The following is a 230,686-nucleotide window of genomic DNA, read 5'->3' as shown; positions in this document are numbered from 1 at the left end:
CACCCGCTGTCGGAGTCCGCAGAGTTCGACGTGGTCGTCGTCCCTGCGCTTGGAACCCTTACGGCCGCCGCTACCAACGACGCCCTCCAGAGCCGAGATGCTCGTTCGGTCATCGCCTCGCTCGGGCGCCTCGACGAGGCGACCACCCGGATCGCCGCGGCGTGCACCGGCGTGTTCGCTGTCGCCGAGACCGGACGGATGCATCATCGGCGGGCGACGACCAGCTGGTTCCTGGGGCCGGAGTTCCTGAAGCGCTATCCGAGCGTCGCCCTCGATCTCGACACCATGGTCGTGGTCGACGGGAACCTCGTCACCGCCGGCGCCGCGTTCGCCCACATCGACCTCGCGCTCTCACTCGTGCGATCGATCAGCCCCGACCTGGCCCAACATGTCGCCAAGCTCCTCATCATCGACGAGCGTCCGTCGCAGGCGGCCTTCGTCGCCTACGAAAATCTCCGGCACGAGGACTCGATCGTCGTCGAGTTCGAACGCTTCGTGCGCGCCCGACTGGACGAACCGTTCAACGTCGCCTTCGTCGCGCAGTCGCTCGGCACCAGCCGGCGCACCCTCGAACGACGAGTCCGTGCGGCGCTCAACCTCACTCCGCTCGGGTTCGTCCAACGGCTTCGCATCGAACGAGCTCGGCACCTCTCAGCAACCACGGATCTCACCTCCGCCGAGATCGCGCTACGGGTCGGCTACGCGAACGCCGAGACTCTGCGCTCCCTCCTGCGTAGGGAGCGACGCCGTTCCTGACCTATCGCCATGCCTGTAGCCGGTGTGCTAGTGCTCGACTGGAACCACCTCTCAGCACGTCGCGTCGACGCTACTGCGTCGCCCCTGGACGACCCACTCGACACGCCCGCAGCACAGGCCATGTGACGTGTCCCGGCTTCCCGGACGGTCGGGGTCGGGTGGCTGTGATGTGTCGCTGCGTTCTCGTCGAGGGGGTCAGCAGACTCGATCAGGGTCGATTGGGATGAGACGCGAAGGCGGTCAGGTCAGGGCGGCCGAAGCCGGCCGGCGGGGTAGCGTCGGTCACGTCGAGGTCTTTCGGATGGATGGCGTAGGAACCTCCATCGTCGGGAGACCTCGACGTCTATCTGCGGACCGACGCGCCCGGCCGACCTACACCCTCATCTGGGAAGAGCCGCTTTGACTATGAGGACCGTCTTCACCGAAGGCATGGACGAGCAGATGGGCCTGCTCGTCACTTTGTTCGGCTTCGCGGTCTCGTTCCTCGTCCGCCCGCTCGGCGGCATGGTGCTCGGACCACTCGGCGACAAGATCGGTCGCCAGAAGGTCCTGTTCTTCACGATGGCCACGATGGCCACTGCCACGGCGCTGATCGGCGTTCTGCCCACTGCGGCTCAGGTCGGCCTGTGGGTCATCATCCCGCTTTACCTGCTCAAGATGATCCAGGGCTTCTCCACCGGCGGCGAGTACGCCGGTGCCACCACTTACGTCTCCGAGTTCGCCCCGGACAAGTCTCGCGGCTACTGGGCGTCGTGGCTCGATGTCGGCTCCTACCTCGGATTCGCCGCCGGCGCCGGCACCGTGGCCATCACGACCGTCGTCACCACGTCCATCAACGGCGAGAACGCCATGCTCGACGGCGGCTGGAGGATCCCGTTCCTCATCGCCATCCCGCTCGGCGCCGTCGCCATCTGGTTCCGTCTGAAGATCCCCGAGACCCCAAGCTTCGAGTCGAGCGAAGAAGCCGGCCGCGACATCAAGGTCAAGGACGACAAGTACGCACGCCACGGGCTCATCGGCGTCGTTCGCCACTTCTGGAAAGAGATCCTCATCGGCATCGCCGTCGTCGCAGGATCGCAGACTGTCGGCTATGCGCTCACGAGCTTCATGCCCACCTACCTGGAAGAGACCGTCAAGGTCTCGAACGTCCAGGCCGCTGCGGCCACGATCCCGGTCCTCGTCGTCATGTCTGCCTGCCTGCCGCTCATCGGCAAGCTCTCAGACAGACTGGGACGCAAGTTCGTCTTCATGGCGGCCGCGATCATGACGATCATCCTCATCATTCCCGCCTTCGCCGTCATGCAGATCGGTGAGATGTGGGCGGTGATGGTGGCTCTGTTCATGGTCGCCCTGCCCGCCGGGTTCTACATCGCCTGCCTGGCCTCGACGCTGCCGGCTCTGTTCCCGACCGCATCTCGCTACGGTGCGATGGGCCTGACGTTCAACATCGGCGTCTCCCTGTTCGGCGGCACCACGCCGCTGGTCGCCCAGGCGCTCATCGACGTCACCGGCAACTCCTACATGCCCGCGTTCTACATCCTGTTCTTCTCGGTCGTCGCGCTCGTCGCCGTGCTCCTCATGAAGGAATCCGCGCACAAACCGCTGCCGGGATCGTTCCCGACCGTATCCACCCACGAAGAGGCCGAAGAGCTGGCTCGGACCCAGTCGGAGAACCCGGACATGGACATCGAGGCGATGCCGATCGTCGACATCGACAAGGCCCCTGCCTGATAGAGATCCACACGCGATCGGGTACTCGATCTGATCACAGACAGCGACACCGGGCCGTCCCGACAGGGGCGGCCCGGTGTCGCCTTATTCCCGTGCCGATTCCACCTGACACGGCGAGGTAGAGTCCGGATGAGCGGGGAAGCGCTTGAAGAAGTAGAGGTTCGACGTCACGAGTTCGGCCGCCGCGGCGGGATCGCCCGCCTCGATGAGGTCGACGATCCTCGGCAGCTCACGGGCGGAGTCGACGGCAATGGTCCCGATCTGGTCCTGGTGTCGGTAGAGGCGCGACTGATCACGCAGTCGCAGGCTGATCGCGGCTGCGCGCGCACCGAGCCCGTATTCGAGCAGAGCTTCGTGGAATCGGCGATCTTGGGTGTAGAACTCGGCGATCTCACCGCTCTCGGCCGCCGTCACGGTCGCCTCGGCAAGTTCGCGCAGACGGTTGACCGCGCCGGCTTTCGCCGTTGATTCGGCGAGCTCGCGGGCGGCCGGAACAGCGAGGAGGACACGGATGCGGATGATCTCCTCAAGGTCCGCCTCGGTGACGGGGACGAGACGGAAGCCCCGATTGGGCACAGCCTCGACCGTTCCTTCGGTCACGAGCGCCATCATCGCCTCACGAACGGGACTGAGAGAGATGCCGAGCTGCTTGGCCAGCCGGGCGGCCGAATAGATCCGGTCTTCGGCGAGCTCACCGGAGATGATGGCATCGCGAATGATCGCCAGCGCCTGCTCGCGCAGCGACTCGGTCTGCGGTCTCATTCGCTCCATCACGTTTCCCTCCCTCACCTCACTGTGCACAATCGGCTTCCATCGGCTATTGACAGCATAACCGCGAGATCGCACGATAGAGGCATGTAATCGGTAACCGATTACCCAGTGTCGCTCCCCTGTCGGAGCCGTTCCTGCAACGAAGGAGGAACCCATGACCGCCGATCCCCAGCTCGGCACGTCCGCCGATCCGCTGCTCCAGCCCTTCGACCTCGGAGACCTGACCCTGCGCAACCGCATCGTCTCGACCTCGCATGAGCCCGCTTACACCGAGCTGGGCATGCCGAAGGACCGTTACCGGCTCTATCACCGGGAGAAGGCTCGCGGCGGAGTCGGGCTGACGATGATCGGCGGCTCGGCCGTCGTGTCCAAGGATTCCCCGGCCGCCTTCGGCAACATCGATCTGTCCACCGACGAGGTGGTGCCCTGGCTCTCAGCGATCGCCGAAGACTGCCACGACGAGGGCGCAGCGGTCATGATTCAGACGACCCACCTGGGGCATCGCTCTTCGAACTTTGCGGGTGACTGGCTGCCCCTGGTTTCGACTTCGCGAACGAAAGAGGCAGCGCACCGTTCGTTCACGAAGGCCATGGAAGACTTCGACATGGATCGCATCGTCGCCGACTTCGCCGCCGCGGCCGCCCGCGTCGCCGCCGCCGGTCTCGACGGCCTCGAGGTCATGCACGCCGGGCACCTGCTCGACGCGTTCCTCGCTCCGTGGCTCAACGACCGCGACGACGAGTACTCCGGTGAACTCGAGAACCTGATGCGGTTCCCGCTGCGCGTCATCGACGCGGTCCGGGCGGCCGTGCCCGAAGATTTCCAGGTCGGCATCCGCATGGCCGTCGACGAACGCCGCGACGATGGCATGGACGAGGCCCGGGCCACCGAGGTCCTCCAGACCTACACCGCCCACGGCATCGACTTCCTCAGCCTCAACGTCGGGCTGATCAGCTCCGACCGGGAACTCGCCGAGGCAATCCCGGGCATGGGCACACCCGCGGCACCGTGGCTCGACACCTGCCGCCGCATCCGGGCCGCGATCGACATCCCGGTCCTCCACGCCGCCCGCATCGCCGATGCCGCGACCGCCCGGTTCGCCCTCGAGGACGGGTGCCTCGACCTCGTCGGGATGACCCGCGCGCAGCTGGCCGATCCGCATCTCGCACGCAAGATCGCCGAGGGGCGGGAGGACGACATCCGCCCCTGCGTGGGCGCGAACATGTGCCTCGACTCGATCTACACCTCAGGCTCGGCGACCTGCATCCATAATCCCGCCACCGGTCGCGAAGCCGAACTGCCGCAAGAGGTCCCCCACGACGCTGAGGCGGCTCCGAAGCACGTCGTCATCCTCGGTGCCGGCCCGGCCGGGCTCGAAGCCGCCCGTGTCGCTGCCGTCCGCGGGCACCGGGTGACGCTGCTCGAGGCCGATGACGCACCCGGCGGGCAGGTGCGCATCGCCGCTCGTTCGCAGCGACGCCGCGACCTCATCGGCATCATCGACTGGCGCGTCCAACAGTGCAAGAAGCACGGGGTCGATCTGCGGCTGAACACCTTCGCCGAGGCGGACGACATCCTCGCGCTCGACCCCGACGTCATCATCGTCGCCACCGGAGGGGTCCCTGACGCCGGGTATCCCTTCCGTGAGCAGGGCCCAAGCTTCGACGTCTGGGATGTCATGGACGACCGGCTCAAATCGAAGCAGCGGGTGCTCGTCTTCGACGACCACGGGTTCTACCCTGCCCTCGACGCCGTCGAACGATTGGCTCGGGGAGGTCAGCAGGTCACCTACGTCAGCCCCGAACGCACGATCGGCATCGATGTGGGGTCGATGAACTCCCCCGCCTATCTTCAGGTGTTCTCCGAATTCGGAGTCGAGGTCCGCCTCGGCGAGCGCCTGACGGAGAAACCGCGGATCGAGGGAAAGGAGATCGTGGCGAGGCTGCGCAACGACTATTCGGATCGGGAGACCGAAGTCATCACCGATGCCGTGGTCGTCGATTTCGGGACGACACCGAACGATGAGGTCTACTTCGAGCTCAAATCGCAGTCGTCGAATCACGGGGCGACGGACCTTGAGGCGTGGGTGCGGGGACAGCCGCAGCCGGATTCCGGCGTCGACCCGCAGAGCACATCCACCGGCTCCGAGGCGGGGCCGAAGTTCGCGCTCTACCGGATCGGTGACGCCGTCGCCTCCCGCAATGTGCATGCGGCGGTGCTGGAAGGGCTGAGAGTGGGAATGGGGCTGTGAGTGGCCCAGTGACGACGATCTGCACAAGCATCGATTTCCATACTGCCGGCGAACCGTTCCGGATCGTCGCCGAACCTCCGGTCGACATTCCAGGCGCGAGCGTGGCGCAGCGGCGAGAGCTGGCGGTGCCGGGCTCGGAGGTCGATGATCTGCGCAGGCTGCTGTGTTTCGAACCTCGCGGGCATGCGGACATGTACGGCGGCTTCATCACCGCCCCCGATGATGACGGTGCCGATTTCGGGGTGCTGTTCTGGCACAAGGACGGGTTCTCCACGGCCTGCGGCCACGGGACGATGGCGCTCGGGGCGTGGGCGGTGTCGTCTGGGCTCGTTGCGGTCAATCCGTCCGGGACTACGACAGTGACGATTGATGTGCCCTCGGGGAGGGTGCAGGCTCATGTGCACACGGACGGCAAGGGACGGGCCGCCGCGATGGATTTCGTCAATGTGCCCAGCAGGCTCATCGGCACGGACATTTCGGTTCCCACGAGCCGAGGACCGGTGAGCGTCGACCTCGCCTGGGGTGGGGCGATCTATGCCCTCGTTGACGGCGCGCAGCTCGGTATGGCGCCACCGGGAGACTCAGATGACAGCGGAACAGGCGACGGGAGCGGTGGCGTGATTCTGTCGGAGAATCTCACCGCGCTCATCGGGCTCGGCCGTGAGAGCAAGGCGGGTCTGGCCGGTCGCCCGCAGACCGTGCATCCGGACGACGATCGCCTCTCCGGCGTCTACGGCACGATCTTCGTCGACCGATTCGGGACCGTGCCCGACGGGGCGCTGCACCAGCGCAATGTCACGATCTTCGCCGATGGTCAGGTGGACCGCTCCCCGTGCGGTTCGGGAACAGCGGCTCGATTGGCCGCTCTCCATGCCACCGGTGAGCTTCGACCCGGGCAGACGCTGGTTCATGAGTCGATCGTCGGCACGCGTTTTCGGGCGAGAGTGCTCGAGGAGATCGACCCGCTCGATGACCTCGTGCCCGGGTTCGTGCTGCGGTGAGCCGTCCTGGACTACTTCGTCGATTCGAAGTTGAGAACATCCAGCGCCCCGATCTGAATCTCCTCGCGCCCTCTGCGCTCAAAACATCAATTCTCTAAAGCTGAGACAGCCGCCTCCAGATTCCAGAGATACTCGATTCCCGGCTGTCTCTCCATGCCCTACTTGTTGAGAAGCGGAGTGTTGCGAATTGGCGCTGTTGAGCACACTGCGGCTCAGCATGGAGTCCGCTCTCCGAGCCATGAATCTCGAATCGTCCGATGGCGTACCCAAAACAATGCCTGCTTGACCCGTTGCAGAATCGCTGACCGAGTTATTCGAACCGCCGCCGTGCCAAGACCAATCCTGACCCGAACGTCACGGCAATGCCGAATATCACCCAGGTGACCCAGACTCGTCCAGAAGAAGCATTGTCGAACAGACCGGGCAACAGCAGTATGAAGATTCCTGAAAACACTGCCAAACCGAATATGAGACCAGCCAGTGCATATGGCTTCGACATATCACCCTCACCCTCAGTTGAAGCTGGCCGCCGTCGTCACGGACTCATCGCCCACGTTCGCGTATCCGCAGGCTGCAGAAGCCGCTCTTCTGACCAAAGATCTCGATCGTCAGCAACCTTACCGTCGATGCAGCCGCCGTGCCCGGCATCTCCCGACTGCGGGTCCGGCATCTTGCATGGGCACATATCAATTGGCGACGTCGATCACCGCTCGACGACGAGCTCAGTCAAGGAGGTCGAACAGCAGGGCAGGAACTTTCCGGCCGCGATCTCCTTGGGGCGGATCCCTCCGGCATGCTTCATCTCGACCTCAGCGCAAGCAGATGTGCCTACCACTTTGCACAAGGTTTCTAGCACGAGCTTCGTTGACAAATCCTGCATGAAAGAAGTCAAGCAGGCTTACGAGAAGGTCGGGCAAGAGGCGAGTGCTGACGACCTCGAGATCTGTAAAGGGAATGTGACCGTCGAAGAAGGATCTACTGAGACAGTCGACGTCGGAGAGGCCAAAGCACTCGCTGCTACCCAAGACATGAGCAAGCACGAAACTGCTCAAGTCGTCGAAGCGGCCAAAGCTGGAAAGATCAAGAGCCGGAAATGGAAGCATGCCTACTGGGGTGGCTCCAATTACGAGAAGCATGCTGGCAGAACATACTGGAACGGTTCTCAGGCTTGGGTGAAGAAATATAAAGGTAAGACTGGGTACCACACTTGCCACTCAGAAGGCTCATGGCAGGTTGGCGGCTAAGATTGAATCACTTTTGGAGGCAGTCAGGACGAGACGGATGCAGGTGAAAGACATGGCGACCGAACAGCGTGAGCGATTCATGTCGGCGTCAGAGTGGAAATTCATTGGCTTCCTCGTTCTCGCTTTCTTGCTGACTCCTATCTTTTATGGACTTCCGCTGCTTAGCCCATTGTTCGCTTTGAGCACGAGCGTCAGGACGCACAGAACGAAAATGGTGTGGCTCTGGGTCGTCTCTTCGCTCCTAGTATTGATGTCGATCGCACCGTTCATCCTCAAACTCGCCGGACTGAGCAACTTCGTCGTTGACTGACGATATGGTGCGTCACCGTTAGTGCACAGTCAGTGCGCGCCCGAATACAGCGAACCTCAACGTAAGCGACCTCAGCAAGATCGACACCCTGCCGACCCTTGCAGCGCTCTGTCGATGCAGAAGCGGCACGCTCCACTCCATCACCGTCGAACCCACTACCGACACCAGCACTCTCCGCGTATGCGCCCGCCGCGGCGATGGATCGAAGAACGCGCTGTACGCGAAGATCCAGCAGCAGGTCGCCGACGACGCCCCCATCGTCCCCGTCGCCTACCAGAAGGCGCTGTACGGGGTGAGCAAGGACGTCGTCGGCTTCCGACCCTATGTGCGCGGCACCTACGGCCTCAAGGAGACGAAGCTCAAGCACTGAGCGACGGACTCACTCACCTCTCGACGACGAGATCGGTCAAGGGAGTCGAACAGCAGGGCAGGAACTTTCCGGCCGCGATCTCCTTGGGCCGGATCCCTCCGGCATGCTTCATCTCGACCTCACCGCTGACCAGCACGGACTTGCAGGTTCCGCAGGCGCCTTCCGAGCAGGATGAGGGCACCGACAGTCCAGCGTCCAAAGCGGAGTCAAGGACGGTCGTAGACTCATCGCAGTCGACCACGCGCCCCGAGACCGCGAATTCGATCGCATGGCTCACACCGGTGGCCCCGCATGCACCGGCCCCGGCTCCCGCGGCCCTCGCCCTCGCTTCGGCCCCGGCCAAACGATCGGCCGGTGAGGTGGCGAAGACGAACGACTCCTCATGCGTCCGAGCCTGCAGCACTCCCGCCTCGGCGAGGAGGGGACGCACCGCGTCCATGTACGGACCTGGGCCGCAGACGAAGGTCTCACGCTCGGCCGCGTCGGGGACGACCTCTGCGAGGGCGGCCGCATCGATCCGACCACGGCGCCCCGTCCACGTCTCCGTCCCTGCGTCCCGGGAGCAGAGGATGGTCACGCTGACCCCGGCGACCTCGGCGAGCTGTTCGAGTTCGGCACGGAAGATGATGTCGGCCGGCGTCGAGGCACTGTGGACGAAGACGATGTCGGTGCCGAACCCTCCCTGGCGGGCCAGCAGGCTGCGCACCATCGACATGATCGGGGTGATCCCGGAGCCCGCGGAGAGGAACAGGTGACGCGCTGCCGGGTGGAAGCTTGTGCTGAAGAGTCCATAGGGACCGTCGACGTGGACCCGGTCACCGACTCGGACCGAATCGTGCAGGTAAGTCGAGACCACTCCCCCGGGCACGCGCTTGACCGTGATGGTGAAGATGTTCGTGCCGAAGGGTGCCGAGGAGATCGAATAGCAGCGCTCACATCCGAGCTCGGGGAAGCGCATCGTCACGTACTGACCGGGGGCGAAGTCGACAGCGGACATCCACCCCGCCCGCAGCTCGAAGGTCTTCACGTCATGGGTGACCTGAGTGATGCCGGTGACCTCGACGGGTCCAGTGAGCAGTTCCGGATCGAGCGGCTCCGCCACGACGGCCAGCTGGCCGATCTGGGCAGGCGGGACCGCCGGAGCGGCCAGTCCCGCCTGCACGGGCCAGTCGGCCCATGCCCGCCCGGTCCTCGCGGGCACACGGAAGGTCGCCTTGCCTGCCGGTGATTCTGCCACCGGACCCCCTGCCGAAGTGACCGCCGCAGATGCTGCGTCGACGAGCCTGGAGGCAAGCGTCGAGTGACGGTACCTCATCGCTGCGCCCCCTTCTCCTTGTGCGCCTTGAGCTCCTTATGCACCTTGAGTCGTTCGATGTACCAGGTGACGAAGTCATCCACCTGCGATTCGGTCGGTGCGTACGGGCCGGGTTCATACGCCGGCGACGAGATTCCCAGATGCCCGCGTTCGCAGAAGGTCGCGTCCTGTTCGTTTGTCTTGATCCACACCTTCGTGAGGTTGTCGAGATCGTAGTCGACGCCTTCTTCCGCATCGGCATGGACGAGCCAGGTCGTGCGCACCAGCGTCTTGTCCTCGGCCAGCGGCAGCAGGCTGAACGTCACCACATGGTCGCCCATCGCGTGGAACCACATGTTCGGCTGCACGTGCAGCGAGGCCCGACCGAGGACGAAGGTGTCGAGGTCACCCAATAGTTTCGCCGAGGCGGCCGAACCGTCCATCGTGTACGACTCGCCCAACCCGTCGAGAGCGGCCCGTTCGATCCGGAAGCCCGTCGGCCGTCCGCTCAGTTGCTCGACGAGAGCATAGGGCAGGCCATTGCGATCGCAGTTGGCACGCAGCTGCTCCTCGGCATCGAGGTAGCGCTGGTAGGCCGGCTGCAGACGCTTGGGAATCTCCTCGGGTTCGTAGCCGTAGGTGGGAAAGAATGTGCAGGTCAGCTCCGGGTGACCGGCTTCGCAGTGGTAGCACTCGCGGTTGTTCTCCATGACCAGCTTCCAGTTCGAGTCCTCGATGAGGTCGCTCTGCGCGGCCACCTTCGTCCCGGCGATGTCATGCCCTGCCAGATAGGGTTCGATGACATTGGCCACCTCGTCGATGTCATCGGGAGGGGTGGGGCTGAGGCAGATGAAGATCAGCCCGCCGATGACGCGGACGTTCACCGAGCGCAGCGAGAAGCACGTCCGATCGAAACCAGGAGCCTGGACGCCCGCGGAGATGAGCTCGCCTGCCGGGGTGTAGGTCCACTGGTGGTAGCCGCACACGATGTTGCCCACCGAACCGGACAGGTCGCCCAGCAGCCGAGTGCCCCGGTGACGGCAGACATTGTGGTGGGCGCGGATCTCCTCATCGTCATCGCGGATGACGATGACCGAGTAGGTGCCGATGTCGATCGTGAGGTAGTCACCGGCTTCGGGCACTTCGGCGGTCGAGGCGACGAAGATCCAGGTCGAAGCGAAGATCGCCTCGAGGTCGCGTGCGAAGAACTCCGGGCTGATGTAGAACGGCGCCGCCAAGGAGTAGCCGGGTACGCGTTCGTCGATGAGTCGGTCGATGTCGGTCCTGCCGTGCCCGCCCGATCCAGCGGCCATGCCCCGGCCGCTCACTCCGGAATCGGTTCTCTTCTGCTCTGGGGCCAGAGTCAATTCGTCCACCACCTCGTCGTGATCGTCTCGGCCGCTTCTCCTGCCGGCCCCTTCGCCGGCCGCAGCCCCGGAGTCTGTGCTCCTTGCCCCCAGTGTCCGCTAGAGGTTTGCTGAAGAAAAGCGAATCTTCTTCATCCGAAACGTGCAATACTATTGCATGATCGATCCACGTCTCCACGTCCTTCGGGTCCTCGCCGAAGTCGGCACCCTCACCGAGGCGGCGCACCGTCTCGGGTACACGCCCTCGGCCGTGTCCCACCAGCTGAAGTCCCTGTCGAAAGATCTCGGCGTACGCGTCGTCGAACCTCGCGGCAGGGGCCTCGTCCTCACCCGCGCCGGCCAGGTTCTGCTCGAGCGTTCGCAGGAGCTCTTCACCCGGTGGGAGGAGATCCGCGGCGAACTCGACGGTCTCGATTCCGGGCTCGACACGCGGAGCAGGCGGCTGCGTCTGTGCGGGTTCTCCACTGCCGCGGCGACCCTGCTGCCGCCGACCGCCCTGGCGGTGCTGGAACGTTTCCCCGGCGCCGAGGTGACGATCAGCGAAGCTGAACCCCAGGAGTGCTTCGATCTGCTCGTTGCCGATCATGCCGATGTCGCCGTCGTCGTGGCCACCGACCCGCTGCCGCCCCGCGGTGACTCTCGCTTCGAACAGTCCGCTCTGTTCAGCGATCGGCTCGATCTCCTCGTCCCCTCGGGACATCGCCTGGCGAGCCGAGCAGCGGTGCCGCTGAGTGAGGCCGCCGAAGAGTCGTGGATCCTCGACCGCCCCGGCTCGCCGTATCACCGCTTGGTGCGCACGGCCTGCGCGGCGGCGGGCTTCCAGCCGGATCACGCCCATCAATCGCGGGAGTGGGAGACCGGCGCGGCCCTGGTCTCGGCGGGGCTCGGCGTCGCACTCATCCCGCGCCTGGCCAGGCTGCCCGACGGATTCGACGTCGTGCGGGTCCCGCTGCGCGGTGACCCCGTCCCCTCGCGAAAGATCCTCACCGGCATCCGATCCGGCTCTGGCACGCAGCCGATCATCGCCGCGGCACTGGCCACCCTCGAGTCGGTGTCCGCCGACGTGGTCCAGCGGGCGAAATGACATACTGACCAGGCGCATCGGATACGAGGAGAATCATGGAAACTGGGCAGCTGCGGCGGACGATCGGACTGAGCGAACTCGTCTTCTTCGGTCTCGTCTTCATCGGACCGGCGGCCGCCGTCGGGGTCTTCGGCACCCTCGACGCCCGCTCAGGAGGTGCTGTCGCGCTCGTCTACATCGTCGCCACGATCGTCATGACCTTCACCGCGGTCAGCTATATGCGCATGTCACGGGAGGTCCCGCGCGCGGGCACGGTCTTCGCCTACGCCTCGGCGGGCATCGGGAAGCCGGCCGGCTTCATCGCCGGGTGGATGATCCTCCTCGACTATCTCTTCATCCCCTCGGTCGCCTACCTGTTCACCGGAATCGCGCTGAACTCGATCTTCCCGGCATTGCCCGTCTGGGTGTTCGTGGCTGTGGCCGTCGTCCTCACCACCGGCCTCAACCTCGCCGGGGTGAAGATCGCCTCGCGCGTGATCACCGGGGTCGTCCTCGCCGAGGTGGCCGTCCTCGCGCTGGTCCTCGTCCTCGGCATCGCCTATCTGGTCTCGCATGGTCCGACCCGCGGGTGGCTGACCCCGTTGACCGGGGTCGACGCCTTCTCGATGACGGCGGTGCTCGCGGCCGTGTCCGTGGCGGTGCTGTCCTATCTCGGCTTCGATTCGCTCGCGACCTTCTCCGAGGAGGCGAAGGGCGGACCTCGCATCGTCGGACGTGCCACTCTCATCTGCCTGATCCTGGCGGGAGTCCTCTTCGTTGCCCAGACCTGGGTGGGCAGTCTCCTGTCACCGCTGTCACCGGCGGATCTGCAGGCCGATCCCTCGCTGGAAGGCGCCGCGTACTACAACGCGGTTGATGCGACGGTCGGTCCGTGGCTGCACTGGCTGCTCGCCTTGGCCAAGGCCGTCGGCGCGGCGTTCTCCGCGATGATCGGTCAGGCGGCCGGTTCCCGCATCCTCATGGACATGGGCCGGGCTCGGCAGGTCCCGAAATTCCTCGCCGAGGTGGCCCCGAGGACCGGTGTGCCATGGAAGGGCATCCTCGTGGCTGCGGGCGGAAATGTCATCGTGGCCGGGTGGGCGGCGACCCGTGCCGATGGCCTCGACCAGCTCACCTCGATCGTCAACGTCGGAGCGCTGAGCGCGTTCGTGCTCCTTCAGGCCTCGGTGGTCGGCTTCTTCCTCATCAGGAAACAGGGCAGCGAGGCACCGGATCGATTCAAACACGGTGTTGTTCCGATCATCGGTGCCGGACTGCTCATCGCCGTGCTCGTGAGCGCGAATCCTCTGGCGCTCCTCATCGGAGGAATCTGGCTGCTCATCGGCATTGCGGTGTTCGCGGTGAATAACCGGCGGCGAATCCGCGGCTGAGCCGCCTCGGGGAGTGGTGGACCGTCAGTCCTGCAGACGAGTCGTGCCTTCGTGGCCGCCTGAGGTGTTCAGCTGCTTGGCGTAGCAGCTGTCGGGACCGAGTCCGTGCGAGGAGCACCAGGACAGGGCATCATCAGGGTCGTTGTAGCCGATTCCGACGACCGTGACCCAGAAATTGCCTTCCTTGAAGCTTGTGAAGTCACCGCTCCAGACGAGTTTGACGCGAGGAAACTCCTCACGCAGCTCTTGATGCTCGTCGAGGATCGCCTGTTCGTCCCAGGTTCTGCCTTCGGCTTTGAGCCCGACCTTCTTCGAGCTCAGCTGGGGCACCCATTTGCCGTTGAGGTCGTCTGTGGCCTCCTTGCCGTCCGCATCGGCGAGCTGCTTGAGTGCCTTCTTCGGGTCGTCGGGCAGCTGCGTCTCTTCCTCGGTGGGTTCTGGTTCAGCGCTGGCCGAACCGTCACTGCCGGTCTCGTCGGCCGTCGATTCCTCACTTGCGGCGACGGTGGACTGTTCATCGGAATCGCGTGGGAACAGCGTCGCAGCACCCCAGCCGATGCCCACGCCGAGGACGATGACGATCACGGCGAAGAGGGCGATCATTGGCCCGCGCTTCTTCGGTGCTGCCGCCGGCTGCTGATAAGGGCCCGGTCCCTGCGGATAGGGGTACTGATTCTGCGAGTAGGCCTGTTGACCGTGCGGATGCTGCGGCCCGGCCTGCGGGTGGGCCGGACCGCTCTGCTGGTGAGGGGGTTGGGCCGGCGGGTGCGGCGGATAGGGTGGCTGCCCTTGCGGAGGCGCACCCCAGCCGGTGTTCCCCTGGGGACGGGGCTGCGACGTCCACTGACTGTCGGACTGGTCGTTGACGTCCCATTCGTTCTCATCCCCGCGCCCGGGAGGGTTCGTACTCATCCGCAACTCCAGATCGATCACGCCGTATTTCAGAAAAAGTCCCGATAGAGAACTTCTCTTGCATTAACAGCCTAATATAAGTTGTGAACTACACATGCTTGACCTGATCAGTTGATTGTTTCGGTTTGAACTACATCGCGGAGCTGTCGAGCAACTGCACTTGAGGACTGGGTATGGACGAGGAATCCGACGAGACGACACCGACCGCCGCCGAGGATCCGAAGGATCGGGATATCGAGGACCAGGAGAGTCCCGAGCCAGGGCCCGAGCCCGAACCCGGGCCCGAGCCCACGGCCGACGATCGGCCCGATTCCACCGAAGAGACTGCTCGCTGGGCGCCGCCGAAAGACGGGATGCCCGCCTCCCCGCAGACAGTCGACCCCTATCAGCAAGCAGCCGGACCGTACCCTCCAGCCCCCGGTGCCCCTCCGCACGCCGGTGGGCCGCAGGCTCAAGGGTCCGCTCCCCACCAGCAGGGTGCCCACCCTCAAGGCTCGGGTCGCTATCAGCACGATCCCTATCGGCAAGACCCCTATCAGCAGGGGCCCTATCAGCAAGGACCCTACCAATCCGGTCCCGTGCCGTATCCCGCACCGCCTGGCTACCCAGCACATGTCCCGAAGTCGAAGTTCGCCTCGGCGCTGGCGAAGGGTTCCACGTGGAGAACGGCCCTGATCCCGCCGGGGATCGCCCTCCTCGGCGGCATCATCGTCTCCATCATCCTCACCGTCATCCTCACGTCGATGTCAGAATTCAGCGCTCTGACCGAGGAGACCGGCTTCAACCTCGACAGCCTCAGCTACGCTCTGCCCTTCGTCCTCATGGCACTGTCCCTGTTCGGTTCGGCGGCGCTGCGTCTCGATATCAATGCTCCTGACAGCTTCAACGCCCAGCTGAGCATCTTCACGACCGGGGCGCCCTTGGTCGTGACGATCATCATTGTCGGCCTGCTGTGGTCGATGACGAAGATCAGCGAACGCCGCTCCCCTGCACCCAACCGGGTGTCCACGTGGATCCGCATCGGGGTCTCGACCCTGGCGATGACGCTCGTGCTCTTCCTCCTCCAGGTCATCTTCGCCGCGCGCTTCTCCTCGTTCGAAGAAGACGGTGCGCTCACCTTCTCCTACTCGGCGGTTACCGTCCGGTCGTTCTTCCTGCCCCTGCTCGTCATCCTCATCACGAGCATCGCCGGCCGGATCGCCGGACATTTCAAAGGCACCGAGGCGATCGGCGCACCGTTTCTGCGCTGGGCGGTCCCACCGCTGCTGGTGACCTGGGTCCACCTTGCCCTCTGCACCGCCGTGTTCTCGATCGTCGCGCTCTTCGTCCTGCCGCTGTCCGTCGAGATGCCGGGCCAGCTGGTACCGCTGACATTCATCAACATGGGTCTCTTCCTCACCTCGCTGACCCACCTCGGCGGAATCAGCGCCACCGCCCAAGGTGACTTCGGCGTCTACTCGGACACCTTCAGCGAAAGCCTCACCCTGTTCAGCCGCGACGCTCCCGGCCTGCTGTGGCTGGGACTGCTCGTAGTTGCGGTCGCGGTGCTGATCGCGACGGTCGTCGCCACCGTCACCCGACGTCCGGCCTGGACCGTCGTCGAGCAGGACAAGCAGCAGTGGTCGAGTGCCTGGAAGCTGCCGGTGGCGTTCTGCCTCGTGTGGGGTCTGCTGTCGCTGCTGGCGATTCCTGCGCACCTGTCGATGTCCGGATCCGCCGAGGCGGCCATGTACTTCGGCGGTTCCGGTGCTGCCCGTGCCGGAATCGGCCCCCTGGCCTGGACGTTCCTCATCTTCGCCGTCTGGGGTGGGATCATCGAGGTGCTCTCCCGCACCCTCGGTCCACGACTCGCTCTCACCTTCCCGGCCCTGGCCCGGATCGCCGCCGGACGGACCGTGCATCCGCACTGGGGACCGCACCTGGGCATGAGCGAACCGCGTTTCGCCTTCGTCCATCCCGACCTGGCTCAGACAACCGCTCCGACGCCGCCGCCGGTCGCCCCCGGACCCGGCGAAGTCGGGCAACAGGCGCCCGGCGGATATCAGGATCAGCCCGCATCGCCTGAAGCGTTCGGCTCGCAGGGCCACCTGCAGGGTCCGCAGCAGTTCTCCGCCCCGGTCGGCCCGCAGCAGCATCCGAGACCGTCAGACCAGCAGCCTTACGCCTACCCGCAGGGTTCGGTCGGCCAGCAGGCCTATTCGGCGCCACAGGGTTCGGCCAGGCAGCAGTCGCACCCGGTGCCGCAGGGAATGTACGCCGCACAGCCGCCTGCAGGTCCGGCCAGACCCTTCGACAAGAAGAAGACGACTCTCGTATCGGTCGTGGCCGGAGGGGCCGTCCTCCTCCTCGTCGCCGCGCTCATCGTCGTCACCCAGGTCAATGGGCACATGTTCGGTCCTGAAGCGACAGTGGAGAAGTACTTCGCGGAACTCTCCGACGGCGACGCCGAAGGGGCTCTCAAGGTCGCCGACGTCGATGTTCCACAGGAGTCACGGACCCTGCTGACGAACGACGTGCTCGGCGGATCCAAGGCGCTGCCCGACGATGTCACCGTCGACGATGCCGAGATCTCAGGCGACACGGCGACGGTCGCGGTCACCTATGACGTCGGAGGGTCCAAGGGCCACAGCACCCTGACCTTGCACCGGGCCGGGAAGAAGGCTCTGTTCTTCGACGACTGGGCGCTCAAGAGCCCGGATCTGCTCACCCTCACCGTCGACACTCCGGGCCTCAAGAAGGTCAAGGTCAACGGAATCGACGTCGACAGCGACGGGTCGACGCTGTCCCTGCCGGCCTTCCCCGGTCTCTACACGATCGATGTGGCTGAGAAGTCCGACCTCATCACTGCCGACGAGGTCGAGGTGCGAGCGTTCCTCGGTGATGACGCGGACATGGAGGGTGAGGAGACACCGATGCTCGCCGCCCACCCCTCGGACGCGTTCCGCAGTGAGGTCGACAAGCAGGTCAAGACCCTCATCGACAGCTGCGCGAAGAAGACCGTCGCGCAGCCTGACGGGTGCCCGTTCGGCTCCTCGCTGGCGGAGAGCTACGATGCCACCGGCCTCAAATGGTCGATCTCGTCATATCCGACGGTGACCGTCGCCGATGACTCCATGGGCGCCGACCAGTATTCGGATCCCGCGGATGCGACCGGTCCGAACGGCGGACCTGCGTGGCTGATCTCCTCGGACACCTCCGGTGAGGCACTTGTGACCGGCAGCTACGACATGTTCGACGAGTCCGAACCCTTCGACGACACCGTGACCTTCGACCTCACCGGCACGGCTGAGATCGTCGACGACAAGGTCGTCATCACCGTCACCGACGACCCCTGGGACTGGTGACCGACGAACCTCAGTCGACGAATATCGCCGAGGTGTCGCCGATCCTCTCCACCAGCCCTCGCCCTTCTTCGACGTAGGCAGCCCGCTCTCCCTCGGGAACCATCGCCCCGCCGGTGAGCCACACCAGGTGGACGCCCGCCGGAGACTCAGCCGCCGCATCACCCATCCGCCACGGAATGGTCAGTCCGGCAGTTGCCGAGGGTTCGACGTCGATGTCTTCGGTCTCGTGGAGCACACCGACTCCGGCCCGGATGACCTCGTCGGGGACCGCGGCGAAACCGGAGATCAGCGGCCCGATCGTCGGTCCGATGAATCGTGAGGGCCGGGCGACGGCCAGTCCGTCGGCGGCGGTGGCTCCGGAGAGTCCGATGTCCTGAACGGCGATGTCGCTGTGCCGACCGGTGCGCACACCGAGGAACATCGCCGGTGCCTGGCTCGGTTCGACGAAGACACAGCGCACCGCAGCTCCGAAGACGCGCTTAAGCCCGAACGTCACTCCCCCGGGCCCTCCGCCGATTCCGCACGGCAGGTAGACGGTGAGCGGATTCTGCTCATCGATGGTCATCCCGGCGGCGTCGAACTGGCGTCTGATCCGCAGTGCGGCCACCGAGTACCCGGCGAAGAGGCTCACCGAGTCCTCGTCGTCGACGAAGTGGGTGTTCGCGGCGGCTTCCGCCGAGGCGCGTCCGGCCTCCACGGCTTCGACGAAGTCACCGGCGTGTTCGATGACGTCGACTCCGTGGTCGCGCAGCATCGTCTTCTTCCATGCGCGGGCGTCGGCGGACATGTGCACGGAGGCGGCGAATCCCAGCCGTGCGCTGAGGATTCCGATCGACAGTCCGAGGTTGCCCGTCGAGCCGACGACGATCCGGTGGTCTGCGGCGATCTCCCGGAACTGCGGGCTCGAGTAGGTGGCGGGATCATGAGCGTCGAGGCCGTGGTCGGCGGCGACCGCCTCGGCGAATTCGAGCACCTCGTGGAAACCGCCACGCGCCTTGATCGACCCGCTCACCGGCAGAGAGTCATCACGCTTGAGCCACAGCTGACCGGAGAGTTCGGTTCCGAAGAGCGCGTCGAGTCGCTCCTGCGCCGAGGCGGCCCGCACGAGCGGCGATTCGATCAGTCCGCCGCGGGCCTCGGGGAATGCCGATGCGAGTTCGACGGGGACCGTTGCCGTTTCCGGGAAGGTCTCGGCGAACCAAGGGGCGAAGCGGTCGAACCGGGCCGCCGCGGAATCCATGACGTCGGCGAGATCGGGCAGGGCCGCCTCGGCGGGGGTTCGCCGGATCCATGTGGTCGCCTGGGCTGATGCCAAGGATCGGATGACGTCGTCGTCGCGAAGATCGGTGGGAAGTTCAGTCATGCCCCGATCGTAGCCGGACTTTCGGGCAAGGATCAGACGATCTTCTTCGCCCCCTCGAGCACGTCGGCGAGTTCGTTCAGCCAGGTCGCGTAGCCGTCATAGGTGTAGGCGCGTTTGTCGTCCCAGGTGCCCAGCTGTCCGGCCTTGACGGCAGGCAGCCGTCGGTAGACGGGATTGTCCTCGTAGTCGGCCGACGCGTCGTGGACGAGGAGGACGTCGGCCGGGTAGTCGGAGATCTTCTCCCAGGACACTTCAGCCCAGGCGCTGTCGGCCGGGGATTCGGGCCCGACGAGGGTGAGTCCGTCCTCGCTGAGCATCTGCGCGATCCCCAACGAGGTTGAGGCGTAGTTGATCTCGGCGCTGAAGTTCGCGAGCAGCACGGTCAGCGAATCATTGTCCTCGGCGACGGTGCGGATGCGTTTGCGCGCCTTTTCGAAGGCCTTGCGGTCCTCGGCGACGGCACCGGAATCCGTGTCTTTGCCCAGGGCCTCTGCGATCGCGGCGTATTGGGCGAACATCGCATCCGGACTCTGCTCGCTCAGCTTGACGGGAACGAAGTCGACGAGGTCGTTGACCTGGTCTTTGACCTTGTCGTCCCACCAGGTCCAACCGTCGCCCTCGTCATTGCCGTAGGCGACGAGGATGTCCGGCTCGGTCAGCGCAAGGGCTTCGATATCGAGTTCCATCTCGGTGCCGACGACCTCGACCCCGGTGGAGTCGAAGGCCTTCCCCGGTGATTCGTTCTGCCCGAATCCGAAGACCGCGACCGGGGTGATCCCGTACTGTGCCAGACCGGCCGCGGAGTAGAAGTCCGCGGCGATGCGCTTGGCCGGACGGTCGAGTTCGATCGTCAGCCCGTCATAGCCCTCCGGCGAGTAGCGGAAGTTCTGTTCCGTGCCGCCGCCTCCGGAGACCGCAGACGGCGCGTCGTCGGTCGTCGAACCGTCGCAGGCGACGAGGGCGAACGGGGCGAGGACGGAGAGGGCAAGAAGCTGACGACGACGCATCGAGAGCCTTTCGGTGAGCGTCCCGGAGAGGACGGATCGGGCACGTCCCCGCGGGGACGTTGGACGAGGTGGAACGGTGGAAGTGCTGGTCAGCGCGCTGCTCAGCCGACCTCGCTGATGAGGCCTGAGGCGACGCCGGGACCACCGTAACACTATTTGGAAAGGCTAGCCTTACTGAATTAGAATAGAGCAGTGTTGTGGATGTTCGCACGTCCTCGACAGCTGCACACACGAACGGAACGCGTCCCCGCGGGGACGCACCCAAGACCCTGTGGTCGTGGGATGCGAAGGAGAATCAGTGTCACGAGCCCCCATCGGTGCTTTCGAAGCAGAGGTCGTCGCCGTCGAAGACCTCAGCCCGTCTTTCCGTCGGGTGACATTCGGGGGTGCGGGACTCGAGGAATTCGGTCCGAACACGCACCCTCGTGACCTGCGGATCAAACTCGTCATCCCTCCGGCCGGAGCGGCCACACCGCAGTTCGACCTGCCCGCGTTCCTCACCGAGCAGGAAGCTGCCGGTGTCTCCTGGTACCGGGCCTGGCTGCAGGTCGATCCCGAGGTTCGCGGCGCGATGCGCACCTACACGGTGCGGGACTGGAACGATGCCGACCGCAGGCTCGTCATCGACATGGTCCTCCACACCGATGAGCACGGTCATTCGGGCCCGGCGGCTCAGTGGGCCGAATCTGCCGAGGTGGGGCACAGTCTCCACATCATCGGCCCCTCCCGTACCTCGGAGACCCCGTGCGCCGGGATCGAGTTCGCCCCCGGCGATGCCCACCAGATCCTGCTCGCCGGCGACGAGACCGCCGTGCCCGCGATCGCCTCGATCCTCGATTCGCTCAAGGACAGTCAGGCCCAAGGCAAGGCCGTGCTCGAGGTCCCGAGAGCCGAGGACATCATCGACATGACTGCTCCCGCCGGCTTCGAGATCGAATGGCTGCCGCGCGGCAACGCCGATTTCGGACAGCTGCTCGAACCCGCCGTCCGTGAGGCGGTGCGTTCGGAGACCCGGATCCCCGCCGAAGTGGGGGCCGGATCGGCAGGGTCGGCCGGCGGGCCGCATGGTCAGGTGCGGGAACTCGACGATGTCAACATCGACGAGGAGATCCTCTGGGATGTTCCCGCGGCCCTCACCGAGGCGGCCCAGGACAGTTCGAGTGCGACGGAGAAGGACACCCGTCCCTTCTATGCCTGGATCGCCGGAGAGGCCGGGCCGGTCAAGCGTCTGCGCCGCTACCTCGTCCAGGAGGTCGGGGTCGACCGCAAGCAGATCGCCTTTATGGGCTACTGGCGGCAGGGCAAGGCCGAGGGCTGAGCACTCGGCCCCTCAGCAGACAGCGCCTTCAGATCTCGGCGAGCATCTTTCCGGGGTTGAGGATGCCCTGCGGGTCGAGGGCGTACTTCACGGCCAGCTGGATCCGTCGTGATCCTTCGTCGAGCTCGTTCGGCAGCCACGCGCGTTTGAGGAAGCCGACCCCGTGCTCTCCGGTGATCGTTCCACCGAGCTCGAGGCCGACGCGCATGATCTCTTCGAACACCTCTTCGGCCTTCGCCGTCTCGGCCGCATCCGCAGAGTCGAAGAACACCGACGGGTGCATATTGCCGTCACCGGCATGGGCGACGAGCGCGATCTCGAGTCCGGAGGATGCCCGCAGCTCGGCCAGCCGGTCGCAGAATTCGGGAACGGCCGTGCGCGGCAGGCACACATCGTCGAGCAGCTGCCCGCCGCCGTGGGCGTTCGCGAACTTCTCGTAGGCCGGTTGGATCATTCGCCTGGCGGTGATGAGGGCCGCGGAGTCCGTCGGGTCGTCGGAGTACGCGACGTCGAGGGCACCGCAGCGCTGAGCCACCTCGGTGAAGGTCGACATCGCGGCTTCCGCATCCGTCGGGTTGTCGTCGACCTGCATGATGAGCATCGCCCCGGCATCGCCGTCGAGACCGAAGTCGCCGTAGTCGTTGAGCATGCGCAGGCTTGCCCCGTCGAGGAACTCGAACAGACTCGGCGCCCCTCCTCCGGCCATGAAGTCGGCGACGGTCTGCAGTCCGCTGCGTTCGTCGGGGAATGTCGCAATCGCGGTGAACGGATCGGGCAGGGCGGGCACCAGGCGCAGGGTCGCCTCGACGACGATGCCCAAGGTGCCTTCGGAGCCGATGAAGAGGTGGCGCATATCGAGTCCGGCCACGCCCTTCGCCGTCTGCGGGCCGAGCGTCGTGATGCTCCCGTCGGCGAGAACGACCTTGAGCGACCGGACGTAATCCCTGGTCACACCGTATTTCACGCAGCACAGGCCGCCTGCGTTCGTGGCGATGTTCCCACCGATCGACGACAGCGCGACCGATCCGGGATCCGGCGGGTAGGACAGTCCGTACGGCGCCAGATGGTCCTTGAGGTCCTGGTTGATGATGCCGGGTTGGACGGTGACGAGTCGTTCGGCCTCGTTGACGGCCACGACGTCCTTCATCTTCGATACGTTGAGCAGAATCGCCCCGGGTGAGGCGTTCGCTCCGCCGGAGATTCCGGACCGTGCGCCCTGCGGGACGACGGGGACCCGATGTTCGCCGGCGAAGCGCATGACTTCCTGGACATCCCCCGCCGAGGCGGCCCTGACCAGGGCGATCGCACCCTCGCGTGGACAGAACAGGGCTTCGTCACTGGAGTGGGCATCGATGACGTCGGGGTCGGTCGTCAGTGCGCCCGGGCTCAGACGGGCGGCGAGGTCAGCGAGCACGGCCGGATCAAGAGTGGGGAAGTCGGTGGTCGGGTTCGCGGCTGCGGTCGGAAGGGTCGACATGCGTGCTCCTCGGTTCATCGGTGGCGGCAGCGAAGGTCGGCGTCGCAACGTCGCGGTCGTCCGCCTCGGCGATGGGTGTCGACGGTCGTGCAGCCTTCTACTTGAGCTTCGCCTCCAGGCTATCGGGCGCCGGTGCCGCCTTGAGGATGAGGGTCACAATGCCGGCGGCGACCATCGCGGCGCCGACGACCCACATCCCCGCGTTCTGGGTCCCGGTGAGGTCGGCGAGCCAGCCCGTGATGTAGGGGGCGAAGAATCCGGCCGAGTTGCCCAGTGAGTTGATGAGCGCAAGACCGGCGGCGGCTCCGGCACCAGCGAGGAAGGTCTGCGGCAGCGGCCAGAACGTCGGCAGGGCCGCACAGATCGCCATGCACGTGATCGTCACTGCGATCATCGTGGTGAACGGTGAGGACAGGTAGAGCGCGATCGGGATCGTCACACCGCCGATGAAGAGCGGGAGGGCCACGTGCCAGACCCGTTCGCCGCTGCGGTCGCCGTGGCGGGACCAGAAGTACATGGCCAGTGCACCGAAGATATAGGGGATGGCGGTGATGAAGCCGATCTCGACGATCGAGTATTCGACGCCGAAGGTCGCCTGGAACCCCGAGATGATCGTCGGCAGGAAGAAGCTCATCGCATAGAGGCCGTAGACCATGCCGAAGTAGACGAAGGACAGGGCCCACACACGCGGTTGGAGGAGGGAGCGGCGGACCGGGTAGTGGAAGGTCTGCTCTTTGTCCTTCTCCTCGGCGTCCATGGTCGCCTGCAGCCAGTTGCGCTCTTCGACAGTCAGCCATTTGGCATCGCGGGGACGGTCGGTGAGGTAGACGATGCACATGATGCCCAACAGCACCGCCGGGACGCCTTCGATGATGAACATGAAGCGCCAACCGGCGAAGCTGTCGAACATGGCATTGCCGCTCGAGATCAGCCAGGACGACAGCGGCGATCCGACGACGCTGGACAGGGGGATCGCGAGCATGAACAGCGCAGTCGCCCGGGCACGCATCGTGGTCGGGAACCAGTAGGTGAGGTAGAGGATGACACCGGGGAAGAATCCCGCCTCGGCGATTCCGAGGAGGAACCGCAGCACATAGAGCCACCCGTGGTTCGGCACGAACGCCATTGCGGCTGCGATGATCCCCCAGCTGATGAGGATGCGGGCGAGCCAGATGCGCGCCCCGAATCTGTGCAGCGCGAGGTTCGAGGGCACCTCGAGGATGAGGTAGCCGAAGAAGAACACGCCCGCGGCGAACCCGTACTGGGTGGCGTTCATCGCGAGGTCCTCATTCATTCCGCCGGGGCCGGCGATGCCGAGGTTCGTGCGGTCGAGGTAGTTGATGAAGTACATCGCGATGATGAACGGAATGAGCCGGATGAGGACCTTGCGCATGGTCCGCTTCTCCAACACGGTGCCGGACGGTGACTGTCCGGCTGCGGACGGGCTCACCTCGGATGACATAGGATCTCCTTCGATCTGGTCCGGCCACGGTGGTGGCTCGGGATTCGCCGCGATGACGGCTCTCTGCGCACTACGGCAACACATTACGACAGCTCGCCCGCCTCGCCTAGCGTTCGCGGCGGAAGTGCCGAATACCGGGACGACTGCGGACTACTACGATTGGAGCAGAGCGACAAGGGGGACACCATGCAGCCGATGACCGAACTCGATGCCGCGAGCCTGCGTGAGTACTACAGGAAGTTCGCTCTCCTGGAGGCCGCTGAGAGCTCTCCGATCTACACTCAGTGGGCTCGGGGCGTGGCCGAGGATAAGGTCATCATCGCTCGGCTCCTCGAGCTTCCTACACCGAAACGTCAGGCGAACCTGCTCTTCGCGGCGGCCCGCCACCTCGGCGCCGGAAATGGTGACTATTCGAGCCTGAGGGAATGGCTGCTGAAGAACTGGAGACCAACCCGCGAACTCATGCTTGCGCGTTCGACTCAGACGAACGAGGCGGGTCGCTGCGCTGTGCTCCTACCGGCCCTGGCTCAGCTCTCCGGCCCGCTGTCGCTCATCGAGGTCGGCGCCTCGGCCGGGCTGTGCCTGTATCCCGATCGGTACAGCTACACGTATCGCAGCGAGTCAGGCATCACCCGGTGCGACCCAGTCACCGGTCCGAGCAACGTCACCTTGGACTGCGAGCTCAGACATGCCGCGCCCCCGACGCGTGTCCCCGAAGTCGCCTGGCGCGCCGGGATCGACCTCAATCCGATCGACATCGCCGATACTGACCAGCAGAAATGGCTGCAGTCGCTGATCTGGCCCGAGCACGACGGACGACGCGCTCGGCTGAGTGCCGCCGCGGAACTCGTCGCGGCGGATCCGCCGAGGCTGGTCCCCGGGGATCTGCTCGACACCGTCGAATCGCTGGCGGCCGAGGCTCCTGCGAACACGCAGACCGTCGTGTTCCACAGCGCCGTGCTCGCCTATGTCGAGCCCGCCGTACGCGAGCGGTTCGCCGCCCTCATGCGCGAGCGCGAGGACATCGTGTGGATCAGCAATGAGGGCGGTGGGGTGCTGCCTGACGTTCTCGCGCAGGTCAGCGACCTGGGCGTCCAGCCGGACGGTCGCTTTGTCCTTGCCGTCGACGGCAGGGCCACGGCACTGACCGGTCCACACGGGCAGAGCTATGAGGGGCTGATGTAGGGCAGAGCCCGTGCACTGCCTTCGGAAGGCACCCTGATGCATTCCTCAGCGCACTTTCCCACCTCGTTGAGTCCGTCATCGGTGATGGCCGGCTGTCCTCACGCCCAACCGACGACGAGGCGGGCCGCCTCGGCGGGGACCGTCGGGTCGACTCCGGTGAGTTCGGCGAAACGGCGCAGACGATTGGCCACGGTGTTGCGGTGGCAGAACAGTTCGGTCGCACTGGCGCCGATGCTTCCCGAGGCCAGATAGGCCCGCACCGCTTCGATGAGGCGTTCGCGTTCGACCCGGCCGCAGTCGGCGAGCGCCGAATCGACATCGCCGAGGATCGGGTTGCCGGCAGCGTTGAGCGACCGGGCTGCCAGGCGCGCCCACCCGCGTCGCCATGTCATCGCCGAGGTCTCATCAGGGGCGATGACTTCGGCAAGATCGCGAGCCGTCAGTGCCGACCTCCGCAGGGCCCCGATACCCGCGGCCCGCACGTATCCCACCCGCGCCTCAGCAACCCGGCGTTCGAACGCCTCGCCGGGGCGACCGCGAGATTCCGAATCGCGGGTGAACGCAATGAGCACCTCGCCGAGGTGGTGCGTGAACATGGTCCCGCCCGCGCGGGCGTAATCGGAGATGAGCACGCGCAGCGCTCGCAGATCCTCCCCGGCCGCGGCGATGACCAACAGCGGTGAGTCCGCGTCGAGGCCGAGACCGGTCGCAATCGTCGATAGGCGCTCAGCGGTCGGGTCGGGGTCGTCGAAGAGGCTGGCGATCAGTCCCGTCTGCACCGAATACTCTTCGGCGCGCATCCGCGCCAGCTCCGCCGTGTAGGCCTGCTGGACCTGGGAGACGTATTCGTCGACGGTGCTGAGCACGATGCCCGTGTGGCGGATGACGAGCTCCGCATCGTCCTGACTCGCCACCCGGGTGAGCACCTCCCAGAGCACATTGAAGTCGTGGCGGATCGCGGTCATCAGCGCCTCCAGGGGAATGCCCGCCCGGGCTCGCGAGACGCCGACCTCCGTCGAGATCGCCACCGGTCCATCGAAGCCGCCGGCCCGCAGTCCCTCGATCAAGGTGCTGAAGGAGAGCCGTCCGGTCCGGCGCAGCTCGGAGACGGGGATCGGCGCGGGGTCGTATCCGGAGACGGTGACAACGCGGGACATGAACCTCTCGGTCAACTCATCGAGGTCGAGCGCGTCGAGAAGTTCGAGCCATCGCTGCTCGTCCCCGGGCGCCGGCCGGTCCCGCAGCTGCCGGTCGTCGACATTTCCCTCCTGCTCATTCACCACCCCTCAAGCATATGTGCATATGCACAAGTTGTGACCGATATTCGGCGGCAAATGCGCCTGGAGCACGGCATGTGGCACTCTGTAAGGTCGGTACCTGCCGGGCCAACGCAGCGTATGCCGGGGCACTCCTCCTGCATGCGCACGCGGCGCCCGGTGCCTCACCCGCACACAGATGCGGCCGAACCGGGCCGCATCCCCCGGACTCAACGGAGAGAACCATGAGCGAGCAGAACACCACGGCGGCCGCCGAGTTCAACGCCACCACTGAGCTGAGCATCAAGGATGCGAACAAGGTCGCCGCCGGGGCGCTGATCGGCACCGCCCTCGAGTGGTACGACTTCTTCCTCTTCAGCGCCGCGGCTGCCCTGATCTTCAATGTCCAGTACTTCACGAACGAGAACGCCACCGCCGCCGCTCTCGCGTCCTTCGCCACCTTCGGCGTCGGACTCGCAGCCCGCCCCATCGGCGGGTTGGTCTTCGGCCGGATGGGCGACAAGCTCGGTCGCCGCCGGGTCCTGCTCATCACGATCATCGGCATCGGCGTCGTCACCGGTCTCATCGGCCTGCTGCCGACCTACGCCGCCATCGGCTTCGCCGCCCCCGCCCTGCTCGTGCTCCTGCGCATCCTCCAGGGCCTCTTCGTCGGCGGCGAATGGTCGGGCGCGATGACGCTCGTCGTCGAGAACGCACCCCTGCACCTGCGCGCCCGCTACGCGGCGATCCCGCAGATCGGTTCCCCGATCGGCACCATCCTGTCCTCCGGCGGCTTCTTCATCATGACGCTCGTCTTCTCGCAGGACAACTTCAATTCCTTCGGCTGGAGGATCCCCTTCCTCATCGCCCTGCCCCTGCTCATCGTCGCCGTCTACCTCCGTTCTCGACTCGAGGAGTCGCCGGTCTTCCGTCAGCTCGAGGAGTCCGGCGAGGTCGAGAAGAGCCCAATCAGCACGACTCTGCGTGACAGCTGGAAGCAGGTCATCGTCGGTATGGCCGCAGCCCTCCTCGGCGTCGGCGGCTTCTACCTCGTCACCGCGTTCTGCGTCTGGTACGGCGTCAACATCCTCGGCTATGACGATTCGCTCCTGCTGCTGGGCAGCATGGTCGCGGCCTTCGTCGAGATCTTCGTCCTCATCTGGGGCGGAGCATTGGGGGCGAAGTACGGTGCCAGCAAGGTCGTCCTCTGGGGCGGAGTCGCCTCGGCGCTGGTCTCGGTCCCAGCGTTCCTGCTGTTCGTGACCGGTCAGCCGGTGCTCATCATCCTGGCCATGACCCTGGCGGTGGGCACCCTGTCGCTGCCCTACGCCGCCTCGGGGACCGTGATGACCGGCCTGTTCCCGGCCAACACCCGCTATACAGGCGTGGGAATGTCGCAGAACGCCGCCGGTATGCTCTCCGGATTCATTCCGCTGCTGGCCACCGGCTTCGTCGCCTCGGCGGGAGATCACTGGTGGCCGGCCGCCGCGATGCTCGCCTTCCTGTCGCTGTTCACCGCCTTCGCCGGGATCATCGCCCCGAAGCTGAGCGTCGACCTGCCGGGCTTCAAACACTGAGCCCGTCTCCGGACCCGCTCAACCGCACCCCTGCCCGCCGGGGTCAGGTACCACCCCTCGAAAGGACGAATACCATGTCGCACTCGGCCGGCCACCTCATCGTCGACACCTTGGAGAACGCGGGGATCGAACGCGTCTATGCGGTCCCCGGCGAGTCCTACCTCGACGTCCTCGACGGCCTCTACGATTCCTCGGTCGAGACCATCGTGTGCCGTCAGGAGGGCGGGGCCGGGTTCATGGCCCTCACCGAGGCCCGACTGACAGGCCGCCCCGGAATCGCCATGGTCACCCGCGGGCCCGGGGCGGCGAACGCGATGATCGCCATCCACACCGCATGGCAGGATGCGACCGCACTCGTCCTCTTCGTCGGCCTCGTCCCGCTCACCGACCGAGCCCGCGAGTCCTTCCAGGAGTTCAGTCTGCCCGAGTGGTTCTCCTCGACGGCCAAACGTGTCATCACCATCGACGACGAGCACCGCGCCGGCGAACTCACCGCCGATGCCCTGCGCATCGCCGCGGCCGGCCGGCCCGGACCCGTCGTCGTCGGCCTGCCCGAAGACGTCCTCGTCCGCCTCACCGAATCGACCGCCCCGACCCTCGCCGAGGCGGCCCCACCGACACCGGCGACCGCTGAGATCGAATCGCTGAGGGCCCGTCTCGCCGCAGCGAAGCGTCCCGCCTTCGTCCTCGGCGGAGACGGTTGGCACTCGGGCTGCGGTGCCGACCTTGCGGCGTTCGCCGCCTCGGCGGGGATTCCGATCTTCTGCGACTGGCGGGCCTACGATGCGCTGCCGCACAGCTGCCCGGCGTGGGCCGGGTGGCTCGGCTATGGTCGCGCCGATGCGGTGGCCGCCGGTTTCGCCGAGGCCGACCTGCTCGTCTTCGTCGGCTGCACCCGCTCAGATGTGGCCAGCGACGGGTACACGATCGGGTTCGATGCCGAAACCGTGCTCGTGTCCCTCGACCCGGAGGCCACCCAGCATGCCGGACGTATCGACCAGCAGATCCTCGCCTCACCGCAGTCCTTCACCGAGGCGCTGACCGGCTTCGATGCCGCCGGTGCACGCGGCGAACGTTCGGATGAGTGGATGCGGGACCGCACGGAGGTGCAGTCCCGGTTCGCCGCTCACCGCGCCGACGCAGCGCCGGTTTCCGGGGTCGATCTCGGGGTGGCGTTCGGAATCCTCGACGACCGCCTCGGCGGGGAGGCGATGCTCACCTACGGGGCGGGAAATGCGACGATCTGGGGACACCGGTTCATCCGTCACAATCGGCCGGCCAGTCTCGTCGGTGCCCGCAACGGGGCGATGGGAAGCGCCGTGCCCGGCGCGGTCGCCGCGTCCCTGGCATTCCCGGACCGGCGCGCGGTCGCGATCTGCGGCGATGGGGATTTCCTCATGAATGGCCAAGAGATCGCCACGGCCTTCGCTCATGGGGCCCGACCGCTCATCATCGTCGTCGACAACGGCGTGTACGGAACGATCGTCTCCCACCAGGAGAACCACTATCCAGGCAGGCCCTCGGGCACACGGATGGTCAACCCGAACTTCGCAGAGTGGATGACGGCGTTCGATATGAGCAGCTCCGGGGCCGCCTCGCCGGGGGCTGATGCTTCGGTGTCCGGGCTGACCGGGCATGGCGAACGCGTCGAGACGACCGAAGATTTCGGGCCCGCGCTCGACCGAGCCCTGGCAGCGGAGGGCCCCGCGCTCATCCACGTGCTCATCGATCCGGCGACGATGCCGCCGGCGGCCGACGAGACCTCCTGACACCGACCCTGCCGACACCGCAGCCCTCTTCCGCATCCTTACCGCGACTCCGCGGGGCCCACCCGTGGCCGAACCATCTCGAAAGGACCCATCATGACCGTCACACCCTCTCTGATCAGCGCGGATCGTGAGGCCGAATTCCTCGCCGACTGGGCCGTCCACTCACGCTTCGGCGCGGTGGAGGGCACGAACGGTGTCGACCGGCAGGCGGCCAGCGCGGCCGATGGGCAGCAGCGGAAATGGTTCGAAGAGCTGCTGGTCGAGCACGGCTTCAGCGTGCATCGGGATGCGATCGGCAACCAGTTCGGGCTGCTCGAACTCGTGCCCGGTGCCCCCTATGTGCTCACGGGTTCGCATATGGATTCCCAACCCACGGCCGGTCGCTTCGACGGTGCCTACGGGGTGATGGCCTCGGCGCATGCCTGCTTCGCCGTCGCCGATGAACTGCGCGCGGACCCCTCGAAGGCGAGGTTCAATCTTGCCGTCGTCAACTGGTTCAACGAAGAGGGATCGCGGTTCAAGCCCTCGATGATGGGCAGCAATGTCTTCACCGGCAAGGCCGAACTCGAGTCCGCCCTGGCGACAACCGATGCGCAGGGAATCACCGTCGCCGAGGCGCTCGATGCCCTCGGCGAGCGAGGGGACTTCACCCTCCCCGAGATCGCCTCCTATGCGGAGATCCACGTTCAGCAGGGCCGCAGCATGGAGGAGGACGGGGTGACGATCGGGCTGGTGGGTGCCACGTGGGCGGCGCACAAGTACGAATTCGTCGTCACCGGTGCACAGGCCCACAGCGGGTCGACGCTCATGGACGACCGTCAGGATGCTCTGCTCGGAGCGGCGCGTCTCGTCGTGACCGCCCGTGAGCTCACCGAGGAATTCGAGCCCGGAGCCCTGCACACCGCGTGCGGTCAGCTCACCGTCTATCCGAATTCCCCGGTCGTCGTCGCCAGCGAGGTTCGCCTGCTGCTCGACCTGCGCTCTCCCAGCGCCGAGGTGATCGCCGCCGCTCATGAGTCCCTCATGGCCACGATCGCCACGGTGTGCGAGGAGGATCGGGTCGATATCGAGATCGTCGCCGAGCACAGTTGGGATCAGAACCCGTACTCCGAGGACGGGGTCGAGCTGGCCCGCACGGTCGCGGATGACCTGGGACTCACCTCGGCGCGGGTGATGACGGTGGCCGGGCATGACTCGACGAACATGAAGGATGCAGTGCCGACAGTCATGCTCTTCATCCCCAGCGTCGACGGGATCTCACACAGTCTGTCCGAGTTCACCAAGGACGAGGACCTCGTCTCCGGACTGCATCACCTCACCGAGGTGGTCCGGCGCCTCGCCGCCGGCGCGCTGGCCTGAGGCCGGGTCCGGGAGTGGCCCGGATGCGTGCCGGGTCCGGACACGGGCCGGGTGCGGGCCTCACTCGATGTCGTCGACGTCTTGGTTCTCGTCGACGAGCTGTTCGGCCAGCGGTTCCCATTTCGCGTAGGCGTCGGGGTAGGCCGAGGCCTGCACGTCCTGCGCGGCGGCACCCGGATCCTTGCTCTCCCAGCCGTCGATCTCGGTGAGACCCGGATTGGGGCTTTCAGGGTTGATTCCGTAGAAGGCCTTCGAGGAGTAGACCGGGTCGGTGACCTCATCGGTCGATCCCCAGTCCATGGAGGGCCGCTGTTGGAACGCTCCGGCGGAGTCCCTGTCTCCACCGTCGAGGTTCTGCAGGCTCGATTCCTGCAGTGCCGTCATCACGGCGATCGTCTGCGCGTCCTTCGACAGGTCCGCGCCCTTTCCGACGCCGATGATCGTGCGCGCATTGTCGATCTGTTCGGAGGTCAGCTCGTCGGGGTCGTCGATGCCTCCGGTCGGGTCGGCGGCAGCCGAGGTCGCCGTCGACAGGGAGACGCCTCCAGCGATGACGGCAGCGGAGAGTGCGGTCACCGCAAGTGTGCGTACACGATTCATCTGTTCTCACTTTCCTGTAGGTGTGGGCCGGCAGCCTGAAAGACCGTCCTCACTGTGATGGGCACAGCCGCGCCTGCTGCGTTCGGCACAGAAGGGGCTGGAAATGGCCCATCACAACCCTGTCGGACGCACCGCGCCGGTTCAATGCATAGAGACACATAGGTGGCTCAGTCTCCCTGCAACGAAACGTCAGTGAGGAGTGAACATGTGCGCCGAATTCGATGAGTGCCAAGCCGGTGTTAGTCGGGACCATCACCTGCGGAGTCGTGGCGCAGTCGGGCCCAGCGGCGCATCCGTTCGGCGATGAGCCGTTCCTCGCCGCTGTCGGTCGGTTCGTAGAACGTCTGTCGCGGCATGTCGTCGGGGAAGTAGTTCTGGCCGGAGAAGCCCGCCTCGGTGTGCGGGTCGTATTCGTACCCCTCCCCGTATCCCAAGTCCTTCATCAGCTTCGTCGGAGCGTTGAGGATGTGAGCCGGGGGCATGAGCGAGCCGGACTGCTTGGCCGCGCGCATCGCCCGGTTCATCCCGCGATAGACGGCGATGGACTTCGGTGCGGTGGCCAGGTAGACGACGCATTGGGCGATCGCGAGTTCCCCTTCGGGTGAGCCGAGTCGTTCATAGACGTCCCATGCGGCCAGTGCCTGGTGGACGGCCTGCGGGTCGGCGATGGCGATGTCCTCGTTGGCGAAGCGGACGAGGCGCCGGGCGATGAAGAGCGGGTCCTCTCCCCCGTCGAGCATCCGCGCCAACCAGTACAGGGCCGCGTCGGGGTCGGAACCGCGCATCGACTTGTGCAGGGCGGAGATGAGGTTGTAATGCCCCTCTTGGGACTTGTCGTACTGCGGGGCGCGCTGCTGCACGAGCTGAGCCAGGCCCGCCGGATCGAGGGGCTCGTGCACGGTCGACAGCATCTCGATGAGGTTGAGCAGATAGCGTCCATCTCCGTCGGCCATGGCGAGGAGGGACTGCCGCGCCTGCGCATCCAGCGGCAGTGCGTTGCCGATCGCCTCTTCGGCTCGTTCGACGACCGTCGTCAGGGCGGTCTCATCGAGCCTCTTGAGCACGAACACCTGGCAGCGGGAGAGCAGTGCGCCGTTGAGCTCGAAGCTCGGGTTCTCGGTCGTCGCCCCGACGAGCACGATCGTCCCGTCTTCGACATACGGGAGGAAGGAATCCTGCTGGGCGCGGTTGAATCGGTGGATCTCGTCGACGAACAGCAGCGTGCCCTGTCCGACTTCGCGCCGCTTCTGCGCGGCGAGGAACACCTTCCGCAGATCGGCGACTCCGGAGAAGGTGGCCGACAGCGGCTCGAAGACGAGATCGGTTCCTTCGGCGAGGAGGCGGGCGATCGTCGTCTTCCCGCACCCGGGAGGCCCCCACAGCACCATAGAGGCGAGTCGGTGTTCGGAGACCATCCGTCCGATCGGGCTCTCCGGGGCGAGCAGATGCTCCTGGCCGACCACCTCGGCGAGAGTCGTCGGCCGCAGCCTGTCGGCCAGGGGGCGCGTGGACTCATCGGCCCCGAACAGTGCGGGCGAATCCTCACTCATCAGCTCATCTCCTTCCCAACCCGATGGAGACCAGATGCTCGGTGAGCGGATGTCCCTCGCCGATGCGTCCCACCGTACACATTCCCCTCGCGGTCGAACAGACCACCGAGTGACGATTGCGCTGCTCTCAGGTGCCCTGACGGGTCGGTCGGGTATCGTGGATCACATTCTGATGACGCGGAGGACTGACGTGGCTGATCTCAAGAAGCTCACCGACACCCATGTGGCCCAGGCACGGGACAACGAGAACGGGCGCAGTGCCGAACTCGTCGCTCACGATGGCGAGCTGCGCCAGACAGTGATCGCTCTGGCAGACGGAGTGCGACTTCCCGCTCACAACTCGCCTCCTGCCGCCAGCATCCAGGTGCTGAGCGGACGCATCCGGGTCGAACTCGGCGAGGAGATGCAGGGGGAGTTCGGGGCCGGCGAACTGTGGATCCTCACCCATGAGCGCCACTCGGTGCTGGCGCTGGAGGACTGCGCCTTCCTGCTGACCACGGTGACCAGCGTCGACAAACCCTCCTATTCCTGACAGCACCGTTGCCCCATGGCGATGACGTTGCCCACCGAGGTCTCCCGCGCGATCGAGTCGTATCTCGGGGTGGCCGACCGTCTGCTTCCCGGCGCGGTCATCGCGGCCGCAGTGGCCGGGTCGGTTGCCCTGGGGGCCTATCGACCGAATCGCAGTGATATCGACATCGTCGCCGTGATCGGTGATGACTGGCGGGATCGGCGTGATCTCATCGTCCGGCTGCGGCTTCTCCACCTCTCGCAGCTTCCGCGACTGGCTCTGCGCGCAGCACGTGGTCGGGGATTCAGCGCCTGCTGCAACGTCTCGTTCATCTGGAAGTCCGACCTCACGCGGCCCGTCACCGGCATCCGTCCGATCGCTTCGCATACGGGTGAGATCTTCGAGGCGAACCGGGCGTTCGACGTCAACCCTGTCGTCTGGAAGGAACTCGTCGACGGCGGCATCGTCGTCCGCGGCCGCGCGTTCACCGAGTGGTGCCTCAACCCGGAACCGGATCGACTGCGTCCATGGGTCACGGACAATCTGCGAGAGTACTGGTCTCCCCTGGCGGCTCGGCTCCGCGCTCGGCCGCTACGGAGTGTTCGGGCTCTGGTCCGCCGCATTCTCACGTCCCCGCGGGGACTCGCCGCCAGCACCGTCGTGTGGTGCGTGCTCGGCCCCGCCCGCATGCACCACACGCTGATGACCGGCGAAATCATCGGCAAGGAGGAGGCAGGTCGCCGAGCCCTCGACACGTTCCCTCAGCATTCCCCCATCACCGAGGTGGCCCTGGCCAAGGTCCGCGGAGCGCGGATCCCGTCCGCACCGCCACATCGGCAGTGGAGGGAACTGACCGCCTCAGCAATGGAGGACATACTCATGAACGCACAGACCGCGGGCAAGAACTGATCCATTTACGTGATGATGTCGTTCTGCACTGACGAGATTCAATAGGCGGTTTGCGCTATGTTGCTCAATGCTTCACGAACGCGCAGTGCAAACTGCTGACATCCAGCCCTGTCAAGAGCCTCGTCCAGCTGTCGGAATTTCGGCTTGGATTTCCAGTACTCGAACTGGTCACGGACTATCGGGCGAAGGCATGAAGGCGCAGAGTCGACCACGAGCATGAAGAAATCATCCGGAGAAATGACCTCATATGGCTGGGAATCCGGTGTAGTCGTGATTCCGGTCGGACGGTCGGACGTGACTACAAGGTCAGAGCGGGCTGCCAGCGCCGCCGCATGAACATGGTAATCATTTGGGTCTTCACCTGTGAACTCAACATTGCCCGGAAAGTCTTGTACCACCTCGTCGACACAAGCTCGTATGAGTTCGAGACGGTGACGAGTCCGATGCCCAGGCGCTTCGGGCTGTTCTTTGCGCATATTTGCCAGCACCTCGGCAAAAACATCCTCGGTCGAATGAAGTTGAAACATACCTTCGTTGGCCTGCCTCAAATGAAACATCCAATCAAGGAGGGTCTTACTAAAGAAGATGTTGGCATCGACAAACACTCGCTGGGGCATAGAAACAGACTAGCTGGAGTGGATACTCCCCCTCCAGCTAGTCAGTGATTCGTCTCAGTCAGTGAGGAACTCTTCGTGCTCCTCATCCAGCTGACGCAGTTCGTCGAAAGCAGACCGGCGAGCAGCCACATTACGCTCTCGAAGATCCAATACCTCGTCTCTGCTGAAACGCGTATGTGAGCCTTTCTTAAACGAACTGATTCGGCCTTCACCGACCCATTTCATCAGGGTCGGCCGTGAAATGCTGAGCAGATCCGCTGCTACTGTACTGGTCAGCTCCGTCGGAAGCTGCCCAATAGAAACGGAGCCCTGTTGCGCGATCAGCTTCAGAGCATGCAATAGTGTCCTCTGGATACTGGCCGGAAGTTCCGCCTCTTCTCCACCTGCGAAACGAAGCACAAGCGACGCTTCACTGGGTATGACAGTATCTTGGGCATCCTTCACAGTCTGATCGCTGATTGCAATTCGCTCGGAAGAAGCTAGTGCTGACATAGTCACCCCTTCCCGGGTTCACTTCTATATCTAGAGAACAACGATACCAACGTTTCACTTATAAGTGCAACTAGGCGATCAGTGACGCACTAGCCTGTCCACTTCGCGACGAAGTGGAGGCGCTTGTTGCCGAATTCGCCCATGCCGATCAGGCCGATCTCGCGGCCGAAGCGCGAGCGCTTGACTCCGCCGAATCAGATGATGACCTGCGCATCCTTGATGATCGCAACGCCGCCCGCCGGGGTCTCCGTGGCGATCATCGCCGACGAATGGTGTCGCAGTCCGGACCTCATCCGTCGGCTCCGAGCCCTCGACACGTTCCCTCAGCATTCTCCCATCACCGAGTTGGCCCTGGCCAAGGTCCGCGGAGCGCGAATCCCGTCCGCACCGCCACATCGGCAGTGGAGGGAACTGACCGCCTCGGCGATGGAGGACATTATCACCGAGACGCTGCGGACCGATCCCGAAAGACCCGACTGTTGACCTGTCCGGTTGCCACCAGAGTCCCTTGCGCATCTGTGACGTGCACTTCGGTGAGAGTCGCCGAACGAGTCCGGTGCACAACCTTTCCCGTCGCAGTGAGGTCAGTTTTGGCCGCGCCGAGATAGTTCACCGTGAGATTTGCTGTAGCGCCACCGGAAGCGTTGTCATCGGGTGAGATTCCGGATGCCAAGGCGGCGGCTCCTGCGGTATCGATCAGAGTCGCGATGACGCCTCCGTGAAGGACTTGGGGTGTAGTCGTCAGTTCTTCGGAATACGGCATCGCGAGAGTGACGTGATCGATCTCCGCCGATTGCACCGAGATTGCGAGGGTCTGTGCGACGGGTGAGTGGAGGATGACATTCGTGATCCAGTGCTGTGCAAGCGAGTGCATGGTGGACATCCTTGATGGTTGAGGCGATGGCCGCCTTGGTCATCTAAGCGTTGTCCCTCTAGCGGCCGTTGTCGATAACCTCACAGGTCATTTATCCAGGAGCCAACAGGGGCCTCTGCCTTTATGACATGCCGAGAATGGCATTTCTGGTGGTCTCGTCGGCCGGGTAGAAGGCCTCGATGCGCAGTTCGTCGACGGTGACATCCATTGCTGACTCCACCGCGGCGGAGATGCTGAAGAAGCGCAGCTCTGCGCCACCGACTCTGAGTTCGAGTGGGACGACGACATCGGTGAGCACTGGACGACCGACGTCATCACCTGGGTAGGCGGCCACTTCCGCCGCAAGCTCATGGAGCCGGGCATCACCATCACGTTCGGACCTGCTCTGTACCTGGGTGAGCAGGTGCGAGCGCCACTGGCCGAGGTTGGTGATACGAGGGGCCAGACCGTCAGGATGCAGGGTCAGCCGCAACGCGTTGATCGGGGGTTCAACCAGGTGAGCCGCACAGCCATGGAGCAGGAAGTCGGTCGCAGCGTTGCGGTCGACGACATCCCACCAGCGGTCCAGGAGGAGTGCGGGAAAGGGCAAGTGCGCATCCATGATCGACTGCAGTGCTCTGCTGACTGCCAGCGATTCGGGCGCGTCGAGTCCACGCTCGGGGTACGTCGGTGCCAGGCCTGCGGCATGCATCAGCTGATTGCGTTCGCGCAGCGGAACATCCAAATAGCCTGCGAGACGTTCGATCATGGTGCGCGACGGCTGTGACCGTCCCGTCTCGAGGTAGCTGAGGTGGCGCGTTGACACACTGGCGCGCGTGGCCAGCTGGAGTTGGCTGAGCTGCCGTCTGGTTCGCCACTCTCGCAGAAGCTCACCGAATGATATCGAATTGATGGCCGTCACCCGCCCCCGTCGCCGTCACGCCCATCATTCTACCGAGGTGTGATGACAAGCATGGCGGTCTCCTAACTGTAGGCACCTAGGGCATAGGTGACCACAGTTAGGAGACCGCGGAGAATCGGCCGCGGCCTACTTCGCGACGAAGTGGAGGCGCTTGTTGACGAATTCGCCCATGCCGATCGGGCCCATCTCACGGCCGAAGCCGGAGCGTTTGACCCCGCCGAAGGGGATCTCGGCGGCCTCGGCGGCGATGGTGTTGACATGCGTCATGCCGACCTCGAGACCTGCAGCGACCCGATCGGCGCGCGCCTCGTCGGTGGAGAAGACCGATCCGCCGAGCCCGAGTGCGCAGTCATTGGCCAGCTCGAGGGCCTCCTCATCGCTGGAGACCCTGTACACGGTGGCCACCGGTCCGAAGATCTCCTCGCCATAGGATTCGGAGTCCCGGGGCACGTCGACGAGCACCGTCGGCGAATAGTAGGCGGCCGGTCCTTCGCCCAGCTCCCCGCCGACGAGGGCCCGGGCGCCCTCGGACACGGCCTTCTTCACCTGGGCGTCGACCGTCTCGGCCGCCGTCCGCGATGACAGCGGCACGTACTCGTCGTCACCGAGCTTCGCCGGGTCTCCGGGCTTGAGACCGGTGCCGAGCTTGACGAGTTCGTCGACGAATTCCTCATAGATGTCGTCCATGACGATGAGCCGTTTGTTCGAGTTGCACACCTGGCCGGCGTTGTAGGTGCGGAATTCCCAGGCTTCACGAGCCACCGCGGCGACATCCGAAGCGTCGAGGACGACCATCGGGTCGATGCCGCCGAGTTCGAGCACGGCCTTCTTGAGGTTCTGTCCCGCCTGCGCGCCGATGATCGCTCCGGCCCGCTCGGAACCGGTCAGTGACACGCCCTGGACGCGGGGGTCGGCGATGATCGAAGCGATCTGGTCGTGGTTGGCGAACAGGTGCGAGTAGCCGCCTTCGGGCACACCCGCCGCGAGGAAGATCTCCTCGATGAGCAGAGCCGAACGGCCGCAGATATCGGCATGCTTGAGCATGATCGTGTTGCCGAGCACGAGGTTCGGGGCCGCGAAGCGGGCCACCTGGTAGTACGGGAAGTTCCAGGGCATGACGCCGAGCAGCGCGCCGATGGGCAGGGCCTCGATGCGGGCGGTTCCGGGGATCGTGCTCGGGATCTGGTAGTCCGTGGCCAGGCTGGGGCCGTGGACGCCGTAGTACTCGATGATGTCGGCGGCGAACTCGACCTCGTCGACGGACTCCTCATAGGACTTGCCCATCTCCGTCGAGATCGTGCGCGCAAGTTCGTCTTTGCGTTCGTGGAAGATCTCGGCCGCGCGGCGGACGATTCCCGCCCTCTCCTGGATGTCGGTGTCCTTCCAGGTCAGGTAGGTGGCGTGGGCGGCAGCGACGGTGTTGTCGATGTCGGTGTCGGTCGCCTCGGCGAAGGTTTCGACGGTCTGACCGGTGGCGGGATTCTGGACGCGATAGTTCGACATGGTTGCTCCTGTGGTGGTTTCGAATGGTGGCATGGTGGGGTCAAGGCAAGATCAAGCGGCACCGCGGCTCCATCACCGCGGTCTGTTATCACCCATACCATCGACAGAAGCGCCCGAAGGGACGCGAACGATCATTCCGAAATGATCGTAGTACAGATCGCAGACTTTCACCGAGGCGGCCCACCACCGCATGGGTCACGGGTTCAGCGCACGACCTCGCGGTGAGTGGTGTCGAGACGACGCGTCCACCCGCGCGAGTCGAGGTGTTCGAGCAGCGGAATGACCGTCCTCCGCGTCGTGCCCAGCGCCTGTCTGGCCTGACTCGTTGTGAACGGCTGCTCAAGACCGGCGAGTTCACGCATCGCCTGGGCGGGGGTGCGTGGGGAGACGACGATTCCGTCGCCGAGGCGCAGCACCCGTCCGGCCTTCTCGGCGACCGCGAGCTCCCGCGCTCCCAGACCGAGTTCGCGCAGGTCATCGGCTTCCGGGGCGGAGAACGGATCGGCGGCGAGACGTCGTTCGAGTTCGACGAGTCCGGCTTCGGCGGGTCCGAGATCCGCCGCGTGGCCGGGCGGCCGGACCATGCCGTCAACGGTTTCGAGGCCGGCGCGGGAGATGATCTCGCCGAGCAGGGTGCGAGTCGCCGCGGCCGCGCCTTCGGGCAGGGGCAGGCGTGCTTTCGTCGGTGTCTTCGCTGCGGCGCTGCGAGCGCTGTCGGCTGTCTCGACGCCTCGCCGCAGTGCTTCGGCAACGGCTTTGACGGGGACTCCAGCGGCCATCGGTCGGGCTGTGAGTTCGCGGCCGACCAGGGTCCTCGCGGTTTCGACCCAGGCGGCGAGCGCGGGAGTGTGGACGAGCCATCCGCCCACGGCTTCGACCTCCTCGGGCCGGGAATCACTCGACACTTCCAGACCGAATCGGACGAGGACGGTGCGTTCGACGGCCCCGCGGCGGGCCACCTCGGCGAGGATGTCCCCCTCGACCGGACGCTCGGCCAACTGACGTCCGCGGCGGGCACCGGCGCCCCGGCGTGAGAGTTCGGGCGGGTCGGCGTCGAGGACGACGAGGCCGGCGAAGACGTTGCGGCTGCCCGGCGCGCGCAGCACGATCCGGTCACCGAGCCGCAGCGGCAGAGGCCGTTCCAGGGTGAGCCTGGCGTGGTCGGCGTCGAAGCCTCGCAGTCGGGCGGGAACGGCGGCCGTGCCGATGTGGGCCATGAGTTCGCGGACACCCGCGTCGAGGTCCTCGCCCATGGTGCGGCGGACGTCGATGACGTCGACGACCGGCCACGCATCGGGGGTGAGCAGGGCGTCGCCGCGGTGGAGATCCTCGGCGGGGGTGTCGCGCAGGTTCACGGCGACGCGGGCCTGCGGGACCGCCTCGGTGGTGGTGGAGTTCTTCGACTGCAGTCCGCGCACGGTCACGGTCCGGCCGATCGTCTCACCGACCAGATCGACGGTGTCGCCCGTGCGCAGCGTCCCGGCCGTGAGCGTACCGGTGACGACGGTACCCGCGCCCTTGATCGTGAACGCGCGGTCGACCCACAGCCGCACCCGCGCCGAGGTGTCCGCGGGCTCGGCCGCGGCCGTGACCTCGTCGAGGACGGAGATGAGTTCGGGCAGACCGTCCCCGGTCGTGGCGGAGACCGTGACGATGGGGGCGTGCTCGAGTGGAGTGCCGCGCAGTTGGGCGCTGACCTGGGATTTCGTGGTCTCGATGGTGTCGGGGGCGAGGTCGGCACGGGTGATGACGACGAGGCCGCGGGTGATCCCGAGCGCGGCGATCGCGTCACGGTGGTCGCTCGACTGGGCCTGCCAGCCCTTGTCGGCGGCGATGACGAAGCAGGCGATGGGTGCCGGGCCGAGGCCGGCGAGCATGTTCGCGAGGAACTTCTCATGCCCGGGGACGTCGACGAACGCGAGTTCCCGACCCGAGGGCAGAGTCGTCCACGCGAAGCCGAGGTCGATCGTCAGGCCGCGTTTGCGCTCCTCGGCCCACCGGTCGGGTTCCATTCCCGTGAGGGCATTGACCAGGGTGGACTTGCCGTGGTCGACGTGCCCGGCGGTGGCGATGACGAAGGTGTCGGGGTGCGGATTCTGATCAGGCATCGTTGTCGTGAGATTCTTCGCCGAGGTGGTCCGCGGTCAGCACCCGCCGGACTACGGCGGCGATGCGGTCATCGTCTGCCTCGGGCACACATCGCAGGTCGACGAGGCAGCGCCCCTGGTGGGTGCGAGCGACGATCGCGGGGTCTCCGGTCCGCAGTGCGGCGGCGCAGGCTTCGGGAAGTTCCACTGCCCAACCAGGCAGCGGTACGCCGGGGGCTCCCCCGCCGCCGACGCGTCCGTCGTGGGCCACGACCTTCGCTCCGACCGCCTCGGCGAGGGAATCGGTGCGTCTGCGCAGGTGATCCGGGTCGATGTGGAGGGCGTCGTGGACGGGGTTCGCGGTGTGCGTGATCGTTGCTTCGAGCGCGGCGAGGGTGAGTTTGTCGGTCCGCAGCGCTCGGGCCAGGGGGTGCTTCGCCACCGCCCGCACCGCTTCGGCGCGGCCGAGGATGAGTCCGGCCTGAGGTCCTCCGAGGAGTTTGTCGCCGGAGACGATGACGAGGTCGGCACCGGCACGCAGAGCGGTGTCGATGTCCGGTTCTGCCGGGAGTGAGGGATCGGGGGTGAAGAGGCCCGAGCCGAGATCGACGATGAGCGGCAGATCGTGTTCGTCGGCGAGAGTGCGCAGTTCTGCGACGTCGACGGAGGCGGTGAATCCTTCGACGCGAAAGTTGCTCGTATGCACCTTGAGCAGACTCGATGTGGTCGCGTCGATCGCCTCGGCGTAGTCGGAGAGGTGCGTTCGGTTCGTCGTGCCGACTTCACGCAGGCGGGCGCCGGTGGTGGTCATGAGGTCGGTGAGACGGAAGCCGGCACCGATTTCGATGAGCTCACCGCGGCTGATGACGATCTCGTCGGGACTGCCGGCAGCTGAACCGGCGGTGGCAGTCGACCCGACAGTCCCGGATGCGGCGCCGCGGCCTCGCAGTGCCGTGACCGCAAGCAGCAGGGCGGCGGCACCGTTGTTGACGACGAGGGCGTCCCCAGCTGCAGGGCAGGCTCGCAGCAGGGCGGTCTTCGCCCCGGTTCCGCGTTTGCTGCGTTTGCCGCCGGCCAGGTTCATTTCGACGTCGACGTATCCGGCTGCTTCGGTGACGGCCTGCGTTGCCGCAGGTGACAGTGGTGCGCGGCCGAGGTTCGTGTGAACGAGGATGCCGGTGGCGTTGAGCACCGGAGTCAGGGAGGAAGCCGTACGGGAACGAAGCGTGGAGACGAGGGTGGGGGTCACCTCGGCGACGGGGATCTCACCATTGCGGGCGGCGTTCTGGACTTCGGTGATGATCGCCTTGACCGTCGCCTGATTGAGGTGTTCACCTGCGGCGATGATGTCCGGTGAGGCGAGGAGGAGGTCCGTGCGCGGTATGCTGCGACGCGGGTCGGACTCGACCATGGGGCCTCCTCGGGTGTGCCGACGCACGGGCGCGAACCGGTGGCGCGCTGCTCTCGCCTGCCTTCGCGTCCGCCGGCGAAACGGGTGGACTGTGGCGGAGGCGGACGGGAATCGAACCCGCCAGACCGAGATGCTCGGTCTCACTGGTTTTGAAGACCAGGGCGCCCACCAGGACACGGACGCCTCCACGAAGAATCCTACCCCGCGGTGTGCGCCCGCTCCCACCGAGTCGCGAGCTGACGGCCGCCTGGTCGCCGCGAACGTCGCCCTCCCGGCGCGACCGCTCGCTGTCCGCCGCTTCTGGTGCACACCCCCTTCCGCAGCGCTCTGACCAGGAGCGGAACTTAGGCTTGAGTTCACTCAGGGTTTGCTCAGCGGTTGTCATGAACGACTTAAGGTGACAAGGTCCCCGACCTCGTTTCCGGAAAGTCGTCATGCCTTCATCGCGTCACTGCGCCCGTTTCAGCACGGCCCCCGCCCCACTCCGAGAGGCCCCCCGCCTCTCCCCCATCCGGGGCATGCTGACCACTCTGGTCATCCTCGCAGCTCTCGTGGCTCCGACGGCAGCGATTCCGGAAATGCCGGACCCTGCCTCGGCGCCGGCATTCGCCGCAGCACCCAGCGACGAGGACCTGGGCGGGGACGACTCGGCGCTGCGCTCCTCGGAGACGAAACGCGTCGCACCCGGGCTTGAGCTCACGAATTTCTCGCGACTTGAGAGTGGGGGCTGGAACAACGGCAATGTGCTCACCGCCGACCTCACCACCGACTCGCTGTCCCTCGACGTCCGCGACCCCGGCACCGTGGCCGACAAGGGCACGACCGGAGAGATCATGGGCACGGGACCGGACGGGAAGAAGGCGGTCGCGGCAGTGAACGGGACCTTCTTCGACATCAATCATTCCTATGCCCCCATCTACACCTCGGTGTCGAAGGAAGGAATGCGAATCGGGTCTCAGGAACCTCAGCCAGCGCTCACCGTCGAAGGGCAGAAAGCTGCCGTGCAGATGCTGTCGGCTGCGGGCACACTGACCCACGACGGCGAAGAGACGGCTCTCGTCGGCCTCAACAATCCGGATCTGTCGCCGGACGCGATCGGCGTCTACAACGAAGCCTGGGGCGACTACACGCTCGACCGCCCTGTGGGCGGTCCCGATTCGATGGCGACGGAGATCGCCCGTGTCACCGTCGTCGACGGCACCGTCACGGAGACCTCGGGAATCGTCGACGAGGCGGGCGACCCCGAGATCCCCGAAGACGGACAGGTGCTCCTGGGCCGAGATTCCGGAGCGAAGGAACTGGCCGAACTCGAGGTCGGCGATGAGGTCGATGTGGAGATCAGCCCGAGTGAGGACGTCGACCTCGGCCTGGCCGGCAGTCATCAGATTCTCGAGGACGGCGAAGTGCCGAAGCTCGGCGAAGGCGACCTCGAGGAGACCGCACACCCGCGCACAGCCGTGGGCATCAGCAAGGATGGTTCCGAACTCTTCGTCACCACGATCGACGGCCGCACCGAGAACTCCGGCGGAATGAGCCTCGAGGACATGGGCGAGTTCTTCGCCGACATCGGCGCCCACAATGCCGTCAACCTCGACGGCGGCGGGTCGACGACGATGCTGGCCCGCACCGCAGGCAAGGACGCACCGGTGGTGCAGAACGAGCCCTCAGACGGAGAGCAGCGCACCGTCGGCAATGCGCTGGTCTTCTACTCCGATGCCCCCGCCCAGACTCTCAGCGATGCGCAGATCGAGCCGAGCCTCGAAGGTCAGAACACGGTCCTCAAGGGCCTGGGCCGAACCGTGGAGGGCACGGGACTCGGCGCCAATCTCGAGCCCATCGCCGCCTCTGGCAGCTTCTCTGCCGACGGCGGGGTCTCTGTCGCCGAATCGGACGACTCCTCTGCGCGCGTCACCGGAGATCAGACCGGGAACGGGCGGGTGAGCTACGCGGTCGACGGGCACACCGCACGCACCGATCTCGACGTGCTCGGCGATCCGGTCGGACTGTGGCCGAGTGCCCGCACGATCAGCCTGCAGGACACCGAGGATTCCGCCTCGGTGTCCCTGACCGGGTACGACTCCGAAGGCCGACGGTCACTCATCGAAACCCCCGACATCGACGTCGACGCCGATGAGGGCATCGAGGTCGACAGCGATGGCCTGGGCGAACTCGTCATCTCCGGCCGTGACGCGAATGCTTCCGGCTCGGTGACGGTAACGGTCGGGGACGTCTCCACGTCCATCCCCGTCACCGTCGGCACCGAGTCGAAGCAGGCTCTCGACTTCGCTGAAGCTTCGGTCTTCACTGATGGCGTGGACAGGGCGACCGGTTCGTTCTCCGTGGGTGAGCCGACCGAGGACGGTCAGCCGAGCCTCGATCTCAGCTATGACTTCTCGACCTCCTCGGCGACTCGCGGCTATTACCTCATCCCGAAGGAACCGGTGAAGCTCGACGGTGACACCGTGGCCTTCGAGATGATGGTCCGCGGCGATGGCACAGGACCCTGGCCCCGGCTGCAGGTGAGCACCGCCGACGGAACAAGCACGAATATCGACGGCGACCACATCACCTTCGAGGGGTGGCAGAAGATCCGCTTCGAGGTCCCTGAAGGACTGTCTCAGCCGCTGACTCTTGAGCGGATACGGCTGATGGAGACCCGCTCGGCCGAGAAGTACAAGGGCGAGATCTCCATCGCCGATCTGCGCGCGATCTCGACTCCCGAGAGCCGGCAGCCTGCGGACGAGGCCCCGCATGATCCGGCGCTGCTGAGCAGCGGCACCGTCGAAGGCCGCCCTCAGCAGGTCGCCGTGATGAGCGATGCGCAGTTCGTCGCCACCGACCCCGATTCGGAGTCGGTCGAGGGCGCCCGACGCACGCTGAAGGAGATTCGCGCGGCCGATCCCGACCTGCTCGTCATCAACGGCGACTTCGTCGATGAAGCTTCGCCGGCCGACTTCGAGCTGGCGGAGACGATCCTCGATGCGGAGTGGGACGATTCGATCCCCTACGTCTACGTGCCCGGCAATCACGAGATCATGGGCGGTGAGATCGAGAACTTCGAGTCCGCATTCGGCGCACCGACGACCCAGAGGAACCTCGGTCGGACGAAGGTGGTCACGCTCAACTCGTCTGCCGGCTCCCTCAACGGCAGTGATGATGCGCAGCTGAGGGAGCTGGAGGACGCCCTCGACGAGGTGGCCGACAGTGACTACCTCACCGGCATCTCCGTGTTCTTCCACCACCCGCCGCAGGATCCGCTGCCGTCGAAGACGAGTCAGCTCGCCGATCGGCGCGAGGCCGCAGAGCTTGAGAAGAAGCTCGGCGAGTTCCGCAGGGACAGCGGTAAGTCCGCCGCGGTGGTCAACGGTCATGTGGGCGCCTTCCACGGTTCTGCCGTTGAAGGAGTCTCCTACCTCATCAACGGCAACTCCGGGAAGGGTCCTGCAGGCACTCCGTCGACCGGTGGGTTCACCGGCTGGACGATGCTCGGCATCGATCCCGGTGCGGGCGAGGTCGGCGAGAACCCGAGCACTGCCGATCGCGTGGGCTGGTTGGCCGCGGAGACCAAACCGCGCGTCGATGAGATCTCCCTCGATGCCCCCGGCTCCTTGGCTCCCGGGCAGTCCGCGGGCATTTCGGCCGAGTTCACACAGGGCGAGCGCACCGTGCCCATCGGCTGGCCGGCCACCGCCCAGTGGGGCGGGGATGGTGTCGTCATCGATTCCGGAGAAGAGACGGCGATGCAGGTGGCGACGGGCAGTTCCTCGGGCTCGGCTTCAGCGCAGAGTGCGACCAAGGGAACGTCGATCACCGGCGCCGAGGCGGCTTCCGCTGTCATCCGCGTCAACCCGGCCACGCATGAGATCACCGCAGAGAACCCCGGTACCGCGGTACTCGAAGTCACCGTCAACGGCAAGACAACGAAGGCGAGAGTCGAGGTGGCCGGCGAGGAGCCGCCGCCCGGTCCCGGAGACGACGATGGGTCCGAGAACGGCAGCGGTGACGAGGTCAGCGGCGCAGACGCGGACGGCGACGATACTGCAAGCGGGTCGGACGAGGATTCTGACGACGATGGCTCCGACAACACGTCCGCCAATGGCGGCTCCGGCGCAGGTTCCGCAGACGCAGATGACACGGCGAAGGACGGAACGTCCGGGGGCCGCTCGGAGGCCAGCGGCGGAGGCGACCTTCCGCGTACCGGTGGCCCGGTCCTGCTGACGGCCGGGCTCGGCGCCATGCTCGTCATCGGCGGGCTCCTCATCGCCCGGATGTCTCGGGCGCGTAGAACGAACCGATCGAGCCGGAGTCACTGAGGCTCAGCCGGGGACAACCTCGACGCCCTCAGACGGTGGCGGCAGGTGCTCGCCCGTCGCCACCGGTGTTAGTCTCCGGGTATGACTGCGATTCATGACCGCCTGACTTCATTCGCCCATGGTGGAGGGTGCGCCTGCAAGATTCCTCCGGGCGAGCTCGAGGACGCGGTGCGCGGGTTGGTCGGGCAGCCGGGTCCGGATGTTCTCGTCGGTCTCGACGACGGTGACGATGCCTCGGCGGTGCGAATCCGCGAGGATCTCGCGGTGCTTTCGACAGCGGACTTCTTCACACCGGTCATCGACGACGCCTACGACTGGGGTCGGATCGCTGCGGCGAACGCACTCTCGGACATCTATGCAATGGGCGGGACGCCGGTCACGGCGATCAACCTCGTGGGATGGCCGCGTGAGAAGCTGCCGATGGAGTTGCTCACCGAGGTCCTGCGCGGTGGGCTCGACGTCGCGGCGCAGGCGAACTGCCCCGTCGCCGGCGGGCATTCGATCGACGATCCCGAGCCGAAGTACGGAATGGCCGTGACCGGGGTGGCCCACCCCGATGAGCTCATGCGCAATGATGCCGCCGAGGTGGGACTTCCCCTGACATTGACCAAACCGATCGGGGTGGGCATCCTCAACAACCGGCACAAAGTCACCGGTGAGAACTTCGACGAAGCCATCGCCACGATGACCTCGCTCAATGCCGATGCTGCCCGGGCGGCTGTCGCGGCCGGGGTGCGAGCGGCCACGGACGTCACCGGGTTCGGCCTGCTCGGACACCTGTTCAAGATGGCTCGGGCCTCCGGGGTCGGTGCCGTCATCGACGCGGCCGCGGTGCCCCGCCTCGACGGAGTCGATGAGTCGATCGCCGATGGTTATGTCTCGGGCGGAACCAGGCGCAATCTCGATTGGGTGCGCCCGAACCTCACCGCCGACGACTCGGTGACCGAGGACGAGCTGTTCCTCCTCGCCGATGCGCAGACTTCAGGCGGACTGCTCGTCGTCGGTGAACTGCCCGGCCACCCGATCATCGGCGAGATCACCATCGGCTCGGGCGTGCACGTGCGGTGACGCCGGTCATCTGCGTGGAGTGACGTCCTCGTCGCGGAACTGTCGGAAGCTGGACAAGAAGAACCAGAAGAGGACACCGTTCCCGAGGCCGACGAGCAGTGCCTCCCACCAGGAGAAGGCGTCATTGCCCAAGCCCAAAAGGCTCATGCCGAAATAGATGAACGGGAAAAGCAGCGCCATGAACACACCGAGTCTGACGCTCTGACGATCCTGGAGCAGCTTCTTCATAGATTTCCTACGCTACTGCACATGCTGTGTTTTGCAACCCGTCTTGCCGGCCGTGCAGGCATCCCACGCTGTTGCCCGCACAACACCCGGAGCATCTCACACCGTCAGCGACACGACACACCGCTGACCGCACAGCGAACCGATAGCGGCACAACACACCGTTAGCGGCACAGCGCAGCGGTGCACCGGGAGGTTATGTCGCTGCGGGTGAGGGGTCCGGCGGCATCGGCCTCAGCGTCGTCTGCCAGCCAGCGCCCCTACCACCCTGTCGTGATCGAGTCGTCGGTGATGCCGCGGGCCCGACGCTCCTCGAGGCGAGCGCGCTGGGGTTCGACGACGTGACGCGGATCCTTCGTCGATTCGATGCCGGCCTCGAGCACCCCGAAGCGGGTGTACGCCGAGGCGGCGGCGAGTGCCGCACCGGAGACGACCGAGAGCGCACGCAGCGCCGTCCTCGTCTTCCAGCTCCGCTTGCCCCCGGCACCGAAGGCACCACTCGATGCGTCAGTCTTACCGGCGAGCTTCTTCGCGAACACTCGTGCCCCCACCTCGACGGCGGCGGCACCGGCGGCACCGGCAAGGAGCAGCTTCTCGGCCCGGTGGAGTTTGTGGCCGGGTTCGCCGTCTTCCATCGGATCGACCTCGGCGGGGTGCATGCCCTTCTTCATCTGATCCATCGCCACCATCTCACCGGCGGCACCGGTCAGCGCCAGAAGACGAGCCGGACCGGTCTCGCGGATCGGAGCCAGCGCCATTCCCGCTCCCCCGGCGGCCATCGATGCCGAGGCCACGAACACATATGAGAGTCCGTTGCGACCGGCAGCGTTCCAGGTGGGAACCGCGGTATCGCCGAGCAGCGCGCCCGTGTAGGCGGCCAGAGGTGTGGCGAAGAGCGCTGACTCGATGGCGGCAGGCGTTTCGAGGGCGTGGAGCACGCGGCGCAGGGGGCCGAGCGGCAGCAGCTTCTCACCGGTCAGGCGATCGACTTCGATGGCGGTCAGCACGCCCGAACCGACGCCGAAGCCGGAGAGGATCCAGGTGCCCAGGCTCATCGGGGAGCTGACCTTGAACACGCGCATCATGTTGAGGAACCGTTCGGGCCGGCCGAGGTCGGCCACGAGCGCCGCTCCCCCGATTCCTGTTGCGGTGATCGCTGTCATCCGTGAAGCGATGCGCAGACCGGGACGGTCGCTGAACTGTGCGCCCAGACCCAAGAGGGCCGAGCCACCGGCCAGACCGCCGAGGAACAGGTAGAGCCCGATCTCATCGCCCCAGGGCGGAGCCTTGACGATGGGTCGACCGTAGTAGGAGGTGAATTCGACGTCCTCGACCATCGGCATCTCACGGTTGCCCTCGGCCCCGCGGTTCTTCCAGCCACCGCCTCGCCGACCACCGGCACCCGGTCCACCACGACCGCCACCGGGCCGACCGCCTCGGCGGCGCTTCTTGCGTCCGCCTTCCGGCTCGGGTGGACGGTAGGAGTCATATTCGGACGTGCTCAACGGCGGCTCCCGAGGAAGGCGAGTCCGGCGGCGGCGACCATGCCGAGCGCCGCGATGCCGGCATTGGCGTACATCTTCGGCAGGTCCTTCGTCGGCACACGCGGATCCGGCGGCAGCCCGTAGACCTCGGGCTCGTCGAGGATGAGGAAGACCGATCCGGTGCCACCGACCCCGTCGTTCGGGTTCGCGCCGTAGAGGCGAGCCTCGGTGAGACCCTTCGCATGGAGATCGGCCACGCGGGCGTGAGCCTTGTCGACCATGTCGTCATGGTCGCCGAATTTGATCGATTCCGTGGGGCAGGTCTGCGCGCACGCCGGTTCCTGCCCATCGACGAGGCGGTCATAGCACAGGGTGCACTTGTTGGCCGTGTTCTTGTCCGGCACGTCCATGTCCGAGGCGCTGCGATCACGGTCGGTGGGTGTGTTGATCGTGCCGTCATCGCGGCGCTCGATGACGCCGAAGGGACAGCCGGCCACGCACGTTCCGCAGCCGTTGCAGACGTCGTTCTGCACGACGACGGTGTCGAATTCCGTGCGGAAGAGCGCTCCCGTGGGGCACACGTCCAGGCAGCCGGCGTGGGTGCAGTGCTTGCACACGTCCGAGGACATCAGCCAGCGGAAGTCCGCCGTGTCCGGGGGCGTCGTGTCGAGGTTGGCGATGTCCTCGGGATCGCTCGGTTCCAGGGCGCCGGGTGCCAGCAGATCGATGCCCATCGGTGGGGTCGAGGGCAGTCCTCCGCTTCCGGCAGACCCATCCGCTGCCGCACTGAGGGCACCGCCGAGCGGCTGGGCACCTGCCGACTCATCCGTGCGCGGACGGATCGTCGGCATACCGAGGTTGACGAGTTTCCGCCCCGACTCGCGGGCGGCTTCGATCCGCTCGGAGTCCTGTTCGATGAAGGCGACGTGTCGCCAGGTGTTCGCCCCGAGGCTGCCCGTGTTGTCATACGAGGATTCGAGGAGTTCGTAGGTCCCGTCCTGCGGATTGTTGTTCCACTCCTTGCAGGCGACCTCACAGGCCTTGCAGCCGATGCAGATCGACGTATCGGTGAAGAACCCTTTGCGCTCGTGCGCGGAACCGTGCCAGTGCCCATCCGCAACGGCATCGTTCCCGACGGTCGATGTCGACATCAGTCCTCCTCCTCGTTTCCTGTGTTGTCCACCGTATCCGTCTGGGCACCCTCGCCGAGGTTGCCCTGCTGAGCCTTGTCCGCATCCTTGCCGATGTAACCGCGGTCGGGGTCGCCATCGGTCGGGTCCCCATCGTCCGCGCGGTTCGCGTCCACGGTCTCGGTCGGGTTCTGGTCCACGCTGTCGGTGGGTCCAAGATCGACCCGGCCCGTGCGATCATCGGCACTGTCGACGGCTTCGTCTCCGAGGGTGCGCCCAGGGGTGACACCCACGGCGGAGTCCCCACCGCGATGCGGATGCCCGCCCTTGCTGGCCGCAGAGTCCGCGGCCAGGGACTCGGCGACGACGTCATCGGAGACCGTGACCAGCTGATTGCCCGATTCCGGGCTCAGACCCGCCTCACGCTGATACTTCTCGACGAAGTCGACGAGCTCCGGACCCCGTGGGCGGCGTCCCGGAATGATCGTGCCGGCCACGTACTTGCTGTTCTGGATGAACACATTGGGGTCCATCGTCACGCCCAGCAGATCATTCGCGGAGTCACCTTCGACCGTGGCGTCTCCGCCGACGCCCCAGTGGTAGGGCAGGCCGATCTGGTGGATGGTCTTCCCGCCGACCGTCAACGGCGTCATCCTCCGGGTCACGAGCACGCGGGCCTCGATGGCGGCGCGCGGGGAGACCAGCGTCGCCCATCCGTAGGGCTCGAGTCCCACCTCGGCGGCGAGCTCCGGGGAGATCTCACAGAACATCTCCGGCTGCAGCTCCGAGAGGTAGGGCAGCCACCGCGACATTCCTCCTGCGGTGTGGTGCTCGGTCAGCCGGTAGGTCGTGAACACGTACGGGTAGACCTCGGAACCGGGATTGCCTGCGGCCGGGGCCGAGAGGTTGTCCTCCCTGCGCATCACCAGTCGTGTCGGGCTCGACTGCTGCTCGTAGAGCGGGTTGGCCACCGAGGATTCCTGCGGCTCGTAGTGCGTGGGCATCGGCCCGTCGACCATGCCGCTGGGCGCGAACAGCCAGCCCTTGCCGTCGGCCTGCATGACGAACGGATCGTCCCCGTCGAGGTTGGCGGGTCCGCCGTAGGGCTGATCCGAGCGGGCCGAGGGTGCCCGGTCGATCGGGAAGTCGGGGACGTCCTTGCCCGTCCACTTTCCGGTCTCTTCGTCCCACCACACGAACTTCTTCCGCTCCGACCAGGGTGTGCCGTCGGGTGCTGCAGAGGCGCGGTTGTAGAGGATCCGTCGGTTCGCCGGCCAGGCCCAGGCCCATTCGGCGGCGGTCTCGTCCTGCTCGGCTCGGGGCTTGCGTCGGGCGGCCATGTTCTCGCCGCCTGAATAGATTCCCGCGTAGATCCAGCAGCCGCCTGCGGTGGTGCCGTCGTCGGTCATCTGATTGAAGTTATCGAGCGGCTGTCCGTCCTTGTCACCGCCGACGTAGTAGCCGTTGATCTCGGCCAGCACGGATTCGGCGTCGACCTCACCCTCCTCATCGACCGGGTAGTCCCAGGTCATGTCGAGGAGCGGACGATCACGAGGATCGTCGGAGTCCCCCAGCTTCTCGCGCACCCGTTTGCCGAGTTCGAAGAAGAAGTCGAGTTCGCTCTGCGCATCGCCGGGTGGGTTGACGGCCTTGTGCCGCCACTGCACGAGACGCTGCGTCTGGGTGAAGGTGCCGGCTTTCTCCGTGTGGTTGGCCGCGGGCATGAAGAACATCTCGGTTTCGATGTCCTCGGTCTTGAGCTCACCGCTGGCGATCTCGGGGCCGTCCTTCCACCAGGTGGCGGATTCGATGAGACGGAAGTCGCGGACGACTATCCACTTGAGGTGGCTCATCGCCATGCGCTGCATCCGCCCGTTGGCCGAGCCGACGGCCGGGTTCTGGCCGAGCAGGAAGTACCCGTCGACACCGTCGTTGAGCATGCGGACCTGCGTCTGATACGTGCCGTGGGCACCGTTGATCTTCGGCAGGTAGTCGTAGGCGAAGTCGTTCTCCGGCGTGGCGGCATCGCCCCACCACGCTTTGAGCAGGTTGGTGGCATAGCTGCGTCCGTTCGCCCAGAAGCCCTTGTGGGTCTCCGGAGTGCCCACCGCCTTGACGTAGTCGTCGAAGGTCTCATGGACTCCGGCGCTGGGCATCGGCAGGTAGCCGGGCAGCAGGTTGAACAGGGTCGGTATATCGGTCGAACCCTGGATCGTGGCGTGTCCGCGCAGGGCCATGATGCCGCCGCCGGGACGACCCATGTTGCCCAGCAGCAGCTGGAGGATCGAGGCGGTGCGGATGAACTGGGCGCCCAGCGAATGCTGGGTCCAGCCCACGGCGTAGGCGAAGCACGTGGTGCGTTCGCGCCCCGAATTCCGGGTCACCGACTCGACGAGGTATTCGAAGTCTTCCGGTTTGATGCCGCAGTTCTCGGCCACCATCTCAGGCGTGTAGCGCGAGTAGTGGCGTTTGAGGATCTGGAAGACCGTGCGCGGGTCGCTCAGGGTCTCATCGGTGATGGGCGCCCCCGACTCATCGGTCTGGTACGACCAGGTCGAATTGTCGTAGGAGTTCGTCTCGGGGTCGAACCCGGAGAAGAGTCCGTCCAGGTCTTCTGTGTCCTGATAGTTCTCGCTGATGAGATTCGTCGCGTTGGTGTACGCGCGGACGTACTCATCGAAGTACGCACCGTCGCTGAGCACACGGTTGATGAGCGCACCGAGGAGCACGATGTCCGAGCCCGCCCGGATCGGGACGTGCTTATCCGCGATCGCAGTGGTGCGGGTGAAACGAGGATCGACGTGGATGATGCGGGCACCACGGGCCTTGGCCTCGGTCACCCATTGGAAGCCCACGGGGTGGCACTCGGCCATATTGGATCCCTGGATGATGATGCAGTCCGCATTCGCCATATCCTGGACGGGTTGTGTGGCGCCGCCTCGCCCGAACGAGGTTCCCAGACTGGGAACCGTGGCGGAGTGTCAAATGCGCGCCTGGTTCTCGATCTGTATCGCGCCCGCCGCCGTGTAGAGCTTCTTCGCGAGGTAGTTCTCCTCGTTGTCGATGGTCGCCCCGCCGAGGCTGGCGATGCCCATCGTGCGACGCAGGGGGTGTCCCTTGTCGTCGACGTCCTCCCAATGGTTGCGGCGGGCTTCGATGAAGCGGTCGGCGACCATGTCGAGCGCCGTATTCAGATCGAGCTTCTGCCAGTCCTTGGCACGCGGAGCGCGGTAGAGGACCTCGGTGACGCGTCCGTTGGCATTGACCAGCTGTTCGCTGGCGGCTCCCTTCGGACAGAGACGTCCACGCGAGATCGGCGAATCCGGGTCGCCTTCGATCTGCACGACCTTGTCATCCTTGACGAAGATCTTCTGTCCGCAGCCGACGGCGCAGTAGGGGCACACGGACTGGACGACTTTATCGGCCGTAGCCGTGCGCGGGGTGGTGTCTCGGGTCTTCTGGGACACGACAGATTCTCCGCGTCCCGTCTTGTCCGAGGTGCGGAATTGCCGGAGTACCGGCCACTCGAGGAAGCTGAACCGAGCCATGGCTCAACCATAGACCCTCACATGCGGAAAATGCATCAGGCGAGCCGCAGTGGAATCACCGCGTCCTGCAAGGTGAGACCGCCTGAGTCGAGCGGTCGGTGACGACCGTTCGGCTCAGGCGGAAAGAGCTTGGGTTCAGGCCCCGGGAAGGATCCGGCTCAGACCCGGCGAGCGAGCAGGATGGCGTCATCGAGTTCGGCGGGTTCGCCGTCCGGTGAGGTCACCTGTCGGGTCCGGGTCTCGGCGAGTTCGATCTCCCAGCGATCGGGGCTGGCACCGATGAGCAGAGCGAAGTCTCCGTTCGGGCTCACCGGTTCGTGGTGGTGGTCCATCCCGTGGTCGAGCTTCTCATTGTGTTCGGCCGCCCACGGCGGCATCGTGGCATGGGAGACGAGCAGCAGGGCACCGCCCGGTGCCACATGTTCGGCGACCCGGGCGAGCAGCTCTTCCCGGGTGTCGGGCAACCGGGTGTGGAGGAAGAATCCGGTGACGAGGTCGAAGCCGCCTCGGCGATCGGCGTCTTCCGATGATGCGGACTCCGGTGCCCAGGTGGAGATGTCGGCGACGGCGAAGTCGGCCTTCGCTCCGCGGTCGTCGGCGGCCCTGCGGGCACGGTCGATGGCCGTGGTCGACAGATCGATTCCGGTGGCGTCCCAGCCGTGTTCGGCCAGCCAGACGACATCGGCACCCTCTCCGCAGCCGACGTCGAGGGCGCGGCCGGGCGCCATGTCACCGACGAGGGCCACGAGGGCTTCATTCGGGCTGCCCGACCACACGGGGTCGTCAGATTCGGAGTAGCGCTCTTCCCAGGCCGCCACGGAATCCGGGACAGCGATGGATTCGGTCACTGGTCGACGCCCGGATCGGCGGGGATGGAATCGGGGCCGTCGTCCGCGGCCTCGGTCGAGGCGGCAGCGTCCTGCTTGGCCAGTTCGGCGCGGACTTCGTCCATATCGAGGCCCTTGACGGCGGTGATGACCTGCTCGAGCTGCGGTGCGGCGAGCGCACCCGGCTGAGCGAAGACGACGATTCCCTGGCGGAAGGCGACGAGCGTCGGGATCGAGGAGATCGCGAAGAGGCCGGCCAGCTGCTGCTGGGCTTCGGTGTCGATCTTGCCGAAGGCTATGTCGGGGTTGGCCTCTGCGGCCTGTTCGAAGACCGGAGCGAACTGCTTGCACGGGCCGCACCAATCGGCCCAGAAGTCGAGAAGGATGATCTCGTTGTCGTTGATGGTCGATTCGAAGTTGTCCTGAGTGATTTCGATCGTAGACATGCGGGTCAGTCTAGGAGCCGAGGATGAATGATGTCTGGACGGGGTTGGCATTTCTCCTGGACGGCATGCTCCGCGCACTCTGTATTGTCACGAACTCAGTCCAGGGCGAGGTCCACAATCGGTTCGTCCTCGGCGATGGCGGTGAAGACAGCATCCGCCTCGGGGGCGATGACGACCCGGTTGGGGTCCTCAGGAGCCTTCGTCCAGGGCATGATCGCGAAGGTGATCGCGTCCTCGGGCACCGAGGAGACCGTCGAGGCCAAGGAACCCAATGCCGAAACCGAGTCGAGTTCTTCGTCGACGCTCAGCGAAGAGGTGACGGCGTCGAGGAAGCTGTAGAGGCGGTCGGGACGTGACAGGACCTGCGCGCTCTTGGCCCGGTCGATGATCGATTCCATTACCATCTGCTGATTGCCCATGCGGGAGATGTCGCTGCCGTCGCCGACGGCATGGCGGGTGCGAGCCAGCGCGAGGGCATCGCTGCCGTCGATGGTCTGGTGACCGGCAGGCAGGTCGAGCTGGGCCTTGGAGTCCTTGAGCGGTTCGTCGAGATCGACGGTGATCCCGCCGAGGGCATCGACGATCGTCGCGAAACCGTCGAAATTCACCTCGATGAAGTGATCGATGCGCACGCCGGTCAGGGCTTCGGCAGCGGAGACCGAGCAGGCGGGACCGGAGTTGAGGGCGGAATTGATCATTCCGTGGACGGCGCTCGAGGCTCCGAAGCCGGTGTCGGTGCAGGCGGGGATGTCCATGATCGTGTCTCGCGGGATCTGAACAGCATCGATGCGGGAGGTGTCGGCCGAGATGTGGGCGAGGATCATCGCATCGCTGCGAGCGCCTTCGGCCGTGCCGTATCCCGAAGAGGCGGCTCCGTGCCCGCCGTCCTCGACACCCATGCCCTCGCCGGTGCTGCCGTCGTCCTCGGCGTTCCCGGAGTCGAGATCTCGCGTGTCCGAACCGAGGATGAGCACATTCGTCTCGTCCGTGAGCTTCTCGGGCACGGCACTCTCCTCTCCGGCACGCAGGGGCGAGGAGCTGATATTGGAACTGAGGTTGTGAACGACCGCCACGATCGTCACCGGAACTGCGATGACCATGACCGCGATCAGGGCCACGATGGTGCGGCGGCGTCGGTACTTCATGGCGAGACGACGCTGACGCCGCGGTCCGATCTCCGGCAAACCTGCACTCCTTCATTTCACTCTGTTTCAGATTGCATACAATCCTAAACACAGGTTCTCAGTGCAATCCGTCATTCAAGCCGTCCAGACTCTGTTAGAATGGATTTGTTCCTGTACGACACTGTGCGGAACGTGTGGCGTTGCGAGCGTAGGTAGATTCGCTCCGCGCCCTGCAGTCGCCGAATCAGCGCGTGTCTACCATCCGCGCTTCTCATACTTTCTCTTCACTTTTCAGTCCAGTCGTACCTCGACTTCAATCCAGCACCTTCGAGTGCGTTATCGTCACCGAGCTTTCCGCTTCTTCGCCTGAGACAAGGATTTTTCACATCAGCACGAATTCCGGAGCTTCGGTTTCACCACAGTTTTTCGTTGGATCCGCGTACGACACTCGGTTCGTCCAACGAGAAGTCACACCATCAGACCAACGGCTGCTCGGCACTGTCGATCAGCTCCAGGCTCTGCAGGTGTGAACAGCCGGACCCGGTCACGGGTCCGACCATCACGACCGCACCAGCGGTCATCAGCTAAAAATAAGGATACAAAGATTATGGCAACAGGTACCGTGAAATGGTTCAACGCGGAAAAGGGTTTCGGATTCATCCAGCCTGACGACGGTTCGGCTGACGTGTTCACCCACTTCTCCGCGATCGAAGCCTCCGGCTACCGTGAGCTCACCGAGGGTCAGAACGTCGAGTTCGACTCTGAGATGGGTTCCAAGGGCCTGCAGGCGACTCGCGTCCGCGGCCTCTGAGACTCACTGTGAGTCTCATCAGAGACATCACAGGTCTCTCTCGAGACTTCTGAGATTCATCGGAGACCCTCCGCTTTCGGCACCGTCGTGATCGTCTCATCGGTCACCAGTCGCGGTCGGATGGTTTCCACCAGCGAAGCACCGAAGCAGTCAGCTGCCTCGGTGCTTCGCTCTATTCATGCCCGGTCCGCGCTCTTCATATCCGGTCCGTGCAATTCATGGTCTGTCCGTGCGGAACCGAGCTCTCAGCTGCTGCGCCGTCGGTCCAGCGCCCACCATAGGCCAAGGAACGTTGACATATAACTGTTGCGACTTCTACAGTCGTGGCAACGATCACAGGAGTGCTCAGACACACGACGGGGGCGGAGGCATGATGAGAAGAGGACGTCGGCTGAGCTGGATCATCGCCCTGCTGCTCCTCGTCACCGCGTGCCACGTCGCGGCGCATATTCCGCCGCTGACAAACTTCGCCGTCCTCTTCTGGGGACTCTCGCTGATCTTCCTCGTCATCGCCCTGATTCTGGCGATCATGCGCAGCCGGGAGCACGGTCGCAGCCGATGACTGATGTAGTCGCCCGGCCACCCGCCGAGGCCCCTCCTGCCGGTTCATCCCCGGCCTCCGGAAGCAGCCTCACCGCCGTCTTCGGTACCGAGACTCACCGCACCCGGTAGCGTGGGTTGTGACTCAGCGAATCCGATCACACAGGTGGTGCCCTCATGTCTCAGCCCGACTCCTCCATTCCGACGACCGTGGTCTTCGATCTCGGCAACGTCCTCATCGGATGGGACCAGTCGGGTCCGCTCGCTGACCGGATGAGCGCCGAAGAATGGCGCGACTTCGCCGCCGAAGCGGATTTCTCCGCCCTCAACTCCGCCTCCGACGCCGGCGTTCCGGTCGCCGAGATCGTCGCGCGGGCCGCTGCGACGGACCCTCGCCACGGCGAGATCATCTCCCTCTACTACGAGCGCTTCGAGAAGTCCCTGACCGGTCCGGTCGAGGGCATGGCCGAGGTCGTCGCCGAGCTCAAGGACTCAGGGACCAGACTGCTCGGCCTCTCGAACTGGGCGGCCGAGACCTTCCACCATGCCCCTGCAGCGGCACCGGCCATCAATGAGCTCGAAGACGTCGTCGTCTCCGGGCGCGAAAAGCTCATCAAACCCGATCCGGCGATCTTCCACGTGCTCACCGAGCGGTTCGACCTCGACCCGAGCCGGACCGTCTTCGTCGATGACCTGCCGTCGAACATCGAAGCCGCACGGAAGCTCGGATTCATCGGTCTCGTCTTCACCGACGCACAGTCCCTGCGCCGGGATCTGGCTGGTCTGGAGCTGCTGGAACCGACGAACCGCTGACGAGAACCAGAGCAACTCCGCCTGGGCAGAGCACGCTTCGCATTGAGCCGAAGTTCAGTCGCAGGGCCTAACGTGGCCAGTATGACATATGTGATCGCTCAACCCTGTGTGGACGTGAAGGACCGTGCCTGTGTGGATGAGTGCCCGGTGGACTGCATCTACGAAGGCGAACGGATGCTCTATATCCATCCGGACGAATGCATCGACTGCGGAGCCTGTGAGCCGGTCTGCCCGGTGGAGGCGATCTTCTACGAAGATGACGTGCCCGAGGAGTGGTCGAGCTACTACAAGGCCAATGTCGAGTTCTTCGACGACATCGGCTCCCCGGGCGGGGCTGCCGGCATGGGCGTGATCGACAAGGACCATCCGCTCGTCTCCGCCCTCCCGCCGCAGAACCAGTGATTCGCCGGGCGACGACGGCAGGATGCGTTCCACCCATTCCCAGTCGCCGTCTGCGGGCAGGACCTCGGTGCTGCGCGGGACCGATCAGCTTCCCTGTTCGAACTCGTCCTTCATCGCGGTGAGCGTGCGGTAGATGTTGATGCGCTGGAAGTCCGAGAAGGACTGCCCGCGCGTGACCACACGATCGAAGACCGCGGCCACCCAATCCGGCCAGCCGGTGCGATCATCGTTCCAGGTCTCGGTGACTCGCGTCGCTCCGCCGAGGTCCTCGAAGTCATAGGACCACGTGGCATTGCTGCCTTCGAGAGACGGCGAACGGGGACCGATCTTGCGCACCGTGAACGCGAACCGCCGGCCCGGCACGGAATCGATGACAACACTCTCGGTCACCCACCTCGCGCGGCCCCGCCGGTTGGTGCCTTCGAAGACCTCGCCCACCGACAACGGGCGTGCATCCGCGCGGGTGCTGGCACCGGTGTTCTCCGGACTCCACCGGGGCATCTGCGTCGGATCGGCCACCTGCGCCCAGATGGCGTCGGCCTCTGCACGGATGACAATGCTGCCGCTGACCTGCATGGTGCGTCTCATCGAATTCCCTTCCTCGGTCACCCACCCAGCCTAGGGGGTCGTTCCGGTGAGCACCTGCCCGAGCCGGACTCACTCCCTCGTGTCACCGGTCTTTCGGCCCCGACCCAAGAGCGCCTCTTGGTGAGCGACGGTCTGGTCGCGCAGGGCCTGCACGACCGCGGCGATGGCGGGTCTGCGCAGCGAGTCGGGGCGCAGCACCATCCAGTAGGGCAGACGTTCGGCCACCGTGTCGGGGAAGAGGCGCACGAGGTCCGCATGGCGATCAGCCATGAAGCACGGCAGGAATCCGACCCCGGCACCCGCTCGGGTGGCTTCGACGTGGACGAAGACGTTTGTCGAAGTCAGGGCATCTTTCATTGAGGGGAAGAGCCGCGTCGGTGCGTCCAGATCGTCGACCTGGAGCATGGAGTCGACGAAGTAGACGAGTCGGTGTTCGCTCAGTTCGTCCACCGAGGAGGGAGTGCTGTGGGCGGCCAGATAGTCGCGTGCGGCGTACAGTCCGAGTTCGTAGTCGCCGAGCTTCACCGCCTCCGCCCGGTGCACGCGCGGTTCGCCGACGACGACTTCGATGTCGAGCCCCGACCTCTGCTGCAGGGCTTGGCGAGTGACGGTGACGATCTCGACGCTCAGGCCCGGATGTCGGCGTCGGAGCCTGGCCACCGCGGGAGAGGCCACGTAGGCACTGAAGCCGTCGGTGGCGGTCATCCGCACCACTCCTGCCACCGGATCCGGCGCCTGTCCCTGTTCGCCGAGGCTGAGCACTGCCGCCTCCATCTGCTCGGCGACGACCACGGCCCGCTCTCCGAGCTCCGTGAGCTCCCACCCGCTGTCAGCGCGGGCCAGGACACGGCCGCCGAGGGATTTCTCCAACGCCGCGATGCGTCGGGAGACCGTCGAATGGGTCAGCCCCAAGTGGTGTGCCGCTGTCGTGAACTTCGCCGTGCGGGAGACGGCCAGCAGCACGAGCAGGTCATTGGGGGTGGTGTCCATGCCTGCCATAGTAGGCACAGACGATCACCTCGTGCCGTGTCCTCAGCGGACGATCTGCGGCGCTGGCGAGCGCGTCCATCTCAGCAGCACGACGATTCCGCAGATGAAGAACACGATCCCCGAGGCGACTAGTCCGGTGACGATGACGCCGATATCGCTGCCCAAGTCGACGTCGTCGACCGGTTGGGTCGGTGCCGTCCCCTCGGGGTCGATGAGGACCGTGATCGTATCGCCCTCGTCGAAATCATCGAAGCCGTCCTTGCCGCGGTAGATGAGCGGCTCGGCGACCGGACTGCCGTCGGTGCGCTCGAGGGTGTAGGTGTGCGTGTAGGCCTTCCGAGACCGGGACGAACTCGAGTCGTGCCGGGTCTTCACCTCGACCTTGTGGTCGACGACGACCACCTCGGTGACTTCGCCCGACTGTGACAGGGCCACATCCTCGGCGAGCATCACCGTGCCGATGAGGGCGATTGCGACGACCGGACCGGTGTACCAATACGCCCATGCGCTGCCCATGATCATGCGCATCGCCAAAGTGACTCCGACGAAGACGAGGACCCCGAGGACGATGGTCAGCAGCTGCGCGGACGGAATCAGGTAGCCGAGCGCGAAGACCACTCCGGTGCCGATGAGGAAGACGGCGCCGACGATGACGATGCTCAGGGGGTTCCGGCTGCCCCGATTCCGACGTCGGTCCCTCACGCCGCCATTCCTTTCCTTCCGGCGCTGTCCATCCGGGCACCGCTCATCACTGCGGCATGTTGACGAACCGGGACTTCGCGCCCTGGAACGCCACAGGGATGTCCATCGTCGGACCGGCACGGTGCTTGGCGACGATGATGTCGGCCTCACCGGCACGTTCGTGTTCCTTGTCGTACATGTCCTCACGGTGGATGAGCAGCACGAGGTCCGCATCCTGCTCGATCGAACCGGACTCACGCAGGTCCGAGATCATCGGCCGCTTATCGGTGCGCTGTTCGCTGCCGCGGTTGAGCTGAGACAGCGCGATGACAGGAACCTCGAGCTCCTTGGCCAACAGCTTCAGCGACCGGGAGAACTCCGAGACCTCCTGCTGACGGGATTCGACGCGCTTGCCCGAGGACATCAGCTGCAGGTAGTCGACACAGACCATCTTGAGATCGTGCTGCTGTTTGAGGCGGCGACATTTCGCGCGGATCTCGGTCAGCGCCATGTTCGGCGAATCGTCGACGAACAGCGGGGCACTGTTGATGCGGGCTTCGGTCGCGGCCAAGGTCGTCCAGTCGTGTGGGCTGAGCTCGCCACGACGCAGGTTCTGCAGCGGAATCTCCGACTCCGCGGAGAGCAGACGCATGACGAGTTCGTTCTTGCCCATCTCGAGTGAGAAGAACACAGCGGCCTGATCGTTGTGGATCGCGGAAGAGCGGATGAAGTCGAGCGCCAACGTCGATTTGCCGACGCCGGGGCGGGCGGCGATGACGATCATCGTGCCCGGGTGCAGACCGTTGGTGAGGTTGTCGAATTCGACGAAGCCGGTGGGCACGCCCGCGGTCTGCCCGTCGGTGTTGCCGTTGCGCTCGATCTCCTGAGCCACCTCGCCGAGGATGTCGGAGAGGATGACGTAGTCCTCGGTGGTATGACGTTCGGTGACCTTGTAGATCTCCGCCTGCGCGGAGTTCACGACGTCGTCGGTGTCGCCTTCGGCGTCATAGCCCATCTGCACAATGCGGGTGCCGGCCTCCACGAGGCGGCGCAGCACGGCCTGTTCGCTGACGATCGCGGCATAGTAGCCGGCGTTGGCCGCGGTCGGAACGGAGGAGATGAGAGTGTGCAGATAGGCGGCACCGCCGACGCGGGCGAGGTCGCCGGTCTTCGTCAGGTAGTTCGCCACAGTCACCGAGTCCGCGGGTTCGCCGCGGGAGTAGAGGTCGAGGACCGCCTCGTAGATGGTTTCGTGAGCGGGCTTGTAGAAGTCATCGCCCTTCATCGTCTCGACGCAGTCGGCGATGGCGTCCTTCGACAGAAGCATCGCACCGAGCACACTCTGCTCGGCCTCGACGTCCTGCGGCGGGGTCCTCAGACCGTCATAGCCCTGGTCGTTGCTCAATCGTGTTCCTCTTCCTCACAGCCTCGTCTTCGCCCACCCCATGTGGTGCGCTCCAACTGTACCCGGCCACCGCTGCGACCGGACACCGACCATGGTAGGTTCCGGCACGGACATGATCGTATCCGCCGGCGCCTCCGGACACCGTCACCGAGGCAGCCCACCGTGACCCGGCGAGCCGCCTCGGTGACGGTGCGGACTTCTCAGTCCCGAGCCCGCCCGGCCGTGGCCACGGAGTGCAGGATCGGCTTCGTCAGCTGCAGTCCGGCACGGATGATGACGATGCCGACGACGACGGTCAGCAGGATCGTGAGGAACGTGACCGGTTTGAACACGAGCGCCGCCCCGGCCAAGGGCAGCACGAGCAGCAGACCGAGCCCTCCGGCCAGCAGCGACACCCAGATCGCCGGTGCCATGACGGCCCGCACGAGTGCGCGGTGGATGAGCTGGGGGTCGACGCCTGCGGCGAAGAGGTCGGAGAAGGTGTCGGCCCTGTCGTGGATGTCGGCGACCTGGTTGATCACCGCCGAGACGGCGATGAGCACGATCGCGATGCCCATGACGAGCAGCACTCCGGTGAAGAGGTCGTGGAAGAGGTGGATATCGCTCTCTCTCATCCCTGACTGCGGGTCCTCGGCGGTGTCGAGTCCGAGCTGCATGAGGGCCACGCCGGACCCGCACACGGCCGCGGTGAAGGCGGCCATCGCCAGTCCCGAGACCCGACGCCAGAACCTCTTCGGCTCGTCGGAGACGAGACGGGCGGCGATGAGACGTTCGGGGGTGGCCGCGCGATTGCCGCTGAGGTGAGCGAACCAGCGGACGAGGAGTCCGCCGACGAGGTCGACGACGATGAGACCGAGCGCGAAGAAGCCGACCACTGCGGCCAGAATGACTCCCACGCCGAGGCCGCCGCTCTGGGTCAGTGCGTACACGACCGGCAGCAGACAGATTGCCAGCACCGTGACCACGACCCGGCCCACGGGGAACTTCCGGTCCAGGCTCTTCGTCCGCACACCCAGCGGGGAGACCGCGACCTTGCGCAGCCCGATGAGCGCCGAACCTGCACAGACGAGGACGAGTCCGGCCACCACTATGAGGACGAGCCAGGCCGGCATGAGCATGTTCTCGTACCCGATGGGCCGGCCCATGAAGTGGATGAAGCTGACCGGCAGCGCCAGACCCACATAGCCGACCACGCCGAGAACGATCCCGACCAGGGCGGGAATGAGAGGTTCGGCCACGGCAAGTGCCGTGATCTGTCTGCGTTCGGCTCCGAGCAGCGACATCGTCGACAGACGTTCGTCCTGTCGGCGGGCGGACAGGGTGGCCGAAGCCGAGGCCAAAGTCGCTGCGGGGATGATCAGCAGTGCCGTGGCCAACGCGGCCAGGGTCTTGTACATGATGTCGAATCCCGCTTCGGCGGGGTCCGGGTTCGGTGGGATCTGGAAGAACATCCAGGCACCCGCCGCCACCGTGAGGAACAGTGTGGCGCAGGCGAAGAAGGCTGCTGCCACGAGCACGGAAGTCGGCGAGGTCAGCGACCGACGCCCGAGCACGAGGGAAACGGTGCGAAATGAAGTGGACAAGGGATCTCCTCTCAGGCCCGGGTCAGTGTCGGGGAAGCCTGCGCGGCCGCCTCGGCGGGGGCCCGGTTCTCGGGCTCCGCCTCGGTGACCCGGCGGACGAGGGGGCGTGTGAACTGCAGACCCAACCACACCATCGCCACCCCGCCGACGAGGACGGCGGTCACGACTCCGATGGTGAATGGATCGCCGAGGTCGCTCACCGACGCCATGAGCCAGGCGAGGATCCCACCGAGGAACAGGGAGACGACGGTGACGAGGAGGATCGGCGACATCACCGCGTTCACGGTCACCCGGTGCATCATCTGCTGGGTCATTCCGGCGGCGTGGAGCTCGCGGTAGGTCGTGGCACGGTCGAGGATGTCTGCGGCCTGATTGATCGTGGCGGAGACGATGACGAGGACGAAGGCGATGACCAGGGTGAGGATGAGCCCGGTGAAGATGTCGTCGCCGAGGTATTGGTACGGGCCCATGACGGCTCGGTCCTCGGCGGTGAAGTCCTCCTGACCGCCGCGCATCATCGCCGTTCCCGCCCCGCCGACGACGGCGATGAAAGTGATCATCGCCAGCCCGGCGACCCGACGCCAGTACTGTCCGGGGGCGTCGGCGATCATTCCGGCCGCCATCACCGAGGCGGGACCTCGGGCGATGCGCGCCGAGATGCCGGCGTGGATGCGGATGCACAGGACACCGATGACGCTGATGAGCAGCAGGGCGATGCCGATCGTTGCGATGCTGAAGATGATGGTGGCCGTCGTCGACAGCCGCATCTGAGTCGAGACGTAGGTGGCGATGGCCACGACGAGGACGAGCAGGATGGTCGCGATGACGCGGGCCAGGGGGAACCTCCGTGCCAGGGACCGGGTGCGCACGCCCAGCGGGGAGATCGTGATCTTCCGCAGGCCGATGAGCGAAGCGAGCAGGCAGACGATCAGAAGGCCCGCGACGACCGCAGCGAGCAGCCAGATCGGCATTAGCAGGCCCTGATAGCCCAGGGGTTCGCCGACGAAGGAGATGAACCTCAGCGGCCAGGCGACGAGCAGGTAGCCGCCGATTCCGGCGAGGATGCCCAGTGAGGCGGGGATGAAGGGTTCGGCGACGGCGACGAGCCGGATCGTGCTGCGTTTCGCGCCGAGCAGGGACAGCGTCGAGAGACGTTCGTCCTGGCGGCGAGCGCTGAGCTTCGCCGAGGCGACTCCGAGGCTGGTCGCGGGAACGACGAGGAAGACAGTGGCGAGGACCGCGAGGAGTTGGTAGAGCCCGGCGACCTCGGCGTATCCGGTGACTTCGGGGCGGTCGGTGAACGCCCAGGCACCGGCGGCGACGGTGAGGAAGATCGTCGAGCAGGAGAAGAAGGCGATGCCCACGAGCTTCGCCGTCGTCGAGGTCAGGGACTGTCGGGACAGGAGGATGGGAAGGAGATTCATCGGTGCCCTCATCCGTGGTTCTGGACTCGGGGCTGGTGGGCCGGGGCCTGGTGGGTGGTGCCCTGTAGCGCGGAGTCGGCGACGATGCGACCGTCGGCGAGCCTGACGATGCGGGAGCAGCGGGCGGCGACGTTCTCATCGTGGGTGACGACGACGAGGGTGGACCCCCGGCCCGTCGTGGAGTCGAGCAGCTCGGTGAGCACCTCGGCGGAGGTGCGCGAGTCGAGGGCGCCGGTCGGTTCGTCGGCGAACGTGACGACGGGCTGGGTGACCTGGGCGCGGGCGATCGCCACTCGCTGGGCCTGTCCGCCGGAGAGCTGTCCGATGCGTTTGGTGACGTGTTCGGCCAGGCCCAGGCGATCGAGCCAGGCCCGCGCGTGCTTGGTGGCGTCCGAGCGATTCATTCCGGCGAGCATGGCGGCGAGCGCGACATTGTCCAGGGCGGTGAGCTCGGGCAGGAGCAGTCCCTGCTGGAAGACGAAGCCGAAGACTTCGCGGCGCAGGGCGGTGCGCCCGGACTCCTTGAGCGAGGTGATGTCCGCGGCCGCGCTGCGGTCGGTCGGCGAGAGGCGGATGCGACCGTCATCGGGATGGATGATGCCGGCCAGACAGTGGAGGAGGGTGGTCTTGCCCGAACCGGAGGGCCCCATGATCGCCAGGGACTCGCCGAGTCCGATCGTGAGGTCGATGCCGGCGAGTGCATAGGTCTGATTGAAGTGCTTGGTGACGCCGCCGGCAGTGATGATGGAGGGAAGATGCTGTGCAGGGGTCTGTGAAGAAGTCATGTCTCCATGCTCTCGTCCGACGGCCCTCGCCACTATGAAGTCACCCTGTCGACCGCTGCGGGAAAACCCGACCTTCGGAAACGGAAAACCGATACGGATCTGCACCTTCGACAGCCTCGACAGCCTCGACAGCGAGCATACTGACAGCAGCGAACGCATTGACAGGCAAGTGCTGACTTGCCTATTGTTTTCGGTGTGGTTGACATCTACCGCGCCATCGCCGATCCGACGCGGCGCACGATCCTCGATGAGCTCTGCGTCCGAGACGAACAGACGCTGTTCGAGATCTGCGCCCGCCTGGCCACCAAGCATGGCCTCGGCCTGTCGAGGCAGGCGGTGTCACAGCATCTCGAGACCCTTGAATCGGCCGGATTGGTCAGGTCGAGGAAAGAGGGTCGATTCAAGTTCCACCAGATCGATCCCACCCCATTGACGGCGATCGCCGATCGCTGGCCACAGGACGCGATTTCGTCAACCGGACGCGAGAACGCGAACCGGGAACCCACCGCCACAGAGGAATCATCATGAAGATCAACTGGACATCCATCTTCGTCACCGATCAGCAGAAGGCCTTGGACTTCTACACCGACAAGCTCGGCTTCGTGCTCAAACACGACATCGACATGGGCGGTCCCCGGTGGCTGACCGTGGTTTCACCGGAGGAGCCGGATGGGGTCGAGATCGTCCTCGAACCCAATTCGCACCCCGCGGTGGCGCCCTTCACCGAGGCGCTCGTGGCCGATGGGATCCCGATGAATCAGTTCGCCGTCGACGACGTCCAGGCCGAGTACGAACGCCTGAAGAGCCTCGGAGTGACGTTCACTCAGGAGCCCGCCACGATGGGTCCGATCACCACGGCCGTCCTCGACGACACGGTCGGCAATCTCATCCAGCTCGTCCACCAGTCCGACGGCGCCTGACGCCGAGCACGTACCGAGTCAGCAATGCCGCACTCGGCAACCGCGCATCCCTGAGTTCATCGGACAGCTCTGTCCAAGTCGCCGTCAGAACCCGCCCTGCTCCGAGATCACCCCGGCAGCAGCACGATGACGGTGTGGATGAGGAGTCCGACGAGGGCGCCGATGACGGTGCCGTTGATGCGGATGTACTGGAGGTCGCGGCCGACGTAGAGTTCGATGCGTTCGGCGGCTTCCTTCGCGTCCCACCGTTCGATGGTGTCGGAGATGACGCTGGCGATTTCGGGGCCGAAACTCTCGGCGAGGTCGCCGGCCGTGGTCGCGATCCGATCGTCGATGCGGCGGGAGAAGTCCGAGTCGGACTGCAGCCGGTCGGCGAATTCACCGATGAGCTGCCAGATGCGGGCGCGCACTTCACCGTCGCTGTCGATGATCGCCTCGCGCAGCAGCGCCTTGAGCGAGGTCCAGATCTCGAGCACCGATTCGATGACCCCGTCCTGGCTGAGCAGGTCGTTGATGATGACCTCGGCTCGCTGTGACAGCGAGGTCTCGGAGTCGAGGTCGTCGGAGAGGTCGACGAGCCAGGCGTCGAGGGCCTGCCGGGCTTTGTGGTATTCGTCGTCGCGGACGTTGGCGACCCAGCCGAGCACCTCACGCTGGAGCCGGTTCGCCAGCTGTTCGTTGACGAAATCGGGTACCCAGGACGGTGCCCGGTTGTGAACGATCTCGTCGATGACCTGCGGATTGTCGCGCAGCCAGGTGTACGCCTCGGCGATGATGAGGTCGACGAGTTTGTGGTGGGCTCCGTCGAGCACGATCTGGCGCAGCAGCTGTGCCAGCACCGGTGTCTTGCGAGTCGCCACGAGCCTGGGAATGATGACGTTCCTGGTCAGTGCCGCGATCGAGTCATCGTCGATGCGCGCGAGCACGTACTCGAGCCCGCCTGCGGCACGGTCGACGACGATGTCACGGTTGCCCGGTTTGGCCAGCCATTCTCCGACCCGGTGAGACACCTCGGCGGATCGGATCTTCGTCGACACCGCCTCGGCGTGGAGGAAGTTCGCGGCGACGAAGGCCGAGAGGCTCGCGCCCAGGGTGTCCTTCTTGCGCGGGATGATCGCGGTGTGCGGGATCGGCAGGCCGAGGGGGTGGCGGAAGAGCGCGGTGACGGCGAACCAGTCGGCGATCGCGCCGATCATCGCGGCTTCCGAGGCGCGGGAGACGAAACCCCAGACACCGGTGTTGTCGGTGAAGAGATGAGTGGACAGGAAGATGAGCGTGGCCAGGATGAGCAACGAGAGCGCGAGTGTGCGCATCTTCTTCAGCCCGCGAGCGCGCTCCTGGTCTTCGGCCGTGAGCTCGGCCGGCCCGCCGGTTCCACCTGCCGCACCGAAGCGCGGAACGGATGGTGTCTTCTCGATCGACATCGTTACCCCCTGCTCAACGACTTTAGCGAAACCACGGCCCTCAACCCGCATCCGCAGGCGGATTCTCACCTGGGAATTCGGCGGGGAGTCCGAGCGTCGGCCACATAAGGCACCGTTGACCGCACAACGCCCCGTTGCCGACATAGCGCCCCGTTGGACCGGGTGGTTGAGCCGCTGCCTGTAGGAGAAGAGCTCCCAGCGCGCCGTCAATCGGGTTAAAGTACCACCATGGCCCGCCCCTTGACCGCCCGAGAACACAGTGTCGCGCTGTTCATCATCCGTTGTGCCACGACCTCTCCCGACGAATCGGACTACGCGAACTTCACTTCTCAGCAGCGAGACGCCTGGGACCCGCCGGTGCCGATCACGGCCGAACGGAGACGGACCTGGGAGAACAGCCTCGGCGAGGTGCTGGTGACAAATGAATGTGGTTGCGGCATCTGCCCGAGCATCGGCATGCGCCCCAGACATCGCACCGACGATGACAAACGCAACGACCAAGGCGGCGACGGGGACTGGTCGGATCGCATCGTCCTCACTGCCGGTGTATCCGGGGCGATGCTCCTGCTCTTCATCGACGACGACATTCCCAGCTATCTCGAGTTGGCCCCGACCGATGACGAGCTGAGCTTCGCGGAGTTCCCCGAGCCCGAGTCGATCAGTATCTGATCAGAACCCCCAACTCGCCGAGGCGGCTCCGAGCCGCCCATGAACGCTAGGCTCGGTGGATGGAGTATTTCGAGGATCGTGAGCGGGCGGAATCCTTCGGCGAGGTGGCCCGAGACTACGACGCCTACCGGCCGAAGTATCCTGCCCCACTCATCACGGAGATCATGCAGGCAGCCAGGACGACCGCCGAGTCTCGCACGGGCGACCCGCGCATCCTCGACGTCGGTTCGGGAACCGGCATCCTCGCGACCCAGCTGAGGGACGCAGGGGCTGAGATCCTCGCGGTCGAACCGGACACCGCGATGGCACAGGTCGCCAGGTCCAAGGGCCTCGAAGTGGAGATCTCGACGTTCGAGGATTGGGAGGCATACGGCCGCATGTTCGACCTCATCAGCTTCGGACAGTCCTTCCACTGGGTAGACTCGATTGCTGCTCTGCCGCGAATCCGCACCTTGCTCGAACCCGCGGGAAAACTGGCCCTGGCCTGGAACGATATCGAACCGAAGGGTGAGTTCCGCGACCGGCTCGATGCGATCTCCGCTCGTTTCCACGCCGAGGGCACGACCGCGAGTCTGGGTGCTGCACCGAATCTGGGTGCTGCACCGAATCCGAGGACTGCTGCGGACCCGAGCACGCCAGCGGACCCGGGCACGGCAGAGACCGCGGGCAACTTCGACGCTGTCGAGCACCCTGCCCTCACACAGCTGCGTGCCTCCGGTTTCACGCCGCACGAATCCGTTTTCGCCGAAGATCTCTGGTATTCGAGGCACAATTGGCTGTCGATGCTGTTCACCTACTCGGCTCAGCTGACGATGGATCCGGTGAAGCGAGCGGTCATGCGCGAAGAGCTGTCGGCCGAAATCCCTGACGACGGACTCGAAACACGAAATGAAGCCCTGCTGATCCTCGCTGGAGTCTGAAGATCTCTCGCTCGCACACCCCACACACCCCTGCCAGGGGCTGAGCATCCCTCACCGTTCCCGCCACACCGGACTCTTACCGCCACAACGCACCGGTGCAACGGGAGGCTGTGCGGCTGGCGAGAGGTTGTGCGGCTGCCGGGAGGTTGTGACGCTGACGGGCCGGCATGCTCCGCGTCCAGGCACGGGCCGGGGTGCTCCACGTCCAGGCACCGGGCCGGTGGCGCGCTGGCGAAGCCCGACCCGTAGAGTGAGAGGGGTCTGGTCACCGCTGTCCTGCGCCGGGACCGCACGGGCTCTGCGCCACAGACTCAGCGAGACGACCGGATCGACGCCATCAGCATCCGACCGTCAGGAGCAGTCGTGCCAGCTCAGCCCGCCGAGGCCACCATCTCCGAGATCACCGATCTCATCACGTTCGACACGACGAGCCGGGACTCGAACCTCCCGCTCATCGAGCACGTCGAAGCCCGCCTCGAAGCCGCCGGCATCACCTTCCTGCGGATCCCGAATCCCGAGGGCACGAAGGCCAACCTGCTCGCCACCATACCCGCCGCCGACGGCACGAAGACCGGCGGAGTCGTCCTCTCCGGTCACACCGATGTCGTCCCCGTCGACGGCCAGGACTGGTCATCGGTCCCATTCGCACCCGAGATCCGCGATGGAAAGTACTATGCCCGCGGCAGTGCGGACATGAAGTCCTTCGTCGGCGTCATCCTCTCCCGCCTCGAGACCCTGGCGGCCGCGAAGCTGCGCGAACCCATCCACCTCGCCTTCTCCTATGACGAAGAGATCGGATGCGTCGGTGCGGTGTCCCTCGTCGAAGCGATCACCGAGGCGCAGCTGGCACCTCGCGGCTGCGTCGTCGGCGAACCCACGAGCATGCGCGTCATCCGCGGTCACAAGTCGATGAACGTCTTCCGCGTCGACTTCCACGGTGTGGCCGCTCACTCCTCGCTCACTCCCGAAGGCGTCAACGCCATCGCCTACGCCTCCGAGTTCGTCGCCTTCGTCCACGCGGTCGCCGCCGAATTCCGCACCGAGGGACCCTTCGACGAGGCCTATGTCGTGCCGTTCACCTCGGTCACGGCGAACACGTTCAGCGGCGGCATCGCCGTCAATACGATCCCCGCCGAGGCGAGCGTGCAGTTCGAGTTCAGATCGCTGGGCTCGGTCGATCGGGAAGAGCTCATCGCCCGTTTCCGCGCCGAAGCCGCGCGCCTGGGTCGCCAGATGGCGGCCGAGAACGACACCGCCGGCGTCGACTTCACCATCGAAGCCGGTGCCCCCGGCTGCGAGACTCCCGCCGGTGCCGACATCGTCGACCTCGCCGCGAACTGGGGCGGCATCGCCACCGATGACAAGGTCACCTACGGCACTGAGGCGGGGCTGTTCTCGAACGCGGGCATCCCGACCGTCGTCTGCGGGCCCGGAGACATCGCCCAGGCGCACGCTCCCGATGAGTTCATCGAACTCGAGCAGATCGCCGCCTGCGAATCCTTCATCGACGCCCTCATCGCCGATCTCAGCACTGACTGAGCTCCCCGACGCCTCCCTCGGACTCAGTCGATGAACACTCCCACGACGAGGTTGATCGCCGTGGCGAGGATGACGGCGTTGAAGATGTAGGACAGGAGGCTGTGGCGCAGCAACACGGCCCGGATCTCGGTGGTCGACACACTCGTATCGGGCACTCCGAGGGACATGCCCACGGAGAACCCGAAGTAGAGGAAGTCCTGATATCTCGGCGGGACATCCGTGTTGAAGTCGATGCCCGCCGGCTCGTCACCGTCGAAGTATAGGAAAGCGTACCGGGCGGAGTAGAGCAGCTGCAGGCCGGCCCAGGACATGAACACACCGAGGAGGGCGATCGCTGCCGGCAGGGGTCCGGCATCGGATCCTCCCATGATGAGCAGACCGACGATGCCGCCGATGCCCAGCAGCTGGGCGACGGTGACGACGACCTCGTCGATGATGGGCCGGAAGTCCTCGCGCTTCGCATTCGCTTGAGTCGCCTCGGCGTCCATGGGCCACAGCACTGCCGTGCCCAGGATGACGAAGGTCGTGGTGACAACGGTGATCCCGACGAGTGTCGCGAATGCGGCGGCCTCGACCAGCGCGATGACGACGCCGACGACGAGACCGAGGACGATCGAGGCGACCAATCGGTTGCCAGCGCTGATGAACAGCCTGTTCATGGACTCTCCGTTCGCTCATGCCGGTGATCGGCGGGCCACCCTTCCACTGTTGCACACCGGCCGGTCGGTCGGAAGCGAGGACCCCGAGACACCTGGTTCCCTTCCGTCGACCTTCGTGTTTGGATGGGAACACAGCCATTGAGGTCGAGGAGGCAGCATGGGATCCGAATTCAACGTCGGTGATCACGTGGGATGGAACTCGGAAGCGGGCGAGGTCTCCGGTACGATCACCAAGGTCCACACCTCGGATTTCGAGTACAAGGGGCACAACCGACGGGCATCGCCGGACGAACCTCAGTACGAGATCCGCAGCGATAAGACCGACCACATCGCCGCGCACAAGGGCAGCGCACTTCACCGCATCGACAAGCGATGACCGACCCGACCCCCGCGGCAAGGGAATCCGAGTTTCTCACCATCGGGCATTCGAATCGTGAACTGAACGAGTTCATCGATCTCCTCACGGCCACCGGCACCGAGGTGGTCGTCGACGTCCGCAAACTCCCAGGATCGAACCGGAATCCCCAGTTCAACGCCGACACCCTTGAGACCGACCTCGCCGAGGCGGGGATCGAGCTGCGGCGCCTCGAGGGACTGACCGGCCGGCGACCGGTCAGCCGCACGGTGCCGTTCGACGTCAACGCTTGGTGGCAGAACAGAAGCTTCCACAACTACGCCGACCACTGCCTGTCCGAGGAGTTCCGTACGGACCTCGACACCCTCGTCGACTGGGGTGAGGACGTACGATGTGCGCTCATGTGCTCAGAAGCCGTGTGGTGGCGCTGCCACCGGAGGATCATCGCCGATCAGCTGCTCGGCCGTGGGCTCAAGGTCGCCCACGTGCTCGGCCATGACCATATCGATGCGGCGAAGCTGAGTGCGGGGGCGGTGCTCGATGAGGATGCACGCGTCACCTATCCGGCCGATGCCTGAAGGGCCGATCTGCTCCAACCGACGCCGCACGCTCCAGCGGACGCCGCAAACCCTGACAGACGCGCCGAGGCGGCACCTGAATACAGGTGCCGCCTCGGCGGTGGTGTGGGGAGGGTCGTGCCGGTCGGTACGGACCGGGCAGCCCTCTCGCCACGTCCGGATCAACGGATGGGGCCGATCAGGCCTTGCCGATGACCTCGAACTTGATCTTCGCGGTGATCTCGTCGTTGACGCGCACGACAGCGTTGTAGCTGCCCGGGGTCTTGACGTGCTCGGTCAGAGCGACCTGGCGACGATCGAAGTCGTGCCCGATTGCCGTCTGCAGCGCTTCGGCCACGAGAGCCGGGGTGACGGCGCCGAAGAGGCGACCGTTCTTGCCGGCCTTCATGTCGATGCGAGCCGTGGACGACTCGAGTTCGCCCTTGACCTTGACAGCCTCATCGTGGTCGGCGATCTGCTTGGCCTGACGGGCCTTGCGGACGGACTCGATGTGCTTCTCGGCGCCGGCGCTCCAGGCCGAAGCCCAGCCACGGGGCAGCAGCAGGTTGCGTGCGTATCCGGCACGAACCTCGACGACATCGCCGGCGGCACCGAGGCCGTCGACTTCCTGGTTCAGAATCACTTTGCGGTTAGGCATATTTCTTTCCCTCCGATCAGCGAGCTGAGCTCGAGTAGGGCAGAAGTGCCATCTCGCGGGCGTTCTTGACAGCCTTTGCGATGACGCGCTGTTCCTGCACGGTCACACCGGTGACGCGACGTGCACGGATCTTGCCGCGGTCGGAAATGAACTTACGGAGCGTAGCGGTGTCCTTGTAGTGGATGGTCGCCGCTTCGCCCTTCTTGAGCGGATTAGCCTTCTTCTTGATAGGCTTCCGGATCTCTGGCTTGGCCATGAGTATCTCCTGTTAACGAAATGTCTTCAGACGTGGATCAGAACGGGGGTTCGTCGGCGCCCGGGTTGCCCCAGCCGCCGTTTCCGCTCTGCGGGTTCGATGATGCCCACGGATCGTTGCCCGGTGCGTTGTTGCCCTGGCCGTAGCCGCCCTGGCGCTGACCACCCTGCTGGCTGCCCTGGGGGCCGCCCTGCTGGGGGTTGTTGCCCCATCCGGAGGACTGCTGGTTGCCGAAGCCGCCCTGCTGGCCGCCTCCGCCCTGGCCTCCGCCGAAGTTGCCGCCGCCGGAGAATCCTCCGCCGCCGGGGGTGTTCTTCGTCACCTGGGCGGTGGCGCGTCGCAGGCTGGGGCCGACTTCGTCGACATCCAGCTCCATGACGGTGCGCTTCTCGCCTTCCTTGGTTTCGAAGGACCGGGACTTCAAACGGCCCTGAACGACGACCCGTGTACCACGCTGCAGGGATTCGGCGACGTTCTCTCCCATTTCACGCCATACCGAGCAGCGCAGGAACAGGGTTTCCCCGTCCTTGAACTCGTTGGCCTGACGGTCGAAGATACGCGGCGTCGAGGCCACGGTGAAGTTTGCGACTGCAGCACCATTGGGTGTGAAGCGCAGTTCGGGATCGCTGGTCAGGTTCCCGACGACCGTGATGACTGTTTCGCCTGCCATTGAATGCTCCTTGAAGCGAGGTAGCTTAGATGCCTTACTTGGCGTCCGGGCGGAGGATCTTCGTGCGCAGAACGGACTCGTTGAGTCCGAGCTGACGATCGAGTTCCTTGGTCGTTGCAGGCTCGGCGTGGAAATCCACCACGACGTAGTAGCCCTCGGACTTCTTCTGGATCTCGTACGCGAAGCGACGACGTCCCCAGATGTCCACGTTGTCGACGGTGCCGTTCTCAGCCGGGACAACCTTGATCAGGTTGTTCACGGTGTCAGCCAGCGTCCGCTCTTCGAGGTCGTTGTCAAGAATGAGCATGAGCTCGTACTTACGCATATGTCACCCACCTCCTCTGGTCTTTGCGGCCATGGTCGGTCCATGGCAGGAGGGTATATGCATGTCCGTGCCGCTTCCGTGCTGGTCACGAAATGGGAACAGACCTCGCTAGTCTAGTCGACGCATCGGCGAGCTGTCATGTCCGTCCGCGTGGTCTGCCTTACGGCCTGCGTCCTGATGGCCCCCGTACCCTGCGTCGGCGTCGGCCGTAGGCGTGTGTCGAGGTTCCTCCCCTCGCCGAGGCGGCCCCGCCGTCGCCGTGCGGCCGCGGATCCGTCGCCGGTAGAGGTTCTCCCCGGCCATGATGACGACGAGGACGAGGGCGAGGAGTCGCAGCAGGGCGAAGAGCGCGACGAAGGCGGGATCGAGGCCCTCGTCGAGTTCGTAGCCGGAGACATCGCCGAGTCGGATGCCGACGGCGAAGACCGCCTCGGCGAGGGTCCAGACGATGAGCACCCACCAGCGGCGGATGGACAGGGCGACGAACGGCAGCAGCCACAGGCTGTCCCAGGGCATGAGGCCCGGTGCCAGGAGCAGGCAGCCTCCGATGAGCAGGCACGCGGACACGGCCGGGTCGAGGCCGGTGCGTCGCACCATGTGGAGGGCGGTGGCCACGGCGAGGATCACTCCGCCGCTGGCGATGATCCACAGTGGGGCCCACAGTGCGGTGTCGCCGAGGTCGGCCATGAGCAGAATCGAGGCGAAGGAGCCGCCGTCGACAGCATCGGAGTACCAGTGGATGACCCGGTCGACAGCCGTGCGGTCGATAACGAGCAGAAGCGCCGAGGTGATCATGGCCGCGGCGAGCATCATCCGCGGGTCCCGTGGCTGAAGTCCCCGTGCCGGGTGCGGCCCGGCCACGGCGAGGGCGAGGAGGACGAGCAGGGCGAGCGGGTTGATGAATGCCGCGATGCCCAGCAGCACGCCGGCCGGCCAGCCGCGCGGAGGCAGCGGCGGAGAGCCTGTGAAGAGGACCATCGCCCAAATGCTCAGGGCTAGGGCGAGCGGGTCGAGTGTGGAGCCGAGGGTGAAGAGAATGAGCGGGGAGGCGAAGACCGCGATCAGCCAGGCGCGTTCGCGGGCGAGGACGAGCAGTCCCGCACCGAGGGCCGCGATCCCGGCGGTGTTGAGCAGGAGCACGACGACCATGAACAGTGAGACGTCGTTCGTGACCAGGTGGAGCAGGTCAACCAGGCGGGCCTCGAGTGGGGCCAATGCTCCCGCACCGCCGTGCGAGCGGCCGAGCACTTCGGGATTGACGTCACCGGCGAAGGCCGTTGAGAGGGGTCCCGCGCACATCCTCGCCGAGGCGGCCGGCTGTTCGTATCCCGAGTTCAGACACGGCCCCTGCAGTGCCAGGGCGAGGAAAGTGGTGACACCGAGGACTGCTGCGAAGGCGTACGCCTGGGCGCTGCGGAACCGGCGACCGGCAACACCGAGGTGAATGCCGACCGGACCGCCGAGCAGAGGCTCGGCGATCCGGGTACTGGGCTTCGAGGGCATGGCTAGAGGGTACTAGCCTTCATCAGTCATCTGACGGTTTGGGAACTGGAACCTCGATTGGCGGTTCGTCGTCTTTCCCATCATCACTACCCTTGTCAGAACCGTTTCCGCCATCGTCATCTGAAGGATTGTCCGGCTTATCGTCCTTCGACTTGTCGTCATTGCCGTCGTTCTTATCGTTGCCGTCGGCGTCCTTGGAGCCTTCTTCCCTGCCCTTCTCGTCGTCCTTGGAATCCGAGTCCTTGTTCTTGTCCTTGTCCTCGTCGTCCTTCGGCGTCTCGATCGGAGCCTTGGTCTCCTTGCTCTTATCCTCGTCACTGTTGTCCGAGGGAGCCTCCGGTGCGGGCTTGGGCTTCGGAGCCGGAGCCGGGTTCGTGTTCTTCGGCTTCGGCTTGTCGGGCAGTTCGCCGCGGGCGGGGAACTGTTCGACCTTCTCGCCCTGGAGCGCCTGCTGCATGTAGTCGGTCCAGACCTGCACGGGGAATGAGCCACCGGTGACTTCACCGCGTCCGCCGTAGGCACCGATCGACGTCTGCTTGCCGTCGACTTCGCGGTAGAGCACGACCGAGGTCGCGAGGTTCGGGGTGTAGCCGGAGAACCAAGCCGCTGTATTCCCTGTCGTCGTACCGGTCTTGCCCGCTGCCGGGCGTCCGAGGTTCTGGGCGTAGCTGCCCGATCCGCCGTTGACGACCTGTTGCAGAGCGTAGGAGGTCTCCGCAGCGACGGCCTTGTCGAAGACGCGCTTTCCCTTGGTCTCGGCCTTGTACACTTCCTTGTCCTCGGCACCCTGGTGGATCGTCTTGATCGAGTGGGTCTCGTGGTGGACACCGTTGGAGGCGAAGGTCGCGTACGCCGAAGCCATATCGATGGGCTTGACACTCGGTGTGCCGAGCACGTTCGACGGGTTCGGGGTCAGCTCGATCGAGCAGCCGCCCGTATTGCCGGCCTTCATCTCCTTCTTCGTGCAGTTCGGGCTCAGTCCCGCACGTTCGGCGACGTCTACGGTTTTGTCCGGCCCGACCTGCACATTCAGAGCGGCATAGGCTGTATTGATCGAGGACTGGGTCGCCTTGAGCAGGCTCACCGGTCCGTAGCTCGTATTCCCGAAGTTCTTCACCGGCCAGGGCGTGCCGTCATTGTTCAACGTTGTCGGGCTGGAACCGGGGTAGGAATCGGTCAGGCGCACACCGTTCTCGAACCCGGCCACAAGGGCGAAGGGCTTGAACGTCGAACCGGCCTGCACATGGCTCTGTGTGGAGGCATTGAATGCCTGGTCGAGATAGTTCTTGCCACCGTAAAAGGCTTCGATTCCACCGTTGTCCGGGTCGATCGAGACGAGTCCGGCCTGCATACCCTCAGGTTGCTGTTGCGGCAGTGTCTTGATGGCCTGTTCGGCCGCCTTCATCCGGTCCTTGTCGAAGGTCGTGACGATGTTGTAACCGCCTCGGTCGAGCTGGGCTTCATCGATGTCGAGCTTCCGCAGTGCCTCGCGGCGAACGAAGTCCCACATGTAGCCCTTCTGGCCGGACAGCGAGGACTCCTTGTTCTGCTTCTCCACCTTCGGCAACTTGACCTTCACGGCCTGATCTTCGGTGATGAAGCCTTCGTCGACCATGTTCTTGACCACATAGTCGAAGCGGTCCTCGTAGGCCTCGGGATTATCCGAGGGGTCGGCAGCACCGGGACGCTGAATCATCGCGGCCAAGAGAGCGGACTCACTGACGTCGAGGTCCTTCGCCGATTTGTCGAAGTAGTTCTGTGCAGCCACCTCGACGCCGTAGGAGCGCCTGCCCAGATAGATGGTGTTGAGATAGTTCGTGAGGATCTCGTCCTTCGACTGCTGCTGGTCGATCTTGAGCGAGATGAACATCTCCTTGATCTTGCGATCAAAGGAATGCTCGTTCGTGAGGTAGAAGTTCTTCACGTACTGCTGGGTGATCGTCGAACCGCCACCCGCGTACTTGTTCGTCGCCACACCGACCACCGCTCGGGACAGACCCTTGATCGAAATGCCGCGGTTCTCGTAGAACGAGGTGTCCTCAGCGGCGATCGCGGCCTTCTGCATCGGCTCGGAGATCTCGTCGAACTCCACGGACTTGCGGTCTTCGACCTTGTACTGGCCGATGGGGGTCTTGCCATCGCTGTAGTAGATCGTCGAGGTCTGACCGGTTGCCTCGAGGTTCGGCTCCGGGATGTCCGTCGCCGCATATCCGACAGCGAAGAGCACGCACAGCGCGATGACGAGGCTGAGCCCGCCGACGACGAGTACGCGAATGCTCGGCAGGAAACGAGTCCAGCCGCTCACACCCGCTCGCGGGTAGTTGAGCAGATTCTTCGTATTCCTGCCGATGTTCTTGGCTCTGTGTTGTCCCTTAGCCACCCAAGGTCCTCCAGGTCAGTCAGCCTGCCGCGATGCGTGGCGACGAGGTCCGAAAAAGGTCAAAGACGCCCCTCAGTCTGGCACGCCTTCTTTAGTAGAGGGTGAAAGAGTGCTGAGCCTCGTACCCTCCGATCGCGAGAGGTTACCGTACAGTCCACCGAGTAACCCGGCGCAGAGCATCTCACCAGGTATTTTACTTCACGGCATGATTTTCAACCATGACATGTGCGTGTTTGCTCACATTCAACAGGGAGTCAGGTTTTCGATACGAGGAACCATCGAAAACCTGACTCCCTGTTGAACGGCGCGTTTGCACGACCGAGGCGGCCGGGGGGCCAGGGGTGCGACCGACCGGAGTCAGCTCTTGAGGTCGAAGTCCGTATCCGCGTATTCGCTGCCCTCGACGGCGGGTTCGCCGCTGAACGGGTGGAGCTGGTCCTCGCGCGCCCGCAGCTCGACGCGTCGGATCTTGCCGGAGATCGTCTTCGGCAGTTCGGCGAACTCGAGACGGCGGATGCGCTTGTACGGTGCCAGATTCTCACGGCAGTAGGCGAGGATCGACCGTGCGGTCTCGGCGTTGGCCTCGAACTTGTCGGAGACGACGACATAGGCCTTCGGCACGGCCAGGCGCAGCGGGTCCGGCGAGGGCACGACGGCCGCCTCGGCGACGGCTTCGTGTTCGATGAGCACGCTCTCGAGTTCGAACGGAGAGAGTCGATAGTCGCTGGCCTTGAACACGTCATCGGCACGGCCGACGTAGGTGATGAACCCGTTCTCATCGCGTTCGGCCACGTCACCGGTGTGGTAGACACCGCCGGAGAAGGCTTCGGCCGTCTTCTCCTCGTTGCTCCAGTAGCCGCTGGTCAGGCCGATGGGACGCGGGTCGAGACGCAGGCAGATCTCGCCCTCGTCTCCCTCTTCGCCGGTGGCCGGGTCGACGAGCACGACGTCGAAGCCGGGCAGGGCCTTGCCCATCGAACCGTACTTGAGCTCCTGATCCGGCGGGTTGCCGATCTGCAGGGTCGATTCGGTCTGGCCGAAGCCGTCGCGGATGAGCACGCCCCAGTCGCTCTTGACGCGGTCGATGACCTCGGGGTTGAGCGGCTCGCCGGCGCCCAGGGCCTTCGTCGGAGGATTCTTCAGATGCTTGAGGTCGGCCTGGATGAGCATCCGCCACACTGTCGGAGGGGCGCAGAAGCTCGTCACACCGACCCGGTCCATGGTCTCCATCAGCGCGTTCGCGTCGAAGCGCGAGTAGTTGTAGAGGAAGACGCAGGCCTCGGCGATCCACGGAGTGAAGATGTTCGACCACGCATGCTTGGCCCAACCGGGCGAGGCGACGTTGAGGTGGACGTCGCCCGGGGTCAGTCCCATCCAGTACATGGTCGAGAGGTGGCCGACGGGGTAGGAGACGTGCGAGTGAGCGACCATCTTCGCCTTCGATGTCGTGCCCGAGGTGAAGTAGAGCAGCAGCAGGTCATCAGCTCGTGAGCTGCCCTGCGGGTCGAAATCGGTGCTCTCCTCATCGGCATCGGAGTAGCTGTAGTCCTGCTGGCGGGTGGGCTCACCGCCGACGACGATGCGCACGACTTCGGATTCGACATCATCGAACTTCGCGGCATCCTCGGTGCCGGCGACGACGAACTCGGCCTTGCCGCGTTCGACGCGATCGGTCAGGTCGATGGGCCCCAGCTGCGTCGTCGCGGGCAGCAGCACGGCGCCGAGCTTGATGCCGGCGAGCATCGTCTCCCACAGTTCGACCTGGTTGTTGAGCATGACCATGACATGGTCACCACGCTTGATGCCGGCGCGGCGGAAGTGGTTGGCCACCTGGTTCGACCGGGCCGAGAGCTCCGCGAAGCTCCACTTGCCCTCGGTTCCGTCCTGTTCGACGATCCACAGGGCCGGGTTGTCATTGTTCTCCGCGACCTTGTCGAACCAGTCGAGGGCGAAGTTGAAGTGTGTGAAACGCGGCCATTCGAACTTCTCGCGGGCAGCGTCGTAGTCGCTGCGGAGCTCGATCAGCTGATCTCGGGCTGCTCTGAACTCGTCGGTCACCGTCATTGCTCTCTCCTCACACTATCGCCCACGCCACAGTCTGTGACGCCAAGCACAAATCTAGACGATTCCGAAGCTATCAGCACAGATCAGTCCGCAGATCAGCGGGGTCGGTCGAGAACTCGGCGCAGGCGGATCAGCAGGAGTCGGTCACTGACCGTGGTCTTCCCACCATGTGCGCAGCTCCGCCTCGGCGCGCTCGGGCCCGAGTGGTCCGTGCTCCATCCGCAGCTCGAGCAGATGCTTGTACGCGCGGCCCACCAGCGGCGATGGTTCGATGTCGAGGATCTCCATGATCTGCCGGCCGTCGAGGTCGGGACGGATCGACGCGAGTTCCTCCTGCTTGGCGAGGACGTCGATGCGCTCCTCGAGATCGTCATAGGCGAACGCCAGCCGGTCGGCTTTGCGCTTGTTGCGGGTGGTGACGTCGGCACGGGTGAGGATGTGCAGACGGGAGAGCATGGGACCGGCGTCGGTGACGTAGCGGCGCACCGCCGAATCCGTCCAGCCGGCATCCCCGTAGCCGTAGAACCTCAGATGCAGCTCGACGAGGCGGCCGACCGCCTTCGTCGTGTCCTTGTCGAAGCGCAGCGCCTTCATCCGTTTGGCCGTGAGCTTCGCTCCCACCGCATCATGGTGGTAGAAGGTCACGGCGCCTCCGGGCTGGAAACGGCGGGTGGCCGGTTTGCCGACATCGTGCATGAGCGCGGCGAAGCGGACGACGAAGTCCGGGACTCTGAGACGCTGCGGATCATCATCGGCCATGCCGGCTTCCGCCTGGGCCGCGGCATAGCGTTCTTCGAGTTCGATGGCCTGACGCAGCACGGTCAGCGAATGCTGGTAGACGTCCTTGTGCCGGTGGTGCTCGTCGGTCTCGAGCTGCAGTCCCGCCACCTCGGGCAGGACGTGGTCGGCGAGGCCGGTGCGCACAAGCAGGTCGATGCCGGCGGCCGGATCGATGCCGGTCATGAGTTTGACGAGTTCGACCTGGATGCGTTCGGCGGAGATGATGTCGATGCGTTCGGCCATCTCGGTCATCGCCTGCTCCACCTCGGAAACGGGGTCGAGCCCGAGCTGAGAGGTGAATCGCGCCGCGCGCATCATCCGCAGCGGATCATCGGAGAAGGAGTCCGCGGGCGCGCCGGGGGTGCGGATGCGCCCGGCGATGAGATCGTCGAAGCCCTGGTGCGGATCGACGAAGGTCTTCGACGGCAGGCGGATCGCCATCGCCCCGATGGTGAAGTCGCGGCGGACGAGGTCGGCGTCGAGGTCCGTGCCGAAGCGCACGGTCGGTTTGCGCGAATCGGACTCATAGGCTTCGGCGCGGTAGGTCGTGATCTCGATCTGCACACCGGACTTCACGGCTCCGATGGTGCCGAATTCCCGACCGATGTCCCAGTGCGTGTCGACCCAGTCGGCGATGAGCCCGAGGATGTCATCGGGGTGCGCATCGGTCGTGAAGTCGAGGTCGGGCATCGGACGGCCGAGCAGCGCGTCACGGACGGACCCGCCGACGAGGGCGAGTTCGAAACCGGCCGCGGAGAACCTCTGACCCAGCGGGCCGAGGATGTGTTCGAGCTCATCGAGCTTGTCGTGCAGTCGGGCGTGCGCGGTCTGCGGGTCCACCGAGCTCCTTCTCTTCCAGATTTCTGCTCTTGCCGGCTCAGACATGCCGCCCGGCCACAGGCGGAAGTTCCGATCCCCATAAGCCTACCGGGAGCCGGTGACACGGAACTTCCAAGATTCGCCTACTAAGGTAGGAGAATGACCACACCGATGCCCAAGCCGGGACCCAGGGCGTCCCGCCGCACCACGGTGGAGGAGATCTCCGCCGGTGGCATCGTCGTCGACTTCTCTCATCCGAAGCTGACCGTGGCCGTCATCGCGCGCATCAACCGGGCCGGCCGGATCGAATGGTGCCTGCCCAAAGGCCATCTCGAAGGCACGGAGACTCCCGCCGAGGCGGCCCGCCGTGAGGTGGAGGAGGAGACCGGGATCGCGGGACAGATCATCTGCCCGCTGGGCACCGTCGACTACTGGTTCACCGTGACCGGGATCCGGATCCACAAACTCGTCCACCATTTCCTCCTCCGTGCACGATCGGGGACCCTGACAGTGGATAATGATCCTGACCAAGAAGCGATCGATGCCGCGTGGGTGCCCTTCAACGACCTGCGTTCGCGACTCTCCTTCGCCAATGAGCGCCGCATCGTCGCCGCCGCCCGACCGATGGTGTCCCGACTGGAGCAGTGAAACCCATTCCCATCCGCCGCCTGCGATTCGTCACCGCCCTGCTGAGCACGCTCATGCTGCTCGCAGGGCCGGTTTTCGCGCTTCCGCTTCTGTCCGCATCCCCGGCAGCAGCCGATACTCAGGGCACCACGGAGGCGCAGACGTCCGATACACAGGCGGACAAGCCCACGATCACCCTCGACGAGGTCACACCCTGGGTCGATGAGAAGGGCACGCTCACGGTCCGCGGAATCGTCGCGAATCCCACCGACAAGGCGATCGAGAAGCCGACCCTGAGTCTGCAGATGTCGACCCGCAAGCTCGATTCGGAGTCCCGGCTCAGCGCCTGGAAGCGGGGAGGGTCTGAGCACCGCACCGTCGCCGACCTCGAACACGATGGACCGAAGGCCCGGAAGAAGGCAGAGAAGGACAAGAGCCCCGAGGCGGACAGCGACTCGGGGATCACCCTCGACACGCCGATCGAGGACACCGTCGATCCCGGCACCTCCGCCGAGTTCACCTTCACTGTCGAGGCCGACGACCTGGGCCTGAGCAAGTCCTCGCCCGTGAGTTCCTGGGGTCCGCGCGGTCTCGCCGTTCAGCTCGGCGACGGCACCGGACTGCGCGCCTCCGCGCTCGGCTTCACGACGTGGTATCCGACGCCGAAGTTCGACCAGACGAAGCTCAGCCTGCTCGCCCCGGTCACTCTGCCCGGACATTCCGAGGGCGGACTCATCCCCGCCGAGCAGCTCGACAAGGCCATCGCAGACGGCGGTTCGCTGTCGACGATCATGAAGCTGCTCGACCACAAGGAACTCGCACTCGCCGTCGACCCGAGAGTCATCAGCTCCTTCGAAGCCGCGATCGCCGAACCTCCTCCCGCCGACGGCGAGGGCTCGGAGCAGACCGAGGAGCCCGGCGACGAGGACGGTGAGCAGACCCAGACCCCACCGGTCGGAGTCGCTGAGAACGAGGACACCGGAGCCAGCGACGCCGAACTCAAAGCCGAAGAGGAGCGCCGCAAACGCCTCGACGCCTGGTACGAGGACTTCGTCTCCAAGGCACAGAAGCACACGGTCGTCGCCCTGCCCTTCGGCGATCCCGATCTCCACTCACTCCACGGCAGCAAGATCGACCGGCTCGGCTCCTTCGCACAGAAGCAGCGCGCGATCGTCAAGGATGTCTTCCCCGAAGCACGCACGGACATCGCCTGGCCCGTGGCCGGCAGCGCGACGAAGAGCGGACTGCGGGCGCTGAAGAAGTCGGGCAACTCCACGGCGATCCTCAGTGATGAGCAGCAGCCGTCGATCACCGGTATCCACGACGATGCTCATTCGCAGACGACGATCACCGACGATGGGGAATCGACGATCGATACACTGATCACCGATTCGAACCTCACGGACATGGGCACCGCCGCGATCACTTCCGAACATCCCGCCTCGGCGCTGTCCGAGCTCGTCGCCGAATCGGCCGCGATCCAATCCGAAGCCCCCTATCGCGCGCGCAACCTCCTGGTGCCCTTGCCGCGCACGGCCGCCTCGGCGGGGTGGGAGAAGACGGTCGAGGCACTCACCTCCGCGCCGTGGATCGCCCCGACCGGGGCCGACGAACTCCTCGACTCGCCGTCGGAGGCCCGCGGGCTGCTCCGCACCGATTCCGACGCTGCGCACATCCGCAAATCCACGGTGACGTCCCTGGCCCAGACCCGATCGAACCAGACGGGTTTCAACAGCGTCTTCAGCGACCGGAAGAGCGCGGACATCCGCTTGGATCGGGAACTGCTCAGCTGCACCTCGGCGGCGTGGACCCTGGATCCGAAGGCGAACGACTGCGCGGATAAGGCCCGGGACCAGAGCCGGAAGCTCATGGACAGCCTGCACCTGCGCAAGGGATCGTCCGTCCTCCTCGTCACCGGCGTGAAGACGACGATTCCCGTCACGATCGTCAATGATTCCCCCGCCGAGGCGACTCTGCGGATCCGAATGAAATCCTCCACCCCGCAGCTGCGGACCCAGGAGACGGAGACCGTGCAGGTTCCGGCTGCGGAGACGATGCGTGTCGACGTCCCCGTCGAAGGCCTGGCCAATGCCGATGTGCCGACCACGATCGAGATGGTCACCGACGATGGGGCCGTCCTGCCCAGGGATGAGTCGCTGCTTGTGCGGGTCCGCGCCGATTGGGAGAACATCGGCACGGCCGTGGCCGGATTGGCCCTGGCCGCGGTGTTCGTGATCGGCTTGATCAAGACGATCTCGCGCGGGCGTCCGAAGATCCCCGAGCAGCAGCTGGCCGACGCGATGGCCCGCGCCCAGACCGACGACCCCGAAAAGAGGTAGCGCTTGTCCAGCTTCTCATCCCTGGCACGGTCCTCGGCAATCATGACCGCAGGCACCCTGACTTCGCGGGTGCTCGGCTTCGCCAAGGCCTCGATGCTGGCCACCGCGATCGGTGTGACCTTCGTCCAGGCCGACGCCTTCGACGTCGCGAACAAGGTGCCCAACACCCTGTACATGCTGCTGGCCGGCGGTGTGGTCAATGCCGTGCTCGTCCCGCAGATCGTGCGTGCCTCGAAACAGAAGGACGGCGGCGAGGACTTCACGAACCGGCTGCTGACCCTGTCCTTCCTCATCCTCGGCGCAGTGACCATCATCGCGACCGTCGCGGCCCCGCTGCTCGTCTGGCTCTATTCCTCCGGGTGGAGTCACGAACAGCTGGCGCTGGCCACGGCCTTCGCGTACTGGTGCCTGCCGCAGCTGTTCTTCTACGGCCTCTATACGCTGCTGGGCCAAGTCCTCAATGCGAAGTCCTCGTTCGGCCCGTATATGTGGGCGCCCGCGCTCAACAACATCGTGGCGATCGCCGGCCTCGCGGTCTTCATCATCGTCTTCGGAACGAACAACGCCTCCCCGCACGGGCTGGATACCTGGACTCCGGACAAGATCGCCCTCATCGCCGGAACCGCCACCCTCGGCGTGGCAGCTCAAGCGCTCATCCTCATCTGGCCACTCAAACGCATCGGCTTCAAGTACAAACCGACCTTCGGCTTCCGCGGGGTCGGACTCGGAGCGGCCGGCAAGGTCGCCTTCTGGACGTTCGCGGCGATGCTCGTCGGTCAGATCGGGTTCCTCATCATCTCCCGAGTCGCCGCCGGATCCTCGGTGCCGGGAGACGGAAACGCTTCGAACACGGCCTATACGAACGCGTACCTCGTGTTCATGCTCCCGCACTCGCTCATCGCAGTATCCCTGGCCACGGCCCTGTTCACCTCTTTGGCCAAGGACGCCGCCGAAAACGACACCGAGGCGGTCGTCGGCGACTTCTCGATGGGTGTGCGGATGGTCGGGATGGTCAATACCTTCGCTCTCGCCGCCCTCGTCGTCCTCGCCTCGCCGGTGGCGATGATCATCGCCGGTCCTGGTCGCGAGCAGGCCATGGCCATCGGGTTGGTCATCATCACGATGGTCTTCGGGCTTGTTCCCTTCAGCGCGAACTATCTGGCACAGCGCGTGTTCTACGCCTACGGGGATGCGAAGACCCCGTTCCTCATCCAGCTGCCGCAGATCGTCTTCCAGTCCCTGGCGGTGCTCTCGGCTTCGATCTTCCCGAAGTCGGTGACGGTGGCGATCATCGGTCTCATCATGAGTCTGGGCTACCTGTTCGCGATGATCATCTCGTTTGCAGTCCTGAAGAAGCGCCTCGGTGCGATCGATCTGCGCGAGATCCTCACCTCGCACGTGAAGTTCCTGCTCGCTGCGATCGTCGCCGGAGGTGCCGGTTTCGGACTGCTGTACTTCTTCCCGGACTTCGCGCTGGCCGGTCGCCTGCCGGCGATCGCCACGACCGCCCTCGTCGGCACCGTCATGCTCCTTTTCTTCATCGGAGCTTGTTATTTGCTCAGAGTCAGAGAGTTGCATTCGATTATTGACGTGGTAGCTGGAAAACTAAGAAGAGCAGCCTGAGCCCTTGAATCCCCACCGGAGGTGGTCGTCCTGATCGATATCGAACCCGGCATGGTGGTGGCCGGTCGTTATGTCGTATCGACTGTGGACCGACGTTGGCTTCCCGATAAGCCCGAGGTCGGTGCCGTGTGCACGGGCCTCGACGCGATCCTCGATGAGCCCGTGCTCATCCTCGTCGCCGATGCCGACGGGTCCAACGATGTCCTCGAGGCGGCTCGGCGCGTGTCGATCCTCGGTGACCCGCGCATCGCACCGACGCTCGATGTCGGGCATTCGAACGGCCTGGACTACATCGTCATCAAACGCATCGCGGTGACGCCGTTCAATCAGATCCTCCCGCGGTCGCCGCTGCCCGTCGACGCCGCCTGCGCACTCATCGGCGAGATCGGCACCGCACTCGTGACGGCGGCCAGGCGGGGACTGTTCCACATGTTCCTGCGCCCGAGCGTCGTGGGATTGACCTCGAAGGGTGCGGTGATCATCGCCGGCATCGGCATCGATGCGGCATTGGCGCTGGACACCGGGCTCGTCGAGCAGACGGACTACACGCCGACGAAGGCCTCGCGTCGGGACGCGCTGGCCCTCGTCCAGCTCTTCTACGCGGCTCTGACCGGTTACTGGCCCGGGGAAGAAGCCTTCGACGGCCTGCCTGCTGCGGAGAAGGAGAATGCGCGCATCGCGCGGGTCAAGGCACTCAACCCCGATGTCTCCGATGAGCTCGACGACTTCGTCAGTGGAATCATCACCGGTTCGGATCCCGGCCCCGGTTCGGTCGCCGAGATCCTCGGCTACATCGACTCCTGGGATCCGGAGCTGCTGCGCTACGTCAACCGCGCGCCCGTGGCTGAGAACGAGACGCTGTTCGAGACCTCGCCGCGCAGCTTCGATGAGGCGACCAGCCTGCCTGCGCCCCGGTCGAAGACCATCGGCCCCGGCCCCGAAGGTGCGGCCAGCGCCAGCGAGGATCAGGTGCAGGCCGCTCTTGTGCGCGTGGGCATCACTCGTCCCGGCACTCGTGGTCTGGCCGCGGGCGTCGTCGGACGCACTACGGGACGCTACGCGGATCGGATGCAGATGAGGGAGGCCTCGAGTTTCCCCATCGCCAAGGAGCAGCTCGACAGCGCTGCCCAGGACTGGGAGGAGTGGGAGCCGGAGCAGACCTATTCCGAATACTCCGAATACGCCGCTCACGAATACGATGAGAACCTCACAACCCCGATCATGAGCCGGGAGGACGATCCCGACCCAGACACTCAGGCTCTCGAGATCGTCCCCGAGGACGAGGGCGATGAGAACGACACGCGCGTGATCATGGACAACGACGAAGAAGAGGACGACGGGTCCTGGTTCCTCGGCGGCATATTCGAAACCGATGAGCAGCAGCGCGAACATCAGCGCCGCGAATACGAGCGGGAACGTCGCATCGCGAAGGCGAAGGAAGAGGAGGCGCGCCGCCGTCTTGCCGCTTTCGAAGCGAGCTCGGCCGCGCGGCAGCAGGAAGCCAATGCCGCGGCACCGCCGAAGGAGATACGTCGGCTGTCCCCGGACACCGATGACGATCACAGCACCGAGGCGGCCCCGCCGACCGAGAACTCTCCGACCGCGGATTCGGCGTCCGTTCGCCCGGCCGAACGCAAGGCGGCAGGACGGCCGCGTCAGCAGCACAGCGATTCCACCGCTGCGGCCGCCGCACCGAAGCCGACATCGTCGAAGACGCCTTCGACCAAGTCGGCCGCGACCGGAGCTGCAGTCGCAGGTGGAGCTGCAGTCGCAGGAGGGGCCGCAGTCGCGGGAACGACCGGGGCTGGAGGGGCCGGGGCAGGGTCCGCCGGTGCAGCGGCCGGTGGCAGCGGCGGCGGTTCTGCTTCGGAGGATCGCGATCTCGCAGCCACCCGGAAGCCGTTCCTGTGGTTGGTGCTCGGTCTCGCCGTCGTCGCGGCGATCATCATCGGCATCGTCGTCATCAACTTCAATTCCGGTGATGACGAATCTGCTCCGGTGGCTGAGTCGTCCGCTCCGAGCGAGGAACCGACGAAGAAGGCCAAGAAGGAGACTCCGAAGGCTGATCCGCCGAAGATCGAGTCGGTCGAATCACTCGATCCCGAGGGTGACGGTTCGGAACATGACAGTGAGACCGAGAACGTCATTCCGAACACCGAGGGTTCGTGGAACACGGACCGCTACAACTCGGCGAGCTTCGGCAACCTCAAATCGGGAGTCGGTCTGCTCTTCGAGTTCGAAGACGAGTCGACCGTCAGCAAGGTCAAGGTCAAGTCGGGCAGCTCCGGCGGTAAGTTCGAGATCCGCGACGGAGACGATCCGGCGGACGCGAAGGTCATCGGCGAAGGTGTCTTCGACGCCGATGGCGGAGTCACCGTCAAGTTCGATGAGAAGGTCACCACCGACAAGCTGATTCTGTGGGTGACCGATCTGCCGCAGACAGACGGCGGTTTCAAGGCCACGATCAGCTCCGTGCAGTTCTCCTGACAGACATGGTCTCTCCGCAGCAGGTGCCGCGGGCGGCGAGGCAGCTGCGGCAGCAGGTGCGGAATAGTCCACGGCACCGTACGGTTATAGAAACGATAGTCACTCCGCACGACACGCCATAACGGGTCGGGCACAGCAAACAGAAGCAGGGATCTTTTCACATGACTGATACTCAACTGGTGATCATCGGGTCGGGTCCGGCCGGCTACACCGCCGCCGTCTATGCGGCTCGCGCCAACCTCTCGCCGGTCGTCATCGCAGGTTCGGTGACAGCGGGCGGCGAGCTCATGAACACCACCGATGTGGAGAACTTCCCCGGTTTCCCCGCCGGTGTGCAGGGGCCCGAGCTCATGGAGAGCATGCGCGAGCAGGCTGAGAAATTCGGTGCCGAGGTCATCTACGACGATGTCGAGACCCTCAAGCTCAACCCCGGAGCTCATGAGATCGAGACCGCCCTTGGTGCTCGCTACACGGCCAAAGCCGTGATCCTCTCGACCGGCTCGGCCTACCGTGAACTCGGACTGCCCAATGAGAAGCAGCTGTCGGGACACGGCGTCAGCTGGTGTGCCACCTGCGACGGCTTCTTCTTCCGCGATCAGCATATCGCCGTCATCGGTGGAGGGGACTCCGCCCTGGAGGAGGCCACGTTCCTCACTCGCTTCGCTTCGAAGGTCACGCTGGTCCACCGTCGCCAGGAACTGCGTGCTTCGCAGGCGATGCAGGATCGCGCACAGGCAGATGAGAAGCTCGAGTTCCTTCTCGACAGCGAAGTCGCCGAGGTCCACGGCGAGGATTCCCTCACGGGTCTGACGATTCGCAATACTGTCACCGGTGAGACTTCCGAGCTTCCGGTGACCGGCATGTTCGTGGCCATCGGCTCCGACCCGCGCACCAGCCTCTTCGCCGACCAGCTCGACATGCGCCCCGATGGCTATCTCAGTGTCGAAGGCCGCACGTCCAAGACATCGGTCGAAGGCGTCTTCGCCGCCGGCGACGTCATCGACTCCGTCTACCGTCAGGCCATCACTGCAGCCGGCTCAGGCTGCTCAGCGGCACTCGACGCAGAGCACTACCTCGCTGATCTTGACGCCGCTGCGGTGCCAGTTTCGGCTGAGGCTGCCGTCGCTTCCTGATCAAGCTGCATCCCGCTCAGGAGCGGCACCGCGCCCAAGGCGGGAATGAATCCGCCAGCACCACTGTTCTCGATAGTGAAACTCGTTGTGAAGGAAGGTCAACCATGTCGACAGAAGTCACTGATGCAACATTCGAAGAGACCGTACTGAAATCCGACAAGCCTGTGCTCGTCGATTTCTGGGCACCTTGGTGCGGTCCGTGCCGCATGGTCAGCCCCATCGTCGACCAGATCGCAGAAGAGCACGGAGAGAAGCTCAACGTGGTCAAGGTCAACACCGATGAGAATCTCGAGACGGCGAGCACCTACGGAATCACTTCGATCCCCGCTCTGTACGTCTTCAAGGACGGTGAAGTCGCCAAGACCATCATCGGTGCCCGTCCGAAGCCTGCTCTCGAGGATGAGCTCTCCGAATTCATCTGATCGAGTTCTAAGGCGCCTGTTGTACTATCAACAGGCGCCTTAGGCGTATCTGCACCATTGAACCCGCCCCCGCAACCGCTCCACAGAAGATTGGCAACGCATTGACGAACACGAACCAACCGCGCTATACGCGCGGTGACATTTCTGAGATGCTGCCGAATATCAAAAGCCAGATGGCGCGCCTGGGACTCAACATCGGTGATACCGAATCGGCCGATTTCGACCGCCCCTTCGAACTGGCAGTGCGACAATTCCAGCAGGACCGCGGAATCCTGTGCGACGGTGTGTTGGGCCCTGAGACGTTTTCGGAGCTCGAACAGGCCAGATATCAGCTGGGCGACCGAGTGCTTCGCTTTGACCCCGTCAGAGTGCTCACAGGCGATGATGTCGTCGTCCTGCAGACAAGACTCGCCGGTTTGGGCTTCTACCCTGGCAGAATCGATGCCGAGTACGCTGCCCGAACCGAGACGGCCGTCAAGGAACTGCAGATGAGTCTCGGAACCAAGGTCGATGGCGTGACCGGGCCACAGACGCTGCGCGGGCTCAATGCCATCAACCGAAACCAGGACACGGGAAATCTCTTCGCTCTCCAGGAGCGTGCGCGAGTGGCGGCATCCGGCACCTCACTGGTCGGACGGACGTTTGTCGTCGAGGCTGCAACTACAGTTGTAGATTTCGAGAGTCTGCCGATGTCGGAAGAGCAGTCCGCGCTCGAGCGTCAGATCACTCTCGATATTGCATCTCGCCTTGTCGGACGGCTTGAGGCCATCGGCGCGGGGGCACTTCTTCTCGAAGGCGATACCGTCGAGGTCAATCGGGCTGATGCACTAGGCGCATCCGCAGTCATCACTGTCACCGCAGATGTCAGCAAGTCAAAAGATGCGAATGGAATCGCCACCTTCTACTTCGGACATGAACGACAGAGCGATCTGAACTCACCCACTGGGCAGAAACTTGCGGAGCTCATCCAGGGGGAGGTCGTCGCGCGCACCGGAATGCTCGACTGCCGAACTCATGCGCGAACTTGGTATTCACTCAAGCGACTCAAGACTCCGAAGGTCCATGTCGTCACCGGGTACCTCACCAACGCTGACGATCTCGAAAGCCTCCAAGATCCATATGTTCGCGATTCGATCGCGGATGGTATCGCAGCCGGGTTGCAGCGCCTCTATATAAGAGAAGACAACGATCCTCAGACTGGCGCCCTCAGCCTCGAAGCGATCAAAGCACTCAGCTGACCTCAATGCTCAACTGCAGGTAGTGACCGCCCGCAGTTAGCCACGACCGGCCGCTCCGCGTTTCACATGAAACATCGCTCTGCAGCCGGTCCCGGCTCACACAATTCTTCAAATTCTCGGGGGCCCGGAGAGAGGGCACAGCGGCAATCAATCCAACGCCGTTTCTTTCGCCCGCGCTGTTTCACGTGAAACACAACAACGCACTAATCGTTAAATAGGACCACGCAAAGCTCGAGAACGGGCTTCGGCAGTTACCCCAAGATGAACACTACTTAAGGTCCGGCCCGCAACGGATGGAGCAGGCGAGTTCAGCAGTCGGGATACACAATCGTCTCTACCATCAGTTTGGCCGGATCCAATAACGGCGGGCGGCGCATGTGATGCATCAAGGACGCATCTGGCAAGTGTCGGTCTTGTCAAAGACCTCCTTGGGCCCCCTCAGTCATGCCATGTCGCAGTCACGGCCCTCCTCGGAACCGCAGCTACACCCACCAATATGGGCGGTATTGGCGATATTTGGAACTATCGATGATTCAGCAGCATTTGTTCCGATGGATGGAAAAGGTTGAGCAAGAGCGGAGGCGCCGTGACAAGACACCGATGTACTATCCCCGGTGCTACAAGGGACAACACGCACCTCTTCTTTGGAGCTATTCGCTCGACGAATGATCGAACTAGCCGTTCCACATGAAACACCTGATGCGGCCCAGCGGGATGAAGGCGGCTCAGCGAGTGGACCGTCGCCCGAAAGTCAACTATGAACCCACTATGGTGTCGTAACGCCGATCCTCGGTTCGCTTCTTCCAATAGAACGAAATCACTTATGCGACCCCGGAACTTCACGAGATGAACCAGCGGCCTGAACACACCGGTAGATTCAATGCACGCCATCATCAACCGGGGCCACGGTGAAGTTGCATTCCTCCCGACTTCAGTCATCAATTTGTCGGAAGCACAACACGACAACCATATATAGAGGGGACTGTGGTCCAGGCACGCCTGCCCGCCGAATCAGGCCAAGGCCGGCAATTCACAATAGCTCGGGCGTATCACCTTGTTTCACGTGAAACACTTACGACCACAGCAGGGGCAAAAGAGCTCGTCATCCACACGCATGCCGATGCGCCACGATAGTTCCGTAGAGTTGGGCAAATCCGTGAAGCCCCGCGTTGGCCGATCACACATCCAGCCCGCCCTGCCACCAGCGCCACCTTCTGGCAATGAACTCAATGGGTACCCTATCTGACACAAGCAACTTCCTACACGCAGCCAGCGATCCACAAGACTAGCAGCGTCTGGACCGTGGTATCGCGCAGAAGGTGTTCAACGCATTGGAACGAGGTTGAGTTAAAAAGCGCGCCCTTCGGGTCGTTCCACGTGAAACTGTCGTGTCCGTTTAATCGTCCCCGATCTTCCGATACGCCAGTACACGTACTGAAGCAAGCGATGCGAGTACAGACCTACCCTGGTAGTGCTGGTGCTAGAGGGACGTGACAGCAGTTCTTCGAAAATGCATGACGGTACCGGTAAATGCGAATGCACCGAATTCCTCGTAGATACAGGTTCACGAATACATGCATTGGCGACAATTGCCTTGACCCACCAGATCGAACTGTGGGCGACGCCCTAGTTTCACGTGAAACGTGACCTATCGATATCGGCGACACACCATTGCTTAGATTGAGTACTATGTCGGTATCAGCGCTAATGACCACCTTCTTAGGCAACAGGCATTCCTGATTGATACGTTCCACGTGAAACAGAGTCTGCGATCGTCCGGCTGCTGTCTCCATGTAGCAATCACAATGGAACGTCTAACAGAGCGTCGGACCAATACACAGGGAACGCCCCCAATCACGAGCTGATCTCGCGGCCGATTTGAAAATAGCGTTCGGTAGAAGAAGATAGCTCCATTGGGCGGAGAAATAGCGTCCACCACCGTTTCTCGTGAAGCATGAACCCCATACGTCGAGCACGTCAATTTCAAAAACCACCGGTCCAGTATGTCTATGACAAAGCCACCGATTGGTCGCACAGGTATGGCTGTGGCCCTGATAGTTTCACGTGAAACATCGGAGCTGTGAAGTTCCAGTCCAACGTCGGACCCAGGCCAACGCCTAACCAAACATTCCACCGACGTATTCCAAACTTTCGAAGCTACCCAGCTGGGCCGATTCAAACCGGATAGACCAAAATATACGTTCCGGTCGCGGAGTAGTCGACTGAACATCATGGTAACCGAGAGAAACAGATCCGGGCCGCGATGGTATATCGACACCAGCTTTTGTTTCACGTGGAACGGCCCCAAACAAGCCGCAGGAGATACCCTTGCGACTGCACTTCGCGTCAACCTTTGCGAAGTTGCTATTACACCGGGGCGGGTAGGCAACCCGGGGAGCAAGCATCTCACAGCGCCAAAGGAAGAACTATATTCTCCGGTGAGGACCGGATAGGCAGCGGTAGATGCGGTCAACCTCCGAGGGGCACAGGAGCCTGAAGCTAGAAAAGTGGCTCGAGCATCAATCCGTATTCGAAGCTGTCGAGCTCAGCGAGGGCAATCAGCCGTTTGGCCGCGGAATCATACATTCATGAAGCGAACCGCTTGACTCTAAAACCCATGTCTCAGTCTGGATAGCACAACGCCCGGCGGTGACACCCGCCGGGCGTTGACTCTTTTCAACTCTGGAGTTCAGCCGTCTTCTTCGGCAGAAATTCCCAACAGGCCAAGAATGCGATCGAGATCCTCTTGGTTAGCGAACTCTACGCTCAGTTTTCCCTTACGCTTACCGACGGAGATGTTCACCTTCGTATCCAAGCGATCGCCGAGTCGTTCGGCAACCGCGATGAATTCCGGAGACACCTTCGTCGTTGCACGTGAAACATTCGCCGAGTCACCGCGGTTGAGCAACACAACAGCTTCTTCCGATGCACGCACGGACAGTCCCTCCGCGACAATGCGCTGCGCAAGAACTTCCATATGTTCGGGTTCGCGCAGTCCCAGGATCGCTCTCGCGTGGCCGGCCGAAATCACGCCCGCCGCAACTCTGCGCTGAACGAGCGGCGGAAGACGCAGCAGACGCAGAGTATTCGAGATCTGTGGACGGGAACGACCGATGCGTTCGGACAGCTCTTCCTGCGTGCATCCGAAGTCTTCGAGCAGCTGACCATAGGCGGCCGCTTCTTCCAGCGGATTCAGTTCCGCCCGATGCAGGTTCTCGAGAAGTGCGTCTCGGAGTAGATCCGTGTCTTCGACGTATCGAATGATCGCAGGAATCGTCGGGAGCCCCGCGTCCTTCGTCGCTCGCAGACGACGCTCACCCATGATGAGTTCAAAGCGCGACCGATCACTGGGCTTCTGCCGGACGACAACCGGCTGCAGGACTCCGATCTCCCGAATACTGTGAACCAGCTCGGCCAGGAGATCCTCATCGAAGACCGTTCGGGGCTGACGGGGGTTCGCATCGATGAGGTCGACGTCGATCTCACCGAACTCCGTGTCCGGGATCGATTCGACACCATCGTGCGGATCTGCTTCTTCATCACCGGCGGCAGCGGAGTCTTCTGAGGTTGAAGACTCGTCGTCTCCACTCGCTGCGTCGGACGAAGCCGCGACCTCATCGCCCGAGGCGTCAGTACCAGCAGTATCCACTACCGCTGTAGTTGATACGCTATCGCTGTCTTCGTTGCCTTCGTCCTGATCAGCCTTGTTGTCGGCCGGGTCATAGCCGGATGATGTGTAGACACCGGGATGCGTTTCACGGACGTCCGATGATGACTCAGCGGTTGAAGAGACAGAATCCGGATTCTCTGCCTGGGTATCCGCGACGGCATTCGGGGATGATTCAGCAATCTGAGTCGCTTGATCGGAGGCTGGGGAACCTGGGGTCTTCTGAGGCTCGACGGTTTTGGAGCCCACGTCCTTCTTTGACGACGCTGTGGACTTGTCTGCGGCAGTATTGGCCTTCCCCGCTGGAGTATCAGCCTTGTCCGCTGCAGTAGTTGTCTTTGGTGCAGAAGCGGCGTTGGAAGACGCAGCAGCGGTTGTGGAAGGCGACGTCGTGCTTCGAGTACCGGATGCCGACTTGGTCGCCCCCGCAGCGGTCTTCGTCGATTTCGTGCCGCCGGTCGACTTCGTCGTCGAGCTCGAGCGCGCTGGCTTTCCACTGGACGTCTTACCTGCAGCTGTTTTCGACGATGAGCCAGTCGCACCAGCACTCTTGGACGCCGTCGTCTTCGCAGCCGTCTTCATCGTCGTCTTCGGAGAGGTACTCGCGGTCGATGATTTCGCTGTCTTCGCTGTCGACGACTTCGCCGAGGCCGAGTCCGACGATTTCCCTTCGTTCTCCGTCTTCACTGCAGATCCGGCCTTGGGTTTGCGACGGCGTGAGGACTGCATCGAAGCAGCAGGATCGGTACGAGCGGTCCGGGAGGTCTTCTGTTCACCCTCACTCTTGCCGTCTTCGCCATTCCCGCCGGAGAAGAAGACATCGACTGGACGATCACTGGAGTTCGCGTCGGGGATCAGTGCTCCGAGGCCGCGTCCCAGGCCCCTCTTCTTGCGTTCAGCCACGACTTACTCCTCGATTCGCGATTTCTTCTGCGGCCTCTCGGTACGAGAGTGCACCGCTCGAATGTGGATCATATGAGATCACGGTCTGCCCGTAGCTCGGAGCCTCCGAGATCCGCACTGAACGCGGAATCGCCGTACCGAGAACCTGTTCCGGGAAGTGAGTGCGGACATCCTCGGCGACCTGTGCGCTGAGGTTCGTCCGCCCGTCATACATCGTGAGCAGAATCGTTGAGATCGCCAACGCCGGATTGAGGTGCTTCTGGATGAGCTGGATGTTCTTCAGCAGCTGGCTCAGGCCCTCGAGTGCGTAGTATTCGCACTGAATCGGGATGAGAACCTCGCGAGCGGCAACAAAGGCGTTGACAGTGAGCAGACCGAGGCTCGGCGGGCAATCGATGATGACGTAATCGAACCGGTTCCCGGCGGCTTCCTCTTCGCTGAGATAGATGCCCAGAGACCGCTGCAGTCGCTGCTCGCGAGCGACCAATGAGACCAACTCGATCTCGGCTCCGGCGAGATCGATGGTGGCAGGCACGCATGTGAGTGTGTCGAAATCCGGGCACTGAGCCACGGCCTGACGCATCGGGACATCGTCGATGAGTACGTCGTAGATGCTCGTGACCTCGGAATAATGATCGATTCCCAGAGCCGTACTCGCATTGCCCTGCGGATCGATGTCGATGAGCAGGACGTTGAGGCCCTGGTTGGCCAGCGCCGCTGCGATGTTCACCGCCGTCGTGGTCTTCCCGACGCCGCCCTTCTGGTTCGCGATCGTGAAGATGCGGGTGTCATCCGGCCGTGGAAAGGTTGTCTGCGACAGTCGATCCGCACGCCGGTTGTCCCGTGCAATCGCGGCACCAATGGGAGACGACTCATCCATGATCGGCATAGGGCGCACTCCATCATCCATCGGTTTCACAAGGCTCTCATCCAGCCTAGACCAACTCTACTTCGTACTATTTCTTCACGATCTCGACGACACGACTCGGGACCTCGAGAATGCCGCCGCCATCGACGACGTGGATCTTCGGCTGCGAGAGCCGATATCGCTTGATCAGTTTCTTCGCTTTGACCAGCTCGCCCTCGACCGAGGCTCCCTTGAGCGCCAGGATACGGCCTCCGGGGCTGATCACTTCACGCGTCCATTCGATGAGTGTCGTCATCGCCTTGACCGCTCGTGCTGTGACGACGGTGAACATCTCCTCGTCGACGAGCTCCTCGACACGGGCGCGGACGATCCGGACATTCTCCAGACCCAGATCATCGACGACCATGCTCAGCCATTCGACGCGTCGTTCCATCGGTTCGATGAGGACGATCTTCGCGTCGGGACGCAGCAGTGCAATCGGGATCCCGGGCAGGCCGGCTCCGCTGCCGACATCACCGACGACGTCGCTCTCACCGACGTATTCGGCGACGACGGCGCAGTTGAGGATGTGACGAGTCCACAGTCGATCGACCTCACGAGGTCCGATGAGACCCCATTCGATGCCGGTGGTCGCCAGATGTTCGGCGTAGCGCTGAGCCGCGGGGAATGTCGCACCGAAGTACTCCTCGGTGCCGACAGGCGGCGTTTCGATCTCGGGCAGTTCGCTGCCGGTCTCAGGCAGATCAGTCATCGGCGAGCCGGACGACGACATGACGACCGTCGCCTTCGCCCTCGGATTCCGACACCAGACCGGCACGTGCCGCCTGGTCGTGAATGATCTTGCGTTCGAAGCTGTTCATCGGTTTGAAGGCGAACTCCTCGCCGCCGTCCTTGACCTCGTCGAAGGCACGATTCGCCTTCTTGATGAGCTCATCGCGCCTGCTGTTGCGGTAGCCGTCGATGTCGAGCATCAGCCAAGACCGCTGACCGGTCTGCGTCTGCACGGTCAGTCGGGACAGCTCCTGCAGAGCTCCGAGGGTGCGCCCTTCCTTGCCCACGAGGGTCTTCAGGTTCGAATCCTCGTCGTCCTCGCAGACGATCGACAGCTGTGCACGACCGTCGGCGACATCGATATCGATATCTCCGTCGATATCGGCAAGATCCAGAAGCTCTTCGAGGTAGTCCGCGGCGATCTCACCCTCTTCTTCGAGGAGCTCGGCACGGCTCGGCTTGGTCGAGGTCTCCTCAGCTGTCTGCTCGGAGGTCTCGTCGATCTTCTCTTCGGTCATGTTCGTGTCCTCAGCGCTTCTTGTTCTTCTTGCGGTTCTTGCTCACGGGCTGCTGCCGTTGGCCACTCTTCTTCGCGGCCTCCTCGGTGGCGGTCTGGCCCTGGATCTCTTCCTGCTTCACAGTCTTGCCCTTGCGAGCCTTGCGCTCAAGCATCTCCTTCTCGGCTTTCGAACCGGGTGCGGGCATATTGCGGATGACCATGTGCTGCTGGGCCATCGTCCAGGAGTTCGAGACCAGCCAGTAGATGAGAACACCGAGCGGGAAGTAGATACCGCCGAAGCCGAAGACCAGCGGCATGACGTAGAGAAGCATCTTCTGCGACTGCATCATCGGGTTCGCCATAGCGGACTCCGACATGTTCTTCGCCATCATCTGCTTCTGCGTGATGAACATCGTGCCGGCCATGATGACGATGAGGACACCGGTGAGGAGCTTGACCGAGACTCCCGGATCGGTGAACACAGCGGAGAGGTGAATGCCGAAGACCGAGGAGCTCTCGGCCTGAACCGCGAGATCCCGTGTGAAACCGCCGATAGCGTCCATCGACCCGTTCGCGACGTCCGGCATGTTGCGGATGACGCGGAAGAGCGAGAAGAAGATCGGCATCTGCACGAGAAGCGGCAGACATGACGCCCATGGGCTGGTCTTGTTGTCGCGGAACAGCGCCATCTGCTCTTCGGCCATGGCCTGACGCGAGTACTGGTCCTTCTTGCCCTTGTACTTCGCCTGGAGGCGCTGGATCTCCGGCTGCAGGAGCTGCATCTTGCGCTGCGACTTGATCTGGTAGACGAAGAGAGGGATGAGCAGAGCGCGGATGACCACGGTCAGTCCGGCGATCGACAGCACCCAGGTCCAGCCGTTGTCTGCGGGCAGGCCGACAGCAGTAAAGATCTCATGAAAGATCGCAAGGATCCATGCCACTACCCACTGCAGCGGGTAGAGCAGGTTGTCGATCCATCCCATTCAGTTCTCCTCGTTACAACGATTCGTCACGATCGTTCATTTTGCCATTGTTCATCGGTTGGCGCGACACGCTCGACGCGCCCCGAGCCAGTCCGCCGATCCGCGTGTTTGCGGGGACCTATGTGGTCTGTGTTCTTCAGCTGCGGGCCTCGCCGCCGTGAATGGTCTTCGATCTGGCCTCCCGCGCCGAACCCGGCACGTGGTCGACTCCGCCGTGGGACCACGGGTTGCATCGCAGTATGCGCCATCCAGTTAACACCAGTCCCTTGAGAACTCCGTGTATCTCGAAGGCCTCGAGGCCGTACATGGAACAGCTGGGATAGTAGCGGCATACTTGGCCGTACAGAGGTGAGACCACGATCCGATAGGCCCGGATGAACCAGACGAACGGCATGCGCGGCCCGATCCGGACGATCCACCCCACCGTCGGCCAGAAGCCGGACGGACGGCCGGGCACCTCGGAGACATGTTTCAGATCATGCTCGGCGTCCACGATGTTCCAGCTTCTTCTGTGCCTTGGCCAACAGCTGATCGACCTCAGCCTCGAGGACCGAGAACTCCGCGTCGGCCGCGTGCGGCAGCGCCCGGAGCACGAACAGCTCTCCGGCTCTCAGTTCGCCCAGACGCGGGCGCATGATCTCGCGCAGACGCCGCTTCGTGCGGTTGCGCACCACGGCGTTGCCCACGGCCTTGGATACGATGAAACCCACGCGAGGAGCGTGGGTATCATCGGTGCCTCTCAGGCAGTGCGCCATGAGATGCTCTGAGCGCACCCGGACACCGGCTCTGAAGACTCGTCTGAAGTCCTCGCTGCTGCGGATCCGGTGCGCCGCGTCAAGCACACTCAGGCCGAAAGTTCGGAACGTCCCTTGCGACGACGTGCGGCCAGGATCGAACGGCCTGCACGGGTACGCATGCGCAGACGGAAGCCGTGCTTCTTGGCGCGCTTACGGTTATTGGGCTGGAATGTACGCTTGCTCACTTCAGTCTCCGATTCTAGGTTGCGGGTGAACGCCGGTGCGTTCTCACAAAAAACGGCGGTGAGAGTCTCGACCGCCGAGCACTCCTGTGCATAAGAGCCAAAAGATGATCAGGATAATCGGATGAAGCCCGGTACACAGGACACTCCATCTTAGCGAGGCCGCAACCAGACGGTCAAACGCGGCTCCCATGTTTCACATCACGCTCGGCGAAAATTCATCACGGTTCACATCCGCGCCATCCGACCTCGTCCACAAGTCACACCCATGTAGTTTTCCACAAGCTTATCCACGAGTGTGGAGATTCACTGGCCTGAGCCAGCACGAGTCCACAATCTGTGGAAAACTATGTGGAAGTCATGCACAGGTGTGGATCACGCCGAGAACGAATATTTTGAAAGTTGAGGAAGATTGACGGTGTCGAACTCCAAGAATGAGCTCATCAGCCGCTGGCGCACGGTGGTCTCAACCCTGGATCAGGACCCGGAACTCACGGCGCATCAGAAGGGATTCCTCTCCCTCGCTGTGCCCAAAGCCCTCGTGGACAATGCGCTCGTTCTCCTCGCCGTGCGCGACGAACACACCCGCCGCACCATCGAGACTCGACTTCTCGGTCCTCTGACCAGGGAGTTCTCCAAGGTTCTCGGCTTCGACGTGACTTTCGGCTTCGTCGTCGATCCCGAACTCGACGTGCCGATCCGCTTCGAAGATCTCATCGGGGAACCGACCCCGGGACCTCAGGTTCCCATCGATCCGGTCACCTCCACCTCGGCGACGGGAGCTCCCGCCCCGGTCCAGGACCAGCGGCCGATGCCCGACGCTCAGCAGCCGAATCCGGAATCACCGCGCACCGAGGCTGCCCCCTCCCTGGCGCCGGCACCCGCCGGGCAGGATTTCGGTCACCCGACCGGCCACCAGGCACCTGCCGCACCGCAGATGCCGCAGATACACCAGGCACGGTCGACGCAGGGGATGACCGAGCGCGAACTCAAGATCGCCGAGGCGACCGCCGCCCCCATGGTCCCGCCCGTCGATGCTCCCGGCGTCGCCCAGCTCAACCCGAAGTACACCTTCGACACCTTCGTCATCGGTGCTTCGAACCGCTTCGCCCATGCTGCGGCCTTCGCCGTCGCCGAAGCTCCTGCCAAGGCCTACAATCCTCTGTTCATCTATGGGGATTCGGGACTCGGCAAGACCCACCTGCTCCACGCGATCGGCTACTACGCGACTCAGCTCTTCCCTGAGATCCGCGTCAAGTACGTCTCGAGCGAAGAGTTCGTCAACGACTTCATCAACACGATCGGTTCGTCGAAGACCTCGAACGCGCTGCGCCCGGCCTTCCAGCGTCGGTATCGCGAAGTCGACATCCTCATGATCGACGACATCCAGTTCCTGCAGGGCAAGGATGCGACGGTCGAAGAGTTCTTCCATACCTTCAATGCTCTACACAATGAGGCCAAGCAGGTCGTCATCACCTCCGACCAGCCGCCGAAGATGCTCAAAGGGTTCGAGGAGCGGCTGCGCTCCCGCTTCGAATGGGGCCTGCTCACCGACGTGCAGCCGCCGGATATGGAGACCCGGTTCGCGATTCTGCGGCGCAAAGCCGCCGCCGAACACCTCGATGTCCCCGACGATGTCCTCGAATACATCGCCTCCCGTGTGTCCTCGAACATCCGCGAACTCGAAGGGGCACTCATCCGCGTCACCGCGTTCGCGAACCTCAACGACCAGCAGATCGATGTCTCCCTGGCCGCGACCGTCCTCAAGGACTTCATCACCCAGGACGACACTCCTGCGGTGACTGCCGCCGACATCATGGGTCAGACCGCTGCCTACTTCAGCCTCACGCTCGACGACCTGTGCGGTACTTCGCGTTCCCGCACCCTGACCACGGCCCGACAGATCGCGATGTACCTGTGCCGGGAGCTCACCGATCTGTCCCTGCCGAAGATCGGTCAGGCCTTCGGCGGACGCGACCACACCACCGTTATGCACGCGAACAAGAAGATTCGAACTCAGATGGCCGAAAGACGAGCCGTCTACACGCAGGTCACTGAACTCACAAACCGCATTAAACAACAGCACCGCCTATAGAACGCGGTATGCACATCTGTGGATAACCCTGGGGACAATTGCTCACAGCTGGGGACAGACCGGTGGACAGACCAGCTGCCTGAGTGGAAAGATGTGAACTACATGCTTGTGTTTACCCAAGCGCCCACCGACGCCCTCGTCGCGGTGCACAAGGCATCCACAGGTCCATAAGCGGCTCGTTCCCTTGACTACTAGGGGGTAAGCAGCACTTGTCCACAGTCTCCACAGGTGCTGATACTTCTACCAAGTGAATTCAACTCTTAAGAGGGCGACCGCCACCGACTGCTTCGCTCGGTGAGCACCGAGCTCCGGAGCTCGGGTTCAACGGGATGACGAGCCGGAGAATATTCGAACACAGGATCTCAGCCAGTTCTCGGATCCGAGATTCACCCTCTTCTGAGCCCTTTTCGGCACTCCCACGTGCACTTTCGCTGCAGCCCTCCTGATCGCCTCTGCTGAGGTGGTCATTCATCCGATAGGCTGTGTAAAGTTTTCCGAGCAGTATCGAGCCTGTGCCGTGCAACCCAGAGTCTTGTGCCAGATGCCCTGAGCAGGTCGGGTGGCCACCCCGAAGGAGTAAAGTGAACGCGGAAGCATCCCCCTTGAAGTTCAAAGTCAATCGCGATGTACTCGCCGACGCGGTGACCTGGGCGACCAAGACTCTGCCCAACCGTCCTTCCGCTCCGGTCCTCACAGGCATCCTCATCACTGCCGAAGCCGGTGGCACCGTCCGTCTGGCCGTCTTCGACTACGAAGTCTCCTCCCGTGTCGAGATCGCCGCCGATGTCGCCTCCGCCGGAACCGTGCTCGTATCCGGACGACTGCTCGCCGACATCTCCAAGGCTCTGCCGAATCAAGAGGTCACCCTCGAACAGATCGATGCGAAGGTCGACGTCACCTGCGGCTCCTCGCGCTTCTCGCTGATGACCATGCCCGTGGCCGAATACCCGGCACTGCCGCAGGTTCCCGAAGACTCCGGAACCGTGTCCGCAGGCGAGTTCCAGAACGCCGTCTCCCAGGTCACGATCGCGACCTCGAAGGACGACACCCTGCCGATCCTCACCAGCGTCCGCGTTGAGATCGAGGGCGAGAAGGTCACTCTGCTCGCCACCGACCGGTACCGTCTGGCTGTCCGCGAGTTCACCTGGCACCCTGGTCGCCCCGATGTCTCCGCCGTGGCACTGCTGCGCGGGCGCACACTCTCCGATGTCTCGAAATCCCTCGGCGGCGATGTCACCATCGGTCTGAGCACCGATGCGGGCAAGGACCTCATCTCGTTCACCTCGGCCGGGCGAGTCACGACATCACTGCTCGTCGAGGGCGAATACCCGAAGGTCCGGTCACTGTTCCCGGACTCGGTGCCGATCCATGCCATCGTCGAGACCGCTGTGCTGCGCGAGGCCGTCCGTCGTGTCTCTCTCGTGGCTGAGCGCAACACCCCGTTGCGATTCGAAGCCACCGACGGAATGCTCACCCTCCATGCCGGCACCGGTGACGATGCGCAGGCTTCAGAAGCCGTCGAAGCGACTCTCCAGGGCGAGGAGATCACGGTCGGCTTCAACCCGCACTACATCGCCGAGGGGCTCGCAGCGGTCGAGAGCCCCTATGTGAACTTCTCCTTCACCCAGCCGATGAAGCCGGTCATCATCTCCGGGCAGAAGGAACTCGACGGCCCCGCCGACGAGTCGTATCGCTACCTGCTCATGCCCACGCGGATCTGAATGTGGATATCCCGACTCTCCCTGCGTGACTTTCGGTCGTATCCGGAACTCGACCTCGAGTTCTCTCCCGGAGTCACCACTTTCGTGGCGGACAACGGGACAGGCAAGACCAATATCGTCGAGGCGATCGGGTACCTCGCCCATCAGCGCTCCCACCGAGTGGCCTTCGACGCCCCACTGGTGCACGAGGACCGCCCGGCCGCGACGGTCTCGGCACTGGTCAGACGGGAACAGCGGCATGCCACCGTCGAAGTCACCATTCAGGCCAAAGGGGCCAACCGAGCCCGGGTCAATCGGAACGCGGTCAAGCTCAAGGACATCCTCGGCCTCGTCTCCTGTGTCATCTTCGCCCCCGAGGACCTCAGCCTGGTCCGCGGCGAACCGGCGGAGCGTCGCTCATGGATCGACACCCTCGTCGTGGCGCGCAATCCGCGTTTCGCCTCGATCATCACGGACTTCGAACGCGCTCTCAAACAGCGCAATGCGCTGTTGAAGCGACTGCGCGAAGATCGTGATCCCGGCCTCGAGGCGACTCTGGACATCTGGAACATGGCCTATGCCGATTCCGCGTCCGAGCTCATCTTCGGTCGGCAGCGGATCCTGTCCGACATCGTGGCCCCTCTGCAGGAGAACTTCGCCTACATCGCCGCTGACGCGCGGCTCGAACGCCAAGGTGCGCACATCTCCTACGATTCGCGCATCGACTATTCTCAGGCCGGCTCCGCCGCCGAGTGCAGAGAGCTGCTGCTGGAGGCACTCGACCGGCGACGCACCACGGAGATCGAACGCGGACTCACGCTGCACGGCCCGGGACGTGACGACCTCTCGCTGCGCATCGGTTCGCATCCGGCGAAGGGCTACGCCTCTCACGGGGAGACCTGGTCGCTGGCCCTGGCCATGCAGCTGGCCGGATGGGACCTGCTCTCTGCCGATGCCGGCTCCGCCGCCGAACAGCCGATCCTCGTCCTCGACGACGTCTTCGCCGAGCTCGACACGGGCCGGCGCAACCGCCTGGCCTCGCGAGTCACGGCCGCCGAACAGGTCTTCATCACCGCCGCCGTCGATTCGGATCTGCCCGAAGGACTCGAAGGTACCCGGATCGACCAGGCCGGGCTGTTCGCCGGCGCCGACGGGCCGGCGAGTGCGAATCCGCCGGCGAGTGAGCACCAGGCAGAGAGCGAGAGCTCGACCCGGAGCGCCTCATGAGCGGAATCGTCCGGGAGTTCTCCACTCCTGTCGCTGCCCTCGAAGCGCTCGATCGGGTTCGCCGCATGGAGGTCACAGAAGCGAAGTTCGTCCGCAGCCGGCGCCGATCCCGCCTGCGCGGAGAAGTCGTGTACTCGGGATCGGGCAAGGACGGACGCGACCCGAAGTCGGTGTCGTCCGTGCTCGGTTCCCTGATCTCCGACCGCGGCTGGTCCTCTTCCCTCGACATCGGCAAGGTCCTGGGGCGGTGGCCCGATCTCGTCGGCCAGCAGGTGGCCCAACATGCGACTCCTGTCGACTTCTCACCGCCGCTGCTCGTCATCGCCGCTGACTCGACGACGTGGGCGACTCAGCTGCGCGTGCTCAAACCGACGATCCTGCGCCGCCTCGAAGAGGGGCTGGGTTCGGCCACGATCACGGAGATCGAGATCAAGGGTCCGCAGGGACGCAGCTTCAAACGGGGTCGGCGGTCGGTGGCCGGCCGCGGCCCGCGGGACACATTCGGGTGAAAGGGCGCAGCCGCCTCGGCGATCTCCTGTGCGGGACCGTCGGAACTCGGTGCCGGCGCTCAGTTTCTGGGAAGAACTCAGAGGGCCTTAAACGGCCACAGCCGGTCCCGTAGGTGTCCGGGGGTACATCTGCGGTCCGAAAATTCGGGAAATCCGCCTTCTCAGGCCGCTTACGGGCATTTCAGCCCACAGCGCGGTAGAATGGGGAGCTGATAGCGACCATCCGAACAAGGAGTCACATGACGACCGAGGATCAGCCTCATTATGATGCCGGCGACATCACGGTACTCGAGGGTCTCGAGGCAGTCCGGAAACGACCCGGCATGTACATCGGTTCGACCTCGGAACGTGGTCTCCACCACCTCGTTCAGGAGATCGTCGACAACTCGGTCGACGAGGCGATGGCCGGCTACTGCGACCATATCGAGGTGACGATCCTCGCTGACGGCGGCGTCCAGGTCACCGACGACGGGCGCGGAATGCCGGTGGCGATGCACCCCACGGAGAACAAGCCCACCGTCGAGGTGATCCTCACGGTCCTCCACGCCGGCGGCAAGTTCGGCGGAGGCGGCTACGCCGTGGCCGGCGGTCTCCACGGTGTGGGATCGACGGTCGTCAACGCCCTCTCCGAACGCCTGGCCGTCGAGGTCAAGCGCGATGGCTACACGTGGTCGATGGACTTCGTCCGCGGTGTGCCCACCGGTGAGCTGCGGCGCGGTGAGGAGACGGAGGAGACCGGGACGACCGTGACCTTCTGGCCGGATGCCTCGATCTTCGAGACCACGGACTTCTCCTATGAGTATCTGCGCGCGCGGTTCCAGCAGATGGCCTTCCTCAACAAGGGGCTGAAGATCAGCCTCACCGATGAGCGCCACAACGAGGTCGACGACTCGGATGTCCAGATCGACGAAGACGAGGCCGACGAGTGGAAGCCGCGCTCGGTGACGTACAACTACGAGCACGGTCTGCTCGACTACGTCCAGTACCTCAACTCGTCGAAGAAGGTCGACCTCGTCAACCCCGATGTCATCGTCTTCGAAGCCGAGGAGGGCGAACAGACCCTCTCGCTTGAGATCGCGATGCAGTGGACGACGGCCTACAACGAATCCGTCCACACCTACGCCAATGTCATCAACACTCATGAGGGCGGCACCCACGAAGAGGGCTTCCGCACCGCACTGACTTCCCTGGTCAACAACTACGCCCGGGAGCAGAAGCTGATCCGCGAGAAGGATCCCAACCTCACCGGCGACGACATCCGCGAGGGGCTGACCGCCGTCATCTCCGTCAAGCTCGCCGATCCGCAGTTCGAGGGACAGACGAAGACGAAGTTGGGCAACTCCGAGATCAAGGGCTTCGTCCAGCGGGTGGTCCGCGATGAGCTCGGGCACTGGTTCGAGTCGAATCCGGCTCAGGGCAAGGATGTCGTGCGCAAGGCGCTGCAGGCCTCGCAGGCTCGTCTCGCCGCCCGCAAGGCCCGTGAGGCCACCCGACGCAAGGGACTCCTCGAGTCCTCGGGCATGCCCGGCAAGCTCAAGGACTGCCAGTCGAAGGACCCTTTCGTATCCGAAGTCTTCATCGTCGAGGGTGACTCCGCCGGCGGCTCCGCGACCCAGGGACGCAACCCGAATACGCAGGCGATCCTGCCGCTGCGCGGTAAGATCCTCAACGTCGAGAAGGCCCGCCTCGACCGGGCCCTGGGCAACAACGAGGTCCAGGCGATGATCACCGCCTTCGGCACCGGCATCGGTGAGGAATTCGACCTCGACAAGCTGCGCTACCACAAGATCGTCCTCATGGCCGACGCCGATGTCGACGGTCAGCACATCACGACCCTGCTGCTGACCCTGATCTTCCGGTACATGAAGCCTCTCATCGAACACGGCTACGTGTATCTGGCCACCCCGCCGCTCTACCGGCTCAAGTGGTCGAACGCGCCTCACCAGTTCGCGTACACGGACAAAGAGCGCGACGGTCTGCTCGAGACCGGACGGGCCGAAGGCAAGCGACTGCCCAAGGACCTCGCCATCCAGCGCTACAAGGGTCTGGGCGAGATGAACTATGAGGAGCTGTGGGAGACGACGATGGATCCGGACCATCGTCTGCTCAAGCAGGTCTCCCTCGACGATGCGATCGTCGCCGATGAGATCTTCACGGTCCTCATGGGCGATGACGTCGACTCCCGCCGCCGCTTCATCCAGGAGAACGCGAAGGACGTCCGCTTCCTCGACATCTGATCAGCACCGCCGGAGACGGCGGAGACAGACTCTGACGAACTCACCTACTGCCGTCGCATACGGTTAAGACACAAGGGAAGAACCCACATTGGCTGACGAGAACGATATCGGAACAGAAATCAACCGGGTCGAGCAGGTCGATCTCAACCTCGAGATGCAGAGGTCGTACCTCGATTATGCAATGAGCGTGATCGTCGGTCGTGCTCTGCCCGACGTCCGCGACGGACTCAAACCGGTCCACCGTCGTGTGCTCTACGCGATGTTCGACGGCGGCTACCGCCCCGACCGCAACTTCTCCAAGTGCTCCCGTGTCGTCGGCGACGTCATGGGTCAGTATCACCCGCACGGTGATACGGCGATCTACGATGCCATGGTCCGCCTCGTGCAGCCGTGGACGATGCGCTACCCGCTCGTTGCCGGCCAGGGCAACTTCGGTTCTCCGGGCGACGACGGTGCGGCCGCACCCCGTTACACCGAGTGCAAGATGGCACCCTTGGCCATGGAGATGGTCCGGGACATCGAAGAGGGCACCGTCGACTTCCAGGACAACTACGACGGGCGCAACCAGGAACCCATGGTTCTGCCCTCCCGGTTCCCGAACCTTCTGGTCAACGGTTCCGCCGGCATCGCCGTGGGCATGGCCACGAACATCCCGCCGCACAATCTCCGTGAGGTCGCCGCCGGCGCCCAGTGGCTGCTGACTCACCCCGAGGCGAGCAAGGAAGAGGCCCTCGAAGCTCTGCTCGGCATCATCAAGGGCCCCGACTTCCCGATGGGTGCGACGGTCCTCGGCCGCAAGGGCATCGAGGACACCTACCGCACCGGACGCGGCTCGATCACTCAGCGCGCCGTCGTGGAAGTCGAAGAGATCCAGGGCCGCACCTGCCTCGTCGTCACCCAGCTGCCGTACATGGTCAACCCGGACACTCTGGCCGCGAAGATCGCCTCCTACGTCAAGGACGGCAAGGTCGCAGGCATCGCGGACCTGCGCGATGAGTCCTCGGGCCGCACCGGCCAGCGCCTGGTCATCGTGCTCAAACGCGATGCCGTGGCCAAGGTCGTGCTCAACAACCTCTACAAGCACACCTCGCTGCAGGAGAACTTCTCGGCGAACATGCTCGCGCTCGTCGACAGCGTGCCGCGCACGCTGAGCATCGACTCCTTCCTGCGCCTGTGGGTCAAGCACCAGATCGAGGTCATCGTCCGACGCACGCAGTTCCGTCTGCGCAAGGCCGAGGAACGTGCCCACATCCTGCGCGGCTACCTCAAGGCGCTCGACGCCCTCGATGAGGTCATCGCCCTCATCCGTCGGTCCCCGTCCTCCGACGAGGCCCGGACCGGACTCATGGAGCTGCTCGAGGTCGACGAGATCCAGGCCAATGCGATCCTCGACCTGCAGCTGCGCCGCCTGGCCGCCCTGGAACGCCTGAAGATCCAGGAAGAGGCCGACAAGATCGAACAGCTGATCGCCGAGTACAACCACATCCTCGAAACGCCCGCTCGCCAGCGGGAGATCGTGTCCGAGGAACTCGACGAGATCGTCGATCGCTACGGCGATGACCGGCGCACGAAGATCCTCGCCGGATTCGACGGGGACGTCTCCATCGAGGACCTCATCCCCGAAGAGGAAGTCGTCGTCACCATCACCCGCGGAGGCTACGCGAAGCGGACGCAGACGAACCTCTACCGCGCTCAGCACCGTGGCGGCAAGGGGATCAAGGGAGCCGCTCTGCGCGGTGATGACGTCGTCGAACAGTTCTTCGTCACCTCGACGCACAATTGGCTGCTGTTCTTCACGAACACCGGCCGGGTGTACCGGGCCAAAGCCTATGAGCTGCCCGAGGGCTCACGCGACGCGAAGGGTCAGCACGTGGCGAACCTGCTCGCGCTGCAGCCGGGTGAGTCGATCGCGAAGGTCCTGTCCATCCGCGACTATGAGGAAGCGGAGTTCCTCATCCTCGCCACCCGTTCGGGTGTCGTGAAGAAGACGCGTCTGAGCGAATACGACTCGAACCGCACCGGCGGTGTCATCGCCATCAACCTGCGCGAATACAAGGGGCAGCCCGATGAGCTGGTCTCGGCCCGCATCGTCGGTTCCGAAGACCACCTGCTGATGATCTCGCGCAAGGGCATGTCGATTCGCTTCGCTGCCGACGACGAGTCGATTCGTCCCCTGGGCCGAGTCACCGGAGGCGTCACCGGCATGAAGTTCAAGGGCGATGACGAACTGCTGACGATGGATGTCGTCCAACCCGACACCTACGTCTTCGTCGTCACCGAAGGCGGATACGCGAAGCGGACCCCCGTCGACGAATACCGTCTGCAGGGCCGTGGCGGTCTGGGAATCCGGGTTGCCAAGATCACCGAACAGCGCGGAGACTTGGTGGGCGGGCTCATCGTCGAAGAAGGCGAAGAGGTCCTCGTGGTCATGGAGAAGGGCAAGATCGTTCGGTCGAACATCGATGAAGTTCCGGCGAAGGGACGCAACACCATGGGTGTTGTGTTTGCGAAACCGGGCAAGAAAGACCGTATCATCGCAGTGACCCGTGGTCCCGAGGCCGAGGTCGAGGACGAAGTTGAAGACGATGCCGAAGTCCCGGAAGGTGAGGTCGCAGAGCCTCAGACCGGCAACGAGGATGTGGAAGAGTGAGCGATAGCAAACAGCCAGGCTCAGGCAAGATCATACGGACGTCGAGCGGCTCGACGCGGCTGACGGCGGGTTCGTCGAAGAACGACGCGAAGTCAGCCGAAGCGACCGGCAGCGGCTCCGGTCAGGGGGCGTCCGGTCCGGCATCGTCCGGTCAGGGCTCTGCCAACCAGACCTCACAGAAGGCCACGGTCGTCGCTCCGCCCGCGCCGAAGGCTTCGCCGAAGCCCGGCAGGGCTCCTTCGACAGGTTCGGGACCATCCGCGCACACCGGCGCCCAGGAGGCGGCCACGGCCGGCTCCCAGGCCTCCGGGTCTCAGCCGGCCGGGTCCCAGCCGACCGGCTCGCAGGGGTCGGGCGGCGGAAACCGCACAGCCACCTCGGCGATGGGAAGCGCTTCCAACACCGTCCGCGCCAGCTCCGGCGGCGTGAAGATGGGTGTGAAGAACATGGTCGACAGCGGCAAGGGCAAGAAGAAGAAAGGCCCTCGCACCGTCCGCCTCACCGTCTCCGCGGTCGACCCGTGGTCGGTCATGAAGATGTCGTTCCTGATGTCCGTGGCCATCGGCATCGCCACGATCGTCGCCTTCATCGTCCTCTGGGTCGTGCTGCAGGCGACCGGTGTGATGAGTGGTCTCGAATCGACGATGAGCGAACTCGCCGGCGCCGAGTCGGCCGAGCGCATCGTCGGCATCTTCGGCTTCGGCCGAGTCGTGGCCGCCGGGTTCATCATCGCCGTGATCAACATCGTGCTGATGACGGCTCTGTCGACCCTGGCTGCGTTCATCTACAACATCGGATCCCTCATCGCCGGTGGCTTCAGCCTCACCCTCACCGACGACTGACCCCATTTGCTACCCGACGGCGGCCCAGCAACCTCGCGCCAAGTTGCTGGGCCGCCGTCGGGTAGTGCTGGGTGGGAGTGTGGCTGTGAGGCGAGTCACTGGAAGCCGATTTGTGTTTGTCGGCAGGGGTTGGGTATCGTTTTACTTCGGGTTCACCCCGATAAGGGCCTATAGCTCAGGCGGTTAGAGCGCTTCGCTGATAACGAAGAGGTCCCTGGTTCAAGTCCAGGTAGGCCCACGTCCCCAGTTCGGGGATTTCCTTTCGAGGAGGATCATGAGGAAGTGGATTCTCAGCGGTCTCACAGCGGTGGGACTGGGAGTGTTCTTCCGGTGGCGGCACCTGAATCAGAGTGCCCAAGCCGAATGGTCCGAACACACCGACTCGGTGTGAGGGTGAGAGCCCGATTCGGGGGTATGGCGCAATTGGTAGCGCATCTGCTTTGCAAGCAGAGGGTTAGGGGTTCGAGTCCCCTTACCTCCACTCGAGTAGTTTTGAGACAGCACTCGTAACACGAAGGCTCCGAACCATTGCGGTTCGGAGCCTTCGTCGTTCGCTGAGTACTCGGGTTATGGGCCGGGCCCTTGAGACCGGGAGTGCTTCAGGCTCGCCAATATCCGAGGTAGCCGTCGATGAGGCCGTCATAGGTGTGCAGGGTGCGGTTGTTGTTGAAGTTCTGGTGCCACACCTGTCCCTCGTAGTAGATGCCGATGTGGCCGTAAGCAGAGGTGTCGTTCCCGGTGCCCCAGACGAGGATGTCGCCGTTCTCGAACTTCTGGTCCGTGTGCCAGGTGAAGCCATTCTGCTTCATCTTGGTCCCGCCGGAGCCGCCGGACTGGTAGTCGATGGCCTCGCCCCACGCGCCGTGGTCGACACCGTGGACCTCTTCGAGCGCCCGGGAGATGAGGCTGACGCATTCTCCCTGATACCTGCCCTGGGAGTTCGCCGGCGACTGTCCTTTGTAGTGGTTGAGGAAGTCTCCGATGCTCGAGAACTTCTTCTCCGCCTCCGGGCTCGCCGAGGCCATCGATCCGGTGCCGAGCACGGCGGCTCCGGCGATCATCGCGGTTGTCATGGTCTTCGTGGTGACGTTCTTCAGAGTCATTCTCTTCTGTTCGCTCCGGTCGACTGATTGACATGGAGGCGTGCCCGAAGTGGGCTCGTGACTTCCGCTGTCGACGCTAACAGCGCCGGAATGAACATCCGATACGTCGAATCGAAGAGACGGTGAACTCGCTCGCCATCGCAGATCCCGGTGACCTCGCCGAGGCGGGACCGGACGCCACCGATGCCCGCCGTGACGGAGATCGCTGAGGTTTCGGGTTCTCCCCACTATCGGCCGGAAACGGGAATACGTTAGTCTGAGTTGCTGTTCTTACTTTCGTCTGCGCGCCGATTCGGCATCTGCGTGCGGCCTCCGCCCACATCCAGGGCCCCACAGATACATCCGAACGGAGCACCGTCTTGTCCAGCGACAGCTCACCCGCACGCGCGCAGGCCCCGCAGCAGGAGACCATCGATCCCGCCGGGATGCGGGTCATCTGGCTGCTGCTCGTGGCCGCCTTCGTGGCCATCCTCAATGAGACCACGATGGCCATCGCCATCCCCGAGCTCAACGCCTCCCTCGACATCCCGCCGGAACTCGGCCAGTGGATGACGAGTGCCTTCATGCTCACCATGGCCGTGGTCATCCCGACCACCGGCTTCCTGCTCCAGCGCTTCACTACGCGCCAGATCTTCCTGGCCGCGATGATCCTCTTCAGCGCAGGCACCCTCATCTGCCTCGTCTCACCCGGCTTCTCACTCCTGCTCATCGGCCGCATCGTCCAGGCCGGCGGTACGGGCATCATGATGCCGCTGCTGATGACGACGATGATGAACGTCGTCCCGCCGCATTCGCGCGGCCGCATGATGGGCCGCGTCGGCCTCGTCATCTCCCTGGCCCCGGCCATCGGACCGACGATGTCGGGCATCGTCCTCGACAGCCTCGGCTGGCGCTGGCTCTTCGCCATCGTCCTGCCGATCGGCCTCGTCGCCCTGGGACTCGGCGCGAAGTGGATGACCAACCTCGGCGAGTCCACCCACGCTCCCATCGACGTCCTCTCGATCGTGCTCTCCGCGCTGGGCTTCGGCGGCATCGTCTTCGGCCTCAGCCAGTTCGGCTCCGGCGGTTCCGGCGGTGGCGCCTCGGCCGGTCTGGCCTGGAGTGCGATCGGGGGCGGCGTCGTGTTCCTCGGCTTCTTCGTGTGGCGTCAGCTCGTCCTGCAGCGCCGCGACGGCGCCCTGCTCGACCTGCGCGTGTTCAACTCCCGCAACTACGTCATCTCCGTGGTCATCATGGCCGTGGTGGCGCTGGCGATGTTCGGCACCTTCTCCCTGCTGCCGCTGTACCTGCAGAACGTCGCCGGGCTCAACGCCACCCAGTCGGGACTCGTGCTCCTGCCCGGATCGGTCCTCATGGGTCTGCTCGGTCCCGTCATGGGTCGCATCTACGACGCACGGGGCCCGAAGACGCTGCTCGTCCCCGGCACGATCCTCATCGCCGTGGCGATGTTCTCGTACTCGATCGTGACTCCGGCGACGCCCACCTGGGTCCTCGTCGTCGTCCAGACCGGGATGTCCGTGGGCCTGGCCGCCTCGTTCACACCGCTGTTCTCGGCGTCCCTGGGTTCGCTCGACCGTCGCCTGTACTCGCACGGCTCGGCCGCGCTCAACACCCTGCAGCAGGTCGCGGGTGCGGCGGGCACGGCCCTGCTCATCTCGATCTACTCCGCGGCCCTGCACTCCGGTCAGGCCGCCGGTCGGACCGTGGCCGAGGCCGGTGCTCCCGGTGCACAGACGGCGTTCCTGCTGGCCGCGATCATCGCGCTCGTGTCCGTCGTCCTCGCCTTCTTCATCAAGAAGCCCGAAGACCAGGAAGATCACACCGCCGAGGTGGTCGAACCGAGCGCCGGCGCACCCGCGGAATGATCGGCGCACCCGCATGACCGCTGTCCCGGGGATCCCCGGGACAGCGGTCGCGTCTGTGGCCGCCTCGGCGAGTTCGACTCCGCCCTTGGTACGGTGACGTCATGACCTCCTCCGCGCATTCGGATCCGACGCACTCGCATCCGACGCACTCAGCCGAGATCCAATCGGACGTAAGGGTCCGCGGGGCGAGGGAGCACAATCTGCGCGATATCGATCTCAGCGTGCCCCGGGACGCACTCGTCGTGTTCACCGGAGTGTCCGGGTCGGGCAAATCCTCCTTGGCCTTCGGGACCCTGTACGCGGAATCCCAACGCCGCTACCTCGAATCCGTGGCCCCCTACGCCCGGCGACTCATCGATCAGGCCGGAGTCCCGGACGTCGATTCGATCACGGGCATGCCGCCGGCCGTGGCCCTGCAGCAGCAGCGCGGCGGACGCAGCGCCCGCTCGAGCGTCGGCAGCATCACGACCGTCTCCAGCCTCGTGCGCATGCTCTACTCACGGGCTGGCCACTACCCGGACGATGAGCCGATGCTCCTGGCCGAGGACTTCTCGACGAACACCGTCGAAGGCGCCTGCCCCGAATGCCATGGGATCGGCCGCGTCTACGAGGTGCCGGAGGAGAGGATGGTCCCGGACCCGACGCTGACGATCAGGGAACGCGCGATCGCGTCCTGGCCGAAGGCCTGGCACGGCCACCAGCTGCGCGATGTGCTCGTGGCCCTCGGCTACGACGTCGACGTGCCCTGGCAGGACCTGCCGCGCGAGCACCGCGACTGGATCCTCTACACCGAGGAGACCCCGCACCTTCCCGTCCACTCCCGGCTCACCCTCGCCGAGGCGCGCGAAGCGATCGCCGCGGGCACCGAACCGACCTACTCGGGAACGTTCGTCGGCGCCCGGAAATATGTGCTCGACACCTTCGCGAACACGAAGAGCGCAGCGATGAAACGGCGGGTGGCCGAGTTCCTCACCGCCGGACCCTGCCCGGTCTGCCACGGCAAGAAGCTCAAACCCGAAGCCCTGTCCGTGACGATCGCCGGGCTCGACATCGCCGAATTCTCCGCTCTTCCGCTGCACGAACTCATGACCGTCCTCAACGAGGCCGTCGCCGCGGCCAAGGCATCATCGGACGACCCAGCCGCGGACCGTCATCCGACCACGGCAGATCCCTCCGCGGAGAAGCGAGCGACGACGGTCCGCCTCGGCGAGGGTCTCATCGACCGACTGCGACCCATCAGCGATCTCGGACTCGGATACCTCTCGCTCGATCGGACCACCCCGACGCTGTCCGGAGGGGAGCTGCAGCGTCTGCGACTGGCCACGCAGCTGACCTCGGAGCTCTTCGGGGTCGTCTACGTGCTCGACGAACCCTCGGCCGGTCTGCACCCGCAGGACGTCGACGCTCTTGTCGGCATCCTCGACGGGCTGAAGGCGCGCGGCAACAGTCTCTTCGTCGTCGAACATTCCGTCGACATCATGCGGCACGCCGACTGGCTCGTCGACATCGGACCCGGGGCCGGCGAACGCGGCGGAGACGTCCTCTACAGCGGCCCCACGGCCGGTCTCGCCGAGATCGAGGACTCCGTGACTCGGGGGTACGTCTTCGGCAATCGCGGACTGGACCCGCACGAACCCCGCTCACCGCAGGGTTGGATGCGATTGGAGAACATCCGACGCAACAACCTCGACGATGTGAGCCTTCAGGTCCCGCTGGGAGCGCTCACCGCGGTCACCGGTGTCTCGGGTTCAGGAAAGTCCAGCCTGGTCAGCCAGGTGCTTCCCGTGGTCGTCGGCGACCGGCTCGGTGCTCCCGCCGAGGCTCGCGAAACCGAACCCGAGGGCGACGAGCTGCTGCTCGTCGACGGATCCGAGGAACTGCGCGGCAGCGTCACCGGCGATCTCACGGGCATCCGTCGGGTCGTGAGCATCGATCAGAGACCCATCGGCCGCACCCCGCGCTCGAACGTTGCGACCTACACGGGCCTGTTCGACCATGTGCGTCGCCGCTTCTCCGAAACTCCCGAAGCCCGAGAACGCGGCTACAGACCCGGCCGGTTCTCCTTCAACGTCGCCGGCGGCCGCTGCCCGACCTGCGAAGGTGAGGGCTCGGTGATGGTCGAGCTGCTCTTCCTGCCCTCGGTCTACACCGAGTGCCCGGACTGCCACGGAACCCGCTTCCAATCGAGCACCCTCGAAATCGTCTGGCGCGGACGCAATGTCGCCGAGATCCTCGACATGAGCGTCGAAGAGGCCCACGAGTTCTTCACCGGCGAATTCGACATCCTCCGCTCGCTGACCGCACTCATCGACGTCGGACTCGGGTATCTGCGCCTCGGCCAACCCGCAACCGAACTCTCAGGCGGCGAAGCCCAAAGGGTCAAGCTCGCCAGCGAACTGCAGCGCTCACAGCGCGGAGACACACTCTACGTGCTCGACGAGCCGACGTCGGGGCTGCACTGCGCCGATGCCGACCGTCTCGTCGCTCACCTGCAGAGACTCGTCGATGCCGGCAACACCGTCGTCATGGTCGAGCTCGATATGCGGGTCGTCGCCGTCGCCGACCACGTCATCGAGCTCGGTCCCGGGGCCGGAGACGACGGCGGACGGGTGGTGGCCGCGGGCACACCCGCGGACATCGTCGCCGACGGGGCGGGCCCCTCGGCGAGATACCTGGCCGCGGCACTGTCCGCCGACCGGTGATCTCAAGCACACGAACCCTGCTGCCGGGCCCCCGCGAACCGCAGAATCAGACGGATCGCGGGGGCCGATGCGATTGTTGGAGACGTCTAAGTCTCAGTTGTCCGTAGACACACCCGATTCGCGCCGGGAAGTCTGGAAGACATGCCCACAGCACTCCTTCGCCGCATCACGGTGTGCCTGCTCATCGCCGCACCCGCCGTGGTGCTGCGCATCACCGGCACCGAGGCGGCCCCCGTCCTCGATCTCCTCGCCTTCGGCACCGCGATCGTCGCGGCCGCCTTCCTCCTGGCCTGGGCCGCCGAGGCGGTGCAGAAGGACATCTCGGGAGCCCTGGCGATCGCCCTGCTGGCGCTCATCGCCGTCCTCCCCGAATACGCCGTCGACCTCTTCTACGCCTTCCGTTCCGGTTCCGATCCCGACTACCTGCACTTCGCGGCCGCGAACATGACCGGATCGAACCGGCTGCTGCTCGGCTTCGGCTGGCCGCTCGTGGTCATCATCGCCCTCCTCGCCGCCCGCCGGATGACCAAGGGCAGGGCCGCCGACGCACCGGCCTCGCTGCGACTCGAGCCCGGCAGCCGGATGGACATCGGGTTCCTCATCATCCTCGGTGTTCTCGCCTTCGCCATCCCGCTCATCGGCAGCATCCCGATATGGTTCGGCATCGGACTCGTGCTCGTCTTCGCCGCCTACCTCTGGTGCGCCGGCCGGTCCGCCGGAGACGCGGAAGGCGAATTCGTCGGTGCCGCCGCCGGCATCGCGGCAATGCCGACGAGGCGCCGACGGGCCACCGTGATCTGTCTCTTCGTCGTTTCCGCGGCGATCATCCTGCTCAGCGCCGAACCCTTCGCCGAGGCGCTCGTGGCCTCAGGCGAGAGCCTCGGCATCGACAGCTACTTCCTCGTCCAATGGCTGGCCCCGCTGGCCTCCGAGGCACCCGAGTTCGTCATCGCCGCGATGTTCGCCCTGCGCGGGATGGGCGGGGCGGCGATCGGCACGCTCATCGCCGCGAAGGTCAACCAGTGGAGTCTGCTGATCGGGTCCCTGCCGATCGCGCACTTCGCCGGCGGGGGCGGGTTGGGGCTGCCCCTGGACCCTCGCCAGGTCGAGGAGTTCACGCTCACGGCCACGCAGACCATCCTCGGCGTAGCGATCATCCTCGCGCTGCGCTTCCACTGGGCACCGGCGCTGGGTCTGGCGGGCCTGTTCGGTCTGCAGTTCTTCGTCACGGACACGTCCGGACGCTTTGTGCTCTCGGCGATTCAGGCGGGACTAGCGATCGTCTTCCTCGTCCTTCACCGTCGCCACATCCTGCCCACGCTGGCCGCACCCTTCCGCCGATCCGGGCATGAGAGCTCAGATGGGACCCGCGGTGATGCCCTCGCCGAGGCGGCACCCACCGATCGGGCGAAGGCACGTGCGTAGAATGACGATCATGCCGCGCCCTGCAGTGACTCGGATGGTCGAGGACTATGTCACCCTCATCTGGAAGGCCTACGAATGGCCGGGCGGTCGCCCCGCCACGACGGATCTGGCCGAACAGCTCGGTGTGACCGCCTCGACGGTATCGGCGAACCTCAAGAAGCTCGCCCGGGACGGCTATATCGACTACGAACCCTATGGGCAGATCGTCCTGACCGACGCGGGGCGGCGGACCGCCGTGGAGATCGTCCGACGCCACCGGATCGTCGAAACCTACCTCGTCGAAGCCCTCGGACTGACCTGGGACCAGGTCCACGAGGAGGCCGACCGGCTCGAACATGCCGTCTCCGACCTCGTGCTCGAGCGGATGAACGCCGCCCTCGGAGACCCGGACCGGGACCCGCATGGCGATCCCATCCCCGATGCGCACGGGCACACCGCTTCGTTCCCGAGTCGCCGTTTGGAGGAGACCACCCCCGGGGACGAGGTCTCGGTTGTCCGTGTCTCCGACCGGTCTCCCGAGCTGCTGCGCTATCTCACCGACCGAGGGATCGTCATCGGCACGCGCCTGACGGTGACGGCGATCAGCTCAGCGGCGTCCTCGATCGGCGTGGACATCGACGGTGAGAGCGTCGAACTCGCCCTCGACGCCGCCGAGGCGATCCGCGTCGAGCCCGCGCTCGGCTGAACCGTCGACTCTGCTCCGGTGTGAGGCTCTCAGGGGTTCGAGTTACCTTACCTTGCTCCCATCATCTGCCGGGACGTTCCCACAGCACCGTGTCGAGGGTTCTCACAGCACCTTGTTGAGGAAGGACTTTGTGCGCTCGGACGTCGGGGCCTTGAAGATCTGCTGCGGTGTCCCCTCCTCGACGATGGCGCCTGCGTCCATGAACAGCACTCTGTCGGCGACCTCACTGGCGAAGCCCATCTCGTGGGTGACGACGACCATGGTCATCCCCTCCTCGGCGAGCTGCTTCATCACAGCGAGCACTTCGCCGACGAGTTCGGGGTCGAGCGCACTCGTGGGCTCATCGAAGAGCATCATCTTCGGTTCCATCGCCAGGGCCCGCGCGATGGCCACGCGCTGCTGCTGACCGCCGGAGAGCTGTGCGGGATAGGCCTCGGCCTTGTCACCGAGGCCGACCTTGTCCAACAGCTTCAGCGCCCTGTCCCGCACAGCCTGCTGACTGAGGCTGCGCACCTTCCGGGGTGCCAAGGAGATGTTCTCGAGCACGCTCATGTGCGGGAAGAGGTTGAACTGCTGGAAGACCATGCCGATCTCCGTGCGCACCTCATTGATGTTCGTGTTCTTGTCAGTGAGGCTCTTGCCGTCGATGACGACCTCACCGCTCGTGATCTCCTCGAGCATGTTGAGGCAGCGCAGGAACGTCGACTTGCCGGAACCGCTGGGCCCGATGACGCAGACGACTTCCTGCGGCTCGACCTCGCAGTCGATGCCCTTGAGCACTTCGTTGTCACCGAAGGATTTGTGCAGATCGGATACGCGGATGATCATCAGTGAGTCAGCCTCTTCTCCATGACATTGAGGACCTTCGACAGAGTCAGCGTGATGACCAGGTAGAAGATCGCGACCGTCGTATAGATCTCGACGGCGTTGAAGTGGTTGGACGCGACGAGGCGGCCCTGGAAGATGAGTTCGGGAACGAGGATGACCGACAGCAGCGAGGTGTCCTTGATGCTGATGATGAACTGGTTGCCCAGCGGTGGGATCATCCGCTTGAACGCCTGCGGCCAGATGACATAGCGCATCGTCAGGTGCTGGGAGAGCCCGAGAGACCGTCCGGCCTCCATCTGCCCCTTCTCCACCGACTGCACCGCGCCGCGGACGATCTCGGCGATATAGGCTCCGGAGTTCAGGCCGATGACGACGATGCCGGCGGTCAGTGAGGGAATGTTGAAGCCGATGATGAGCGGCAGGGCGAAGTAGATCCAGATCGCCTGCACAAGCACGGGGGTCCCGCGCAGGACCTCGATGTAGACGGTCGAGAGGCTGTAGACGATCCTGCTGCGGGAGATGCGGCCGAGGCCGAAGATCGCACCGAGGATGAAGCCGATGATGAGTCCGACGACGGAGACGAGCAGCGTGTAGTACAGACCCTGCAGCAGTGCCGGGATGTAGTCGATGACTCCGACCCAGTTGAATTGGGCTAAGCGGGACATATCTTCCTTCCACAGGACTGCGGGCACGGGATGGCTCCCCTGCCCGCAGTCCGCTGTGCTCTCACAACTGGGATGTCAGTCTTCGGCCGGTGGTTCTTCGCCGAACCATTCCTTGTACATCTCCGCGTACTTCCCGTTCTCCTTGATGGTGGCCAAGGCTTCGTCGACGGCCTTGACGAGGTTCGGGTTGTCCTTGGAGATCGCGATGCCGTAGTCCTGCGCTTCGAGCAGGTCGCCGACCATCTTGAGCTTGTCCTCACCTTCGGTGCGGATGTAGTAGGCGACGTTGGGCTGATCGTAGAGGACCGCGTCGGCACTGCCGGACTCGACCGCGAGGTAGGCCTGGTCGAGCTGTTCGTAGGTCTTCGCCTCGGCGCCGTCGATGTTCTCGTCGATGTAGGCGGCACTCGTCGATCCGAGGCGGGTGGCCACGGTCTTGCCGTCGAGGTCGTCGATGCTCTTGATGTCGTCATTGTCGGTGGGCACACCGAGGATGAGACCGGACTTGTAGTACGGGTCGGAGAAGTCGATCGTCTGCTTGCGTTCGTCGGTGATGCTGATGCCGGCCACGGCGAGGTCGAAGGATCCGGTCTGGAGACCGGGGATGATGCCGTCGAAGTTCGTCACTTCCTGTTTGAGTTCGAACCCGGCTTCATCGGCGACAGCCGTGATGAGGTCGATGTCGAAGCCGACGTATTCGCCGCCCTTCTTGAATTCGAAGGGCACGAACGAGGTGTCTGTGGCGTAGGTGTACGTGTCCTCGAGCGGCGCATCCTCGTCGTCGCCGCCGGAGGAACAGGCCGAGAGTCCGGCGGTCAGGGCCAGTGATGCCGCGATCGCAATTCCGGAGAAGAGTCGCTTTCTCAATTTCACATCTGCCTCACATTCAAAGAACATCCATTGGTCTTTCAGAATTTTCACAGTATGCCGGGGGCACAGGAGAGTCAAAGCGGTGCAGCTCACATCGCACATGCGGCACCGTTCCGATCACGTCCCTGGGGCTTCGGCGGACAGTGGAGAAAGGGTGGTGGAGGCAAGGGCAGTCACGAGTATCGTCGCAGGTCACAGGCCCATACGTCGTTGGGGTGGGGCAAATTCCCGCCGAGGTGGCCCACCGTCACCGCGACCGCTGGAGAAGCGTTATACAAACGCAACGTCATCTGCCGTACGAAAGTGATCACCCGGCCGAGTGATCGACGGACCGAGGAGACGACGAAGGCCCGATCGACCGCGGAGATTTCGCGGTCGATCGGGCCCGTCCGGCCACCTCGGTGACGGAGATCCTGCGCGGAGGGCGCAGACCTCAGTCGGTCAGCCGATCACGTGTGCAGCTGATCAGTTGTGCACGCGGATGAGGTGCTCGTTGGTGAAGGCCTGGAACGCCCACTGAGCGTTCTCGCGGCCGTAGCCGGAGCGGTTGATGCCGCCGAACGGGTATTCGGGACCCGACTCCATGTGGGCGTTGATGAGCGTCATGCCAGCGTTGATCTTCTTGCCGAACTCCTGACCCTTCTCGAGGTCATCGGTCCACACCGAGGACATGAGACCGTACTCGGTGTCATTGGCCAGACGCAGAGCATCCTCTTCGTCCTTGGCCCGGTAGATCATCACGGCCGGTCCGAAGAGCTCATTGCAGCCGAGGTCCGACTTCGGGTCGATGTCGGTGATCACGGCCGGAGACATGAACCAGCCCGGACGGTCGAGCTTCTTCCCGCCGGTGAGCAGGGTCGCACCGTCGGCGACGGCCTTGTCGATCGTCTCGACGATCTCGTCGCGCGCGCCTTCGGAGGACACGGGGCCCATGCCGACTTCGGGGTCGTCGAAGTCGGAGATCTTCATTGCTTCGACGGCCTTGACAGCCTCTGCGACGAACTCGTCGTAGAGCTCATCGACGACGATCATGCGCTTGGGCGAGGTGCAGACCTGTCCGGCGTTCGCCAGGCGCAGCCCGACGAGCTTCTGCGCCACGGACGCCACGTCCTTCGAGTCGAGGACGACAGCCGGGTCATTGCCGCCGAGCTCGAGCACGGCGCGCTTGTAGTACTTCGCGGCGATCGCGGCCACGGAAGCACCGGCACCTTCGGAACCGGTGAGCGAGAAGCCCTTGACGCGGAAGTCCTTGAGGACCTCCTCGGCGTGGGAGGAGTCGAGGTAGATGTTCTGGTAGACACCCTTGGGCAGCCCCGCCTCGGTGAGGAGATCCTCGAAGTACTGCGAGGACTTCGGGCAGATCGACGCCTGCTTCATGATGATCGAGTTGCCGACCATGAGGTTCGGGAGCACGAAGCGGGCGATCTGGTTGTACGGGAAGTTCCACGGCATGATGCCCAGGAGCACGCCCAGGGGCTGGTGCTCGACATAGCTGCTCGCCGCTCCTGCGGCGGCCAAGTGCGTGGTTGCCAGGTTCGTGGCGGCGTTGTCGGCCATCCAGCGGGCGGTGCGGGCGACCTTGTCGACTTCGCCGAGGCCCTGCTTCTTGACCTTGCCCATCTCGCGACCGATGATGTCGGTCATCTCATCGGCGTTCTCATCGACGAGATCGGCGAACTTGCGCAGGATCGCCGCGCGATCGTAGAGCGGCGTCTCCTTCCAGGACAGGTGTGCCTCATGAGCACGATCGATGTAGTTGGGAATCTCTTCGACGGGTACGGAGGCGAACTCCTCCTCGACCTCGCCGGTGTTGGCATTGGTGACAGCGAACTTGCTCATGGAACGTCCTTTCACGGATTGACGATCTGTGCCCTGTAACAAACTACAGTCTCCCGACATTCCGCGACACTCGTGTCCATCTCTGAGACGAAGACGGCGCATGGAGGAAGTGACCGGAATCGGCGGATGATTCCTCCGCGCGGACGACCCCGAGGCCATGACGGACTGGTACCGAGATGTGCTCGGACTGGGCTTCGGTGAGCACGGACTGTGGCAGCAGACGATGCTCAACTTCCGCGTCGCAGACCTCAACTCGTTGATCGCACAGCTGCGCAACGCCGATGCCGAGATGGCTGCACAGACCCGGCAGATGGACGGAATCGATCGCTTCGGCTGGGTGACCGACCCCGAAAGGAATCGGATCGAACTCTGGGAGCCCGAAGCGAAGAGCTGAATTGCGAGTTAGCTGGGCGAGGAGAACCCGCCTCGCGGGGCGAGGACGGGTGAGCTGGGCTTGAGCGGGGACTAGTGCCCCGCCTCGGCGGGGGTGAGCTCCGGGCGATCGTCGATGAGACGTCGTTTGACCGCGAAGGACAGGACCGCAGCGATCACGCACATGGCTGCTCCGCCCCACCAGGCGTAGGTGTACTCACCGAAGACATCACGGACGACTCCGGCGGCAAACGCTGCACCGGCGGCCCCGATCTGGTGGGCTGCGAAGACCCAGCCGAAGATGATGGTGCCGGACTCGCCGAAAATCTCTCGGCACAGGGTGGCCGTCGGCGGGACCGTCGCGACCCAGTCGAGGCCGTAGACGACGATGAAGAGCACCATGCTCGGGTGGATGGTGTCCGACAGCAGCCACGGCAGGAGTAGCAGGCCGACTCCACGGAAGGTGTAGTAGGCGACGAGGAGGATCCTAGGATCGAACTTGTCGGTCAGCCAACCGGAGAACACAGTGCCGGCGATGTCGAAGATCCCGACGACGGCGAGCAGACCGGCCGCAGTCGATGCCGGCATCCCGTGGTCGTGGGCCGAGGGGATGAAGTGGATGCCGATGAGGCCGTTCGTCGTCGCTCCGCAGATTGCGAAGGCGATGGCGAGGGCCCAGAAAGACCGGTGACGAGCGGCGAGGAATAGGCCCTCGAAGGCGCGGCGGGTGGCTCCGGTGTCGCTTCGCTTGGTGGGGACGGACGAGACGGATTTGTCAGTGGCAGCACCAGAGCGGTCGTCGTCCTCGATCGCTCCATAGGGCAGGACTCCCAGGTCAGACGGGTGATCGCGAAGGACGAACCATACCAGCGGTACCGCAGCCAGCGCCGCGATGCCGATGAGCAGCGAGGCCGGCCGCCAGCCGGTGGACTCGGCGATCGCGGCGACCGGGGGCAGGAAGATCAGCTGGCCTGTTGCCGATCCGGCCGTGAGGATGCCCATGACGAGTCCGCGACGGGCGAGAAACCAGCGATCGGCGATGGTCGCGGCGAAGACGAGGGCCATCGAACCGGTACCCAGGCCGATGAGCACTCCCCAGAAGATGAGCAGCTGCCAGGACGCAGTCATGAGTACGCTGCCTCCGGCGCCGAGGGCGACGAACGTCAATGCTGCCGCCACGACCTGGCGGATGCCGAAGCGGTCCATGAGTGCTGCGGCGAAGGGGGCGGTGAGCCCGTAGAGCAGCAGATTGACGCTTACGGCTAGGGACATACTGCTCATCGACCACCCGAAGTCTGCGTGGAGTGGGACCATGAGTGCACCGGGGGCCGCACGGAATCCGGCGGCGGCGAGCAGAGCGATGAAGGCGACAGCCGCAACCAGCCACGCGGGATGGATACGGCGACGGGCGTCGGGCCCGCGCTGACGAGACTGGGCGTCGCCGGTGGGCTGGTTTTCGGGGGTGGTCGGCATCGGACCCTCGAACTTTCTTCGAAGAAGTTATACTGGAGGAAGTATAGACAGACTTCTCTGAAGAAAGTAAGATGTGATGGCGCTCCGCTCGGACTGGTCCCAGGAACTCTGCCCGGTCAGGAGGTCGCTCGATGTGCTTGGCGACCCGTGGGTGCTGCTCATCGTCCGCGATGTTCTCCACGGACGCGGACGCTTCGACGAGTTGCGCGACAACCTCGGGATCTCCGAAGCCGTGCTCAGCCGACGGCTGCGGGCGATGCTCGATGCCGGACTGCTGACGAAGGTCGACTACGCCGACGGCGCGCGCATCCGGCAGGGCTACGCGGCCACCGAGGCCGCCGCCGACCTTCTGCCGATTCTCCAGCAGCTGGCGCTCTGGGCTGAGAAGCACACGGAGCTCCCGGACGGCGGCGGACACATGGCACTCATCCACGAGACCTGCGGCAACGAGACCGTTCGGGGCGAAGTGTGCAGCGCCTGCGGCCGGGCCCTGCTTCCTGAGGACATGTCCTGGGACAAGCCGTGGAAGGATACGCGCGAGCGGTTGCTGCCTGCCGGCTCACTTGAGTGAGGGCCGGCGGGCTGCAGGCATGTCCGCTCAGCCCTCTCTGATCGTCATCTTCGCGATTCGGTCTCCGACCAGATCGAACGCGAAAGAGGATCGTCCGTTGGCGTGGGTCGACCGCCAGTCGCCGATCACGGTGACACGGTCGCCTGCAGTCGACACCTCCTCCGGTGTGAGGATGCCATCTGCGCCGATGAACTCCGTGTCGCTCCAGGTCTTGATGGCCTCGCGGCCGGTGAATTCCCGGCCCCAGTCATCGACGGTGCTCGCCGGGGCGAAGGCGTCGAGGAAACCGTTCTCATCGTGGGCATTGACGATGTCGATGAACCTGGCGATGGTATCCGGGATCTGCAGATTTTCCATGGTGAATCCTGTTCGAGTGAGGGATCTGTCTGTTGTATGGGTCTCCGTCTGTTGCGGAGGTCTTCGTCAGCGGGTGGTGTATCCGCCGTTGGCGAAGATGGTCTGACCGGTGATCCATCGGCCCTCGGTCGCGAGGAATCGCACGATCGGAGCGATGTCCTCGATCTGGGTGAGTCTATTGCTCAGGCCCTGGGATTTGTGGAATTCGACGCGCTCCGGGGTCTCTTGCCCATAGAAGAACGGAGTGTCCATCGGCCCTGGGGCGATGGCGGTGACGGAGATTCCGCGCTCGCCGAATTCCTTCGCCGCAGCTCGAGTGAAGTGCTCGACGGGGCTCTTTCCGCCGGCATAGGTGGAGTATCCGTCGGTGAATGCGGCCAGGAGAGCGGTGACGATGGTGATGATCTGACCGTCGTCGTTGAGATGCCTGCCTGCCTCCTTGATGAAGAAGTAGGCCGCCTTGGAGTTGATGTCGAACATCGCATCGTACTCGTCCTCGCTCGTGTCGAGGATCGGCTTGCGCAGCACCTTGCCGGCGGTGTTGACGGCGATGTCGATTCTTCCCAGGGCGGCCTCGGCGTCTTCGAAGAGTGCCGTAACGACCTCGGGGTGAGTGAGGTCGCCGCTGATCAGCGTTCCCCTGACCCCGTGGGTTTCGACTGCGGCCAGGGTGTCCTCGGCCTCGGGTCGAGACGAGTCCGAGTTGTAGTGGATGGCGACATTCGCCCCGGCCCCCGCGGCTTGTCGTGCGATGAGGCCACCGAGGTTTTTCCCTCCTCCGGCGATGAGGATGTTCTTGTTCGTCAGTGTAGTGGCGGTCATTCTCAACCTCGCTATATCGTTGATATACAGTGCTATAGCGATAGTACACGATAATATAGCGATATGACAGAGATCCCGACCATCGATACACGAACCCGGCTGCTCAATGCAGCGGCCGATCTCATTGCCGCCTCTCCCGGAGAGGACTTCTCGCTGCGCGCAGTGTGCGATGCCGTCGGTGTCAAGATGCCGACTCTCTACCACTTCTTCGGCAGCAAACAAGGACTCATCGATGCTGTGATCGAGCGCGGGTTCGACATGTACCTGGGAGAGAAGATGGCGATGGAGTCGAGTGGGGATCCGATTCAAGATCTGCGCACGGGGTGGGATGCCCATGTCGAGTTCGGATTGCACAATCCCGGGTTCTACACGCTCATGTATGGCAAGGTCCGTCCAGGCTATGCACCGGCAGAGCAGTCGCGGGCGAGCGAGATCCTGGGCTCGTTGACAGCGGAGGCAGAGGCTCAGGGGCGTCTCGTCGTCGATTCGGAGCAGGCAGCTGCCCATATCCTCGCTGCCAATATCGGTGTGACCCTGCGCCTCATCATCGCGGCCGTTCCCGATCAACAGCTGTCGGCAGCGGTGCGTGACGGTGTGTTCGCCGCGATCACCGGGACCTCGCAGTCAGGGGCCGCGGATGTGAAGTTCGCCCACTCGGTCATCGAATACGCTGCCTCCCACGCCGAGGTGCTCGGATCTGCCGAGACTCAGCTGCTCATCCGTTGGCTACAGCGGCTCGGAGATCATGCGCAGGCAGGTCAGCGGGTCTGATCGGACATCTGACGTGGCGGACAGCGGGATGCAGAGCTCGCCGCCGACCGACTGTCGACTCGCCTGGGCCTGAGGACGCTGCGGTCCTTCGGTAAGACCCGGGTTTCGACCCTGATCGCCACGGCCACGATGATGAGGGCCGCCAGCGCGAGACCGATCGCTACGATGATCGGGGCCCTGAAGCCCAGACCTGCGGCGATGACCCACCCGCCCAGAGCCGGGCCGAGCGCGTTGCCGACATTGAACGCCGAGGTGTTCACGCTCGCGGCCAGGGTCGGTGCGTCGGTGGCGATCTGGAAGACACGGGTATTGAGTGCTCCGGCGATGGAGAACCCGCTGGCGCCGATGAGGACGATCATGATGATCGCGAGCACCCCGTTCTCCGCGCACAGCCACAGGGCGCCGAGGCTGATCGCCAGGGCTGCGAGGCTGCCGATGATATTGCCGAAGACGTTGCGGTCGGCCAGGCGACCGCCCACCACGACACCGACGAAGGCGCCGATGCCGAAGGCCGCGAGTACAGCGGGAACGAGTTCCGGTGAGAGTCCGGCCACGCGGGTGAGCAGCGGAGAGAAGTAGGAGAACGAGGCGAACACAGAGGCTTGGAACAGCGCAGTCGTACTCAGAGCCAGCCAGATGCGTGGTCCCTTGAAAGCGGCCAGCTCCGCCCGCAGGAGGGTGCGCAGACCCGGTTTCGCCTCAGCGGTGTGCGGTGCGTCGCCGCTCGGCTCAGCGTCTGTGTCGTGCGAATCAGTGTCCGGTCGGACGGTGGCGTCCGGTCGGATCGTGAACGTGATGAGAACCGCGGCCAGGGCAGTGACGAGGGCGACGGCCCAGAAGGTCGCGCGCCAGCCGAACTGCGTGCCGATCCAGGTGCCCATGGGCACGCCCACGAGGTTGGCCACGGTGAGTCCGCCGACCAGGTTGGCCAGAGCCCGACCCTGCACCGCGGCCGGTGAGATGCGTGTGGTGTGGACGGCCGCGACCGCCCAGAATCCGCCGCACGCGAAAGCCGAGAGGACTCGGGTCGCCATGAGCAGCCCGTAGTCCGGCGACAGTGCGGCCAGAATGTGGAGAGCGGCGAAGCCGACGATCGTGATGATCATCGTCGCCCGTCGCGGCAGGGTGAGGGTCAGCAGGGTCATGGCCGGCGCACCGACGATCATCCCCACGGCGAAGCCAGTGATGAGCAGGCCCGCCTGCGGAATGGACACGCCCAGGTCAGCGCTCAGGGGTTCGAGGATCCCGGCGATCATGAACTCGCTGGTGCCGAGGCAGAAGATGACGGCGGCCAGCAGATAGACCTGAGCAGGGACACGAGGCCTGCGCTCGAGGGCCGGGGTGCTCGTGCTCATGCGGAGGGGATGCCTTTCGTCGATGCGCCCGAACCGGGTGTGTCCGAATCAGGTGTACCCGGACCGGGTGTACCCGGACGCGGGCCGGTGGTGTCGAGGGTGGCTCTGCCCGCCGGGGTGCACAGACCCGCGACGAAGGCGCGAGTCTGGTCGAGGACTTCGCTTGCTGGCATGATGCGTGCGGCGATGCGCAATCCGGCCAGGACGCTGAAGACGAGGCGGGCGTGGACTGCGGCATCGATGTCACCGAGGAGGTCCCCGGCCGCCTGCCCGCGTGCGATGAGAGCGGCATAGGTGTCGATCCAGGCCTCGCGGTCGGCATCGAGGATCGTGCTCACGGCATCGACCTCACGCCCGAGCTCGGCGGCGGTATTCGCCGACAGACACCCGATCTTCTTCTGATCCGCACATTGGATCGTCAGTTCCCCGCCGAGGCGTTCCATGAGCAGCACCGGCGCCGGCCGGTGCGAATCGAGCAGGGCTTCACGGATGGGGATGCCGCTGGATGTGTAGTCCTCCAGCGCGCGGAGGAAGACGGCGTCGAGGCTGTCGAAGGTGTTGTAGAAGCTCGACCGGCCGATGTTCGCCCGCTCGCAGACGAGGCCGACATCGGTTCCGACGTAGCCGTGTTCGCTGAAGACGGCGATGGCGGCGGTGATGACTGCCTGTTCGTCGAAGCTCTTCTTCCTGCCCACAGGCCGAGCCTAAAGTATTTTGGACAGATGTATCCAATAAATCGGTCGGCCGCACCGGATGAGCTGTTCGGGCCCGATGGATTGCGGGCCCGAGGGATTGCTCGGACCGCGACAGAATCGTTCAGGCCCCGACGTCGCCGAGATGGTGCCGGACTTCGTGGAGTCCGTAGAGCGTGAGTGAGGCGACGGTGAACTCGCGCCCGTCGGAGCGGAATCCCCGGCGATCCCATTCGTCCCCGCGCACCTGGGACAGGCGGGCGGCGTAGGACTCGGCTGCCGTACGGAGGGCAGGGGCCACCTCGGCGGGGTTCTGATGCTCGTAATCGGAGGCGAGGGCGACCGCGTCTCCGTCGAAGTTGTCCAAGGTCGGGTCGACCTCGGTGAGCATGAGCTCGGTGCGACGGTCGAAGACCTCGAAGATGTCGCGCATATGGGCGGCGTACTCGAGATCCGACCATCGGGCGGGGGTGCGTCGGATGGTGGCGTCATCCCTGGTCAGGACCGTCTGCCAGGTGGCGGCCGCCTCGGTGACGGTGGTGGGGGCCGTGGTCGGATCCTCACGCCCGGAGAAGCCGCAGTCGGGGCAGCCGTCGGTGAGGACGTCGGCCCAGTCACGGGTGTCGGGGGTGATCTCGCTCATTGTCCGTCCTTGCCGTCGTTCGAGCTGCTGCTCGTCTTCTTCTTGTCGCTGGTCTGTTTGCTGCTGGTCTGCTTGCTATTCGTCTGCTTACCGCTCGTCTGTTTGCCGCCGTTGAGGATCTCGGCCAGCACCGTCGCTTGGCTGATGTCATCGCGCTTCGCCGCGGTCAGGAGCGTGAGTGTGCCCTTCTTCGCCAGATCGCGCAGAGAATCGAGGGCCTCGGCGGCCTCGTCCTCGTCGAGTTCCTTCCGAAAGCGGCGCGCGAACTCATCGAACTTCTCGGGATCATGGGAATACCATTTGCGCAGTTCGGTCGAGGGCGCGACGTCTTTGATCCACTCGTCGAGTTCGGCCTTGTCCTTGCTCACTCCGCGTGGCCAGACCCGGTCGACGAGGACGCGGGTCCCATCGGACTTCTGCACTTCGTCGTAGATGCGTCGGACCCGGACTGTCGGTGTGCTGCTCTGAGCGGAGCCCTTCTTCTCGGACATCGACGGATGCTCCTTTCGCTCGCTTTCTTCGAGTCTACGACTCCCGTGCAATCGGTGCTCGGCCGGCCGCAGAGCCACGTCGTCGCCGGCTTTCATTGCATTTGGTACACCCGCACATAGGTTTCGTCCGCTCGTTCACACATTTGGGACTATTCATCAGTATGCGAACTGATGAATAGTCCCAAGTGTGTGAAAGCGGTGTAAGAATAGATCGAAACGACAGAACATCTTGGCAGAGTGGCCCACGCGAACCTGTGCCGACAGGGAACATCCGCCCGCTGAGGCTCAGTGCAGGACAAACACTCAGGATGAAATGATGACGAATCAGATGGCGGACCACCGACCCCAGCCTGCTGCAGGAGCAGAGATCGGGTCACTCATCGGCGGCGCCTTCGGCCTCGTCTTCCTCATCGTCAACAGCAGTCAGTTCTCGACCGTGGGCCGGATAGGCGTGCTCGTTGTGGGAATCGCCGTCTTCGCGGTCATCGTCTTCATTGCGATGCGCAGCCTGCGGCGCATGGGGCGCGGCCGGGCGCTCGCCGCAGATGCACAGACTCCCACCGCAGACACACGAGCGCCCGCCGCAGACGGCTCAGTCTCTGAAACCGCGACAGACAGCGCGGTGCGCGGAGCACACCCCTTCGGCCGCAGTTACTGGGTCATCGTGGCCATCGAGGCCCTCGCGCTCTTCGCAGGCACGCGCCTGCTCTCGGGAATCGGCCATCCCGAACTCGGCATCGCCTGGGTGGCGTTCGTCGTGGGCACGCACTTCTACGCGCTCGGCTCTGTGTTCAAGCTCGGGCGCTTCCACGTTCTCGCCACGGTCGTCACCGCCTGCGGGATCGCCGGATTCATCGTCTTCTTCGCCGGTGCTCTCGACTTCATCCCGGTCCTCAGCGGCATCATTCCCGGCTTCGTGCTGCTGTCCTTCGGCATCTGGGCGCTCGTGCCCGTCGACGACTGAAGCAGCGTGTCCGGTGCCCCGGGGTTCAGAGCCCGACCGCTTTGCCTGAGTTTTGATCGGGTGTTCAGCCTGCCGGGCTGTCCGCGGTGTTCAGCCTGCCGGCTGTCCGGGGTGTCGTCCCCGGTGACCACATCGCCGCCGGCTTTCATTGCAGTTGGTACACCCGCACATAGGTTTCGTCCGCCTTTTCACACATTTGGGACTATCCATCAGTACGCGAACTGATGAATAGTCCCAAATGTGGTTACTGCGCGAGTGGCGACGCGGAGGAGGCTTGCTGCGGCGCGGGCGGGGCCTGCCGGGGCGCGGCCTGACCACCTGAGCCCACCTGAGTGAGGGGCCAGGCACTACTCCTCTGCCGGGGCATTACTCCTCGGGGTCGGCGCCTCGGTTGAGGCGGCCGGGGCGTCACTCCTCGGGGTGGGCGGTGGGAGACGCGTCCTTCTTCAGGGGCTGCACGCGCGGGGGCGGGAACTCGGGAGCCTGGGCGGCGGGATGGGCTTCCAGGCCGGCGAAGACCTCGGCGATGGCGCGATCGAGCTGCGGATCGTCGTCGGCGAAGAGCTGGCCGGGATCGTGCTCGACCTCGATATCGGGTTCGACGCCGTAGTTCTCCACGCTCCAGCCCTTGCCCTCGATCCAGAAGGCGTAGCGCGGCTGGGTCACTCCGGTGCCGTCGACGAGCTCGTAGCGTCCGTCGATGCCGACGACGCCGCCCCATGTGCGCACGCCGATGACCGGGCCGATGCCCTTGGCCTGCACGCGTGCGTTGATGATGTCACCGTCGGAGCCGGAGAACTCGTTGGCCAGGAACACCACGGGCCCGCGCGGTGCGTCCTCGGGGTCCCGCCCCATGACGTCGTAGCTGCGCGCCTGGTTCCATGCCACGACCCTGTCGGCGAAACGTTCGGCCACGAGCGCACTCGTGTGCCCGCCCCGGTTGAACCGGACGTCGGCGATGACGCCTTCGCAGCCCATCGACTGTCGCAGGTCGCGGTGCAGCTGCGCCCAGCCGTAGGAGGTCATATCGGGAATGTGGACGTAGCCGATGCGGCCCTGAGACTTCTCCGCCACGTACTCCCTCCGAGAGCGCACCCAGTCCTGATAGCGCAGGACCTCCTCGCCGGCCAAGGGGATGACGGCGACGGTGCGGTCCTTGCGGCGGCCGCGGCGCAGAGTGAGCTCGACGATCGTGTCCGCGGCCCCCTGCAGATGTGCGGCGGGCCCGGCCGCCTCGTCGACGGGCTGACCGTTGACAGCGACGATGACATCGCCGGGCTGCGCGCCGACTCCGGCCTGCCGCAGCGGCGACCTCGCATCCGGCTCACTGCTCTCACCGGGAAGGATGCGAGTGATCGTCCACCCCTCGGCGGTCTTCTCCAGATCCGCGCCGAGGAAGCCGAGCTTCTTCGACTCATCGCCCAGCCCATTCGGCCCGGAGACATAGGCGTGCGAGGTGTTGAGCTCGCCCACGGTCTCCCACAGGATGTCGACGAGGTCGTCGTGGGTGAGTGCTTTCGCCGCCACGGCTCGCCAGCGCAGGGTCACGGACTCCCAGTTCACCCCGTTCATATCCTCACGCCAGTAGTGGTCGCGCATGATCCGCGCGTTCTCTTCGAACATCTGCAGCCACTCGGCGCGCCGGTCGAGTTCGAACCGCAGCCGGGTCACGTCGACGGAGACTTTCTCGTCATCGTCAGCCTCGACCTTCCGAGTCGCCGGGACCACGCTGATCTCGCCCTCGGAGCGGACGACGATGAGCTTGCCGTCACCGGAGACCTCATAGTCGTCAGCCTTGTCCACGACGGTGGTGACCTTGCGCTTGGCGAAGTCGAAGTGCTGGACCACCTCGGCGGGCTTGTCATCGGCGGCGCCGGCTCGCTGGGAGCCGAGCTCACCGCCCTCGGCATCGCCCTTGCGCATCCACAGCACACCGCCGTCGGCGGCCTCGAGGTCGCGGAAGACTCCCGAGGCGACGGGGAACGGCAGGATCCGCTCCTCGGCGCCGTCGAGTTCGACCTCGGCGGTGACTGCCGGCTTCTCCGCCTTGGCACGATCGGGCTTCGACTCCTCGGTCTCGCTGATCGCCCAGCCGCCGGCGCTCGGCCCGAACGGGGCCGGCTCCTCGGCGGTCAGCGGCAGCAGCCAGGGGCGGGTGACGCCGTTGAAGGACAGGTCGAAGGAATGCTGGTTGTACGAGGGGTCGAAGGTGCGGTCGGAGAGGAAGGCGACGAACTTCCCGTCACCGGTGAACGTCGGCGAGAAGTCGTTGAACTTGCCTGTCGTCAGCGGCTGCGCGGGCCGGTCGGACTTCACCTCGACGATCATCAGCTGCGCGAGCAGCTCCTCGCCCTGCGTCGGCTGCGACCACACGAGGTACTTCCCGTCGGGGGAGAACCGCGGGCTGCGTGCCTCACCGTGTCCGGAATGTCCAACCAGTCGGGTGCGCCCGTTGCCGACCTCGATCAGCCGGATCGACCCGTCGTGGGAGATCGTCGCGAGCATCTTCCCCGCCGGATCCGTCCGCAGGTGAAGGACCCGCCCCAGGGCTCCGGCCCCGATCCGCCGAGGCGGCTTCTCCCCGGTCAGGGACGCGACCTCGATCGCGTCCTCCCCTTCGACATCGGTGATGTACGCGGCCTGACCGGTCGTGCCGAGGACGAGGGGTTCGCGGGTGCGGATCGAGGAATCCGCGCACAGCGCCCGCGCCGGGCCCTCCCGATGAGCCAGCCAGAACGTCTTCCCCCGCCACTCGAGCACCGAAGCATTGCCCTGTTGATCAGGGCTGATGCTGTTGATCCCGGTCTTCGGGTCGAGACTGAGCGGCTGCACCTGGGTGCCCGGCAGGGTCACGGACAGTGTGCGCACCTGCGCGTCGAGGCTGTCGAGGATCTTGATCTCACCGCGGCTGTGCCACACGATGCGGGTGCCATCGGTCGTGGCATCGCGGACATAGCCCTCGGCCTCCCCCTGATCGGTGAGCTGGCGGGGTTCGATCGACGCATCGCCCGAGCCGGTGCCGGCACCGGAGCCGGATCCGCTCGCCGAGGCGGCCGTGGCCAAGCCGTCGATGATCCACAGGTTCGCCTGCTCCTGGGCATGATGAGGGAACGTCGCGGCGCGATCCGAGGTGAAGACGAGGGAATCGCCGACCCACAGCGGGTCGGTCAGCGAGGCCTCATCCTCGCGCAGCAGCCGCTGCCACCGGGCACCCGAGCCATCGGGGATGCCCGAGGCGTTCGTGCCGCCGACTCGGTCGAGCCACAGCCTCGGCGCGGTGCCGCCTCGATAGCGCTTCCAGTGCGCGGGCGGACGGGAGAACGGCGTCGACAGAGCGGTGACTCCCGAATGGTGGCGGGCCAGTCCGGAGGCGCGACCGAACTCGAGGCGTTCGACACCGCCGTCGAGTCCCACGGCCTTCACCACATGGTTGCGGACCTCGAACTCTCCGGCGTTTGCGGCGACGAGGACATGGGCGCTGTCATGCCACCCGAGCATCGTCATGGTCGTCGAACCGAGCCAGGTGAGCCGGCGCAGAGCCCCGGTGTCCACCTCGGCGACCATGAGCTCGGGCTGACCCGTCCGGAAGGACACGAATGCGACGTGCGCACCGTCGGGGGAGATCCGCGGCGATCGCACGGGCACACGGTCAGAGGTCAGCCGCCAGGCGCGACCGCCGGCGGATTCCACGAGCCAGACATCGTCGTCGGCGGTGAAGGTGATGAGATCGGCATGGACATGGGGATAGCGAAGATAAGTCACGTGACCCACATTACAAGCTCCGATGCCGGGCGGCGCAGGCCCGGAACCGATGCTCAGGCAACTTGCACGCGGCAATAGAATGGGCTCATGCCATCTCTGACTTCTGTGCTCTCGGACCGTTTCGCCGCCGCCCTCGCCCATGCCTTCGGCGAGGACTTCGCACGACGCGACCCGGTGATCAGGAGCAGCCAGTTCGCGGACTTCCAGGCCAATGTGGCCCTGCCCCTGGCCAAGAAGCTGAAGTCGAAGCCGCGTGACATCGCCGCGCAGATCGTCGAGCACCTCGACCTCGCCAACATCTGCCTGCCCCCGGAGATCTCCGGCCCCGGTTTCATCAACCTCACGTTCACGCCCGAGTTCCTCGCCGACACCCTTGCCGCCGGATCAGCGGCAGAGGCCGCGGTCAACACGGACCCGAAGACGATCGCCATCGACTACTCGGCACCGAATGTGGCCAAGGAGATGCACGTCGGGCACCTGCGCACCACCGTCGTCGGCGACGCCTTGGCCCGCACCCACGAATTCCTCGGCAACAGAGTCATCCGCCAGAACCACATCGGCGACTGGGGCACCCCGTTCGGCATGCTCATCGAGCACCTCCTCGACGTCGGCGTCGACTCCGAAGCCGCCGCCGAGGTGTCGGAGAATCCGAACGCCTTCTACCAGGCGGCGCGGGCGAAATTCGACTCGGATGAGGCCTTCGCCACCCGCTCCCGCGCCCGCGTCGTCAAGCTCCAGGGCGGCGACGAAGACACCCTCGGACTGTGGACGAGACTCGTCGGATACTCCCGCGACTACTTCAACCGCATCTACTCCCTCCTCGACGTCACGCTCACCGACGACGACCTCGCCGGCGAGTCCACCTACAACGACGTCCTGGCCGAGGTCTGCGACGAACTCGAGTCCAAAGGCCTGGCCCGCATCTCCGACGGGGCCCTGTGCGTGTTCCCCGCAGGCTTCACCGGACGGGACGGCGAACCCCTGCCGCTCATCATCCGCAAGTCCGACGGCGGCTACGGCTACGCCACGACCGACCTCGCGGCCGTGCGCAACCGCGCGATGAACCTCGGCGTCGACCGTGCCCTCTACGTCGTCGGCACCCCGCAGGCCATGCACTTCGAGATGATCTTCACCGTCGCCCGCGAAGCCGGGTGGCTGCCCGAGACCTTCGAAGCCGAACATGTGAAGATCGGCAATGTGCTCGGCTCCGACGGCAAGATCCTGCGCACCCGCTCCGGTGCCCCGCTGCGTTTGGGAGAACTCCTCGAAGAGGCCGTGGCCCGGGCGAAGACGACCCTGGCCGATTCGAACGTCGACTTCAGCGCCGAGGAGTCCGAAGAGGTCGCACGCATCGTCGGCATCGGTGCGGTGAAGTACGCCGATCTCTCCGTCGCCCACGACACCTCGTACACCTTCGACCTCGACCGGATGCTCGCGCCCATCGGCAACACCGCCCCGTACCTGCAGTACGCAGGCGCCCGCATCCGCTCCATCGGACGCAAGGCCGAAGCCGAGGGAGTCGAGACGGCCCGCGTCGAGAACGCGGCGATCAGCCTCGATGAGCCGGCCGAACGTGAGCTGGCGCTGATCCTCCTCGGCTTCGCCGATGTCCTCGCCGAGGCGGCGGCCGGCTCCGCGCCGCACCGTCTGTGCACCTACCTGTTCGACCTCGCTCAGGGCTTCACCTCGTTCTACGAGCAGTGCCCGGTGCTCATCGCCGAGACCGAGGAGCTGCGGGACTCCCGTCTGCGCCTGTCGACGATCGTGCTCGAGGTCCTCGAAGCCGGTCTCGGAGTGCTCGGCATCCGCGTCCCCAAGCGCATGTGAGCTCCGCTCCCCGATCCTCCGCAAAGAGGATGCTGCCCTGGATCGTCCTGGGCATCATCATCCTGGCGCTCAATCTGCGCACCCCGATCATCGCGCCGACCGCGATCCTGCCCGCGATCCAGGAGGGCACGGGATTCAGCGCGGCCGGGCTCGGTCTGCTCACCGGACTGCCGGTCCTCCTGTTCGCGCTCGCCACCCCGCTGGCGGGGAAGCTCATCACCCGCCTCGGCGCCGAAACCACAGTCCTCGCCTGCCTGACCGGGGTGCTGGTAGGCACGGTGCTGCGGTCGGTCGGTCCGTCCTGGCTCGTGCTTACGGGCACGGGCATCATCGGTGTGGCGATCACCCTGGGCAATATCGTCGTGCCCGTCATCATCCGCCGTGAGGTTCCGTGGGATCAGGTGTCGATGGTCACCGGCCTGTATTCGGCGATGATGAACATCGGTTCGATGGCCACACTCATCGGCACCGGGCCCATGGCCGCGGCCTTCGGCTGGCGTTGGGCCCTGGCCGCGTGGGCGCTGCTCGCGTTCATCGGCCTCGGCTTCTGGATGGTCCTCATCCGTGTGAGGATCCGCCGGGGCAGGGAAGCGGCGCGGGCCGCCGAAGCCGCCGCCGTCGGCACCGAGACGGACCCCACCGCCGAGGCGGCCGCCCCCGCATCGAAGCAGAAGTGGAGCCAGGCGCCCGCCGCCTTCCGCGGCATCATCGCTCTGCTCATCATCACCTTCTCCGGCCAGTCCATCGCCTACTACACGACGACGACGTGGCTGCCGAGCTATCTGGCCGACACCATCGGCTTGGCCCCGGCCACGGCCGGCAGCACGGCCTCTCTGTTCCAGATCGCGGCGATCCTCGGTGCCTTCGGCGTCCCGCTGCTCGCCGCGAAGTCGCAGCCCTGGATGCCCGTGGCGATCGTCGCCGGCCTCTGGCTGTCCCTGCCCGTGGGCCTGCTGCTGGCACCGGGAGCCTATGGTCTGTGGGCGATCACCGGCGGCATCGCCCAAGGCGGCGGCTTCACCGCGATCTTCTCGATCATCGCCCGCACCGCCGGCAGCGATGCACAGACCGCTTCGGCTTCGGCCAGGGTGCAGGGCGGCGGCTACCTCGCCGCGACCCTGGCTCCGCCCTTCGCCGGCTGGCTCAACACGGCGACCGGCGGATGGACGGCTCCGCTGCTGCTCGTCCTCGCCGCCACTCTGGCCTTCACGATCACGGGACTCTTGGCCGCCCACCGTGCCGGAGGGTTCCCCCGCGGCGGTCCGGCCGGACGCGAAGTCCTCGACGCCGACGACTAAGACCTGCCGAGCAGCAGCCTGGCGGGGAGATTCCGGGCACAGATGCGCCGAGGCGGCCCACCGGATGGGTGGGCCGCCTCGGCGATTTCAGGCGAACCGATCGGTTCGCTTCACACACTCGACGCCGACGGAATCAGCGCCGCGTGGTCGGTCTCAGTGCTTGGCGTCAGAATCCTCGCCGGCCTGCGCCTCGGCGGGCTTGACGACCGGCTTCGGAGCCGGAACCTCGTCCTCGCCCTGCGCCTTCGTCGAGGGCACCGAGGTCTGAGAGACCTGGGTGGTCGCGCCCTGACGCGAAGCCGGGGTCGACCCGACCGGGCGAGCATCGGCGGGACGGTTGTTCGGCAGCGGGGTCGACCATGGGTCTTCGACCGGCTGCGCCTTCTTCCACACGTAGTAGCCGATTCCGGCGGCCGAACCGATGACGAGGGTCCAGACGAGTGCGGCCTTGCCGCCGCCGGACTTGCGAGCGGTGTCCTTCTCGATGCGCTTCCCGGCGCCGGCGAGAGCCTTGCGGGCCTTCTTCATGGCCTTCTTGTCGCCGGTGAGGCGGACGGCCAGGTCATCGATGAGCTTCGGGGTCTCGACGCCGGCCAGGGAGTTCGCGGCGTTCGAGGCGAACTTGCCGGCGCGCTCGGTTGCTTCGGGACGGTAGGCCTCGAGCTTGTCGGCCCAGGAGTGAACCTGATCGTTGGCCTTGTCGGCCAGAGCCTCGACCTGCGGGCGCGCCTTTTCGGCGAACTCCTCTGCCCGGCCGGCCAGAGCCTCGACCTGGGGACGAGCCTTGTCAGCGGCCTCACGCAGCTTCGGGGCCGCGTTCTCGCTGGCATCTGCCAGGACTCGGAGTGACGTCTGCTTCGCGGAATCGAGCTTCGAACTGAGCTGATCTCGAGTGGGCTTCTTCGACATATACGTTCCCAATCCTTCGATGTCGGTGGTCAAGTGATCAGTGCCAGTCTACGGCCTACGGGAAGACCTGTGGACAGCGGATGTCCTCGAATTGTCTGCAGATAGCCTGACAGACTCGGCAATGGAGCCGGTGCGAAACTGCATTCACCGCCGCGGCGTGGAAGAATGAGCACATGACTACAGTCGCAACGCATACAGCAGTCCTGCACACCAACCACGGTGACATCACCATCAACCTCTTCGGAAACCACGCCCCGAAGACCGTGGCCAACTTCGTCGAGCTGGCCCAGGGTGAGCGTGAGTTCACGGATCCCTCGACCGGTGAGCCGACCAAGCGTCCCTTCTTCGACGGACTCGGCTTCCACCGCATCATCTCGAACTTCATGATCCAGGGCGGCTGCCCGCTGGGCACCGGCACCGGCGGCCCCGGCTACACCTTCGACGACGAGATCCACCCGGAGCTCCAGTTCGATCGCAAGTACCTGCTGGCCATGGCGAATGCCGGCAAGCAGATGGGACGCGGCACCAACGGTTCGCAGTTCTTCATCACCACCGCCGAGACCCCGTGGCTCAACGGCAAGCACACCATCTTCGGTGAGGTCGCCGACGCAGCCGGTCAGAAGGTCGTCGACGAGATCGAGGGCGTGCCCACCGCTGCGATGGACAAGCCGGTCGAACCGGTCGTCATCGAGAAGGTCGACATCACCGAGAAGTGAGACGGGTCCTCCATGGACTGCAGGCCCTTCAGACACTGACGGGCCACTGAGTACGATGGTGTGATGGACACACCTGACGAGGGCTCGGCACGGGACACCGGCCGGGCCCTCTATGCATCCCCTCCGATGGTCACCCGCACAATCCTCATCGTCACCGCGGTGGCCTTCCTCGCCGAACTCATCCCCGCCCTCGACCTGGTTCACCGCTTGGGCTTCGTGCCGGCGCTCACACTCGAACAGCCGTGGCGGATCCTCACGGTCGCCCTCGTCCACGAGGAGCCGAACCCGTTCCACCTGCTCGCGAACATGATCGGACTGTTCTTCTTCGGGTCGTTCGTCGAGAGGGCTCTGGGGCGTGTGAAGTTCCTTCTCATCTACCTCCTCGGCACCGTGGGCGGTTCGGCGATGGTGCTCGTCCTCGCCGACCCCTTCAGCCGCGACTGGGTGACTCACCACATCGGCGCCTCGGGAGCGGTGTTCGCGATCATCGGCGTCCTCCTCGTGCCCAGCCGTTGCCTCGACCGCAACATCGTCGGAGTGGTGGCGTTCGTGGCCCTGAACTTCGGGTACGGCTTCCTCGTCGAGGGAGTGTCCTGGCAGGCCCACCTCGGCGGGTTGCTCACGGGCTTCGTCCTCGGCTGCGCGGGACTGCTCGGTCCGCAGTGGAGCCGCAGCCTCGTCTTCTCCCTGACCGCGCTCGCGCTGATGGTGCTCATGGCGGCGGGCGGGGCCTGGAGGATGTTCGGTCTGGGGCTGTGACGAGGCGGAGGATCCGGCACCAGGTGCCGGGCGCGGAACCGACGAAGGCTTATAGCAGATTAAAGCCGTCTTGTGTGCATTCCGCGGTGGAAAATTATTTGTCCACAGGCTCTGTCCACAACGTGGATAACTTACATACGTGTGTTTAGCCTGGTCAGAGGCTTAAAATAAGTTATCCACAACTGACGCACCCGGCTTGGGTATAACTCATCCCCTGTGGATTGTTGACACCGATGTCATGAACACGGGGTGAGTCGGTACGGGCGAGGCCGGCCCCGCCGGCGCCTCGATCTAGCGCCAGCGGGTGGACATGATCAGCCCCGCCACGAAGAAGGCGAAGCCGATGAGGATGTTCCAGTTGCCCCAGGCCTCGACGGGGAAAGCACCCTGGGTGATGTAGAAGGTGACGAGCCAGATGAGTCCGACGACGAGCAGGCCGATGAGCACGGGCAGGAACCAGCTCGGGTTCGGCTTGATCGTCTGCTGGCCGGTCGCCGAGGTGTAGCTTGCGGTCTTGCGGCCCTGCGAACGCTTGGCCGGATTGCCCGACCGGGAGGTGCGCTTGGTGGACGCGCTCTTCGATGTCGACGCCTTCGCAGCGCCGGACTTCGCAGTGCCGGATTTCGATGCGCTGGACTTCGCCGAGTCCGCAGCCGCGGTCTTCTTCTCCCCGGTCTTCTTCTCCACAGACTTCTTGTCCTTACCCGCAGCCTTCTCATCGTCCTCGTGCGCGGCCTGATCCGACTCCGCAGCCTCGTCGGACCCGGCTTCCTGGGACTCGGGCTCCTTGGACTCAGTGTCCTCGGACTCGGTCTCGTTCACCGTCTCTGTGGTGCCCTCTGCCTCTGTCGCCTCGGTGTCGACCGTTTCGGTCTCGACAGCCTCGACCTCGTCGGTGGCCTCTGCCTGCTGGGCCTTTGCCGCCGACGATGTGCGAGAAGTGCGCTGGGGGCGCTGGGTCCGTCCTTTGGACTTGGCCACGAGTACTCCTTTGACGGTCGACCGCTGCAGGGGCCGCCGGATGAATGGTTGGGGACAATCGGTGACCAGTCTACTCGCGAGGGAGGTCACAGTGAAAAACTCCGACTACCCTGAAAGCGCCCCGAACGCGCTCCGAACGGTGATTCTCATAGGATAAAGTGCATAGGGGTGTACTGGCTTGACTGCCGGACGAGCCCCGACAACGCAGTGACAGTCACGGAGCAGAAGTGGTCAATAGTTCCTCCTCGGGTAACGAACCGGGCGCGAATCCGCCCACGCGACCCACTATCCGTCCTGCACAGAGCCAGACCTCGCCGTCACAGCCTCCACACTCTTCGCAGCCGACCGGTGCCCACGGTGACCAGCCGCTGCTCAGCCGGCGCGAACTGCGTCGCCGTGAGGCCGAAGCGGCCGCGGCACAGGGGCAGCCGACGGCTGTGTACTCCGATGCCCCTGAAACGTCTCAGCACCCACCTCAGCATTCGGCCCAGCACCCACCCCAGCATCCGGTGCCCCCGCCCCGATCCCGGAGGGAGCAGGCGGCGACGTCGCGTCGGCGCCAGCCCGTGCAGCGCGAACCACTCGGTCCGATCCGCGGCACCATCCGCACCTTCGGCGAACTCTGCATCACTGCCGGCCTCATCCTCATCCTGTTCGTCGTCTGGCAACTGTGGTGGACGGACATCCAGGCCAACCGCGACAACGAAGTCCTCGCCGACGAACTCACGCAGGACTGGGCGAACCAGGACCCCAACGAACTGCCCGATGACCCGGACGAACCCGTCGTCGCCGACCCGGTGGACAAGAACCACGCCTTCGGCATCTTCTACATCCCCCGCTTCGGCGACGACTACTATCGCACCGTCGCCGAAGGCGTCGACCTCGAACCCGTGCTCAACCGGATGGGCGTCGGCCGCTACCCGAACTCGGCGATGCCCGGCGAAGTCGGAAACTTCTCCGTCGCCGGCCACCGCGTGACCTACGGCAAGCCGTTCAACGAGATCGCGAACCTGCGGCCCGGCGATGAGATCATCGTCCAGACCAAGGACGGCTTCTACACCTACACCTTCCGCAACTTCGACATCATCCTGCCCGACGCCGTCGAGGTCCTCGCCCCGGTGCCGAACGAACCCGACTACAAGGGCAAGGACCGGATCCTGACGATGACGGCCTGCAACCCGATGTTCTCCGCACGGGAACGCTACGTCGCCTACGCCGAACTCACCGATTGGACTCCAGCGAGCGACGGAGCTCCCGACAACATCAAGGACTCGAAGGCCTACGACAAGGTCAGCAAGGACGGTGGTGCCTGACATGTACGCGCTCATCTGGCGACTGCTCCCCGGCAACTGGGTCGTCAAGCTCATCCTCGCGCTCATCCTCATCGCGGCGGTGGTGCTGCTGCTCATGCAGTACGTCTTCCCCGTCATCGCCCCCTACATGCCCTTCAACAACGCGACCGTGACCGACGGCGGACAATGACGCAACGGAGAGCAATGACCAAGATCCTCGTCATCGACAACTACGACAGCTTCGTCTATACGCTCGTGTCGTACCTGCGTGAGCTCGGCGCCGAGGTCGACGTCGTCCGCAATGACGACATCCCCGCCGAGACGATGCCGGAGACCGTGAGCGCCTACGACGGTGTGCTTCTGTCCCCCGGGCCCGGCGTTCCCGCCGAATCCGGTGTGTGCCCGTCCCTGCTGGGTTGGGCCGAATCCGCGGGCATGCCGGTCTTCGGCGTCTGCCTCGGCCATCAGGCCCTCGGCGAGGTGTTCGGCGCGCAGGTGACGCATTCGCCCGTGCTCATGCACGGCAAGACCTCGGTGATCAGCCACGACGGCGAGGGCATCTTCTTCGGCTGCCCGAGCCCGCTGACCGTGACCCGCTACCATTCCCTGGCGATCGTCGACGAGACCCTCGACCTCGAGAGGTTCACCGTCACCGCCCGCACGGAAGACGGCATCGTCATGGCCATCGAACATCGTGACAAGCCGCTGTTCGGCGTCCAGTTCCACCCGGAGTCCGTCCTCACCGAACACGGATACCTCATGCTCGGCAACTGGCTCGAGGTGTGCGGTCTCGCAGGTGCCGCCCAGGCGGCGGCCGGAATGTCTCCGCTGGCGACCGCGATCGCCTGAGAATTCCCGCCGACCTGCGTGCTCGGGGTTCTCGCCGAGGCGGCCGATCGTTAGGATCGTGTGCACAACGATCACAGTGCGCAAGGAGGCCACCGCGATGTCAGAACCGAGCTATCTGCGCGAAGAACCATTCACTGAACTCACCGTGCTCGAAGTGCCGGGGACCCCGGCCGCGGTCGTCGAGGCCCGGGACGTGGCCATGGCCGAGCTGCCGGCGCTCTTCGATGCCACGTTCTCCGAAATCTTCCCTGTCCTGTCCGAAGCGGGAGTCGAACCCGCGGGACCGGCCTTCGCCCTCTACACCCGGCAGCCGAGCGAAACCGTGGATCTGCAGGTGGGGATCCCCATCTCCGCGGGGCTGACGAACGCCCAGCCGATCTCCGGCGGACGCATCGTCATCCCCTCACAGCTGCCGGCCGGTTCGATGGCCGTGCGCAGCCACATCGGCGGCTACGACGGACTCGGAGAGACCTGGGCACAGCTGCTCAAGGAAGCGGTGGCCGCCGGTCATCATCCGGGTCTGCCGTTCATCGAACTCTATGTCACCGAACCCGGCCCCGAGGCGGATCCGGCCGAACTGCGCACGGACCTGTTCATCACCTTGGACTGAGACCCGGCAGAGGCGCCCTCGCGGGCGCGGCAGGACCTACCTCAGCGGCGGCAGGACCTCAGTGCCCGGAGGCGTCGGCCCAGCCGTCGAAGAGTCCGCCGCCCATCGAGTCGGTGTCCTTATCGTCCTTGCCGTCGTCTCCGCCGCCATCGCTGTCGGCGTCGTCATCGCTCGGTGAGGTCGGGATGCCACCGGGGATCGAGGGCACGGACGGTGAGGGCTCCGGCGGCTTCTTGGCCACCTTCACCGTGATCTCGCTGCCCTGCTTGACCTCGCTGCCTTCGGTGGCGGACTGCTCGTAGACCTTCTTCTCGTCGTGATCGGCCGTTTCGACCTCTTCGGTCTTGCAGCCGAGCTGATAGTCGTCGCCCTCGAGGATCTTGCAGGCCTCCTCGGCGGATTTGCCGGTGACATCGGGGACCTTGACCATTCCGGAGGACACGACGAGGTCGACGTTCGAGTCGACATCGACTTCCTGACCGTCACCGGGCTTGGTCTCGATGACCACGCCCTTCTCCACATCCGGAGAGTTCTGCGAGATGTGGGTGCCGGCCTGCAGCTTCGCGTCGTTGATGATCTTCCGGGCCTCTTCCTCGGTCTTTCCGGAGACGTCGGGGACCTTCACGGATTCGGGACCGGAAGAGACGATCAGCTTGACGATGCTGTCTTTTTCGACCGTCTGACCGCCGGGAGGATCGGTCTCGATCGCCTTGCCTTCGTCGACGTCGGCACTGTACTGCTCGTCCGTGTCGACTCTCAGTCCCTGTTGGATGAGCGCGGATTCGGCCTCTTCGGCATCCATGCCGGCGACATCGGTGACCTGGACCTCGATGATCTCCGGGGGTTTGTTGATCTCGTACACCCACAGGGCCACGGCGGCCAGGGCGAGGAGGACGAAGATGCTGCCGATCCAGACCCAGGCGCGCGACCGCTTCTGCGGCGGACGCTCCTCCTGGTTGGTCATGATCGCCGACATCGGCCCGGTCTCGGGTGCCGCCTCGGCGTCGGAGGCATGGGCCATCGGAGCGGTCATCGGCGGTGCCATCATCGGGTACGCCTGTGTGGCGTCGGCGTCGTCCTCGAAGCTCATGGGACGCCCGTCGCGGGCGGCGAGCACGTCCTCACGGAAGGTGAAGGCGTCCTGGTAGCGGGCGTCGCGGTCCTTGAGCAGAGCGTGGAGGACGAGGCGGTCGACGGCCGGCGGGATGTTCTGGTTGTAGAAGCTCGGCGGCTGTGGGGTCTCTCCGACGTGCTGGTAGGCCACGGCCAGCTGTGAGTCCCCGACGAACGGGGGACGACCGGCCAGCAGCTCATAGAGCAGGCAGGCGGTCGAGTACAGGTCCGAACGGGCGTCGACGACCTCGCCGCGGGCCTGCTCGGGGGACAGGTACTGGGCGGTGCCGACCACGGACTGGGTCTGCGTCAGCCCGGAGTTGTCCTTGAGCGCCCGCGCAATGCCGAAGTCCATGACCTTGATGTCACCCTCGGGGGTGAGCATGACGTTCGCGGGTTTGATGTCGCGGTGGACGATGCCGTTGCGGTGGGAGTATTCGAGCGGGGAGAGGACGCCGGCGATGACGTTGAGCGCCTCGTCGACGGTGAGCGTGCCGTGCTCGTTGAGCACTTCGCGCAGGGTCTGGCCCTCGACGTATTCCATGACGATGAAGGGCACAGACACCGACGAGCCGCCGGATTCGACGAACTCCTCCTCACCGGAGTCGTAGACGGAGACGATGCCGGGATGATTGAGACCGGCCGCGGACTGCGCTTCACGCTTGAGTCGGGTGTGGAACGAAGGATCGCGGGCGAGATCGGACCGCAGAAGTTTGATGGCGACGCGGCGGCCGAGCCGGTTGTCGACGCCTTCGTGCACTTCTGCCATGCCCCCACGGCCGAGGAGCGCACGAACTTCGTAACGCCCCGACAGCACCTTGGGTTCAGTCATCTATGTCCTCCGCTTGTCTCACCCGGCCGGTGGGTTCGGTCTCGCCCGTTCCGGGTTGAGTTCTCAGTATTGCAAACTCTTCGCTTCTCGTGATCGTTCAGGGTCTAGTCATTGCCGTTGTTCCCGCCCGGGTTCCCACTGGCCTCGCCGCTGTTCGCGTTGTCCGAGGAGTTCGATCCGCTTCCGGAGCTTGTGTCGCTGCCGTTCGAGCCGCTGCCCGAACCGCTGTCCGTGTCGGAACCGTTGTCGGAACCGCTGTTGTTTCCGGAATCGGATTCGCTACCGCTGTCGTTGCCGGAATCATCGGCGCTCGATTCGCTCGATGAACCCGAGTCCGAGCCCGTCTCGCTGTCCTGCGAATCGGATCCGGAGCCTGAGCCCTGGTCCTGCGAATCGGAGGAGGAACCCGAGTCCGAGTTCGACCCCGAGTCGTTGCCCTGACCCCCATCGGATCCAGAATCCGAGGCCGGCTCCTCTGGCTGTTCGGCGGGACCGGCCGAGACGTAGAGGGTGACGGTGTCGCCCTCTTCGAAGGTGTATCCGTTGTCGCCCTCGCCGACATCGGCGACGGTTCCGGAGGCGCGATCCGAGTTGATCTCGGTGGCGTCGACTTTCAGCCCCTTGTTCTCGAGGTTCTGCGTCGCCGAGGATTCCGAGAGTCCGATGTAGTCGTTCGGATCGATCTCGATCGTCTTCGCCGCCTCCGAGGTCGGCGCCGAGGTCGACGGATCCGGTTCGGGTTCGGCATTTCCCCCGCCGAGGAAGAACCACAGCAGGGAACCGACGGCGATGAGGGCGATGATCGCGAGGATCCAGATGAGGACGCGGCCCTTGTTCGACTGCTTGTCCTTCTCGAGATCCTGGTTCTGCGGATCGTTCGGGTCGAGTTCGCCGGTTCCGGCCGCACCTGCGGCTCCCGCACCGGCAGCGCCGGCGAAACCGGGAGCCTGGCTGTTCGGGTAGACCTGCGTGGCGTCTTGGGACGCGGTGACGGGCAGGGTCTTCGTCGTGGCTGCTGGCTCGGGATTGTTGAACACCTGGGTCAGCGCCTCGGCGGCGGCATTGCCGTGCCGCATCTGCGGGACGAGCTCCTCGGCACCGGCGACGTCCCCGGCGGAGAGCGCCTCGGCGGCCTTCGCGACCTTGAACGCATCGGAAGGGCGACGTTCGGGCTTCTTCTCTAACAGGCAGTCGACGAATCGGCGCAGCGGTTCGGAGACCGTGTCCGGCAGCGGCGGATGCTGCTGGTTGACCTGAGCGATGGCGATCGCGACCTGCGAGTCGCCCGTGAAGGGGCGCTGGCCGGCCAGGGCCTCGTAGGCGATGATGCCGAGTGCATAGAGGTCCGAGCCGGGGCCCGAACCCTTGCCGGTGGCCTGTTCGGGGGCCAGGTACTGGGCGGTGCCCATGACCTGACCGGTCTTCGTCAGCGGTGCCTGATCCGTGACGCGGGCGATGCCGAAGTCCGTGATCTTGACCCGGAAGTCCGGGGTCATGAGGATGTTGCCGGGCTTGACGTCGCGGTGGATGACCCCGACCTTGTGCGCGGCACCGAGCGCGGCAGCGGCCTGGGTGACGATGCTCAGGGTGTCGGTCTCGGACAGGGGCGCGCTGCGTTCGATGATCGCCGACAGCGCTTCCCCGGGAACGTACTCCATGACGAGGTAGGGTGAGCCGTCCTCGTCTCCGTAGTCGTAGACGCCGGCGATCCCCGGGTCGGAGACCCGACCCATGTTCTGCGCCTCGGCGCGGAAGCGGGCGAGGAAGGTGGATTCGGAGAGGTATTCGTCCTTGAGGATCTTCGCCGCGACCTCGCGGCCGAGGACGGAGTCCACGCCCTTCCAGACCTCGCCCATGCCGCCGACGGCGATGCGGGAGGTGAGTTTGTATCGGTTGCCCAACAGGGTGCCTTCGACGGGTCTCATTTCTCGACCACCGCTTCCATCATGTTCTTCGCGATCGGTCCTGCCACCGTCGCACCATAAGCTTCGTTGCCTGCGTTTCCACCGTTTTCGACGACGACTGCGACCGCGATCTCCGGATCTTCGGCAGGGGCGAAGGAGATGAACCAGGCGTGGGGTGCCGCGCCCTTGGCATGCTGGGCGGTGCCGGTCTTCGCGGCGACCTTCATTCCGTCGATCTTCGCCACCGAGGCGGTGCCGTTGTCGACGACTCCGGTCATCATCTCGGTGAGCTTGTCGGCCGTATCACCGGAGACGGGGCGGGAGAGTTCCTTCGGCCGGGTCTCGGAGATCGGTTCGAGGGTGTTCGCGTTGAGCACCCGGTCGACAAGCTGCGGTTTCATCATCTTTCCGCCGTTCGCAATGCCGGCAGTCATCATCGCCATCTGCATCGGGGTCGACCGGACCTCGTACTGACCGAGGGAGGACTGCGCGAGCTGCGGCGGGTTGAGATCGGACGGGAACGACGACGGGGTGACGTTGAGTGGGATCTCGAGGTCCTTGCCGAAGCCGAACTTCTCCGCCTGCTTCGCGACGGCATCCTCGCCGAGGTCCATGCCGAGCGAGGCGAACGAGGTGTTGCAGGATTCGGCGAGCGAATCGGCCAGGGTCGGGTGCCCGCCGTTGCGGCAGGCGCCGGAATGGGAGTTGCCGATCGTCGCCGTGGTCTGCGGTAGGTCGAGCGTCGCGGGACCGTTGAGCTGCGAATCGGGTTCGTAGTCCCCGGACTCGAGGGCAGCGGCGGCGACGAGGACCTTGAAGGTCGATCCTGGCGGGTAGAGATTGCCGCCGATGGCACGGTTGTAGGCGGGTTTGCCCTCGGCCGATTCGAGGTTCTCGAAGGCCTTGTTGGCGGCATCCGTGTCGTGGTTGGCCAGGGCGTTGGGATTCCAGCCGGGGGTCGAGACCATGGCGAGGATCTTCCCGGTCTTCGGGTTGATGGCCACGGCCGCGCCGTTCTGGTTGCCCAGACCGTCCCATGCCGCTTGCTGCACCTTCGGATCGATCGTCAGCTCCACGGCCGCGCCGCGAGGCTGCTCACCGGTGAAGAAGGATCCGACCTTGTCGTAGAAGAGCGCATCGGAGTCACCGGAGAGGTAGTCCCCGGCGGCGCGTTCCATGCCCGAAGCACCGGAGACCACCGAGTAGAAGCCGGTCAGCGAAGCGTAGGCGCGCGGATCGAGATTGTCCGAACCGTATTTGCGCTGGTACTTGTACTTGTCGTCGACGGGTTCCGAATACGCGATCGGGGTGCCGTCGACGAGGAGTGGGCCGCGGTCGCGAGCGAGCTGGTCGAGGATCCGACGGTTGTTGAGCTGGTTGTCGTTGAGCGAGTCCGCGGTCACGTACTGCACCCAGCTCGTCGACCCGAACAGGAGCGCGAACATGACGAATCCGACGACTGCGATATGTGTCAGCGGTTTCTTCATCGTTCACCTCCGGAGGGTCGTGAGTCGGTGGGGTCGGTGTCGTCCGAGTCCTGGCCGCGTGCGGGCGGCAGGTTCGTCGTGGCGGCCTCGTCGTCGGTGCGGCGCAGGTTCGTCGTCGGGTCGTCCTCGTCGACAGCGTTCGCCGAGGCGGCCGGACCGACCGCGGCCCCGGTTCCGACCGCGGCCGGTGCGGTGTTCTTCGCCGGTTCCGGATCCTCGGTGACCTTGAGGACGCCGGTGTGGAACTCCTCGACGGGGCGGCGGGCATTGTCCGAGATCCGCAGCAGCAGAGCGATGATCATCCAGTTCGCGATGAGCGAGGATCCGCCCTGCGCCAGGAACGGCGTGGTCAGACCCGTCAGCGGGATGAGGCGGGTGACGCCGCCGACGACGACGAAGACCTGCAGGGCGATCGTGAAGGACAGTCCGGTGGCGAGCAGGGTGCCGAAGCCGTCGCGCAGCTGCTGGGCGGTGCGGATGCCGCGCTGGAAGATGAAGAGATAGCACAGCAGGAGCACGAAGAGTCCGGCCAGGCCGATCTCCTCACCGAAGCTGGCATAGATGAAGTCGGATTCGGCGTAGGGGACCATATTCGGTCGTCCTTCACCGAAACCGGTGCCGATGAGTCCGCCGTTGGACATGCCGAACAGGCCCTGCACCAGCTGGTAGGAGCCGCCGGGGGTCTTGTTGTACTCCTCGGGGCTGAGGGCATTGAGCCACCCGGACACTCGCTGTCCGACGTGGGAGAAGAGGAAGGTCGCAGCGACGGCGCCGGCGGAGAAGAAGCCGAGGCCGAGGATGATCCAGGAGACCTTGGCGGTGGCGACGTAGAGCATGGCGACGAAGAGGCCGAAGAAGAGCAGGGAGGTGCCCAGGTCCTTCTCGAACACGAGGATGCCGACGCTGGCGACCCAGGCGATGACGATGGGACCGAAGTCGCGTAGGCGGGGGAACCGGATGCCGAGGATCTTCGGCCCGGCGGCCACGAGCTGGTCCTTGTAGCTGACGAGGTAGCCGGCGAAGAAGATTGCCAGCAGGATCTTCGCGATCTCACCGGGCTGGAAGGACAGGGGCCCGACACCGATCCAGATGCGGGCGCCGTTGATGGTCTTGCCGAGGCCCGGGACGAGCGGCAGCAGGAGGAAGACCAGGGCGGCGAAGCCGGACACAAAGGTGTAGCGGCGCAGCCAGCGGTGGTCACGGACGACGAAGATCACGGCGATGGCCAGTCCCACGCCCAGTGTCATCCACACCAGCTGGGTCATGGCCGAACCCAGGTATTCCTTCCGTCCGAGGTCGACGCGATAGATCATGGCCAGTCCGAGCCCGTTGAGCAGCACCGCGATCGGCACGAGCACGGGGTCGGCGTACTTCGCCTTGATCCAGACGACGACATGGAGGATGAGGCCCAGGGCGGCCAGCCAGCCGGCATAACCGTAGACGTTGGCCGGGATCGTGCCCTCGACGCCGAGACCGACGAGGGCATAAGCACTGGTGGCGACGGCGATGGCCAGGATCAGGAGACCGAGTTCGGCCAGCCGGTAGGGTCTGGGTCGCGCGGTCTGCGAGGGAGCCTGGTTCATCACTGCGACTCCCGGGTGATCGCATCACTGGGGTCGGCGGATTTCGAATCCGGAGGTGAGGGTGCCGGATCGGTCGGGTTCGTCGAATCCTCGACGTTGCCGGTCACACCGGTCGAGCGGTCGGATTCCTTGCGCAGGTTGTCGATGATGCGGTCGGCTTCATCGCGCGAACCGGCGGGGATCGAACCGTGCAGACGGTCCTGCGAATAGCTGTTGAGGCTGTCGACCTCGATGTCGGTGGTGTCGACGAGGCGGCTGAGCTCGATGGGCCCGAGCGTGGTGTCGAGACCGCGGTAGAGCGAGACCTTGCCGTCTTCGGCGGCGACGTAGTACTGGTTGCTGACGTAGTTGTAGGCGAAGAAGCCGCCCACGGCCAGCGCGATGATCACGATGGCGGTGATGATCCATCCGAGGTAGGACCTTTTCTCGACCTCGTCGTCGAGGTCGTCCTCCTCATCCGCGGCGGTTTTGGTCCGCAGCTGCCGAGTGGTGCCGTCCTGGGCTTCGACGTCGTCATCGGCCTCGCCGTCGACGGCCTGGATCGGCACGGTGTCGGTGGGAATCTCTGCGTCCTCGTAGGCCGCTTGGGTGTCGGTGTCCGCAGCAGGTTCGGTCTCGGGATTCGCACCGATCGCCGCATAGCGGGGATTGATGTGGACGGAGCCGACGGAGACTCCGCCGGGAGTCTCGACTTCGCCTTCGAGGACATCGCCGACGACGACGGTGACATTGTCGGCTCCGCCGCCGGCCAGGGCGAGATCGATGAGCTGGCGGCAGGCCTCGTCGGGGTCGGCCACCTCGGTGAGGACTCGGGAGATGTCGTCGAGGTCGGCGAAGCCGGTCAGTCCGTCCGAACACAGCATCCAGCGGTCGCCGACCTGGGCTTCGCGCAGGGACAGATCGAGATCGGGGGAGGCGCCGACGTCACCGAGGACCTTCATCACTACGGAACGCTGCGGGTGGGTCTCGGCCTCCTCGGCGGTGATCCGGCCTTCATCGACGAGCATCTGGACGAAGGTGTGGTCATGGGTGATCGGCTGCAGCAGACCGTCGCGCAGAACATAGCCGCGGGAGTCGCCGATATGGGCGAGTGCGAAGCGATTGCCCGGGGCGCGCAGCACCGCGGTGACGGTGGTGCCCATTCCGGCGAGTTCGGGCTGTTCGCCGACGCCGCGGACGATCCGGTCATTGGCGTCGAGGATCGAGGTGCGCAGCAGTTCGAGCGCGTCCTCGCCGCCGGGTTCCTCATCGAGTTCGGCCAGACGGGCGACGGTGATCGCCGAGGCGACGTCACCGCCGGCGTGACCGCCCATACCGTCGGCGATGAGCAGGAAGTTCGGTCCGGCATAGCCGGAATCCTGGTTGTTCTTGCGCACCAGCCCGGTGTGAGACCGGGCTGCCGAACGGAGAGTGATGGTACCGCCGGTCGTCACGATTGGGTCTCCAGGGTCGTATGTCCGATGGTGATCCGGGTGCCGATGCTCAGCCGCACAGGGCCGGTCATGCGTGATCCGTCGACGATGGTGCCGTTCGTCGAACCGAGGTCCTCGAGCAGCCAGGCGCCGTTCTTCGCGGAGATCCGGGCATGGTGGCTGGACGCGAAGTCGTCGTTGATGACGATCGTGTTGTCCGGCGCACGGCCGAAGGTCACGGGGGCTCCGGAGAGCATGAGCGACTGACCGGCCAGTGGGCCGTCGGTGATGCGGATGGTGCCCGGATGGGCGTGGGCGACCGGTGCGGCCGCGGGGGCCTGCCGGGGTGCGGGTGCCGGACGGGCCGGCGGGGGCGCGGTGGCCTTGGAGCCGCCTCGGCGAGATTTCCGTCCGGCGCGGGAACGGCGGGGACCGAAGATGTCGCGGCGCAGAACTCCGGCGACTCCGAGGACGAAGAGCCAGAGGATGACGAAGAAGGCCAGCCGGAAGACGGTGACGGTGAATTCGCTCACTGGGCGTCTCGCTCGCTGTAGTGGACTTCGGCCTCTCCGGCGAGGAGGATGTCGCCGTCGGAGAGGTTCGCCGAGGTGAGTTTGCGTCCGTGCAGCAGTGTGCCGTTCGTCGAACCGAGGTCGTTGGCCACCGCATGGTCGCCTTCGACGATGATCTCGAAGTGGCGGCGGGAGACGCCCGGGTCGTCGATGACGAAGTCCGAACTCGACGAGGAGCGGCCGAAGGTGTTCGTGCCCTGGCGCAGCTGCTGGGCGCGACCGTCGATGGTCACGCTGGCCTCGATCGTGCGGCTGCGTGCGGGGGCAGGTGCGGAGGCCGGTCGGGGGGCCGGATTGGCGCGCGGGGCGGGTGTCGCCCGCGCCGGTTCCGGGGTGCGGCGCGGGGTCACGGGCCGGGAGCCGGAGTTCGGTGACTCGCCGACGACCGGGTTGGCCCGGGAGACCGGGTCGTAGCCGCCGCGATTGGCCGGCTGCGCGGCCGGGGAGCCGTCGGGGCGCTGAGTCGAGGACACGACCCGGTACATGCCCGTGTCGAGGTCATCGGCCAAGGAGAATTCGACGGACACGGGACCGACGAAGCTGTAGGCCTGCTCGACGGCGTGATCGCCGATGACTTGGCGCAGATCCGAGCGCAGTTCGGATTCGAGACCGGAGAGTCGGTCGTGATCCGTCGGTGAGAGCTCGATGATGTAGTGATTGGCTGTCAGTGTGCGGCCGCGGGAGACCACGGCGGCCTTGTTGTCGGCCTCACGGCGCAGAGCGCCGGCGAGTTCGACGGGTTCGACCTGTGATCGGAAGGCCTTGGCAAAGGCGCCGTTGACGACGCTCTCCAGCCCCTTCTCGAAGCGATCGAGTATCCCCATGGCACCTCCTCATCAGGTGTTGCCGGTCGCAGACGAACTCTTCGCCACGCGTCTGTGTGGGCCCTGACCAGGTGGTCCCGGGTGGGCACAGTCTGAGCACATCAACACCCAATCCTAACGCGGTGAGGCTCTCAACTCACGTCGCGCGTGTTCTCGGGGCGAAGCTGTGCCGCGATTCTCGGCCCGCGTCCAGTGAAGTCGCGGGGATGGTGAGAGGTGGTGTGCGGGCTGCGCGGGGCGCGGTGCAGGGGCCGGGACGGCGGCACCGCGGGGGGCGGGGGAGGGCCGTCGGACACTTGTGATCAAGGACGGGAAATGTGAACGTGGACACGTTTGTGCGCTTTCGCTCCATCCGGTTTTATGTTTCGCCGTCAGCGATGCTAGAGTTTTCTCTTGTTCGCGCGAGTGGCGGAATTGGTAGACGCGCTGGCTTCAGGTGCCAGTGGCCGCAAGGTCGTGGGGGTTCAAGTCCCCCCTCGCGCACAGCGAACATGAAGCCCCTCACCGGGACCTCGAGAAGGTCGGGTGAGGGGCTTCGTCGTGTCTGCAGAAGAGCCCCGCGGCGCAAGCCCGCAGCACCGGGCCGGGAGACCGCGGCGCGAGGCTGCGCCGCGGGGCCCGACGGGGTGGGAGGTCGCGGCTCAGCTGCGTTCGTAGACGCGGGCGCGGCCCGTGACCCCGGCGAAGCGGAACGGTCCCGCGGTCACCTTCGGGGTCGAGACGTCCTCGGCGCTCGGCAGCTCGGTCGCGTGCAGGGTGCGGTACTCGTCGATGGACAGCGGCACGCGGGCATCGAGTGCCGCGGTCACGGTCTCGCGATGCGAATGCTGCTCATAGCCGGGCACGACGCGGGCGGTGAAGAACTCTCCGACGCTTCCGGAGCCGTAGCTGAAGAATCCGATGCGCCTGCCCGCGAGATCCGAATCGTGGTCGAGCAGCGAACACAGACCCGCATACAGCGAAGCGGTGTACGAGTTGCCGAGACGGCGGTTGTACAGGGTGCTCGCCGCCAGTCCCGTATCGCGCGGGTCGGAGGCAGCAGCGGTCTGAGCACCCGCGACGATCTCGGTGTTGAGCACCGCTCCGGTCAGACCGGCGAGGTGGACCTGCGCCTTCTTCGCCATCTTCGTGAACGGCTGATGGTAGAGGATGCGGTCGATCTCGTCGATTCCCGGTCCGTCCTGCGTCTGCAGATCGTTCCAGGCGCCGGTGAGGGAGTCGAGGTACGCGGTGACGGACAGGGCACCGTCGACGATCGCGGTCGTCGAATCGTTCGGCCGCCAGAAGTCATCGACATCGGCGGAGTTCAGGCCCGAGACCGGTTCGATCTCGAGCAGCCTCGGGTTCGCGGAGACGAGCATGGCCACGGCTCCGGCACCCTGAGTGGGCTCGCCGGCGGTGTCGAGTTCGTAGCGGGCGACGTCCGAAGCGATGACGAGGACGCGTTGGCCGGGCGAACGGGTGACGATGCCGACGGCGGCCTGCAGCGCCGCAGTCGCCGAATAACAGGCCTCTTTGACCTCGACGATGCGCATCTGCGAGGGCAGCTCGAGCAGCGAATGTACCGCCATGCCCGCGGCCTTGGACTGGTCGGTGCCGGACTCCGTGGCGAACAGCATCGTCCTGATGCCCTCGGTGCCGCTGCGTTCGATGATGGGTGCTGCGGCCGCGGCGGCCATGGTGACGATGTCCTCATCGGGCGCCGGGAAGCTGAACTCGTCCTGCCCGAGACCGAGACGGAACTTGTTCGGATCGGTGCCGTTCGCCTCGGCGAAGTCGTCGAGTCGGACGACATGATGGGTCGTGGCCAGCTCGATGTCGTCGATGCCGATCGGTGTCATGCGGCCTCGCCGTCCTCTCTGCGTTCCATCTCAAGATGTGTGGACATGAGCTCGCCCGGGTTCGTCTGCGCGGCGAGCAGCGAGAGCTCACCGCAGAGCACGGTGGCGGCCATGAGCGCGGCCAGACGGCGCGAGTTCGCGCCGGGCTCGCGGTCCTCGCGGCAGCCGAGTCGCTCCAGCGCCTCGTCGACATGCGGCAGATCCTTGCCGTTGCCGACGGTGCCGACGATGAGATGCGGCAGGGTGGTCGAGAAGTACAGGCCCTCGGGTCGGTTCTCCGCATAGGTGATCCCCTGCGAGCCCTCGACGATGTTCGCCGCATCCTGACCCGTGGCCAGGTAGAAGGCGAGCAGCATGTTCGCATAGTGGGCGTTCGCCGATCGCAGCGCCCCGGCGATCGTCGACCCGACGAGGTTCTTGCGGATGACGATCTCGGTCATCTTCTCCGCGGTCGAGCGCAGGCGGCGTTCGACGACCTCGTGGGGCAGGAGGATCTCGGCGACGACATTGCGGCCGCGCCCGAGGATCCCGTTGACCGCGGTCGCCTTCTTGTCCGAGCAGTAGTTGCCCGACACCGAACCGTAGTCGAGGCCCAGGTGCCAGGACAGAATGCGCTCCATGAGCGTGTCCGAGGCCTGGGTGACCATGTTGTGGCCCGAAGCGTCGTTGGTCCGGAAGGCGAAGCGGACGAAGAGCAGATTGCCGACGATCTCCGGGTGGACCTCGATGAGCCGGGCATGGTTGCTGCCGGCCGAGACGACGTCCTCGAGTTCGGGCATGCGGTGTCGGATGGCCTGCGCGGCCGCCTCGGCACCGATCGCGGACTCGGCGACGAAGAGCACCGACCGGGTCATGCGCTCATCGACGATGACGGTGCGGATGCCGCCGTCGATCTCACGCGAGATCGACGCGCCGCGACCGACGGAGGGCCACAGCGGGGTTTCGTACGTTGCCAGGGGCACGGCCACCTCGGTGTGGGTGCCCGTCGGAGCCAGCGCTTCGCCGCTGACCCGCAGGGGACCGACCCAGGTGGTCGGGATCCCGGTCATCGTGGTCTGCTGTTTCACAGCTGATTCCTCCTCGAAAGAACGTCAGTTCGGTGCGAGAGCGCGGTGACGTCGATTCCGCGCAGCCGGGCGAACTCGCCGAGGCGGCCTCGCGTGAGCAGGTCCGTGCCCGTGAGATCCGTGGACCGTTCGGCACCGAGCAGAGCGAACAGAGCCGAGGTCTGAGTCTGCCAGGTGCGCACGAGTTCGACGAGTCCGTCCGGACCGTGATCGAGCACGGTCTGCAGGAAGGTGCCGGCGACACCGACGGCACGAGCCCCGCAGGCCAGCGCTTTGACGACATCATAGGGGTTGCGGACTCCGCCGGAGGCCAGCAGCACACGTGACGAGACGCCGTCGGCATTCGCGTCGCCGGTGTCAGCGGCAGTGGTCCATTCCGGTGGGGCGTCGAGCAGGCAGGCCAGGGCGGACTGGCCGAAGCCGGTGAGCATGGAGAAGTCGCTGGCCCCGGCGCGGTCGTTCTCGATGCGCAGGAAGTCCGTGCCGCCGGCACCGGAGACATCGGCGAAGCGGACCCCGATGCCGGCGAGCAGCGACAGGGTGCGGCGGCTGAGGCCGAAGCCGACCTCTTTGACGACGACGGGCACGGGGCAGGCGGCGACGATGTCCTCGAGCCCTGACAGCCAGGTGGAGAAGTCGCGGGTGCCTTCGGGCATCGCGGTCTCCTGGACGGGGTTGATGTGCAGCTGCAGGGCGTCGGCCTCGAGCAGTTCGACGGCCCGGCGGGCATCGTCGGCGCTGCGACCGGCACCGAGGTTGCCCATGACGAAGCCGTGCGGGTTCTCCTCCCGGATGACGGTGAAGCCCTTCGCGGCCTCCGCATCGTCAAGGGCCACGCTCATCGACCCGCAGGCCATGGGCAGCCCGGTCTCGGCCGCGGCGATCGCGAGGTCCCGGTTGATCTTCGCCGTGGTCTCGGTGCCGCCGGTCATGCCGTTGACATAGAAGGGGGTCGGCCAGGTCCAGTCGCCGAGGTCGACGGAGAGGTCGACGCGCTCGGGACTGGTGCCCGACAGCGCATGGTGGACGAACTCGAGGTCGTCGAAGTCGCTGCGGCGGGGCCCTTCGGTCTGCTGCGCCGAAGCGAGGCGGACGTGGTCGTCCTTGCGGGAGGCGCGGGAGGCTTTGGCCTCGGGGGTCTCAGAACTCATCGATCTCGCCTTCCTCTCGGTGGGTGCCGAGGTCCAATGGTCGGATGCCTGCGGCTTCCCAGCCGGTCAGGATGGTCTGCGCATCGGTGTGGGAATGGGCCAGTGCGATCCCGCAGTCGCCGCCGCCGGCGCCCGAGGGCTTCGCGGCGGCACCGTGTGCTTCGGCGATCTCGCACAGTTGGTGCAGGGTGGCGGTCTCGATGAGGCTGCCCGAGGTCTCGCCGAGGCGCTGGAGCAGGGAGCGGGCGGCGCGGATGGTCTTCAGCGCCGCTTGGGCATCATCGTCATCGAAGGCGGTCACGAGATCCTCGACGAGAGTATGGGAATCGGCGGCGAAGGAGGAGAAGGGACGCGGCTCGGCGGCTACGGGCGCGGGGCCGGCCTCAGGTGCCGGGCCGGCCTCAGGAGCGGGCCCAGCCTCAGGTGCGGGCGCAGCATCCTGTGCGGCGCCGGGGGAGTGGACGCGTTTGACGAGGTGCTCGGTCGAGGCCGGTGAACCCGTCCATCCCACGAGGAGATCGAGAGAGGCGGGAGGAGTGATCCGCCGCGCAGAAGAGCCCGCCCATTGCGAGCAGTTCAGTGCCGAGACGACGCCATGGGCCTCACGGTGGGCGCGCAGGGCGGCACGGTCGGGCGAAGAGTAGCGGATCCACCCGCCGAAGGTGCTGGCGGCCAGATCTCCGCCCGAAGCGTTCGGCGAGATCGCGATCGTTGCCAGCAGCGCGAGTTTGAAGCGTTCGGCGGGGCTGAGGCGAAGCTCGTAGAACTCGGCGAGGGCAGCGACCGTCGCCACGGTCACCGCGGCCGAGGAGCCGAGCCCGAACTTCCGGCCGTCGGTGTCATCGAGTTCGCTGGAGATCTCAAGATCGAAATAGCGAGGGGCCGCACCTCGGGCGGCCCGCAGCTCCTCGACGGTCGAGATCGCCGAGAGCACATAGTCGGCAGGACGATGCTCGAGGACGATGGCCTCGCCGTTCTCCTCCCGATGCCACACCAGCGGTGCCTGACCGTATTCGGAGGAGTGGATGCGGCCGGAGTCCTCACTCTCGGTCAGCCGCACCGTGATGCAGCGATCGACGGCGACGAGCACCGCCGGCTGCCCGGGGGAGACGACGGCGTATTCTCCGGCGATGAAGAGCTTTCCGGGTGCCCGGGTCTCGATCATGCGTGGCTGCCTTCACCCGCAGACGTGCCCGCAGCGGGCGGGACTTCGTCAGCGGCGGTGAGCAGGTGGGCGCCGGGGCCGGGGCCGACGACGCGGACATCGCCGAATCCGGAGAGCCTCTCCGCCAGCGCCTCGGCGTCGGAGGGGCGGACGATGACGGCGACGTTCGGACCGGCATCGGCGGTCGAATAGGCTTCGATCCCGTGCTCGCGGGCTTCGGCCACGGCGTCGAAGATCGCATGGCTGGTCGGGTTGAGGAAGCGGATCGGGGGCACGGTGGACTGGATGAGTCCGTGCATGCGCAGGGCATGGGATTCGGTGATCTCGCCGATGCGGGTGAAGTCCTCGGCGGAGCAGGCCGCGACCATCTGCTCGAGGTAGTCCTCGGTCGAGGACACCCAACCGGAGTAGAACGGGGAGGTCTCCGCCGTCAGACGCATCGCCTCGCGGGAGGACACGGCCTTCCTGGCGCGGTTGACGGTGACGATGATCATGCGCATCTCCGGGGCCTCGACGGATTCGGCGAACGAGGACTCATCGTCACCGGCATGCCACACGGCCATTCCTGCGGCGATCGACCGGCAGGCCGATCCCGAACCGCGGCGGGCCAGACGGCTGAGCTCGCGGGCATCGAGGTCGAGGTCGAAGGCTGCGGCGGCCGCGGTCGCCAGGGCGGCGAAGCCCGACGCCGAGGAGGCCAGTCCGGCACCCGTGGGCACGGAGTTGCGGGAGCGGACAAGGACCCGGTCCTCGCGTCCGGCGAGTTCGCGGACATGGTCGAGGAAGACGGAGATGCGGTTCGTCTGCCCGGCATCGGCGAGGCTGCCGTCGAGTTCGAGGACATCGGTGGCCGCCTCCGGGGCGGGAACCACCGTGGTCGTGGTCTCGAAGTGGTCCAGGGTCAGCGAGAGGCTGCCCGCGGCGGGCAGGATGAGCTCCTCATCGGCTTTGCCCCAGTATTTGACCAGGGCGATGTTCGGGTAGGCCCGCGCCGTCGTCGTTCTCATGTCGGTCTGACCTCCGTCGTCCAGGTGCGGGGGGCTCCCGCGGCGCGCAGCGCATCCGCCAGTTCCTCGGCGGCTTCGTCTCCATCGGCCAGGGCCAGCACGCAGCCGCCGAGGCCTCCGCCGGTGAGCTTGGCCCCGCGGGCTCCGGCCGCGGTGGCCGCAGCGACGAGGGAGTCCAGGCTCGGGGTGGAGACGCCGAGGCCGCTGAGCAGCTCATGGGCCTCGAGCATGCGGTGGCCGATCGTCACCTGGTCACCGGAGCGGATATCGTCCACGGCGGCATCGGTGAGCTCGGCCAAGCGGTCGATCATCGCGCCGATGCGCGTCGGATCCGCGTCACGACGGGCACGCACTCCGCCGACCGCCTCGGCGGTGGACCCGTGGTGACCGGAATCGGCGAGGACGAAGACGAGGCGCTGACCGACATCGATCGTCTCCGCGCACCCGGTCTGGAAGCGGATCGGGGCGGGTTTGGCCACCGCCCAGGCATCGATGCCGCTGGGGCGGCCGTGGGCGACGGTCTCGGCGGCCTGCACGATCTCGTGGAGGGCCTCCTCGTCGAAGACGGTGGCATGGAGATTCGCCACGGCTCGGGCGACGGATGTGGCCACGGCGGCACTCGATCCCAAGCCCCGGCTGTGGGGGATCGCCGAGCGGATGAGCAGCTCCACCTCGGCGTCGGGATCGCCCACGCCCTCAAGGGCGGCGGTCAGCCCGGCGACGACGGGACCCATCGGCTCCGGGGCGGTCTGCGCGTTCCCGGAGAACAGCTGGCTCTCGATCCGGGTCTCCTGCTCCGGTGACCGGCGGATATCGGTCTGGACTCCGAGGCCGTGCAACGGCACGGCGACGGCGGGAGAGCCGTAGACGACCGCGTGTTCGCCGAACAGGATGGCCTTGGCATGGGCGAAGCCCTGAGCTGTGCCTGCGGCGGCCGGAGTCGGATCGGTCAGAGAAGAATTGTGCATGCAGGAGGATTTCGGGATCCGAGGACAGCGCCGAGGACGTTGGGGGCTGACGCAGTCAGAGAGCGGGTGCGGGTCTGCGTTTTGATCATGATGCACCATCATATGCGTTGACCCGTCCCTTCTGCGAAGGCGAGGCGTCAGCGAGGGCGGGCTAGCGACTGACTGGGTTCGATTCGAGTGCGGCACCCTGTTCCGGCCAGACGAGGCCGAAGCGACCTTCCGTGGTCAGCAGATCTTCGATCGTGCTGTGCCTGGGAGTCGGGCCGCCAGCGAGCAACATCACACGATCACCCGTGCGACGTCGACCAGGTCGGCGATGTGCGGGGGCCGAGAGAATCAGAAGACATGGGTTAGACGGATTCGAGTCTTCCGCAGGTGTCGCAATTCGGCTCGCTCTTCCGGATGGTATCAGTCCTTCAGCAGCGCGGTGAGTGCCGCGTCGATGGTTGGGTCAGCGTGCGCAACGACACCCGACCGGAGACGAGCGAGCATGTCGGGCAAAGTGATGAGCGGCACCCCTCCGGGACACTTTGTGCCTGCAGCCACGTTCCCGAGGCCATCGTTTGTGGGGATCAACACGACAGACGGCTCGATTTTTGCGTTGGGAAAGAGCTCCCGAAAACGGGTCCGCGCCATTTCCATGTTGCGCGACATTCGTCGTGGGTCCTTGACCTGCTGACCTGTTTTGTCGTCGCGGCATAGCAACCATTCGTTCTCGGTATACCAGGTCACCGCGCCTGAGGCGTAGTATTTGAGGTCTATGACAAAGATCGTCGCGCCTTGCACGATCACGCAGTCGACATCAGTGTTGAACTTCTGATCCGGTATTGGCTTGCCGCCAGGAGCCGGCATCGCCACCGACCAGTACGAGCTGAAGTTGTCAATGAGGTTCTCACGGCACAAAGCCTTGTAGAACCCTGTTTCGCCAAGCTGTCCGCTGTAGACGTTCTTGCGTGAGAAGTCCGCCTCGAAGAGACCCAGCCCGGCAACTCCTTTAGCGCAGATGGACACCGGCGGGTGATAGGAGCGCAGCTCCTGCGGTTCGAACCCCGTCATTCGCCCTTTGCCGCTGGGACGTGAGATCGTGTCGAGTTGTGGTTTGGGTGTTCCGACTTTACGGCCACCAGCATCCTGTGGACTCGGTGAGGACTGTTTGCTGCGGTGCGGTCTTGCACCGGTTCGCGGAGACTGTCGAGATTGGGGTATTGAACTGCTCTTCTTGTTTCCGGCGAACAGACTGTGAATGAATTTCCGCATGATCTCCTCATTCCCACGGATATCTGAGGTGTTCGTGCGACCAGCGTACGATCCCCTGCGAGAAGTCATAGAAGGATTCCCATACTCGCTCGCCATTGCCGTCGCTCAGCGTCCACCAAACCGCCAGGAGCACGAGCATGGCCACGATGACGAGTTGCACGATCGACACCAAGTTGCGAAACACCCAGTGCTGTGTGGGTTCGCCGCTTGCCGGGAGCTCATCGCTGCTCATGCGTTCGCCTCCTCTCCCTTTGCTGAACCCCTCGCAGCCGAACTGGTCGGCTCCCCAAACAGGCTCTGACCACCCTGCGCTCTGATGGCCCAATCAACGACGCCGAGCGGGTGCGGCGGAATGTTCGGTCTCCCCCGAGACGTCGAGTCGACAGCGAAGTAGGTGACATTGGCGAAATCGCTTTCGATGCGCGCGATCAGCCGGTCTTCCCCGACGTCCTGCAGCCAGGTACGAATGCCTGCACTGTCGACGGGGATCTTCTGCTCGGTCTCTGAAATCTCTGCCACGACATCGACCTTCGTGACGACGACTGCGATGCGACGACGGTCGAGGTCGTCGAGCTGATCGACGACGCTACCGTACGCATCTTCGGTCGACCCCTGTGCGACGGGTATCTGGCCATTCAGCCTGCTGCGGTGGAGGCTGTCTGCGACGACGGGAATGGCGAGCGGATCGATGAGGAAGACGTATGCTGTCGCATCGTTGAGATAGGTCAATGAATGAGCGTGCTCGGCAGTGACGAAGTTCTCGCCGGCGGCGTCCAAAAGGTGCATCTCGAAGGTGTTCTCTGGACCCTCGACGAGGAACGGATACCCTTCAGGTTTGTCGTCATGCACGGTCTTAGCGGGAGCTCGGCCCGCGCGGGACTCGTTGACGGAGGTCGTGAGGAACTGCTCGGCCACGCTGCTCAGCGGAGTGATTGTCAGACCTGGTGCCACGTCATCACCGTGATCGTTCAGCGACGTAGCTGAGGCTGCAAGGAACTGGGTCTTGCCTGCTGCAACAGGACCGAGAACCGGGATCTGGATGACGCGACGGGTGCCTGATCCTCGAGGGAGGGAGGAATCGCAGTACGGGCAGATGGCCTCAAGTACAGGAGAGGCTCGTGCCACTGTGAGCGGAAGTTCCTGCCCGCAGCCACAGACTCGGGTGCGAATGCCGAGCCGTCCCGGAGTCATATCGCGGTGGATGACCCTGCACGCGGGGTTCGAGCATCGGAAGCTGGGGGTGTCGGTGACTCCGTAACATCCCGGCTGCACGCAGTGAACAGTAGCTCCCTCCTGTTTCATGAAGTGCGTCTCCTGCGCCCGCAGAATACGGAGAGTGATCGACTGGGTGATGACGACGAGCACCCGGAATGTCCAGGTGATCAAATACCACAGGAGAGTACCGATCCACAGACCGACGGTGAAACCGAGTGCGGGAATGAAAGCGAGCGGGAACCACCAGCCCAGACAGAGGCCCAGCGCGCCGGCCGAAACTTCGCCGGACTGACGCAGAACAGCAGTCTGGTCATGATGGAACTGGAAAGGCACATAGTTCGGCCAGGCGTAGTCCCAGCCGAAATTCTTCGCAGCACCCGACGCGCTGAGCCGGAACACGCCACCGGCCCGAACTTTCGCTGGTGTCGCGATGGTGGGACCCTTCTCATTCGCCCCTCGCAGCACCCGGTAGGGAATCACCAACCCGGTGATGATGCCGGCAAGCAGGGCGAGGCCCGCTACAATGATCGCCAGTCCGAGCACATAGGCGATGATCCTTGCGACGAGCACGAACAGAGACCAGACGATCATTACAGCAAGCCAGAGGCCGATTACGATGGCGAGGATGATTCCGATGACCTGTGGCATTATTCGTCCCTTTCCCGTTCATCGCTTGCATCATTGTGCCGACGGCCGGTCAGAAAGCCTACCGCGCTGGAGAAGCCATCTTTTGCGAAGTTCTTCGCTGAAGGAATACCGCGGAGGATCTCGGTCAATCGTGCTTCGGCTTCGAGGTGGTCGTGATTTCCTGGATCTGCCGTGATGAGCGCCTTGGCGAGTTCGATCCAGCCTTTGATGTCGCGTGTCTTCGTCATCTTCGGATGACGCTGAAGAACGGGCGCCAATAGCCAACTGCACTCTTCTCTCAAGCTGTCATTTAGACCGACACGACGCACCCAAAGCGCCAACAGCCTAGGGTCTACCTGTTCTGTGTCATCCTCGGGTCCGATCGCGAGGATCCAGCCTGCGGGCTGCAATCGGGCCCGCGAGGGATCGGAAGCAGCGTTCTTGAGCGAGTTCTCTATCGCCTCCTCGCGATTGTCGGGCACTTGGAGGCCGATCCGCGCGGCCTCTCGCCACTGGGCGAGCGCGCGTGTGTGAGAGTCGGGTGAACCGTCGTCGATGATAGCGTCCCAAGCCCCATCACCCAGCTCGCGTGCCAGGCGGGCATGGGAGAGCGTACGGTCAGCGAGTTCGCCGAGGAGGGACCGACGCAGGTGCCGAACGATCCGCTCACCGTCATACCAAGAGGTGATGTTATTGCTGACCTCACGCGGGTGATCGAGCAGATACGAGACGGCGCGTTCGATGGCCGGACTCAGACGCTGAGTGGGTAGATTGTCGGACAAAGGCGCCGCGAGACGGAGCAGCTGCGGCAGAGCATGGCTGGTGGTGCCGAGAATCAACTCGGCGAAGAGATCGGCAATACGTTCAGGTTCTGAGAGACGAATGGTCTGCCAGCCGCCGCTGGCATTGAGTTCGCTCGCCCATGCGCTCGCGGCAGTCGGATCCGCCGCAAGTGCTTCGAGGGAGGGCACGAGAACGGCTTCAGCGAGACCCGCGACACCTGTATCCGCGGCATAGCGAGCCGCACGCGCTGCACGGATCGCATCATCTGTACTACGGACGCCGTAGGAGGCAATGGAGTCGCTGAGCTCATCGAAGTAGAGCTCGAGGTCATCACGGAGGCCAGCCTCGCCGAGGCCCTCGATCAGGGAGATCCCGATTTCCCATTCATCGCGTCCTGCTTCGACTGTGCGGAGTCCGAGCACCATCTCGACACCGTTGCCTCCGACTTCAGCGTTTGTCGCCTTCATCCAGCGGCCGCCGAGTGCTGCGGCTTCGATCGCATCGAAGGCATCGTGGTCATTGACCCACGCAGCGATCCGCGCAGCTTCGGGCGTGATCGGGACTTCGCTCGCGCTGTGCTTGGTGAGATCGATGACGTGTGCACCGGAGAAGCTCTCTGTGACCAGATCGGGATGGACGCCGACAAGCTGAGCAGTTGTCCGGAATGGATCGGTCGCGAACGCCCGACACCCGAGCGCAAGGGCGTCGTTCGGAGGGAGGAGTAGCGTGCCTGCGGCAAACCACTTGAGGACGAGTTCAAGGTCGTGGTGGATGACGATGACCTTGGTGCCGGGTTCGTCGAGCGCGGCGTGCAGCATGCTCAGATAGAGGGGAAGCGTCGCCGCAGCCCACGGATCCTCGCGGAGCATGGCGATGAGTGCCTCGCCTTCGAAGGCTTCGTCGATCTCCAGCGGGGCGAACCATTTCTCGCTTCGCGACGATGGCGCCTTCTCGAGTCTCCAGTTTCGTGCTGCCCAGATCTGGGCGGGACGATAGGGATGGATGTCATCCTCTTCCCGAGTGACGACAGTCTGAGTGAGCTGGTTGCCGCTCCGGCCGGAGTTCGTCTTACCCGTGGCGATGCCACGCGAGAAGTAGAACCCTTGCTCGCCTCGGAGGTAGACAGCAGTAGGTGGATGCTCTGTTTCCTCGCGGTCGAATGGCCAGGAGCGGCTCTTCACATGCAACAGTTCGGAGACGATCACCGCACGGTCAGCGCCATCGATGCCCTCTGACACCGCTTGGAAACCGAAGCCGTCGAGTCGGTCGACCGACTCGTCACTCGTCACGTCCGTATAGACGGCGCTTTCGAAGACCATTCGACACTCCTACTTCTTCGCACTCTTGGGGATGACGCGATGCTCAGCCAGCAGCCACAGCAGTGGATCTGCGACACGGTGAGGCAGCAGGCCGCGAGAATTGACTCGCGCTTCCCCATATTCGGGTTCTGCGCCCAGCGCGGAGACGCCGAAGACGCGGAAGTTGTCGTAGTTGGCCCGCAGCTGACGAATGAGGTGATCTCCACCCCAGCGCTCAATGAGCGAAACCATGTTGTCATGGACGTCGAGTGAATCCTGCTCATCGAAGACATCGGACTCGGGTGAGTTCCTCCGGATGGGGTTATTCGCGGGTACCTGATCGAAAAATGCGTCGATCTTGGGCACAACGACGGCAAGCGGTGTCTTGACCTTTCTGTTGCGTTTATGTTGGAGCACAGAAGTGATTCCGTCGAGGGCAGCCTCGGGGTCGGTTTCGGCGACAGTCACACCACGCGTCGTCGCCGATTCGCGATTCTCCGGGAACGCGAAGGGATCGAGCAGGAGCATGACACCTGAGACTTGTGCCAAGTATTTCTGCTTTGTGACCACATCTTCGTTCTTGACATCCTCGCCTGCATTGTCATAGAAGGAGAAGATCGTGCCGCTGCCTTTGGTGCTGCCCTTCCACTCGTAGACGGCAGGTTCCTGTTTTTCACCGCCCGATTGTTCGGTCTGACCGGGAAGCTGCTCACCAGACAGCATGGCGTACTCATTGAATTCAAGGTCACGCGCCAGGCCCGAACTACCGCCGGGCGTGATGATCGAGGCATCGAATCGGCGCGCAACCTGACCTTTGAGCTGCTTGTGGAGCACAGTCAGCAGAACGGTTTTTCCTGAGTAGCGCAGCCCGACGAGGCCGAAGAGCGGTGAGCCGGCTTCGAGGCTGCGAGGCAGGCGGGAGTGGCACGCGGGACAGATACGGATTCTGCTTTCCCCGCCGCAGTCGGAACAGACCGCCGTTTCGGCGGCGAGTAGGTCAGTCGGGTTGGCCGGATCACTGCCGGGAAGGGTGATTGCCGGTGGGACAGGTTGTGAATCCTGGAACTCGCGTCTGCGTTTGGGGTCGTCTCTGTCCTGGCAGGGAGGACGACCCGGCTGGCCACGCTGTGAACAGCGGAAGGCCACTTTCTTCATGTTGAGCTCGTTATAGCAGTACGGGCATGCTGTGGTCTTCTTCCCGAAAAGAGACATGTTCAGCCTTTCATGGCTCGAGTGGCCGGTGGAATCAGCTCTGAGTCGTCGAGGGAGAAGACGCAGACCCAGAAGGGCGACTTCTCTTTGCCGATCTCGATCTCGTGCTCGCTCGACGTACCGGTGGTGAAGTCCAAATCGATGGAGCCCACGACATGGCCGTCATCGGCGTCCCACGGCTTCACGGAGCCCCGTTTGAGAACGACCCGCGCGGGAATCGAGTGACCGGTAGTCTCGCTTACTGCCGTGATGCTGCAAGCGACTTTGCCCATGAGGGACTTGTGGATCTTCAGATCGTAGCGTGCGCTCTTGGCCGTCGTTGCAGCTTCCCAAGGAATCGGCGTCCATGCCAGCACGCTTTCGTCATCGTCGAAGCGCACCACCGTGCCTATGCCGAGGTCAGAAGCTGATGTGACGCCACCGACAATGGTCACTCCGCCGTCTTTGCGGTAACGGGCCTGAGTCACCCGGCGTGTGCGACGAGTTCCGTCCGCTTGCCAGGACAATTCCATAATGCAGTCATCGTCCGGCCATTTCCATGAGATGCGCAGGTCGTCCCCGAACGCTTCGGTCGCGATCTGGGTTGCCGGCTGTGCGGTTCCGGCGATGACGGAGTAACCGACGATGCAGCCCTCGTCGACGATTGTCAGCGGTACGATTCGTGCGAAACCGTCGAAGGGTGCCAGCCGCGCCTTTGCCGACGTTGCCCCGGGAAGCAGCTCTGTCCGGGTGCCGCCAAGCTGCACGAGCTTTGCACGATTGACGAGTTCTCCTTCGGGAAGCATCGTGAGCGGTGCGAACGACCAGAGCTCGACATCGTAGCCGACGATCTCTGTCCATGTTGCTTGTAAGCCGGCGTTGTCTACCACGTCGAGGTCGCGGACCCCTCGCGCCCGGCCACGCGGTGTCACTGTGGTGGATGCCGGTTCCGAGAGTTGTCGGCCACCGTCCAGGAGGTAGACGGCTCGCACCAAGAAACGATATTTGGCCCCCGTCGTCAGTCCGCTCACGCGCAATGTCGAACCGTGTGAGATCTCATGATCGGAGGTCGATCCGTCTGGTTTCTGCTGTGTGACAATGACACCCGCGGCCGCCGACGGGCATGTCCATGAGAGCTGCACCGTGGTGAGATCTGTGGTTGAACGCAGAGATTCTGGAGCGGGAAGGACGGAAACGGTTGTGTGCACCACGTCCGAGAACATCGAACCATCACGAGTCGCAAAGATTGCGTAGGTGACCTCGGCGATGGGTGCCGACTCGTCGGTCAGCGATGATTCAGTAGTCTGTGAGGCAACGACAACACCGTCGGTGGGTGAGGTCGGGGCATGCCCCCGTCCTCGGATGACCGTGTACGTAATTGTCGTATCGGCTTCCTGCGCCCAGCTCAATGTGACGCCTGCGTCCGTCACACGGGCGGCGAAGGAGCGCGGCGCGGACGGAGGAAGGGAATCCCGGCGCGTGACTAGAGTCTCGTCACCCTGGTCGATGGTGATGGCCTCGTTGATCGCTACGAGTGCTGCAACATAGTCCTTCTTCGCCGCCGCGAAGTGGTAAGAATCCAACGCGGTCTTCTTGAGCGCTTTCAACCGATTGATCTCCGTGTGAAGTTCAGTTCGATCTGCCTGCTCGTCATCACTTGATGAGACCGCTGTGAGAGTGCGTGCCGCCTGGGCAAGCTCTCCCTCGCTGAGGAACTGGCGGACTTGAGCGAGGCTCATGCTCGATTCGGAACTGCTCGATGGTTGCGCTCCAACAGCCGCCACGATCCGTGCAGCATCATTTCGAGTGAAACCGGAGGCTGCGAGATGATCGCGTACGGCCATCTTCGGTTTTCCACGGTTGAGTTGCTTTTCTGCCGCATCGACCACTGTCGTGAGCACGACATGAGCGATCTCCGCATCATTGCGGCAGGAGTTTTTGATGGCGACGAGCAGCTTCTGCGCGCTCTGCAGGGCATCGGTGTCTCTGCCCTGTTCGTTCTTTTTCAGTGCCTTCTCGACATCAACGATCCCGATCGGACCACCTGGAGTCTTCAGAGCGTCGATGCATGCGACATCACGTGCATCGTTTGGCCTGTGGATGAGAAGCACATCGAGAATGGAACGGTATTCCGCGTGTTGCATGACCCGCTGCCACGGCGTGCGAATGCTCTTCGGCACACCCTCGGTCGGCAGAGTGAGCTCGGCGACGATCTGGAGGTCGTTGTCAGAGGCGACCTTGCGGACGCTGCCTTCGGTGACGCCCGTGATGCCGACGGTCTCCAGACGAGAGACCAGCTCCTCGAGCGTGATGATTCCGAGCGGATACTCCACCCCGAGCTGGCCGATCTTCTCGCTGAGAGTCGCATGAATGTATGACTGGCGGCGCGCCTGCATCTCGGCCCAGAACGACGGATCGTCCAGCTCCACACCGGTCTTCTCAATCGACTCGAGGAGCTGTTTGATGCGCATGGCGGCGGGGAGCCCCTTCGCCTTATTCAGTGTGGGCACAATGCTCGCACGCCAAGCCTTCAACTCACTGGCCTCGGCGGGTGTGGGAACCGCAAAGAGGGCGTTGAGATCGAGGCGTGTATAAGCCTCGCTCTTCGGGTCTCGCGTCATCTCCGCGAGCACTTCGCGCAGCTGCTCTGCGCCCTCCCCTTTTGAGAAGGGACGCAGGACATTGGACTTGTACGCTTTGGCGTCGAATGTGGCCATGGCGGCTACGAACGCAATGCCATGGCCGAGACCTTCGCAGTCTCCTCTGCCACCTGTTCCTTTGAGAGCACGCTCAGCATGGCTTCGAGCTGAACAGACTTTCCGCTTGTGGCATCGGTGACGACCATCGTTGCCAACCCCTCGCTGGAGACCTCAAGCGTGACATCGATCGGATCGCCGCGGTCAATCGGCTCTGGCAGTTCCAGCGTGGTCTCTTTGAGCAGGTCATTGTCTTCGAGTGCATCTGATTCCTGCTCGCCGCCCTGTTCGTACATCGTGACTTTGACCGTGGTCTGTCCGTCAGTGATGGCCGATGCCTTGACTGGCTCAGCCGAACACGGAATCTGATCATTTGCGTGCACCAAGAAGCGCACGAAGTGCTCGTCGTGGTCTTCTTCGCGTACGAGCCCACAGCCGATTCCACGTGAGAGGACGTTGACGATGTCGAGCTTCGCCGCGCCGCCTGGGAAGAATGCTCGAGTAGGAGCGTCGTCCGAGATCTCCGGGGTCGACTCCTCATCACCGGTGGCAAGCACTTCATCGACGGCAGCCTGACCGTAGATCGCGGCACCTTTGGCCACAGCCAGATCGAACTCAGTGTCCTGGGCGTCCCAGCCCAGATGCTCCTTGAGCGATTCTTTGACCATGGGCATACGCGAAGAACCGCCGACCAGGAGAACGCGGTCGATGACAATCGACGAATCCTTCTCCAGTGCAGTTGACAAGGCACGTTCGGAGATCTCGATCGTCTGCAGTATGAGATGACGAGTCGCCTGTTCGAATTCATCCCGAGTGACCTCAATGGTGGCTTTTTCTCCTTCATAGGCCACGCGTACATTCGCGGACTCACGTCGGCTCAGAGTCTTCTTGAGTGTTTCGATCTCGAGCCGGAGGTCGAGCGCGAAATCTTCGTCGTAGCGGGGGTCATCATCGCCGAGTTCGGCCGACTCAATGAACTTCTCGACCACCAGATCGAAGAGGACGCTGTCCCAGTCGGCGCCGCCGAGTTCGCGGTTGCCGTCGACGGAGATGACTTTCACGGACCCGTTGCTGATCTGCATGATCGTCGTGTCGAACGTACCGCCTCCGAGGTCATAGACCAGGATCGTCTCGTCCTTGTCGCTGCGGGCACCGATCGACAGCGCCGCGGCAACGGGCTCCGTGACGATTCCGATGACGTCGACACCTGCCATCTGTCCGGCCTGACGCGTGGATTCACGCTCTTTGACCCCGAAATAGGCTGGAACCGTGATGACAACCTTGGTGATGGACCTGCCTGTTTGATTGTTCGCAGCGTTGACGAGTTCTTTGATGATCATTGACGAGATCGCTTCAGGAGTGTAGCTCTCGCCCTGAAATTCCTGGGGGTACTCGGTGCCCATGTGGCGCTTGATCAGTAGGCACGCATTGTCGGGAGCTGTTGGCGCAACACGCTTCGCTTCGGTTCCGACGATCGCGGCCCCCGGGCCCTCGAAGTAGACTGCCGACGGCGTCGTGTCATCGCCTTCGAAGTTCTTGATGATCTCTGTGCCGCCGAGATCACTGATCCGCGCGATCGCCGAGTAGGTGGTTCCGAGGTCGATGCCGTAGGCGGGCTCGCTCATGGGGAGCTCTCTTTCGTGTCGGTGGATCGGTGTTCTGAAGCGACGGCGTGTGACGCCTCAGACTCGATGTCGGGAGTGGGCGTGTAGCGAAATACTGAGACGCGTGCGGGCAGAAGCACGCGGTCAGCGCCTGCGAAGATGAATCCCTGACGAGCAACTCTCTGGATCGTGGCATCGAGTGCAGGGTCTTCGGTCGCAATGATTCGTGCGGACTGATGGAGACGCGCATCGAACGGGTTCCCGACTGCGGCGCCGACGGAATCGATGTCGTAAAGCGAGAACATGTCTTCGATTGTCTCGGCGAAGTACTCGAAGTCCTCTGCGGCCGCAGGAGCTTCCGTGGCCAGCGCTGCTGAACTGTCAAGAGCCTGAGCATGCAGAGTCGACAGACGTTCGAAGAACGGCTTCAGCAGTGACCGCACTTGGTCGTCCTGCAGTTTCTCGATCCGTGAGTGAAGCGACCGAGCATTATCCTCATAGGCCGCTGCTCGCTCGTGGAACGCGCTGGTCTCGGCGCGAAGCTGATCAAATTTGTCTTCGGCATTCTTTGCGGATTTCTCGATCAGCGACGCAAACTGGCGTCGCATTGAGTCAACCCAGCTTGGGGTTTGATCAAAACTATTCTCGTTGGGAAGGCCCTGCGCATCGAAGGCGCTCGTCTCCGACACCTCATTTACGTCCCGCAAAGAGTCGCTCGACTCGTGCGGATCGGGGCTATCCTCTGCGACCATTTCTCTCCATTGATATCAACACTGCCTGCACGATCCGAACTTCCTCGGTTCCTATCCTGGCACATACGCAGGAGAGAAACTTCAAAAGTATTAATTCGTGTTTATCTTCTATGGTCTTCTGCGGCTTGTCAACAACACAACTGGCTTCGATTGAGAAGGTTCCTCAGACCAGCCCGGTGTAGACCGATCCGGGGTTGAAGATGTTGTCAGGATCGAGGGCCTGTTTGATCCGGTGGTTGAGCTCCATGACGTCCTCGCCGAGGTAGGGCGCGAGCCATGGGGCTTTGAGCCGGCCGACGCCGTGCTCACCGGTGATGGTGCCGCCGAGGCCGGTCGCCAGGTCCATGACTTCGCCGTAGGCGATGCGCGCGCGCTCCTGCTGCGCCTCATCCTTCGGGTCGAGCACGAGCAGAGGGTGCGTGTTGCCGTCGCCGGCGTGGGCGATGACGGCGATCGTGACCTCACGCTCGGTCGAGATCTTCTCGATGCCGAGCACGAGGTCGCCGAGCTTCGGCAGCGGGACTCCGACGTCCTCGAGCAGCAGAGCGCCCTTCTTCTCCACGGCCGGAATCGCGATGCGGCGGGCCGTGACGAAGGCTTCGCCCTCATCGGGGTCGGCGGTGAGGTAGCACTCGGAGGCGGCGTTGGAGTTGCAGATCTCTTCGATGAGCGCCGCCTGCACGCTCGAATGCTCTCCGGGTTCGTCGGATTGGATGACGAGCATGCCCTCGGCCTCCCGGTCGAGACCCATCTTCAGTTCGTCCTCGACGGCGTTGATCGACGGCTTGTCCATGAACTCGAGCATCGACGGCCGCATGGCCTTCGCGATGTCGAGCACGGCCTGCGTGGCATCGGCGAGCTTGCCGAACATCGCGACGACGGTCGTCGGGGGCAGCTGGGCGGGAATGAGTCGCAGGGTCACCTCGGTGATGATGCCCAGGGTTCCTTCGGAGCCGACGAAGAGCTTCGTCAGCGGCAGACCCGCGACGTCCTTGAGCCTGGGTCCACCGAGATTTACGGCCCGCCCATCGGCGAGCACCACCGTCATGCCCAGCACATAGTCCGTGGTCACGCCGTATTTCACGCAGCACAGCCCGCCGGCGTTCGTGGCGATGTTGCCGCCGATCGAGCAGAACTCGAAGGACGAGGGATCCGGCGGGTACCACAGGCCGTGTTCGGCGGCGGCGGCCTTCACCTCGGCGTTGAAGGCACCCGGCTGGACGACGGCCATGCGCGTGATCGGATCGATGCTGATCTCGCGCATCTGATCCAGGGAGAGCACGATTCCGCCGGCGATCGCGGAGCTGCCTCCGGACAGTCCGGAACCGGCGCCGCGGGGCACGATCGGCACCTTCGCCTCGGCGGCGATGCGCACGACCTGCTGCACCTCCTCGGTGGAGGACACTCGGACGACGGCCAGCGGTACGCCGGCATCAGGATCGTTCGCTCGATCCCAGCGGTAGGCGTCCATCGAGTCGGGATCGGTGATGACGGCCGAGGCCGGCAGGGCTGAGGTGAGGGAGGAGACAACGTCCATGTTGTGATCGAGCCTTTCGAGCGGAGTTCGGCACCCGGAATTCGCTTCCGACGTTACCAGGATCACTGTCGTTCTCGGCGCGGAGGTCAAGGTGCGGACCGGGCGGGTCCGCATCGTGCCGAGAGTGCTCGTGAAGGGCCCTTCCGCAGCTCGTCGCGGCGTAGGCTGAACCCATGACCGTCGCCCCCGATCAGCTGCCCGCCGCCTGCGTGCTCGGGACCGTGCCCGGCACCGGGCTCGAGGGGGCGCGGATCGGCATCGTCGATCTCGATGCGACAGGTGCACAGATCGGTCGGATCGAACTCGCCGAGGCGGCCCTGCCCGAGTTCGTCCGTGACCGTGAGAACCTGGCCGGAAACGCCGCTGTCGGCCCCGACGGGTCCGGCGCCGACGGGGCGGATCAGCGCACACCCCCGCCGAGATGGGTCTTCAGCGACACCCCGAAGTGGTACCCGCCGCTGCTGGCGGCCGGGGTGAGCATCGAACGCTGCCACGATCTGCGACTGGCTCATGCGATCCTCGCCCGCTCCGAACTCGTCACCGCCGCCGAGCCGCTCCGTGCCGCCGAGGATTGGGACGCCGCGCCCACCGGCGCCGAGGACGGTGAGGAGGCCGCCGCGCTCTTCGAGGTCGACGCCGGCCGCGGCCGTGTCCCGCAGGTGCCGCACGACCTTGAGGCGGCCCTGGCCGAGTTCGCCCGCCAGACCGCCGCCGTCGACAGCGCAGGCGATCCGGGTCGGCTGCGTCTGCTGCTGGCCGCGGAATCGGCCGGAGGGCTCGTCGCCGCGGAGATGCGAGCGGCCGGGGTGCCCTGGGACGAGGCCGAGCACGACCGGATCCTCACTGAGCTCCTCGGGCCCCGGCCGATCCGTGATGGGAAACCCGCGAAGATGCTGGCGAAGGCCGATCAGGTCCGTGCCGCGCTCGAGGACCCGCGGGTCAACCTCGACTCCCCGAACCGGCTGCTGTCCTCCCTGCACAATGCCGGCATCAACGTCGCCTCGACTTCGAAATGGGAGCTGAGCGGCAGCGAGCATCCGGCGATCGCACCTCTGCTCGAATACAAGAAGATGGCGCGGCTGCTGAGCGCCAACGGCTGGCATTGGCTCGATGAGTGGGTGGATGAGGGGCGCTATCGGCCGGTCTATGTGCCCGGCGGCGTCGTCACCGGTCGCTGGGCGGCCAGTGGGGGAGGGGCTCTGCAGATTCCGCGACAGCTGCGCCCGGCCCTGCGCGCCGACCACGGATGGCGTCTCGTCTCCGCCGACGTCGCTCAGCTCGAACCCCGTGCGCTCGCCGCCATGTCCGGGGACCGGGCGATGGCCGCGGCCGGGTTCGGCAAAGACCTGTACTCCGGGCTCGTCGATGCCGGCGTCGTGGCCACGCGGCAGGAGGCGAAGATCGCGGTGCTCGGTGCCATGTACGGTTCGACGACCGGTGAGGCGGGTGCCTTGGTGCCTCGCCTGCGTGCGAATTTCCCCGCCGCGATGCATCTCGTCGATTCCGCCGCCGAGGTGGGAGTGCGTGGGGGAGTCGTGTCCACCTGGCTGGGGCGGACCTCCCCGCCGCCGAGCGAGGGCTGGCAGCGCCTGCAGAAGGCCGCGAACCGCTTCGACGCCACCGGGGCCGATGAGCAGCGGGCCCGCCGGGCCGCCGGTGACCAGGGACGATTCACCCGCAACTTCGTCGTCCAGGGCACCGCCGCCGAATGGGCGCTGGCCTGGCTCGCCGATCTGCGGCTGCGTTTGGCCCGGCTGCCCGCAAGCGACGGAGGGTCGGGATCGACCGGTCGGTCGGCTGTCGAACCGGTTGCCTCGGAACCGGCGGCGGCCTCGGGACCGGTGTTCTCACGCCGCGCCCACCTTGTCTTCTTCCTCCACGATGAGGTCATCGTCCACGCCCCGGCCGAGCAGGCCGAACGGGCGGCGGAGGAGATCAGGGCGGCGGCCGCCTCGGCGGGCTGTCTGCTCTTCGGTGATGCCCCCGTCGATTTCCCTCTCGAGCTGAACATCGGGCAGCGCGCGACCAAGGACTGAGTCGATTCGAAGACCGCCCTGGGGCGAGGACTGAGCCGGTGGGAGCCCGATTCGAGCACTGAGTGCGAACTGAAAGATCAGTGCCGATGCATGGAATAGACTGCGGGCGTCAGGCGCTGGACGATGGGGCCCAGTTTCGCATATCCGAACAAGGAGAGCACATGAGCATCAGCGTCAAAGCACTGCAGAAGACCGGGCCGGACCAGCCGTTTTCCGTCACGACCATCCAGCGACGCGATCCGCGTCCCGACGACGTCGTCATCGACATCAGGGCCGCGGGCATCTGCCACAGCGACATCCACACCATCCGCAACGAATGGGGTGAGGCGAACTTCCCGCTGACCGTCGGCCATGAGATCGCCGGTGTCCTCGAAGCCGTCGGCTCCGAGGTCACAGGGTGGAAGGTCGGCGACCGTGTGGGAGTCGGCTGCATGGTCGACTCCTGCGGCGAATGCGAGGAGTGCCGGGCCGGCCAGGAGCAGAACTGCTTCACGGGCAATGTCGGCACCTACAACGTCGAAGACGTCGACGGCACGATCACGCAGGGCGGATACGCTCAGAAGGTCGTCGTCAACGAACGCTTCGTGTGCCGCATCCCCGATTCCCTCGACTTCGACGTCGCCGCCCCGCTGCTGTGCGCGGGCATCACCACCTACCAGCCGCTGGCCCGGTGGGGCGCCGGTGAGAAGAAGAACGGCGCACCCAAGCAGGTCGCCGTCGTCGGGCTCGGCGGGCTCGGCCACATGGGTGTGCAGATCGCCGCGGCCATGGGCGCCGAGGTGACCGTTCTCTCACGCACGCTCAACAAGGAAGCCGATGCGCTCGCCCTCGGCGCGAAGCGGATGCTCGCCACCACCGAGGACGGATTCTTCCGCCGGCACAACGGCGAATTCGACCTCATCCTCAACACGATCAGCGCCGACATCCCCGTCGACCGCTACCTCCACCTGCTGGGGCCGCGTGGAGTCATGGCCGTCGTCGGACTGCCGCCGGAGAAGCAGAAGCTGTCCTTCGGTTCGATCATCGGCGGGGCCAAGGTGCTCGCCGGATCGAACATCGGCGGCATCGCCGAGACCCAGGAGATGCTCGACTTCTGCGCCGAGCACGGCATCGCCGCGAAGATCGAGACGATCCCCGTCACCGAGGCGGACGCCGCCTACGACAGGGTCGTGGCCGGAGATGTGCGCTTCCGCGTCGTCATCGACACCGCGAGCTTCGACGATGTCGAAGCAGTCTGAGCGAAGTCATCTGAGTCGAGGTCGCTGAACAGTGGTGAGGGGGCGGGTGCGATGACAGGGTCGAAGAGGCGAGTGCGGACCGTGCCCTTGGCGCTGCTCATCCTCTACACGATCTTCATCGGCCTCGTCACGCTCACCCCGAACCAGCTCGACACGGGTTCCGGTTCGTTCATCGCCCGACTGCTCGAGTTCCTCGCCTCTCACCCGGTGACGGCGTGGATCGACTACGACATCCTCGAGAAGCTCGCGAACGTCGGCATGTTCGTTCCCTTCGGTCTGCTCGTCGCGCTCCAGTGCGGACGCAGCCGCTGGTGGGTCGGCTGGGTCACGGGGATCGCCTTCACCTGCCTCATCGAAGGCACGCAGGCGACCCTGCTCTCACCCACCCGCTTCGCCACGATCAGCGACCTCGTGACGAACAGCCTCGGTGCCGGGATCGGCGCGCTGCTCGGGCTCATCGTCATGACCATCTGGCCGCCGAGGTGGGACGACGAACCCATCGATCACGAAGTCCGTTGAGGACGTTCCAACCCCATCGTTCACGAGATCCGTTGACCGCTCTCCAAGGATTCGGCCGTATGTGGGACGGTGATGACAGATCGTGATCAGCGCACCGTCGGTGCGCCGCTGGCCCTTCTCGTTCTCTACACCCTCTTCATCGCCGCCATCACGCTGACCCCGCAGCAGATGGGCACCGGCCCGGACACCCTCATCGGGTACGCACTCGACCTCTTCGCCGCTCACCGGGAGACGGCCTGGCTGACCTACGAACGGGTCGAGAAGCTCGGCAATGTGGCGATGTTCATTCCCTTCGGCTTCCTTGCCGCCCTGCATTTCGGGCGCAGCCGCTGGTGGTTCGGGTTCCTCTTCGGTGCGGGCTTCAGCGCCGCCATCGAGATCTTCCAGGGCACCGTGTTCACGCAGACCCGGTTCGCCACGCTCAGCGACCTCGTCACGAACACGATCGGCGCGGGCATCGGCGCGCTCCTCGGCCTGTGCTGCATGGCCGTATGGCCGAAGCGGAGGGCGCGGAGTGATTCAGGCCGGGAGCTCGCGGCCGTCTAGGGAGTATGCCGGATATCGGATCTCCCCCAGTCGTTCTCCGGATTCTCAGCCGTTCTCCGGAGCCTCGAGGGCCGCGATGCACAGACCGAGCGCCTCGGTGACCATCGTCCGAGTCTCTTCGTCGAGTGGCGAGACCATCCGGTCCGAGATCGCCTCGACTCGCGACGCCGCCCGGTCGAGCAGCCTTTCGCCCGCCGGGGTGAGACGCGTGGGCAGGACACGACCGGAGTCGGCCTTCACCGGGCGGGTGACGAGTTCGCGGTCCTGCAATCCGCGCAGAAGAGTGTTCATCGTCTGCCGGGTGACGAAGGCGCCGCGGGCAAGCTCGGAATTCGACGCTCCCGGCCGCCTGCGCAGCTGCTCGAGGCAGTTGTACTGCGGCGTGGTCAGCCCCAGCGGTCGCAGCGTCTCGTCCATCCGAGACCGCAGCGCTGTCTGCAGGTGCTTGAGCTGATAGCCGAGGTGGGATTCGAGCGCCACCGGTGCCGCATCGTTCGTCCGCCCATCAGTGTCCGTCTCCACATCGTGACTCTCTGAACCTTGACCCATGTAAGCATTCTGACATACATTTGCTGATGTCAGGATACTGACATTCAACGAATAAAGAGTTCCGTCAAGCGGCGGGGTGCCGAAAGAGCAGGGAGAACGTCATGAATGCGTCAGCCAGCACTGAATCAGCCAGCACTGAATCAGGCAATCCGGAGTCAGTCAGAGCAGGGTCGGCCGGCACGGGGTCGGTCGGCACAGTGAGCGGTCCGGACTTCATCGCCGTGCAGGTGCGCGATGTCGAAGCGGCCGCCGAGTTCTACGAATCGAAGCTCGGACTCACTCGCGCCCCATCCGCACCTCCCGGAGCGGTCGTGTTCACCACCTCGCCGATCCCCTTCGCGGTGCGCGAACCGCTGCCCGGCGTCGATCTCGATTCCGGGGACCGTCCGGGGAACGGGGTAGCGTTGTGGCTGAGATGTGAAGATGCGCGCGCTCTCCATGACTCCCTCGCCGAGGCAGGGGTCGAGATCCTCCGCGCGCCGGCCCCCAGCCCCTTCGGTCTCACCTTCACGATCGCCGACCTCGACGGCTACGCGGTGACGTTCCACGACGCAGGGTGAGGGCAGCTCGCCCGTGTGCGCCGAGAGTCCGATCAGGCCTCGTCGGCAAGGTCCGCCGACGAGGTCTGTGAGTATCGCGGCCACCAGCAGTACACCCGGTCGGCGTATTCGCGGTATTCGTCGCCGAAGCGCTCATACAGGTCGGCCTCCTCGTGGGGGCGGATGAGCCAGTTCCACAGCAGCGAGCCGACGAGTGCGTAGACGACGACGAGCCATGAGCCGATGAGCACACCCATCGACACGCCTTGGACGATGCCCGCGATGGCCATCGGGTTGCGGACGAAGGAGTAGGGTCCGCGGGTGACCAGGTGGTTGGCCATCTGTCCGGGCAATGGGGTTCCGGAGCCGAAGTTCGCGATCGCGCGGGCCGACCACACTCCGATGACGCTGGAGAACGCGAGCAGAGCGAAGCCGAGGACGGCCACCAGGATCGGGAACTTGTAGGCGAGGCCCCATCGGTCCTCGAAGCTGTTGATGATCAGGGGGATGATGACGAGGAAGACGCTCCAGAAGATGACGACCTGGATCGTGGTGCGCACGAGCAGGTGGGAGCGCACGCGGGTGTGCGAACTGTGGAAGGCGAAGGGGCCGATGAGGAGCTTCTCGGACGGGATGCGGCCGTAGAGCATGAGGGCGCCGGCGAGCACGCTGCCGAGCGCGGCGAGGATCATGAGTACGGCACCGAGTCCCGCCTCGGTGGTGGCGGTCGCGTAGATGATCATGCCGAGGGCGACGAGCACACTCCAGCCCGTGGCGATCCACACGGCCCAGCGGAAGTTGAGCGCGGCCAGGGCCGAGCCGATGACGAAGAGCGGGATGTCGACGATGGCGATGATCAGCGGGTCGATTCCGCCCAGCGTCGCCGTCTGCACGGCGGGGATCGTCGCGGTGCCCAGCCACCACGCGGCCCCCGCGAGGGCCTGGAGCGCGAAGTACATGCGACCGTGGAAGATGCGCAGCCGCTTCTTCGGTTTGTTCACCTCGGTGACATGGCGGTTCATGCGATCACCGTCCCGCGGAAGCACACGGTCGTGGCGCCGCCGACCCAGATCTCATCGTCGTCTCGGGTGATCGAGATGACCCCGGCGCGGCCGAGCGCGGTGCCCTGAGTGGCCGTATAGGAGTCCGGGGCGAGGCCGGCACCGATGAGCCACTGGGCGACGGAAGCATTGAGGCTGCCGGTGACGGGGTCTTCGGCGACGCCGACGCCGGGGACGAAGGCGCGGATCTCATATTCGTGCGCCGAGGCGGCCGGATGGGAGCCGAGGACACCGAGCTTGGCATCGGGGATCGCCGAGAAGTCGGGGGTCAGAGCGAGCACCTGTTCGGCGCTGCGCAGCCGCACGGCCGCCCAGCCGGGGCCGTTGTCGACCCACTGATGATCGAGGATGTCGCCGCGATCGACGCCGAGGGCCGCTGCGATCTGCGCCACGTACGTTTCGTCGAGCTCACCGGTGCGCAGGCGTTCGGGAGCGGCGAAGGCGAGGGTGGGGCCGCCTCGGCGAATGTCGACGAGTCCGGCACCGCATTCCTGGACGATTCGGCCCTCCTGCTTGGGTGTGCCTCCGGCGTCGAGCCAGGCCGCGGCCGAACCGAGGGTGGGGTGGCCGGCGAAGGGCAGTTCCCGGTGCGGAGTGAAGATCCGCAGGCGGTAGTCGGCGGCGGGGTCCGTGGGGGAGAGGACGAAAGTGGTCTCGGACAGGTTCGTCCAATTGGCGATCCGCGCCATCTGCTCGTCATCGAGGTCATCGGAATCGAGGATGACGGCAACGGGATTGCCGCGGTAGGCAACTGCGGAGAAGACGTCGACCTGGGCGAATGGGCGGTTCTGGGACAATGACACTCCTTCGGAGACGTGGCGCACGCAGCGAACGGGGGATCGTGCGGCCACTTCTCTCAGTGTAGAGGCCCGGGGCGAGTCCACGGACCGCCGCACCCTGGCACGGGCGCGTCGGTTCCACTATGTGGCGCCCGTCGGTCCGCAGGTCGCCACCTCGGTGCCGGTCCGCCGGTCGCCACCTCGGTGTCGGTGCCGGTGCGCGGTCGACGGGACTGGGCGCGCGATTGCATAATGAGGCATGGTCAAAGGTGCTTCAGCAGGGGGCCGACCGCCCCACATCGGTGTGATCGGCGGCGGGTTCATGGGGCGCGTCCACAGTCGGGCAGCGCGTGCGGCCGGGGCCGTGCTCGACACCGTCGCCACGTCCGGGCCCACCGGCAGCGCCCGGGCGGCTGCCGAACTCGGGTTCGCGGATTCCGCATCTGTCGACGAACTCATCGACCGGTCTCTCGACATCGTCCACGTGTGCACTCCCAACGATGTCCACGCCGAACAGTCGCTGCGGGCGCTCGATGCCGGTTCCGCGATCATCTGCGAGAAGCCGTTGGCGACCGATTCGCCATCTGCCCGGGCCGTGCTCGCTCGCGCCGAGGAGCAGGGACTGGCCGGGACCGTCCCCTTCGTCTACCGCTTCCATCCGATGGTCCGCGAGGCTCGTGCCCGCTTTCGCGCCGGTGGAGCCGGCCGGCTGCTCACCGTCGACGCCGGGTATCTGCAGGACTGGCTGCTCGGCGCCGACGATGAGAACTGGCGCGTCGAATCGGCCCGCGGCGGACCCTCACGTGCGTTCGCGGACATCGGCTCCCACCTCGTCGACCTCATCGAGTTCATCGTCGACGACCGCATCTCGTCCCTGGTGGCGACGACACGGACCGTCCACCCTCGCCGAGGCGGGGCCTCCGTGGCGACGGAAGACACCGTGGCCGTCACCGCCGAATTCGCTGGTGGAGCCATCGGCACGCTGCTCGTGTCCCAGTTGGCACCGGGACGGAAGAATTCGCTCACCGTCGAGATCGCCGGCACCGAGGCGAGCCTCCGGTTCGACCAGGAGCAGCCGGAACGTCTGTGGTGGGGACGCCGAGACGAGAGTCGCCTCCTTGTCCGTGATCCCGAAACGATGCACGCCGATGCCGCGAGACTGTGTGCGGTCCCGGCCGGCCACGCGCAGGGATATCAGGACGCCTTCAACTCCTTCGTCGCCGACTCCTACTCGTACTTCGCCGGCGGTGATCCGGAGGGACTGCCCACACTCCGCGACGGAGTCCGCGCGGTGCTCGTGACAGAAGCGGTCCTGAAATCGGTGTCGACCCGAGCCTGGGTCGACGTCGAAGCGGTGTGAGGGTCGTTCGTTCCCGGGCCGCCACTGCGGTTGAACCCGGGCCATCACTGCGGTTGAGTGAGACCTGAGGACGTCACCGCGGTTGAGTGAGACCTGAGGACGTCGCACAGGCTCGATTCGTAGACTGAGCCGCTATGGACTTCAAGCAGGCAACGGCGACGTGGTGGGACGCGATCACCTCGGGATTCGGGCGCCAGGACGGACTCGAGCTCGACGTGGTCGGGCTCGTCCTCGTCATCGGACTGCCCCTCCTCGTGACGCTGACCCCGGGCATCTGGCGCTTCTTCGGTCTTTTCGTCACCTTCGTCCACGAACTCGGCCACGCATTTGCCGCCCTCACCACCGGACGCGTGGTGAAGGGGATCTCGCTGAATTTCGATCATTCGGGGCAGATGAACTCCTTCGGCCGAGTCGGCTTCTCAGCCACCTGGGCGGGGTTCTGGGGATATCCGGCACCGGGCGTTCTCGGTCTCGTCCTCATCACCTCGGCGGTCTTCGGGTGGGCCCCGCTGGCGCTGTCGGTGGGGGCGTTGATTCTGCTCGTGGCGCTCCTCTTCATCCGGAACTTCGCGGGTGCGATCATCGCCGTGATCACCGCGATCGCGGCCCAGCTCGTCGTCGTAGTCCTGCCGCTCGAATGGATCGCTGTCTTCGTCGCCGCGCTCGGCACCGCGCTGACGGTCGGTTCGCTCAGGGACCTCGTCAAGATCATCCGCGTCCATACCCGCCGCCGACGCGTGCAGCAGTCCGATGCCTATATCCTCGCCCAGGATTCGCGACTGCCGGCCGGTGCCTGGCTGACTCTGTTCGCGCTGGTCATCATCGTGTGCGCGCTCGCCTCCGCGCGCATTCTGTACACGGCGGTATCGATCGGGTCGCTGTGACCTGACGGACCGGTCGCTCGGGTCGCTGCGGTTGACCATGTGCGCGGCATGGGGCCGTGTTCTCATGTCCGTGGCGGATGGCAGAATCGAACCATGGCAGCTCACCCGAAATTCTCCGCCGTTCTCTTCGACTGCGATGGGGTCCTCGTCGACTCCGAAAGCATCACCAACGGTGTTCTGCATGCCATGCTCGTCGAACTCGGCTGGCAGCTGACCGCCGAGGAGTGCATCGCCCGGTTCGTCGGGAAGATGCTCCGCGACGAGGCCGACATCATCGAGGAACACACCGGATTCCGGATCGACGATGAGTGGATGACTGAATTCCGTCGGCGCCGCAACGCGGGGCTCGAGGCCTCACTCCAAGCGATCCCGGGAGTCGTGGAAACGGTGCACCGCCTCGCTGAGTCCTATCCGAACAGGATCGCGTGCGCATCGGGCGCAGACCGTCCGAAGATCGAACTTCAGCTGCGGAAGGTCGGACTCTTCGATGCGTTCGGCGGCCGGATCTTCTCCGGCATGGAGCAGCCGAACTCGAAGCCGTCCCCCGACGTCTACCTCGCGGCTGCCGAATCCTTGGGCATCGACCCCGCCGAGGCTGCCGTGATCGAAGATTCGCCCACCGGAGTGATGGCCGGTGTTGCGGCAGGATCCCGTGTGCTCGGGTTCTGCCCGGATTCGCCGGTCCATCACAGCGTCGATACGCTGCTGGCCGTCGGAGCGGCCGAGACGTTCGCAACGATGGGCGATCTGCCGGGCCTGCTCCTGGAGTAGCCGCGAGGACGCCGCAGGAGCATGACCCAACGGCTGAAGGGGCAAGGGCTGAGCCTCGTGTCCGCTTTCGAGAAGTGTCGGGTTCAGCGCCGTTTGTCTTCGAACAAACGTCTGCAAATAGCAATCAAAAATAGATCACTTCGGTTTGTAATCGAATTGTGACATTCATTGATCTGGTTCTGAAGTAGAATAGAGCCAAGGCATTCACATCGACGTGAAGGGCGGCGAGACCGATGAAGGATCCCCAGGATCCGAGCAACGACGGTCTTGAGCCTGCCTCAAACGATTCTTCGAACGAGTCCTCGAGTGACCCTTCGATCGAAGGCTCCAATGGCTCCTCCATTGAGCCGTCTTCCCTAACGGCCCCGTCTTCCCCTCCGCCGCTGGTCGGCCCCGAATCACCGCGTCGCCTCGATGTCGACCCTGACTCGCCCATGGCCGTGGTTGCGAGCATCGCACGACTGAGCACCGGAGCACGCATCGCAGAACTCCAGGCCGTCGCCGGTCTCTTCCTCGCCGAGGTCGTCGATCGGCTCCGCTATGCTCCCGAGGGCGAGATCTACCACCACGCCACCTTCACCGAGACGGTGGACCGCTTCATCACTGCCCGCGACGGGGAGCCGAAAGACGCACCCTCCGAGCCCGACGGTGATGAGCCAGAAAGCGACGAGTCCGACAACGCTGAGGCGCACGGCGTCGATCCCAGCGCCGTCGGCAACGTCGAGTCCGACAGTGCTGGGTCCGGAAACGTCGAGAGCGACGGTGCGGAGCCAGACGACGCTGAGGCGACCGAAGTCGAGCCCACCGCGGCTGCCTCGCCGAAGCAGCTTCCGAATTTCCCGAAGTTCCAGCTCTACCGGTCGTTCAATTCGTGGGCGCACGAATTCGCCGCAAAAGAAGAAGTCGCCGAACTGACTGCAGTCCTCGGCGCGACGATCGAGGGTGCATACAACGAGATCACGAACGCTCTCACTCTGGTCTTCGGACTGCCGAAGTTCCTCGACCGCTGCCTCAACGGAGAGTTCACTATCGAGCATGTGCTCGTCGCGGCACGGGCCGTGAAGGACGTCGAGTTCGAGTACGTCCCGCGTCTCGACACCTACCTCGGACAGCGTCGCGCCGACATCACCATCGAAACCTTCAGGAAGTCCCTGAACCTCAAGATAGCGTCTCTCGTTCCGGTCGAGGATCGTCTCGAAGTCGCGGCGAGGCGTCGTCGTGTGGACATCACGACCTACGCCGACGGAACCGCTTCGGTGATGCTGTCGGGCCCTGCCGTGGAACTGCAGGCTTTCTTCCTGCGCATCGAGGCGTTCGCGCGCGCCATCCGCAACGGAAACATCTCCGCGTTCACCGATCAGGATGTGTCCGGAATCGATGTCGGCGAGCAGGACAGCATCGCCGCCCTGATGTTCGACATCGCCACGCGAGCGACCCCGCAGATGGTCATCGCCGTGACAGCTCATGACACAACGACCGGAGAGACCTCCACGAAAGAGGTCGCTCTCGACTCCATCGAGACCGGCGACCGCAAAGCCCCCATCTCGGCCGGCGCGGTCGACCGCGCAGCTCGGGCGGCCACACAGGAAGCCGAAGAATCGGCAGGAGCCGGCGTCGAGGTGAGGTCGATCATCAAACTCGCCATGCCCACCCACGGACAATGGGTGCGTGAGCAGGCGAAGATGATGGTGACGGTTCCCTATCTCACCGCAGTCGGCCGCTCGGGGCTTCCGGGAATGTTTTCGGACGGTGCTCCCGTGCCCGCCGATGCTGCGAAAGCTCTGGCCGGCGACAGTCCCACCTGGCATCGGATACTCACCGACCCGGCGACCGGCACCCCGATCGACGCGCGCTCGAAGAGCTACTACATCCCGGCGGATGTCCGCGCTCCGCTGACCGGGAAGTGGCAGTCATGTTCTGTGCCGGGGTGCACCCGTCGCGCCGAGACCTCGGAAATCGACCACATCATCCCGTTCGACCACGACGATCCCGTACGAGGCGGCCAGACGACGTTCGACAATCTCCACCCACTGTGTCGGACTCATCATCAGCTCAAGACCGACCGCAAGTTCTCCATCCGCACGACCGCAGCTGGGGCCGTGGAGTATGCCTTCGCTCATGATGTCGTCACGACAATTCACCCGCCGGATAACCCGATCAACGCCGAGCACGCATGGCAGGTGGAGAACTATGACCAATTGCCGGACCGGCTGGCGGTCGACGAAGAGCCCGCCCCCGAAGCAGGGGACCGGTGCGACTTCGACGACCTGTCCGGCTTCGGTGGCTGGGCGGGTGGCGGTAGGGTCACCCCGTTCGAGGCTGACTCTGCCTGCACCGCGCGCACAGGTTCCCCGCCCAGCACTGATACCCCGCGCACGGGCGCCCCGCCCGGCACGGACACCTCGCGCAAGGACACCTCGCTCAGTATGGACAGCCCGCTCAGCACGGGCGCAGGGGATGAGTGGGCCGACCGCACGGACGGCGGCGAGGGATCGGTCCTGCGTTACACCTCGGAGACCGGCACTGCTTCGGAGACCGACACTGGGGCGACCGCCGGCGGAGACCGGCGAAGTTCGAAGGCTCGCCGGTCACGGGAAGCGCAGGAGTCGATCTGGACCGTGAGCTGGGATCCGGAGAACCCGCCGCCGTTCTGACCCACCCCGCGCTGTTACGACCGACCCCGCGCCGAGGTTCTGGCAGGGACAGGGATCAGCCCTTGTCTTCCTCCTCGATCAGCCGACGCACGTCATCCTGAGTCTTGACCTCGCCCTTCTTCGCCGCCTCGATGACCTTCTCGTGCTGTGCATCGGTGACGACCGGAATCTCTTCACCGTTGCAATCGACGATCTTGCCGTCCTTGACGGTGTCGCCCTCGGTGAGGATGGCCTCGTTGTCGATCAGCCGCTGCAGCTCCTCCTGGCGGATGACCCGTCCGGTGCCCGCCACGAAGACCGACCGATCCGTTCGATCCTTCGACTTCACACCGATGTGGTTGAAGACGAGGTTGAGCAGCACCGCCATGAGCGTCGCCGAGGAGATTCCCGAGTGCAGGATGATGCCGACCCACGAGGGGAAGGAAGTGTAGAAATCGGGCTCGACGACCGGGATGATTCCGAAGGCCAGGGACACTGCGACGATGATCATATTGAGGTTGCCCTCATAATCGACCTTCGCGAGAGTGCGGATGCCTGAAGCGGCGACCGTGCCGAAGAGGACGATGCCAGCGCCGCCGAGCACCGGGGTCGGCACCGCCGCGACAACTCCGCCCATCACCGGCAACAGGCCGAGGATGACGAGGATGGCACCACCGGCGGTGACCACGAAACGCGACTTCACACCGGTGATCGCCACCAGCCCGACATTCTGAGCGAACGCCGACTGAGTGAAGGAGTTGAAGACCGGCGACACCGCCGAAGACAGCATGTCGGCACGCAGACCCGAGGCGATGCGCTTCGAGTCGACCTTGGTCCGCACGATCTCGCCGACCGCGATGATATCCGCGGTCGTCTCGGCGAACGTGACGATGACGACGATGAACATCGAGATGATCGCGGCGGCCGAAAATGTTGGCATACCAAACGCGAAAGGCTGCGGGAAGGCAAAGATTCCGCGATCGAGCACGTGTGAGAAGTCGGCCCACCCGAAGATGAGGCAGCCGATGGTGCCGAGAACGATCGCCAACAGGATCGACAGGCGCGAGACCATCGCCACCGGGATGCGGCTGAGGACGAGCACGATGGCCAAGGTGACCACTGCGATGAGGATATTGCGCATGCTGCCGTAATCGGCGGCCTCCGCGTCACCGCCCATCGCCCAGCCCGCGGCCACGGGCATGAGCGACAGACCGATCGTCGTGATGACCGTGCCGGTCACCACCGGCGGGAAGAACTTCACGATGAGCGCGAAGGCGGGTGCGACGACGAGGCCGATCACCGAGGCGACCAGGACCGAACCGAACACCGCGGGCAGACCGTCGCCACCCGCGAGGATCGACGTCATCGTGGCCACACCGGCGAACGAAACGCCCTGGACCAGCGGCAGCTGGGAGCCGAAGAAGGGCACGCCCACCGACTGCAGGATCGTCGCCAGACCGCCCATGAACAGGCACGAAGCGATGAGCACGCTGATGCCGTTGCCATCGAGGCCGGCGGCGTTTCCGATGATGAGCGGAACAGCGATGATTCCGCCGTACATGGTCAGCACATGCTGCAGGCCGTAGGCGAAGGAGCTGCCGACCGGAAGCCGTTCGTCCTCGGGACGATGCGACTGGGATTTGGCCGCCGATGCGCGGCCATTCTTAGGTGAGTGTTGGGATACCGACATCTATCTCTCCGTTGAGTTGTCCTCGAACGCTTACTGCTCCGCCCCGCGCCGAACCGATTGGTATTCCAGTTTCTGGACGGCAAGGTCGGTGTGGAGCTCCACTGTGACCGAGGAATCGGTTTCAGAATTCCGAAGTGCGAAACAAGATTTCCTTATCGCAAAACTCTAAAGGAATACCATTCGACGCGCAATACGTTTTCGTGACGTGCGGCACATGCTAGAGTCTCGCTCGTCGGTGTATTCGTCAAACGGCAACCTACTGATCGTTCGCTCAGTTCGGTGGCTCCGGATCATCGTACAGGCGAGTCGAACGGTCCGCACAGCCGGGTCGTTCGGACTCTCTGCACGATCGGGTCACAGCGCTGATGCGTCTGATCGTGGGTTCGGACGGCGCAGATGAACCGTGAGATCGGTATCTGCGGGCCAGTGATCGAGAGATCGGAGGGCCGAGACATCGGACGGCGGAGCAGCAGACGCCGGAAAACCTGAGCTGGTGGCGTCGACCCCCAGCGTTGTCGTCACTCATCACGGGCCATGCAGTGAGAACCGCAGGCCGAGCTTCGAGCTCCGAAAGGCGACGACATGACAGGCGATATGACACACGACATGACAGGCAGCGAGCGCGCGAACGCCGGTGGCCACACCGGAGACCCGACAGCGCGACTGTGGCTGCGCGATCCCTTGGCCGTCCACCTCGGTGCCGGTGTCGATCCTGATCGAGCGGCCCGCGGCATCGTCATCGACCGGTCCACGGGCACCATCGTCGAACTCGTGCCCGCCGGTGGGGAGCCGAGCGGTGGTGAGCCCAGCGATGCGGCTGGCTTCCGCGGCGAGGTCATCGACGCCTCCGCACACGTCATCACACCCGGGCTCATCAACACCCACCACCACTTCTACCAAACGCTGACCCGCGCCTGGGCGCCCGTGGCGGATCTGCCCCTCTTCGGATGGCTGCAGAACCTCTATCCGGTGTGGGCCCGGCTGACCCCGCGCGCCCTCGAACTCGCCACGACCGTGGCCATGGCAGAGCTCCTCGAATCCGGATGCACGACCGCCGCCGACCACCACTACCTGTTCCCGACGGGCATGGACGACGCCATCGACGTCCAAGTCGACGTCGTCCGCAGGCTCGGCATGCGCGCCATGCTCACCCGCGGCTCGATGTCACGGGGGGAGAAGGACGGCGGACTGCCGCCGCAGCAGACCGTCCAAGACGCCGAGGTGATCCTCGCCGACTCCCGCCGCCTCGTCGAGAGCTACCACGAACGCGGCGACGGAGCGCAGATCCAGATCGCCTTCGCCCCCTGCTCCCCGTTCTCCGTGACCACCGAACTCATGCGCGAGTCCGCGACTCTGGCCGCCGAACTCGACGTCCGCCTCCACACCCATCTGGCCGAGACCATCGACGAAGAGGACTTCTGCCGCGAGACCTTCGGCATGCGCACCGTCGACTACCTCGAATCCGTGGGCTGGCTCGGCGATCGGGCCTGGCTGGCCCACGGAGTGCACTTCGACGAGGAGGAGATCCGCCGCCTCGGCGCCGCCGGGGCTTCCGTCGCCCACTGCCCGACCTCGAACATGCGCCTGGCCTCGGGCATCGCCCGCGCCGTCGAACTCGAAGACGCCGGCGTCAACGTCGGCCTCGGCGTCGACGGATCCGCCTCGAACGATGCCTCGAACCTCATCCGCGAAGTCCGGCAGGCCCTCTACGTCCAACGTCTGCGCTACGGCACCGAGGCGGTCACCTGCGACCGGGCCCTCGACTGGGCGACGAAGGGCTCGGCTGCTGCGCTCGGTCGCGGAGACATCGGGACCATCGAGGTGGGCAGGCGGGCCGATCTCGCGATGTTCCGCCTCGACGGGCTGGCGTTCTCCGGATCTCACGACCCGATCCCCGCGCTCGTCCTCTGCGGAGCGGAGAAGGCCGACCGGGTGATGGTCGACGGCCGGTGGCGAGTCATCGACGGCAACGCCATCGGCGCCGACGGGGTCGAACTCGACAAAGCGGCCCTCATCGCCGCACATCGGCAGGAAGCGCACCGCCTCGTGGCGGGCTGATCTGTCAGGTGGCGGCCGCCTCGGCGATCAGTCCTCGGGTCTGCGGAACACCTCGCGCAGGTGATCGCCGGTGAGGAAGTCGCCGACGCCGATCATGACGAGGCTGAACACGATCTGCTCGGTGATCATCCACACCGGATAGAGGCCGGGGATCGCGGCCATGACGAGGGTGATGACGGGGAAGATCTGCGTGAACAGGCGCAGCCGCTGATAGCCCCAGTAGAGGCCCTTCGTCGCTCGCCAGAAGAAGTAGAACAGCGTCGCGGTCATGCCGAGGACGACGACGGTGCGCATCCACACGGCGAAGGGCACCGGCTCGCCGGCACGGGCGATGATGATCGCATAGACCACGGCACCGAAGCCGAGGGCGAGCTCGAACGCGAGCAGCCAGGTGATCCAGGAGAAGGCGCGTTTCGTCTTCGGCTGCTCGAGGCCCTCGGGCGCCACGACGATGCCCGCCTTGCTGCCTCCGGCGATGCGATCGATCTTCGAGAATACGTTCTCCATAGCCATGCGCTCAGGCTAACCCGACGGATGCCCTGCGATGCGCCGATTCGAGCGTCGAGAGGGTGTGAGGACAAACATCAATCGAAAGTTGGATTCCGAGTTCAATCCTGCGGGTCAGGAAACCGCGCCCGCGAATTGATGAAGTGGAAGCATGAAGAAGATATTCAACGCAGCATTCACGTACATGATCATCGGAGTCCTCGCCGGACTGTTCTACCGCGAGTTCACCAAGGCCAACGACTTCCCCGAAGGCGAGTTCACCCAGCTCGCCGTCGTCCACACTCACCTGCTCACACTCGGGTTCATCGTCCTCCTCATCGTCCTCGCCCTGGACAAGGTGTTCGGTCTGTCGGGATCGAAGCTCTTCTCATGGTTCTTCGTCACCTACAACATCGGCGTCGTGCTCACCGCGGGCATGATGGTCTGGCACGGATCGCTGACCGTCCTCGGCGAAGAATCCAACGCTATGATCGCCGGCATCGCGGGACTCGGCCACATCGCGCTGTCCGTCAGCCTCGTCCTGTTCTTCCTCTCTCTGCGCAAGAAGGTCGTCGCCGACACGGCCGCGATCGGACACGCAGACACGGCGGCGATCGCGAACTGAGCCGATCCTCGCCCGTGCTGAGTGGGTGACAATGGTGCCATGAGCACTGTGAGGATCCTCGTCATCGAACACGAACACGGCACCGGACCCGAACGTTTCGGACGGTGGCTGGAAGACGCCGGCGCCGAGGTGGTCGTGACCCGGCCGTACCTCGGCGAGGTGATCCCCGCGGTCGGCTCCTTCGATGCCCTCATCGTCCTCGGCGGATCCGCCGGACCGCTCGAAGACGCTGAGAACCCGTGGTTCCCCGAGGTCAGGCGACTGCTGGAGCGCTCGATCGGCGGGGAGTTCCCGAGTCTGAACATCTGCCTCGGCGGGGAGATGCTCGCCGTCGCCGGTCGTGCCCCCATCACTCGGCGGGCGCACCCGCAGATCGGGATCTACGAACTTGCGGCCACCTCGGCGGGGAAATCGGACCCCGTGTTCGGGTCACTGTCCGAGAGTCGGTTGCCGGCCGTGCTCTTCCACCAGGAGGAGATGGCACTGCCCGACGGTGCGGAACTCCTCGTCACCGGATCGGACGCCCCGGTCCAAGCCTTCCGCCTCGGCGAATTCGCCTGGGGCACGCAGTTCCACCCGGAGACCGATGCCGGTCAGATCACCCGCTGGCTCGACGGAGACGATCTCGCGCTGCCGGCAGGGAAGACCGAGGATTCGATCATCGCCGAGGTCGCCGACCACGACGAGGAACTCAAAAGGACCGGCCGGGCCCTGGCGCATTCGTTCGTCGCGTTCCTCGTCGCTGAGCGACCCTGAATCCGCGTCGTCCGGCGCAAGCCCTGCCATCTTCATGAAGAAGCGAATTGTGAGAACCCTGTGAGCTGACCGCTTTTCCTGGGCGAAAGCTGACAGTCTCCTCTTCGGTTGTTAGGTTGATCACGGGTGCCGGTCCCGGACCAACCCTCCGGACGAAACGCAATCTCGCGCCCGCAGGTATGACTTCCATAACTGAACATCTCGCCCATTCCGCCCCCGCGGTGGACCTCAACGCCGCCGGAGTCGATGAGGCCATCGAATCCTTCCTCGGGCCCGCGGCACAGACCTTCAGCAACATCGTCTTCTTCGAGCTGGAGATCGGCGATCTCGGCATCCCGCTCATCGTCGTGTGGCTCATGGCCGCTGCCGTCTTCCTCACCGTCTACCTGCGCTTCCAGCCGATCACCGGTCTGCGCTACTCCATCGGCATCATCCGCGGCCGGTTCACCCGCAAGACCGACCCGGGTGAGGTCTCGAGCTTCCAGGCCCTGGCCACCGAACTCTCAGGCACCGTGGGACTGGGCAACATCGCCGGTGTGGCCGTGGCGATCACGATCGGCGGGCCCGGTGCCGCCCTGTGGATCATCATCTTCGGCTTCTTCGCGATGACCGTGAAGATGGCCGAAGCCACGCTCGGTGTGAAGTACCGGCAGATCAACGACGACGGCAGCGTCTCCGGCGGTCCCATGTACTACCTGCGGGCAGGCATGGCCGAGATCGGCCGACCCAAGCTCGGCAAGTTCCTCGCCGTGTTCTATGCCCTGACCGCTGTGCTCGGCGTCATCGGCGCCGGCAACCTCTTCCAGGCGAACCAGGCCGCCGCGATCCTCGTCCAGGCCACCGGCGGCGATTCGAGCTTCTTCGCCGACAAACTCTGGCTCATCGGCGCGATCATCGCCGCACTCACCGCCCTGGTCATCCTCGGCGGGATCAAGAAGATCGGCCAGTGGACCTCGAAGCTGACTCCACTCATGGCGATCCTCTACTTCGTGTCCGTCATCGTCATCCTCGTCCTCAACGCCGGTCAGATCCCGCACGCCTTCGTCCTCATGGTCACCGGTGCCTTCAGCCCCAGCGGCGTCGCGGGCGGCGCAGTGGGCGTAGCCATCGTCGGCATCCAGCGGGCCCTGTTCTCCAATGCCGCGGGCATCGGCTCGGCCGGTATGGCGCACGCAGCCTCGAAGACGACGAAGCCGGCGACCGAAGGCTTCGTGGCGATGTGGGAGCCGCTCATCGACTCCGTCATCATCTGCACCCTGACCTCTCTGGCGATCATCACCACCGGCCTCTACAGCGAAAGCACCGAGGACGGCATCGGCCTGACGGCCGAGGCCTTCGGCACGGTGTCGAGCTGGTTCCCGATCCTGCTCACCATCGCCGTCGTGCTCTTCGCGTTCTCGACGATCCTCGCTTACGGCTACTACGGCCAGCAGGCCCTGGGGTACCTCACCGGCAACTCGAAGAAGGCCGACAAGGCGTATCAGATCTTCTGGATCGTCGCCGTCATCATCGGCGCCTCGATGTCGCTGGACTCGGTCATCGCATTCTCCGACGCGATCTTCTTCCTCATGGCCTTCCCCAACCTGCTCGGCATCTACTTCCTGGCCCGCATCCTCCGCCTCGAGGTCCTGCGGCTGCGCACGAAGATCGACGCGGGGGTCCTCCGAGAGGTCACCCCCGTGGAGCTGCAGGTCGGGATGGGCGATCACGAACCGACCCCGGAGCAGATCAGAGCCGCCGAGGCGGGACGCAGACGCAAGCGCGACAAGCTGCGTGAGGTCCGCGATACGCTGCGTCGGAAGAAGCAGGAACGCGAGAAGGCCGCGGACTGAGTCCGCGGCCTTCGGGCCCTGACCGACCGTGCCCCACCCCGTTGGGTGTCAGGCAGATCAGTCCGCGTGCTTGAGCTTCTGATCCGTGTTCGAGTAGGCGATCGAATCGGCGGTGGATCCGACGAGTCCCATCGTCACTCGCAGCAGGCCCGGTTCGACGTCATCCATGGGCGGAGGGGTCTCCGGGCCCAGGGTCAGTGACTTCCCGTCCTTCGTCGTCGCGGTGATCGAACCGATGTAGACCGAGACATCGCCCTTGAGCGTCATCGTGTCGGCCTTCGTCACCAGGCCGTGGTCCTCCTCCGGCGGGCGCACTGTGAGCGAGAAGCCGGTGATCTTGATCTCCTCGGCCTGGAGCTTCAGCGTCACGACGCTCCCGCCGTCGGCGGTGGGCACCGAGACGAACGAGATGCCCTTGAGTCCCTTGAACGACAGTCCCTCCGAACCCATGGCGGCCGGAGTGTCCGTGAAGATCGGTGCCTTCTCGTCCTGCTTCGCATGATCCGGAAACTCGCCGTTGGTCTCGTCTGTCGGCTCGTCGCTCGGCTCGTCGCTCGGCTCGTCGCTCGGTTCGTCGCTCGGTTCGTCATCCGGCTCATCGACACCCAGACCGCCGGGGTCCGTGGGCTCCGGTGAGGCCGGATCCGACGGCTCCTCGCTCGGTTCGTCCGTCGGCCCCGGCGATGTGGGTGCGGGGACCGTGGGATCCGAGGTCGGCGGATCCGTCGGCTTCAGCGGCATGCCCGGAGACATCGTTCCCGCGGGTGCGGGAGTCTTGTCCTTGGCGGAATCGTCGGAGTCATCGCACGTGCCCACGAGTGAGCACAGCGGAGACGAGTGGGCGGCGGTCATCGTTCCGGCCCCGATGGTGGTGGGGACGACGAGGGCAGCTGCCGCCAGTATGGCGGCCGTTCGGCGGCTGGGCGCACTCATGCAGTCTCCCCTTCTTCCTCGGCGGTTCCGGAGTCTCCCCTCCGGCCGGGCTTCGGTCCGCGCGGTCCCATCCAGGCGACGACGAGGATCGCCCCGATGGTCGACAGCAGCATCCCCAGAAGGTACCCGCCGAGGTTGACCCCGATGAGCGAGTAGACGGAGAGGATGAGCGCGATGATCCCGTAGAACACGTGATGCGTGGGCTTGAGGATCGCAAAGAGCGCGAGCACCACGATCGCGATCGGGATGACCGTCGCCTGGAGTCCCTCGATGCCGAACTGGATCTGCATGTTCCCGAGATCCAGCTGTCCTGAGAAGAACAGCTCGATTCCTCCGAGCACGGCCAGCACGCCGCCGATGAAGGGCCGCTGCCGACGCCACTGCTTGAATCCGCGGCGTTTCTTCGCGCCGTCGCTCATCTCGGCTCCTTCGCTCCTGTCAGCAGCCCTCGATTCCGATGCCGGACCGGCGAATTCCGCCGTCTCGACATCGGATTCGAGGTGGGCATTCTGCTCACCGGCGCGTCGACTCCGTCGGGACAGCGCGAGCAGGCTCGTCTTCTGCACGGTGGCGTCCTGGTCGGCTGCCTCCCGTTCATCGGTCGGCTGCCCGTCGGCTGTTGTCTCCCTCATCAGGAGCACGTCTCCGATCCGTCGGTGAGTTTCAGCGCCATGTCTTTGAGGGTGAACACCGAGGCGGTCGTGCTCCACGAGTCCTGCTTGAGGTCCTTGATGGAGATCGTGTCCGCGTCCTGAGCGAAGTCGCCCTTCGAACCCTTGGCCTTCGTGTTGACATCAGAGGCATCGACGCCGATGCGGATGTTCTCGAATTCCGCGTCGCCCTTGAGTCCCGTCATGCCGATCTGCAGGTCCTTCGCCGAGGCGGGGGTGCCCTTGCCGCCGGCCTTGATGAGCACGCCCACCTTGCCGATCGGGGTGTCGACGGCTGCCGACTGGCAGAGATTCTCGAGCGTGGCGTCCTTGATGTTCGCGGTGACGACCGGGTGCTTGCCGCCGTCGGCATCCTTGGCCACGCCGCTGTACTGCGAGAAGCCGGTGCCCTCGAGCTGCGACGAGGTGATCTTGAACTGTGTGCCCGAGACTGCGAATGAGACGGGCACGGCGCCCTGGGCGACTCCGCCCATGAGCATGGCCGACACGACGCCGGTGGGGACAGCAACCAGTGCGATGCGACCGGCATGGGATGCGACGAGCCTGCGGACGAGGCCGGAATTGCGGAACTTCATTGATCCTCCTAGGGCACCGGCGCCTGCGCCGGCATGAACTTTGTGACGTAAGTTACCACGGGGTGTTACTGGACAGTATCGTGCCCGAAACTTGTGCGTCAACAGGTTTCACATCTGTAATTTTCGCGACTTTCTGCGGGCCGTGCGAACCTGTCCGCGATGCAGTCGCCGCGCGGGAGTCCGCCTGCGGGTGCGGATGCCGACCGGCGACGGGTGCCCGTGTGGCATGAAAACCCTGGTCATGTCGCTGGCGGAGGAGTCGAGTCAGCGCACGGGGACATGGAGTCAGCGCACAGGGGCGTCGGGACCGAGCGGGATGCCCAGACCCCACCACAGGAAGAACAGGAGACTCCAGGTGATCGTCATGCACACGGCCAGCGGCAGGGTGTGCGAGGCGAGCGTGCCGATGCCGGCCTTCTTCTGATACTTCTGCATGAAGCCCAGCGCGAGGATGAAGTAGGGACTCATCGGGGTGATCGCCGTCGAACCGGAGTCGGCGATGCGGAAGATCGCCTGGCTCGTCTCCGGCGGAACTTCGAGGAGCATGAGCAGCGGAACGATGACCGGGGCCATGATCGCCCACATCGCCGAACCGGAGGTGATGAGCACATTGACGACGGAGAGCACGAGCAGAACGAGGACGAAGACCACCCAGGTCGGCAGGCCGAGTCCGATGAACAGCTCCGAGGTGGAGACCGAGACGAGCATGCCGATGTTCGTCCACTCGAAGTACTCGAGGAACTGCGCGATGGCGAAGAAGAGGACGAGGACTCCGGAGATCGACGCCAAGCCCTGACCCATGAGCTTCGGGACGTCGGACCAGGTCTCGATCGTGCCCTCGCGGAAGCCGTAGACGATGCCGCCGATGCCGAAGAGCAGGGCGATGAGGAAGGCGATGCCGGTGAGGAACGGGGACTCGCCGAAGGGGCCGTCGCCGCGCAGGGGAGCCCCCTCGGGGACGACGAGGACGACGATGGCGATGACCGCCGCGCTGACGGCGAACATGGCCAGACGCAGAGCCGAGCGCTCTTTGTCGGAGATGACGAGGTCTTCGAATTCGGCATCCTCGTCGGCATCGAGGTTGTCGCGCTTCATGAGCACGAGTTCGGTGACGATGGTGATGACGACGGCCAGCAGGATGGAGCTGGTGATGTTGAAGTACCAGTTGCCGATCGGGGTGACGATGTAGTCGGGGTCGATGATGTTCGCCGCGGCCGTTGTGATGCCAGCGAAGATCGCGTCGTTGGGCGTCGGAATGGGGCTGGCGTCGTAGCCCGAGGCGATCGAGGTGTAGGCGACGATGACACCGAGGACGGGGGAGCGCCCCACCGCCTTGAACACCATCCCGCCGAGCGGGACGAGGATGACATAGGCCGCCGCCGAGGCGACATGCGAGATCGTGCCCATGAACGCGACCGTGAACACGATGAGCCCGGCAGGAACGCGGGCGATCGAGACCTTCATCGCCGTCGACAGCAGCCCCGTGCGCTCGGCCAGGGCGACCCCCATGATGACGACCATGATCGTGATGAGCGGTGGGAACGTCTCATAGGCCTCGAGTGCGGTGCTCACGGCCATGGCGATTCCCTTGCCGCTGAGCAGGTTGTTCACCGGGGTCCATTCCCCGGTTTCGGGATCCTCGACACCGGCACCGGCGAAGGAGAGGGCGAGGCTGAGTGCGGCGAGGATCCCCGCAAGGATCCAGAACAGCCAGAAGGGGTTCGGCAGCTTGTTGCCGACGACTTCGATGACGTTGAGGGCGCGGATGACGAACGGCAGCTTCTCCTGCGTCCGCTCGGTGGTGCTCGTTTCCATGTCGGTCTCCAGGGTCTCCAGGTGGATGGCGGAGGAGCGAAAAAGGGCATGACTCATCGCGGGCCCGTGAGCTCCATCGGTCTGAGAGGGCGGGTGGTCAGTGGTGGTGTCAGTTCATCTCGGCTGTCATGGGCGCAGCATGTCTCATAGGCGCAGCATGTCTCGGGAGTAGGCGACGAGTTTCGCGATGACTTCGCCGAGGAGGTCGCGACCGGCCTTGGCAGTGGCGGTTCGGGGGTCGCCGAGGACCCCGTTGTCGGCATATCGGTCGAAGGTGACTGCGCTCGCGGGGGTCTTCGTGCGGCTGAGCCGTGCGCGGTCGTCGAGCTCGTCGAGTCTCGTGGCCCCTGGCGCGAGCCGAGGGGAGTCGACGAGGCGGTCGTCGATGGCCAGGACCTGGGAAGTCTCGGACTCCCCGCAGTGTCCGCTGACCTCGGTGCGGGGCAGTGCGGCGGTGGTCTCGGTCGCCAGCGCGCTCACGGGGGAATGGGCGAAGACGAGGTTCGGATGGGAGTCGAGCAGCACCTGCTGGGCGACGCCGAGCGCGGCCTGATTGCCGCCGTGGCCGGTGATGACGAGGAGCTTGGCGAATCCCGAGTCGGCGAGCCGGGCCGCGATCGTGGTGACGATGTCGATGAAGGTCCGCGGGTCGAGGCTGATCGTGCCCGGGAGGAAGGTGTGGTGCGGGGAGACCCCGTAGTCGACGCTGGGGAGGACGAAGGCCCGGCCTGCCGGATCATCGGCCGCTGCCCTCGCGGCGAGTTCTTCGGCGACGGCGAGTGCGACATGTTCGGCGCGGATGCTGTCGGTGCTCAGCGGCAGCGCATCGCCGTGCTGTTCACAGGCGCCCACCGGGAGGATGAGGAGGCTGCCCTGCTCCTTGGCGACTTCGACTTCGAGCGAAGTGAGCTCCCCGTACCTGCGGATGTCCGGGCGGATCTCGCTCACCTGCTGTCTGGTCACTGTTCGGCCTCCTTGTTCGCCGCGTCGTCTGTCTGAGGATCATCGGCCCAGTCCGCGAGGACGACGGTCTTGATCGCCTCGAGGTGCTTGCGGGTGCGATGAGCGGCTTCGAATCCGTCGCCGCGCTTGATCGCGTCGAGGATGTCCGCATGCTCATCGTGGTCACGCAGCCGGTCGTAGGTGGTCCGCGCCGCCTGCTGAGTGCGCGAGTGGATCGCGAGCAGCGAGACGAGCATCTCGTGCAGGGCGCGGTTGCCCGAAGCCCGTGCGAGCTCGACGTGGAAGTGGCCTGCTGGGACCGCGGTCTCGACCTGCAGGGCATTGTCGAGGGCGGATTCCATCGAGGCGACCGCCTCGGCGCTCTGGATCTGGGCCGCCAGCTCGGCGATGCCCGGCTCGATTGCGACGCGGGCGTCGAGGAGCTCGATCGCCGCAGCGAGGTCGACGGGCACATAGTGCGGATTGTCGAGGATGCGGCGATTGATCGCCTCGCGCACATAGGTCCCCGAGCCGTGCATGAGCTCGACCGAGCCCGTGGCCTCGAGCCGACGCAGGGCTTCGCGGACCGTGGGCACGGTGACCTCGAAGCGTTCGGCCAGAACCTTCGCCGAGGGCAGTGTCTGGCCGGGCTGCAGGTTCTCGGCACGAATCGTCTGGACGATCTCACGGGTGAGTCGTTCGACGAGTCCGATGGATGGTGTCATGCCACTCTCCTTCAAGTGTTTAAGTCATCTAATCACTTTGGTGCGGATGTGTCAACGGTCACGTGTCGGTCCCGCGTGGTTCTCGAAGAACGCCCACAGGGTGTCGGTCGCCGAGAAGTGCTTCGTCACGTACCCGCCGCCGCTGTAGACCACCTCACCCGGCCAGACGTGGCCGCCGTCGGTGACCGAATAGAGCTCGACCTCGGCGCCCGAGCTCTTCCCTCTGGCGGTGGAGGTCCCAGCCGTGCAGTTCTTCCAGCTCGTGCGCAGCACATCCTCGCCCCTTTTGCCGACCCTGCGCTCGGTCGTGGCCGTGCAGTCCGAAGCCTCGGCCCAGGGCTCGATCCAGTCGCGCACGCCCGGATAGGTCTCGCCCTGGCGCTCGCCCCCGTCGTAGTGCATCGTCGCGTCGCCGGTGCCGTGGATGGCGAGCATCGGCGTCGGCTCCGAGTAGTCGCAGCCGTTCGTCGACTGCGGATAGTAGGCCCCGGCGACGATGCCGAAGGCCGAGAACCGGTCGCGCAGATGGCAGGCGAGCACCGAGACGAAGCCGCCTCCGTTGGACTTGCCGGTGGCATAGACGCGATTGAGGTCGATGCAGTGCTCGTCCTCGATCGAATCGAGCAGATCGGAGACGAAGCGGACATCGTCGGCACCGCTGGCATAGGGGGCACCCTGCCAGGAGCGTTTGCCGTCGTCGAGTGCACCATCGGGGAAGACGGTGACGGCGGGGAGGGTGGGCAGGCCCGTGTAGTTCTGGAGCTCGGCTCCGTCCGATCCGTTGCCGTGGAAGCCGAGGATCAGCGGCATCGGCGTCGACTCCTCGTAGTCGCGGGGGATGTTGATCCGATAGGTCCGATCCTCGCCCGCCGAGGTGATCGTCCGTTCGTCATTGCCCGGAGTCTGCTCGCTCCCGCAGCCTGCGGACGGGGCGGCCTCCAGCGTCGGGGCGGCGGCCTCGGCCGCCCTGCCCGGGCTCGTGGCAAGGGCCGGCCCCAGAGCCAGGAGACTCGAGGTGAGAACCACGGCGGATGCCGCTGCGAGGATGGCGGTCGGGGTGCGTCTCGTCGTCGATTGCATCGTGAGTCCTTTGATCGTCGGTGATCGTGAGCAGGACTCTAGCACAAGTCATAAAATGACTTAAGGACTTGCCGGTGACTCCGATCGTCGAGACTGCCGACCGGAGAGCGAAGCCCAGTTCTGCCTCGTGAGATCGACGGCGAGGCCGTGATCGCCGGCGCGGACGGCCGCGATGATTTCGGTGTGTTTCTCAGGCGAGGCCGAACCGGCGACCGAATCGAAGTGGAGGTACTCGGTGCGGCGCAGGGTGGCCGTGACGAGCTCGAGGTGATCGGCGATGAGCGGGTTGCCGCTGCGGGACAGGGCCACCTCGTGGAATTCGTCATCGGCGGTGATGGCTGCGTCGATGTCGGCGGTGTCGAGGGCCGCGCGCAGCCGCTCGTTCGCTCGCTCCATGGCGTCGAGGTCCGCGCCGGTGAGGTCCGCGACGGCGAGGTTCATGGCCAGGGCATGCAGCTCGGCGGCGATCTGACGTGCATGGACGATGGCCTCGGGATTCTCCGGCGCCACCCGGGTCATCCTCCCCGGTTGGGCCACAACAAGACCGGCCTGGGCCAGGCGCTGCAGGGCCTCGCGCACCGGAGTCCGCGAGACCTGCAGCCAGGCGCCGAGCTCCTGATCGCGCAGCTGCTCTCCGGGGGCCAGCTGCCCGCGGACGATCGCATCGCGGATCGACCGGTAGACGTCATCCCGCAGGAGAGTGCGCTGCGGGGAGGGCGAATGCGCGGGAATCGGCACCGGGGGTCCTTTCGTCGGCATCGGGATGGCGGTCGGCACCGGTCGTGGAAGTCTGGGATGCGGTGCCGACCTCATTGTAGACAGGCCCGAAATGCAATATATTGCATATCACTGGCCGCGATGTGCTGGTCGTCTCCGGCAGAGAGCAGGGATCGCGGTCGAACGATACGACGACGAAGGGGTCCCCATGGCCATCACCGATTTCGACCGCTATCCGCTCACCTTCGGGCCGAGCCCCGTGCATGAATTGGGCAGGCTCGGGGACCACCTCGGCGGGGCGAGGGTCTGGGCCAAACGGGAGGACGTCAACTCCGGACTCGCGTTCGGCGGAAACAAGACCCGCAAGCTCGAGTACATCGTTCCCGACATCCTCGCTTCGGGCGCGGACACGCTCGTTTCGATCGGCGGTTACCAGTCCAACCACACGCGGCAGGTCGCGGCCGTCGCTGCCCATCTCGGCCTGAAGGCCCGTCTCGTCCAGGAGCGCTGGGTGGACTGGGAGGATCCGGGCAATGACACGGTCGGCAATATCGAACTCTCGCGCATCATGGGCGCCGACGTCCGCCTCGACTCGGCCGGATTCGACATTGGCATCCGCTCGAGCTGGGAGAATGCGCTCGCCGAGGTCGAAGCGGCCGGCGGCAGGCCCTATCCGATCCCGGCCGGGGCCTCCGAGCACAGGTTCGGCGGACTCGGCTTCGCGAACTGGGCCTATGAGGTCGCCGAGCAGGAGAAGGAGCTTGGGGTCTTCTTCGACACCATCGTCGTGTGCACCGTGACGGGCTCGACCCATGCGGGCATGATCGCCGGGTTCGCGGCTCTCGAGGATGCCGGCGGGCGTCCCCGTCGGATCATCGGCATCGACGCCTCGGCGACCCTGGACAAGACCCGTGACCAGGTCCGGCGCATTGCGAACTCCACTGCCGAGCTCATCGGACTCGGTCGGAGGATTCGCGAGGACGAGATCGACATCCGCTCCGGCTGGGCCGGGCCGGCCTACGGCATCCCCGACGAGTCGACCGTCGACGCGATCCGCACGACCGCTCAGCTCGAAGGCGTCATCCTCGATCCCGTCTACGAGGGCAAATCGATGGCCGGGCTGCTCGATCTCGTCGGTCAGGGCGGCATCGACAGGGACTCCACGGTCCTCTACGCCCACCTCGGCGGTCAGCTCGCGCTCAACGCCTACAGCTCGATCTTCTGAGCCCGGCGTCTGAGTCCGGGTCGGCTCAGGAGTCGCCGTGTTCTCCCAGAACATTCATCGGGTACAGTCAGGAACTGTTCTCTGCAATGATCTGGGTCACGTCGCGCGCCGACGTTGGAAAGTGAAGTGACATCATGGGTGCTGCCGCCGAATTCTTCGATACGATCAGCGGATTCGTCTGGGGTCCGTTCCTACTCATCCCGCTGCTGCTGGGCACGGGCCTGTACCTGACGTTCCGCCTCGGCGGGCTGCAATTCACGAAGCTGCTGCCGGCCCTGAGTCTGGGCATTCTCAAGCGCAAGGACGCCGGATCCGAGGGTGACATCTCGCAGTTCCAGGCGCTGACGACGGCGCTGGCGGCCACGGTCGGCACCGGCAACATCGTCGGCGTGGCCACTGCCATCGGCATCGGCGGTCCCGGTGCCCTGTTCTGGATGTGGATGACCGGCCTGCTGGGCATGGTCACGAAGTATGCGGAGGGCTTCCTCGCGGTGCGCTTCCGCGGAACCGATGAGGCCGGGGAGAAGTCCGGTGGCCCGCAGTACTACCTCGAACGCGGCATCAAAGGTCCTCTCGGCAAGGTCCTCGGCCTGATGTTCGCCGTCTTCGCCGTCCTCGCCTGCTTCGGGATCGGCAATATGACGCAGGGCAACTCGATCGCGGCGAATGTCGAGTCGAGCTGGTCGGTTCCCACCTGGATCACCGGCGCTGTGCTCACGGTCCTCACGCTCGTCGTCCTCGTCGGCGGCATCAAGTCCATCGGACGGGTCACGGCCGGCCTGGTGCCGATCATGATCGTCTTCTACGTCCTCAGCGCCATCTACATCCTCATCGCGAACATCGACGCCCTGCCCTCTGCCTTCGCCCAGATCTTCACCGAGGCCTTCACCGGCACTTCGGCCGTCGGCGGATTCGCGGGCTCGGCGATCATCGTCGTCGTGCAGATGGGCGTGGCCCGTGGTCTGTTCTCGAACGAATCGGGACTCGGTTCGGCACCGATCGCCGCAGCCGCGGCAAAAACCTCGCATCCGGTGCGTCAGGGGCTCGTGTCGATGACGCAGACCTTCATCGACACGATCATCGTCGTCAGCTTCACCGGTCTGACGATCATCGCCACCGGGACCTGGAACGAAGTCGATCCGGAGACAGGGGAACAGATCAGTGCGGCGCTCATGACGGGCGAGGCCTTCTCCCACGGTCTGCCCGGTCATTGGGGTCACTGGGTCGTGACGCTGGGCATCGTCCTCTTCGCGTTCTCGACGCTGCTCGGCTGGTCCTACTACGGCGATCGCAATGTCGAACGCCTCGTCGGCCGGCGCGGAGTGCTGCCGTTCCGGATCTTCTTCTCCCTCGTCGTGTTCGTCGGTTGCACCACCGAACTCGAGCCGATCTGGAACTTCTCGGATGTGATGAACGGTCTCATGGCCCTGCCGAACCTGCTTGGCATCCTCATCCTCTCCGGACTCATCGCCCGGGAGACGAAGCACTACCTCAAGCACGATCCGCAGCTGAAGGCGGACAAGGACACGATCGAATCGTTCATGATCGATCAGCCCGGTTGGGCCGACTGGAAGGCCGGAGACGTGATCGGCTCCTCGCGCAGGTTCGACTGATTCCCTCACCGAGGCGGCCGTCCCCAGTATGGGGGCGGCCGTTTCGCTGTTGCGGTGCGTTCCCTTCGCTGAGGCGGCAGTCCCTTTGGGGTGGTTGCCCCTTGCAGGCGGCTGCCCCTTGGGAGGTGGCTGTGTTCTGCACTCACGGCATGCGGATTTCGTTGAAGCGTATTCGGAATCCGCACTCCCTCGGTGGCGGGTCGGTGATCGATCCAGGACTGAGGATTCCCCCAGGTTCCGGCACTTGTTGCGCGGGTCACGTGTTGATAGCGTGTGAGACAGGCATACGCAATCCGTCGATTCCGACGGCGAAGAGGTATGCGATTGCTTAGCCGGCGCCAACAGGCGCCCACGTCAAAGGAGTCTGGAATGAGCAATGTAGGAAGCGCCGCAGGCGGCTACCGCGTCGAAAACCCGGCCACCGGTGAAGTCGTCGAGAAGTTCGACAACGCGACCGACGAGGAGATCCAGCAGGTCCTCGAGTCCGCGCACAAGGGGTTCCAGGCCTGGCGGGACAAGACCATCGAGGAGCGCGCTGCCGTCGTCAACAAGGTCGCAGCCCTGTTCGGTGAGCACAAGGCCGAGCTCGCGAAGATCATCGCCGAGGAGATGGGCAAGCCCACCGCCGAAGGTGAGGAAGAGGCCGAGTTCTGCGAGGCGATCTTCAACTACTACGCCGACAACGGACCGAAATTCGCCGCCGATGAGCCGATCGAATCGATGTCCGGCGGCAAGGCGTTCATCCAGCGCCGCCCGGTCGGTGCCCTGCTGGGCATCATGCCGTGGAACTTCCCGTACTACCAGGTCGCTCGCTTCGCCGCGCCGAACCTCGTGCTCGGCAACACGATCATCCTCAAGCATGCGGAGATCTGCCCCCGCTCCTCCGCGAAGATCGCCGAACTCATGAAGGAAGCCGGCGTCCCCGAGGGCGTGTACAACAACATCTACGCCACGCACGAGCAGATCGAGACGATCATCGCCGATGACCGCGTTGAAGGCGTGTCCCTGACCGGTTCCGAACGCGCCGGCTCGGCCGTGGCCGCCACGGCGGGCAAGCACCTGAAGAAGGCCGTGCTCGAGCTCGGCGGCTCCGACCCCTACATCATCCTCGACACCGATGACATGAACGAGGCCGTCGACACCGCTTGGGGCACTCGCCTGTACAACACCGGCCAGGTGTGCAATGCGAACAAGCGGATGATCGTCATGGACGACATCTACGACGACTTCGTGACCGGACTGACCGAGCGTGCCCAGTCCTGGGAGAAGGGCACCCCCGCCGAGGCGGGAGACGGCAAGTACTCGCCTCTGTCCTCTCGGGGCGCGGCCGAGAACCTGCGCAAGCAGCTCGACCGGGCGGTCGAACAGGGAGCGAAGCTCGTCGGCGGTGAACTCGCCACCGATGGTTCGGCCTATGTCACCCCGGCCGTGCTCACCGGAGTCACCTCGGAGATGGACGCCTACCGCGAGGAGCTCTTCGGACCTGTGGCCACCGTCTACAAAGTCAGCAGCGATGATGAGGCCCTCGAGCTGGCCAATGATTCGCGCTTCGGCCTCGGCGGTGCCGTGTTCGCGAAGGATCCCGAGCGTGCCGCGAAGCTCGCTCAGCGCCTCGACGTCGGCATGTCCAACGTCAACACCCCGGCCGGCGAAGGCGCGGAGATCCCGTTCGGCGGAACCAAGCGTTCGGGCTTCGGTCGCGAGCTCGGTCCCTACGGCATGGACGAGTTCGTCAACAAGCGCATGTACTACGTGGCTGACTGATATTTGACCGCACACCGTCGATAAACGGGTTGGGCGTCGAGAAACGTGTGAACGCACGTGTGTCTCGACGCTCAGCCCGTTTTTCGCTGTCTTGCGGCGGGGCGCTCAGCTGGGGAGCTCAGCTCTCGAAGGTCCACTGCGCATCGACATCAGGGGCCGACCCCGCGATCATCGACACCTCACTGGGGTCGAGGCCGTTCTCGGCGAACCAGCGGCGCGCCGCCTTCTCTGCGATGCCCTCGGACTGCTCGACGAGGAAGCGGCCGCTGTCGGTGAGGGAGAACTCACCCGATTCCGAGCGTGAGAGCCAACCGAGTTTGACCAGAGGCAGACTGGCACGCACCGCCTGTGAAAGCGTCTCGCCCATCGCCTCGGCGAGGTCCTCTCGGCCCAGCCCCTGTGGCCGGGCATCGATGAGGCGCAGTCGGCGAAGGTCGTCCAAGCTGAGCCCCACGCGCGAGAGCGCCGCGCCGACCGTCGTGTCCAAAGAGCTCTTCGCCCAGGCCAGAGTCAATGCGGCCTCGAGGTTCGGCACGGAAGCGCAGTCGGCGGCTTCGTCTGTGCTCATGACCGTGTCCTCGTCCGCACCTTGACCTCTTCGACGCACACCGCTGAGACACTCACGACCCTGCCGCCGAGGCCGCGTGCGGCGAGGTCGGCATCGGAGAGCTCCTCGGCTCGGATGCTCGCCAGCGTTTCGGCGTCATCGCGGTCCGCCTCGTCGCTGGTGACCAGAAATCGGTGCTGATAGTTCACGAGCTCGGGCGTGTAGAGGAACGTGCCCTCGGGGGAGAAGCGCGCGGAGAGCATGTCGTGATCGTCCTGTGCCGCACGGAGGCTGCGGCGCTGCTCCTCGCCGAGTGCGGCGAAGCGCCCGCGGACGGTGATGCGAAAATTCCAGGTCATTGTGGGGCCTCTTCGGCTCGGGTGGCGTGATCGAACAGGGTGATGATCTCGTGCGCTTCGATGCTGGGATGGGTGGGCACTGCCGTGTCGAGGACGGAACGCAGAGCCAGGGCCATCGTGGCGGGATCGAAGCTGCGCATCTCGCCTCGGCGCTGGCCGTCCTCGAAGAGCGCCACGAGATCGGCGATGGAATCGGCGGAGCGCTCGCTATAGGACTGCGCCGGGGCAGCGGGCCGGCTGAGGTAGCCCACTGCTGCGATGATGGCTGCGGCCCGAGCCGGTTCGCGGCGACAGTAGTCGATGTGTGTGGAGATATAGGCCGCGAGCCGGTCGTTCGCAGACCCGGCCGAGCTCAGGGCCCGGTCGAGCTCGGGCCCGAGATCCTCGACGACGAACTGCACGACCGCCGCGGCGAGCTCGTCCTTGTCGGAGAAGTTCCCATGGACCGCCCCGCGGCTGAACCCGGCGGTCTCCGCGACCGCGATGAGCGAGGTGCCGCGCACCCCGTGCTCGGCGAAGAGTCCGGCGGCCGATTCGATGAGGCGTCGACGGGTGAGCTCCTGGCTCTCGCGGCGCGTCAATCGGGGTGTGGAGGGGGTAGTCATGATTTCAGAATACACTGAAGTATCCGAATACTCGAAAGTATCTCAGTGGCAGGGCTGCGGTGAGGGGGCGTCGGCCACGTTGTACTGTGGGAACGGCCGACATGGTGCGCCGGTGTGCCGCCGAACGCTCCGATGGAATGCCATGAACTCTGGAGGTCAGAATTGCCGATCACCTCGACGATCCTCGACGTGGCACTCGAACGCCCCGATCAGCTCGCCCTCGCCGGGTCTGAGGCCCGACTGAGCTACGGGGAGCTCGTCGCTGACTCCCGTGTCGCGTTCGCCGTCGTCGACTCCCTCCACCGGGCGCAGACCGAACCGCCGCGGCCCGCCCCGGAGACCCAGGGAATTCCGATCACGGCCGTGAGCACCACCTCGGCGTTCTTCACCGCCCGCATCATCGCCGGTCTCGCCGGCTACCGCGCGGTCTCGGCGACCATCGATCCGCGGTGGCCGCTCGACCATCAGGTCGGAGTCATCCGCACGACAGGCATCGGCCTCGTCATCAGCGAATCGCCCACCCTCGCCGAGGCGCTCGCCGCCGCCGGCTGGACCGGGACCGTGATCACCCCGGCCGAATTCGCGACACGCGAGGCACAGGTCCGCAGCGCTGGCACCCCGGCTCCGGCCCCGACCGTCCGCGAGGCGAGCGAACCCTTCCTCATGCTCTTCTCCTCGGGCACGACGAGCAATCCCAAGGCCTTCATCAAGACCCGGCAGCAGTACCGGGACAATGTGGCCGTCTCCTCCGCTCACCTCGAACCGCTCCCCGAGGTGGCCACGCTCGCACCCGGCCCCGTGTCCTACAGCCTCACCCTCTATGCGGTCATCGAGTCGCTTGCCACCGGCGGCAGCGTCCACGTCGCCGACGACTTCGACCCCTTCACCATGGGGCCGCGCATCGCGGACGAAGCCATCACCCGCATCGTCGCCGTGCCCGCCGTGGTCAAGGCCCTCGCCGAGGCGGCCGGGCGTTCCCCCGACCGTTTCCACGGTCTCGACCTCCTCGTCACCGGGGGAGCGAACCTGCCCGCGAGCATCCGCGACCGTCTCGCCGAGGTCCTCCCCGAGGCCCGACTCATCAGCTACTACGGTGCCGCCGAGATCGGCTTCATCGGCGACAGCCGCGCCGGCGACGGCACCTGGATCACCGTCTACGACTCGATCGGGGCCGAGGTGCGCGGAGACGACGGGCAACCCCTGCCCGATGGAGAGATCGGCACCCTGTGGATCAGGGCCGCCGCGTGCTCCGACGGCTACGTCACCGGCACCACCGACGCGCAGCTCCAGGGCCCGGACGGATGGGCCAGCGTCGGCGACCAGGGACGCATCGAAGGCGGACTGCTCCAACTGGCCGGCCGTGCCGGGGATATCGCGATCACGGGAGGACACAAGGTGTCCCTGCCGGAAGTCGAGCGGGCGTTCGAGACGTGCCCCCGCCTCGGCGAGGCGTGCGCGATCGCGCTGCCCGACGACAGCCTCGGCAGCATCGTCGCCCTCGTCATCGAAACCGGGTCCGCCACCGGAGCCGGCCTTGCGCCGTCTGTCCCAGGCAAGGCCGCGCTGCTTGCTCACGCGCGTGCCCGCCTGGCCCCGCAGTTCGTGCCGCGTCGGTTCTACCTGATCGACCGACTGCCGCGGACCGTGGGCGGGAAGATCCGGCGCACGGAAGCCACCGAACTCATCACGAACGGACAGGGACAGCGACTGTGAACACCCCCACCACCCCACCGCGCCGAGTCGTCGTCACCGGACTCGGCGCCATCACCCCGAGCGGGCAGGACCCCGAATCCCTGTGGGAATCCGTCCGCACCGGAATCAGCGCCATCGACGTCCTCGCCGGTGAGCAGTTCGCGGACCTCGCGGTGCGCATCGGCGGACAGATCCGCGACTTCGACGCCGAGGCCATCCTGCCTCGAGCGCTCGCCCGCCGTCTCAGCCCCGTCCAGCACTGGGCCATCGCCGCCGCCGACCAGGCCCTCCGCCAGGCCGGAATCGCCTCGGCCGCCGAGGAACTGCCCTGGGACCGTGACCGCACCGCCGTCATCGCCGCCACCGGATCTGGGCCCGTCGATGCCATGCAGTCAGCGACCCGCGTCCTCGATTCCGGCGGCCCCCGCGCGGTGCCGCTGACTCTGGCCATCCACGGTGCGCCGGACTCGGCGGCCGCCCTCATCAGCCAGCGTTTCGATCTCCGCGGTCCCGGGCAAGGCGTGTCCGCGACCTGCGCATCCGGGGCGATCGGCCTGGGAGAGGCCATGCGACGCATCCGCCACGGCTACGCCGAGGCTGTGCTCGTCGTCGGGATGGAGGACTGCCTCGGCGCGGTCAATCTCGCCTCGAATGCGAACATGCGCGCCCTCGCCGCAGGCTTCGACGATGACCCGACCGCAGCGAGCCGGCCCTTCGACCGCGCCCGGAACGGGTTCGTCATGAGCCAGGGGGCGGCCGCGATCCTCCTCGAATCCGCCGACTCCGCCGCCGCACGCGGGGCCGAACCGCTCGCCGAACTCGCCGGGTTCGGCGCCGCCAGCGATGCCCACCACCCGACGAATCCGCATCCGGATGGGCGGGGAGCCGCCTCGGCGATGGTGCAGGCCTTGGCCGATGCCGGGCTGGAACCCGGCGACATCGACCACATCAACGCCCACGCCACGGGCACACCGGCCGGGGACCGGGCCGAACTCGCCGCCTTCGACGCGGTCCTCGGCGAGGACGGGCGAACGATCCCGATTTCGGCGACGAAATCATCGACGGGGCATCTGCTCGGCGCTTCGGGCGTGGTCGAAGCGATCATCGCGATCATGACGCTGCGCGATCAGGTGCTGCCGCCGACCCTCAACCTCGATGACCGCGAGTTCCCGGAATGGGACATCGTCGCAGGCCAGGCCCGTGAACTGAGTGAAGACACGGCCCCCGCCGAGGCGGCCGCCACCACCGTGCTGTCGACTTCGTTCGGTTTCGGCGGACACAACGGGGCGATCATCCTGAGCCGGAGTCTCGCCGCGGTGGGTGCGGCGCGCACGAATGAAAACAGCTGAACAGAGGAGAGACGATGACCGACCGTGAGATGCGCGTTCGCGAACTGGCCGAGAAGCACCTGCCCGATGAGGCGCTCGAACGCTTCCGGCAGCGGGCCGATGTCTATGACCGCGAGAACCGGTTCTTCGATGAGGACCTTGAGGAGCTGAAGTCACTGGGCTACCTCACCCTCTTCGTCCCGCAGACCCACGGCGGACCCGGGCTGAGCCTGTTCGAGGTCTCCCGGCTGCAGCAGCGACTGGCCGCGGCGGCGCCGGGAACCGCGCTGGCGATCAACATGCACCTCATGTGCACGGGCGTGGTCAAGGCGATGAACGACCGCGGTGACGACTCGCTCAACTGGGTCTTCGACGAGGTCATGGCCGGTGAGATCTTCGCCTTCGGCATCTCCGAACCCTCGAACGACTGGGTGCTGCAGGGCTCGACGACCGAGGCGGTGCCCACCGCGGACGGCGGGTTCGAACTCACCGGGGTGAAGATCTTCACGTCGCTGTCACCGGTGTGGACTCGTCTCATCGTCCACGGGGCCGTGGCCGCCGATGACGACGGCATCGCCGGACCCGATGCCGATGAACCGGCCGAGGGCGAACTCGTCTACGGCTTCATCGAACGTTCGGCGCCGGGGATCACCGTCTCCGATGACTGGGATGTGCTGGGCATGCGGGCCTCGCAGTCGCGGGCGACCATCCTCGACCAGGTGCCGATGAGACCCGAGCGGGTCTCCCGGGTCATCCCCGCCGGCAGACACCCCGACCTGCTCACCTTCGCCATCACGAGCAACTTCCAGCTGCTCATTGCCGCCGTCTATGCGGGAGTCGCCGGCCGGGCACTGGAACTCGGTGCGGCCGGGCTCCACAAGCGGAAGTCCGCGAAGGCCGGCACCGCTTTCGCCGAGGTGCCCGAGGCCCGGACCCGCCTGGCCGACGCCCACCTCGACCTCATGCCGGTGACCGCGATGATCGATGCCTATGCGCGGGACTTCGATGACCTGGTCGATCACGGGGCAGGGTGGCCGCTGCGGCTCGTGGGTGCTCGCATCAAATCCGCCGAGGCGGCCCGACACTGCACGGAGACCGCGCTCATGTGCACGAGCGGCAGCGGATTCGGCAACAAGCACGAACTCTCCCGACTCTTCCGCGATGCCGCGGCCGGACTGTTCCACCCGCCGAGCGCCGATGCCGCCCGCCCCATGTACGCGGCGGCTCTGCTCGACGAGTAGGGAGGGAGCCGGCGGCTGTCCTTGTCGTCGCTCAGGTAGCGCGAAACTCGAAAAGAGCGCCGCCAGCGACGACTTTTTCGACGTTCGCGTTACCTGAGGGCGCCGCCCCTGCAGACCGACTCGGGTGGCGCCGCTGCTCATCGGCGTCATCCTCGGCCTCGGGCGGAGACCGGACTTCGCGGTGTGCTCGCGGTGGCCGACGGAGATGCGGCTGTGCTCTTGAGTTCGTCGCTGACGATCGGAATCTATATCGTGCTCGCCGTTGCGGTGCTGTTCACACTGGTCCAGCATCTGCGGCACTGTCGTTCAGGGTCGAAGGTGCTGGTGGAAGCCAGTCAGCAGTGGCGGATGGCTCTCCGGGGCCGCGGGCGCGATTCGGCGTTTGCTAGAATTGACGGCATGAGTTTCGGTCTCCCATCGAGAAGGCTCCGCAGCCGCCGCTGACGGCGGCGGGATCAGCTTTCTACATCTCGTGCGCCGTCCTGGCCCTCGCCGGACGGTGGCTTCATGCTGTCCGGCTCCATGACGAGCTGAAAGACCACGATGCCGGAAACCACATCCTCATCCCCTTATACCGATCTGCCCACAGGCGAGAATCAGCTGCCCGCTGGCTCTGCCGCACATATCCGTGCCGAAGACATCCACGTCATGCGCGGCGACCGTGAGGTCCTCACGGGCCTCGACATGACGATCTCCGCCGGTTCACGGACGGCCATCGTCGGAGAGAACGGCAGCGGAAAGACGACCCTGCTGCACCTTCTCGCCGGCACTCTTCCGCCCGACCGGGGAACACTGCGGCAAACGGGCACCGTCACTCTGCTTGAACAGGCGCTCGACGCTGACGCGAACCGCACCGTCGGTGACCTCATCAACGAGTCCCTGCGCCACGAGAACGCCGCGCTGGCCGCACTCGACGCTGCCGGCGAGGCGCTGGCCAGGGAAGACCCCGGCTCCGAGCCGGCGTTCGCGGAAGCCCTCGAACTGGCGACCCGCCTCGACGCCTGGGACGGTGAACGTCGCATCGACACTGCACTGGCAGGACTCTCGGCCTGTTCCGATCGCACGCGGACGCTTGCCAGCCTCTCCGTCGGCCAACGCTACCGAGTGCGTTTGGCCGTCGTCCTCGGTTCGAGCACGGACATCCTGCTGCTCGACGAACCGACGAACCACCTCGACACGTCCTCCCTGGCGTTCCTCACCGAGCGGCTGTGTAATCGCTCCGGCGGATTCGCCCTGGTCAGCCACGACCGGGCGCTGCTGCGCGATGTCGCCAACGACTTCCTCGACCTCGACCCGAGCCGCGACGGCCGTCCTCGGACCTATTCCGGCGGCTACTCCGGATGGGTCGAGGGAAAGCGTCGGGACCGCGAGAAATGGGAGCAGGACTACCGCGCCGAGGTGGTCGAGCACTCCCGCCTGACCGATGCCGCCGATGACGCCCGATCCCGACTGAGCACCGGATGGCGGCCCCCGAAGGGAACAGGCAAGCACGCTCGTGCGACGCGGACGGCCGGAGTCGTGCAGGCCTTTAACCGTCGAGCCGACGACCTCGAACGGCACGCCGTTGAGGTGCCCGAACCGCCCCTGCGTCTGCAGTGGCCGGACATGCCGGAGGTGTCGGAAACCGATGACGAGCGGTGGGAAGCGGACAGCGGCCCGCTGCTGACTGCGGAATCGGTCACCGTCGAGGGGCGGATGGGGCAGACGGTTTCCCTGAGCATCGATCCCGGCGACCGTCTGCTCATCACCGGGGCGAACGGCACCGGCAAGTCGACGCTGCTCGACGTGCTCACTGGCCGACTCGAGCCGAGTTCCGGAGAAGTGCGGAGACATCCGCAGGCGCGGGTGGAGCTGCTCAGCCAGGAGGTTCCCGAGTGGAACGCCGACGACACAGCCGCCCGAGTGTTCGAGGACTGCTCACTGAAGGCGTCACTGTCCGGTGACCTCACCCTGCAGGACCTCGGTCTGCTCTCGGCGGATGATTCGATGACACCGGTCCGCCGACTCTCGCAGGGTCAGCAGCGCAGGCTCCAGCTGGCGATGTGTCTGGCCGTCGAACCGGACGTGCTCATCCTCGATGAGCCGACGAATCACCTGTCCACCTCGCTGGTCGACAAACTCGAGGAGTCATTCGGGACCGCCTCGGCGGCGCTCATCGTCGTCACCCACGACCGGCAGATGTTGTCGGATCTCGCGGAGTGGCCGCGTCTCGACATCGGGAGAGCGGCGGTCGGGGACCGAGCGCAATCGGCCTGACCGACAGCGAATCGGGCCGCCGAGCGGGAATCCGTCGGGGAGGACGCTCTTACCCAACTGCCGCCTCGGTGCGTGTCTGACGCTGATCGGCCGGGATCCACCGCGGGTCCGGTTTCACCAGCGTGATCGCCACGACCACGACGAGGTTAGCCGCGACCGCCCACAGACCGCCGTTGATTCCGAGCAGCGGGTCGAGTCCCGTGTAGTGAAGGGTCACCATGACGACGGAGCCGATGAGGAGCCCAACGGCAGCGGCCTGCTTGCTCATCCGCGGCCAGTACAGGGACAGGAGTGCAGCCGGAACGACCTGCGCGAGTCCTTCATAGCTGAGCACGGAGAGCTCGACGAGCGCATCCGGCATGAGCAGGCTCATCGCAAGGGCGATGACACCGACTGCCAGACACACCCACTGGGACAGCGCCTTCTGGCGCAGACCACGGGCGGCGTGCTGTTCGGAGGTCATCGAGGCGGCGTTCTTCGGACCGGCCAGACCGCCGCCGAGGACGGTCCTGCCCCACATCGATCCGACCGAGAGCATGTACACGCTCATCGGCACGATCGCCGACAGTGCTCCGGCGACGCCGATGATCGCGACGATCGGCGCGGGCAGTGAGTCGATGACCACGGAGAACAGCGCCAAGTCGGCGTCCTTGAGTGCCGGGACGACGAAGAGTGCGGCCACGCCGACCATCATCGGCACCAACAGCAGCAGTTGGTACCACGGCAGGAGGATCGAGTTCCGGCGCAGTGCATTCGCCGAGGTGCCCGACAGGTATCCGGCGATCGATGTCGGAAACACGGTGATGGTGATGCCGTTGAGGATGATCGTCGAGATGAACCATGCGCCTCCGTAGATGCCCTCGCCGGCGCCGGGGAACGTCAGCCACTGGGACTTCTCGCTGACGAGGAGGTCGAGCAGAGGTGCCAGGCCGTCGAAATAGTGCAGCGGCACGTAGATCGCGAGGAAGGCCACGGCGAGGATGACCAGTCCGTCCTTGAGAACGCTGACCCAGGCGGAACCGCGCAGACCGGAGACGAGGATGAACGCCTCGGCGACGATGAAGGAGATGATGGCGGCGATCTTGAGGTCGATCGCCCCGTAGCTCATCGCGTTGACGACCGCGCCCATGCCCTGGATCTGCAACTGGATGTAGGGGACGATGAAGATCGTCGCGAGCACGGCGACGAGGATCGCGAGCCCTCTGGAGCGGAAACGATGTTCGACGATGTCGGAGAGGCTGACGAGTTTGTGCCTGGCCGCGTAGGTCCAGAACAGCGGTCCAACGAGGTAGGCGACGACGAGACCGACGCTCAGGTACCCGATGAGGTAGAGGATCGGCACACCGTAGGAGTAGGACCAGCCGGCCGTGCCGAGGAACGAGAATGACGTGTAGGTCTCGCCCGCCATGAGCAGCAGGATGAAGACGAAGCCGAGTCCGCGACCGGACACCGACCATTCGTCGAGAGATTTCTCCCGACCCCGGCCGGACCACACGCCGACACCGATGGTCGCGAGCATGGCGAGGCCGAAGATGATGCAGGCGATGACTGCGGAAGTGCTCATTGTCCGGCCCCTTCCTCGTGAGAATTCCCGCTCGCTTCGATCTCATGAGCCTCACCGAAGGCGATATCAGCTGGAATGTATTCCGCTTTGTCGGAGCGGTAGTAGTGATCGCCGCGTGCAGTCATCCACACGAAGAACCAGGTGAGAACCGTGACGACGATCGTGTAGGTGATGACGAACGGCAGGCCGGCGATGCGCGGCTCGACCGAATTCGCCACGAGCGGGGTGAGGGCGTAGAGAACGACTGGGATGATGAGCAGGAAGAGGGAGAACCGCCGCCGAGGCGGCCCCGACGGCGGTTGTGAATCATGAGTCCGGGACATGCGCGCGCCCTTTCACCATTTCTGACGTCTTCGGCAAGATGACCCGGCAAGGCTAGTGGTCTGGACCATGGGCGGCGGAGAGTGGTCCGAATCGTGGAATCGCGCTGGTGATGCTGGTCAGTGAAGTTGACCAGCGGAGAATCGTGTTCGCAATCGCCAAAAACTCGAGTCAGGACTAGGAAGCCGCGGGAAATCCTCTAGAGTGCTCCTCGCCACGACTTTCGAACTCTGTGTCAGTCCTCCGTGCGAACATGAGTGAAGCCGGGCAAAGGTGGCAAATCGGGTTGATACAGGTGGTCGATACAGATGTTTCTAATTTTGACAGCCGCAGTTGTGCTAATCGGTCTCGGTGTTTGGGGTGTTATCAAGCGAGTAGGCACCCTCAAATATACGAACAATTGGCGAGGCCCGCGGCTGCTCATCTATGGCGGAGCCTTCCTCGCCGGCTCAATCTTACCTACAGGTCCATTCTATTTACTGGTAGTTGGAGGAGTGATTGTCTTCTTCATTGCCGATTTCACTATCGGAGTTTTGGTGTCTAGGAGCGTTGACTGGGATACTCGACTGACTTTCGTTAACGAGGTTGGTGTTGCTCTTGTCGAAATTTGGCGAGGTGTGCTGTCTTCCCTGAGAAACGCTGGCAAAGTAATTGCACCGCATGGTTGGAAATCGGGCTTCAGTATCCGCCGCGACAGCCCTGTCGTGAGAACTTTAAGCGATATCACTCGAAATGTGGATTTACCGATTGCAATCGGTCTCAAGTTGATGTTCGCTTTGTGGATGCTATTAATAGTGGCCTGGGTGGGGGTCTATGTACCTTTGTCATTTGCGTGGGTTGCAAGCGGGGAAAGCGATTCGGCGGTGTTGTTTCAACGCATGGGGGAAATCTATCTCTACGCATACGGCCCTTATATCGTTTCGGTGTGGTTGATTTCTTGTGCAGTCATTGCGCTACTCGGCTCCTTCGTCCGAATCAACGGTGATGACAGGCGCCCATTCCGTTCAATCGTGTATTTTTCGGCTAGCTCGGGAGTCGGTGCGGCTATAGGTCTAATTCTCGGGCTAATTGCTCCTCCGCTCTGGGATATAATTTCGAGGACCCCATTCCAATCGCTTCTTAGTTCATCTCCGCCAGCGTCCGAGGGTCTAGCTCTTTCGTGTTCCACTCTTGGTACGGTTCTGGGGGCACTAATCGGTACCTATCTGTCTGTCCGTGATCGGTTGTCATCAATTGGCAACATACTTTACCGAGAGGTTATAGTTATGGGGCTGTTGATGATCTCAGGGTTTTTGGTGGGTCTCGTAGATTCTCTTTCACCGCGACATTTGCTCGAAGTTCTGGCGTCACGATCCAGTATTGCTTCACACGGAGAATGTTTGGTGGACAACGATCTCAAGTCACTGACGACAAGCGATGCAGCAAAATGTTTTCTGTTCGAGAGCGACAGTTTCGTGCTCTCTTCAGAAAGCGTGTTTTGGGTAATGTTCTGGATTCTTCTATTGGCTGGATGCAGTCGCCTTATTTTTGAATTGGCTAAGGGTTCTCGTGAACGTTTGTCCGAGGTCTGAATGCGATGCAGAGATGATTAGGTCAGGTGCCGAACGCGGCTCCGTGAGTCAGGAGGCTGTCAAATTGAGATGCGGAGCTGCAATCCCAAAAGAGTTTCCGACGCGAGGAACGCGAGTGCACTTGTCGGGGCGTGCACCTTTCGACAAGTGCGCTGACGGTTGAATGACGTTGCTCTTGTGCGCGAGCGCCTGAACGAAACTGAGACGATCCGGGCCGGACGGCACTCAGACCCCGGCAGACCTCAGAGCTCGGGGAGCAGCGAGATCGGGTTCTCGATGCAGGCGGCGACGAAGGTGAGGAACTCGCTCGGTTCCTGACCGTCACAGGCCCGGTGGTCGAAGACGAAGGACAGGTACATGACCTTGCGCACGGTCAGCTGTCCGTCGACGACCCAGGGACGTTCCTTGATCCGGCCGAGACCGAGCATGGCCACCTCGGGGAGGTTGATGATCGGGGCCGAACCGTCGACGCCGAACACACCGTAGTTGTTGAGCGTGAATGTTCCTCCCGAGAGCTCAGTCGGATCGAACTTCCCTGTCGTCGCCTTGCCGACGGTCGCCGACACCGAATCGCGCAGCTGTCGCAGGCTCATCTCGCCCGCCCCGTGGACGACGGGAACCATGAGTCCGCGCGGAGTCTGCGCGGCCAGTCCGAGGTTGATGTCGCCGTGGGTGACGATCTCACCGGCGGCCGTGTCGATCGAGGAGTTGATGATCGGATACTTCTTCAGCCCGGCCACGACGAAGCGGGCGACGAGCGAGAGCAGAGAGTACTTCTCTCCCGAGCGCGCCTCGAGCGCGCGCTTCGTGGTCAGCAGCTCGGTGGCGTCGACGTCGAGCCAGATCGTCGCCTCGGGGATCTCCTGCCGCGACTTCGTGAGGCGTTCGGACACGACCTTCCGCAGCCCCGTGATCGGGGTGCGAGTGTCGCGGTCGGACCGATGGGAATTCGCTGCTGCGGCATCGCCGGCGAAGGCGGGCAACTTCGCCGCAGCGGCTGTTCGGGATGCGGAAGCGCTCGCCGAGGCGGCTCCCCGTTCCGTGCCCAGGTGCGGTTGGTTTGCCGGCGACGTCCCTGCGGGGACGTGGGCAGCGGCACCTGCCCCGGACCCGATCGCTGATTGCACATCGACCCTGGTCACGACCCCGCCTGGGCCGGTACCGGGCAGGTGCTTGGCGCTGATGCCGTGATCCTTCGCGAGCTTGCGCACGAGGGGAGAGGATACGGGGGAGACGTGGTTGTCCGCATCGCTCGCTGATTCGTCGGCGGCGGACACCGACGAGTCGACCGTGGAGGACGGTAACGAGCCATCAGCGCGTGCGGGCGCCTCTGTCGGCGGCTGCGTTGGAGCATCCGGGACGACGGTCGGAACGGCGGGAGCCGCAGTCGGTGCGGCGGTAGATGTCGCATCCGGTGTGGCCGCGTGCTTGCCGCCGAACGAGCGTTTCTTCGTCGACCTGGTCTTCGGCTCCGAAGTGCCGTAGCCGATGAGGTTCGCGCCGTTCGATTCGTCGGCGCCAGTCTCGCCGCCGTCGTCTCCGCCGTTTGCGTCGACTGCGCTCGTGCTCGCCACCGCGCTCTCGGAACCGCCGTCGGCTGTCGACTCAGCGCCCGCGCTCACCTCGGCTCCCGCCTCGGCGACGGAGAGCAGGGCCTGACCTGCACTGACGGTGTCCCCGGCGGCGGCGTGGAGGCTGACGATGCGTCCCGCGTAGGGGCAGGGGAGTTCGACGACGGACTTCGCGGACTCGACCTCGACGACCATCTGATCGACCTGGACCTCATCGCCGACGGCGACCTTCCAGGAGATGAGCTCCGCCTCGGTCAGCCCCTCGCCGAGGTCGGGGAGGATGAACTCGCGCGTGGCCGCGGCGGAGCCGGCATCGCGACGCACAGAACTCGTCTCAGCACTCATCACAGCTCCCAATCCCACGATTCGAGAGCATCGAGCACGCGTTCGACCGTCGGCAAGTAGTACTCCTCCATCTTCGGTGAGGGATAGGGCACGTCGAACCCGGCGATCCGCAGGATCGGGGCCGACAGGTGCGTGAAGTTGCGTTCGGTGAGGCGGGCGGCCACCTCGGCGCCGTATCCGCCGAACTGCGCGGCCTCATGGATGACCGCGGCCCGCGAGGTCTTGCGCACCGAGGCGGACACGGTCTCATCGTCGAAGGGCGACAGCGTGCGCAGGTCGATGACCTCGACGGACAGACCGTGCTCGGCACCGGCTTCCGCGGAATCGAGTGCGGTGCGCACGGTCGGACCATAGGCGAGGAGGGTGACATCGGTGCCCTCGCGGAGGACCTGAGCACGGTCCATTGCGGCCGTGGTCACAGGCAGGGAGAGGGTCTCCTTCATCCAGTACCGCGGCTTCGGCTCCATGAACACGACCGGGTCATCGGAGGCGATCGACTCGCGCAGCAGAGAATACGCGTCCGCCGGATTCGAGGGCGTGACGACGGTCAGCCCCGGAGTCGAGGTCCAATACGCTTCGGAGGAATCCGAGTGGTGCTCGACGCCGCCGATGTCCCCGGCATAGGGAATGCGGATCGTGATCGGCAGGCTGACCTTGCCTTTCGTCCGGTTCCGCATCTTCGCCACATGGGACACGATCTGCTCGAATGCCGGGTAGGCGTAGGCGTCGAACTGCATCTCGACGACCGGGCGCATCCCGTTCATCGCCATGCCGATCGCCGTGCCGATGATCCCGGACTCCGCCAGCGGCGAGTCCCAGACCCGATTCGACCCGAATTCCGCGCGCAGTCCTTCCGTGACACGGAAGACCCCGCCGAGGCGGCCGACATCCTCACCGAAGATGAGCACGGTGTCGTCGGCGGCCAGACTGTCGCGCAGCGCCTGGTTGAGCGCCTTCGTCATCGTCACCGAGGACGGGGCGGACCCGACATTGCTCGCCGAGGCGGCCGTGGCGGTTTCGTCGTTCACCGCGGTCGGATCGGTGGTGGAATCGGTTCCCGTTTCAACGCTCATGCGTGCCCCGCCGCTGCGAGTTCGGCTTCGAGGACCTGCTGCTGCTCGGCCAGTGCGGTGCGCGGGCGAGCGTAGACGTGGGCGAAGAGTTCGCGCGGGTCGATCTCGGCCTCGGTGTTCATGGCATCGCGGACGGACGCGGCCAAGGTCTCGGCCGCCTCGGCGATCTCATCGACGCCGGCATCGTCGAGGGCACCGGTCTGACGCAGGTACTTCTCGAGACGATCGATGGGATCGAACTGCTTCCAGTGTTCGACCTCCTCGGCGTCGCGGTACTTCGTCGGGTCGTCGGAGTTCGTGTGCGATTCCATCCGGTAGGTCAGGGCCTCGATGAGGGTGGGGCCGTCGCCGTTCCGGCCGCGCTCAAGGGCGGCGGTGACAGCGGCGAACACAGCGGCGACATCGTTGCCGTCGACGCGCAGCCCGGGCATTCCGTAGCCGGCGGCCCGGTCGGCGAGCATCGTCGCGTTCGTCTGCTCCCGCAGCGGAGTCGAGATCGCATACTGGTTGTTCTGGAGGACGAAGACCGTCGGCGTCTGCCAGACGGAGGCGAAGTTGAGGGCCTCATGAGCATCGCCCTCGCTGCTGGCGCCGTCGCCGAGGAAGGTCAGAGTCGCAGCATCCGTTCCCTTGAGTTTCGCCGCCATGGCGAATCCCGTGGCATGCAGGGTCTGCGTCGCAAGAGGCGTCGCCGCAGGTGAGATGTGGTACTCGTGCGGGTCGAACCCGCAGTGCCAGTCGCCGCGGAAGGCCGCGAGGATCTCGGGCACGGGCACCCCACGGGTCAGCAGCGCTGCCGAGTCCCGGTAGGTGGGGAAGAGCCAATCGCCGGGGGCCAGCGCGGTGGTGGCCCCCACCTCGGCGGCCTCCTGACCTGCCGCGGAGGGATAGGTCGCGAGTCGACCCTGACGGGTCAGGTGCGTGACCTGTGCTTCGAACCGTCGGACGAGGACCATCTGCCGGTAAAGCCCGGTCAGGGTGCGATCGCTGGGAATGCGCAGCCCCTCGGTCGGGGTGTCGGTGAGCCGGCCATCTGCGCCGATGAAGCTGATCGGCTGCAGCTGGGGCAGTGAACGGCCTGTGGTGGGAACGTCAATGGTCATGCCCCCATGGTGACGTGAGCCGAGTCACGATTCCATGGCGTCACGCCAGGTGAGGACGGGCGGCCAAACGTGTCGCGAACTCGGGACGAAGGGGCCGGTTCCGGCAGGCCGAGTGGACATTTGGCTGGGCGGTCGGGGGTTCATTCACGCGGGCGCGCCGGTGCCACGGTCTTCAGATCTCACCCCAACGATAGCCGTGGGAGGTGAAGGCCTCGGCGATCGCAGCTTTCTTGCCTTCGACGGTTCCCTTGAAGGCCTGATGCCCGCCTTCGGTGACGACGACGAGTTTGCCCTCGGCGAAATATGCGGTCGAAAACGAGGCGCGGGAGATGCGCAGCGGGTGGTCGTCGTCTCGTCCGATGGTGATTCCGTGCTCGTCGATGCGCAGGGGAGTCGTCGAGGCGGCGATGACGAACGTGGCGATGAGCCCGAGCGCCCCGCCGATGATCGGACGGGCGATGACAACCCACGCCTGGTCGAACCGGCTGAGCTTCTCGATGACGTCTCCGAAGGGGATGGGGAATGTCGCGGCGATCGATCCGAGTGCGGGCAGGAAGAATCCGAGCGCCACGCCGATGCCGATGCAGACGAGGCCGATGACGACGACGTCGGTCCGACTGAGCGCGAACGTCGCAGCGGTGTGGGGCTGCTGGGCGGTGGGGTCGTTCTTCTGTCGGGGCTGGTCCATCACATGCTCAATCCTCGAAGGCCTTTGCGGTACTCCATGATACCAAAGTGGAACATGTGTGTTCCACAAGTAGACTGCTCTGTATCGTTCACCGAGTCAGGGAGGGGGTGTGCCGGTGCAGGGCATGCGTCGATTGGGCCAAGACGCCCTGGTCAGCGAGGCGCTGACCATTCTTGCCGAGAACCCGCAGGCGTCGATGATTGAGCTCTCGCAGTCGATCGGCGTCGGCCGCACCACTCTCTATCGGCATTTCGGTGATCGGGAGGCGCTCGTCGCCGCGGCGGCCCGGCTCGGTGCCCGGCGATTCGGTGAGGCTGTCATGAAGGCCCGGCCCGGCGACGGCGATGGATTGGCCGCGCTCGAGCGGATCTGCGCGGAGCTGTTCACGCTGCCCGATGTGCTCACCCTGCTCTTCGCCGACAACCCGATCATCACCGATGAGACCTTCGCCGAGGCGGCCACCGAGTCCCGTGCGGATGCAGAATCTGCGGGCGGTGGCGCGGAAGGTGCGGGTGACGATGCCGATCCGCTCGAAGCCGTCATCGCGAGGGGGCAGTCGGACGGCTCCATCGATGAGGGCGTGCCGATCGGATGGGCGGCGGCGTTCGTCTACCTCACTATCGGCTCCGGACACCTCTTCAGCGTGAGTGTCGGCGTCGACGATCCGACCGTGCGCGCCCAGTCCCTCGAGCTGACCATCAGGGCGGTGCGGAAGACCCTGGGGTCGCCCGGAGTGTGATCTCGGTAAAGACGCGGGGCCATGCCGGGTCGGTTCTGGGGCGGACGAGGTCTGGCTTGTTACCGTTATTGCTTCAGTTCATCCTCGGCAGGAGCAGTGCGTGTCTTCTTTCTTCGACAGTCCCGAATTCCACGGTATGGCAGCGGGCGGCAAAATCAGCCACAACCCCGGCATGGGCGATCGGATGATGCGGGAGTTGGCGCCGTTCCTCAAAGCTGAAGGCGTCGACATCGACGATCCGGATGCGGACTTCACCGAAGCCGAATTCCACGCAGCCATGGAAAGGGCACAGGTGGCGTACAACCGCCGTCTGTTCACTCCGGTCGGTGCCCATCGCGGACTGGCGGTGGGGAAGCTGCGGTCCTTCTCCCTTGCCTTCGCCGAGGGTGATACCAAGCGCGCCGAGGCTGTTGTGGCCTCCCTGCCCTCGGATCCTGAGGACTTCAATCCGAGCGTCGCACAGGTGACCGGGGTGGCGATGGGCCTGGTCGACGAATGGTTCACCGACGAGACCCACGGACCCAAACTGGGCGGAGTGATGGCGCCGAAGTGGCCGACGAAGAAGTCCCGTGCCGTGGCACGCGACATCCTGGCGCTGGCGCACAAGGGGCGCGTCGTCGACAGCCTCGACCGCCTCATCAACAGCAACAGCGGATTTCACGTCCTCGAAGGGTCCATGCTCGCCGTGGCCGCCGTGGTCGTGCGCCTGACCAAGCGAAACAAGGTTTCGGCGCAGGACGTCGTCGACGAACTCATGCCCCTCGACGGTTATCCGGAACCGGTCGCCGGCACCTACAGCCCCACCGACCGAGTGATCCAGGATGGTCAGGAAGCTCAGGACGGCCCCGCTGTGGAGCAGGACCTGCCCGAGTGGCTCGGCGGATCGAACGCTGCCGATAATGCAGCCGGTGCTGCCGCTGACCCGCGGGACATCGATGAGCGAATGGACGAGGTCGAAAAGACCGTCTACGAGATGCCGCTCTACCAGCGCTTCCGCGACTGGCTGGCCGAGGCCTACGACGACGGCGATGAAGACTCAGAGGTCTTCGACATCGCCCACCTCCTGTTCTGCATCGCCGTATCCTCCCGCGCAGATATCGACGAGCCGGAGGGAATCGACGACCTCCTCGACGTCCTTGAAAGCTTCGCCGTCGACGGACAGGAGGGCGCCGAGAATGCCGACGGCGAATCGCCTTCGACGGTGATCTTCCTCGACAGCCTCGAAGCTCTCGACAACTATCTCCGCTTCCGCATGGACACCGACGAGACCCCCGAACGCTGGAACGCCGCTCGCGCCCGAGCCGAGGCCGCGAGCATGCGCACCGACCCGCTACCCTCGGCCCTGATGGCCGCCGTCGAAGCCAATGCACTGAGCGAGGAGCAGCTCGCGCAGCCCATGACGCAGAACCGCCTCGTCACCGGCATCGCCGGAATCCTCGAGTGGATCGGCGACTCCCGACAGGTGACCGGAACGGGACGGGTGAAGCGAGCGGATATCGCCGAGGCGGCCGGACAGTTCGGCATCGATGCCGTCGGTGTGGCCTCGAACGCCCGGTACGAAGACGGCGTGAACTATGCGCGCAGCGCGGATGAGGTGCCCGTCCTCGAGGCGATGTGGGCCGTCATGCAGAGCGCGGAGATCATCGAGATCACTGGGACGAAGGTCAGGCCCGCCGACGCCGCTGACCAGTGGCGCTCTGGTGTGGTGAGCGCGGATGCGGCACTGCCGGTCATCGGCGCGTTCATCTACGAGCGGCTGCTCGACGTGATCAACCTGGTTCCCGGCGAGGACTATGGTGCCCCGGCGATCACGATCGCCCAGCGTCTCATCGAGATCCTCACTCCCGACTCCGCACCCGAGCCTCCCGAGCTCGACATCGACGAGGTGCGCGCCGGCCGGATCTCCACATTGCTGGCGGACGAGCTGCAGGAGCTGACCGAGCTCGGGCTCTTTGAGGCAGACGGAGACACGGTGTCCGTAGAGCCGGTGTACCGGCGCATCGTCGCCGGTGCCGCTCTCATGCTGCTCTCGCGCTGAGGATTCGGCCGGTCTCGGGAAAATAGTTGCCGACGACCTGTTGTGCGTTGCCGTGCTGCGGGTTAGGCTAGCCTATGAGAATTACGAAACATCGGTCTTGCCTAAGGCGGTTGACACGCTGGCTTGAAGTGTTGGACACGATGGTGGTGATTCTCTCTGTTTCACGTCATGGAGCCCTCGGCGCAAATTCCGGTGTCGAGGGCTTCGACGATTCACCGCACGGTTCATCTGCGGGGCCGATGCCCTGTCTGTGAGTCGCCCTGCCGGTGAGTCGTAGCCGGTGAATCGCTCAGCCGGCGCCGGGCCTGTGTCCCTCGGCCTCGTCGAGGATGAGCAGCGAGCGGGAGGACACGACGCCGGGCACCTCGTGGATCCGGCGCAGAATGACCTGTGAGAGTGCCGTATTGTCCGGGGCGTTGACCGTGACCAGGGCGTCGATGTCGCCGCTGACGGCTTGGACCTTCTCGACGAACGGCAGTTCGGCCAGATCGTCGCGGACCTGCGGCCAGGGGCGCTCGCCGATCTTGACGACGACGACCGCGGTCACGGTCATGCCGAGGGCGCGGCGGTCCACCTCGGCGGTGAATTTCCTGATCGCACCCGATTCGACGAGGGTGGTGAAGCGCTTGTGCGCCGCCGAGCGGGAGATGTGGACGCGCTCGGCCAGCTGGCGCACACTCAGGCGCGAATCCTCGACGAGGGCAGCGATGATGCTGCGGTCGATGTCGTCGAGGTCGAAAGCCACGGGGCGCTCCTTCACCGTTGATGTTCGCGTCCTGTCCGCCCGGGTTCGGATCGGCACCGGGAGGCAAGGGTCGGTCTGACCGTGTCCTGTCGGTCTGACCCCATTCTAGAGTCCCTCCTCGATTCTAGAGCCCCGCCTCGGCGAGGGTTCTGCGCCACACCGGGAAGGCTCGGGCGTCTGCGAGGTGCGGGGAAACGGGCCGGTGCGCGGAAGCGGGGAAGTGGGGCCGCGGTCCGAGGCATTGGACAAATTCTGTCGATCGTTCGTACAGTAACGAGGATGTCTGTGGTGCGTACCACGTACCATTGGTGACTGAAGAGATGATCGGATCCGGCCGGACCCGGTTAACCGTCGACAAACAGCCACCTGTAGATTATGAGACAGAAGTCTCACTGCAGCCCAACTGCTTCACGAAACTAAGGAGTCATCCTTGAAGATCGCGGTATTGGTCAAAGAGGTCCCGGATACGTACGGTGACCGGAAACTGAACTTGGAAACCGGGCTTGCCGATCGCGGTGCCTCGGAAGCCGTCCTCGATGAGATCGGTGAGCGCGCCCTCGAGGTCGCACTGGCACACAAGGACAGCGACAGCGACACCGAGGTGACCGTCATCTCGATGTCGCCGGACACCGCGACCGCCACGATCCGCAAGGGTCTGGCCATGGGCGGCGACAACGCCGTGCATGTCGCCGACGAGGGCCTGGCCGGTGCCGATCTCGGTCTGACCGCCGAGGTGCTCGCCGCCGCCATCCGCCGCGGCGAATACGATCTCGTCGTCACCGGCAACGTCTCCACCGACGGCAACGGCGGCATGATGCCGGCGATGCTCGCCGAGCACCTCGACTACCCGCACGTGACCGGCCTGGCGACCGTCGAACTGACCGACGGCAAGGTCTCGGGCTCCCGCGCGATCGAAGGCGGCAATCAGCAGGTCTCGGCCGAACTGCCCGCCGTCATCTCGATCACCGAGGCGCTGCCCGAAGCCCGCTTCCCGAACTTCAAGGGCATCATGGCCGCGAAGAAGAAGCCCTTCGAGGTCATCGGCCTGTCCGATCTGGGCATCGATGCCGAGGACCAGTCCGTGGCTCGCTCGATCATGGTCAGCGTCGCTGAGAAGCCGCCGCGCGAAGCCGGCGAGAAGGTCGTCGACGAAGGCAATGGCGGCGCCGAGCTCGCCGAGTACCTCACCAAGAACCGTCTGGCCTAAGGAGAATCGTCATGTCAGAATTCCCGCAGGACTCCATTCTCGTCGTCCTCACCGCCGATGCCGAAGGCCAGCTGGAGAAGCCGGCCGCCGAACTGCTCGGCGGCGCCTCTGAGATCGGCTCGCCCGTCGCGCTCGTCCTCTCCGCTTCCGGCGGTGCCGATGCCGCGGCGCAGAAGGCCGCCGAACTCGGTGCCACAGCGACCCTGACCGCAGAAGTCGCCGAAGGCAACCTCGGCAACTCCGCCGTCGATGCTGTCGCTTCGGCCGCCGAGCTCACCGCCCCCGACGCAGTGCTCGTGCCCAACACCCTTGACGGCCGCGACATCGCCGGCCGGTTCGCGGTGCGCAGCGGTTCGGCCGTGTCCGTCGACG

General features: G+C 65.0%; 194 protein-coding genes, 4 tRNA genes and 2 pseudogenes (2 of these 200 running past the window's edge). 88 read left to right on the top strand and 112 right to left on the bottom strand.

Annotated elements, in window-relative coordinates:
• Both ACQE2J_RS01255 and ACQE2J_RS01250 read left to right on the top strand, forming a co-directional pair.
• On the top strand, positions 1-756 hold the 3' portion of the coding sequence (locus ACQE2J_RS01255) for a GlxA family transcriptional regulator (RefSeq protein ID WP_135537772.1). It extends 186 nt beyond the left edge of the window; the window shows 756 of its 942 coding nt (coding positions 187-942); its start codon lies beyond the left edge, outside the window; the stop codon is at positions 754-756.
• 405 nt (positions 757-1,161) lie between these two features.
• Positions 1,162-2,487, top strand: coding sequence for an MFS transporter (locus ACQE2J_RS01250; RefSeq protein ID WP_426937536.1), 1,326 nt, complete (start codon positions 1,162-1,164; stop codon positions 2,485-2,487).
• Between the two features lie 84 nt (positions 2,488-2,571).
• On the opposite strand, the gene ACQE2J_RS01245 is transcribed toward ACQE2J_RS01250, so the two are convergent.
• Positions 2,572-3,249 carry a GntR family transcriptional regulator gene (locus ACQE2J_RS01245; protein ID WP_425120107.1) on the bottom strand — a complete coding sequence of 226 codons (678 nt, stop codon included), beginning with the start codon at positions 3,247-3,249 and terminating at the stop codon, positions 2,572-2,574.
• A gap of 163 nt (positions 3,250-3,412) precedes the next feature.
• Here ACQE2J_RS01245 and ACQE2J_RS01240 point away from each other — a divergent pair, with 163 nt between their 5' ends.
• Together ACQE2J_RS01240 and ACQE2J_RS01235 are read left to right on the top strand one after the other, a co-directional pair.
• Positions 3,413-5,509: an FAD-dependent oxidoreductase gene (locus tag ACQE2J_RS01240; protein WP_425120108.1), complete on the top strand. Its 2,097-nt coding sequence runs from the start codon at positions 3,413-3,415 to the stop codon at positions 5,507-5,509.
• Positions 5,506-6,510 carry a proline racemase family protein gene (locus tag ACQE2J_RS01235; RefSeq protein WP_426936926.1) on the top strand — a complete coding sequence of 335 codons (1,005 nt, stop codon included), beginning with the start codon at positions 5,506-5,508 and terminating at the stop codon, positions 6,508-6,510. Before ACQE2J_RS01240 ends, ACQE2J_RS01235 begins: the two co-directional genes overlap by 4 nt.
• Positions 6,511-7,213: 703 nt before the next feature.
• Here ACQE2J_RS01235 and ACQE2J_RS01230 read toward each other — a convergent pair.
• A pseudogene (locus ACQE2J_RS01230) lies at positions 7,214-7,351 on the bottom strand (hybrid-cluster NAD(P)-dependent oxidoreductase); the annotation flags it as partial.
• A gap of 37 nt (positions 7,352-7,388) precedes the next feature.
• Here ACQE2J_RS01230 and ACQE2J_RS01225 point away from each other — a divergent pair.
• Complete coding sequence (locus tag ACQE2J_RS01225) at positions 7,389-7,754, top strand: hypothetical protein (RefSeq protein ID WP_135537768.1); 366 nt, start codon at positions 7,389-7,391, stop codon at positions 7,752-7,754.
• Positions 7,755-7,806: 52 nt separating this feature from the next.
• Positions 7,807-8,064, top strand: coding sequence for a hypothetical protein (locus ACQE2J_RS01220; protein WP_425120524.1), 258 nt, complete (start codon positions 7,807-7,809; stop codon positions 8,062-8,064).
• A 383-nt stretch (positions 8,065-8,447) separates the two neighbouring features.
• On the opposite strand, the gene ACQE2J_RS01215 is transcribed toward ACQE2J_RS01220, so the two are convergent.
• The gene (locus ACQE2J_RS01215) at positions 8,448-9,671 is read right to left on the bottom strand and encodes an FAD-binding oxidoreductase (protein ID WP_426936925.1); all 1,224 of its coding nucleotides are present in this window, start codon (positions 9,669-9,671) and stop codon (positions 8,448-8,450) included.
• Positions 9,672-9,745: 74 nt separating this feature from the next.
• Positions 9,746-11,104, bottom strand: a complete 1,359-nt coding sequence (locus ACQE2J_RS01210; RefSeq protein WP_426936924.1) for an aromatic ring-hydroxylating oxygenase subunit alpha — start codon at positions 11,102-11,104, stop codon at positions 9,746-9,748.
• Between the two features lie 148 nt (positions 11,105-11,252).
• Between ACQE2J_RS01210 and ACQE2J_RS01205 the strand changes: the two genes are divergently transcribed.
• Positions 11,253-12,179, top strand: a complete 927-nt coding sequence (locus ACQE2J_RS01205) for a LysR family transcriptional regulator (RefSeq protein WP_425120521.1) — start codon at positions 11,253-11,255, stop codon at positions 12,177-12,179.
• A gap of 35 nt (positions 12,180-12,214) precedes the next feature.
• The gene (locus ACQE2J_RS01200; protein WP_425120520.1) at positions 12,215-13,549 is read left to right on the top strand and encodes an APC family permease; all 1,335 of its coding nucleotides are present in this window, start codon (positions 12,215-12,217) and stop codon (positions 13,547-13,549) included.
• Positions 13,550-13,573: 24 nt separating this feature from the next.
• Here the strand turns inward: ACQE2J_RS01200 and ACQE2J_RS01195 are convergent, their stop codons facing one another.
• On the bottom strand, positions 13,574-14,461 hold the full coding sequence (locus ACQE2J_RS01195; protein ID WP_425120519.1) for a hypothetical protein: 888 nt from the start codon (positions 14,459-14,461) through the stop codon (positions 13,574-13,576).
• Positions 14,462-14,634: 173 nt separating this feature from the next.
• Here ACQE2J_RS01195 and ACQE2J_RS01190 point away from each other — a divergent pair, with 173 nt between their 5' ends.
• Positions 14,635-17,805, top strand: a complete 3,171-nt coding sequence (locus ACQE2J_RS01190; protein ID WP_426936923.1) for a hypothetical protein — start codon at positions 14,635-14,637, stop codon at positions 17,803-17,805.
• A gap of 10 nt (positions 17,806-17,815) precedes the next feature.
• On the opposite strand, the gene ACQE2J_RS01185 is transcribed toward ACQE2J_RS01190, so the two are convergent.
• Positions 17,816-19,168 carry a D-serine ammonia-lyase gene (locus ACQE2J_RS01185; RefSeq protein WP_426936922.1) on the bottom strand — a complete coding sequence of 451 codons (1,353 nt, stop codon included), beginning with the start codon at positions 19,166-19,168 and terminating at the stop codon, positions 17,816-17,818.
• A 32-nt stretch (positions 19,169-19,200) separates the two neighbouring features.
• Positions 19,201-20,175: an ABC transporter substrate-binding protein gene (locus ACQE2J_RS01180; protein WP_426936921.1), complete on the bottom strand. Its 975-nt coding sequence runs from the start codon at positions 20,173-20,175 to the stop codon at positions 19,201-19,203.
• Between the two features lie 298 nt (positions 20,176-20,473).
• Between ACQE2J_RS01180 and ACQE2J_RS01175 the strand changes: the two genes are divergently transcribed.
• Positions 20,474-21,493, top strand: a complete 1,020-nt coding sequence (locus ACQE2J_RS01175) for a siderophore-interacting protein (protein ID WP_426936920.1) — start codon at positions 20,474-20,476, stop codon at positions 21,491-21,493.
• Between the two features lie 28 nt (positions 21,494-21,521).
• Here the strand turns inward: ACQE2J_RS01175 and ACQE2J_RS01170 are convergent, their stop codons facing one another.
• Together ACQE2J_RS01170 and ACQE2J_RS01165 are read right to left on the bottom strand one after the other, a co-directional pair.
• Positions 21,522-22,970: an FAD-binding oxidoreductase gene (locus tag ACQE2J_RS01170; protein ID WP_426936919.1), complete on the bottom strand. Its 1,449-nt coding sequence runs from the start codon at positions 22,968-22,970 to the stop codon at positions 21,522-21,524.
• 97 nt (positions 22,971-23,067) lie between these two features.
• Entirely contained in the window at positions 23,068-24,432 is a 1,365-nt protein-coding gene (locus ACQE2J_RS01165) for an MFS transporter (protein ID WP_426936918.1), read from the bottom strand.
• Between the two features lie 195 nt (positions 24,433-24,627).
• On the opposite strand from ACQE2J_RS01165, the gene ACQE2J_RS01160 reads away from it, so the two are divergent.
• Positions 24,628-25,617: a DUF2332 domain-containing protein gene (locus ACQE2J_RS01160; RefSeq protein WP_426936917.1), complete on the top strand. Its 990-nt coding sequence runs from the start codon at positions 24,628-24,630 to the stop codon at positions 25,615-25,617.
• 98 nt (positions 25,618-25,715) lie between these two features.
• Here ACQE2J_RS01160 and ACQE2J_RS01155 read toward each other — a convergent pair whose 3' ends face one another.
• Positions 25,716-26,900: a PucR family transcriptional regulator gene (locus tag ACQE2J_RS01155; protein ID WP_426936916.1), complete on the bottom strand. Its 1,185-nt coding sequence runs from the start codon at positions 26,898-26,900 to the stop codon at positions 25,716-25,718.
• 218 nt (positions 26,901-27,118) lie between these two features.
• Here ACQE2J_RS01155 and ACQE2J_RS01150 point away from each other — a divergent pair, with 218 nt between their 5' ends.
• The 3 genes from ACQE2J_RS01150 to ACQE2J_RS01140 all read left to right on the top strand — a co-directional run bounded on the left by ACQE2J_RS01150 (position 27,119) and on the right by ACQE2J_RS01140 (position 31,578).
• Complete coding sequence (locus ACQE2J_RS01150) at positions 27,119-28,450, top strand: MFS transporter (RefSeq protein ID WP_425120513.1); 1,332 nt, start codon at positions 27,119-27,121, stop codon at positions 28,448-28,450.
• 74 nt (positions 28,451-28,524) lie between these two features.
• Entirely contained in the window at positions 28,525-30,219 is a 1,695-nt protein-coding gene (locus ACQE2J_RS01145) for a thiamine pyrophosphate-dependent enzyme (protein ID WP_425120512.1), read from the top strand.
• A 93-nt stretch (positions 30,220-30,312) separates the two neighbouring features.
• A complete protein-coding gene (locus ACQE2J_RS01140) occupies positions 30,313-31,578 on the top strand; it encodes a M20 family metallo-hydrolase (protein ID WP_135537756.1) in 1,266 nt (421 codons plus the stop codon).
• A gap of 60 nt (positions 31,579-31,638) precedes the next feature.
• Here the strand turns inward: ACQE2J_RS01140 and ACQE2J_RS01135 are convergent, their stop codons facing one another.
• Complete coding sequence (locus ACQE2J_RS01135; RefSeq protein ID WP_135537755.1) at positions 31,639-32,178, bottom strand: hypothetical protein; 540 nt, start codon at positions 32,176-32,178, stop codon at positions 31,639-31,641.
• A gap of 239 nt (positions 32,179-32,417) precedes the next feature.
• Positions 32,418-33,728: a replication-associated recombination protein A gene (locus ACQE2J_RS01130; RefSeq protein WP_135537754.1), complete on the bottom strand. Its 1,311-nt coding sequence runs from the start codon at positions 33,726-33,728 to the stop codon at positions 32,418-32,420.
• A gap of 190 nt (positions 33,729-33,918) precedes the next feature.
• Between ACQE2J_RS01130 and ACQE2J_RS01125 the strand changes: the two genes are divergently transcribed.
• Both ACQE2J_RS01125 and ACQE2J_RS01120 read left to right on the top strand, forming a co-directional pair.
• Positions 33,919-34,260 carry a cupin gene (locus ACQE2J_RS01125; RefSeq protein ID WP_135537753.1) on the top strand — a complete coding sequence of 114 codons (342 nt, stop codon included), beginning with the start codon at positions 33,919-33,921 and terminating at the stop codon, positions 34,258-34,260.
• 15 nt (positions 34,261-34,275) lie between these two features.
• The gene (locus ACQE2J_RS01120) at positions 34,276-35,148 is read left to right on the top strand and encodes an aminoglycoside adenylyltransferase domain-containing protein (RefSeq protein ID WP_426936915.1); all 873 of its coding nucleotides are present in this window, start codon (positions 34,276-34,278) and stop codon (positions 35,146-35,148) included.
• A 38-nt stretch (positions 35,149-35,186) separates the two neighbouring features.
• Here the strand turns inward: ACQE2J_RS01120 and ACQE2J_RS01115 are convergent, their stop codons facing one another.
• The 8 genes from ACQE2J_RS01115 to ACQE2J_RS01080 all read right to left on the bottom strand — a co-directional run bounded on the left by ACQE2J_RS01115 (position 35,187) and on the right by ACQE2J_RS01080 (position 43,220).
• On the bottom strand, positions 35,187-35,765 hold the full coding sequence (locus ACQE2J_RS01115) for a PIN domain-containing protein (protein ID WP_135537751.1): 579 nt from the start codon (positions 35,763-35,765) through the stop codon (positions 35,187-35,189).
• 54 nt (positions 35,766-35,819) lie between these two features.
• Positions 35,820-36,257: a helix-turn-helix domain-containing protein gene (locus tag ACQE2J_RS01110; protein WP_135537750.1), complete on the bottom strand. Its 438-nt coding sequence runs from the start codon at positions 36,255-36,257 to the stop codon at positions 35,820-35,822.
• Between the two features lie 439 nt (positions 36,258-36,696).
• On the bottom strand, positions 36,697-37,131 hold the full coding sequence (locus ACQE2J_RS01105) for a PaaI family thioesterase (RefSeq protein WP_167854337.1): 435 nt from the start codon (positions 37,129-37,131) through the stop codon (positions 36,697-36,699).
• Positions 37,132-37,252: 121 nt separating this feature from the next.
• Complete coding sequence (locus tag ACQE2J_RS01100) at positions 37,253-38,032, bottom strand: helix-turn-helix domain-containing protein (protein ID WP_135537748.1); 780 nt, start codon at positions 38,030-38,032, stop codon at positions 37,253-37,255.
• 126 nt (positions 38,033-38,158) lie between these two features.
• On the bottom strand, positions 38,159-39,535 hold the full coding sequence (locus tag ACQE2J_RS01095; protein WP_135537747.1) for an NAD-dependent succinate-semialdehyde dehydrogenase: 1,377 nt from the start codon (positions 39,533-39,535) through the stop codon (positions 38,159-38,161).
• A 203-nt stretch (positions 39,536-39,738) separates the two neighbouring features.
• Positions 39,739-41,643: a selenocysteine-specific translation elongation factor gene (selB, locus tag ACQE2J_RS01090; RefSeq protein ID WP_426936914.1), complete on the bottom strand. Its 1,905-nt coding sequence runs from the start codon at positions 41,641-41,643 to the stop codon at positions 39,739-39,741.
• The gene (gene selA, locus ACQE2J_RS01085; protein WP_426936913.1) at positions 41,636-43,033 is read right to left on the bottom strand and encodes an L-seryl-tRNA(Sec) selenium transferase; all 1,398 of its coding nucleotides are present in this window, start codon (positions 43,031-43,033) and stop codon (positions 41,636-41,638) included. The genes selB and selA overlap by 8 nt, the downstream gene beginning before the upstream one ends.
• A 92-nt stretch (positions 43,034-43,125) precedes the next feature.
• A tRNA-Sec gene (locus ACQE2J_RS01080) sits at positions 43,126-43,220 on the bottom strand.
• A gap of 331 nt (positions 43,221-43,551) precedes the next feature.
• On the opposite strand from ACQE2J_RS01080, the gene ACQE2J_RS01075 reads away from it, so the two are divergent.
• Together ACQE2J_RS01075 and selD are read left to right on the top strand one after the other, a co-directional pair.
• Positions 43,552-47,346 carry a phosphodiester glycosidase family protein gene (locus tag ACQE2J_RS01075; RefSeq protein WP_426936912.1) on the top strand — a complete coding sequence of 1,265 codons (3,795 nt, stop codon included), beginning with the start codon at positions 43,552-43,554 and terminating at the stop codon, positions 47,344-47,346.
• An 81-nt stretch (positions 47,347-47,427) separates the two neighbouring features.
• Positions 47,428-48,414, top strand: coding sequence for a selenide, water dikinase SelD (gene selD, locus ACQE2J_RS01070; RefSeq protein WP_426936911.1), 987 nt, complete (start codon positions 47,428-47,430; stop codon positions 48,412-48,414).
• A gap of 6 nt (positions 48,415-48,420) precedes the next feature.
• On the opposite strand, the gene ACQE2J_RS01065 is transcribed toward selD, so the two are convergent.
• The 7 genes and pseudogenes from ACQE2J_RS01065 to ACQE2J_RS01035 form a co-directional block, all read right to left on the bottom strand.
• Complete coding sequence (locus tag ACQE2J_RS01065; RefSeq protein ID WP_135537743.1) at positions 48,421-48,642, bottom strand: hypothetical protein; 222 nt, start codon at positions 48,640-48,642, stop codon at positions 48,421-48,423.
• Between the two features lie 257 nt (positions 48,643-48,899).
• Complete coding sequence (gene nrfD, locus ACQE2J_RS01060) at positions 48,900-50,144, bottom strand: NrfD/PsrC family molybdoenzyme membrane anchor subunit (protein WP_426936910.1); 1,245 nt, start codon at positions 50,142-50,144, stop codon at positions 48,900-48,902.
• Positions 50,141-51,274, bottom strand: a complete 1,134-nt coding sequence (locus ACQE2J_RS01055; RefSeq protein WP_426936909.1) for a 4Fe-4S dicluster domain-containing protein — start codon at positions 51,272-51,274, stop codon at positions 50,141-50,143. Before ACQE2J_RS01055 ends, nrfD begins: the two co-directional genes overlap by 4 nt.
• Before the next feature lie 359 nt (positions 51,275-51,633).
• A pseudogene (fdnG, locus tag ACQE2J_RS01050) lies at positions 51,634-54,801 on the bottom strand (formate dehydrogenase-N subunit alpha); the annotation flags it as partial.
• Positions 54,802-54,959: 158 nt separating this feature from the next.
• Entirely contained in the window at positions 54,960-55,649 is a 690-nt protein-coding gene (locus ACQE2J_RS01045) for a class I SAM-dependent methyltransferase (protein WP_425119076.1), read from the bottom strand.
• Positions 55,646-56,074, bottom strand: a complete 429-nt coding sequence (trxA, locus tag ACQE2J_RS01040; RefSeq protein ID WP_135537738.1) for a thioredoxin — start codon at positions 56,072-56,074, stop codon at positions 55,646-55,648. Before trxA (ACQE2J_RS01040) ends, ACQE2J_RS01045 begins: the two co-directional genes overlap by 4 nt.
• A 95-nt stretch (positions 56,075-56,169) precedes the next feature.
• Entirely contained in the window at positions 56,170-57,258 is a 1,089-nt protein-coding gene (locus ACQE2J_RS01035) for an LCP family protein (RefSeq protein ID WP_240689576.1), read from the bottom strand.
• Between the two features lie 547 nt (positions 57,259-57,805).
• On the opposite strand from ACQE2J_RS01035, the gene ACQE2J_RS01030 reads away from it, so the two are divergent.
• The 4 genes from ACQE2J_RS01030 to fdxA all read left to right on the top strand — a co-directional run bounded on the left by ACQE2J_RS01030 (position 57,806) and on the right by fdxA (position 59,764).
• Entirely contained in the window at positions 57,806-58,009 is a 204-nt protein-coding gene (locus ACQE2J_RS01030) for a cold-shock protein (protein ID WP_062240453.1), read from the top strand.
• Between the two features lie 370 nt (positions 58,010-58,379).
• Entirely contained in the window at positions 58,380-58,571 is a 192-nt protein-coding gene (locus ACQE2J_RS01025; protein WP_135537737.1) for a hypothetical protein, read from the top strand.
• A 155-nt stretch (positions 58,572-58,726) separates the two neighbouring features.
• Positions 58,727-59,362, top strand: a complete 636-nt coding sequence (locus ACQE2J_RS01020; RefSeq protein WP_135537736.1) for an HAD family hydrolase — start codon at positions 58,727-58,729, stop codon at positions 59,360-59,362.
• Between the two features lie 81 nt (positions 59,363-59,443).
• The gene (gene fdxA / locus ACQE2J_RS01015) at positions 59,444-59,764 is read left to right on the top strand and encodes a ferredoxin (RefSeq protein ID WP_135537735.1); all 321 of its coding nucleotides are present in this window, start codon (positions 59,444-59,446) and stop codon (positions 59,762-59,764) included.
• An 84-nt stretch (positions 59,765-59,848) separates the two neighbouring features.
• Here fdxA and ACQE2J_RS01010 read toward each other — a convergent pair whose 3' ends face one another.
• The 7 genes from ACQE2J_RS01010 to ACQE2J_RS00980 form a co-directional block, all read right to left on the bottom strand.
• Positions 59,849-60,352, bottom strand: coding sequence for an SRPBCC family protein (locus tag ACQE2J_RS01010; RefSeq protein ID WP_135537734.1), 504 nt, complete (start codon positions 60,350-60,352; stop codon positions 59,849-59,851).
• 69 nt (positions 60,353-60,421) lie between these two features.
• Positions 60,422-61,342 carry a LysR family transcriptional regulator gene (locus ACQE2J_RS01005; RefSeq protein ID WP_425119077.1) on the bottom strand — a complete coding sequence of 307 codons (921 nt, stop codon included), beginning with the start codon at positions 61,340-61,342 and terminating at the stop codon, positions 60,422-60,424.
• Between the two features lie 42 nt (positions 61,343-61,384).
• On the bottom strand, positions 61,385-62,044 hold the full coding sequence (locus ACQE2J_RS01000) for a hypothetical protein (RefSeq protein ID WP_425119078.1): 660 nt from the start codon (positions 62,042-62,044) through the stop codon (positions 61,385-61,387).
• Between the two features lie 46 nt (positions 62,045-62,090).
• On the bottom strand, positions 62,091-63,428 hold the full coding sequence (dnaB, locus tag ACQE2J_RS00995) for a replicative DNA helicase (RefSeq protein ID WP_135537731.1): 1,338 nt from the start codon (positions 63,426-63,428) through the stop codon (positions 62,091-62,093).
• A 200-nt stretch (positions 63,429-63,628) separates the two neighbouring features.
• A complete protein-coding gene (locus ACQE2J_RS00990; protein WP_425119079.1) occupies positions 63,629-65,011 on the bottom strand; it encodes an FtsX-like permease family protein in 1,383 nt (460 codons plus the stop codon).
• An 11-nt stretch (positions 65,012-65,022) separates the two neighbouring features.
• Positions 65,023-66,435 (bottom strand): FtsX-like permease family protein, encoded by a 1,413-nt coding sequence (locus tag ACQE2J_RS00985; protein ID WP_425119080.1) that lies wholly within the window; start codon positions 66,433-66,435, stop codon positions 65,023-65,025.
• A gap of 8 nt (positions 66,436-66,443) precedes the next feature.
• On the bottom strand, positions 66,444-67,220 hold the full coding sequence (locus ACQE2J_RS00980; RefSeq protein ID WP_425119081.1) for an ABC transporter ATP-binding protein: 777 nt from the start codon (positions 67,218-67,220) through the stop codon (positions 66,444-66,446).
• A 195-nt stretch (positions 67,221-67,415) separates the two neighbouring features.
• On the opposite strand from ACQE2J_RS00980, the gene ACQE2J_RS00975 reads away from it, so the two are divergent.
• The gene (locus ACQE2J_RS00975; protein WP_425119082.1) at positions 67,416-67,748 is read left to right on the top strand and encodes an ArsR/SmtB family transcription factor; all 333 of its coding nucleotides are present in this window, start codon (positions 67,416-67,418) and stop codon (positions 67,746-67,748) included.
• Complete coding sequence (locus ACQE2J_RS00970; RefSeq protein WP_425119083.1) at positions 67,745-68,140, top strand: VOC family protein; 396 nt, start codon at positions 67,745-67,747, stop codon at positions 68,138-68,140. Before ACQE2J_RS00975 ends, ACQE2J_RS00970 begins: the two co-directional genes overlap by 4 nt.
• 107 nt (positions 68,141-68,247) lie before the next feature.
• Here ACQE2J_RS00970 and ACQE2J_RS00965 read toward each other — a convergent pair whose 3' ends face one another.
• The gene (locus ACQE2J_RS00965) at positions 68,248-69,564 is read right to left on the bottom strand and encodes a DUF445 domain-containing protein (protein ID WP_135537726.1); all 1,317 of its coding nucleotides are present in this window, start codon (positions 69,562-69,564) and stop codon (positions 68,248-68,250) included.
• 228 nt (positions 69,565-69,792) lie between these two features.
• Here ACQE2J_RS00965 and ACQE2J_RS00960 point away from each other — a divergent pair, with 228 nt between their 5' ends.
• The 3 genes from ACQE2J_RS00960 to argE all read left to right on the top strand — a co-directional run bounded on the left by ACQE2J_RS00960 (position 69,793) and on the right by argE (position 72,692).
• Positions 69,793-70,233 (top strand): hypothetical protein, encoded by a 441-nt coding sequence (locus ACQE2J_RS00960; RefSeq protein WP_425119084.1) that lies wholly within the window; start codon positions 69,793-69,795, stop codon positions 70,231-70,233.
• 59 nt (positions 70,234-70,292) lie between these two features.
• Positions 70,293-71,153 carry a class I SAM-dependent DNA methyltransferase gene (locus ACQE2J_RS00955; RefSeq protein ID WP_425119085.1) on the top strand — a complete coding sequence of 287 codons (861 nt, stop codon included), beginning with the start codon at positions 70,293-70,295 and terminating at the stop codon, positions 71,151-71,153.
• A gap of 363 nt (positions 71,154-71,516) precedes the next feature.
• The gene (gene argE / locus ACQE2J_RS00950; RefSeq protein ID WP_425119086.1) at positions 71,517-72,692 is read left to right on the top strand and encodes an acetylornithine deacetylase; all 1,176 of its coding nucleotides are present in this window, start codon (positions 71,517-71,519) and stop codon (positions 72,690-72,692) included.
• Positions 72,693-72,715: 23 nt separating this feature from the next.
• Here the strand turns inward: argE and ACQE2J_RS00945 are convergent, their stop codons facing one another.
• Entirely contained in the window at positions 72,716-73,351 is a 636-nt protein-coding gene (locus tag ACQE2J_RS00945) for a DUF1345 domain-containing protein (RefSeq protein ID WP_425119087.1), read from the bottom strand.
• A gap of 157 nt (positions 73,352-73,508) precedes the next feature.
• On the opposite strand from ACQE2J_RS00945, the gene ACQE2J_RS00940 reads away from it, so the two are divergent.
• Positions 73,509-73,727: a DUF2945 domain-containing protein gene (locus tag ACQE2J_RS00940; RefSeq protein WP_135537721.1), complete on the top strand. Its 219-nt coding sequence runs from the start codon at positions 73,509-73,511 to the stop codon at positions 73,725-73,727.
• The gene (locus tag ACQE2J_RS00935) at positions 73,724-74,284 is read left to right on the top strand and encodes a DUF488 family protein (protein ID WP_135537720.1); all 561 of its coding nucleotides are present in this window, start codon (positions 73,724-73,726) and stop codon (positions 74,282-74,284) included. The genes ACQE2J_RS00940 and ACQE2J_RS00935 overlap by 4 nt, the downstream gene beginning before the upstream one ends.
• A 178-nt stretch (positions 74,285-74,462) precedes the next feature.
• Here ACQE2J_RS00935 and rplI read toward each other — a convergent pair whose 3' ends face one another.
• From rplI to ACQE2J_RS00895, 8 genes are all read right to left on the bottom strand, one after another.
• Entirely contained in the window at positions 74,463-74,921 is a 459-nt protein-coding gene (gene rplI, locus ACQE2J_RS00930) for a 50S ribosomal protein L9 (protein ID WP_135537719.1), read from the bottom strand.
• Between the two features lie 16 nt (positions 74,922-74,937).
• Positions 74,938-75,177: a 30S ribosomal protein S18 gene (rpsR, locus tag ACQE2J_RS00925; RefSeq protein ID WP_135537718.1), complete on the bottom strand. Its 240-nt coding sequence runs from the start codon at positions 75,175-75,177 to the stop codon at positions 74,938-74,940.
• Positions 75,178-75,214: 37 nt separating this feature from the next.
• The gene (locus tag ACQE2J_RS00920) at positions 75,215-75,847 is read right to left on the bottom strand and encodes a single-stranded DNA-binding protein (protein ID WP_135537717.1); all 633 of its coding nucleotides are present in this window, start codon (positions 75,845-75,847) and stop codon (positions 75,215-75,217) included.
• A gap of 34 nt (positions 75,848-75,881) precedes the next feature.
• A complete protein-coding gene (gene rpsF, locus ACQE2J_RS00915; RefSeq protein ID WP_025779601.1) occupies positions 75,882-76,172 on the bottom strand; it encodes a 30S ribosomal protein S6 in 291 nt (96 codons plus the stop codon).
• A 108-nt stretch (positions 76,173-76,280) separates the two neighbouring features.
• Positions 76,281-77,675 (bottom strand): hypothetical protein, encoded by a 1,395-nt coding sequence (locus ACQE2J_RS00910; protein ID WP_426936908.1) that lies wholly within the window; start codon positions 77,673-77,675, stop codon positions 76,281-76,283.
• Positions 77,676-77,697: 22 nt separating this feature from the next.
• Entirely contained in the window at positions 77,698-80,055 is a 2,358-nt protein-coding gene (locus tag ACQE2J_RS00905; RefSeq protein ID WP_426936907.1) for a transglycosylase domain-containing protein, read from the bottom strand.
• Between the two features lie 357 nt (positions 80,056-80,412).
• Positions 80,413-82,119, bottom strand: a complete 1,707-nt coding sequence (locus ACQE2J_RS00900) for an AMP-binding protein (RefSeq protein WP_426936906.1) — start codon at positions 82,117-82,119, stop codon at positions 80,413-80,415.
• Between the two features lie 144 nt (positions 82,120-82,263).
• Entirely contained in the window at positions 82,264-83,739 is a 1,476-nt protein-coding gene (locus ACQE2J_RS00895) for a CCA tRNA nucleotidyltransferase (RefSeq protein WP_426936905.1), read from the bottom strand.
• A gap of 138 nt (positions 83,740-83,877) precedes the next feature.
• Between ACQE2J_RS00895 and ACQE2J_RS00890 the strand changes: the two genes are divergently transcribed.
• The 7 genes from ACQE2J_RS00890 to ACQE2J_RS00860 all read left to right on the top strand — a co-directional run bounded on the left by ACQE2J_RS00890 (position 83,878) and on the right by ACQE2J_RS00860 (position 93,587).
• Positions 83,878-84,366 carry an NUDIX domain-containing protein gene (locus tag ACQE2J_RS00890; RefSeq protein WP_135537714.1) on the top strand — a complete coding sequence of 163 codons (489 nt, stop codon included), beginning with the start codon at positions 83,878-83,880 and terminating at the stop codon, positions 84,364-84,366.
• Positions 84,363-86,684, top strand: a complete 2,322-nt coding sequence (locus ACQE2J_RS00885) for a DUF6049 family protein (protein WP_426936904.1) — start codon at positions 84,363-84,365, stop codon at positions 86,682-86,684. The genes ACQE2J_RS00890 and ACQE2J_RS00885 overlap by 4 nt, the downstream gene beginning before the upstream one ends.
• A gap of 3 nt (positions 86,685-86,687) precedes the next feature.
• Entirely contained in the window at positions 86,688-88,307 is a 1,620-nt protein-coding gene (gene murJ / locus ACQE2J_RS00880) for a murein biosynthesis integral membrane protein MurJ (RefSeq protein ID WP_135537713.1), read from the top strand.
• A gap of 21 nt (positions 88,308-88,328) precedes the next feature.
• Complete coding sequence (locus tag ACQE2J_RS00875) at positions 88,329-90,794, top strand: virulence factor MviN (protein WP_426936903.1); 2,466 nt, start codon at positions 88,329-88,331, stop codon at positions 90,792-90,794.
• A gap of 161 nt (positions 90,795-90,955) precedes the next feature.
• A complete protein-coding gene (gene trxB / locus ACQE2J_RS00870; RefSeq protein ID WP_135537711.1) occupies positions 90,956-91,927 on the top strand; it encodes a thioredoxin-disulfide reductase in 972 nt (323 codons plus the stop codon).
• A 104-nt stretch (positions 91,928-92,031) separates the two neighbouring features.
• Positions 92,032-92,349, top strand: a complete 318-nt coding sequence (gene trxA, locus ACQE2J_RS00865) for a thioredoxin (RefSeq protein ID WP_135537710.1) — start codon at positions 92,032-92,034, stop codon at positions 92,347-92,349.
• Positions 92,350-92,450: 101 nt separating this feature from the next.
• Entirely contained in the window at positions 92,451-93,587 is a 1,137-nt protein-coding gene (locus ACQE2J_RS00860) for an N-acetylmuramoyl-L-alanine amidase (protein ID WP_240689570.1), read from the top strand.
• A gap of 2,689 nt (positions 93,588-96,276) precedes the next feature.
• Here ACQE2J_RS00860 and ACQE2J_RS00855 read toward each other — a convergent pair.
• Entirely contained in the window at positions 96,277-97,503 is a 1,227-nt protein-coding gene (locus ACQE2J_RS00855) for a ParB/RepB/Spo0J family partition protein (protein ID WP_426936902.1), read from the bottom strand.
• A gap of 67 nt (positions 97,504-97,570) precedes the next feature.
• On the opposite strand from ACQE2J_RS00855, the gene ACQE2J_RS00850 reads away from it, so the two are divergent.
• Positions 97,571-98,233, top strand: coding sequence for a hypothetical protein (locus ACQE2J_RS00850; RefSeq protein ID WP_426936901.1), 663 nt, complete (start codon positions 97,571-97,573; stop codon positions 98,231-98,233).
• On the opposite strand, the gene ACQE2J_RS00845 is transcribed toward ACQE2J_RS00850, so the two are convergent.
• The 7 genes from ACQE2J_RS00845 to rpmH all read right to left on the bottom strand — a co-directional run bounded on the left by ACQE2J_RS00845 (position 98,150) and on the right by rpmH (position 102,260).
• Positions 98,150-99,046, bottom strand: a complete 897-nt coding sequence (locus ACQE2J_RS00845; RefSeq protein WP_426936900.1) for a ParA family protein — start codon at positions 99,044-99,046, stop codon at positions 98,150-98,152. The genes ACQE2J_RS00850 and ACQE2J_RS00845 overlap by 84 nt on opposite strands.
• A 67-nt stretch (positions 99,047-99,113) precedes the next feature.
• The gene (gene rsmG / locus ACQE2J_RS00840) at positions 99,114-99,776 is read right to left on the bottom strand and encodes a 16S rRNA (guanine(527)-N(7))-methyltransferase RsmG (RefSeq protein ID WP_426936899.1); all 663 of its coding nucleotides are present in this window, start codon (positions 99,774-99,776) and stop codon (positions 99,114-99,116) included.
• Positions 99,769-100,314 carry a protein jag gene (locus tag ACQE2J_RS00835; protein WP_135537707.1) on the bottom strand — a complete coding sequence of 182 codons (546 nt, stop codon included), beginning with the start codon at positions 100,312-100,314 and terminating at the stop codon, positions 99,769-99,771. The genes rsmG and ACQE2J_RS00835 overlap by 8 nt, the downstream gene beginning before the upstream one ends.
• A 10-nt stretch (positions 100,315-100,324) precedes the next feature.
• Positions 100,325-101,278 (bottom strand): membrane protein insertase YidC, encoded by a 954-nt coding sequence (yidC, locus tag ACQE2J_RS00830; protein WP_135537706.1) that lies wholly within the window; start codon positions 101,276-101,278, stop codon positions 100,325-100,327.
• A 136-nt stretch (positions 101,279-101,414) separates the two neighbouring features.
• A complete protein-coding gene (yidD, locus tag ACQE2J_RS00825) occupies positions 101,415-101,771 on the bottom strand; it encodes a membrane protein insertion efficiency factor YidD (protein WP_426936898.1) in 357 nt (118 codons plus the stop codon).
• A complete protein-coding gene (gene rnpA / locus ACQE2J_RS00820; RefSeq protein WP_135537705.1) occupies positions 101,755-102,120 on the bottom strand; it encodes a ribonuclease P protein component in 366 nt (121 codons plus the stop codon). The genes yidD and rnpA overlap by 17 nt, the downstream gene beginning before the upstream one ends.
• 2 nt (positions 102,121-102,122) lie before the next feature.
• Entirely contained in the window at positions 102,123-102,260 is a 138-nt protein-coding gene (gene rpmH, locus ACQE2J_RS00815) for a 50S ribosomal protein L34 (protein ID WP_135537704.1), read from the bottom strand.
• Between the two features lie 415 nt (positions 102,261-102,675).
• Here rpmH and dnaA point away from each other — a divergent pair, with 415 nt between their 5' ends.
• From dnaA to ACQE2J_RS00770, 9 genes are all read left to right on the top strand, one after another.
• Positions 102,676-104,352: a chromosomal replication initiator protein DnaA gene (gene dnaA / locus ACQE2J_RS00810; RefSeq protein WP_426936897.1), complete on the top strand. Its 1,677-nt coding sequence runs from the start codon at positions 102,676-102,678 to the stop codon at positions 104,350-104,352.
• Between the two features lie 581 nt (positions 104,353-104,933).
• Positions 104,934-106,073, top strand: a complete 1,140-nt coding sequence (gene dnaN / locus ACQE2J_RS00805; protein WP_426936896.1) for a DNA polymerase III subunit beta — start codon at positions 104,934-104,936, stop codon at positions 106,071-106,073.
• Positions 106,074-107,279 (top strand): DNA replication/repair protein RecF, encoded by a 1,206-nt coding sequence (gene recF / locus ACQE2J_RS00800; protein ID WP_135537702.1) that lies wholly within the window; start codon positions 106,074-106,076, stop codon positions 107,277-107,279.
• Positions 107,276-107,788, top strand: coding sequence for a DUF721 domain-containing protein (locus tag ACQE2J_RS00795; RefSeq protein WP_425119097.1), 513 nt, complete (start codon positions 107,276-107,278; stop codon positions 107,786-107,788). Before recF ends, ACQE2J_RS00795 begins: the two co-directional genes overlap by 4 nt.
• A gap of 239 nt (positions 107,789-108,027) precedes the next feature.
• Positions 108,028-110,025, top strand: coding sequence for a DNA topoisomerase (ATP-hydrolyzing) subunit B (gene gyrB, locus ACQE2J_RS00790; RefSeq protein WP_135537700.1), 1,998 nt, complete (start codon positions 108,028-108,030; stop codon positions 110,023-110,025).
• A gap of 88 nt (positions 110,026-110,113) precedes the next feature.
• Complete coding sequence (gene gyrA, locus ACQE2J_RS00785; RefSeq protein WP_135537699.1) at positions 110,114-112,675, top strand: DNA gyrase subunit A; 2,562 nt, start codon at positions 110,114-110,116, stop codon at positions 112,673-112,675.
• On the top strand, positions 112,672-113,517 hold the full coding sequence (locus ACQE2J_RS00780; RefSeq protein ID WP_240689565.1) for a DUF3566 domain-containing protein: 846 nt from the start codon (positions 112,672-112,674) through the stop codon (positions 113,515-113,517). Before gyrA ends, ACQE2J_RS00780 begins: the two co-directional genes overlap by 4 nt.
• A gap of 164 nt (positions 113,518-113,681) precedes the next feature.
• A tRNA-Ile gene (locus ACQE2J_RS00775) sits at positions 113,682-113,755 on the top strand.
• Between the two features lie 170 nt (positions 113,756-113,925).
• Positions 113,926-113,998, top strand: a tRNA-Ala gene (locus ACQE2J_RS00770).
• 118 nt (positions 113,999-114,116) lie between these two features.
• Here ACQE2J_RS00770 and ACQE2J_RS00765 read toward each other — a convergent pair.
• Positions 114,117-114,620 (bottom strand): CHAP domain-containing protein, encoded by a 504-nt coding sequence (locus ACQE2J_RS00765; RefSeq protein ID WP_135537698.1) that lies wholly within the window; start codon positions 114,618-114,620, stop codon positions 114,117-114,119.
• 425 nt (positions 114,621-115,045) lie between these two features.
• On the opposite strand from ACQE2J_RS00765, the gene ACQE2J_RS00760 reads away from it, so the two are divergent.
• From ACQE2J_RS00760 to ACQE2J_RS00745, 4 genes are all read left to right on the top strand, one after another.
• Entirely contained in the window at positions 115,046-116,485 is a 1,440-nt protein-coding gene (locus tag ACQE2J_RS00760) for a DHA2 family efflux MFS transporter permease subunit (RefSeq protein ID WP_426937535.1), read from the top strand.
• Between the two features lie 101 nt (positions 116,486-116,586).
• The gene (locus tag ACQE2J_RS00755; RefSeq protein ID WP_426936895.1) at positions 116,587-119,187 is read left to right on the top strand and encodes an excinuclease ABC subunit A; all 2,601 of its coding nucleotides are present in this window, start codon (positions 116,587-116,589) and stop codon (positions 119,185-119,187) included.
• Between the two features lie 141 nt (positions 119,188-119,328).
• Positions 119,329-120,612 (top strand): sodium:proton exchanger, encoded by a 1,284-nt coding sequence (locus ACQE2J_RS00750; RefSeq protein WP_426936894.1) that lies wholly within the window; start codon positions 119,329-119,331, stop codon positions 120,610-120,612.
• Between the two features lie 10 nt (positions 120,613-120,622).
• On the top strand, positions 120,623-121,297 hold the full coding sequence (locus ACQE2J_RS00745; protein ID WP_426936893.1) for a metal-dependent transcriptional regulator: 675 nt from the start codon (positions 120,623-120,625) through the stop codon (positions 121,295-121,297).
• 102 nt (positions 121,298-121,399) lie between these two features.
• On the opposite strand, the gene ACQE2J_RS00740 is transcribed toward ACQE2J_RS00745, so the two are convergent.
• The 4 genes from ACQE2J_RS00740 to ACQE2J_RS00725 all read right to left on the bottom strand — a co-directional run bounded on the left by ACQE2J_RS00740 (position 121,400) and on the right by ACQE2J_RS00725 (position 125,499).
• The gene (locus tag ACQE2J_RS00740) at positions 121,400-122,125 is read right to left on the bottom strand and encodes an amino acid ABC transporter ATP-binding protein (protein ID WP_276606420.1); all 726 of its coding nucleotides are present in this window, start codon (positions 122,123-122,125) and stop codon (positions 121,400-121,402) included.
• Positions 122,125-122,790, bottom strand: a complete 666-nt coding sequence (locus ACQE2J_RS00735; protein ID WP_135537694.1) for an amino acid ABC transporter permease — start codon at positions 122,788-122,790, stop codon at positions 122,125-122,127. Before ACQE2J_RS00735 ends, ACQE2J_RS00740 begins: the two co-directional genes overlap by 1 nt.
• A gap of 75 nt (positions 122,791-122,865) precedes the next feature.
• Positions 122,866-123,663, bottom strand: coding sequence for a transporter substrate-binding domain-containing protein (locus tag ACQE2J_RS00730; protein WP_425119102.1), 798 nt, complete (start codon positions 123,661-123,663; stop codon positions 122,866-122,868).
• A gap of 462 nt (positions 123,664-124,125) precedes the next feature.
• Positions 124,126-125,499 carry an aldehyde dehydrogenase family protein gene (locus ACQE2J_RS00725; RefSeq protein WP_426936892.1) on the bottom strand — a complete coding sequence of 458 codons (1,374 nt, stop codon included), beginning with the start codon at positions 125,497-125,499 and terminating at the stop codon, positions 124,126-124,128.
• A 157-nt stretch (positions 125,500-125,656) separates the two neighbouring features.
• Between ACQE2J_RS00725 and ACQE2J_RS00720 the strand changes: the two genes are divergently transcribed.
• Positions 125,657-125,893: a VOC family protein gene (locus ACQE2J_RS00720; RefSeq protein WP_426936891.1), complete on the top strand. Its 237-nt coding sequence runs from the start codon at positions 125,657-125,659 to the stop codon at positions 125,891-125,893.
• Between the two features lie 71 nt (positions 125,894-125,964).
• Here the strand turns inward: ACQE2J_RS00720 and ACQE2J_RS00715 are convergent, their stop codons facing one another.
• Entirely contained in the window at positions 125,965-127,344 is a 1,380-nt protein-coding gene (locus ACQE2J_RS00715; protein ID WP_426936890.1) for an MFS transporter, read from the bottom strand.
• Between the two features lie 76 nt (positions 127,345-127,420).
• Between ACQE2J_RS00715 and ACQE2J_RS00710 the strand changes: the two genes are divergently transcribed.
• Complete coding sequence (locus ACQE2J_RS00710; RefSeq protein WP_426936889.1) at positions 127,421-127,915, top strand: winged helix-turn-helix transcriptional regulator; 495 nt, start codon at positions 127,421-127,423, stop codon at positions 127,913-127,915.
• Positions 127,916-127,942: 27 nt separating this feature from the next.
• On the opposite strand, the gene ACQE2J_RS00705 is transcribed toward ACQE2J_RS00710, so the two are convergent.
• Positions 127,943-128,272 (bottom strand): nuclear transport factor 2 family protein, encoded by a 330-nt coding sequence (locus ACQE2J_RS00705; RefSeq protein ID WP_426936888.1) that lies wholly within the window; start codon positions 128,270-128,272, stop codon positions 127,943-127,945.
• Positions 128,273-128,338: 66 nt separating this feature from the next.
• Positions 128,339-129,094, bottom strand: a complete 756-nt coding sequence (locus ACQE2J_RS00700) for an SDR family oxidoreductase (protein WP_426936887.1) — start codon at positions 129,092-129,094, stop codon at positions 128,339-128,341.
• A gap of 63 nt (positions 129,095-129,157) precedes the next feature.
• On the opposite strand from ACQE2J_RS00700, the gene ACQE2J_RS00695 reads away from it, so the two are divergent.
• Entirely contained in the window at positions 129,158-129,865 is a 708-nt protein-coding gene (locus tag ACQE2J_RS00695; RefSeq protein WP_425119110.1) for a TetR/AcrR family transcriptional regulator, read from the top strand.
• On the opposite strand, the gene ACQE2J_RS00690 is transcribed toward ACQE2J_RS00695, so the two are convergent.
• The 4 genes from ACQE2J_RS00690 to ACQE2J_RS00675 all read right to left on the bottom strand — a co-directional run bounded on the left by ACQE2J_RS00690 (position 129,853) and on the right by ACQE2J_RS00675 (position 133,046).
• Positions 129,853-131,220 (bottom strand): Cmx/CmrA family chloramphenicol efflux MFS transporter, encoded by a 1,368-nt coding sequence (locus ACQE2J_RS00690; RefSeq protein ID WP_425119111.1) that lies wholly within the window; start codon positions 131,218-131,220, stop codon positions 129,853-129,855. The two genes, ACQE2J_RS00695 and ACQE2J_RS00690, sit on opposite strands and share 13 nt — an antisense overlap.
• Positions 131,217-131,915 (bottom strand): TetR/AcrR family transcriptional regulator, encoded by a 699-nt coding sequence (locus tag ACQE2J_RS00685; protein WP_426936886.1) that lies wholly within the window; start codon positions 131,913-131,915, stop codon positions 131,217-131,219. The genes ACQE2J_RS00690 and ACQE2J_RS00685 overlap by 4 nt, the downstream gene beginning before the upstream one ends.
• A 121-nt stretch (positions 131,916-132,036) precedes the next feature.
• Entirely contained in the window at positions 132,037-132,555 is a 519-nt protein-coding gene (locus ACQE2J_RS00680) for a DinB family protein (RefSeq protein ID WP_426936885.1), read from the bottom strand.
• The gene (locus tag ACQE2J_RS00675) at positions 132,552-133,046 is read right to left on the bottom strand and encodes a DUF488 domain-containing protein (protein ID WP_426936884.1); all 495 of its coding nucleotides are present in this window, start codon (positions 133,044-133,046) and stop codon (positions 132,552-132,554) included. Before ACQE2J_RS00675 ends, ACQE2J_RS00680 begins: the two co-directional genes overlap by 4 nt.
• A 313-nt stretch (positions 133,047-133,359) precedes the next feature.
• Here ACQE2J_RS00675 and ACQE2J_RS00670 point away from each other — a divergent pair, with 313 nt between their 5' ends.
• On the top strand, positions 133,360-134,010 hold the full coding sequence (locus ACQE2J_RS00670; RefSeq protein WP_426936883.1) for a hypothetical protein: 651 nt from the start codon (positions 133,360-133,362) through the stop codon (positions 134,008-134,010).
• A 408-nt stretch (positions 134,011-134,418) separates the two neighbouring features.
• Here ACQE2J_RS00670 and ACQE2J_RS00665 read toward each other — a convergent pair whose 3' ends face one another.
• Positions 134,419-137,772 (bottom strand): S41 family peptidase, encoded by a 3,354-nt coding sequence (locus ACQE2J_RS00665; RefSeq protein ID WP_426936882.1) that lies wholly within the window; start codon positions 137,770-137,772, stop codon positions 134,419-134,421.
• Between the two features lie 87 nt (positions 137,773-137,859).
• On the opposite strand from ACQE2J_RS00665, the gene argS reads away from it, so the two are divergent.
• Positions 137,860-139,599: an arginine--tRNA ligase gene (argS, locus tag ACQE2J_RS00660; RefSeq protein WP_426936881.1), complete on the top strand. Its 1,740-nt coding sequence runs from the start codon at positions 137,860-137,862 to the stop codon at positions 139,597-139,599.
• Complete coding sequence (locus ACQE2J_RS00655) at positions 139,596-140,897, top strand: CynX/NimT family MFS transporter (protein WP_426936880.1); 1,302 nt, start codon at positions 139,596-139,598, stop codon at positions 140,895-140,897. The genes argS and ACQE2J_RS00655 overlap by 4 nt, the downstream gene beginning before the upstream one ends.
• Positions 140,898-141,050: 153 nt before the next feature.
• Here ACQE2J_RS00655 and ACQE2J_RS00650 read toward each other — a convergent pair whose 3' ends face one another.
• The gene (locus ACQE2J_RS00650; RefSeq protein WP_426936879.1) at positions 141,051-141,839 is read right to left on the bottom strand and encodes a hypothetical protein; all 789 of its coding nucleotides are present in this window, start codon (positions 141,837-141,839) and stop codon (positions 141,051-141,053) included.
• A 140-nt stretch (positions 141,840-141,979) separates the two neighbouring features.
• On the opposite strand from ACQE2J_RS00650, the gene ACQE2J_RS00645 reads away from it, so the two are divergent.
• Positions 141,980-142,522 carry a peptidylprolyl isomerase gene (locus ACQE2J_RS00645; protein WP_425119122.1) on the top strand — a complete coding sequence of 181 codons (543 nt, stop codon included), beginning with the start codon at positions 141,980-141,982 and terminating at the stop codon, positions 142,520-142,522.
• A gap of 63 nt (positions 142,523-142,585) precedes the next feature.
• Positions 142,586-143,281: a rhomboid family intramembrane serine protease gene (locus ACQE2J_RS00640; protein WP_426936878.1), complete on the top strand. Its 696-nt coding sequence runs from the start codon at positions 142,586-142,588 to the stop codon at positions 143,279-143,281.
• Between the two features lie 291 nt (positions 143,282-143,572).
• Here ACQE2J_RS00640 and ACQE2J_RS00635 read toward each other — a convergent pair whose 3' ends face one another.
• Complete coding sequence (locus ACQE2J_RS00635; protein ID WP_426936877.1) at positions 143,573-144,262, bottom strand: cell division protein CrgA; 690 nt, start codon at positions 144,260-144,262, stop codon at positions 143,573-143,575.
• A 566-nt stretch (positions 144,263-144,828) separates the two neighbouring features.
• Between ACQE2J_RS00635 and ACQE2J_RS00630 the strand changes: the two genes are divergently transcribed.
• From ACQE2J_RS00630 to ACQE2J_RS00615, 4 genes are all read left to right on the top strand, one after another.
• Positions 144,829-145,575: a class E sortase gene (locus tag ACQE2J_RS00630; RefSeq protein ID WP_425119126.1), complete on the top strand. Its 747-nt coding sequence runs from the start codon at positions 144,829-144,831 to the stop codon at positions 145,573-145,575.
• Positions 145,568-145,744, top strand: coding sequence for a hypothetical protein (locus ACQE2J_RS00625; RefSeq protein WP_425119258.1), 177 nt, complete (start codon positions 145,568-145,570; stop codon positions 145,742-145,744). Before ACQE2J_RS00630 ends, ACQE2J_RS00625 begins: the two co-directional genes overlap by 8 nt.
• Before the next feature lie 14 nt (positions 145,745-145,758).
• Positions 145,759-146,403 carry an anthranilate synthase component II gene (locus tag ACQE2J_RS00620; protein ID WP_426936876.1) on the top strand — a complete coding sequence of 215 codons (645 nt, stop codon included), beginning with the start codon at positions 145,759-145,761 and terminating at the stop codon, positions 146,401-146,403.
• Between the two features lie 97 nt (positions 146,404-146,500).
• Positions 146,501-147,013 carry a GyrI-like domain-containing protein gene (locus tag ACQE2J_RS00615; protein WP_426936875.1) on the top strand — a complete coding sequence of 171 codons (513 nt, stop codon included), beginning with the start codon at positions 146,501-146,503 and terminating at the stop codon, positions 147,011-147,013.
• A gap of 58 nt (positions 147,014-147,071) precedes the next feature.
• On the opposite strand, the gene pknB is transcribed toward ACQE2J_RS00615, so the two are convergent.
• From pknB to ACQE2J_RS00580, 7 genes are all read right to left on the bottom strand, one after another.
• The gene (gene pknB, locus ACQE2J_RS00610) at positions 147,072-148,958 is read right to left on the bottom strand and encodes a Stk1 family PASTA domain-containing Ser/Thr kinase (RefSeq protein WP_426936874.1); all 1,887 of its coding nucleotides are present in this window, start codon (positions 148,956-148,958) and stop codon (positions 147,072-147,074) included.
• Positions 148,959-149,062: 104 nt separating this feature from the next.
• Positions 149,063-150,883: a protein kinase domain-containing protein gene (locus tag ACQE2J_RS00605; RefSeq protein ID WP_426936873.1), complete on the bottom strand. Its 1,821-nt coding sequence runs from the start codon at positions 150,881-150,883 to the stop codon at positions 149,063-149,065.
• Positions 150,880-152,349, bottom strand: a complete 1,470-nt coding sequence (locus tag ACQE2J_RS00600; RefSeq protein WP_425119131.1) for a peptidoglycan D,D-transpeptidase FtsI family protein — start codon at positions 152,347-152,349, stop codon at positions 150,880-150,882. Before ACQE2J_RS00600 ends, ACQE2J_RS00605 begins: the two co-directional genes overlap by 4 nt.
• A complete protein-coding gene (locus ACQE2J_RS00595; protein WP_426936872.1) occupies positions 152,346-153,932 on the bottom strand; it encodes an FtsW/RodA/SpoVE family cell cycle protein in 1,587 nt (528 codons plus the stop codon). Before ACQE2J_RS00595 ends, ACQE2J_RS00600 begins: the two co-directional genes overlap by 4 nt.
• Entirely contained in the window at positions 153,932-155,308 is a 1,377-nt protein-coding gene (locus tag ACQE2J_RS00590; protein ID WP_426936871.1) for a PP2C family protein-serine/threonine phosphatase, read from the bottom strand. The genes ACQE2J_RS00595 and ACQE2J_RS00590 overlap by 1 nt, the downstream gene beginning before the upstream one ends.
• Before the next feature lie 53 nt (positions 155,309-155,361).
• Entirely contained in the window at positions 155,362-155,877 is a 516-nt protein-coding gene (locus ACQE2J_RS00585) for an FHA domain-containing protein FhaB/FipA (RefSeq protein WP_135537647.1), read from the bottom strand.
• Positions 155,874-156,740, bottom strand: a complete 867-nt coding sequence (locus tag ACQE2J_RS00580) for an FhaA domain-containing protein (RefSeq protein ID WP_425119134.1) — start codon at positions 156,738-156,740, stop codon at positions 155,874-155,876. The genes ACQE2J_RS00585 and ACQE2J_RS00580 overlap by 4 nt, the downstream gene beginning before the upstream one ends.
• A 399-nt stretch (positions 156,741-157,139) precedes the next feature.
• Between ACQE2J_RS00580 and ACQE2J_RS00575 the strand changes: the two genes are divergently transcribed.
• Positions 157,140-157,223: transfer RNA gene (locus ACQE2J_RS00575), tRNA-Leu, on the top strand.
• A gap of 158 nt (positions 157,224-157,381) precedes the next feature.
• Here ACQE2J_RS00575 and ACQE2J_RS00570 read toward each other — a convergent pair.
• The 15 genes from ACQE2J_RS00570 to ACQE2J_RS00500 form a co-directional block, all read right to left on the bottom strand.
• On the bottom strand, positions 157,382-158,581 hold the full coding sequence (locus ACQE2J_RS00570) for a hydroxymethylglutaryl-CoA synthase (protein ID WP_426936870.1): 1,200 nt from the start codon (positions 158,579-158,581) through the stop codon (positions 157,382-157,384).
• Positions 158,578-159,648 carry a hydroxymethylglutaryl-CoA reductase gene (locus tag ACQE2J_RS00565; protein ID WP_426936869.1) on the bottom strand — a complete coding sequence of 357 codons (1,071 nt, stop codon included), beginning with the start codon at positions 159,646-159,648 and terminating at the stop codon, positions 158,578-158,580. The genes ACQE2J_RS00570 and ACQE2J_RS00565 overlap by 4 nt, the downstream gene beginning before the upstream one ends.
• Positions 159,645-160,799 carry a type 2 isopentenyl-diphosphate Delta-isomerase gene (gene fni, locus ACQE2J_RS00560; RefSeq protein ID WP_426936868.1) on the bottom strand — a complete coding sequence of 385 codons (1,155 nt, stop codon included), beginning with the start codon at positions 160,797-160,799 and terminating at the stop codon, positions 159,645-159,647. Before fni ends, ACQE2J_RS00565 begins: the two co-directional genes overlap by 4 nt.
• Entirely contained in the window at positions 160,789-161,964 is a 1,176-nt protein-coding gene (locus ACQE2J_RS00555) for a phosphomevalonate kinase (RefSeq protein WP_426936867.1), read from the bottom strand. Before ACQE2J_RS00555 ends, fni begins: the two co-directional genes overlap by 11 nt.
• A complete protein-coding gene (gene mvaD / locus ACQE2J_RS00550; RefSeq protein WP_426936866.1) occupies positions 161,961-162,971 on the bottom strand; it encodes a diphosphomevalonate decarboxylase in 1,011 nt (336 codons plus the stop codon). The genes ACQE2J_RS00555 and mvaD overlap by 4 nt, the downstream gene beginning before the upstream one ends.
• Positions 162,968-163,939 (bottom strand): mevalonate kinase, encoded by a 972-nt coding sequence (gene mvk, locus ACQE2J_RS00545; protein ID WP_426936865.1) that lies wholly within the window; start codon positions 163,937-163,939, stop codon positions 162,968-162,970. The genes mvaD and mvk overlap by 4 nt, the downstream gene beginning before the upstream one ends.
• Before the next feature lie 408 nt (positions 163,940-164,347).
• Positions 164,348-165,196 (bottom strand): nuclease-related domain-containing protein, encoded by an 849-nt coding sequence (locus tag ACQE2J_RS00540; RefSeq protein ID WP_426936864.1) that lies wholly within the window; start codon positions 165,194-165,196, stop codon positions 164,348-164,350.
• A 7-nt stretch (positions 165,197-165,203) separates the two neighbouring features.
• Positions 165,204-165,428 (bottom strand): hypothetical protein, encoded by a 225-nt coding sequence (locus ACQE2J_RS00535; protein ID WP_426936863.1) that lies wholly within the window; start codon positions 165,426-165,428, stop codon positions 165,204-165,206.
• Entirely contained in the window at positions 165,425-167,059 is a 1,635-nt protein-coding gene (locus tag ACQE2J_RS00530; protein WP_426936862.1) for a TRAFAC clade GTPase domain-containing protein, read from the bottom strand. The genes ACQE2J_RS00535 and ACQE2J_RS00530 overlap by 4 nt, the downstream gene beginning before the upstream one ends.
• A complete protein-coding gene (locus ACQE2J_RS00525) occupies positions 167,059-169,140 on the bottom strand; it encodes a hypothetical protein (RefSeq protein WP_426936861.1) in 2,082 nt (693 codons plus the stop codon). The genes ACQE2J_RS00530 and ACQE2J_RS00525 overlap by 1 nt, the downstream gene beginning before the upstream one ends.
• A gap of 9 nt (positions 169,141-169,149) precedes the next feature.
• Entirely contained in the window at positions 169,150-170,274 is a 1,125-nt protein-coding gene (locus ACQE2J_RS00520; RefSeq protein WP_426936860.1) for a hypothetical protein, read from the bottom strand.
• A 59-nt stretch (positions 170,275-170,333) separates the two neighbouring features.
• Positions 170,334-173,027, bottom strand: coding sequence for a hypothetical protein (locus tag ACQE2J_RS00515; RefSeq protein ID WP_426936859.1), 2,694 nt, complete (start codon positions 173,025-173,027; stop codon positions 170,334-170,336).
• A gap of 5 nt (positions 173,028-173,032) precedes the next feature.
• Positions 173,033-174,631, bottom strand: coding sequence for an Hsp70 family protein (locus tag ACQE2J_RS00510; protein ID WP_426936858.1), 1,599 nt, complete (start codon positions 174,629-174,631; stop codon positions 173,033-173,035).
• Positions 174,628-175,362, bottom strand: coding sequence for a nucleotide exchange factor GrpE (gene grpE, locus ACQE2J_RS00505; protein WP_426936857.1), 735 nt, complete (start codon positions 175,360-175,362; stop codon positions 174,628-174,630). Before grpE ends, ACQE2J_RS00510 begins: the two co-directional genes overlap by 4 nt.
• Before the next feature lie 163 nt (positions 175,363-175,525).
• Complete coding sequence (locus ACQE2J_RS00500) at positions 175,526-176,899, bottom strand: FAD-binding oxidoreductase (protein ID WP_426936856.1); 1,374 nt, start codon at positions 176,897-176,899, stop codon at positions 175,526-175,528.
• Positions 176,900-177,072: 173 nt separating this feature from the next.
• Between ACQE2J_RS00500 and ACQE2J_RS00495 the strand changes: the two genes are divergently transcribed.
• The 4 genes from ACQE2J_RS00495 to ACQE2J_RS00480 all read left to right on the top strand — a co-directional run bounded on the left by ACQE2J_RS00495 (position 177,073) and on the right by ACQE2J_RS00480 (position 181,238).
• Positions 177,073-178,935, top strand: coding sequence for a bifunctional 3'-5' exonuclease/DNA polymerase (locus ACQE2J_RS00495; protein WP_426936855.1), 1,863 nt, complete (start codon positions 177,073-177,075; stop codon positions 178,933-178,935).
• Positions 178,936-179,096: 161 nt separating this feature from the next.
• On the top strand, positions 179,097-180,173 hold the full coding sequence (locus tag ACQE2J_RS00490; RefSeq protein ID WP_426936854.1) for an NAD(P)-dependent alcohol dehydrogenase: 1,077 nt from the start codon (positions 179,097-179,099) through the stop codon (positions 180,171-180,173).
• 51 nt (positions 180,174-180,224) lie between these two features.
• Complete coding sequence (locus ACQE2J_RS00485; RefSeq protein WP_425119139.1) at positions 180,225-180,692, top strand: VanZ family protein; 468 nt, start codon at positions 180,225-180,227, stop codon at positions 180,690-180,692.
• Between the two features lie 72 nt (positions 180,693-180,764).
• Positions 180,765-181,238: a VanZ family protein gene (locus ACQE2J_RS00480; protein ID WP_426936853.1), complete on the top strand. Its 474-nt coding sequence runs from the start codon at positions 180,765-180,767 to the stop codon at positions 181,236-181,238.
• 45 nt (positions 181,239-181,283) lie between these two features.
• On the opposite strand, the gene ACQE2J_RS00475 is transcribed toward ACQE2J_RS00480, so the two are convergent.
• Positions 181,284-181,760, bottom strand: coding sequence for a MarR family winged helix-turn-helix transcriptional regulator (locus tag ACQE2J_RS00475; RefSeq protein ID WP_426936852.1), 477 nt, complete (start codon positions 181,758-181,760; stop codon positions 181,284-181,286).
• Positions 181,761-181,984: 224 nt separating this feature from the next.
• On the opposite strand from ACQE2J_RS00475, the gene ACQE2J_RS00470 reads away from it, so the two are divergent.
• Positions 181,985-182,347, top strand: a complete 363-nt coding sequence (locus ACQE2J_RS00470; protein WP_425119141.1) for a VOC family protein — start codon at positions 181,985-181,987, stop codon at positions 182,345-182,347.
• A 32-nt stretch (positions 182,348-182,379) separates the two neighbouring features.
• Here the strand turns inward: ACQE2J_RS00470 and ACQE2J_RS00465 are convergent, their stop codons facing one another.
• Both ACQE2J_RS00465 and ACQE2J_RS00460 read right to left on the bottom strand, forming a co-directional pair.
• Entirely contained in the window at positions 182,380-183,348 is a 969-nt protein-coding gene (locus ACQE2J_RS00465; RefSeq protein WP_425119142.1) for a methyltransferase family protein, read from the bottom strand.
• Positions 183,345-184,184: a PhzF family phenazine biosynthesis protein gene (locus ACQE2J_RS00460; RefSeq protein ID WP_205683284.1), complete on the bottom strand. Its 840-nt coding sequence runs from the start codon at positions 184,182-184,184 to the stop codon at positions 183,345-183,347. Before ACQE2J_RS00460 ends, ACQE2J_RS00465 begins: the two co-directional genes overlap by 4 nt.
• A gap of 241 nt (positions 184,185-184,425) precedes the next feature.
• On the opposite strand from ACQE2J_RS00460, the gene ACQE2J_RS00455 reads away from it, so the two are divergent.
• The 4 genes from ACQE2J_RS00455 to ACQE2J_RS00440 all read left to right on the top strand — a co-directional run bounded on the left by ACQE2J_RS00455 (position 184,426) and on the right by ACQE2J_RS00440 (position 189,835).
• Positions 184,426-185,526 (top strand): Gfo/Idh/MocA family protein, encoded by a 1,101-nt coding sequence (locus tag ACQE2J_RS00455; protein WP_135537632.1) that lies wholly within the window; start codon positions 184,426-184,428, stop codon positions 185,524-185,526.
• 134 nt (positions 185,527-185,660) lie between these two features.
• Positions 185,661-186,410 carry a M50 family metallopeptidase gene (locus ACQE2J_RS00450; RefSeq protein WP_135537631.1) on the top strand — a complete coding sequence of 250 codons (750 nt, stop codon included), beginning with the start codon at positions 185,661-185,663 and terminating at the stop codon, positions 186,408-186,410.
• Between the two features lie 93 nt (positions 186,411-186,503).
• The gene (locus tag ACQE2J_RS00445; protein ID WP_135537630.1) at positions 186,504-187,181 is read left to right on the top strand and encodes an HAD family hydrolase; all 678 of its coding nucleotides are present in this window, start codon (positions 186,504-186,506) and stop codon (positions 187,179-187,181) included.
• Between the two features lie 434 nt (positions 187,182-187,615).
• Positions 187,616-189,835 (top strand): HNH endonuclease signature motif containing protein, encoded by a 2,220-nt coding sequence (locus tag ACQE2J_RS00440; RefSeq protein WP_167854331.1) that lies wholly within the window; start codon positions 187,616-187,618, stop codon positions 189,833-189,835.
• 55 nt (positions 189,836-189,890) lie between these two features.
• Here ACQE2J_RS00440 and ACQE2J_RS00435 read toward each other — a convergent pair whose 3' ends face one another.
• Positions 189,891-191,504, bottom strand: a complete 1,614-nt coding sequence (locus ACQE2J_RS00435; RefSeq protein ID WP_135537628.1) for a nucleobase:cation symporter-2 family protein — start codon at positions 191,502-191,504, stop codon at positions 189,891-189,893.
• 606 nt (positions 191,505-192,110) lie between these two features.
• Between ACQE2J_RS00435 and ACQE2J_RS00430 the strand changes: the two genes are divergently transcribed.
• Positions 192,111-193,562, top strand: coding sequence for an 8-oxoguanine deaminase (locus tag ACQE2J_RS00430; RefSeq protein ID WP_135537627.1), 1,452 nt, complete (start codon positions 192,111-192,113; stop codon positions 193,560-193,562).
• A 27-nt stretch (positions 193,563-193,589) separates the two neighbouring features.
• On the opposite strand, the gene ACQE2J_RS00425 is transcribed toward ACQE2J_RS00430, so the two are convergent.
• A complete protein-coding gene (locus ACQE2J_RS00425; RefSeq protein WP_135537626.1) occupies positions 193,590-194,075 on the bottom strand; it encodes a hypothetical protein in 486 nt (161 codons plus the stop codon).
• A 145-nt stretch (positions 194,076-194,220) separates the two neighbouring features.
• On the opposite strand from ACQE2J_RS00425, the gene ACQE2J_RS00420 reads away from it, so the two are divergent.
• The 3 genes from ACQE2J_RS00420 (at position 194,221) to ACQE2J_RS00410 (ending at position 197,261) form a co-directional block, all read left to right on the top strand.
• Complete coding sequence (locus ACQE2J_RS00420; protein WP_135537625.1) at positions 194,221-194,673, top strand: DUF2871 domain-containing protein; 453 nt, start codon at positions 194,221-194,223, stop codon at positions 194,671-194,673.
• Between the two features lie 39 nt (positions 194,674-194,712).
• Positions 194,713-195,429 (top strand): type 1 glutamine amidotransferase, encoded by a 717-nt coding sequence (locus ACQE2J_RS00415; protein WP_135537624.1) that lies wholly within the window; start codon positions 194,713-194,715, stop codon positions 195,427-195,429.
• A 179-nt stretch (positions 195,430-195,608) separates the two neighbouring features.
• On the top strand, positions 195,609-197,261 hold the full coding sequence (locus ACQE2J_RS00410) for an alanine/glycine:cation symporter family protein (RefSeq protein ID WP_135537623.1): 1,653 nt from the start codon (positions 195,609-195,611) through the stop codon (positions 197,259-197,261).
• Between the two features lie 57 nt (positions 197,262-197,318).
• Here the strand turns inward: ACQE2J_RS00410 and ACQE2J_RS00405 are convergent, their stop codons facing one another.
• The 8 genes from ACQE2J_RS00405 to ACQE2J_RS00370 all read right to left on the bottom strand — a co-directional run bounded on the left by ACQE2J_RS00405 (position 197,319) and on the right by ACQE2J_RS00370 (position 204,740).
• Positions 197,319-198,194 (bottom strand): hypothetical protein, encoded by an 876-nt coding sequence (locus tag ACQE2J_RS00405; RefSeq protein ID WP_135537622.1) that lies wholly within the window; start codon positions 198,192-198,194, stop codon positions 197,319-197,321.
• On the bottom strand, positions 198,191-198,826 hold the full coding sequence (locus ACQE2J_RS00400; protein ID WP_205683283.1) for a DUF6114 domain-containing protein: 636 nt from the start codon (positions 198,824-198,826) through the stop codon (positions 198,191-198,193). Before ACQE2J_RS00400 ends, ACQE2J_RS00405 begins: the two co-directional genes overlap by 4 nt.
• Positions 198,826-199,440: a DUF6230 family protein gene (locus ACQE2J_RS00395; protein ID WP_135537621.1), complete on the bottom strand. Its 615-nt coding sequence runs from the start codon at positions 199,438-199,440 to the stop codon at positions 198,826-198,828. The genes ACQE2J_RS00400 and ACQE2J_RS00395 overlap by 1 nt, the downstream gene beginning before the upstream one ends.
• A 285-nt stretch (positions 199,441-199,725) precedes the next feature.
• Positions 199,726-201,255 carry an AbgT family transporter gene (locus ACQE2J_RS00390; protein WP_135537620.1) on the bottom strand — a complete coding sequence of 510 codons (1,530 nt, stop codon included), beginning with the start codon at positions 201,253-201,255 and terminating at the stop codon, positions 199,726-199,728.
• 144 nt (positions 201,256-201,399) lie between these two features.
• Positions 201,400-202,218 carry a creatininase family protein gene (locus tag ACQE2J_RS00385; protein ID WP_135537619.1) on the bottom strand — a complete coding sequence of 273 codons (819 nt, stop codon included), beginning with the start codon at positions 202,216-202,218 and terminating at the stop codon, positions 201,400-201,402.
• On the bottom strand, positions 202,215-202,922 hold the full coding sequence (locus ACQE2J_RS00380) for a FadR/GntR family transcriptional regulator (protein WP_135537618.1): 708 nt from the start codon (positions 202,920-202,922) through the stop codon (positions 202,215-202,217). The genes ACQE2J_RS00385 and ACQE2J_RS00380 overlap by 4 nt, the downstream gene beginning before the upstream one ends.
• A 51-nt stretch (positions 202,923-202,973) precedes the next feature.
• Entirely contained in the window at positions 202,974-204,002 is a 1,029-nt protein-coding gene (locus ACQE2J_RS00375; protein WP_135537617.1) for an alpha/beta hydrolase family esterase, read from the bottom strand.
• Positions 204,003-204,062: 60 nt separating this feature from the next.
• On the bottom strand, positions 204,063-204,740 hold the full coding sequence (locus ACQE2J_RS00370) for a GntR family transcriptional regulator (protein ID WP_135537616.1): 678 nt from the start codon (positions 204,738-204,740) through the stop codon (positions 204,063-204,065).
• Between the two features lie 187 nt (positions 204,741-204,927).
• Between ACQE2J_RS00370 and ACQE2J_RS00365 the strand changes: the two genes are divergently transcribed.
• The 3 genes from ACQE2J_RS00365 to ACQE2J_RS00355 all read left to right on the top strand — a co-directional run bounded on the left by ACQE2J_RS00365 (position 204,928) and on the right by ACQE2J_RS00355 (position 209,321).
• Positions 204,928-205,944: a 1-aminocyclopropane-1-carboxylate deaminase gene (locus tag ACQE2J_RS00365; protein ID WP_135537615.1), complete on the top strand. Its 1,017-nt coding sequence runs from the start codon at positions 204,928-204,930 to the stop codon at positions 205,942-205,944.
• A 134-nt stretch (positions 205,945-206,078) separates the two neighbouring features.
• The gene (locus ACQE2J_RS00360) at positions 206,079-207,557 is read left to right on the top strand and encodes an alanine/glycine:cation symporter family protein (protein ID WP_135537614.1); all 1,479 of its coding nucleotides are present in this window, start codon (positions 206,079-206,081) and stop codon (positions 207,555-207,557) included.
• A 369-nt stretch (positions 207,558-207,926) separates the two neighbouring features.
• The gene (locus ACQE2J_RS00355; protein WP_426936851.1) at positions 207,927-209,321 is read left to right on the top strand and encodes an NAD-dependent succinate-semialdehyde dehydrogenase; all 1,395 of its coding nucleotides are present in this window, start codon (positions 207,927-207,929) and stop codon (positions 209,319-209,321) included.
• A 118-nt stretch (positions 209,322-209,439) separates the two neighbouring features.
• Here ACQE2J_RS00355 and ACQE2J_RS00350 read toward each other — a convergent pair whose 3' ends face one another.
• The 3 genes from ACQE2J_RS00350 to ACQE2J_RS00340 are packed head-to-tail and all read right to left on the bottom strand — an operon-like array spanning position 209,440 to position 210,832.
• On the bottom strand, positions 209,440-209,889 hold the full coding sequence (locus ACQE2J_RS00350) for a hypothetical protein (protein WP_426936850.1): 450 nt from the start codon (positions 209,887-209,889) through the stop codon (positions 209,440-209,442).
• On the bottom strand, positions 209,886-210,227 hold the full coding sequence (locus tag ACQE2J_RS00345) for a DUF6204 family protein (RefSeq protein ID WP_426936849.1): 342 nt from the start codon (positions 210,225-210,227) through the stop codon (positions 209,886-209,888). The genes ACQE2J_RS00350 and ACQE2J_RS00345 overlap by 4 nt, the downstream gene beginning before the upstream one ends.
• The gene (locus ACQE2J_RS00340) at positions 210,224-210,832 is read right to left on the bottom strand and encodes a TetR/AcrR family transcriptional regulator (protein WP_426936848.1); all 609 of its coding nucleotides are present in this window, start codon (positions 210,830-210,832) and stop codon (positions 210,224-210,226) included. The genes ACQE2J_RS00345 and ACQE2J_RS00340 overlap by 4 nt, the downstream gene beginning before the upstream one ends.
• A gap of 162 nt (positions 210,833-210,994) precedes the next feature.
• Here ACQE2J_RS00340 and ACQE2J_RS00335 point away from each other — a divergent pair, with 162 nt between their 5' ends.
• From ACQE2J_RS00335 to ACQE2J_RS00320, 4 genes are all read left to right on the top strand, one after another.
• Positions 210,995-212,545 carry a class I adenylate-forming enzyme family protein gene (locus ACQE2J_RS00335; protein WP_425119154.1) on the top strand — a complete coding sequence of 517 codons (1,551 nt, stop codon included), beginning with the start codon at positions 210,995-210,997 and terminating at the stop codon, positions 212,543-212,545.
• The gene (locus ACQE2J_RS00330; RefSeq protein WP_135537608.1) at positions 212,542-213,873 is read left to right on the top strand and encodes a beta-ketoacyl-[acyl-carrier-protein] synthase family protein; all 1,332 of its coding nucleotides are present in this window, start codon (positions 212,542-212,544) and stop codon (positions 213,871-213,873) included. Before ACQE2J_RS00335 ends, ACQE2J_RS00330 begins: the two co-directional genes overlap by 4 nt.
• 14 nt (positions 213,874-213,887) lie before the next feature.
• Entirely contained in the window at positions 213,888-215,093 is a 1,206-nt protein-coding gene (locus ACQE2J_RS00325) for an acyl-CoA dehydrogenase family protein (protein ID WP_135537607.1), read from the top strand.
• A 543-nt stretch (positions 215,094-215,636) separates the two neighbouring features.
• Entirely contained in the window at positions 215,637-217,349 is a 1,713-nt protein-coding gene (locus ACQE2J_RS00320; protein ID WP_135537606.1) for an ABC-F family ATP-binding cassette domain-containing protein, read from the top strand.
• 49 nt (positions 217,350-217,398) lie between these two features.
• Here ACQE2J_RS00320 and ACQE2J_RS00315 read toward each other — a convergent pair whose 3' ends face one another.
• Together ACQE2J_RS00315 and ACQE2J_RS00310 are read right to left on the bottom strand one after the other, a co-directional pair.
• Positions 217,399-218,913 carry a sodium:solute symporter family protein gene (locus ACQE2J_RS00315; RefSeq protein WP_135537605.1) on the bottom strand — a complete coding sequence of 505 codons (1,515 nt, stop codon included), beginning with the start codon at positions 218,911-218,913 and terminating at the stop codon, positions 217,399-217,401.
• Positions 218,910-219,236, bottom strand: coding sequence for a hypothetical protein (locus ACQE2J_RS00310; RefSeq protein WP_135537604.1), 327 nt, complete (start codon positions 219,234-219,236; stop codon positions 218,910-218,912). Before ACQE2J_RS00310 ends, ACQE2J_RS00315 begins: the two co-directional genes overlap by 4 nt.
• Positions 219,237-219,728: 492 nt before the next feature.
• On the opposite strand from ACQE2J_RS00310, the gene ACQE2J_RS00305 reads away from it, so the two are divergent.
• On the top strand, positions 219,729-220,805 hold the full coding sequence (locus tag ACQE2J_RS00305; protein WP_135537603.1) for a hypothetical protein: 1,077 nt from the start codon (positions 219,729-219,731) through the stop codon (positions 220,803-220,805).
• 242 nt (positions 220,806-221,047) lie between these two features.
• Here ACQE2J_RS00305 and ACQE2J_RS00300 read toward each other — a convergent pair whose 3' ends face one another.
• The 4 genes from ACQE2J_RS00300 to ACQE2J_RS00285 all read right to left on the bottom strand — a co-directional run bounded on the left by ACQE2J_RS00300 (position 221,048) and on the right by ACQE2J_RS00285 (position 225,585).
• Entirely contained in the window at positions 221,048-222,721 is a 1,674-nt protein-coding gene (locus ACQE2J_RS00300; RefSeq protein WP_135537602.1) for a dihydrolipoamide acetyltransferase family protein, read from the bottom strand.
• Positions 222,721-223,794 carry an alpha-ketoacid dehydrogenase subunit beta gene (locus tag ACQE2J_RS00295; protein WP_135537601.1) on the bottom strand — a complete coding sequence of 358 codons (1,074 nt, stop codon included), beginning with the start codon at positions 223,792-223,794 and terminating at the stop codon, positions 222,721-222,723. The genes ACQE2J_RS00300 and ACQE2J_RS00295 overlap by 1 nt, the downstream gene beginning before the upstream one ends.
• Entirely contained in the window at positions 223,791-224,897 is a 1,107-nt protein-coding gene (gene pdhA / locus ACQE2J_RS00290) for a pyruvate dehydrogenase (acetyl-transferring) E1 component subunit alpha (RefSeq protein ID WP_135537600.1), read from the bottom strand. The genes ACQE2J_RS00295 and pdhA overlap by 4 nt, the downstream gene beginning before the upstream one ends.
• Positions 224,898-225,069: 172 nt before the next feature.
• The gene (locus ACQE2J_RS00285; RefSeq protein ID WP_135537599.1) at positions 225,070-225,585 is read right to left on the bottom strand and encodes a YqeB family protein; all 516 of its coding nucleotides are present in this window, start codon (positions 225,583-225,585) and stop codon (positions 225,070-225,072) included.
• Between the two features lie 109 nt (positions 225,586-225,694).
• Here ACQE2J_RS00285 and ACQE2J_RS00280 point away from each other — a divergent pair, with 109 nt between their 5' ends.
• A complete protein-coding gene (locus tag ACQE2J_RS00280; RefSeq protein WP_240689557.1) occupies positions 225,695-226,324 on the top strand; it encodes a TetR family transcriptional regulator in 630 nt (209 codons plus the stop codon).
• Positions 226,325-226,424: 100 nt separating this feature from the next.
• Entirely contained in the window at positions 226,425-228,362 is a 1,938-nt protein-coding gene (locus tag ACQE2J_RS00275; protein ID WP_135537598.1) for a hypothetical protein, read from the top strand.
• 289 nt (positions 228,363-228,651) lie between these two features.
• Here ACQE2J_RS00275 and ACQE2J_RS00270 read toward each other — a convergent pair whose 3' ends face one another.
• Positions 228,652-229,107, bottom strand: a complete 456-nt coding sequence (locus tag ACQE2J_RS00270) for an Lrp/AsnC family transcriptional regulator (protein ID WP_135537597.1) — start codon at positions 229,105-229,107, stop codon at positions 228,652-228,654.
• A gap of 430 nt (positions 229,108-229,537) precedes the next feature.
• Between ACQE2J_RS00270 and ACQE2J_RS00265 the strand changes: the two genes are divergently transcribed.
• Positions 229,538-230,314 (top strand): electron transfer flavoprotein subunit beta/FixA family protein, encoded by a 777-nt coding sequence (locus ACQE2J_RS00265; RefSeq protein ID WP_135537596.1) that lies wholly within the window; start codon positions 229,538-229,540, stop codon positions 230,312-230,314.
• An 11-nt stretch (positions 230,315-230,325) separates the two neighbouring features.
• Positions 230,326-230,686, top strand: the 5' portion of a protein-coding gene (locus ACQE2J_RS00260; protein WP_135537595.1) for an electron transfer flavoprotein subunit alpha/FixB family protein. The gene runs 620 nt beyond the window's last position; 361 of the gene's 981 nt are visible here — the first part of the coding sequence; it begins with the start codon at positions 230,326-230,328; its stop codon lies beyond the right edge, outside the window.

The sequence above is a fragment of the Brevibacterium sp. LE-L genome (genome assembly GCF_050214925.1).
Classification (GTDB): Bacteria; Actinomycetota; Actinomycetes; order Actinomycetales; family Brevibacteriaceae; genus Brevibacterium.
The sequence above is the reverse complement of the archived record's forward strand: the minus strand, read 5'-3'. Positions and strand labels throughout refer to the sequence as shown.

Coding starts and splice junctions, on each gene's coding strand:
- ACQE2J_RS01250 (WP_426937536.1), top strand. CDS start 1,162: ATGAGGACCGTCTTCACCGAAGGCATGGACGAGCAGATGGGCCTGCTC.
- ACQE2J_RS01245 (WP_425120107.1), bottom strand. CDS start 3,249: ATGAGACCGCAGACCGAGTCGCTGCGCGAGCAGGCGCTGGCGATCATT.
- ACQE2J_RS01240 (WP_425120108.1), top strand. CDS start 3,413: ATGACCGCCGATCCCCAGCTCGGCACGTCCGCCGATCCGCTGCTCCAG.
- ACQE2J_RS01225 (WP_135537768.1), top strand. CDS start 7,389: ATGAAAGAAGTCAAGCAGGCTTACGAGAAGGTCGGGCAAGAGGCGAGT.
- ACQE2J_RS01220 (WP_425120524.1), top strand. CDS start 7,807: ATGGCGACCGAACAGCGTGAGCGATTCATGTCGGCGTCAGAGTGGAAA.
- ACQE2J_RS01205 (WP_425120521.1), top strand. CDS start 11,253: ATGATCGATCCACGTCTCCACGTCCTTCGGGTCCTCGCCGAAGTCGGC.
- ACQE2J_RS01200 (WP_425120520.1), top strand. CDS start 12,215: ATGGAAACTGGGCAGCTGCGGCGGACGATCGGACTGAGCGAACTCGTC.
- ACQE2J_RS01195 (WP_425120519.1), bottom strand. CDS start 14,461: ATGAGTACGAACCCTCCCGGGCGCGGGGATGAGAACGAATGGGACGTC.
- ACQE2J_RS01190 (WP_426936923.1), top strand. CDS start 14,635: ATGGACGAGGAATCCGACGAGACGACACCGACCGCCGCCGAGGATCCG.
- ACQE2J_RS01185 (WP_426936922.1), bottom strand. CDS start 19,168: ATGACTGAACTTCCCACCGATCTTCGCGACGACGACGTCATCCGATCC.
- ACQE2J_RS01180 (WP_426936921.1), bottom strand. CDS start 20,175: ATGCGTCGTCGTCAGCTTCTTGCCCTCTCCGTCCTCGCCCCGTTCGCC.
- ACQE2J_RS01170 (WP_426936919.1), bottom strand. CDS start 22,970: ATGTCGACCCTTCCGACCGCAGCCGCGAACCCGACCACCGACTTCCCC.
- ACQE2J_RS01165 (WP_426936918.1), bottom strand. CDS start 24,432: ATGTCATCCGAGGTGAGCCCGTCCGCAGCCGGACAGTCACCGTCCGGC.
- ACQE2J_RS01160 (WP_426936917.1), top strand. CDS start 24,628: ATGACCGAACTCGATGCCGCGAGCCTGCGTGAGTACTACAGGAAGTTC.
- ACQE2J_RS01150 (WP_425120513.1), top strand. CDS start 27,119: ATGAGCGAGCAGAACACCACGGCGGCCGCCGAGTTCAACGCCACCACT.
- ACQE2J_RS01145 (WP_425120512.1), top strand. CDS start 28,525: ATGTCGCACTCGGCCGGCCACCTCATCGTCGACACCTTGGAGAACGCG.
- ACQE2J_RS01140 (WP_135537756.1), top strand. CDS start 30,313: ATGACCGTCACACCCTCTCTGATCAGCGCGGATCGTGAGGCCGAATTC.
- ACQE2J_RS01135 (WP_135537755.1), bottom strand. CDS start 32,178: ATGAATCGTGTACGCACACTTGCGGTGACCGCACTCTCCGCTGCCGTC.
- ACQE2J_RS01130 (WP_135537754.1), bottom strand. CDS start 33,728: ATGAGTGAGGATTCGCCCGCACTGTTCGGGGCCGATGAGTCCACGCGC.
- ACQE2J_RS01120 (WP_426936915.1), top strand. CDS start 34,276: ATGGCGATGACGTTGCCCACCGAGGTCTCCCGCGCGATCGAGTCGTAT.
- ACQE2J_RS01115 (WP_135537751.1), bottom strand. CDS start 35,765: ATGCCCCAGCGAGTGTTTGTCGATGCCAACATCTTCTTTAGTAAGACC.
- ACQE2J_RS01110 (WP_135537750.1), bottom strand. CDS start 36,257: ATGTCAGCACTAGCTTCTTCCGAGCGAATTGCAATCAGCGATCAGACT.
- ACQE2J_RS01105 (WP_167854337.1), bottom strand. CDS start 37,131: ATGCACTCGCTTGCACAGCACTGGATCACGAATGTCATCCTCCACTCA.
- ACQE2J_RS01095 (WP_135537747.1), bottom strand. CDS start 39,535: ATGTCGAACTATCGCGTCCAGAATCCCGCCACCGGTCAGACCGTCGAA.
- selB (WP_426936914.1), bottom strand. CDS start 41,643: ATGCCTGATCAGAATCCGCACCCCGACACCTTCGTCATCGCCACCGCC.
- selA (WP_426936913.1), bottom strand. CDS start 43,033: ATGGTCGAGTCCGACCCGCGTCGCAGCATACCGCGCACGGACCTCCTC.
- ACQE2J_RS01075 (WP_426936912.1), top strand. CDS start 43,552: ATGCTGACCACTCTGGTCATCCTCGCAGCTCTCGTGGCTCCGACGGCA.
- selD (WP_426936911.1), top strand. CDS start 47,428: ATGACTGCGATTCATGACCGCCTGACTTCATTCGCCCATGGTGGAGGG.
- ACQE2J_RS01065 (WP_135537743.1), bottom strand. CDS start 48,642: ATGAAGAAGCTGCTCCAGGATCGTCAGAGCGTCAGACTCGGTGTGTTC.
- ACQE2J_RS01055 (WP_426936909.1), bottom strand. CDS start 51,274: ATGTCGACATCGACCGTCGGGAACGATGCCGTTGCGGATGGGCACTGG.
- trxA (WP_135537738.1), bottom strand. CDS start 56,074: ATGTCTACGATCGAAATCACTCAGGACAACTTCGAATCGACCATCAAC.
- ACQE2J_RS01030 (WP_062240453.1), top strand. CDS start 57,806: ATGGCAACAGGTACCGTGAAATGGTTCAACGCGGAAAAGGGTTTCGGA.
- ACQE2J_RS01025 (WP_135537737.1), top strand. CDS start 58,380: ATGATGAGAAGAGGACGTCGGCTGAGCTGGATCATCGCCCTGCTGCTC.
- ACQE2J_RS01020 (WP_135537736.1), top strand. CDS start 58,727: ATGTCTCAGCCCGACTCCTCCATTCCGACGACCGTGGTCTTCGATCTC.
- fdxA (WP_135537735.1), top strand. CDS start 59,444: ATGACATATGTGATCGCTCAACCCTGTGTGGACGTGAAGGACCGTGCC.
- ACQE2J_RS01010 (WP_135537734.1), bottom strand. CDS start 60,352: ATGAGACGCACCATGCAGGTCAGCGGCAGCATTGTCATCCGTGCAGAG.
- ACQE2J_RS01005 (WP_425119077.1), bottom strand. CDS start 61,342: ATGGACACCACCCCCAATGACCTGCTCGTGCTGCTGGCCGTCTCCCGC.
- ACQE2J_RS00985 (WP_425119080.1), bottom strand. CDS start 66,435: ATGAATCTCCTTCCCATCCTCCTGTCCCGACAGTCCCTGACCTCGACG.
- ACQE2J_RS00980 (WP_425119081.1), bottom strand. CDS start 67,220: ATGACTTCTTCACAGACCCCTGCACAGCATCTTCCCTCCATCATCACT.
- ACQE2J_RS00970 (WP_425119083.1), top strand. CDS start 67,745: ATGAAGATCAACTGGACATCCATCTTCGTCACCGATCAGCAGAAGGCC.
- ACQE2J_RS00965 (WP_135537726.1), bottom strand. CDS start 69,564: ATGTCGATCGAGAAGACACCATCCGTTCCGCGCTTCGGTGCGGCAGGT.
- ACQE2J_RS00960 (WP_425119084.1), top strand. CDS start 69,793: ATGGCCCGCCCCTTGACCGCCCGAGAACACAGTGTCGCGCTGTTCATC.
- ACQE2J_RS00955 (WP_425119085.1), top strand. CDS start 70,293: ATGGAGTATTTCGAGGATCGTGAGCGGGCGGAATCCTTCGGCGAGGTG.
- ACQE2J_RS00945 (WP_425119087.1), bottom strand. CDS start 73,351: ATGAACAGGCTGTTCATCAGCGCTGGCAACCGATTGGTCGCCTCGATC.
- ACQE2J_RS00940 (WP_135537721.1), top strand. CDS start 73,509: ATGGGATCCGAATTCAACGTCGGTGATCACGTGGGATGGAACTCGGAA.
- ACQE2J_RS00935 (WP_135537720.1), top strand. CDS start 73,724: ATGACCGACCCGACCCCCGCGGCAAGGGAATCCGAGTTTCTCACCATC.
- rplI (WP_135537719.1), bottom strand. CDS start 74,921: ATGCCTAACCGCAAAGTGATTCTGAACCAGGAAGTCGACGGCCTCGGT.
- rpsR (WP_135537718.1), bottom strand. CDS start 75,177: ATGGCCAAGCCAGAGATCCGGAAGCCTATCAAGAAGAAGGCTAATCCG.
- ACQE2J_RS00920 (WP_135537717.1), bottom strand. CDS start 75,847: ATGGCAGGCGAAACAGTCATCACGGTCGTCGGGAACCTGACCAGCGAT.
- rpsF (WP_025779601.1), bottom strand. CDS start 76,172: ATGCGTAAGTACGAGCTCATGCTCATTCTTGACAACGACCTCGAAGAG.
- ACQE2J_RS00910 (WP_426936908.1), bottom strand. CDS start 77,675: ATGCCCTCGAAGCCCAGTACCCGGATCGCCGAGCCTCTGCTCGGCGGT.
- ACQE2J_RS00900 (WP_426936906.1), bottom strand. CDS start 82,119: ATGACGGTGACCGACGAGTTCAGAGCAGCCCGAGATCAGCTGATCGAG.
- ACQE2J_RS00890 (WP_135537714.1), top strand. CDS start 83,878: ATGACCACACCGATGCCCAAGCCGGGACCCAGGGCGTCCCGCCGCACC.
- trxB (WP_135537711.1), top strand. CDS start 90,956: ATGACTGATACTCAACTGGTGATCATCGGGTCGGGTCCGGCCGGCTAC.
- trxA (WP_135537710.1), top strand. CDS start 92,032: ATGTCGACAGAAGTCACTGATGCAACATTCGAAGAGACCGTACTGAAA.
- ACQE2J_RS00845 (WP_426936900.1), bottom strand. CDS start 99,046: ATGCCGATCATGGATGAGTCGTCTCCCATTGGTGCCGCGATTGCACGG.
- rsmG (WP_426936899.1), bottom strand. CDS start 99,776: ATGACTGATCTGCCTGAGACCGGCAGCGAACTGCCCGAGATCGAAACG.
- ACQE2J_RS00835 (WP_135537707.1), bottom strand. CDS start 100,314: ATGACCGAAGAGAAGATCGACGAGACCTCCGAGCAGACAGCTGAGGAG.
- yidC (WP_135537706.1), bottom strand. CDS start 101,278: ATGGGATGGATCGACAACCTGCTCTACCCGCTGCAGTGGGTAGTGGCA.
- recF (WP_135537702.1), top strand. CDS start 106,074: ATGTGGATATCCCGACTCTCCCTGCGTGACTTTCGGTCGTATCCGGAA.
- ACQE2J_RS00795 (WP_425119097.1), top strand. CDS start 107,276: ATGAGCGGAATCGTCCGGGAGTTCTCCACTCCTGTCGCTGCCCTCGAA.
- gyrB (WP_135537700.1), top strand. CDS start 108,028: ATGACGACCGAGGATCAGCCTCATTATGATGCCGGCGACATCACGGTA.
- ACQE2J_RS00765 (WP_135537698.1), bottom strand. CDS start 114,620: ATGACTCTGAAGAACGTCACCACGAAGACCATGACAACCGCGATGATC.
- ACQE2J_RS00760 (WP_426937535.1), top strand. CDS start 115,046: ATGCGGGTCATCTGGCTGCTGCTCGTGGCCGCCTTCGTGGCCATCCTC.
- ACQE2J_RS00755 (WP_426936895.1), top strand. CDS start 116,587: ATGACCTCCTCCGCGCATTCGGATCCGACGCACTCGCATCCGACGCAC.
- ACQE2J_RS00750 (WP_426936894.1), top strand. CDS start 119,329: ATGCCCACAGCACTCCTTCGCCGCATCACGGTGTGCCTGCTCATCGCC.
- ACQE2J_RS00745 (WP_426936893.1), top strand. CDS start 120,623: ATGCCGCGCCCTGCAGTGACTCGGATGGTCGAGGACTATGTCACCCTC.
- ACQE2J_RS00740 (WP_276606420.1), bottom strand. CDS start 122,125: ATGATCATCCGCGTATCCGATCTGCACAAATCCTTCGGTGACAACGAA.
- ACQE2J_RS00735 (WP_135537694.1), bottom strand. CDS start 122,790: ATGTCCCGCTTAGCCCAATTCAACTGGGTCGGAGTCATCGACTACATC.
- ACQE2J_RS00725 (WP_426936892.1), bottom strand. CDS start 125,499: ATGAGCAAGTTCGCTGTCACCAATGCCAACACCGGCGAGGTCGAGGAG.
- ACQE2J_RS00720 (WP_426936891.1), top strand. CDS start 125,657: ATGACGGACTGGTACCGAGATGTGCTCGGACTGGGCTTCGGTGAGCAC.
- ACQE2J_RS00715 (WP_426936890.1), bottom strand. CDS start 127,344: ATGCCGACCACCCCCGAAAACCAGCCCACCGGCGACGCCCAGTCTCGT.
- ACQE2J_RS00710 (WP_426936889.1), top strand. CDS start 127,421: ATGGCGCTCCGCTCGGACTGGTCCCAGGAACTCTGCCCGGTCAGGAGG.
- ACQE2J_RS00705 (WP_426936888.1), bottom strand. CDS start 128,272: ATGGAAAATCTGCAGATCCCGGATACCATCGCCAGGTTCATCGACATC.
- ACQE2J_RS00700 (WP_426936887.1), bottom strand. CDS start 129,094: ATGACCGCCACTACACTGACGAACAAGAACATCCTCATCGCCGGAGGA.
- ACQE2J_RS00695 (WP_425119110.1), top strand. CDS start 129,158: ATGACAGAGATCCCGACCATCGATACACGAACCCGGCTGCTCAATGCA.
- ACQE2J_RS00690 (WP_425119111.1), bottom strand. CDS start 131,220: ATGAGCACGAGCACCCCGGCCCTCGAGCGCAGGCCTCGTGTCCCTGCT.
- ACQE2J_RS00680 (WP_426936885.1), bottom strand. CDS start 132,555: ATGAGCGAGATCACCCCCGACACCCGTGACTGGGCCGACGTCCTCACC.
- ACQE2J_RS00675 (WP_426936884.1), bottom strand. CDS start 133,046: ATGTCCGAGAAGAAGGGCTCCGCTCAGAGCAGCACACCGACAGTCCGG.
- ACQE2J_RS00670 (WP_426936883.1), top strand. CDS start 133,360: ATGATGACGAATCAGATGGCGGACCACCGACCCCAGCCTGCTGCAGGA.
- argS (WP_426936881.1), top strand. CDS start 137,860: ATGCCATCTCTGACTTCTGTGCTCTCGGACCGTTTCGCCGCCGCCCTC.
- ACQE2J_RS00645 (WP_425119122.1), top strand. CDS start 141,980: ATGACTACAGTCGCAACGCATACAGCAGTCCTGCACACCAACCACGGT.
- ACQE2J_RS00640 (WP_426936878.1), top strand. CDS start 142,586: ATGGACACACCTGACGAGGGCTCGGCACGGGACACCGGCCGGGCCCTC.
- ACQE2J_RS00620 (WP_426936876.1), top strand. CDS start 145,759: ATGACCAAGATCCTCGTCATCGACAACTACGACAGCTTCGTCTATACG.
- ACQE2J_RS00615 (WP_426936875.1), top strand. CDS start 146,501: ATGTCAGAACCGAGCTATCTGCGCGAAGAACCATTCACTGAACTCACC.
- pknB (WP_426936874.1), bottom strand. CDS start 148,958: ATGACTGAACCCAAGGTGCTGTCGGGGCGTTACGAAGTTCGTGCGCTC.
- ACQE2J_RS00605 (WP_426936873.1), bottom strand. CDS start 150,883: ATGAGACCCGTCGAAGGCACCCTGTTGGGCAACCGATACAAACTCACC.
- ACQE2J_RS00600 (WP_425119131.1), bottom strand. CDS start 152,349: ATGAAGAAACCGCTGACACATATCGCAGTCGTCGGATTCGTCATGTTC.
- ACQE2J_RS00595 (WP_426936872.1), bottom strand. CDS start 153,932: ATGAACCAGGCTCCCTCGCAGACCGCGCGACCCAGACCCTACCGGCTG.
- ACQE2J_RS00580 (WP_425119134.1), bottom strand. CDS start 156,740: ATGGGGATACTCGATCGCTTCGAGAAGGGGCTGGAGAGCGTCGTCAAC.
- ACQE2J_RS00570 (WP_426936870.1), bottom strand. CDS start 158,581: ATGACACCGATCGGCATCGACGACATCGAGCTGGCCACGACCCATCAT.
- fni (WP_426936868.1), bottom strand. CDS start 160,799: ATGAGTTCTGAGACCCCCGAGGCCAAAGCCTCCCGCGCCTCCCGCAAG.
- ACQE2J_RS00555 (WP_426936867.1), bottom strand. CDS start 161,964: ATGATCGAGACCCGGGCACCCGGAAAGCTCTTCATCGCCGGAGAATAC.
- mvaD (WP_426936866.1), bottom strand. CDS start 162,971: ATGAGAACGACGACGGCGCGGGCCTACCCGAACATCGCCCTGGTCAAA.
- mvk (WP_426936865.1), bottom strand. CDS start 163,939: ATGCACAATTCTTCTCTGACCGATCCGACTCCGGCCGCCGCAGGCACA.
- ACQE2J_RS00540 (WP_426936864.1), bottom strand. CDS start 165,196: ATGCGGAAATTCATTCACAGTCTGTTCGCCGGAAACAAGAAGAGCAGT.
- ACQE2J_RS00535 (WP_426936863.1), bottom strand. CDS start 165,428: ATGAGCAGCGATGAGCTCCCGGCAAGCGGCGAACCCACACAGCACTGG.
- ACQE2J_RS00530 (WP_426936862.1), bottom strand. CDS start 167,059: ATGCCACAGGTCATCGGAATCATCCTCGCCATCGTAATCGGCCTCTGG.
- ACQE2J_RS00525 (WP_426936861.1), bottom strand. CDS start 169,140: ATGGTCTTCGAAAGCGCCGTCTATACGGACGTGACGAGTGACGAGTCG.
- ACQE2J_RS00520 (WP_426936860.1), bottom strand. CDS start 170,274: ATGAAGAAAGTGGCCTTCCGCTGTTCACAGCGTGGCCAGCCGGGTCGT.
- ACQE2J_RS00515 (WP_426936859.1), bottom strand. CDS start 173,027: ATGGCCACATTCGACGCCAAAGCGTACAAGTCCAATGTCCTGCGTCCC.
- ACQE2J_RS00510 (WP_426936858.1), bottom strand. CDS start 174,631: ATGAGCGAGCCCGCCTACGGCATCGACCTCGGAACCACCTACTCGGCG.
- grpE (WP_426936857.1), bottom strand. CDS start 175,362: ATGGTCGCAGAGGATAGCCCCGATCCGCACGAGTCGAGCGACTCTTTG.
- ACQE2J_RS00500 (WP_426936856.1), bottom strand. CDS start 176,899: ATGGACGTTGTCTCCTCCCTCACCTCAGCCCTGCCGGCCTCGGCCGTC.
- ACQE2J_RS00495 (WP_426936855.1), top strand. CDS start 177,073: ATGACCGTCGCCCCCGATCAGCTGCCCGCCGCCTGCGTGCTCGGGACC.
- ACQE2J_RS00490 (WP_426936854.1), top strand. CDS start 179,097: ATGAGCATCAGCGTCAAAGCACTGCAGAAGACCGGGCCGGACCAGCCG.
- ACQE2J_RS00485 (WP_425119139.1), top strand. CDS start 180,225: ATGACAGGGTCGAAGAGGCGAGTGCGGACCGTGCCCTTGGCGCTGCTC.
- ACQE2J_RS00480 (WP_426936853.1), top strand. CDS start 180,765: ATGACAGATCGTGATCAGCGCACCGTCGGTGCGCCGCTGGCCCTTCTC.
- ACQE2J_RS00465 (WP_425119142.1), bottom strand. CDS start 183,348: ATGAACCGCCATGTCACCGAGGTGAACAAACCGAAGAAGCGGCTGCGC.
- ACQE2J_RS00455 (WP_135537632.1), top strand. CDS start 184,426: ATGGTCAAAGGTGCTTCAGCAGGGGGCCGACCGCCCCACATCGGTGTG.
- ACQE2J_RS00450 (WP_135537631.1), top strand. CDS start 185,661: ATGGACTTCAAGCAGGCAACGGCGACGTGGTGGGACGCGATCACCTCG.
- ACQE2J_RS00445 (WP_135537630.1), top strand. CDS start 186,504: ATGGCAGCTCACCCGAAATTCTCCGCCGTTCTCTTCGACTGCGATGGG.
- ACQE2J_RS00440 (WP_167854331.1), top strand. CDS start 187,616: ATGGCCGTGGTTGCGAGCATCGCACGACTGAGCACCGGAGCACGCATC.
- ACQE2J_RS00435 (WP_135537628.1), bottom strand. CDS start 191,504: ATGTCGGTATCCCAACACTCACCTAAGAATGGCCGCGCATCGGCGGCC.
- ACQE2J_RS00430 (WP_135537627.1), top strand. CDS start 192,111: ATGACAGGCAGCGAGCGCGCGAACGCCGGTGGCCACACCGGAGACCCG.
- ACQE2J_RS00425 (WP_135537626.1), bottom strand. CDS start 194,075: ATGGCTATGGAGAACGTATTCTCGAAGATCGATCGCATCGCCGGAGGC.
- ACQE2J_RS00420 (WP_135537625.1), top strand. CDS start 194,221: ATGAAGAAGATATTCAACGCAGCATTCACGTACATGATCATCGGAGTC.
- ACQE2J_RS00415 (WP_135537624.1), top strand. CDS start 194,713: ATGAGCACTGTGAGGATCCTCGTCATCGAACACGAACACGGCACCGGA.
- ACQE2J_RS00410 (WP_135537623.1), top strand. CDS start 195,609: ATGACTTCCATAACTGAACATCTCGCCCATTCCGCCCCCGCGGTGGAC.
- ACQE2J_RS00405 (WP_135537622.1), bottom strand. CDS start 198,194: ATGAGTGCGCCCAGCCGCCGAACGGCCGCCATACTGGCGGCAGCTGCC.
- ACQE2J_RS00400 (WP_205683283.1), bottom strand. CDS start 198,826: ATGAGGGAGACAACAGCCGACGGGCAGCCGACCGATGAACGGGAGGCA.
- ACQE2J_RS00395 (WP_135537621.1), bottom strand. CDS start 199,440: ATGAAGTTCCGCAATTCCGGCCTCGTCCGCAGGCTCGTCGCATCCCAT.
- ACQE2J_RS00390 (WP_135537620.1), bottom strand. CDS start 201,255: ATGGAAACGAGCACCACCGAGCGGACGCAGGAGAAGCTGCCGTTCGTC.
- ACQE2J_RS00380 (WP_135537618.1), bottom strand. CDS start 202,922: ATGACACCATCCATCGGACTCGTCGAACGACTCACCCGTGAGATCGTC.
- ACQE2J_RS00375 (WP_135537617.1), bottom strand. CDS start 204,002: ATGCAATCGACGACGAGACGCACCCCGACCGCCATCCTCGCAGCGGCA.
- ACQE2J_RS00365 (WP_135537615.1), top strand. CDS start 204,928: ATGGCCATCACCGATTTCGACCGCTATCCGCTCACCTTCGGGCCGAGC.
- ACQE2J_RS00360 (WP_135537614.1), top strand. CDS start 206,079: ATGGGTGCTGCCGCCGAATTCTTCGATACGATCAGCGGATTCGTCTGG.
- ACQE2J_RS00355 (WP_426936851.1), top strand. CDS start 207,927: ATGAGCAATGTAGGAAGCGCCGCAGGCGGCTACCGCGTCGAAAACCCG.
- ACQE2J_RS00350 (WP_426936850.1), bottom strand. CDS start 209,889: ATGAGCACAGACGAAGCCGCCGACTGCGCTTCCGTGCCGAACCTCGAG.
- ACQE2J_RS00345 (WP_426936849.1), bottom strand. CDS start 210,227: ATGACCTGGAATTTTCGCATCACCGTCCGCGGGCGCTTCGCCGCACTC.
- ACQE2J_RS00340 (WP_426936848.1), bottom strand. CDS start 210,832: ATGACTACCCCCTCCACACCCCGATTGACGCGCCGCGAGAGCCAGGAG.
- ACQE2J_RS00325 (WP_135537607.1), top strand. CDS start 213,888: ATGACCGACCGTGAGATGCGCGTTCGCGAACTGGCCGAGAAGCACCTG.
- ACQE2J_RS00320 (WP_135537606.1), top strand. CDS start 215,637: ATGCCGGAAACCACATCCTCATCCCCTTATACCGATCTGCCCACAGGC.
- ACQE2J_RS00315 (WP_135537605.1), bottom strand. CDS start 218,913: ATGAGCACTTCCGCAGTCATCGCCTGCATCATCTTCGGCCTCGCCATG.
- ACQE2J_RS00310 (WP_135537604.1), bottom strand. CDS start 219,236: ATGTCCCGGACTCATGATTCACAACCGCCGTCGGGGCCGCCTCGGCGG.
- ACQE2J_RS00300 (WP_135537602.1), bottom strand. CDS start 222,721: ATGAGTGCTGAGACGAGTTCTGTGCGTCGCGATGCCGGCTCCGCCGCG.
- ACQE2J_RS00295 (WP_135537601.1), bottom strand. CDS start 223,794: ATGAGCGTTGAAACGGGAACCGATTCCACCACCGATCCGACCGCGGTG.
- pdhA (WP_135537600.1), bottom strand. CDS start 224,897: ATGACCATTGACGTTCCCACCACAGGCCGTTCACTGCCCCAGCTGCAG.
- ACQE2J_RS00285 (WP_135537599.1), bottom strand. CDS start 225,585: ATGGACCAGCCCCGACAGAAGAACGACCCCACCGCCCAGCAGCCCCAC.